This window comes from Streptomyces sp. NBC_00647 (genome assembly GCF_045207245.1).
GTDB lineage: Bacteria > Actinomycetota > Actinomycetes > Streptomycetales > Streptomycetaceae > Streptomyces.
Genome location: NZ_CP109040.1, coordinates 971,218 through 1,199,466, shown reverse-complemented (window position 1 = coordinate 1,199,466; position 228,249 = coordinate 971,218). Strand labels below are relative to the sequence as shown.

203 protein-coding genes, 1 tRNA gene, 8 pseudogenes and 1 riboswitch (2 of these 213 cut by a window edge) are annotated in these 228,249 nt (G+C 71.4%); of the genes and pseudogenes, 120 read left to right on the top strand and 92 right to left on the bottom strand.

Features of this window, described 5'->3' with window-relative positions; translation table 11 throughout:
• The 3 genes from OG788_RS05300 to OG788_RS05290 all read right to left on the bottom strand — a co-directional run.
• On the bottom strand, positions 1 to 503 hold the 5' portion of the coding sequence (locus OG788_RS05300) for an ATP-dependent Clp protease proteolytic subunit (protein ID WP_351546496.1). 100 nt of this gene lie to the left of the window's left edge; the window shows 503 of its 603 coding nt (coding positions 1–503); its start codon is at positions 501 to 503; its stop codon lies off the left edge, out of view.
• A gap of 1 nt (position 504) precedes the next feature.
• The gene (locus OG788_RS05295; protein WP_406369310.1) at positions 505 to 1,158 is read right to left on the bottom strand and encodes an ATP-dependent Clp protease proteolytic subunit; all 654 of its coding nucleotides are present in this window, start codon (positions 1,156 to 1,158) and stop codon (positions 505 to 507) included.
• A 149-nt stretch (positions 1,159 to 1,307) separates the two neighbouring features.
• Positions 1,308 to 2,504 (bottom strand): epoxide hydrolase family protein, encoded by a 1,197-nt coding sequence (locus OG788_RS05290; protein ID WP_406369309.1) that lies wholly within the window; start codon positions 2,502 to 2,504, stop codon positions 1,308 to 1,310.
• A 212-nt stretch (positions 2,505 to 2,716) separates the two neighbouring features.
• Between OG788_RS05290 and OG788_RS05285 the strand changes: the two genes are divergently transcribed.
• Positions 2,717 to 3,199 (top strand): VOC family protein, encoded by a 483-nt coding sequence (locus tag OG788_RS05285; protein WP_406369308.1) that lies wholly within the window; start codon positions 2,717 to 2,719, stop codon positions 3,197 to 3,199.
• A gap of 221 nt (positions 3,200 to 3,420) precedes the next feature.
• Positions 3,421 to 3,816 carry a nitroreductase/quinone reductase family protein gene (locus tag OG788_RS05280; RefSeq protein WP_351546484.1) on the top strand — a complete coding sequence of 132 codons (396 nt, stop codon included), beginning with the start codon at positions 3,421 to 3,423 and terminating at the stop codon, positions 3,814 to 3,816.
• A 5-nt stretch (positions 3,817 to 3,821) separates the two neighbouring features.
• Here OG788_RS05280 and OG788_RS05275 read toward each other — a convergent pair whose 3' ends face one another.
• Positions 3,822 to 5,006, bottom strand: coding sequence for a PP2C family protein-serine/threonine phosphatase (locus OG788_RS05275; protein ID WP_406369307.1), 1,185 nt, complete (start codon positions 5,004 to 5,006; stop codon positions 3,822 to 3,824).
• A 100-nt stretch (positions 5,007 to 5,106) separates the two neighbouring features.
• Positions 5,107 to 6,123 (bottom strand): zinc-binding alcohol dehydrogenase family protein, encoded by a 1,017-nt coding sequence (locus OG788_RS05270; RefSeq protein WP_406376673.1) that lies wholly within the window; start codon positions 6,121 to 6,123, stop codon positions 5,107 to 5,109.
• A 141-nt stretch (positions 6,124 to 6,264) separates the two neighbouring features.
• Here OG788_RS05270 and OG788_RS05265 point away from each other — a divergent pair, with 141 nt between their 5' ends.
• From OG788_RS05265 to OG788_RS05250, 4 genes are all read left to right on the top strand, one after another.
• The gene (locus OG788_RS05265) at positions 6,265 to 7,062 is read left to right on the top strand and encodes a VOC family protein (protein WP_351546478.1); all 798 of its coding nucleotides are present in this window, start codon (positions 6,265 to 6,267) and stop codon (positions 7,060 to 7,062) included.
• A 113-nt stretch (positions 7,063 to 7,175) separates the two neighbouring features.
• A complete protein-coding gene (locus OG788_RS05260; RefSeq protein ID WP_406369306.1) occupies positions 7,176 to 8,174 on the top strand; it encodes an ArsR/SmtB family transcription factor in 999 nt (332 codons plus the stop codon).
• Positions 8,175 to 8,213: 39 nt separating this feature from the next.
• Entirely contained in the window at positions 8,214 to 8,921 is a 708-nt protein-coding gene (locus OG788_RS05255; protein WP_406369305.1) for a ribonuclease H, read from the top strand.
• A 188-nt stretch (positions 8,922 to 9,109) separates the two neighbouring features.
• A complete protein-coding gene (locus OG788_RS05250) occupies positions 9,110 to 10,384 on the top strand; it encodes a PQQ-binding-like beta-propeller repeat protein (RefSeq protein ID WP_406369304.1) in 1,275 nt (424 codons plus the stop codon).
• 175 nt (positions 10,385 to 10,559) lie between these two features.
• Here the strand turns inward: OG788_RS05250 and OG788_RS05245 are convergent, their stop codons facing one another.
• Positions 10,560 to 11,384: a tyrosinase MelC2 gene (locus OG788_RS05245; RefSeq protein WP_351546462.1), complete on the bottom strand. Its 825-nt coding sequence runs from the start codon at positions 11,382 to 11,384 to the stop codon at positions 10,560 to 10,562.
• Between the two features lie 33 nt (positions 11,385 to 11,417).
• Positions 11,418 to 11,822, bottom strand: a complete 405-nt coding sequence (locus OG788_RS05240; RefSeq protein ID WP_406369303.1) for a tyrosinase cofactor — start codon at positions 11,820 to 11,822, stop codon at positions 11,418 to 11,420.
• 338 nt (positions 11,823 to 12,160) lie between these two features.
• Here OG788_RS05240 and OG788_RS05235 point away from each other — a divergent pair, with 338 nt between their 5' ends.
• The 3 genes from OG788_RS05235 (at position 12,161) to OG788_RS05225 (ending at position 15,579) form a co-directional block, all read left to right on the top strand.
• The gene (locus tag OG788_RS05235) at positions 12,161 to 13,363 is read left to right on the top strand and encodes an FAD-dependent monooxygenase (RefSeq protein ID WP_406376672.1); all 1,203 of its coding nucleotides are present in this window, start codon (positions 12,161 to 12,163) and stop codon (positions 13,361 to 13,363) included.
• Between the two features lie 111 nt (positions 13,364 to 13,474).
• Positions 13,475 to 14,929, top strand: a complete 1,455-nt coding sequence (locus OG788_RS05230; protein ID WP_406369302.1) for an MFS transporter — start codon at positions 13,475 to 13,477, stop codon at positions 14,927 to 14,929.
• Positions 14,926 to 15,579: a TetR family transcriptional regulator gene (locus tag OG788_RS05225; RefSeq protein WP_406369301.1), complete on the top strand. Its 654-nt coding sequence runs from the start codon at positions 14,926 to 14,928 to the stop codon at positions 15,577 to 15,579. Before OG788_RS05230 ends, OG788_RS05225 begins: the two co-directional genes overlap by 4 nt.
• Positions 15,580 to 15,612: 33 nt before the next feature.
• Here OG788_RS05225 and OG788_RS05220 read toward each other — a convergent pair whose 3' ends face one another.
• Both OG788_RS05220 and OG788_RS05215 read right to left on the bottom strand, forming a co-directional pair.
• Positions 15,613 to 16,239, bottom strand: coding sequence for an alpha-ketoglutarate-dependent dioxygenase AlkB (locus OG788_RS05220; RefSeq protein ID WP_406369300.1), 627 nt, complete (start codon positions 16,237 to 16,239; stop codon positions 15,613 to 15,615).
• Positions 16,240 to 16,297: 58 nt separating this feature from the next.
• The gene (locus tag OG788_RS05215) at positions 16,298 to 17,005 is read right to left on the bottom strand and encodes an SDR family NAD(P)-dependent oxidoreductase (RefSeq protein WP_406369299.1); all 708 of its coding nucleotides are present in this window, start codon (positions 17,003 to 17,005) and stop codon (positions 16,298 to 16,300) included.
• A gap of 102 nt (positions 17,006 to 17,107) precedes the next feature.
• Here OG788_RS05215 and OG788_RS05210 point away from each other — a divergent pair, with 102 nt between their 5' ends.
• Positions 17,108 to 17,947, top strand: a complete 840-nt coding sequence (locus tag OG788_RS05210; protein WP_406369298.1) for a helix-turn-helix transcriptional regulator — start codon at positions 17,108 to 17,110, stop codon at positions 17,945 to 17,947.
• Between the two features lie 6 nt (positions 17,948 to 17,953).
• On the opposite strand, the gene OG788_RS05205 is transcribed toward OG788_RS05210, so the two are convergent.
• Positions 17,954 to 18,850: an aminoglycoside phosphotransferase family protein gene (locus tag OG788_RS05205; protein ID WP_406369297.1), complete on the bottom strand. Its 897-nt coding sequence runs from the start codon at positions 18,848 to 18,850 to the stop codon at positions 17,954 to 17,956.
• A gap of 327 nt (positions 18,851 to 19,177) precedes the next feature.
• On the opposite strand from OG788_RS05205, the gene OG788_RS05200 reads away from it, so the two are divergent.
• The 3 genes from OG788_RS05200 (at position 19,178) to OG788_RS05190 (ending at position 23,402) form a co-directional block, all read left to right on the top strand.
• Positions 19,178 to 20,230 carry a tetratricopeptide repeat protein gene (locus OG788_RS05200; RefSeq protein WP_406369296.1) on the top strand — a complete coding sequence of 351 codons (1,053 nt, stop codon included), beginning with the start codon at positions 19,178 to 19,180 and terminating at the stop codon, positions 20,228 to 20,230.
• On the top strand, positions 20,230 to 21,294 hold the full coding sequence (locus OG788_RS05195) for a polyprenyl synthetase family protein (RefSeq protein ID WP_406369295.1): 1,065 nt from the start codon (positions 20,230 to 20,232) through the stop codon (positions 21,292 to 21,294). The genes OG788_RS05200 and OG788_RS05195 overlap by 1 nt, the downstream gene beginning before the upstream one ends.
• A 332-nt stretch (positions 21,295 to 21,626) precedes the next feature.
• Positions 21,627 to 23,402, top strand: a complete 1,776-nt coding sequence (locus OG788_RS05190; protein WP_406369294.1) for a M4 family metallopeptidase — start codon at positions 21,627 to 21,629, stop codon at positions 23,400 to 23,402.
• A gap of 56 nt (positions 23,403 to 23,458) precedes the next feature.
• Here the strand turns inward: OG788_RS05190 and OG788_RS05185 are convergent, their stop codons facing one another.
• Together OG788_RS05185 and OG788_RS05180 are read right to left on the bottom strand one after the other, a co-directional pair.
• Positions 23,459 to 24,136 carry an AIM24 family protein gene (locus tag OG788_RS05185; protein ID WP_351546420.1) on the bottom strand — a complete coding sequence of 226 codons (678 nt, stop codon included), beginning with the start codon at positions 24,134 to 24,136 and terminating at the stop codon, positions 23,459 to 23,461.
• Between the two features lie 125 nt (positions 24,137 to 24,261).
• Positions 24,262 to 24,825: an NAD(P)H-dependent oxidoreductase gene (locus OG788_RS05180; protein WP_406369293.1), complete on the bottom strand. Its 564-nt coding sequence runs from the start codon at positions 24,823 to 24,825 to the stop codon at positions 24,262 to 24,264.
• Between the two features lie 135 nt (positions 24,826 to 24,960).
• Between OG788_RS05180 and OG788_RS05175 the strand changes: the two genes are divergently transcribed.
• Together OG788_RS05175 and OG788_RS05170 are read left to right on the top strand one after the other, a co-directional pair.
• Positions 24,961 to 25,623 carry a helix-turn-helix domain-containing protein gene (locus OG788_RS05175; RefSeq protein ID WP_351546414.1) on the top strand — a complete coding sequence of 221 codons (663 nt, stop codon included), beginning with the start codon at positions 24,961 to 24,963 and terminating at the stop codon, positions 25,621 to 25,623.
• A 33-nt stretch (positions 25,624 to 25,656) separates the two neighbouring features.
• Positions 25,657 to 26,784, top strand: coding sequence for a sulfite oxidase (locus tag OG788_RS05170; protein ID WP_406369292.1), 1,128 nt, complete (start codon positions 25,657 to 25,659; stop codon positions 26,782 to 26,784).
• A 143-nt stretch (positions 26,785 to 26,927) separates the two neighbouring features.
• On the opposite strand, the gene OG788_RS05165 is transcribed toward OG788_RS05170, so the two are convergent.
• Positions 26,928 to 28,124, bottom strand: coding sequence for a glycoside hydrolase family 64 protein (locus tag OG788_RS05165; protein ID WP_406369291.1), 1,197 nt, complete (start codon positions 28,122 to 28,124; stop codon positions 26,928 to 26,930).
• Positions 28,125 to 28,702: 578 nt separating this feature from the next.
• Here OG788_RS05165 and OG788_RS05160 point away from each other — a divergent pair.
• The 4 genes from OG788_RS05160 to OG788_RS05145 all read left to right on the top strand — a co-directional run bounded on the left by OG788_RS05160 (position 28,703) and on the right by OG788_RS05145 (position 33,416).
• Positions 28,703 to 29,389: a FadR/GntR family transcriptional regulator gene (locus OG788_RS05160; protein ID WP_406369290.1), complete on the top strand. Its 687-nt coding sequence runs from the start codon at positions 28,703 to 28,705 to the stop codon at positions 29,387 to 29,389.
• Positions 29,386 to 30,768: a hypothetical protein gene (locus tag OG788_RS05155; RefSeq protein WP_406369289.1), complete on the top strand. Its 1,383-nt coding sequence runs from the start codon at positions 29,386 to 29,388 to the stop codon at positions 30,766 to 30,768. Before OG788_RS05160 ends, OG788_RS05155 begins: the two co-directional genes overlap by 4 nt.
• Positions 30,765 to 32,615: a GMC family oxidoreductase N-terminal domain-containing protein gene (locus OG788_RS05150; protein ID WP_406369288.1), complete on the top strand. Its 1,851-nt coding sequence runs from the start codon at positions 30,765 to 30,767 to the stop codon at positions 32,613 to 32,615. The genes OG788_RS05155 and OG788_RS05150 overlap by 4 nt, the downstream gene beginning before the upstream one ends.
• A 174-nt stretch (positions 32,616 to 32,789) precedes the next feature.
• Entirely contained in the window at positions 32,790 to 33,416 is a 627-nt protein-coding gene (locus tag OG788_RS05145; RefSeq protein WP_406369287.1) for a hypothetical protein, read from the top strand.
• Between the two features lie 112 nt (positions 33,417 to 33,528).
• Here the strand turns inward: OG788_RS05145 and OG788_RS05140 are convergent, their stop codons facing one another.
• Positions 33,529 to 35,337: a coagulation factor 5/8 type domain-containing protein gene (locus OG788_RS05140; protein ID WP_406369286.1), complete on the bottom strand. Its 1,809-nt coding sequence runs from the start codon at positions 35,335 to 35,337 to the stop codon at positions 33,529 to 33,531.
• Positions 35,338 to 35,770: 433 nt separating this feature from the next.
• On the opposite strand from OG788_RS05140, the gene OG788_RS05135 reads away from it, so the two are divergent.
• From OG788_RS05135 to OG788_RS05105, 7 genes are all read left to right on the top strand, one after another.
• Positions 35,771 to 36,865 (top strand): DUF1996 domain-containing protein, encoded by a 1,095-nt coding sequence (locus OG788_RS05135; RefSeq protein ID WP_406369285.1) that lies wholly within the window; start codon positions 35,771 to 35,773, stop codon positions 36,863 to 36,865.
• Positions 36,866 to 36,974: 109 nt separating this feature from the next.
• A complete protein-coding gene (locus tag OG788_RS05130) occupies positions 36,975 to 38,726 on the top strand; it encodes a discoidin domain-containing protein (RefSeq protein WP_406369284.1) in 1,752 nt (583 codons plus the stop codon).
• A gap of 46 nt (positions 38,727 to 38,772) precedes the next feature.
• Positions 38,773 to 41,568 (top strand): glycoside hydrolase family 3 C-terminal domain-containing protein, encoded by a 2,796-nt coding sequence (locus OG788_RS05125; protein ID WP_406369283.1) that lies wholly within the window; start codon positions 38,773 to 38,775, stop codon positions 41,566 to 41,568.
• A gap of 62 nt (positions 41,569 to 41,630) precedes the next feature.
• Positions 41,631 to 42,671: a LacI family DNA-binding transcriptional regulator gene (locus tag OG788_RS05120; protein ID WP_351553960.1), complete on the top strand. Its 1,041-nt coding sequence runs from the start codon at positions 41,631 to 41,633 to the stop codon at positions 42,669 to 42,671.
• Between the two features lie 114 nt (positions 42,672 to 42,785).
• A complete protein-coding gene (locus OG788_RS05115; protein WP_406369282.1) occupies positions 42,786 to 43,658 on the top strand; it encodes a universal stress protein in 873 nt (290 codons plus the stop codon).
• A gap of 212 nt (positions 43,659 to 43,870) precedes the next feature.
• Entirely contained in the window at positions 43,871 to 44,866 is a 996-nt protein-coding gene (locus tag OG788_RS05110; RefSeq protein WP_406369281.1) for a LacI family DNA-binding transcriptional regulator, read from the top strand.
• Positions 44,867 to 45,132: 266 nt separating this feature from the next.
• A complete protein-coding gene (locus OG788_RS05105) occupies positions 45,133 to 47,028 on the top strand; it encodes a discoidin domain-containing protein (protein WP_406369280.1) in 1,896 nt (631 codons plus the stop codon).
• 24 nt (positions 47,029 to 47,052) lie between these two features.
• On the opposite strand, the gene OG788_RS05100 is transcribed toward OG788_RS05105, so the two are convergent.
• Positions 47,053 to 47,406 carry a hypothetical protein gene (locus tag OG788_RS05100; protein WP_356470823.1) on the bottom strand — a complete coding sequence of 118 codons (354 nt, stop codon included), beginning with the start codon at positions 47,404 to 47,406 and terminating at the stop codon, positions 47,053 to 47,055.
• Positions 47,407 to 47,513: 107 nt separating this feature from the next.
• Between OG788_RS05100 and OG788_RS05095 the strand changes: the two genes are divergently transcribed.
• Entirely contained in the window at positions 47,514 to 48,179 is a 666-nt protein-coding gene (locus tag OG788_RS05095) for an NUDIX domain-containing protein (protein WP_406369279.1), read from the top strand.
• 73 nt (positions 48,180 to 48,252) lie between these two features.
• Positions 48,253 to 49,239, top strand: coding sequence for an aldo/keto reductase (locus OG788_RS05090; RefSeq protein ID WP_406369278.1), 987 nt, complete (start codon positions 48,253 to 48,255; stop codon positions 49,237 to 49,239).
• Positions 49,240 to 49,285: 46 nt separating this feature from the next.
• Here the strand turns inward: OG788_RS05090 and OG788_RS05085 are convergent, their stop codons facing one another.
• Complete coding sequence (locus OG788_RS05085; protein ID WP_406369277.1) at positions 49,286 to 51,835, bottom strand: SpoIIE family protein phosphatase; 2,550 nt, start codon at positions 51,833 to 51,835, stop codon at positions 49,286 to 49,288.
• Between the two features lie 200 nt (positions 51,836 to 52,035).
• On the bottom strand, positions 52,036 to 52,956 hold the full coding sequence (locus OG788_RS05080) for a LysR family transcriptional regulator ArgP (RefSeq protein ID WP_406369276.1): 921 nt from the start codon (positions 52,954 to 52,956) through the stop codon (positions 52,036 to 52,038).
• Positions 52,957 to 53,022: 66 nt separating this feature from the next.
• Between OG788_RS05080 and OG788_RS05075 the strand changes: the two genes are divergently transcribed.
• From OG788_RS05075 to OG788_RS05060, 4 genes are all read left to right on the top strand, one after another.
• The gene (locus tag OG788_RS05075; protein WP_406369275.1) at positions 53,023 to 53,634 is read left to right on the top strand and encodes a LysE/ArgO family amino acid transporter; all 612 of its coding nucleotides are present in this window, start codon (positions 53,023 to 53,025) and stop codon (positions 53,632 to 53,634) included.
• Positions 53,635 to 53,779: 145 nt separating this feature from the next.
• Complete coding sequence (locus tag OG788_RS05070; protein WP_406369274.1) at positions 53,780 to 55,114, top strand: MFS transporter; 1,335 nt, start codon at positions 53,780 to 53,782, stop codon at positions 55,112 to 55,114.
• Between the two features lie 49 nt (positions 55,115 to 55,163).
• Positions 55,164 to 55,982: a methyltransferase domain-containing protein gene (locus OG788_RS05065; RefSeq protein ID WP_351553996.1), complete on the top strand. Its 819-nt coding sequence runs from the start codon at positions 55,164 to 55,166 to the stop codon at positions 55,980 to 55,982.
• A gap of 77 nt (positions 55,983 to 56,059) precedes the next feature.
• Positions 56,060 to 56,428, top strand: coding sequence for a DUF6479 family protein (locus OG788_RS05060; RefSeq protein ID WP_351553999.1), 369 nt, complete (start codon positions 56,060 to 56,062; stop codon positions 56,426 to 56,428).
• A 194-nt stretch (positions 56,429 to 56,622) separates the two neighbouring features.
• On the opposite strand, the gene OG788_RS05055 is transcribed toward OG788_RS05060, so the two are convergent.
• Both OG788_RS05055 and OG788_RS05050 read right to left on the bottom strand, forming a co-directional pair.
• Positions 56,623 to 57,564 carry an ATP-dependent DNA ligase gene (locus OG788_RS05055; RefSeq protein WP_406376671.1) on the bottom strand — a complete coding sequence of 314 codons (942 nt, stop codon included), beginning with the start codon at positions 57,562 to 57,564 and terminating at the stop codon, positions 56,623 to 56,625.
• A 125-nt stretch (positions 57,565 to 57,689) separates the two neighbouring features.
• Positions 57,690 to 58,589: a Gfo/Idh/MocA family protein gene (locus OG788_RS05050; RefSeq protein ID WP_406369273.1), complete on the bottom strand. Its 900-nt coding sequence runs from the start codon at positions 58,587 to 58,589 to the stop codon at positions 57,690 to 57,692.
• A gap of 256 nt (positions 58,590 to 58,845) precedes the next feature.
• On the opposite strand from OG788_RS05050, the gene OG788_RS05045 reads away from it, so the two are divergent.
• Positions 58,846 to 59,634 carry a PIG-L deacetylase family protein gene (locus OG788_RS05045; protein ID WP_406369272.1) on the top strand — a complete coding sequence of 263 codons (789 nt, stop codon included), beginning with the start codon at positions 58,846 to 58,848 and terminating at the stop codon, positions 59,632 to 59,634.
• 281 nt (positions 59,635 to 59,915) lie between these two features.
• The gene (locus tag OG788_RS05040) at positions 59,916 to 61,343 is read left to right on the top strand and encodes a M1 family metallopeptidase (protein WP_406369271.1); all 1,428 of its coding nucleotides are present in this window, start codon (positions 59,916 to 59,918) and stop codon (positions 61,341 to 61,343) included.
• Between the two features lie 32 nt (positions 61,344 to 61,375).
• Here OG788_RS05040 and glgB read toward each other — a convergent pair whose 3' ends face one another.
• The 5 genes and pseudogenes from glgB to OG788_RS05015 all read right to left on the bottom strand — a co-directional run.
• Positions 61,376 to 63,607 carry a 1,4-alpha-glucan branching enzyme gene (gene glgB / locus OG788_RS05035; RefSeq protein WP_406369270.1) on the bottom strand — a complete coding sequence of 744 codons (2,232 nt, stop codon included), beginning with the start codon at positions 63,605 to 63,607 and terminating at the stop codon, positions 61,376 to 61,378.
• Between the two features lie 67 nt (positions 63,608 to 63,674).
• Positions 63,675 to 65,048 (bottom strand): maltokinase N-terminal cap-like domain-containing protein, encoded by a 1,374-nt coding sequence (locus OG788_RS05030; RefSeq protein ID WP_351554011.1) that lies wholly within the window; start codon positions 65,046 to 65,048, stop codon positions 63,675 to 63,677.
• A gap of 47 nt (positions 65,049 to 65,095) precedes the next feature.
• Positions 65,096 to 66,817: a maltose alpha-D-glucosyltransferase gene (treS, locus tag OG788_RS05025; protein ID WP_406369269.1), complete on the bottom strand. Its 1,722-nt coding sequence runs from the start codon at positions 66,815 to 66,817 to the stop codon at positions 65,096 to 65,098.
• Positions 66,814 to 68,799 (bottom strand): alpha-1,4-glucan--maltose-1-phosphate maltosyltransferase, encoded by a 1,986-nt coding sequence (locus OG788_RS05020; protein ID WP_406369268.1) that lies wholly within the window; start codon positions 68,797 to 68,799, stop codon positions 66,814 to 66,816. Before OG788_RS05020 ends, treS begins: the two co-directional genes overlap by 4 nt.
• Before the next feature lie 139 nt (positions 68,800 to 68,938).
• Positions 68,939 to 69,130, bottom strand: a pseudogene (locus OG788_RS05015) (DUF5133 domain-containing protein); the annotation flags it as partial.
• Between the two features lie 304 nt (positions 69,131 to 69,434).
• Here OG788_RS05015 and OG788_RS05010 point away from each other — a divergent pair.
• The 4 genes from OG788_RS05010 to OG788_RS04995 all read left to right on the top strand — a co-directional run bounded on the left by OG788_RS05010 (position 69,435) and on the right by OG788_RS04995 (position 76,337).
• Positions 69,435 to 69,950, top strand: coding sequence for a pep a2 (locus tag OG788_RS05010; RefSeq protein WP_351557667.1), 516 nt, complete (start codon positions 69,435 to 69,437; stop codon positions 69,948 to 69,950).
• A gap of 48 nt (positions 69,951 to 69,998) precedes the next feature.
• On the top strand, positions 69,999 to 72,119 hold the full coding sequence (gene glgX, locus OG788_RS05005; RefSeq protein WP_406376670.1) for a glycogen debranching protein GlgX: 2,121 nt from the start codon (positions 69,999 to 70,001) through the stop codon (positions 72,117 to 72,119).
• A gap of 60 nt (positions 72,120 to 72,179) precedes the next feature.
• Entirely contained in the window at positions 72,180 to 74,768 is a 2,589-nt protein-coding gene (locus tag OG788_RS05000) for an ATP-binding protein (RefSeq protein ID WP_406369267.1), read from the top strand.
• Between the two features lie 171 nt (positions 74,769 to 74,939).
• Complete coding sequence (locus OG788_RS04995) at positions 74,940 to 76,337, top strand: FAD-binding oxidoreductase (RefSeq protein WP_406369266.1); 1,398 nt, start codon at positions 74,940 to 74,942, stop codon at positions 76,335 to 76,337.
• Between the two features lie 18 nt (positions 76,338 to 76,355).
• Here OG788_RS04995 and OG788_RS04990 read toward each other — a convergent pair whose 3' ends face one another.
• The 4 genes from OG788_RS04990 to OG788_RS04975 form a co-directional block, all read right to left on the bottom strand.
• Positions 76,356 to 77,165, bottom strand: a complete 810-nt coding sequence (locus OG788_RS04990) for an SAM-dependent methyltransferase (RefSeq protein WP_406369265.1) — start codon at positions 77,163 to 77,165, stop codon at positions 76,356 to 76,358.
• Between the two features lie 37 nt (positions 77,166 to 77,202).
• Positions 77,203 to 77,700 (bottom strand): hypothetical protein, encoded by a 498-nt coding sequence (locus OG788_RS04985; protein WP_406369264.1) that lies wholly within the window; start codon positions 77,698 to 77,700, stop codon positions 77,203 to 77,205.
• A gap of 136 nt (positions 77,701 to 77,836) precedes the next feature.
• Positions 77,837 to 78,073 carry a DUF397 domain-containing protein gene (locus OG788_RS04980; RefSeq protein ID WP_351552476.1) on the bottom strand — a complete coding sequence of 79 codons (237 nt, stop codon included), beginning with the start codon at positions 78,071 to 78,073 and terminating at the stop codon, positions 77,837 to 77,839.
• Between the two features lie 3 nt (positions 78,074 to 78,076).
• Positions 78,077 to 78,943 carry a helix-turn-helix domain-containing protein gene (locus OG788_RS04975; RefSeq protein WP_406369263.1) on the bottom strand — a complete coding sequence of 289 codons (867 nt, stop codon included), beginning with the start codon at positions 78,941 to 78,943 and terminating at the stop codon, positions 78,077 to 78,079.
• Between the two features lie 255 nt (positions 78,944 to 79,198).
• On the opposite strand from OG788_RS04975, the gene OG788_RS04970 reads away from it, so the two are divergent.
• Positions 79,199 to 80,611 carry a hypothetical protein gene (locus OG788_RS04970; RefSeq protein ID WP_406369262.1) on the top strand — a complete coding sequence of 471 codons (1,413 nt, stop codon included), beginning with the start codon at positions 79,199 to 79,201 and terminating at the stop codon, positions 80,609 to 80,611.
• A gap of 73 nt (positions 80,612 to 80,684) precedes the next feature.
• Here the strand turns inward: OG788_RS04970 and OG788_RS04965 are convergent, their stop codons facing one another.
• Entirely contained in the window at positions 80,685 to 81,518 is an 834-nt protein-coding gene (locus tag OG788_RS04965) for an SDR family NAD(P)-dependent oxidoreductase (RefSeq protein ID WP_406369261.1), read from the bottom strand.
• A gap of 438 nt (positions 81,519 to 81,956) precedes the next feature.
• Here OG788_RS04965 and OG788_RS04960 point away from each other — a divergent pair, with 438 nt between their 5' ends.
• The 4 genes from OG788_RS04960 (at position 81,957) to OG788_RS04945 (ending at position 84,797) form a co-directional block, all read left to right on the top strand.
• On the top strand, positions 81,957 to 82,559 hold the full coding sequence (locus tag OG788_RS04960) for an ATP-binding protein (RefSeq protein ID WP_406369260.1): 603 nt from the start codon (positions 81,957 to 81,959) through the stop codon (positions 82,557 to 82,559).
• On the top strand, positions 82,556 to 83,128 hold the full coding sequence (locus OG788_RS04955) for a DUF6624 domain-containing protein (RefSeq protein WP_406369259.1): 573 nt from the start codon (positions 82,556 to 82,558) through the stop codon (positions 83,126 to 83,128). The genes OG788_RS04960 and OG788_RS04955 overlap by 4 nt, the downstream gene beginning before the upstream one ends.
• 189 nt (positions 83,129 to 83,317) lie before the next feature.
• Positions 83,318 to 83,833 carry a hypothetical protein gene (locus tag OG788_RS04950; RefSeq protein WP_406369258.1) on the top strand — a complete coding sequence of 172 codons (516 nt, stop codon included), beginning with the start codon at positions 83,318 to 83,320 and terminating at the stop codon, positions 83,831 to 83,833.
• Positions 83,834 to 83,960: 127 nt separating this feature from the next.
• Entirely contained in the window at positions 83,961 to 84,797 is an 837-nt protein-coding gene (locus OG788_RS04945; RefSeq protein WP_406369257.1) for a hypothetical protein, read from the top strand.
• 30 nt (positions 84,798 to 84,827) lie between these two features.
• On the opposite strand, the gene OG788_RS04940 is transcribed toward OG788_RS04945, so the two are convergent.
• Complete coding sequence (locus OG788_RS04940) at positions 84,828 to 85,370, bottom strand: hypothetical protein (protein WP_406369256.1); 543 nt, start codon at positions 85,368 to 85,370, stop codon at positions 84,828 to 84,830.
• A gap of 682 nt (positions 85,371 to 86,052) precedes the next feature.
• Here OG788_RS04940 and OG788_RS04935 point away from each other — a divergent pair.
• Entirely contained in the window at positions 86,053 to 86,703 is a 651-nt protein-coding gene (locus tag OG788_RS04935) for a DUF4360 domain-containing protein (RefSeq protein WP_351552450.1), read from the top strand.
• Positions 86,704 to 86,786: 83 nt separating this feature from the next.
• On the opposite strand, the gene OG788_RS04930 is transcribed toward OG788_RS04935, so the two are convergent.
• Positions 86,787 to 86,993 carry a hypothetical protein gene (locus OG788_RS04930; RefSeq protein WP_351552447.1) on the bottom strand — a complete coding sequence of 69 codons (207 nt, stop codon included), beginning with the start codon at positions 86,991 to 86,993 and terminating at the stop codon, positions 86,787 to 86,789.
• Between the two features lie 196 nt (positions 86,994 to 87,189).
• Between OG788_RS04930 and OG788_RS04925 the strand changes: the two genes are divergently transcribed.
• From OG788_RS04925 to OG788_RS04905, 5 genes are all read left to right on the top strand, one after another.
• Positions 87,190 to 87,426 carry a chaplin gene (locus OG788_RS04925; RefSeq protein ID WP_266755085.1) on the top strand — a complete coding sequence of 79 codons (237 nt, stop codon included), beginning with the start codon at positions 87,190 to 87,192 and terminating at the stop codon, positions 87,424 to 87,426.
• Positions 87,427 to 87,892: 466 nt separating this feature from the next.
• The gene (locus tag OG788_RS04920) at positions 87,893 to 88,771 is read left to right on the top strand and encodes a hypothetical protein (protein ID WP_406369255.1); all 879 of its coding nucleotides are present in this window, start codon (positions 87,893 to 87,895) and stop codon (positions 88,769 to 88,771) included.
• Positions 88,772 to 88,899: 128 nt separating this feature from the next.
• On the top strand, positions 88,900 to 89,151 hold the full coding sequence (locus OG788_RS04915; protein WP_351552438.1) for a hypothetical protein: 252 nt from the start codon (positions 88,900 to 88,902) through the stop codon (positions 89,149 to 89,151).
• An 11-nt stretch (positions 89,152 to 89,162) separates the two neighbouring features.
• Positions 89,163 to 90,353 (top strand): SPFH domain-containing protein, encoded by a 1,191-nt coding sequence (locus OG788_RS04910; protein WP_406369254.1) that lies wholly within the window; start codon positions 89,163 to 89,165, stop codon positions 90,351 to 90,353.
• 175 nt (positions 90,354 to 90,528) lie between these two features.
• Positions 90,529 to 91,995 (top strand): FAD-binding protein, encoded by a 1,467-nt coding sequence (locus tag OG788_RS04905; protein ID WP_406369253.1) that lies wholly within the window; start codon positions 90,529 to 90,531, stop codon positions 91,993 to 91,995.
• A gap of 31 nt (positions 91,996 to 92,026) precedes the next feature.
• Here the strand turns inward: OG788_RS04905 and OG788_RS04900 are convergent, their stop codons facing one another.
• The 3 genes from OG788_RS04900 to OG788_RS04890 form a co-directional block, all read right to left on the bottom strand.
• The gene (locus OG788_RS04900; RefSeq protein ID WP_406369252.1) at positions 92,027 to 92,974 is read right to left on the bottom strand and encodes a TauD/TfdA dioxygenase family protein; all 948 of its coding nucleotides are present in this window, start codon (positions 92,972 to 92,974) and stop codon (positions 92,027 to 92,029) included.
• Between the two features lie 293 nt (positions 92,975 to 93,267).
• Entirely contained in the window at positions 93,268 to 93,735 is a 468-nt protein-coding gene (locus OG788_RS04895) for a peroxiredoxin (RefSeq protein ID WP_406369251.1), read from the bottom strand.
• The gene (locus tag OG788_RS04890) at positions 93,732 to 94,103 is read right to left on the bottom strand and encodes a hypothetical protein (RefSeq protein WP_406369250.1); all 372 of its coding nucleotides are present in this window, start codon (positions 94,101 to 94,103) and stop codon (positions 93,732 to 93,734) included. The genes OG788_RS04895 and OG788_RS04890 overlap by 4 nt, the downstream gene beginning before the upstream one ends.
• A 153-nt stretch (positions 94,104 to 94,256) precedes the next feature.
• Here OG788_RS04890 and OG788_RS04885 point away from each other — a divergent pair.
• Both OG788_RS04885 and OG788_RS04880 read left to right on the top strand, forming a co-directional pair.
• Positions 94,257 to 94,442: pseudogene (locus OG788_RS04885) on the top strand (hypothetical protein); the annotation flags it as partial.
• Between the two features lie 86 nt (positions 94,443 to 94,528).
• Positions 94,529 to 94,984 (top strand): ATP-binding protein, encoded by a 456-nt coding sequence (locus OG788_RS04880; protein ID WP_406369249.1) that lies wholly within the window; start codon positions 94,529 to 94,531, stop codon positions 94,982 to 94,984.
• A 152-nt stretch (positions 94,985 to 95,136) separates the two neighbouring features.
• Here OG788_RS04880 and OG788_RS04875 read toward each other — a convergent pair whose 3' ends face one another.
• From OG788_RS04875 to OG788_RS04860, 4 genes are all read right to left on the bottom strand, one after another.
• Positions 95,137 to 95,490 (bottom strand): hypothetical protein, encoded by a 354-nt coding sequence (locus tag OG788_RS04875; protein ID WP_406376669.1) that lies wholly within the window; start codon positions 95,488 to 95,490, stop codon positions 95,137 to 95,139.
• A 168-nt stretch (positions 95,491 to 95,658) separates the two neighbouring features.
• A complete protein-coding gene (locus OG788_RS04870) occupies positions 95,659 to 95,964 on the bottom strand; it encodes a hypothetical protein (protein WP_406369248.1) in 306 nt (101 codons plus the stop codon).
• Positions 95,965 to 96,074: 110 nt separating this feature from the next.
• Entirely contained in the window at positions 96,075 to 96,509 is a 435-nt protein-coding gene (locus OG788_RS04865; RefSeq protein ID WP_406369247.1) for an ATP-binding protein, read from the bottom strand.
• 111 nt (positions 96,510 to 96,620) lie between these two features.
• Positions 96,621 to 96,881, bottom strand: a complete 261-nt coding sequence (locus tag OG788_RS04860) for a WhiB family transcriptional regulator (RefSeq protein ID WP_406369246.1) — start codon at positions 96,879 to 96,881, stop codon at positions 96,621 to 96,623.
• 265 nt (positions 96,882 to 97,146) lie between these two features.
• Between OG788_RS04860 and OG788_RS04855 the strand changes: the two genes are divergently transcribed.
• Complete coding sequence (locus tag OG788_RS04855) at positions 97,147 to 97,851, top strand: GAF and ANTAR domain-containing protein (protein WP_351552405.1); 705 nt, start codon at positions 97,147 to 97,149, stop codon at positions 97,849 to 97,851.
• 5 nt (positions 97,852 to 97,856) lie between these two features.
• Here the strand turns inward: OG788_RS04855 and OG788_RS04850 are convergent, their stop codons facing one another.
• On the bottom strand, positions 97,857 to 99,071 hold the full coding sequence (locus OG788_RS04850) for a phospholipase D-like domain-containing protein (protein ID WP_406369245.1): 1,215 nt from the start codon (positions 99,069 to 99,071) through the stop codon (positions 97,857 to 97,859).
• Between the two features lie 488 nt (positions 99,072 to 99,559).
• Here OG788_RS04850 and OG788_RS04845 point away from each other — a divergent pair, with 488 nt between their 5' ends.
• A complete protein-coding gene (locus tag OG788_RS04845; RefSeq protein ID WP_356756903.1) occupies positions 99,560 to 99,970 on the top strand; it encodes an ATP-binding protein in 411 nt (136 codons plus the stop codon).
• A 269-nt stretch (positions 99,971 to 100,239) separates the two neighbouring features.
• Positions 100,240 to 100,716, top strand: a complete 477-nt coding sequence (locus tag OG788_RS04840; RefSeq protein WP_406369244.1) for a MarR family winged helix-turn-helix transcriptional regulator — start codon at positions 100,240 to 100,242, stop codon at positions 100,714 to 100,716.
• A 57-nt stretch (positions 100,717 to 100,773) separates the two neighbouring features.
• On the opposite strand, the gene OG788_RS04835 is transcribed toward OG788_RS04840, so the two are convergent.
• From OG788_RS04835 to OG788_RS04810, 6 genes are all read right to left on the bottom strand, one after another.
• On the bottom strand, positions 100,774 to 102,534 hold the full coding sequence (locus OG788_RS04835) for a PP2C family protein-serine/threonine phosphatase (RefSeq protein ID WP_406369243.1): 1,761 nt from the start codon (positions 102,532 to 102,534) through the stop codon (positions 100,774 to 100,776).
• Complete coding sequence (locus OG788_RS04830; RefSeq protein ID WP_406369242.1) at positions 102,531 to 103,604, bottom strand: SpoIIE family protein phosphatase; 1,074 nt, start codon at positions 103,602 to 103,604, stop codon at positions 102,531 to 102,533. The genes OG788_RS04835 and OG788_RS04830 overlap by 4 nt, the downstream gene beginning before the upstream one ends.
• Positions 103,601 to 103,996, bottom strand: a complete 396-nt coding sequence (locus OG788_RS04825; RefSeq protein ID WP_351552497.1) for an anti-sigma regulatory factor — start codon at positions 103,994 to 103,996, stop codon at positions 103,601 to 103,603. Before OG788_RS04825 ends, OG788_RS04830 begins: the two co-directional genes overlap by 4 nt.
• 47 nt (positions 103,997 to 104,043) lie before the next feature.
• A complete protein-coding gene (locus OG788_RS04820; RefSeq protein ID WP_351552386.1) occupies positions 104,044 to 104,463 on the bottom strand; it encodes an STAS domain-containing protein in 420 nt (139 codons plus the stop codon).
• A complete protein-coding gene (locus tag OG788_RS04815; protein WP_406369241.1) occupies positions 104,460 to 105,359 on the bottom strand; it encodes an STAS domain-containing protein in 900 nt (299 codons plus the stop codon). The genes OG788_RS04820 and OG788_RS04815 overlap by 4 nt, the downstream gene beginning before the upstream one ends.
• Before the next feature lie 186 nt (positions 105,360 to 105,545).
• On the bottom strand, positions 105,546 to 106,718 hold the full coding sequence (locus OG788_RS04810) for a PP2C family protein-serine/threonine phosphatase (RefSeq protein ID WP_406369240.1): 1,173 nt from the start codon (positions 106,716 to 106,718) through the stop codon (positions 105,546 to 105,548).
• Positions 106,719 to 106,915: 197 nt separating this feature from the next.
• Between OG788_RS04810 and OG788_RS04805 the strand changes: the two genes are divergently transcribed.
• Complete coding sequence (locus tag OG788_RS04805; RefSeq protein ID WP_351552377.1) at positions 106,916 to 107,347, top strand: MarR family transcriptional regulator; 432 nt, start codon at positions 106,916 to 106,918, stop codon at positions 107,345 to 107,347.
• A 270-nt stretch (positions 107,348 to 107,617) separates the two neighbouring features.
• Here the strand turns inward: OG788_RS04805 and OG788_RS04800 are convergent, their stop codons facing one another.
• Complete coding sequence (locus OG788_RS04800; protein ID WP_406369239.1) at positions 107,618 to 107,974, bottom strand: STAS domain-containing protein; 357 nt, start codon at positions 107,972 to 107,974, stop codon at positions 107,618 to 107,620.
• 282 nt (positions 107,975 to 108,256) lie between these two features.
• Here OG788_RS04800 and OG788_RS04795 point away from each other — a divergent pair.
• The 3 pseudogenes from OG788_RS04795 to OG788_RS04785 all read left to right on the top strand — a co-directional run.
• Positions 108,257 to 108,484: pseudogene (locus tag OG788_RS04795) on the top strand (MarR family transcriptional regulator); the annotation flags it as partial.
• Between the two features lie 161 nt (positions 108,485 to 108,645).
• A pseudogene (locus OG788_RS04790) lies at positions 108,646 to 108,985 on the top strand (ATP-binding cassette domain-containing protein); the annotation flags it as partial.
• Position 108,986: 1 nt separating this feature from the next.
• Positions 108,987 to 109,171: pseudogene (locus tag OG788_RS04785) on the top strand (GntR family transcriptional regulator); the annotation flags it as partial.
• A gap of 146 nt (positions 109,172 to 109,317) precedes the next feature.
• On the opposite strand, the gene OG788_RS04780 reads toward OG788_RS04785, so the two are convergent.
• The 4 genes from OG788_RS04780 to OG788_RS04765 are packed head-to-tail and all read right to left on the bottom strand — an operon-like array spanning position 109,318 to position 112,615.
• Entirely contained in the window at positions 109,318 to 110,553 is a 1,236-nt protein-coding gene (locus OG788_RS04780) for an MFS transporter (protein ID WP_406369238.1), read from the bottom strand.
• Between the two features lie 6 nt (positions 110,554 to 110,559).
• The gene (locus OG788_RS04775; protein ID WP_406369237.1) at positions 110,560 to 111,021 is read right to left on the bottom strand and encodes an ArsI/CadI family heavy metal resistance metalloenzyme; all 462 of its coding nucleotides are present in this window, start codon (positions 111,019 to 111,021) and stop codon (positions 110,560 to 110,562) included.
• Positions 111,022 to 111,056: 35 nt separating this feature from the next.
• A complete protein-coding gene (locus OG788_RS04770) occupies positions 111,057 to 112,421 on the bottom strand; it encodes an NAD(P)-binding domain-containing protein (protein WP_406369236.1) in 1,365 nt (454 codons plus the stop codon).
• A gap of 32 nt (positions 112,422 to 112,453) precedes the next feature.
• A complete protein-coding gene (locus OG788_RS04765; RefSeq protein WP_406369235.1) occupies positions 112,454 to 112,615 on the bottom strand; it encodes a hypothetical protein in 162 nt (53 codons plus the stop codon).
• Between the two features lie 73 nt (positions 112,616 to 112,688).
• Here OG788_RS04765 and OG788_RS04760 point away from each other — a divergent pair, with 73 nt between their 5' ends.
• From OG788_RS04760 to OG788_RS04740, 5 genes and pseudogenes are all read left to right on the top strand, one after another.
• Positions 112,689 to 113,054 (top strand): ArsR/SmtB family transcription factor, encoded by a 366-nt coding sequence (locus OG788_RS04760; RefSeq protein WP_406369234.1) that lies wholly within the window; start codon positions 112,689 to 112,691, stop codon positions 113,052 to 113,054.
• Positions 113,055 to 113,079: 25 nt separating this feature from the next.
• A complete protein-coding gene (locus OG788_RS04755; protein ID WP_406369233.1) occupies positions 113,080 to 113,616 on the top strand; it encodes a DinB family protein in 537 nt (178 codons plus the stop codon).
• A gap of 129 nt (positions 113,617 to 113,745) precedes the next feature.
• Positions 113,746 to 113,856, top strand: a pseudogene (locus OG788_RS04750) (thioredoxin-disulfide reductase); the annotation flags it as partial.
• A 284-nt stretch (positions 113,857 to 114,140) separates the two neighbouring features.
• Positions 114,141 to 114,416: pseudogene (locus OG788_RS04745) on the top strand (ABC transporter permease); the annotation flags it as partial.
• Between the two features lie 130 nt (positions 114,417 to 114,546).
• Positions 114,547 to 116,178: an MFS transporter gene (locus OG788_RS04740; protein WP_406369232.1), complete on the top strand. Its 1,632-nt coding sequence runs from the start codon at positions 114,547 to 114,549 to the stop codon at positions 116,176 to 116,178.
• A gap of 179 nt (positions 116,179 to 116,357) precedes the next feature.
• On the opposite strand, the gene OG788_RS04735 is transcribed toward OG788_RS04740, so the two are convergent.
• Positions 116,358 to 119,090, bottom strand: coding sequence for a SpoIIE family protein phosphatase (locus OG788_RS04735; protein WP_406369231.1), 2,733 nt, complete (start codon positions 119,088 to 119,090; stop codon positions 116,358 to 116,360).
• A 186-nt stretch (positions 119,091 to 119,276) separates the two neighbouring features.
• On the opposite strand from OG788_RS04735, the gene OG788_RS04730 reads away from it, so the two are divergent.
• Positions 119,277 to 119,513: a DUF6296 family protein gene (locus tag OG788_RS04730; RefSeq protein WP_385698941.1), complete on the top strand. Its 237-nt coding sequence runs from the start codon at positions 119,277 to 119,279 to the stop codon at positions 119,511 to 119,513.
• Here the strand turns inward: OG788_RS04730 and OG788_RS04725 are convergent.
• The 3 genes from OG788_RS04725 to OG788_RS04715 all read right to left on the bottom strand — a co-directional run bounded on the left by OG788_RS04725 (position 119,471) and on the right by OG788_RS04715 (position 121,959).
• Entirely contained in the window at positions 119,471 to 120,028 is a 558-nt protein-coding gene (locus tag OG788_RS04725; protein WP_406369230.1) for a GNAT family N-acetyltransferase, read from the bottom strand. The genes OG788_RS04730 and OG788_RS04725 overlap by 43 nt on opposite strands.
• A gap of 78 nt (positions 120,029 to 120,106) precedes the next feature.
• Complete coding sequence (locus tag OG788_RS04720; protein ID WP_406369229.1) at positions 120,107 to 120,766, bottom strand: response regulator; 660 nt, start codon at positions 120,764 to 120,766, stop codon at positions 120,107 to 120,109.
• On the bottom strand, positions 120,763 to 121,959 hold the full coding sequence (locus tag OG788_RS04715) for a sensor histidine kinase (protein WP_406376668.1): 1,197 nt from the start codon (positions 121,957 to 121,959) through the stop codon (positions 120,763 to 120,765). Before OG788_RS04715 ends, OG788_RS04720 begins: the two co-directional genes overlap by 4 nt.
• 350 nt (positions 121,960 to 122,309) lie before the next feature.
• Between OG788_RS04715 and OG788_RS04710 the strand changes: the two genes are divergently transcribed.
• Both OG788_RS04710 and OG788_RS04705 read left to right on the top strand, forming a co-directional pair.
• Entirely contained in the window at positions 122,310 to 122,864 is a 555-nt protein-coding gene (locus OG788_RS04710) for a heme-binding protein (RefSeq protein ID WP_406369228.1), read from the top strand.
• Positions 122,865 to 123,148: 284 nt separating this feature from the next.
• A pseudogene (locus tag OG788_RS04705) lies at positions 123,149 to 123,756 on the top strand (ankyrin repeat domain-containing protein).
• A gap of 179 nt (positions 123,757 to 123,935) precedes the next feature.
• On the opposite strand, the gene OG788_RS04700 reads toward OG788_RS04705, so the two are convergent.
• Entirely contained in the window at positions 123,936 to 126,215 is a 2,280-nt protein-coding gene (locus OG788_RS04700; RefSeq protein WP_406369227.1) for an MMPL family transporter, read from the bottom strand.
• A 187-nt stretch (positions 126,216 to 126,402) separates the two neighbouring features.
• Here OG788_RS04700 and OG788_RS04695 point away from each other — a divergent pair, with 187 nt between their 5' ends.
• Together OG788_RS04695 and OG788_RS04690 are read left to right on the top strand one after the other, a co-directional pair.
• Positions 126,403 to 127,254, top strand: a complete 852-nt coding sequence (locus OG788_RS04695; RefSeq protein WP_406369226.1) for an SMP-30/gluconolactonase/LRE family protein — start codon at positions 126,403 to 126,405, stop codon at positions 127,252 to 127,254.
• Positions 127,255 to 127,675: 421 nt separating this feature from the next.
• Positions 127,676 to 130,069, top strand: a complete 2,394-nt coding sequence (locus tag OG788_RS04690) for a M4 family metallopeptidase (protein WP_406369225.1) — start codon at positions 127,676 to 127,678, stop codon at positions 130,067 to 130,069.
• A 77-nt stretch (positions 130,070 to 130,146) separates the two neighbouring features.
• On the opposite strand, the gene OG788_RS04685 is transcribed toward OG788_RS04690, so the two are convergent.
• Complete coding sequence (locus tag OG788_RS04685) at positions 130,147 to 130,767, bottom strand: L-threonylcarbamoyladenylate synthase (protein ID WP_406369224.1); 621 nt, start codon at positions 130,765 to 130,767, stop codon at positions 130,147 to 130,149.
• A 185-nt stretch (positions 130,768 to 130,952) separates the two neighbouring features.
• Here OG788_RS04685 and OG788_RS04680 point away from each other — a divergent pair, with 185 nt between their 5' ends.
• Both OG788_RS04680 and OG788_RS04675 read left to right on the top strand, forming a co-directional pair.
• Positions 130,953 to 132,026: a dihydrodipicolinate reductase gene (locus OG788_RS04680; protein WP_351555465.1), complete on the top strand. Its 1,074-nt coding sequence runs from the start codon at positions 130,953 to 130,955 to the stop codon at positions 132,024 to 132,026.
• Between the two features lie 9 nt (positions 132,027 to 132,035).
• Entirely contained in the window at positions 132,036 to 132,515 is a 480-nt protein-coding gene (locus OG788_RS04675) for a carboxymuconolactone decarboxylase family protein (RefSeq protein WP_351555495.1), read from the top strand.
• A 68-nt stretch (positions 132,516 to 132,583) separates the two neighbouring features.
• Here the strand turns inward: OG788_RS04675 and OG788_RS04670 are convergent, their stop codons facing one another.
• On the bottom strand, positions 132,584 to 134,227 hold the full coding sequence (locus OG788_RS04670) for a GMC oxidoreductase (RefSeq protein WP_406369223.1): 1,644 nt from the start codon (positions 134,225 to 134,227) through the stop codon (positions 132,584 to 132,586).
• Positions 134,228 to 134,477: 250 nt separating this feature from the next.
• Between OG788_RS04670 and kstD the strand changes: the two genes are divergently transcribed.
• Positions 134,478 to 136,271 carry a 3-oxosteroid 1-dehydrogenase gene (gene kstD, locus OG788_RS04665; protein ID WP_406369222.1) on the top strand — a complete coding sequence of 598 codons (1,794 nt, stop codon included), beginning with the start codon at positions 134,478 to 134,480 and terminating at the stop codon, positions 136,269 to 136,271.
• A gap of 84 nt (positions 136,272 to 136,355) precedes the next feature.
• Here kstD and OG788_RS04660 read toward each other — a convergent pair whose 3' ends face one another.
• Positions 136,356 to 137,477 carry a PP2C family protein-serine/threonine phosphatase gene (locus OG788_RS04660; RefSeq protein WP_406369221.1) on the bottom strand — a complete coding sequence of 374 codons (1,122 nt, stop codon included), beginning with the start codon at positions 137,475 to 137,477 and terminating at the stop codon, positions 136,356 to 136,358.
• 376 nt (positions 137,478 to 137,853) lie between these two features.
• Here OG788_RS04660 and OG788_RS04655 point away from each other — a divergent pair, with 376 nt between their 5' ends.
• Positions 137,854 to 139,527, top strand: coding sequence for a molybdopterin-dependent oxidoreductase (locus OG788_RS04655; protein ID WP_406369220.1), 1,674 nt, complete (start codon positions 137,854 to 137,856; stop codon positions 139,525 to 139,527).
• Between the two features lie 38 nt (positions 139,528 to 139,565).
• Here OG788_RS04655 and OG788_RS04650 read toward each other — a convergent pair whose 3' ends face one another.
• Positions 139,566 to 140,432, bottom strand: a complete 867-nt coding sequence (locus tag OG788_RS04650; RefSeq protein ID WP_406369219.1) for a GAF and ANTAR domain-containing protein — start codon at positions 140,430 to 140,432, stop codon at positions 139,566 to 139,568.
• Between the two features lie 289 nt (positions 140,433 to 140,721).
• Between OG788_RS04650 and OG788_RS04645 the strand changes: the two genes are divergently transcribed.
• Positions 140,722 to 141,579, top strand: coding sequence for a DMT family transporter (locus OG788_RS04645; RefSeq protein ID WP_406369218.1), 858 nt, complete (start codon positions 140,722 to 140,724; stop codon positions 141,577 to 141,579).
• 261 nt (positions 141,580 to 141,840) lie between these two features.
• Here OG788_RS04645 and OG788_RS04640 read toward each other — a convergent pair whose 3' ends face one another.
• From OG788_RS04640 to OG788_RS04630, 3 genes are all read right to left on the bottom strand, one after another.
• Positions 141,841 to 144,264: a SpoIIE family protein phosphatase gene (locus OG788_RS04640; RefSeq protein ID WP_406369217.1), complete on the bottom strand. Its 2,424-nt coding sequence runs from the start codon at positions 144,262 to 144,264 to the stop codon at positions 141,841 to 141,843.
• A gap of 102 nt (positions 144,265 to 144,366) precedes the next feature.
• Complete coding sequence (locus OG788_RS04635; RefSeq protein ID WP_406369216.1) at positions 144,367 to 148,644, bottom strand: HAMP domain-containing protein; 4,278 nt, start codon at positions 148,642 to 148,644, stop codon at positions 144,367 to 144,369.
• A gap of 357 nt (positions 148,645 to 149,001) precedes the next feature.
• Positions 149,002 to 149,883 (bottom strand): RNA polymerase sigma factor SigF, encoded by an 882-nt coding sequence (locus tag OG788_RS04630; protein ID WP_356756951.1) that lies wholly within the window; start codon positions 149,881 to 149,883, stop codon positions 149,002 to 149,004.
• 433 nt (positions 149,884 to 150,316) lie between these two features.
• Here OG788_RS04630 and OG788_RS04625 point away from each other — a divergent pair, with 433 nt between their 5' ends.
• Positions 150,317 to 151,252, top strand: coding sequence for an anti-sigma factor RsbA family regulatory protein (locus OG788_RS04625; protein ID WP_406369215.1), 936 nt, complete (start codon positions 150,317 to 150,319; stop codon positions 151,250 to 151,252).
• Between the two features lie 106 nt (positions 151,253 to 151,358).
• Here the strand turns inward: OG788_RS04625 and OG788_RS04620 are convergent, their stop codons facing one another.
• Both OG788_RS04620 and OG788_RS04615 read right to left on the bottom strand, forming a co-directional pair.
• On the bottom strand, positions 151,359 to 151,925 hold the full coding sequence (locus OG788_RS04620; protein WP_406369214.1) for a Dps family protein: 567 nt from the start codon (positions 151,923 to 151,925) through the stop codon (positions 151,359 to 151,361).
• Between the two features lie 66 nt (positions 151,926 to 151,991).
• Positions 151,992 to 152,162, bottom strand: coding sequence for a hydrophobic protein (locus OG788_RS04615; RefSeq protein WP_351557703.1), 171 nt, complete (start codon positions 152,160 to 152,162; stop codon positions 151,992 to 151,994).
• A 210-nt stretch (positions 152,163 to 152,372) separates the two neighbouring features.
• Between OG788_RS04615 and OG788_RS04610 the strand changes: the two genes are divergently transcribed.
• The gene (locus OG788_RS04610) at positions 152,373 to 152,732 is read left to right on the top strand and encodes a DUF5133 domain-containing protein (RefSeq protein WP_406369213.1); all 360 of its coding nucleotides are present in this window, start codon (positions 152,373 to 152,375) and stop codon (positions 152,730 to 152,732) included.
• Positions 152,733 to 152,789: 57 nt separating this feature from the next.
• Here OG788_RS04610 and OG788_RS04605 read toward each other — a convergent pair whose 3' ends face one another.
• The 3 genes from OG788_RS04605 to OG788_RS04595 form a co-directional block, all read right to left on the bottom strand.
• A complete protein-coding gene (locus tag OG788_RS04605) occupies positions 152,790 to 153,197 on the bottom strand; it encodes an STAS domain-containing protein (RefSeq protein ID WP_406369212.1) in 408 nt (135 codons plus the stop codon).
• Positions 153,198 to 153,291: 94 nt separating this feature from the next.
• The gene (locus tag OG788_RS04600; protein ID WP_351556918.1) at positions 153,292 to 153,420 is read right to left on the bottom strand and encodes a hypothetical protein; all 129 of its coding nucleotides are present in this window, start codon (positions 153,418 to 153,420) and stop codon (positions 153,292 to 153,294) included.
• 224 nt (positions 153,421 to 153,644) lie between these two features.
• Positions 153,645 to 153,791 carry a hypothetical protein gene (locus tag OG788_RS04595; RefSeq protein ID WP_351556915.1) on the bottom strand — a complete coding sequence of 49 codons (147 nt, stop codon included), beginning with the start codon at positions 153,789 to 153,791 and terminating at the stop codon, positions 153,645 to 153,647.
• 314 nt (positions 153,792 to 154,105) lie between these two features.
• On the opposite strand from OG788_RS04595, the gene OG788_RS04590 reads away from it, so the two are divergent.
• The gene (locus OG788_RS04590) at positions 154,106 to 154,465 is read left to right on the top strand and encodes a hypothetical protein (protein WP_406369211.1); all 360 of its coding nucleotides are present in this window, start codon (positions 154,106 to 154,108) and stop codon (positions 154,463 to 154,465) included.
• Between the two features lie 148 nt (positions 154,466 to 154,613).
• Here OG788_RS04590 and OG788_RS04585 read toward each other — a convergent pair whose 3' ends face one another.
• Positions 154,614 to 155,198 carry a DUF4383 domain-containing protein gene (locus tag OG788_RS04585; RefSeq protein WP_406369210.1) on the bottom strand — a complete coding sequence of 195 codons (585 nt, stop codon included), beginning with the start codon at positions 155,196 to 155,198 and terminating at the stop codon, positions 154,614 to 154,616.
• Positions 155,199 to 155,316: 118 nt separating this feature from the next.
• On the bottom strand, positions 155,317 to 155,778 hold the full coding sequence (locus OG788_RS04580; protein ID WP_406369209.1) for an SRPBCC family protein: 462 nt from the start codon (positions 155,776 to 155,778) through the stop codon (positions 155,317 to 155,319).
• A gap of 182 nt (positions 155,779 to 155,960) precedes the next feature.
• Between OG788_RS04580 and OG788_RS04575 the strand changes: the two genes are divergently transcribed.
• The 11 genes from OG788_RS04575 (at position 155,961) to OG788_RS04525 (ending at position 165,320) form a co-directional block, all read left to right on the top strand.
• Positions 155,961 to 156,137, top strand: coding sequence for a hypothetical protein (locus tag OG788_RS04575; protein WP_266754985.1), 177 nt, complete (start codon positions 155,961 to 155,963; stop codon positions 156,135 to 156,137).
• Positions 156,138 to 156,316: 179 nt separating this feature from the next.
• Positions 156,317 to 157,984 carry a PP2C family protein-serine/threonine phosphatase gene (locus OG788_RS04570; RefSeq protein WP_406376667.1) on the top strand — a complete coding sequence of 556 codons (1,668 nt, stop codon included), beginning with the start codon at positions 156,317 to 156,319 and terminating at the stop codon, positions 157,982 to 157,984.
• On the top strand, positions 157,981 to 159,090 hold the full coding sequence (locus tag OG788_RS04565; RefSeq protein WP_406369208.1) for a B12-binding domain-containing protein: 1,110 nt from the start codon (positions 157,981 to 157,983) through the stop codon (positions 159,088 to 159,090). Before OG788_RS04570 ends, OG788_RS04565 begins: the two co-directional genes overlap by 4 nt.
• On the top strand, positions 159,087 to 159,470 hold the full coding sequence (locus OG788_RS04560) for an STAS domain-containing protein (RefSeq protein WP_406369207.1): 384 nt from the start codon (positions 159,087 to 159,089) through the stop codon (positions 159,468 to 159,470). Before OG788_RS04565 ends, OG788_RS04560 begins: the two co-directional genes overlap by 4 nt.
• 211 nt (positions 159,471 to 159,681) lie before the next feature.
• Positions 159,682 to 160,047, top strand: a complete 366-nt coding sequence (locus tag OG788_RS04555; protein ID WP_351556898.1) for a PRC-barrel domain-containing protein — start codon at positions 159,682 to 159,684, stop codon at positions 160,045 to 160,047.
• Between the two features lie 156 nt (positions 160,048 to 160,203).
• Positions 160,204 to 160,575, top strand: a complete 372-nt coding sequence (locus OG788_RS04550; RefSeq protein WP_406369206.1) for an STAS domain-containing protein — start codon at positions 160,204 to 160,206, stop codon at positions 160,573 to 160,575.
• Between the two features lie 80 nt (positions 160,576 to 160,655).
• The gene (locus OG788_RS04545) at positions 160,656 to 161,108 is read left to right on the top strand and encodes an ATP-binding protein (RefSeq protein ID WP_406369205.1); all 453 of its coding nucleotides are present in this window, start codon (positions 160,656 to 160,658) and stop codon (positions 161,106 to 161,108) included.
• A gap of 397 nt (positions 161,109 to 161,505) precedes the next feature.
• Positions 161,506 to 162,165, top strand: coding sequence for a fasciclin domain-containing protein (locus OG788_RS04540; protein ID WP_406369204.1), 660 nt, complete (start codon positions 161,506 to 161,508; stop codon positions 162,163 to 162,165).
• 278 nt (positions 162,166 to 162,443) lie between these two features.
• Positions 162,444 to 163,367: a YihY/virulence factor BrkB family protein gene (locus tag OG788_RS04535; protein WP_406369203.1), complete on the top strand. Its 924-nt coding sequence runs from the start codon at positions 162,444 to 162,446 to the stop codon at positions 163,365 to 163,367.
• A 77-nt stretch (positions 163,368 to 163,444) separates the two neighbouring features.
• Positions 163,445 to 163,723, top strand: a complete 279-nt coding sequence (locus OG788_RS04530) for a GlsB/YeaQ/YmgE family stress response membrane protein (protein WP_351556878.1) — start codon at positions 163,445 to 163,447, stop codon at positions 163,721 to 163,723.
• Between the two features lie 388 nt (positions 163,724 to 164,111).
• Positions 164,112 to 165,320: a cysteine desulfurase-like protein gene (locus tag OG788_RS04525; RefSeq protein WP_406369202.1), complete on the top strand. Its 1,209-nt coding sequence runs from the start codon at positions 164,112 to 164,114 to the stop codon at positions 165,318 to 165,320.
• Positions 165,321 to 165,345: 25 nt separating this feature from the next.
• Here OG788_RS04525 and OG788_RS04520 read toward each other — a convergent pair whose 3' ends face one another.
• The 5 genes from OG788_RS04520 to OG788_RS04500 form a co-directional block, all read right to left on the bottom strand.
• Positions 165,346 to 166,446 (bottom strand): MerR family transcriptional regulator, encoded by a 1,101-nt coding sequence (locus tag OG788_RS04520; RefSeq protein ID WP_406376666.1) that lies wholly within the window; start codon positions 166,444 to 166,446, stop codon positions 165,346 to 165,348.
• 325 nt (positions 166,447 to 166,771) lie between these two features.
• On the bottom strand, positions 166,772 to 168,799 hold the full coding sequence (locus OG788_RS04515; protein ID WP_406369201.1) for an ATP-binding protein: 2,028 nt from the start codon (positions 168,797 to 168,799) through the stop codon (positions 166,772 to 166,774).
• Positions 168,800 to 168,913: 114 nt separating this feature from the next.
• Positions 168,914 to 169,801, bottom strand: a complete 888-nt coding sequence (locus tag OG788_RS04510) for an oxygenase MpaB family protein (protein WP_406369200.1) — start codon at positions 169,799 to 169,801, stop codon at positions 168,914 to 168,916.
• A gap of 348 nt (positions 169,802 to 170,149) precedes the next feature.
• Complete coding sequence (locus tag OG788_RS04505; protein WP_406369199.1) at positions 170,150 to 171,100, bottom strand: ornithine cyclodeaminase family protein; 951 nt, start codon at positions 171,098 to 171,100, stop codon at positions 170,150 to 170,152.
• A complete protein-coding gene (locus tag OG788_RS04500; protein WP_406369198.1) occupies positions 171,097 to 171,951 on the bottom strand; it encodes an IclR family transcriptional regulator in 855 nt (284 codons plus the stop codon). The genes OG788_RS04505 and OG788_RS04500 overlap by 4 nt, the downstream gene beginning before the upstream one ends.
• A gap of 121 nt (positions 171,952 to 172,072) precedes the next feature.
• On the opposite strand from OG788_RS04500, the gene OG788_RS04495 reads away from it, so the two are divergent.
• From OG788_RS04495 to OG788_RS04485, 3 genes are all read left to right on the top strand, one after another.
• Positions 172,073 to 173,464 (top strand): amidohydrolase family protein, encoded by a 1,392-nt coding sequence (locus tag OG788_RS04495; protein ID WP_406369197.1) that lies wholly within the window; start codon positions 172,073 to 172,075, stop codon positions 173,462 to 173,464.
• Positions 173,461 to 174,543: a dipeptidase gene (locus OG788_RS04490; RefSeq protein WP_406369196.1), complete on the top strand. Its 1,083-nt coding sequence runs from the start codon at positions 173,461 to 173,463 to the stop codon at positions 174,541 to 174,543. Before OG788_RS04495 ends, OG788_RS04490 begins: the two co-directional genes overlap by 4 nt.
• 502 nt (positions 174,544 to 175,045) lie before the next feature.
• On the top strand, positions 175,046 to 175,249 hold the full coding sequence (locus tag OG788_RS04485) for a hypothetical protein (protein WP_406369195.1): 204 nt from the start codon (positions 175,046 to 175,048) through the stop codon (positions 175,247 to 175,249).
• Between the two features lie 90 nt (positions 175,250 to 175,339).
• On the opposite strand, the gene OG788_RS04480 is transcribed toward OG788_RS04485, so the two are convergent.
• Positions 175,340 to 176,023, bottom strand: coding sequence for a hypothetical protein (locus tag OG788_RS04480; protein WP_406369194.1), 684 nt, complete (start codon positions 176,021 to 176,023; stop codon positions 175,340 to 175,342).
• A 289-nt stretch (positions 176,024 to 176,312) separates the two neighbouring features.
• On the opposite strand from OG788_RS04480, the gene OG788_RS04475 reads away from it, so the two are divergent.
• Together OG788_RS04475 and OG788_RS04470 are read left to right on the top strand one after the other, a co-directional pair.
• Entirely contained in the window at positions 176,313 to 177,662 is a 1,350-nt protein-coding gene (locus OG788_RS04475; protein ID WP_406369193.1) for a transaminase, read from the top strand.
• A gap of 45 nt (positions 177,663 to 177,707) precedes the next feature.
• Positions 177,708 to 178,148 (top strand): Lrp/AsnC family transcriptional regulator, encoded by a 441-nt coding sequence (locus tag OG788_RS04470; RefSeq protein WP_356757764.1) that lies wholly within the window; start codon positions 177,708 to 177,710, stop codon positions 178,146 to 178,148.
• A gap of 19 nt (positions 178,149 to 178,167) precedes the next feature.
• On the opposite strand, the gene OG788_RS04465 is transcribed toward OG788_RS04470, so the two are convergent.
• Together OG788_RS04465 and OG788_RS04460 are read right to left on the bottom strand one after the other, a co-directional pair.
• Positions 178,168 to 180,363, bottom strand: coding sequence for an FUSC family protein (locus OG788_RS04465; RefSeq protein ID WP_351544138.1), 2,196 nt, complete (start codon positions 180,361 to 180,363; stop codon positions 178,168 to 178,170).
• Between the two features lie 331 nt (positions 180,364 to 180,694).
• Positions 180,695 to 181,033: a UBP-type zinc finger domain-containing protein gene (locus tag OG788_RS04460; RefSeq protein WP_406369192.1), complete on the bottom strand. Its 339-nt coding sequence runs from the start codon at positions 181,031 to 181,033 to the stop codon at positions 180,695 to 180,697.
• A 684-nt stretch (positions 181,034 to 181,717) separates the two neighbouring features.
• On the opposite strand from OG788_RS04460, the gene OG788_RS04455 reads away from it, so the two are divergent.
• On the top strand, positions 181,718 to 182,401 hold the full coding sequence (locus OG788_RS04455) for a GNAT family N-acetyltransferase (protein WP_406369191.1): 684 nt from the start codon (positions 181,718 to 181,720) through the stop codon (positions 182,399 to 182,401).
• A 167-nt stretch (positions 182,402 to 182,568) separates the two neighbouring features.
• On the opposite strand, the gene OG788_RS04450 is transcribed toward OG788_RS04455, so the two are convergent.
• Positions 182,569 to 184,023 (bottom strand): MFS transporter, encoded by a 1,455-nt coding sequence (locus tag OG788_RS04450; RefSeq protein WP_406369190.1) that lies wholly within the window; start codon positions 184,021 to 184,023, stop codon positions 182,569 to 182,571.
• 167 nt (positions 184,024 to 184,190) lie between these two features.
• On the opposite strand from OG788_RS04450, the gene OG788_RS04445 reads away from it, so the two are divergent.
• The 6 genes from OG788_RS04445 (at position 184,191) to OG788_RS04420 (ending at position 188,640) form a co-directional block, all read left to right on the top strand.
• Positions 184,191 to 184,646: a MarR family transcriptional regulator gene (locus OG788_RS04445; RefSeq protein ID WP_351544123.1), complete on the top strand. Its 456-nt coding sequence runs from the start codon at positions 184,191 to 184,193 to the stop codon at positions 184,644 to 184,646.
• 86 nt (positions 184,647 to 184,732) lie between these two features.
• On the top strand, positions 184,733 to 185,311 hold the full coding sequence (locus OG788_RS04440) for an exonuclease domain-containing protein (RefSeq protein WP_406369189.1): 579 nt from the start codon (positions 184,733 to 184,735) through the stop codon (positions 185,309 to 185,311).
• A gap of 194 nt (positions 185,312 to 185,505) precedes the next feature.
• Positions 185,506 to 186,204, top strand: coding sequence for a beta-glucanase (locus OG788_RS04435; protein ID WP_406369188.1), 699 nt, complete (start codon positions 185,506 to 185,508; stop codon positions 186,202 to 186,204).
• Between the two features lie 314 nt (positions 186,205 to 186,518).
• On the top strand, positions 186,519 to 186,692 hold the full coding sequence (locus OG788_RS04430; RefSeq protein ID WP_351544114.1) for a hypothetical protein: 174 nt from the start codon (positions 186,519 to 186,521) through the stop codon (positions 186,690 to 186,692).
• Positions 186,693 to 186,809: 117 nt separating this feature from the next.
• Entirely contained in the window at positions 186,810 to 187,772 is a 963-nt protein-coding gene (locus tag OG788_RS04425; protein WP_406369187.1) for a hypothetical protein, read from the top strand.
• A 121-nt stretch (positions 187,773 to 187,893) separates the two neighbouring features.
• Positions 187,894 to 188,640, top strand: a complete 747-nt coding sequence (locus tag OG788_RS04420) for an alpha/beta hydrolase (protein WP_406369186.1) — start codon at positions 187,894 to 187,896, stop codon at positions 188,638 to 188,640.
• Between the two features lie 74 nt (positions 188,641 to 188,714).
• Here the strand turns inward: OG788_RS04420 and OG788_RS04415 are convergent, their stop codons facing one another.
• Positions 188,715 to 188,945, bottom strand: a complete 231-nt coding sequence (locus OG788_RS04415) for a hypothetical protein (RefSeq protein WP_351544106.1) — start codon at positions 188,943 to 188,945, stop codon at positions 188,715 to 188,717.
• Positions 188,946 to 189,401: 456 nt separating this feature from the next.
• Positions 189,402 to 189,574, top strand: a riboswitch (cyclic di-AMP (ydaO/yuaA leader).
• An 8-nt stretch (positions 189,575 to 189,582) separates the two neighbouring features.
• On the opposite strand from OG788_RS04415, the gene OG788_RS04410 reads away from it, so the two are divergent.
• Positions 189,583 to 191,388, top strand: a complete 1,806-nt coding sequence (locus OG788_RS04410; RefSeq protein ID WP_406369185.1) for an NlpC/P60 family protein — start codon at positions 189,583 to 189,585, stop codon at positions 191,386 to 191,388.
• Positions 191,389 to 191,432: 44 nt separating this feature from the next.
• Here the strand turns inward: OG788_RS04410 and OG788_RS04405 are convergent, their stop codons facing one another.
• Complete coding sequence (locus OG788_RS04405; RefSeq protein ID WP_406369184.1) at positions 191,433 to 191,750, bottom strand: hypothetical protein; 318 nt, start codon at positions 191,748 to 191,750, stop codon at positions 191,433 to 191,435.
• 148 nt (positions 191,751 to 191,898) lie between these two features.
• On the opposite strand from OG788_RS04405, the gene OG788_RS04400 reads away from it, so the two are divergent.
• From OG788_RS04400 to OG788_RS04385, 4 genes are all read left to right on the top strand, one after another.
• Positions 191,899 to 192,444, top strand: a complete 546-nt coding sequence (locus tag OG788_RS04400) for a PadR family transcriptional regulator (RefSeq protein ID WP_406369183.1) — start codon at positions 191,899 to 191,901, stop codon at positions 192,442 to 192,444.
• A gap of 84 nt (positions 192,445 to 192,528) precedes the next feature.
• Entirely contained in the window at positions 192,529 to 193,704 is a 1,176-nt protein-coding gene (locus tag OG788_RS04395) for a DUF2306 domain-containing protein (RefSeq protein ID WP_406369182.1), read from the top strand.
• A gap of 189 nt (positions 193,705 to 193,893) precedes the next feature.
• Complete coding sequence (locus OG788_RS04390; RefSeq protein WP_406369181.1) at positions 193,894 to 194,838, top strand: hypothetical protein; 945 nt, start codon at positions 193,894 to 193,896, stop codon at positions 194,836 to 194,838.
• A 483-nt stretch (positions 194,839 to 195,321) separates the two neighbouring features.
• Entirely contained in the window at positions 195,322 to 196,014 is a 693-nt protein-coding gene (locus OG788_RS04385; protein WP_406376665.1) for a hypothetical protein, read from the top strand.
• 71 nt (positions 196,015 to 196,085) lie between these two features.
• On the opposite strand, the gene OG788_RS04380 is transcribed toward OG788_RS04385, so the two are convergent.
• Positions 196,086 to 197,315: a PP2C family protein-serine/threonine phosphatase gene (locus OG788_RS04380; RefSeq protein WP_406369180.1), complete on the bottom strand. Its 1,230-nt coding sequence runs from the start codon at positions 197,313 to 197,315 to the stop codon at positions 196,086 to 196,088.
• Between the two features lie 366 nt (positions 197,316 to 197,681).
• Here OG788_RS04380 and OG788_RS04375 point away from each other — a divergent pair, with 366 nt between their 5' ends.
• From OG788_RS04375 to OG788_RS04330, 10 genes are all read left to right on the top strand, one after another.
• Positions 197,682 to 199,751, top strand: a complete 2,070-nt coding sequence (locus OG788_RS04375; protein ID WP_406369179.1) for a DUF1996 domain-containing protein — start codon at positions 197,682 to 197,684, stop codon at positions 199,749 to 199,751.
• 201 nt (positions 199,752 to 199,952) lie between these two features.
• Positions 199,953 to 200,384, top strand: coding sequence for a hypothetical protein (locus OG788_RS04370; RefSeq protein ID WP_351544077.1), 432 nt, complete (start codon positions 199,953 to 199,955; stop codon positions 200,382 to 200,384).
• Between the two features lie 246 nt (positions 200,385 to 200,630).
• Positions 200,631 to 200,704, top strand: a tRNA-Met gene (locus OG788_RS04365).
• A gap of 148 nt (positions 200,705 to 200,852) precedes the next feature.
• On the top strand, positions 200,853 to 201,446 hold the full coding sequence (locus OG788_RS04360; RefSeq protein WP_406369178.1) for a uridine kinase: 594 nt from the start codon (positions 200,853 to 200,855) through the stop codon (positions 201,444 to 201,446).
• Between the two features lie 877 nt (positions 201,447 to 202,323).
• Positions 202,324 to 203,691, top strand: coding sequence for an MFS transporter (locus OG788_RS04355; protein WP_406369177.1), 1,368 nt, complete (start codon positions 202,324 to 202,326; stop codon positions 203,689 to 203,691).
• Complete coding sequence (locus OG788_RS04350; RefSeq protein ID WP_406369176.1) at positions 203,688 to 205,529, top strand: alpha/beta hydrolase family protein; 1,842 nt, start codon at positions 203,688 to 203,690, stop codon at positions 205,527 to 205,529. Before OG788_RS04355 ends, OG788_RS04350 begins: the two co-directional genes overlap by 4 nt.
• A gap of 55 nt (positions 205,530 to 205,584) precedes the next feature.
• Positions 205,585 to 205,710 (top strand): hypothetical protein, encoded by a 126-nt coding sequence (locus tag OG788_RS04345; protein ID WP_257785090.1) that lies wholly within the window; start codon positions 205,585 to 205,587, stop codon positions 205,708 to 205,710.
• 82 nt (positions 205,711 to 205,792) lie between these two features.
• Entirely contained in the window at positions 205,793 to 207,760 is a 1,968-nt protein-coding gene (locus OG788_RS04340; RefSeq protein ID WP_406369175.1) for a RiPP maturation radical SAM C-methyltransferase, read from the top strand.
• A 64-nt stretch (positions 207,761 to 207,824) separates the two neighbouring features.
• Positions 207,825 to 208,487, top strand: a complete 663-nt coding sequence (locus OG788_RS04335) for a DUF5825 family protein (RefSeq protein WP_351544062.1) — start codon at positions 207,825 to 207,827, stop codon at positions 208,485 to 208,487.
• 148 nt (positions 208,488 to 208,635) lie between these two features.
• Positions 208,636 to 209,088 (top strand): flavodoxin family protein, encoded by a 453-nt coding sequence (locus OG788_RS04330; RefSeq protein WP_406369174.1) that lies wholly within the window; start codon positions 208,636 to 208,638, stop codon positions 209,086 to 209,088.
• A 34-nt stretch (positions 209,089 to 209,122) separates the two neighbouring features.
• Here the strand turns inward: OG788_RS04330 and OG788_RS04325 are convergent, their stop codons facing one another.
• Complete coding sequence (locus tag OG788_RS04325; protein WP_406369173.1) at positions 209,123 to 210,766, bottom strand: FAD-dependent monooxygenase; 1,644 nt, start codon at positions 210,764 to 210,766, stop codon at positions 209,123 to 209,125.
• A gap of 217 nt (positions 210,767 to 210,983) precedes the next feature.
• Between OG788_RS04325 and OG788_RS04320 the strand changes: the two genes are divergently transcribed.
• Positions 210,984 to 211,580, top strand: coding sequence for a hypothetical protein (locus OG788_RS04320; protein WP_406369172.1), 597 nt, complete (start codon positions 210,984 to 210,986; stop codon positions 211,578 to 211,580).
• Positions 211,581 to 211,629: 49 nt separating this feature from the next.
• Here the strand turns inward: OG788_RS04320 and OG788_RS04315 are convergent, their stop codons facing one another.
• Both OG788_RS04315 and OG788_RS04310 read right to left on the bottom strand, forming a co-directional pair.
• On the bottom strand, positions 211,630 to 212,808 hold the full coding sequence (locus OG788_RS04315; RefSeq protein WP_406369171.1) for a PP2C family protein-serine/threonine phosphatase: 1,179 nt from the start codon (positions 212,806 to 212,808) through the stop codon (positions 211,630 to 211,632).
• 186 nt (positions 212,809 to 212,994) lie between these two features.
• Complete coding sequence (locus OG788_RS04310) at positions 212,995 to 213,450, bottom strand: hypothetical protein (RefSeq protein ID WP_406369170.1); 456 nt, start codon at positions 213,448 to 213,450, stop codon at positions 212,995 to 212,997.
• 239 nt (positions 213,451 to 213,689) lie between these two features.
• Between OG788_RS04310 and OG788_RS04305 the strand changes: the two genes are divergently transcribed.
• Positions 213,690 to 214,328 carry a TetR family transcriptional regulator gene (locus tag OG788_RS04305; protein ID WP_406376664.1) on the top strand — a complete coding sequence of 213 codons (639 nt, stop codon included), beginning with the start codon at positions 213,690 to 213,692 and terminating at the stop codon, positions 214,326 to 214,328.
• Positions 214,329 to 214,417: 89 nt separating this feature from the next.
• Here OG788_RS04305 and OG788_RS04300 read toward each other — a convergent pair whose 3' ends face one another.
• Together OG788_RS04300 and OG788_RS04295 are read right to left on the bottom strand one after the other, a co-directional pair.
• Positions 214,418 to 215,980, bottom strand: coding sequence for an MFS transporter (locus OG788_RS04300; RefSeq protein ID WP_406369169.1), 1,563 nt, complete (start codon positions 215,978 to 215,980; stop codon positions 214,418 to 214,420).
• Positions 215,981 to 216,414: 434 nt separating this feature from the next.
• A complete protein-coding gene (locus tag OG788_RS04295) occupies positions 216,415 to 217,032 on the bottom strand; it encodes a GNAT family N-acetyltransferase (protein ID WP_406369168.1) in 618 nt (205 codons plus the stop codon).
• Positions 217,033 to 217,134: 102 nt separating this feature from the next.
• Here OG788_RS04295 and OG788_RS04290 point away from each other — a divergent pair, with 102 nt between their 5' ends.
• The gene (locus OG788_RS04290) at positions 217,135 to 217,887 is read left to right on the top strand and encodes a siderophore-interacting protein (RefSeq protein ID WP_406369167.1); all 753 of its coding nucleotides are present in this window, start codon (positions 217,135 to 217,137) and stop codon (positions 217,885 to 217,887) included.
• Between the two features lie 74 nt (positions 217,888 to 217,961).
• Here OG788_RS04290 and OG788_RS04285 read toward each other — a convergent pair whose 3' ends face one another.
• Positions 217,962 to 218,684 (bottom strand): FAD binding domain-containing protein, encoded by a 723-nt coding sequence (locus OG788_RS04285; RefSeq protein ID WP_406369166.1) that lies wholly within the window; start codon positions 218,682 to 218,684, stop codon positions 217,962 to 217,964.
• A gap of 124 nt (positions 218,685 to 218,808) precedes the next feature.
• On the opposite strand from OG788_RS04285, the gene OG788_RS04280 reads away from it, so the two are divergent.
• Positions 218,809 to 218,988 (top strand): hypothetical protein, encoded by a 180-nt coding sequence (locus OG788_RS04280; RefSeq protein WP_406369165.1) that lies wholly within the window; start codon positions 218,809 to 218,811, stop codon positions 218,986 to 218,988.
• On the opposite strand, the gene OG788_RS04275 is transcribed toward OG788_RS04280, so the two are convergent.
• The 4 genes from OG788_RS04275 to katG form a co-directional block, all read right to left on the bottom strand.
• Positions 218,970 to 219,803 carry an ABC transporter ATP-binding protein gene (locus OG788_RS04275; RefSeq protein ID WP_406369164.1) on the bottom strand — a complete coding sequence of 278 codons (834 nt, stop codon included), beginning with the start codon at positions 219,801 to 219,803 and terminating at the stop codon, positions 218,970 to 218,972. The two genes, OG788_RS04280 and OG788_RS04275, sit on opposite strands and share 19 nt — an antisense overlap.
• Before the next feature lie 199 nt (positions 219,804 to 220,002).
• Positions 220,003 to 220,737, bottom strand: a complete 735-nt coding sequence (locus OG788_RS04270) for a hypothetical protein (protein ID WP_406369163.1) — start codon at positions 220,735 to 220,737, stop codon at positions 220,003 to 220,005.
• Positions 220,738 to 220,755: 18 nt separating this feature from the next.
• Positions 220,756 to 222,156 carry a dihydrolipoyl dehydrogenase gene (lpdA, locus tag OG788_RS04265; protein WP_406369162.1) on the bottom strand — a complete coding sequence of 467 codons (1,401 nt, stop codon included), beginning with the start codon at positions 222,154 to 222,156 and terminating at the stop codon, positions 220,756 to 220,758.
• Between the two features lie 165 nt (positions 222,157 to 222,321).
• Complete coding sequence (gene katG / locus OG788_RS04260) at positions 222,322 to 224,544, bottom strand: catalase/peroxidase HPI (protein WP_406369161.1); 2,223 nt, start codon at positions 224,542 to 224,544, stop codon at positions 222,322 to 222,324.
• Positions 224,545 to 225,138: 594 nt separating this feature from the next.
• Between katG and OG788_RS04255 the strand changes: the two genes are divergently transcribed.
• Positions 225,139 to 225,549, top strand: coding sequence for a Fur family transcriptional regulator (locus tag OG788_RS04255; RefSeq protein ID WP_266754880.1), 411 nt, complete (start codon positions 225,139 to 225,141; stop codon positions 225,547 to 225,549).
• A 117-nt stretch (positions 225,550 to 225,666) separates the two neighbouring features.
• Positions 225,667 to 226,209: a GNAT family N-acetyltransferase gene (locus tag OG788_RS04250; protein ID WP_406369160.1), complete on the top strand. Its 543-nt coding sequence runs from the start codon at positions 225,667 to 225,669 to the stop codon at positions 226,207 to 226,209.
• Positions 226,210 to 226,455: 246 nt separating this feature from the next.
• Here the strand turns inward: OG788_RS04250 and ligA are convergent, their stop codons facing one another.
• Positions 226,456 to 228,249, bottom strand: the 3' portion of a protein-coding gene (ligA, locus tag OG788_RS04245) for an NAD-dependent DNA ligase LigA (protein ID WP_406369159.1). It continues 291 nt past the right edge of the window; only the last 1,794 of its 2,085 coding nucleotides appear in the window; its start codon lies beyond the right edge, outside the window — the gene reads right to left on this strand; the stop codon is at positions 226,456 to 226,458.

Genomic DNA, 228,249 nt, shown 5'->3' with positions numbered 1-228,249 from the left:
AGGGTGGCGATGTCGTGGTGGGTGTGCCGGGCGAGAACCTCCTCGACCTGCGAGCGGATACGGAGCATCTCCTTGGCCTGCAGGCTCAGGTCCGACACCGTGCCCTGGCGCCCGCCGCTCGCCGGCTGGCCGAGCAGGACGCGGGCGTGCTCCAGGACGAACCGCCGTCCGGGATCGCCCCCGGCCAGCAGCACCGCGGCCGTGGAGGCGGCCTGCCCGACACAGAACGTCGAGATCGGTGCCTGCACGAAGGTCATCGTGTCGTAGATGGCCATCAGTGAAGTGAAGGAGCCGCCCGGGGAGTTGATGTAGATCGCGATCTCGCTCTCCGGACTCGACGACTCCAGATGGAGGAGTTGCGCGATGACGACGTTGGCGACGCCGTCGTCGATCTCCGTGCCGAGAAAGATGATCCGCTCGGAGAGCAGCCGGCTGAAGACGTCGTACGACCGTTCGCCCTGCGGGGTCCGCTCGACGACGTTCGGAATCGTGTACGTACCCATGTCAGAGTCCCATCCGTCGCCGTGACGCGGCCGGGCGGACGTCGTCGAGCGACTCCACGACCCGGTCGACCATGCCGTACTCCTTGGCCTGTTCGGCCGTGAACCAGCGGTCGCGGTCGCCGTCCGTGGAGATCGTCTCCTCGCTCTGGCCGGTGTGTTCCGCGGTGATCCGTTCGATGGCCCGCTTCGTGAACTCGAGGTTCTGCGCCTGGATCTCGATGTCGGCGGTGGTGCCGCCGATGCCCGCGGAGGGCTGGTGCATCATGATCCGCGCGTTGGGCAGCGCGAAGCGCTTGCCGCGCGTCCCCACGCTGAGCAGGAACTGCCCCATGCTCGCCGCGAAACCCATCACGAGCGTGGAGACGTCGTTGGGGATCAGCCGCATGGTGTCGTAGATGGCGAGGCCCGCCGTCACCGATCCGCCCGGACTGTTGATGTACAGGCTGATGTCGGTGCGCGCGTCCTCGGCGGACAGCAGGAGAAGCTGGGCGCAGACCCGGTTCGCGGAGACCTCGTCGACCTGGGTGCCGAGGAAGACGATCCGCTGGGCGAGCAACTGCGCGGCCAGATGGTCGTCGAAGCGGGTCGCGGGGGTGTCGCCCTCCTCGGCCCGCGGCGCGTGGGCCGGATACCGGCCGGTGATGAGGGGAGTCATGGATCCTCCTAGTCGTGACGCGGCAGGCGTCGCCGCTGACTCCACTCTCGGTCCGTCGGCGGTGCGGGTCCGGCTTTCTCGGCCGGCAGCAGATTCGCTGTGGGCAGAGCCCGAAAGCCCGGTGGCGCAGAGCGGTTCCGGCGCTTTCCTCAGGAGGTCTCGCGGAGTTCGCGGAAGAACGCCCGGACGTCCGCGACCAGCAGGTCCGGTTCCTCCATCGCGGCGAAGTGGCCGCCCCGGTCGAATTCGGTCCAGCGGACGATTCTGTCGGTGCGTTCCGCGACATGGCGCAGCGCGACGAAGTTCTCCTCGGGAAAGACGGCGAGCGCGGTCGGAGCGACCGACGGCTCGGGCGGTGTGCCCCAATAGGCGGCGTGGGCGCGCTCGTAGTAGATCCGCGCGGAGGAACCTGCCGTGCCGGTCAGCCAGTAGAGCATCACGTTGGTGAGCAGAAGATCCCGGTCGACGGCGTCCTCGGGACGGTCTTTCGAGTCCGTCCACTGCCGGAACTTCTCCGCGATCCAGGCGAGTTGGCCGACCGGCGAGTCGGTGAGGGCGTAGGCGAGCGTCTGCGGCCGGGTCGCCTGGATCGCCGCGTACCCCGCTTCGTCACGGTTCCACTCCTGGCCCCGCCGCCAGGAGGCGAGGGTGCGCTCGCGCTCGACCGGGGGCAGCGCGGCCAGTTCCTCGGAGGCCGGCTCGGTGACGGCGGACGAGCCCGGCAGCAGATTGAGGTGGACGCCGATCACCCGGTCGGGGTGGGCCCGCCCCAGTTCGCGCGAGACGGCACCGCCCCAGTCCCCGCCCTGCGCGCCGTAGTGCCGGTAGCCGAGACGGTGCATGAGCTCGGCGAACGCGGCGGCCACCCGGGTGAACTCCCAGCCGGTGTCCCGCGTCGGCCCCGAGAGCCCGAATCCGGGAATGCTCGGCACGACGAGATGGAAGGCGTCGGCCGGATCGCCGCCGTGCGCGCGCGGATCGGTCAACGGCCCCACGACTTCGGTGAATTCGACGATCGAACCGGGCCAGCCGTGGGTGATGATCAGCGGGGTCGCGTCGGGTTCCGGAGAGCGGATGTGCGCGAAGTGCAGACGCGCCCCGTCGATCTCGGTGGTGAACTGCGGCCAGGTGTTGAGGCGGGCCTGCGCCGCGGGCCAGTCGTACGTGTGCCGCCAGTACCGCACGAGGTCCCGGAGGTAGTCCCTCGGGACCCCGTAGGCCCACCCCACGCCGGGCAGTTCGTCGGGCCAGCGGGTGCGGTCGAGGCGTTGGTGCAGGTCGTCCAGGTCGCTCTGCGGGAAGTCGACGCGGAACGGATGGACGCCGGAGGTGTCGGTGAAGTTCATGTCCGCGGATGCTAACTCCGCGCGAGGCGCGCCCGGCATCGAATTTTCCCGGCGCCGGAAGCCCCGTCGGCTCGGGATCACCGGCCGGTAGCAGCCGGTGGAGGGGACAGCTCCGGGCGGGCGCGGCCGCCTTCGTGCGCGCGCGGCAGATGAGTTTTCGGACGAGGATCAGTCGACAGTAGTGACGACGTTTCCCGTCCGAGGAGGTACGCATGCCCGCCGACGGTTTCACCACCTGTCTGTGGTTCGACGGCCAGGCCGAGGAGGCCGCCCACTACTACGTAGCGATCTTCAAGAATTCCAGGCTCGGCAGGATCGGCCGCTACACCGAGGCCGGGCCCGGACCCGCCGATTCGGTGCTGGCGGCCGAGTTCGTGGCCAACGGCCAGAAGTTCGTCGCGCTCAACGGAGGGCCGCAGTTCACGTTCGACGAGGCGATCTCCTTCCAGATCCACTGCGCCGACCAGGAGGAGGTTGACCACTACTGGAACAGGTTCATCGAGGACGGCGGTGAGGCGGGCCCCTGCGGCTGGGTCAAGGACAAGTACGGACTGTCCTGGCAGGTGGTGCCCGCACGGCTCATCGAGCTGATCAGCGACCCGGACCAGGAGAAGGCGGGCCGCACGACCCGGGCGATGCTCCAGATGTCCAAGCTGGACATCGCGGCCCTGGAGAAGGTGTACGCGGGGGAGTAGGCGTCCGGCGTCGCGGACCGGGCGGGCAGCACGCGGGTGCCCTGCGCGGCGTGTGCTCCGCCCGCCCAGGCCCCGCCCGGTACGTCGGCGGCATGGGCCAACCCGAGCACAGTGCCGGACACGCTCGCGGGGCCCGGCCTTCCCCGAACGGTGGGGCGGTGCGGTGGCGTTGTCCCCGGGCACCGCAGAATGGCGGTCCACGGCCCAGGGGAGGACCACGCGTGTCGCGCCACCACGAGCTGAAGTACCGGACGGTCACGGCGTTCCAGCGACGGATCGGCAATCCCGTCCTCAAGCGGCTGCCGGTGCAGACGCTCATCGAGACGACCGGACGCACCTCGGGCCTGCCGCGCCGGACGCCGATCGGGGGCCGGCTGGTCGGGCGGGAGTTCTGGTTCGTCTCCGAGTACGGAGACCGGTCGCAGTACGTGCGCAACATCCTGGCCGATCCGCGCGTCCGCGTCCGCGTCAGAGGGCGCTGGCATGCCGGCACCGCCCATGTGCTCCACGGGGACGACGCCCGCGCCCGGCTGAAGACCCTGCCCCGGCTCAACAGCGCCGCCGTCCGGTTGGTCGGCGCCGGGCTCACCACGGTGCGCGTCGACCTCACCGGCTGACCGCGTCAGGCCGTGTGGTTCCGGGGACGGATCCGGGCCGCCAGCACCGCCACGTCGTCCTCCGCGTGCCGGGCGTCGAGCTTGACGAGCACCTCGTCGAGCAGCTCGTCGACCCCCGCACCCGGAGGCACCCGCACGGCCGCCAGCCGCGCCAGCGACTCGTCGATGTCCTCGCCGCGGCGCTCGACGAGTCCGTCGGTGAACATCACCAGGGTGTCGTCGGGGGAGAGGTCACGGGTCACCTGCTCGTAGCCGCCCACCCCCGTGCCCAGTGGCGGTCCGACCGGCAGCGGCAGCAGTTCGCCGGAACCGTCCCCGGCGAACAGGACAGGGGGCAGATGTCCGGCTCCCGCGATCGCCGCGGTGCCGCGCGCCGGATCGACCCGGACGAGCAGACAGGTGGCCGGACGCCGGGTGCCGTCCTCGGCGACCGCCGCGTCCAGACGGCGCAGCACCCGGTGGGGCGGCAGGTCCGTGGAGGCGACATAGCGCAGCATCGAGCGGTACGCGTTCATGTCCACCGCCGCGTCCAGACCGTGGCCCATCACATCGCCCACGACGAGCAGGGTCCGCCCGAAGTGCAGCCGTACGGTCTCGAACCAGTCCCCGCCCACCAGGGTGCCTCCCCCGGACGGCAGATAGCGCGTGGCGAGGTCGAGGTTCGGATGCGGCCGGCCCGGTTCGGCGAGCAGCGCCCGCTGGAGGTCCAGGACCGTGCTGCGGACGGCGTTGTGGCGGCGGGAGTGACCGAGGTGGACGGCCGCGAGGCGCGCCGCGTAGTGCGCGCCCGACATGGCCGCGTCGGTGAACGCCGCTCCCCGCCGGACGGCGAGCAGCACCCCGTAGAGGCGTCCGTGCGCGAGCAGCGGCACGGTCATGACCTGCCGCGGGATCCGCCCCGACAGGTCGATCGAGGAGGCGATCGGATGCCCCTCGTCGAGTGCCCGGACGGACAGGGGGCGCGGACCGCCCGACGGGGTGAGGAGCCGGGTGTCGCCGGCCGCCGCGACGCGGGAGAGGTCCGGGGCCGGGGAGTGGTGGTCGGCCACGACATCCGTGGGCAGCAGGTCCACCGCGGCGGCCTCGCAGAAGTGCCGGTGGACGAACGTCGCGAGCTCCTCGCAGGTGGTCCGTTCGTCGAGCGTGGTGCCGATCGACTCGACGGCGTCCTCCATGGCGCCGAAAGGCACCCCCGCACCCGCAGTGCCGCCACCGCCCGGGCCCGCCATCGCACCTCCACCGAAGCACCGCCTGGGTCCATCCACGCACGCGGTCGGCGTGCCCGCATGCTCAGCTCTGCGGCGGCCGGTCGTTCACCAGCACCGCCGCCCCGTCGAAGCGGCCCGCCTTGAGATCGCGCAGGGCCTCGCGCGCCCGCTCCAGGGGATAGACGTGTGTCGTGGCGCGGATGCCGTGGCGGGCCGCGAGGGCCAGGAACTCCCGTCCGTCCTCGCGTGTGTTGGAGGTGACGCTGCGCAGCTCCTTCTCGTAGAACAGGTCGCTCTCGTAGCGCAGTGGAGGGACGTCGCTCAGATGGATCCCCGCGACCGACAGCACACCGCCCCGGTCCAGCGCGCGCAGCGCGACCGGGACCAGATCACCGACCGGCGCGAACAGGATCGCGCTGTCCAGCGGCTCGGGCGGCTCGTCGTACGCCCCGCGGGCGGAAGCGGCCCCCAGCGCGAGAGCCAGCCGTCGCGCGGCCGGGTCCCGCGTCAGGACGTGCACGGTGGCGCCCTGGGCGAGCGCGAGCTGCGCGCAGAGATGGGCGCTGCCGCCGAAGCCGTACAGGCCGAGCCGGCCGCCCGGCGGCAGCGCGGCCCTGCGCAGGGCCCGGTAGCCGATGATGCCCGCGCACAGCAGCGGCGCCAGGGCGACGTCGTCCACGCCCTCGGGCAGCCGGTAGGCGAACGCGGCCGGCACCGTCGTGTACTCCGCGTAGCCGCCGTCGGCGTCCCAGCCGGTGTACTCGGACGCGGGGCAGAGGTTCTCGGCCCCGCGCTCGCAGTACCCGCAGGTGCCGTCCGTACGGCGCAGCCAGGCGACGCCCACCCGGTCGCCGGGGGCGAAGCCGCTCACCGCGCCTCCGGTGCCCGCCACGACGCCGACGACCTCGTGGCCCGGCGTCACCCCGGGGCGGCGCACGGGCAGGTCGCCCTCACTGACATGCAGATCGGTGCGGCACACCCCGCAGGCGCGGACATGCACCAGCAGCTCGTCCGGCCCCGGCGCCGGCACCGGCTTCTCGACGAGGCGAAGGAGCTCTCCCTCGATCGGCCCCGGCTCCGCCACTTCCCACGCCCGCATCATCGCGTACCCCGTCCTCTGGACGACCAGGTCGGCCCGCCCTCCAGTGTCGTCCAGCGCCCGTTCCTCGGCGCGCGGCCCGCGCGAAGGCTGGCTAGCGTGAACAGCGCAACCGTTCACCGAACCGGAGAAGGTCGAGTCATGGCCGTACAGCCTGAAGGAACGCCCTGCTGGGCGGACGCGATGTTCAGCGATGTCGAAGGGGCCAAGAGTTTCTACGGAGACGTCCTCGGCTGGACGTTCGGCGAGGCGTCATCGGAGTACGGCAACTACACGCAGGCCTATTCCGACGGCAAGGCGGTGGCCGCCGTCGTGCCGCCGATGCCCGGGCAGGAGGGCCAGTCCGCCTGGTGTCTGTACTTCGCCTCACCCGACGCCGCCGCGACCGCCGAGAAGATCAAGGCCAACGGCGGTGAGGTGCTGATGGAGCCGATGCAGGTCGGCGATTTCGGCACCATGACGCTGGCCCGGGACCCCAGCGGGGCCGTCTTCGGCGTCTGGCAGGCGGGTGTGCACGAGGGCTTCGAATCGATCGGTGAGCCCGGCGCGTACGCCTGGGCCGAGGTCTTCACCCGTGAGCCCGAGAAGTCCGACCCGTTCTTCCCGGCGGTCTTCCCCTTCAGCGCCCAGCAGGTGCAGGACGACAACGTCGACTTCCGCATCTTCAGCATCGGCGACAAGCCGGTCCTCGGCCGGATGAAGATGACGGAGGAATTCCCGCCCGAGGTGCCGTCGTACGTCAACGTCTACTTCACCGTCGGGAACTGCGACGAGGCGGTGGCGAAGGCGACCGAGCGCGGTGCGATCCTGCGCTTCGGGCCGATGGACAGTCCGTTCGGCCGGTTCGCGGCGCTGAGCGACCCGCAGGGCGCGTCGTTCTCCGTCATCGACATGTCGACGACCCAGGGCGAAATGCCGAAGATGAACGACGTGTCCTGACGCTGTCCCGCGCGCGCGGGCAACCACACGCTTGCGGTATTCGTCCCTTCTTGTGGCCGTGGCACCCTCGGGTGGCCGGATCCCCCACCAGGACGGCGAGCGAAAGAGACCGCATGCTTCGCATTCACTTCACCTCGCACGATCTGCAGAACGTCCGCGTGGCCCGGCAGCCGGATCCGCTGTGGGAACTGATCTGCAGCGTCTGCCGGTTGGAGACCGGACAGGGGCCGCTGGAGTTCGGGCACTGGCGGCGCGCCGCCCGCGACCGTCTCGCCAAGGACGCGCTCGCGGGCCGCGCGCTGCGCCCGCTGCGGGCCCTGATCCCGGCGGCCGGGTACATCCCGGACTTCCTCACCCCGCCGGTCACCGGCGGCGGGCTGGCGGCCGGGCTCGACGCGTTACGGCGCACGCCGCGGGCGAGACTGACCGGTGAGCTGACCCGGCTGGCCGAGTCCCGTCCGCTGCCCACCTGGGCGACCTCGCTGGGCCGCCCCGGCAACGACACGCTCGGGTCCCTGGCGGGCGCCCTCGCCGCCTACTTCCGTACCCTGCTGGAGCCGTACTGGCCGCACATCCGCACAGCGGTCGGCAACGATGTCGACCTGCGCACCCGGACCGTCCTGGACGGCGGCACGCAGGCGCTGCTCGAGGGGCTGCGGCCGCTGGCACGGTGGCGGGCCCCGGTGCTCGAAGTGGACTATCCCACCGAGCGCGATCTGTATCTGGAGGGGCGCGGGCTGCTGCTCGTCCCCTCGTTCTTCTGCTGGCGCCGCCCGACCGCGCTGGCCGACCCCGGGCTCGATCCCGTCCTGGTCTACCCGGTGGCCAAGGCCCCGCTGACCGTGGCGCGGAACGCCGACGACGGGATCGAACGCCTGCTGGGCCGCACCCGGACCGCCGTACTGGCCGAGGTGGCGTCCGGCAGCTCCCGGACCACCTCCGAGGTCGCCCGGGCGGTGGGGATCGCGATGCCCAGCGTCAGCTACCAGATCAGCGTCCTGCGCGACGGGGGACTGGTGGCCAGCCGTCGTGACGGGAAGTACGTGCTGCACGCGGCCACCCCGCTCGGCCTGCGTCTGCTGGACACCGCCGGCTTCTCCGGAGTGCGGTGAGCCCGCGCCCCGTGGGCGGCGCCCCCGGCCGGGCGTGGCATGATCGGGGGCATGCCTGAACGCGTTGTGGCCGCCTGTGACGGGGCTTCGAAGGGAAACCCGGGACCCGCCGGATGGGCCTGGGTGGTCGCCGACGGGGACGAGACCCCGACCCGCTGGGAGGCGGGACCGCTGGGCACCGCGACCAACAACGTCGCCGAACTGACCGCGCTGGAGCGCCTGTTGACGGCGATGGCGCCGGACGTGCCGCTGGAGATCCGGATGGACTCCCAGTACGCGATGAAGGCCGTCACGACCTGGCTGCCGGGCTGGAAGCGCAAGGGCTGGAAGACTGCCGCCGGCAAGCCAGTCGCCAACCAGGAACTGGTCGCCCGGATCGACGAACTCCTCGACGGGCGCACGGTGGAGTTCCGCTACGTCCCCGCCCACCAGGTCGACGGCGACCGGCTGAACGACTTCGCCGACCGTGCCGCGAGCCAGGCCGCGATCGTGCAGCAGCCCGCGGGCAGCGACCTCGGGTCCGCGGAACCGCCCGCGTCGCCCGACACCCCCGCCCCCTCCGGAGCCTCCCGCCGCCGCCCCGCGGCCAAGACGCCCCGGCAGGGCACGTCGAGCCGCACCATCAAGGCCAAGTTCCCCGGCCGGTGCCTGTGCGGCCGTTCCTACGCGGCGGGCGAGCCCATCGCCAAGAACGCCCAGGGCTGGGGCCACCCGGAGTGCCGGACCGATGAGTCGGGCGACGCCTGACGCCCTGGCGTTCCCCGCGCCGCGGAGCCTTCGTCCGGCACCAGCTTCCCGTCCCTAATCCCTTGTGCGATCCGCCCGTTCAGTCCTCCGGGTGGATCGCGCCGTCGCATCCGGACGGTAGTGCGAACACGGTGCGTGTCGGGAAAGATGAGGGACCTTCGGCGGATGCCGGGGATCGGGGCAGGGGGGTGACAGCTGTTACGGACAAGGAACCGGAGGCGCGGCCCACGGTGGCCGCGCTCCTGGAGCGGCTCGCGGTCGCCACGAGGAGCGGCCCGGGAGTCGACTCGGCGCCCACCGGCACCGGTTGGCTCCCCGAGCCGGTGACCGCCATGCTCCGCGCGGTGACCGAGCGGACGCGGCCGCCGGCCTCCGAGGCGGCGGACGAGATCGTGGAGCCCGTGGGCAGCCCCTCCCGGCGGCGCGTACTCGGGTTAGGCGCCGCCGTCACCGGCCTCGTCCTGGCCGGCTGGAACATCCACGAGCTGGGATCCTCCGGCCGAAGTCCCCGGCCCGCCTCGGGCGAGCGCCTGTGGCGATTCCCTGTCGGAGGGCTCGTGTACGGGTCGCCCGCGGTCGCCGACGGCATGGTGTACATCAGCGGTTCGCGCAGCCTGTGCGCGGTGGACGTCTCGTCGGGCCGGGCCCGCTGGAAACGCCCCCTCTCCGGCGTCGGCCTCGGGTCGCCCGTCGTCGGCGACGGCGTGGTCTACCTCAACAGCGTCGACGACCACCTCTACGCCCTGGACGCGGCCACCGGTGAACAACGCTGGCGGGTCCTCGCCGCGGGCCCCGGTTCACCGGCCGTGGCCGACGGCGTCGTCTACGTCGGCGGGGCGGACGGCGGCCTGCACGCGGTGGACGCCTCGACGGGCGAGCGGCGTTGGGTGCACCACGCCGACAGCTTCGTGTCCGGGCGGCCGGTGGTGGCCGGCGGAGCGGTGTACGCCGCGAGCCGCGGGAGTCTGTACGCGGTGGACGCGGCCACCGGCGATCAGCGCTGGAGCCTCGCCACCGAAGGCACCGTGTTCGGCCCTCCCGCCGTGGCCGACGGCGTGGTCTACGCGGGCAGTGACAAGGGCACGCTCCACGCGGTGCGCGCGGCGGACGGCGAGCAGCGTTGGACGTCGCCCGACGTCGGCGCCGCGTTCTCGGCGCCGACCGTCGCCGACGGGGTCGTCTACGCCGGGACGGCCGACGGCAAACTGCGCGCGGTGGACACGGCCGGTCACGGGCGATGGAAGTTCTCGACCCGCAAGCGCGGCCTGGCGGCGCCCGTGGTGGCCGGTGAGGTCGTCTACATCGGCGCCACCGATCACCATCTGTACGCGGTGGACGCCGACACCGGTGCATCACGCTGGAGGTTCGACACCGGTGCGCCCGTCTACTCGGTGCCGGCCGTGGTGGACGGGGTGGCCTTCGTGAGCAGCGAGAACGGCTACCTCCACGCGGTGGCGACCTAGCAACGGCAACCGCAACGCGGTGGATACCCGGAGAGCGGCCGAGGCCCTGGGACGGAGAGGGGCGCGACCGGCGCCGGTCCGGTCCGCACCCGGCGGCCCGTGCCCCGGCGGCCCGTGACCGGTCGGCCCCCGGGCAGGGACCGCCGGGTACGGGCGGACGGGGATCAGGCGGGGATCAGGCGGCGTCGAACGTGTAGAACCCGGTGTGGTCGAGCAGGTCGGCCGGCCGCGTGTCGTTCCACGGCTTCATCGTCTCGCCCAGGTCGATGACGTTCGGGGTGCCGGTGAGCGGCAGATAGCCGGAGCGGGGGTGACGGCGCTGCCAGTCCGCCCACAGCTTGTCGATGAAGGCGTGGTGCAGCCAGAAGACCGGGTCGTTGGGGGAGACGCCGGTGGCCATCTGGCCGCCCACCCAAACGTGGACCCGGTTGTGCAGATTGACTCCCCGCCAGCCTTCGAGGTGATTGCGGAAGCCGTCCGAGGCGCTGTTCCAGGGCGCCATGTCGTACGTCTCCATGGCGAGCACGGAGTCCACCTCGGCGCGGGTCGGCAGTTCCCGGACCCCGGTGCCCAGCGATCTGCGCAGATAGGTACGGCTGTCGACGCGCACGTTGACCGGCCAGTTGCCCGCCGAGGCGGCGAACGGGCCGTCCATCACCCGGCCGTCCAGGCTGCGGCCGGTGCCGCCGAGGAAGTCGGGCGCCCAGAGGGACGAGCGCGCCGTACGGTCGCTGCTCCAGTCCCAGTAGGGCAGCGCCACCGACGGGTCCACTGACTGGAGGGCCCGCTCGAACTCGAGAAGGAATCTGCGGTGCCAGGGCAGGAACGACGGTGAACGGTGGCCCGTCCGCTCGCCGTTGTCGGTGTCGCCGAGGATGAAGGCGTTGTGCGTCGTGACGAAGGTGTCGTACTTTCCACTGCGCTTGAGCTGGAGCAGTGCGTCGACGAAGCGCCGCTTCTCGTCGGCGGTCAGGTTCGCCTGGTTCTTGCGTACGGTCATGTGCGGGACTCCACGATCTTCTTGCTGGGTGGTTCAGTTGGTGGTGATGGGCACGAGCGGCGCGCCCTGGAGCTCCACGACGGCGGCCCGTGCGGCGGCTCGCGGGGTGGGCACGGGGTCGTAGTGGCTGACGACGCTGATCCAGCTGCCGTCCGCGTTCGTCATCACGTGCAGCTCCTTGCCGTCGATGAACACGGCGTATCCGCCGCCGTGATGGTGACCGCCGCCGGTGACCGGGCGGCCTTCTATGCGGCGCCCCTGGTAGACCTCGTCGAATGCTTCCGGGCCGCCGTGGTGGTGGTCGGCCATGGACGAGCGCGGGGTGGTCGGCCGTTCCGGCGACGCGGACGCGGCGGACGCGGCGAGGGTCTGGGCCCCGGCGGCCGCGACGAGCGCGGCAGCGGCCCCGAGGGCATGGCGACGAGTGAGTTCCGGCATGCGGAGACCTCCTGTGATCAGCTGTGTTGATGACCCGATATGCCTATCGGGTCGTCAAAGAGCGGGAGAAATCGCCGAATGTCGGTTGGCTGTGATCCGGACAATCGCGTACATGTCGTGCAAGGTTGAACGAAGATGATCTTGTTGTCCCGGGTGTTCGTGACGCGGCGGCGGCCGGAAATCCTCCTGCCGGGAGGCCCGATGTCGATGATCTTGCGGCCGCGACCTGTGGCCAGTGGCCCGGCTCACGCCCGCGATCTGGCGTGAACTCCGGGGATGGCACGCCCTGCTACCCTTCGTGATCAACTGACCGCTTTGTGCAACATAGGGGAGTGCGCGTGAAGATCGCGTGCGTCGGTGGCGGACCCGCAAGCCTGTACTTCTCGATCCTGATGAAGCTCCAGGACCCGTCCCATGACATCACCGTCCATGAGCGGAACCCGGCCGGATCGACCTACGGCTGGGGCGTGACCTACTGGGCGGGCCTGCTCGACAAGCTGCGCGAGGGCGACCCCGTGTCCGCGCTCGCCGTCAGCGAGAACTCGGTCTCCTGGAGCGACGGGGTCGCCCATGTCGGGGGCCGCACGACCGTGCACCCCGGTGACGAGGGATTCGGTATCGGCCGCCGTCGGATGCTCGAGCTGCTCGCCGAGCGGGCTCGCTCGCTGGGGGTCCGTGTCGAGTACGAGCGGGAGATCGAGGCCGACCGGCTGCCCGACGCCGATCTCGTCGTCGCCGGGGACGGAGTCAACAGCGCCCTGCGCGAGCGCCACGCCGGCCACTTCGGCAGCGAGTTCGACCTCGGGCGCAACTACTACATCTGGCTCGGCACCACCAAGGTCTTCGACTCCTTCACGTTCTCCTTCGTGGAGACGGACCACGGCTGGATCTGGTGCTACGCCTACCGCTTCGGTGACGACCGGAGCACCCTCGTCGTCGAGTGCTCCCCGCGGACCTGGTCCGGCCTCGGACTCGACGCGGCGAGCGAGTCCGACGGTCTCGCGCTGCTGGAGAAGCTCTTCGCCGACCTGCTGGACGGGCACGAGCTGATCGGCCGGGCGCAGGCCGACGACACCGCGCGGTGGCTCACCTTCCGCACCCTGACCAACCGGACCTGGCATCGCGGCAACCTCGTCCTGCTCGGCGACGCCGCCCACACCACCCACTACTCGATCGGCGCGGGCACCACCCTCGCCCTGGAGGACGCCATCTCCCTCGCCCGAGCGCTGCGGGAGCACGACGACCTCGAAACCGCGCTCGCGCAGTACGAGCGGGAGCGCAAGGCGGAGCTCCTGTCGGTGCAGAGCGCGGCCCGCCACAGTGCGCAGTGGTACGAGAACCTGCCGCGCTACATCCGCCTTCCGCCGGCGCAGATGTTCGCGTTGCTCGGGCAGCGGCACTCGCCGCTCCTGCCGTACGTCCCGCCGCAGCTGTACTACCGGATCGACCGCGCCGCCGGACAGCTGGAGGCGCTGCGCCGCCTCAAGCGCTGGCTCGGGCCGAAGGTGGCCCGCGGCGTGCAGGCCCGCGCGCGCCGGTAGACACCCTCGGGCCACCTCGCGAGAAGCCGGCGGCGTTTGAGGTGAATGACAATTCACCGCTATGGTGAATTGTCATTCACCTCGTTCTGTACGTCTACTTCTGGAGTGCCGATGGCGGCTCTGCGCGAGCGGCTCGCGATCCCCGTCCTGGCGTTCGGCGGGATCCTCATGGCCGTCATGCAGACGGTGGTCGTCCCGCTGCTGCCCGACCTGCCCCGGCTGACGGGCGCCTCGCCGGGCGCGGTCTCCTGGATGGTGACGGCGACCCTTCTCGCCGGAGCCGTGCTGACTCCCGTCCTGGGCCGCGCCGGAGACATGTACGGCAAGCGGCGTGTGCTGCTCATGGCGCTCGGGATGATGACGCTCGGCTCGCTGATGTGCGCGCTCACCTCGGACATCCGCGTCCTGATCGTGGCGCGGGCGCTGCAGGGCGCGGCGGCCGCCGTGGTCCCGCTGTCGATCAGCATCCTGCGCGACGAACTGCCGCCGGAGCGTACGGGCTCCGCCGTCGCGCTGATGAGCTCCACCGTGGGCATCGGCGCCGCCCTCGGGCTCCCTCTCGCCGCGCTTCTGGTGCAGTACGCCGACTGGCACGTGATGTTCTGGGCGACGACCGGGCTCGGTGCCGTCGGGCTGACGCTGGCCTGGTGGGCGGTCCGCGAGTCGCCCGTCCGGGAGCCGGGCCGTTTCGACACGGTGGGCGCGCTGGGCCTGGCCGCCGGACTGGTGTGTCTGCTGCTCGCCGTGTCGCAGGGCGGTACCTGGGGCTGGACCAGCCCCACGATCCTCGGCCTGTTCGCCGCGTGCGCCGCCGTCCTCGCGCTGTGGTGGCGCCAGCAGCTGCGTACCGAACGCCCCCTCGTCGACCTGAGGCTGGCAGCCCGTCCGCGCGTCGCCCTGCCGCACATCGCCGCGCTCCTGACCGGCTTCGCCTTCTACGGCAACTCACTGGTGACCGCGCAGCTCGTGCAGGCGCCCACGGCCACCGGCTACGGTCTCGGCCTGTCCATCGTGGCGACCGGCCTGTGCCTGCTGCCCGGCGGGGTGACCATGCTGCTGCTCTCGCCCGTCTCGGCGCGCATCTCGGCATCCCGCGGTCCCCGGGTGACGCTGGCCCTCGGCACGGCGATCATCGCCTCCGGCTACGTCCTGCGGATCGTGGACAGCCGCGACCTCTGGATGATCATCCTGGGAGCCACGGTCTGCGCGACCGGCACCACCCTCGCCTACTCCGCCCTGCCCACCCTGATCCTGCGCGCGGTGCCGGCCGGGCAGACGGCGTCCGCCAACGGCGTCAACGTCCTGATGCGCACCATCGGGCAGGCCGTGTGCAGCGCCGCGGTGGCCGCCGTGCTGGTGCACCACACGAACCTCGTCGCGGGAGCCCCGGTGCCCACGCTGCGCGGCTATCTGCTGGCCTTCGCCATGGCGGGTACGGTCGCACTGGTGGCCTGTACGGCCGCCCTGTCGATACCCACCGACCCCGCCGACCCCGCCTCCCGCGAGACCCGGCGCACCGGCCGTCGTACCGGCGCACCCCGCGACGAGGCCCTCGAAGGAGCATGAGCACCGTGACCACCCCGCACTCCGGTCGCGCGGCGTCCCCGACCGTTCCGGAGCCCGGCGAGCCGCCGGCTTCCGCGGCACCGGACGGGGGAACAGCCCCCGCGCCCCGGCGCGACGCCGAGGCGAGCAGGGCGGCGATCCTGCGCGCGGCCCGCCATCTGCTGGCCCGGCACGCCCACGCGGACATCACCCTCAAGGCGGTGGCCGACCGGGCGGGAGTGAGTGCGCCGCTGATCCTCAAGTACTTCGGCAACAAGGACGCGCTGTTCGCCCGTGTCATGTCCTTCGAGTCCGACGCCGACGCGCTGCTGGACGCCCCGCTGGAGGCGCTCGGCCGGCACATGGTCCGGCACCTCCTCGAAGGCCAGACCCAGCGCGGCGCCGACCCCGTCCTGCGGATCGTCTTCGCCCCGCTCCAGGGGGAACAGGGCGACATACTGCGCGCCAACTTCCGCGCCCAGGTCAGCGAACGTCTCGCCGGGCGCCTGAGCGGGCCGGACGCGGGCCTGCGCGCGGAACTCGCCGTGAGCACCCTGCTCGGCCTCGGCGTGATGTACGGCATCGCCCGGGGCTCGCACCTGCGCGCCACCACGATCGACACCATCGTCGACCGCTACGCGCCGGCGGTGCAGGCGCAGCTCGCGCCCTGAGCGAGCCGGCCCCCGCGGGAACGGCCAGGAGGGTCAGTTCACCCCGTCGGGGCGGAACTGGACGCTGATCCGCGGTCCCGACGCCCGCGACGTCTTGGGGATCGCGTGCTCCCAGGTGCGCTGGCAGGAGCCGCCCATGACGATCAGGTCGCCGTGGCCCAGCGGGCGCCGCACGCTGTCCCCGCCGCGGCGGGGCCGCAGCACGAGATCCCGCGGGGCGCCCACGGACACGATGGCGACCATCGTGTCCTCCCGGGCGCCCCGGCCGATTCTGTCCCCGTGCCAGGCCACGCTGTCGCGGCCGTCCCGGTAGTAGCAGAGCCCGGCCGTCGTGAACGGTTCGCCCAGCTCGTCGGCGTAGTGCGCGGACAGCGCGTCCCGGGCCTCGGCCAGGACGGGATGCGGCAGCGGATCGTCGGAGCGGTAGTAGGCGAGCAGCCGGGGTACGTCCACCACCTGCTCGTACATCTGGCGCCGCTCGGCCCGCCACGGCACCTCGGCGGCGAGGCGGGCGAAGAGCTCGTCGGCCCCGCTCAGCCAGCCGGGCAGCAGGTCGATCCAGGCGCCGTCGCCCAGCGCGGTGCGGCGCATCCCGTTCAGCGGACCGGCACGGAGTTCGTCGGTCTGGTCGAAGAGTGAGCCCTGGAGGTGCATGGCCATGCGGCCAGCGTACCCCGGTAATCGAATATGTGTTCCATAGCGTGGGCGGGTGTCGTGGTCACCACGGGACCGGGCCCGCCGCGTCGAAGAAGCCGCCGGTCGGCCCGTCCCGGCCGATCCGTGCCATCCGCACGATGATCCCGGCCCCCTCCGCCACGGTCTGCGTCCCCGTGTTGCCGTTCAGATCCGTGGCGGTGTAGCCGGGCTCCACCGCGTTGATCCGGATGTCCGGGAACGCCTTCGCGTACTGCACGGTGATCATGTTGACGGCCGTCTTGGACGCCGGATAGGCGACGCCCGGGTAGGCGTGGGACGGGCTCGACGGGTCGCTGACCCGGGTCAGCGAGGCCAGGCCGCTGCTGAGGTTCACCACGACCGGGGCGGCGGACCGCCGGAGCAGGGGCAGGAAGGCGTGGGTGACGCGGACGACGCCGAAGGTGTTCGTCTCGAACAGCTCGCGCATCATCCCGGCGGTGACGTCCGCGGCACCGAACACGCTGTTCCCTTCGCCGCGCCCTTCGATACCCGCGTTGTTGATCAGGACGTCCAGGCCGCCCTCGGCCTCGATGGTCTTCGCCGCGGCGGCGACGGACGCGTCGTCGGTGACGTCGATGACGACCGCGCGCGCCCCGAGTTCCCGGGCGGCACGCCGGCCGCGCTCCTGGTCCCGGCTGCCCACGTAGACGGTGTGACCTGCCGCGACGAGCCGACGGGCGGTCTCGAAGCCGAGGCCCTTGTTCGCTCCGGTGATGAGTGTTGTGGTCATGCGTCCAGAGTCCGGCGGCGTGGTGCGGACAGCCAGGAGTCCGGTCTTCCTGGGACTGCCGGTACCAGGCAGGTCCGCGCGCGGAGGTGCACAGTTGGTGGCATGGCGAACACGGAGTTCGGGCGGACGGTGCGGCGCTGGCGCGACCGGGTCTCACCGGAGGCGGCCGGGCTGCCCGGTGGCGGGAACCGGCGCGCGGCCGGACTGCGGCGCGAGGAGCTGGCCCTGCTCGCCGGCATATCGGTGGACTACGTGACCCGCCTCGAACAGGGCCGGGCGGCCCACCCCTCGGAGCAGGTCGTCGAGGCCCTGGGCCGGGCGCTGCGGCTGTCCGGGGCCGAGCGCGCGCACCTCTTCCAGGTGGCCGGGCTGGTGCCGCCGGGCCGGGGCATGGTGCCCGCCCACATCACCCCGGGCGTTCACCGGCTGCTCGACCGGCTGAACGGGACGCCTGTGGCGGTGTACGACGCGGCGTGGACCCTGCTGCTGGCCAACCCGCTGTACGCGGCTCTGCTGGGTGATCCCTCGGGGTGGCGCGGCTATGAACGCAACGGCGTCTGGCGCAACTTCGTGGGACCCGGCAGCCGGGTGCGTCACACACCGCGGGAGCGGCGCGCCTTCGAGGCGACGCTCGCCGCCGACCTGCGCGCGACCGCGAGCCGGTATCCGACGGACCGGCGCCTGATGCAGCTGATCGACGACCTGTGCGCGAACAGTGTGCGGTTCGCGGAGCTGTGGGACTCGGGAACCGTCGGCCGCCACGAGGCGTCCCGCAAGATCATCGATCATCCCCAGGTCGGCGCCGTGACACTGGACTGCGACGTGCTCAGCGTCGCCGGCGGCGACCTGCGGATCATGGTCTACACGGCCGAGCCCGGCACGGAGGACGCCGAACGCCTCGCCCTCCTCGGCGTCCTCGGCACGCAGGCTCTGGTGGAGTGACGTCGGCTACGGACGCCGGTGGTCGGCCAGGACCTCGCGGATCACATGGGCGGCGTTGCCCGCCATCACCGGGTTCGTGGTGCGGTAGTACGGGAGTTGGATGAGGGCCATGGACAGGGCCCAGCCGCGGCCGCGTGCCCAGCCGGCGTCGTCGGCGCCCACGGCCTCCCGGAAGCCGGACCTCGCTCCGGCCGGCAGGAGGTTCCAGGCCGGGATGAAGTCGCAGGCCGGATCGCCGGTGCCGAGGGTCCCGAAGTCGAGGACGGCCGTGAGGCGGCCCCGGCGGGTCAGCAGGTTCATCGGCATCAGGTCCGAGTGGAGCCACAGGGGCGGGCCCGTCCACAACGGCGCCGCGAGCGATTCCTCCCAGACAGCTGTCGCGGCCCGTGTGTCGATCGCGCCGCGGAGTTCACCGATCGCCGATCGCGTCTCGGCGTCCACGGTGGCCAGCGGTACACCGCGGTAGGCGGTCGGCCCGCCGGGCAGGTCGATCCCGTGCAGGGCGGAGACGAAGGCGCCCACATCGGCGGCCAGCGCGTGCGCGTCGGGGAGGGCCTCGGGTGCCGGCAGGTCGCCGTCGAGCCAGCGCAGGACCGCCCAGTGCCACGGATAGCCCTCCGCCGGGGTGCCGAGACCGAGGATCTCGGGGACCGGGAACGGGAGCATCGGGGCGAGCCGCGGCAGCCACGTGTGCTCCCTGGTCACGTCGTCGGCCCCGGCCGGGATACGCGGGAGGCGGACGGCCATGTCGTCGCCGAGACGGTAGAGGGCGTTGACGGTCCCGGCCGACTCCACCCGTTTCAGGGGTAGTTCGGCCCACCGCGGGAACTGCTCGGCCAGCAGGCGTCGTACGAGCGAACCGTCGATCCGCGCCTCGTCGGCGTGCATCGGGCTTGCGGGCATGGGGTGCCTGCTTTCCGTGGGGAGAAGGTCGACTTCCGCCATCCTGCGTCCGGTTCAGGCCGCCCCGCAACGCGTTTCGGGCCGCCAGGCAACCTCGCGGAGGCGATCGTCGTCTTGATCGGCAACGGGCGGGTGGCGCGTCGACCTCCAAGCAGCAGGAATTCGCCGGCGGAAATCCGGTGCACTATACCTCTTGCGTATACATGCCGTGTATACGTCGAGCGTATAGCAGGGTCGTCCCACGTCAACGCCTCGAAGGAGCCAGACACAGCATCACCGCCGGGCGGGATCACATGCGCGCGGCCGGTGGCATACGGAAAGGCATTCATGTACGGCAAGGCCTTCGCCCCGGAGTACCAGGGCGCATTGACCACCCTGTCCGTGAACTCCTCGCTGACCGACGTCCTCGCGGCGGGCACCGAGCAACTGCGCGCCGCCGAGCGCACGGGCGCTCGGGCCGAAGCCGCCCGGTCGGGCCTCGCGGTCGCCGAGGCGCACCGCCGGCTCGGGCAGGTGGCGGACGCCGAGCGGGCGTGGAAGGCGAGTTACCGCACCGCCCGTGAGGCCGGTGACCCGGCCGCGATGGCGTGGGCGCTGTGGAGCGGTGGCACGCTGGCCCGCCAGCGCGGAGCCTTCCCGCTGGCATGGCGGCTGCTGCGGCTGGCCGCCGAACTCGGCGGACAGGCGGGGGATGTCGTGGTGCGCGGATACTCCCTGGCGGGCATGGCGGAGACCGGCCGTATCCAGGGCGACTACGCGGCCGTGACCGCTCTCCACGAGCAGTTGCTGGCCGAGGCCCGCAAGCGTGGCGAGGCCCGGCACACGGTGTGGGCCCTGGAGGGCATCGCCCAGATCCACCGCAACACCGGTGCGTACGAGAGCGCGTACGCCATGTTCGAGGAGGCGGCCGAGATCGCCGCCGGAGCCGAGGACCGGCGCGGCCACGCCTGGGCGCTGCGCGGTCTCGCGGACATCGTCTCCGTGCGCGACGGGGACGCGGACCGCGCGCTGGAGCTGCTGAGCGAGGCGGAGGTGACCTGCCGTGCGATGAAGCTGTCCGGCGCGCTCGCCTACAACCACAAGATGCGCGGCAACGTCCTCTACCGCGACGGGCGTTACGAGCAGGCCCGCGATGTCTACGCGCAGGCGCTGGCCGAGTTCGAGGCGATGAGCGAGCCCCGAGGCCGGGCCCTGTCCCGGCTCGGGCTGGTCAAGTCCCTCGCCCGTCTCGGCCGGGACCACGCCGAAACCGCCGCCGAGCTGGACGAGTTGACCGTGGAACTGGAGGGGATCGGGCTGCGGCACGCCCGGCAGATGGTCGAACGGGCGCGGACAGAGCTCGGGTTGACGCCGGGAACCGACGAGGCGGAGGCCGCGTGATGACCTCGACCGCCCTGCAGCGCTCGACGGCCTCGACCCTCCCGGCACCGCCCACCGCCGCGCGGATTCTGCGCCGATGCCGCGCACTCACCGCGCCCGCCCTGGCCGAGGCGGTCGACGGGCTGCACCCCTGGATCGCCGAGATGGCCGGATACGCGCTCGGCCGATGCGAGGTCGGCGGCGCTCCCGCCGACCACAGCCAGGGCAAGGGCGTGCGGCAGGCGCTGGCCGTCCTCGGGGCGGAGGCCGTCTCGGGTCCCTCGGAGGCGGGTGTGCCGGGGGCCGTCGCGGTGGAGCTCGTCCACACCTTCTCGCTGCTCCACGACGACATCATGGACGGGGACGCGCTGCGTCGCGGCCGCCCCGCCCTGTGGAAGGCGTACGGCACCGGTCCCGCCGTCCTCGCGGGCGACGCCCTGTTCGCGCTGGCCGTGGAGACCCTGGCTCTGACTCCCCATGCCGGTCTCGCCGTACGGCAGTTGACCACGGCCCTCGGTGACCTGGTCCGTGGCCAGGCCGACGATCTGCTGTTCGCCGACCGCCCCTGGACCGGGCCCGAGGCGGTGGGCGTGGGGGAGTACGAGACGATGGCCGAGCGCAAGACCGGTGCGCTGCTCGGGTGCGCGCTGGCACTCGGTGCCCGGCTGGCCGGAGCGCCGGCCGGGACCGTGACCGTGCTGGACCGCGCCGGACGCCATCTCGGCGTCGCCTTCCAGATCGCCGACGACGTGCTGGGCATCTGGGGTGATCCGTCGGTCACCGGCAAGCCGGTCCACGGGGACCTGCGGCAGGGGAAGAAGACCCTGCCGGTCCTCGCGGCCCTCGGCGCCCCCGGCGGCTCCGAACTCGCCGCGCTCCTGGGATCCTCCGCGCCGCTCGACCTCTCGGGCGTACGCCGCGCGGCGGTCCTCGTCGAGCGTGCCGGCGGTCGCACGGCGGCCGTGCGCGAGGCACGCCGCCATCTGGCCACCGCGGACACGCTCCTCGCGGGTCTGTCCCTCGCCCCGGCGCCCGCGGCGGACCTGCGCACGGTGCTGTCCGCCCTCGCCGACCGCACGATCTGACACATCCCGCCCCGCACCTCCGGACCCGACCGCTCCGGGCCGGGGCGGTGCGACATGGGTCACATACGCGCGGCAATCGGCCTCGCCAGGCAACCACCTCATTCCCCCTCACATCTGTCCGGTCGGCGCGCTGTTGGTCACTCATTGATCACCGAAAAGCAAACATTCGTAAAGAGAAGCCCCCAAAAGCAAGAAAAGGGATCTTTCTTCTTTACATGCACATGATGAATCGGTGAGGGTGGCGGCTCGGGGCCCGAAAGCCCCCACGGCGCCCAACAGCGCTGTGCCGTAAGGCGGTCGGCGATCCCGGCCGCCCTGTGCAAAGGAACTCAGTGCGTAGACCCCACATACGCCGCGTGGCGATCGCCGTCGCGGTGGCGACGGCCGCCACGCTCCCGGGCCCCGCCTTCGCGGCCGCCCCCGACGGGCCCGCCCGCACGGCGACTTCGGCCGCTTCGCCGGTGGCCGCCGCCAGGGCGGCGGCGTTCGCGCACGCCTCGGCCACCGGTGTCACCCAGGGCGACACCCTCCAGGCCAAGGACGTGATGACGGACCCGGACGGAAAGCAGCACGTCCGCTTCGTCCGCACCCACCAGGGCCTTCCGGTCCTCGGCGGCGACCTGGTCGTCCACCTCGGCGAGCGCGCGCAGTACCTCGGCGTGACCCGGGCCGCCGACCACGTGGTCGAACCGTCCACCGTCGAGGCGAAGTTGACGCCCCAGGAGGCGGAGCGGAAGGCCGCGGCCGCCGCGAAGGGCGACGCGGGCAGTGCCCGACTCGTCGTGGACGCCCGCGACGGCGCCGTCGCACTCGCCTACCAGGTGCTCGTCAAGGACAGCGACACCACGGAGGCCGGCGGCTCCCGCACGGTCGTCGTGGACGCGCGCAACGGCCGGATCCGCAGCAACACCCCGGACAGCGACGAGTTCATATCGCCGTCCCTGGCGGACACGCTGCGCGAGCGGGGCGAGCACGTGACCCCGCAGACCGGCACGGCGACCGGGTTCTCCGGCCTGACGGGCGCCTCCGCCGCCGGCCACTACCCGGCCACGGCCACAGGGAGCGGAGCCTCCCTCTTCGCCGGCAAGGTGGCGCTCACCACCACCAGGACCGCGCGGACCAGCTACGTCCTCAAGGACCCGAAGCGGTGGAACACCGAGACCCGGGACGCCAAGGGGCAGGAACTGGAGTCCTTCGCGCGGGGCAAGAAGTTCACCGACGGCGACAACAAGTGGGGCACCGGCACCACGTCCAGCCGGGCCACCGCGGCGGTCGACGCCCAGTACGGCATCACCAAGACCCTGGACTTCTACAAGAAGACCTTCGGCCGCAAGGGCATCAAGAACAACAGCGCCGGTGCCCGGGGAATGGTCCACTTCGGGAACAAGGTCGGCAACGCCTTCTGGGACTCGACGTGCGGCTGCATGCTGTACGGCGACGGCGACGGCCAGTGGTTCAAGAAGCCGTTGGTCGTCCTGGACGTCACCGGCCACGAGCTGACGCACGGCGTCGTCGACGCCACCGCGGCCCTCGAGCCCACCCGCGTGGACGAGGACGGCAACCAGTACGGCGAGCCGGGTGCCCTCAACGAGTCGCTCGCCGACATCTTCGGCTCGAACGTCGAGTTCTCGGCCAACAACCCGAAGAACCCGCCGAACTACCTGGTGGGCGAGAAGCTGGGCCTCGACCAGAAGTTCCTGCGCCGCCTCGACCACCCGTCCCTCGACCTGCTCGAGGAGGCGATCGACTACTGGTCGCCCGCCGCCTACGACACCGAGGTGCACGCAGGTTCCGGTGTGTCCTCGCACGCGTACTACCTGCTCGCCGAGGGCAGTGGCCGCAAGAGGGTCGGCAGCGTGACGTACGACTCGCCGACGTACGACGGTTCCCGGGTGACCGGGATCGGCCGGACCAAGGCCACCGCCATCTTCTACCGGGCGCTCACCCGCTACATGGTCTCCACGACCGACTTCCATGACGCGCGCAAGGCCACGCTGAAGGCCGCCGCCGACATGTACGGCGCGAGCAGCGCCGAGTACAAGGCGGTGGGCAAGGCCTGGGCCGCCGTCAACGTCACCGTCGCCAACACCCCCGCCGCGGGACGCTGACGGACGACACGAGGGTGTCCCGCCGAACGGCGGGGCACCCTCGGTCGTTTCCCGTCTCAGTGCTGCTGCGGCTTCTGCGGTGTCGCCTCACTGGGACGTACGACGACGTGGCCCTCGCCCTCCAGCTTCAGCTGAACGGCTTCGCCGGAGCCCCCGCGGATCATCGAGCCGAACGACTGCGAGCGGTGCAGCGAGGTGCGCAGGTGCGCCGTCCAGCCGACGACCGCGTCCGTGTCGACGAACACCGGATGCTGCTGCGAGACCGGAATGACCAGCGGGTTGCCCTCGCATATCAGTCCCAGGCTGCCGTGACCGGTGAAGACGCTGTTGAACAGGCCGCCGCCGCTGATGCCCGCACCCTTCACGGTCTTTATCTCGTACGACAACGTGGCGTCGAAGCACAGGATGTTGCGGCCGTTGACCGTGAACACGTCGCCGGGCTCGATGCCCACGATGAAGCAGTTCTGCGCCTCGTGCGCGAACCAGGCCTCGCCCTGCCCGCGGACGGTCATCAGCGGAAGTCCCTCGCCGGTCACCGCCCGCTTGAGCATGCCGCCCACGCCCTGGCCCTTGCGTTCGAACTGGAGATTGCCCCGGTAGGCGACCATCGCGCCCTGGCGCGCGAACATCTCGCCCTGGACGGCGTACTTGATGGATTTGGCGTTCTGGACGGTCATGCCCGGCGCGACCGCGGGCTGCACCATGTGGTCACTGGAAAAGAGATCACTCTTCATGCGGGCATCGTGTCGCGGAGGACGGGGCTCCGCCAGAGGCGTGGCGATCTTGGGACACGTGGTGACGGAGCAACGACATGCCGAAGGCCGGCCCGGGTCAACCGGACCGGCCCACAAGGGAGTTGTCAGGCGGCTGCGGACGCGCCGACGTGGCTGTGCAGCCGGTTCACGACCTCGGCGATCTGGGCGGCGACCTCGGCGTCGTCGACCGGGTGGGTCTCCGCGAAGCGGACCACGGAGCCGGGGACGGAGAGCTTGACGTCCTCGAGGACGGTGCCGCCGGCGATGCCCACGGCCTTGCGGGCCTCGTCCTGCGCCCAGACGCCGCCGAACTGGCCGTACGCGGTGCCGACCACGACGACCGGCTTGCCGGTGAAGGAGCCGGCGCCGAACGGACGGGACAGCCAGTCGATGGCGTTCTTCAGGACGGCCGGGATGGTGCCGTTGTACTCGGGCGAGAAGAGCAGGAAGGCGTCGGCCGTGCCGGCCGCCGCGCGGACCCGGGCAGCGGCGGCGGGGACGCTGCCCTCGACGTCGATGTCCTCGTTGTAGAAGGGGATCTCGGCCAGGCCCTCGAAGAGCTCGACCTCGGCACCCTCCGGGGCGAGCTTGACGGCCGCCTCGGCGAGCTGACGGTTGTGGGAACCGGCGCGCAGGCTGCCGACGAGCGCGAGGATGCGTACGGACATGGATATCTCCCGAAACTGGAAAACGCTGAACCGATGAAACACTGCCGCAACAAAACGGACCAAGGTCCGCTTAAAAGGTGTACCACCGAAGCGGACCGCAGTCCAGTTGTCCCCGGTTGACGTTACGCTGGGTTCATGTCCACCCCACTCCCGCCGTTTCCCAAGCGACAGGAATCGTCCGCCGAGCCCGTCCTCATGGAGCTCACCGCCCGTGACGACGCCCCGCTGCGCGCCGACGCCGCCCGCAACCGGGCGCGCCTGCTGGAGGCCGCCGCCCGGCTGGTCGAGGAGCAGGGAGTGGCCAGGCTCACGATGGAGGGCGTCGCCACCGCGGCGGCGGTGGGCAAGGGGACGGTCTTCCGGCGCTTCGGCGACCGCACGGGCCTGCTGATGGCCCTGCTCGACCACACCGAGCAGCTCTTCCAGACCGCTTTCATCGGCGGTCCGGCCCCGCTGGGCCCCGGCGCGGCACCGGTGGAGCGCCTGCACGCCTTCGGATGCCACGCCCTGCGCCAGACCTCCGAACAGCTCGACCTCTACCTCGCCGCCGAGCCCGAGGCCACCCGGCGCTTCACCTCCGCGCCGTACCGGGTCCGCTTCATGCACGTGTGCGTGCTGCTGCGCCAGACGGGCTCGGGCACGGCCACGGACATCGAGCTCGTCGCCCAGACCCTGATGGGATACCTGGAGCCGGCCCTGATCAGTCATCTGACCCGCCAGCGCGGCATGTCGCTGGAGAGGCTGGAGTCCGGCTGGCGCGACCTGGTGGACCGGAGCGTCGGCTCGCGCCTCGCCTAGCGCCGCCTCCCCGGGCGGGCGGACAATGCGGCCATGGGGCATCGCCTTGAGGACATGAGCGCACCCGCCCGGCTCGCCGGCCCGGACGAGGGCATCAGCGCCCAGGAGCTGGCTCTCGCCGCCCGGAACCACGGACTGCCGCTGGAAGCCCTGCGCTACGAGGTCACACCGCCGGGGCTGCACTATGTGCTCACGCACTACGACATCCCGTATACGGAAGAGGCCTCCTGGCAGCTCGTTCTCGGCGGGCGGGTACGGCGCCCGCTGCTGCTCGGGATCGACGACGTGAAGGCGTATCCCGCGGTCCGACAGCGGGTGACCATGGAGTGCGCGGGCAACGGGCGCGCCCTGCTGACACCCCGGCCGGTGAGCCAGCCGTGGCTGGTGGAGGCGGTCGGGACGGCCGAGTGGACGGGCGTGCCGCTGCGGGTGCTGCTCGCCGAGGCCGGGGTGGGACAGGACGCGGTGGACGTGGTGTTCACCGGAGCGGATCACGGGGTCGAGCGCGGGATCGAGCAGGACTACCAGCGAGCCCTTCCGCTGGAGGTGGCGCGGGGCGACGAGCCCGAGGTCCTGGTGGCCTACGCGATGAACGGTGCTCCGCTGCCGCCCCAGCACGGGCATCCGCTACGGCTCGTGGTGCCCGGCTGGTACGGCATGGCGCAGGTGAAGTGGCTGCGCGAGATCACGGTGACCGAGACGCCGTTCCGGGGATTCCAGCAGGCGGTGGCGTACCGGCTCCGGCAGGAGGCCGGCGACGAGGGCGAACCGGTCACCCGGATCGCCCCGCGCGCCCTGATGGTCCCGCCGGGCTTCCCCGACTTCATGTCGCGTTCGCGGGCGGTCCGGCCGGGCGCCGTCACCCTGGAGGGGCGGGCCTGGTCCGGGCGCGCGCCGGTGACCGGGGTCGAGGTCAGCACGGACGACGGGCGCTCCTGGTCTCCGGCGGAACTGGACCGCGACGACGGCCACCGCTGGGCCTGGCGTCCCTGGCGCTTCAGCTGGACGGCGACCTCGGGTCACCATGTGCTCAGCGCGCGCGCCACCGACGCCGAGGGGCACACGCAGCCCCTCGACCAGCCGTGGAACAGAGGCGGCTTCGTGAACAACCTCGTGCAGCGGGTCCCCGTGCTGTGCCTGGATCCCGACGACGGTGTGTGACGCCGGCGACCCGCGGATGACGCCCGCGAGCACCCGCTCGCGATGCCGACGAGGGCGTGTGGCGTGACGTGAGGGGAACGGGGGCGGCGGTTCCCGCCCGGGACGCCGCGCCCCCGCTCCCGTTCCCCCTCACGGAACGTCCGTCAGCTGAACGGATCCAGCGTGACGAACGCCGCCTGTGGATTGCCGTCGTGGACCAGGGACTCGTAGTTGCCGACGTCGTCGAACGCGAACGCGTAGGCCTTGCCGTCCGCCATCTGCGCGTGGATCTTGCGGGCGTACTGGTTGGTCACCGAGTCCACGTAGAAGTTCGCGGAGCTGGTGTCGGGCTGGTTGGGGTTGGTCAGAAGCGTGGAGCGGTTGAAGCCCGCGCACAGGGTGCGTGAAATCGGGCCGCGCACCAGGTCGTTGGGCGCGTCGAGCCGCTTGTAGCAGCCGAAGATGCTGTCCGAGTCGGGCTTCTGGAAGCTGGTGACGACCGCTCCGGAGCTGTTGGTGAAGTTCATGACGTTGCCCGAGACCCGGCCGAAGTACTTGGTGTTCGGCTGGTCGCCGAACGGTGTCACCGTCAGCGTCGACGAACTGTACTTCTGCCAGACGCGGTTGACGTAGTCGTCCATGACGGTGGCCGGCAGCGCGCCCGCCTCGATGCCGTGCCCAGGAGCGAGCGCCCGCAGAACGGTGCCGTCGGACCGGGTCTGGATCAGGTTGGCCCAGCCGCCCGGCTGACCGCGCAGCGCGTTGAAGAAGCCGTTGTAGCCACCGGGCTTGAGGTGGCCGGTGTTCTTCGTGGTCCCGTCGGGGAGCTTGACTCCCACGGCGTACGGGGCCGAGAACATGTCGACCTGGGTGCTGTTGATCCACAGGCCGGAGTCATTGAGCGTGTACTCGGACCAGTTGAAGAGGATGTTGCGGTTCGGGTCGCTCGGATTCTGCACGGCCGGCTGCACGAGACCGCCGGTCGTCAGCCGGAAGTCGAGCTTCTGCCCGAACGAGAAGTAGACCCTGCCGGAGAACTTGGGGAGCCGGATCGTCTTCGACTGGCCGTTGGCAGGTCCCGCGATCGACGCGTCGGGCGCGGGAGTCGGCGGGTTGCCGCCGGCGGGCCACGCGTGGAAGGTGCCGTTCGCGTCGGCCCAGCCCTGCTGTCCCGTCGAGAGCTGTGTGCCGAGGTCGTAGATGTATACCGGCTCACTGCGGCCTGAGTTGTTGGTGAAGGTGAGCGGGATGGTCGTCGGTACCGCCGCCTCGGCGCGGGAAGGCGCGCCGAAGGTGAGCAATGCGGCCGTGAGCGTGGCCGAGGCCAGCGCCCAAGCGGGCCATCTGGTTGTTACGCGCACTCTCTGCCTCCTTGATGTGGGGGTTCAGCGAGGTGGAGTCCCGCGGACGCGGCTCGTCCGCTTCCTTTTGAGAGCGCTCTCAGAATTGCGCCAGGTTACGTACATGTCAACGATTCACACAAAGTTGGTCCGGTCCAACTTGCTTGTGCACGGGGCGGGTTCGGGTTGAGCTCGTGATCATCACGTACGCGACCGTCCTGGTTCCCGGCGAGCGGCTGGGGTACTGACCGGCGCGGCCATGACCCTGTCCTGGGGAGTCATGCCCTTGGCCTGCCTCGGGGCCGGCTACCTGCTCACCAGGCTCGGGCCGGTCGGCTCCGTGTGGGTGCTCGCCGCGGTGGCACTCACCACGGCGGTCGCCGCCACCGCCAGCCCGTCCGCGCGCAACGCCCCTCCGTTGCCCGCGTCAGGCGACCGGGCCTGCCCCCACTGGCAGCCGCTCCTCGGCCTGGCACGCCTCGGGGGCGGTTCGACCGCATGCGTCGACAACAGCCCTTTTCCGTGGCGGGGGTTGACCGTGCGACCCCGTCGCTGGTTCAGTGGCTCATCCACTCAGCCACTTGCCCGGAGGGGGAAACGTGGAGGCTCTGCCCCGCGAGACCATCGTGGACGTCCTGGAGGACAGGCTGCGGACGGACATACTCGACGGCCGCCATCCGGCGGGGAGTTACCTTCCCCCGGAGCGACGGCTCGCCGACGGGTACGGCGTCACACGCACCACGCTCAAGCACGCCTTCGGGCGGCTCGTCCAGGCCGGACTGCTGGAGACCCGGCACGGGGTGGGGACCCGTGTGCGGGACTACGCCCGGCTCGGCGGGGCGGATCTCCTGCCCATGCTCGTGCGGCACGACGCCACCTGGGTCCGCGAGGTCTTCGAAGTGCGGCGCGGAGTGGGCGCGTTGATCGCCGAGCGGGCCGCCGCCCGCGGCACCCGCGCACAGCGGGCCGAGCTGAGCGCACTGCTCGCGGCCGTGCGGCGGGCCGAGGGCGTCGACGCGGTGCAGCTCGCCGACGTGGAGGTGCACCGCGCACTGGCCCGGGCCACCGGCAACCGCGTCTACGTCCTGCTCACGAACACGCTCTTCAACGCCTACCTGCCGGTCCGCTCCCTGTTGAAGGGACCCTTCACCGACCCGGAGACCGCCTACGAACGCCTCCTGCCCGTGGTCGACGCGGTCAGCGCCGGGGACGCGCGGCAGGCGCACGCGGCGGCCGACACCTATCTGCGGGTCACCGAGGCCATCATGCTGGAGGGCCTCGCATGAGGGGCACCGTGTTCACGGAGACGATGCTCGGCACGGTCCGCCTCGACGGCGAGCCGGGGGTGCGGCGCATCCGGCTCGACCTGCGCGCCACCGCCGACCGGGTACTGCTCCCGCATCGGACGACCCAGGCACGCCTCACCGGCCGGGCCCGGATCGCCGGACGTGCCGACGACCCCAGCGCCGAGGGCGAGTTGGAAGTGTCGCCGATCGCCCGGCGGCGCATCCGCTATCGCCTCACGTTCACCGCCGACGGGCGCCGCCTCACCCTGGACGGCTGGAAGTCGGTGACCCCGCGCCGCCCGGTCGCGTCGATGACGGTGCTGCCGTTCACCCTGTACGAGGACGACGCACGGGTGGGCGAGGGTGTCCTGCGCTTCCCGGTGGCCACCGGCCTCCTGCCCTTCCTGCTCGGCTTCCGCTTCCCGCGCCGCGAGGACCCCGCGGAACACATGGTCCCGCGATGGAACGGCGCCCCGGGCCGAACCGAGGTCTGGTACACCACCCTCACCGACCCGGCGAGCGGCACCGGAGTCTGGCTGCACCACGAACTCGTGGCGCCCACCGACGGATCCGAGCCGTTCGCCCATGGATGGGCCGCGGTGTTCCCCCGCGAGGGCGAGGTGCGGCACACCCGCTTCGGACCCGTCCCCTGGACCCGGCCGACCGACGGATTCTCCACCGAGGGCGTGACCTGCACCGCCGGACAACTGACGGGCAGTGCGGGAGACTTCCGCTGGAAGCTCACCGAACGCCCGCAGGGCCCGCCGCTGTTCACCTTCCCCCGATGGTCGTGGCGCCGCCCCCTGCTGCCCGCCGCCCAGATGCTCCCGGCCGCCCGAGCCACGTACGACGGTGAATTCTCGTACGGGGAGACGACCTTGAACCTTCGCGGCGCGGCCGGCGCCTCCGCCCGGATCTACGGGCACGGCAACGCGCACCGGTGGACCTGGCTGCACGCGGACCTGGGCGACGGCGACGTCCTGGAGATCGTCGCGGCCGTGTCCACCCGGCCGGCCCTGCGGCGGCTGCCCCCGCTCGTCTTCCTGCGCCTGCGTCGCGACGGCCGCACGTGGCCGCGGCGAGCGGAGCGCTCGGCGATCGGCCGGCTGGGACTCGGACGCTTCCGGGCCGCCATCGGCCTGCCCACGTGGACGGTCACCGGCCGCACGGCGCTGCGCCGCATCCGCGTCGAGGTCGACCAGCCCGAGGACCGGACCCTCACCCTCGAGTACCGCGACCCGGACGGCGCCCGCGCGGTGTGCCGCAACAGCGAGTCCGCCGACGCCCGTGTCGTCCTGGAACGCTGGTGGGGACACTGGCGCCCGGAGGCCACCTGGGTGCTGGACGGCACCGCGCACGCCGAGGCGGGCGAACGATGACCGCCGAGGGGTTCGTCGCAGCGCTGCTCGCCGACCAGGGCGACACCGAGTGGTCCGCCCGTGTGCCGCACCGCCTCGACTCGGTGCTCGCCGCACTGCCCCGGGCCGCCCGCGCCGGAGTGCACACCGCCGTCGCCGCGCTGGAGACGTACACCGTCCTGCGCACCGGCAGACGCCTGGCGGCCCTCGGCCCCGACGAACGCGAGGACGTGATCGGCTCCCTGGCCGCGCGACCCCGGCTCGGCCCGTTGCTGGACCTTCTCAAGGTCCCCGTGCTCCTGGCCGCGGGAACCGAACGCATGCCGGCCCCGGCCCCGCCCGCTCCCGCGACGGCGCCGGCGGATCCGCCCCTCGACTGCACTGCGGCCGAGGAGTGGCCCGCCCGCAGCACCGCCGACGTGGTCGTCGTCGGATCGGGAGCGGGCGGCGCGATGGCAGCACGGACCTTCGCACTGGCCGGACTGAGCGTGGTCGTCCTGGAGGAGGGCCGGCACCACTCGACGGCATCCTTCGGACGCCGGGCACCCCTCGACCGGTTCGCCGAGCTCTATCGCGACGGCGGCGCCACGGTGGCCGTCGGAAATCCACCGGTCCTGCTGCCGGTCGGCCGTGCCGTCGGAGGCACCACCGTGGTCAACTCCGGTACCTGTTACCGGACTCCGGACCATGTCCGGCGGCGCTGGAGCAGCGACTTCGGGTTCGGGCTCGCCGAGGGACTCGGGCCCCTGCTCGACGAGGTCGAGCGGACCCTCCAGGTGGCGACCCAGCCCCTCGACGTCCTCGGCAACAACGGGCTGCTCACTCTCATCGGCGCCGAACGGCTCGGCTGGCGGGCCGCCCCGCTGCGCCGCAACGCGCCCGGCTGCAAGGGGTCGTGCCAGTGCGTGGTGGGCTGTCCCACCGGCGCCAAACAGAGCGTGCAGCTGTCCGTCCTGCCCGACGCCTGTGCCGCGGGCGCCCGGATCGTCACCGGTGCCCGGGTCCGCCGCATCCTGCTGGACCAGGACGTGCCGGGCCCGCCCCGCGCCGCCGGGGTCCTGGCGCGCCGCCCCGACGGCAGCGAGCTGGAGATCCTCAGCCCCCTCGTCGTGACAGCGGCCGGATCCCTCCAGACACCACCCCTGCTGCGCCGCTCGGGCCTCGGCGGACATCCCCGCCTCGGCCGCAATCTCAGCGTGCACGCGGCCACCAGCGTCGCCGGCCGCTTCGCCGAGCCGGTGACGGCCTCGCGCGGCGTGCTGCAGAGCGTCGGCGTCGAGGAACTGCACGCGCGCGGGGTCCTCGTCGAGGCGACCGCGAGCCCGCCCGGCATGGGCAGCTTCGTCCTCCCGGGACTCGGCCGGGAACTGCGGCGCGAACTGGAGGGCGCCGACCACCTGGCGACCCTCGGTGCCATGATCGCCGACCGTCCCTCCGGACAGGTCCGGGGCCGGGACGGGACCCTCGTCCGCTACGACCTCGACCCCCGCGACGGCGACCGCCTGATGACCGCCGTGCGCGCCATGGGCCGCCTGCTCTTCGCGGCCGGGGCGGAGGAGGTCCTCACCGGAGTCCCGACCGCGCCCCGCGCCAGGTCGCTCGACGCGCTCGACGAACTGCTCGCCTCGGTGCGCGCCCGCGATCTGCACCTGTCGGCCTTCCACCCCACCGGCACGGTGGCCGCGGGCGCCGATCCGCAGCGGGCGCCCGCCGATCCCGAGGGCAGGCTCCGAGGGGTCCACGGAGTCCTCGTGGCGGACGGCTCCGTCCTGCCGAGCTGCCCGGAGGTCAACCCGCAGCTGAGCATCATGGCGGCGGCCCTGGCGATCTCGGAGGCGTGGCTCGACGGAGCACGGCACGGGCGCTGAGCCGCCGCGCACCAACCCCGACGGAGCACGGCACCGGCGCTGAGCCACCGCGCACCACCCCAATGGACCTCCGTGGTTCGCCGTCGCCGGGAGTGGCCCGGAACATGAGGGAGTCCGTACGGCAGGAAGTGGACGAGCACCCGTGCCCCGTACGGGAGAAAGAGGCGAGCCCCCATGAGCAGACGCGTCTCCCAGGGCCGAAACGGACCACGGCGCATTGCCGCCCTGCTGTCCGCGATCGCGTGCGGCTCCGTTCTCGTCTCGTGCAGCTCGGACAGCGGTGACAGCGGTTCGGGATCCGTCAGCCCGCGGCCCACCCCGCCGAACGCGTCGAACTTCACGGGTACGCCGCCGTCCGCCATCGCCTCGGCCGCCTCCTCGATCATCGAGTCGGCGACCGGGCGGGCGTCATCGGCGGCGGCCTCCGTCTCCGCCAGAGCCTCGGAGTTCGCCGCGTCGGTCTCCGCCGACACCGCCCGCGCCGCCGCCACCGCGGAGAAGCAGCTGAAGGACGTCAAGGGAAGCGGCAACGCGACGTCGGACGTCAGCATGACCGGCCTGCCCACGGCGGAGACCGGCGGGCTGCGCGCCGTGGTCGTCACCATCACCAACAACACCGACAAAACGGCTTCGTACGCCGTGCAGGTCGACTTCAAGAACCCCGACGGCAAGGTCGTGGAGACGGCCTTCGTCGGCAAGGAGAACCTCGAACCGGGCAAGAAGGCGCAGCCGGTCGTGATCAGCAGGCAGCCCGCGGAGCCTCAGCTCACCCCCGTACTGGCCAAGGCCCAGCGCTACTGAACGCGAGAAAACGCGGGCGACGGCCGGTGCCGTCGCCCCCTGGGGAGTCCGGCCTCGTGTCGAGAGCGGGCTCCCCGGGGACGGGTCCCTCGAAGAGGGCTCCCGGGAACGGTCAGGGATACGAGACCACCGTGGACGGCACGGTGGAGGTGCCCGAGGTGGGGGCGCCCGTGTCGTTGATGACGCGCTCGTACTGTCCGTTGCCGCCCAGCGATACGACCAGCAGATCGTGGAACTTCACGCCCGGCCTGTTCGGCGCCGCGAAGCCGTGGTGCTGGACGATCGTCGGGGCGACGTTGTAGTAGCAGTAGCTGCCCAGGCCCCAACCCTCGTGGGTGGTCACGGAGTCGGCGACCTTGTAGGCCGCGTACCCCTTGATGCTCCCGTTCTGGATGGCGGCCTGGTTCGGCGCGTCGTACGCCTTCTCGTTCTGGAAGAAGATGGTGCGGCCCCGCTGGCCGTACCACTGCACGTCGTACTTGTTGAAGTGCTCGACGAAGAGCCCCGTGGCCAGGACGTCGTCGCCGTTGACGCGGATGCCGTAGTCCGCCCGGTTGGTCTCCCAGCCGACGCCGGTGCCGTGGTCGGCCCGCCACACCCAGGTGTGGTCGATGATCGTGTGACGGCTGTTGATGACCATGCTGGTCGTCGCCTTGCCCGCGCCGGCCCCGCCGATGCGCACGAACACGTCCTGCACGGTGGTCGGGTTGGCCGAGTGGTCCGCGGACGCGCCCGCCGGGCCGACCTCCAGGAGCGTGCTGGAGTTGACGGGCCCGGCGTCGATCAGGAAGCCGGCGAGCCGGACTCCGTCGACGTCGGCCGTTCGCAGCGCGGTGACGCCGTTGTCCGGGATCAGCGTGGCGTAGCCGAGCCCGAGGACGACGGTGCCCGCGCGGTTCACCTGGATCGGCTGGTCGAGGTGGTAGATCCCCGGTGTCAGCAGCAGGTGGAGCCCCTGCGTGAGCGCGGCGTTCAGGGTGGCGGCGGTGACTCCGGGCTTGGCCACGTAGAACTGGCTGAGCGGCAGCGACGAGCCGCGCGGGGTTCCGCTGCCCCAGCTCGTGCCGCGCGCGTTCGTGCGCTTCTCCGGCAGGAACACCCGGTACTCGCTGCCGTTGAGATACAGGAACGGCTTCTCGCGGGACACCGGTGTGGTGTCGAGCGTGGTGTACGGCGGGTTCGGGAAGGACTGCGCGGGTGCGCCCTGGACACCTGAGAACACCATGTTCCAGACGGCGTTGACCCAGCCGCCCACCGAGCTGTCGCGGGTGTACCACTGCTGCTGCGAGTACGGTCCGACCGACCCGTCGATCCGGCTGTCGGCGATGTAGCCGCCGCTTGCCCAGCCGTAGCCGTCGGGGGCGAGGTTGAGGCCGCCCTTGATGTGCATACGACGGAACGGGGCGGCCTGGGCGACCGCCCACCGGTTGGTGCCGTTGACCGGGCTGAGGGCGAGGTTCTCCGCCGAACGCCAGAAGTTCTGGGTGGCGTTGCCGTTGAACCAGCCGGCGTCGACGGTCACGTCACCGTTGATCGTCGTGTCGTCCGGTGACAGGCCGAGGCCCGCGATCGAGGTGTAGAAGCCGAGCTGGGCGTTGAGTCCGTTGTACGTGCCCGGCTTGAACAGCAGCGCGTAGCGGCCCGTGCCGAACTGAGCCGACTCCTGCTGCCGGAAGATCTGGTCCAGCCTGGCCTGGATGCCCGGCGTCGAGGGGTCGAAGACGATGACGTTCGGGCCGAGATCGCCGCCGCCGGGGAGGGCCGACGGCTGCTGGGCGGGTACGGCGGGGGAGGCGGACGCCGGTGCGGACAGTGCGAGGAGACCGGGCGCGGCCGCGCCTGCGGCCATCGCTCCGAGGACGGTGCGCCGTGCGACGGGGGAACGGCCGGAGTCCGGGGCGTCTGTGGGGGTTGCAGGCATGGGGGGCGACTCTCCTGGTTCAGGAAGTGAACGATGGGAGGTATGGGGGAGCGCTCTCTTGCCGATGCATGCTTCATCCAGGTGAACGACGCGTCAAGAGTTGTGACCGGAGTCCCGGATGTTGTTGCGCAGTGAACGGGCAACTCGACGTGGAATTGCGGCAGTTCATGGCGCCATAGACCCACATGGGGATGGGTGGGGGTCGCGATCCAGTGTTCAAGAGGTGCGCACATCGCAGGCAAGTGATTCTCCGTCAACTCCCTTGACACTCTCGCTCAACCGCCACAACACTCCTCGACGGGAGAGCGCTCTCCCAGTTTCCTCGGCACATGTGATGGACCGTCACGCGGGCGGCCCCGGAAGGCACTCTGCTCACGCCGTTCCCGGGCCCGCCCGACCCCCACCGTCCCCATCGACGTGGCAGGAGGTCTCCATGGCACGGAGATCGAAGATCGTCTCAGGAATCCTGATGTCCAGCGCGCTGGTCCTCACCACGCTCGGCCTGACCGGCGTGGCGATGAGCGCCGACCCGGCGCCCGGTGCGACAGCCTCCGCGGCCGGGTCGACGACCGTCCACACCGGTCATGTGATGGCCGCCTCGACGCTCGCCTCGCCGGAGGACCCGGACGGCGACGGGTACATCCCGGCGAACCCACCGGTGACCGGGGTCGTCCCCTCCAAGGCGGAGCCGGCCCATCGGTACTTCCACGAGTTCCAGGCGAACTGTTCGGTGTCCCACACCCGGCCGGACGACCCGATCGTCTACCCCGGTCAGCCGGGCAAGTCGCACGACCACACCTTCCTGGGCAACACCACCACGAACGCGGCCAGCACCACCGCCTCGCTCGACTCCGGCGGGACCACCTGCAAGGCCCCCGGTGACAGGTCGGCCTACTGGATGCCGACCCTGCTCAACGGCAACACGCCCGTGCTGCCGGTGGGCCCCCAGGTCATCTACTACAAGGCAGGCGTCACCGACTACACCAGCGTGCGCCCCTTCCCGAAGGGGCTGCGCTTCGTCGTTGGCAGTCCCCTGCAGTCGGCGGCCGACTTCCGCAACCACCGCGGCTTCGTGGAGGGCTGGGAATGCGGCGACAGCTTCTTCAACGTCGACTTCCCGCAGCAGTGCCCGAACAGGGCCGACGTCCAGCTCAACATCCGCTTCCAGGCGCCCAGCTGCTGGGACGGGAAGTACCTGGACACCCCCAACCACCAGAGTCACATGGCCTATCCGGTGGTCAACCCCGGCACCAACAACAACATCTGCCCGGACGACCACCCGGTCGCGCTGCCGATGATCGAGTTCAAGATGGCCTTCCCGGTCAACGGCGACATGTCCCAGGTCAGGCTGGCGAGCGGCGCCGGCCACTCCTTCCACTACGACTTCTTCAACGCGTGGGACGCGCCGACGCTCAAGGCGCTCGTCGACCACTGCGTCGTCGGCGGGCTCCAGTGCGACGCCCGCGGCTACGACCAGACACACCCCGAGGCGGGCGCGGCGCTCGACGCGAACTACCGGCTTCCCTGAGCCGCCACCTCCCGCCGGCCGGTACATGGCCCCGGCCGGCGGGACCCCCGGACCACCCGGACCGCACCCTCTGATCATCCCCCCTCACCCGCACACCGGACGGACACTCATGACCGGATCCCGTACCACCCGGCGCCGTATCGCGGCGCCCGTCACCGCGGGCCTGCTCGCCGCGGGAGCCCTCGTCGCCCTGCCCTCCCAGCCCGCGCGGGCCGCCGGCGGCGTCGTCAAGGTCACCGGCTCGCAGGGCAACTGGCAACTGACCGTCGACGGAAGCCCGTACCAGATCAAGGGCCTCACCTGGGGCCCGGCCGTCGCCGACGCCGGGCGCTACATGCCCGACCTCAAGTCGATGGGCGTCAACACCATCCGCACCTGGGGCACCGACGCCTCCAGCAAACCCCTCTTCGACGCGGCGGCGGCCCAGGGCATCAAGGTGATCGCCGGCTTCTGGCTCCAGCCCGGCGGCGGCCCCGGCAGCGGCGGCTGCGTGAACTACCTGACGGACACCGCCTACAAGAACCAGATGCTCGCCGAGTTCCCCAAGTGGGCCGACACCTACAAGGACAACCCCGGTGTCCTGATGTGGAACGTGGGCAACGAATCCGTGCTCGGACTCCAGAACTGTTACAGCGGTGCCGAGTTGGAGCGCCAGCGTGACGCCTACACCACCCTCGTCAACGACATCACCAAGAAGATCCACGCCGTCGACCCCAACCACCCCGTCACCTCCACCGACGCGTGGACCGGCGCCTGGCCCTACTACAAGAAGAACGCGCCCGACCTGGACCTGTACGCCGTGAACGCCTACAACGCAGTCTGTGACGTGAAGTCGGCCTGGGAGCAAGGCGGTTACACCAAGCCCTACATCGTCACGGAGACCGGACCGGCGGGCGAGTGGGAGGTCCCGGACGACGCCAACGGCGTCCCCGCGGAACCCACCGACCGCGCGAAGGCCGACGGATACACCCGGGCGTGGAACTGCGTCACCGGGCACAGGGGCGTGGCACTCGGCGCCACGATGTTCCACTACGGGACCGAGTACGACTTCGGCGGCATCTGGTTCAACCTGCTGCCCGCGGGCGACAAGCGGCTCTCGTACTACGCCGTGAAGAAGGCGTACGGCGCCGACACCACTCGTGACAACACCCCGCCGGTCATCTCCGACCTCACCGTGGAGGGAGACGCGGGCAAGGTGCCCGCCGGGCGCGATCTCACGCTCTCGGTGAAGGCCACGGACCCGAACGGCGATCCGATCACGTACGAGGTGCTGGACAACAGCATGTACATCGACCAGGGCAAGCAGCTGAACCCGCTGCCCTTCACCGACCTCGGCGGGGGCCGGCTGAGGGTGACGGCACCGGACCGGCCCGGTGTCTGGAAGATCTACGTGAAGGCCAAGGACGGCAAGGGCAACGTCGGTGTCGAGACCCGCTCCGTGCGGGTGGTGCCGCCCACGCCGGCCGGCACGAACGTCGCCCTCGGCAGACCGGCCACCGCTTCCTCGTCCCAGGCGGGCGGCGGCGACTGCCCCTGCACCGCGGCGGGCGCCGTCGACGGCAACCTCACCACCCGCTGGGCCAGCGACTGGAGCGACCCCCAGTGGCTCCGGGTCGACCTCGGCACCCGCACCGCGTTCCGGCATGTGCAACTGGTCTGGGAGACCTCGTACGCCAGGGCCTACACCGTCCAGACCTCGGACGACGGCCAGAACTGGACCACCGTCCGCACGGTCACCGACGGCAACGGCGGCGTCGACGACCTCGATGTCACCGGGACCGGCCGCTACATACGGGTGAACGGCACCGCGCGAGGAACCGGATGGGGTTACTCGCTCTACGAGTTCGGCGTCTACAACTGAGTCGAACACCGACAGGGAGAGCGCTCTCCCGGGAAGGAGGCCGCACTTGACGGAGACGACGGACGACGAGGCGGAACGCGAACGGCTCCTCGGCAAACTGACCCTCCCCGAGAAGGTCCGGCTGCTGACGGGTGCGACCACGTGGCGCACCCGGGCCGAACCGGCCCTGGGACTGCGGGAGATGGTCCTGTCGGACGGTCCCGCCGGAGTGCGCGGGCAGTCCTGGGACGAGCGTGATCGCTCGCTGCTGCTCCCCTCGGCCTCCGCGCTGGGCGCACTGTGGGACGAGGAACTGGTGGAGCGTCTCGGCGGGCTGCTGGCCGCCGAGGCGCGCCGCAAGGGCGTCGACGTGGTTCTCGCGCCCACCCTCAACCTCCATCGCACGCCGCTGGGAGGGCGGCACTTCGAGTGCTTCTCCGAGGACCCCGAGCTGACCGGCCGCACCGGCGCCGCGCTCGTCCGGGGCATCCAGGCGCACGGTGTGGCCGCCACCGCCAAGCACTACGTGGCCAACGACTCCGAGACCGACCGTCTGACCGTCGACGTGCGGGTGTCGGAACGGGTGCTGCGGGAGGTGTACCTGGCACCCTTCGAGGCGGCCGTCCAGGCCGGCGTCCGGGTCGTCATGGCCGGATACAACGGCGTCAACGGCACCACGATGACCGCCAGTCCGCTGCTCACCGACCCCCTCAAACGGGACTGGGGCTTCGACGGCGTGGTGGTCTCCGACTGGGGCGCGGTGCGCGCCGGCGACCCGGCCGCGCGCGCCGGCCTCGACCTCGCGATGCCGGGACCGGAGAGTGCCTGGGGCGAGGCGCTGGTGCGGGCCGTGGAGGCGGGACGTGTTCCGCGGTCGGCCGTCGACGACAAGGTGCGGCGGCTGCTCGCGCTCGCGGACGCGTGCGGCGCCCTCGGGGGACCACCGTCCGGGCCGGAGGCGCCGTCGCCGTCCGGGCCGGGACTGCCGTCGGCGTCGGAGCGATCGTCGCCGCGCGAGCCGGTGGGGTCCGCGCCGGGGGCTTCGTCCTCGCCTGAGCGGGAGCCGGAGCCTTTACCGTCCTGGCCGCGCGAGGCGGTGCCTGGGTCCGGGCCGGTGACGCTGTTGTCACGCGAGCCGGAGTCGCCGTCCGGGCCGGAGGCGCCGTCGCCGTCCGGGCCGGGACTGCCGTCGGCGTCGGAGCGATCGTCGCCGCGCGAGCCGGTGCCAGGGTCCGCGCCGCAGACGCCGTCACCTCCTGAGCCGGAGCAGGCGTCCGCGCCGGAGCCCCCGAAGGCTGCCGTTCCCGCCGCAGGGCGATCCAGCGCGCTCGCCCTGCTGCGCAGCACCGTCGCGGCGAGTGCCGTCCTGCTGCACAACCGCGGCGTTCTCCCGCTCGATCCCGACCGGTTGCGCACCCTCGCCGTGATCGGCGCGCACGCGGCCCTGCCGCGCACCCAGGGCGGCGGCAGCGCGGGCGTCTTCCCCGGGCGGGTCGTCACACCGCTGGACGGCATCAGGGCCGCGCTCGGCGACGGCGTGCGCCTCGTGCACGCATCCGGCCCCTCGAACGACGCCCCTCCATCTCCCTTGGCACCGGACCTGTGCACCGATCCGGTGACGGGCGACCCCGGCGTCAGGCTGCGCCTCCTCGACGCGGCCGGTCGCGAACTGCATTCCGAACACCGCATCGGAGGACGCCAGTTGGAGCCTCCATCCGTACCCGGTGCGCACACCGTCGAGATCGACGCCCTCCTGCTTCCGGGAATCTCCGGCTCGTGGACCCTCGGAATCGGCGGGTTCGGCCGCATGAGCATCGCCGTCGACGAACACAGCGTCCTGGCGGGGGAGTTCGGCAAGGAGGCCGACGATCCCGCGGTCGTCCACGTGAACCCGCCCGTCCACTGCGTTCCGGTGCCTCTCACGGCCGGACGCGCGGTGCGTGTCGTGGCGCGCCGCGAACTCGCCCCGGGGACCGGCCGGGCCACGGTGGTGACCGCGGCCCCGCCGCGCCCCGACGCCGCGGTGGCCCTGGCCGACGCGGCGCGGGCGGCCCGCGAGGCCGACGCGGCGATCGTGGTCGTCGGCACCACCGAGCACGGCGAGTCGGAAGGCTACGACCGAACGGATCTCGGCCTCGGCGGCCATCAGGACGCGCTGGTCCGGGCGGTGGCCGAAGCCAACGCGCGCACGGTCGTCGTCGTCAACAGCGGCGGACCGGTGGAACTGCCCTGGCGGGAGACGGCCGGTGCCGTGCTGCTGACCTGGTTCCCCGGCCAGGAGGGCGGCGCGGGCCTCGCCGACGTGCTGTTCGGCCGCGCCGAACCCGGCGGCCGGCTGCCCACGACCTGGGCGGCGGCCCTCGCCGACGCCCCGGTCACCCGCACCGGCCCCACGGCCGGACACCTCGACTACGGCGAGGGCCTGCACATCGGCTACCGCGCCTGGGCACGCCACCACCGCGAACCGGCCTACTGGTTCGGCCATGGTCTCGGCTACACGACATGGGCGTACGAGGGGATGAGCGTCCCCGACGACATCGTGGCCGGAGAGCCGTTCACCGTGCGGGTCGAGGTGCGCAACACGGGCCCGCGCCCCGGACGCGAGGTCGTCCAGGTCTATCTCGCCGGGCCCCCCGGCGAGCTGGAGCGACCGGAACGCTGGCTCGCGGGGTACACGGCGGTGAGTGCCGTAGCGGGCGAGCGGACCACGGCGGTGGTGCGGATACCGGCCCGCGCGCTGCGCCATTGGGCTCAGGACGAGCACGCGTGGCGCACACAGCCCGGCCCCTACCGGGTCCTCGCGGGCCGTTCCGCGGGCGCTCTCCCGCTGACGGCCACCGCGCTGGTCCGAGCCCCTGACTGAGCGTCGGGTGGCCGGGGAGAGCGCTCTATCCCGAGGCGGCGCCGTGCGGTTAGGGTGCGGCCATGAGCAGACAGGCTCCCAGGCTGGAGGATGTCGCGCGGGAGGCCGGAGTCTCCCGCGCGACCGTGTCCCGGGTCATCAACGGTGTCCGCAACGTCGACCCCGGGATTCAGGAAGTGGTGCGCCAGGCCATCGAGCGGACCGGATACGCGCCCAACCGGGCCGCCAGATCGCTGGTGACCCGCCGCAGCCAGACGGTGGCGCTGATCGTCTCCGGCGCGGGCGACACTCCGGGGGAGGAACAGAACGCCTTCGCCGCGCGCGTGTTCGCGGACCCGTTCTTCGGACGGGTCGTCAGCGGCGTGGTGGGGTACCTGCGCCCCCGCTCGATGCATCCGCTTCTGATGTTCGCCGAATCCGCGGAGACCAGGAGCCAGGTCCTCGCCGACCTCCGGCAGGGCAGCGCGGACGGCGCGCTCGTCGTCTCCACCCACGCCGACGACCCGCTGCCCGCGCTGCTCGCCGACGCGGGACTGCCCGCCGTCCTCTTCGCCCGGCCCTCCCGTCCCGTGCGGCTCAGCTATGTCGATCTCGCCCACCGTGACGGGGCGCGGCTGGCGGCCGAGCACCTGCTGAACCGGGGCTGCCGGAAGATCGTCACCGTCACCGGGCCCCTGGGCGTGGCCGCGAGCCAGGACCGGCTCGCCGGGTTCCGCGACACGATGGCCCGCAGGGGACATCCGTACGTGCCGGTCGCCGAGGGCGGCTTCACGCTGGACAGCGGCATGGCGGCCATGTCCGGACTGCTGTCCGAACACCCCGACGTGGACGGGGTGTTCGCCGCCAACGACCTGATGGCCCAAGGCGTGTGCCAGGTGCTGAGGGAGCGGGGCAGAAGCGTGCCGGACGACGTGGCGGTCGTCGGCTTCGACGACTCCAGCGTGGCCGTGACCTGCCGCCCACCGCTGACCACGGTGCGGCAGCCGGTCGAGGAGATGGCCGCGGCCATGGCCGGTCTCCTCGACGAGCACATCCAGGGTGTGCGCACCGAACCCACGTCGCTGATCTTCGACCCGGAACTCGTGGTCCGCGCGTCGGCGTAGGCGCTGTGCCGCGAGGCCGGTCGGCGAGTTCTCCGGCGCCGGTGACGGACACTGGACCGGTCAGGATGGACGAGCCACGGCCGGGCAGGCGGGCCGGCGACGGAAGGCAGGCGCATGACCCACCCGATCACCGTGGGCGTGGACGGATCACCCGAGAGCAGGGCGGCGTTGGCCTGGGCGGGCCGCGAAGCCGTCCGTCGAGGCGTCTCCCTGCGGGTGGTGTACGCCTGGCACTGGCCCCCGCACGACATGGTCGGCGGTGGCGACCGGGAGGAGCAGGCACTCGGGGCACGCGAGATGGCCGAGGACGCCGCCCGCTCGGTCGCGGACCGGCACGGCGGTCTGCCGGTGACGGCCGACGTGCTCGACGGCGACGCGGTGGAGTCCCTGCTGGCCGTCGCGGCCGAGACCGGGACCCTGGTCCTCGGATCGCGCGGATACGGCGCGTTCGTCGGCTTCCTGCTCGGCTCGGTCGGGCAGCGGGTGATCTCGGAGGCGCCCTGCCCGGTCGTGCTGGTGCGTGCGGAGGACCGGCCCGAGGCGGAGGCGGGAGGCCGGGAGATCGTCGTGGGCCAGCAGGGCGGTCCGGAGGACGGTGAGGCCGGTCTCAGGTTCGCGTTCGAGACCGCGGCTGCCCGTGGCGCGACGGTGCGGGCCGTACGGGCCTGGAGCCTGCCGCCGGTGTTCGCCTACAGCCCCGGCTCGCTGAAGCTGCTGGACGAGGCCGGCGGCCTGGAGCCGTATGAGAAGAAGGCGCTGGCCGAGGCGCTCCAGCCGTGGCGGGAACGCTTTCCCGGGGTGCCCGTCGTCGAGCACGTCGAGATGGGCAGCGCGGGTCAGGTGCTGCTGTCGCTCTCCGGCCAGGCCCAGCTGATGGTCGTCGGGCGCCGGGCCGAGCGCTCCGCGGTCGGTGTGCGGATCGGTTCGGTGGCCCACGCGGTGATCCACCACGCGCCCTGCCCGGTGGCGGTGGTTCCGCACTCCTGAGGACCCGTCGGAACGCGGCCGGTGCGGCACCGGCCGCGTTCAAGTCCCGAAGACATGCCCGGTGTCGAGGCCGGTCCGGAGCAATCTTGACGTGAAGTATTGACGATGTCATGACACTCGGGTTGACTCCCCGCCCAGCGCCGGAACCGGTTCCGGTACCGGTTCCGGACACGCCGCGCGGAGCCGCGATCCCCTTGCGCCGGGAGGTAGTTGTGGCCGTGACCATTGCCGATGTGGCCCAGGCTGCCGGCGTCAGCAAGACGACCGTGTCGCGGGTGCTGAACACTCGCGGGGAGGTCGACGCGTCGACGGCCGCACGGGTTCGGCAGGTCATCGACCGTATGGGCTATGTACCCAGTTCGGGCGCCGTCGGCCTGGCCCGCGGCAGCAGCCGTACGGTGGGCATGCTGGTGCCCTCGCTGACCTGGCCGTGGATGGGCGAGGTGCTGCAGGGTGTGGTCGACACGGTGGAGGCCGCCGACTTCGGTCTGCTGCTGTTCACCTGCAACCGCGGTGCCGAGTCCGTCGCACGCTTCACCGGCCAGGTGTCGGCGCGTGCCTTCGACGGACTGCTCGTGGTGGAGCCGGAGAACACGCTGGACATGGTGACCGCGCTGCACCGCGAGGGCCTGCCCGCCGTTCTCGTCGACGACCGGGGACACCATCCGGAGTTCCCGTCCGTCACCGCCGCCAACACCGAGGGAGGAGCGGCGGCGGCCCGCCATCTGATCGCCGCGGGCCGGCGCCGGCCGCTGGTGATCACCGGACCCTCGCGGTTCGGCTGTGTACGCGACCGGCTCACCGGGTTCCGCGCCGCCTGCGCCGAACACGGTGTACCGCTCGACCTGGTCGTCGAGGGCGACTTCACCGAGGACGACGGGCGCGAGATCGTCCGCCGACTGCTCGCCCAGGGACGGGAGTTCGACGCCGTCTTCGCGCACAACGACCTCGCGGCGGTGGGTGTGCTCGCCGCCTTGCGCGACGCCGGGATCCGGGTCCCGGACGACATCGCGGTGATCGGCTTCGACGACATTCCGGTGGCCCGGCACACCGAGCCCTCCCTGACCACGATCCGCCAGCCCATGCGGGACATGGGGGAAACGGCCGCCCGCATGCTCCTGACCCGTCTCGCGGGCCAGGAGTACCCGACCGCCCCCGTGGTGCTTCCCACACGCCTGATCGCACGCCGCTCGACCCCGGCGCTCTAGCCGCACTCGCCCATCGCACATCGCCCATAGCCCGTCACGCGAGATGGGCACCCGGCACCCCGAGCACCTCGTACGTCCAGCGCGTCGCACGGCGAGCACGTCACATCGCCGGCGCCTCGCAACGCGAGCCCGTCGCACCGCCGGCACCTCGTTCCGAGAACCGTGCATGTCGAGCACCTCGCGCACCGGTGGGACCCGGCGCGCACCCCGCTCGCTCACGCACATCAGCACGGACCGGCACCCCCAACTCCCCTCAGGAGAGCCGCATGCCATCCCGCACCCGCCGCACGCTGATGACCGCCCTCGCCACCCTCTCCGCCGTGTCGCTGTTCTCGGCGGGCCCGGCGCTGGCCGGCCCCGCACCCGACTCCTCGGCCGCCGTGGCCGCCGACGCCGGCTGGGACACCGACCGTGCCGCGGCCGCCTACGCCGCGAACCCCGCCGCCGTGACCGCCTCGGGCAGCGAGAACGGCGGCACCACCCCGGGACTCGCCTTCGACGGCGACGCCACGACCCGCTGGTCGAGCCAGTTCGCGGACGACGCCTGGATCCGCGTCGACCTGGGCGCCGTCCTGCGCGTCGACCGTGTCTCCCTCGACTGGGAGGCCGCCTACGGCAAGCGCTATGTCCTGGAGGTCTCCAGGAACGGGACCGACTGGACGCCGTTCTTCACCGAGACCGCCGGCACCGGAGGCTCGGTCACCGCCCACACCTATCCGCAGGAGGTCACCGGCCGCTACGTCCGGCTGCGCGGGGTCGAACGGGCCACGCCGTACGGCTACTCGCTGTACTCCTTCAAGGTCTACGGCGGCGCACCCGCTCCCGTGTCGACCACCCGTTCCAACCTCGCCCTCAACCACCCCGCCTACTCCAACCTGTATCAGCACGCGGGCAATTCACCCGCGTTCGCCACCGACGGCGGATGGCCCGCCGATCTGAGGGGCGACGCGACCCGCTGGTCCAGTGACTGGAACGCCGACCGCTGGATCTCCGTCGACCTGGGCGCTACCTCGGCCATCGACACCGTCGACCTGTACTGGGAGGCCGCCTACGCCGTCGACTACGAGCTCCAGGTCTCCGACGACAACAGAACCTGGCGCACCGTCTACCGTCCGTCCGCGGCCGAGGTCGCCGCACGCCGAGCCGACGTCAAGGCCCCGGGAGACGCGGAGGGCCGCCACGACACGGTCACGCTGCCCCAGCCCACGACGGGCCGCTATGTGCGGATGCTCGGCAAGGAACGCCGCTCCTTCTACAACCCGGCGCCCGCGACGGCCCAATTCGGCTATTCCCTGTACGAGTTCCAGGTCTGGGGCACGGGAGGCAGCGCCGCCGCCGCGTACCCCGCACTGCCCGGGGAGCAGACAGGGACCTATCAGACCGCGTTCTTCGACGACTTCACGGGCGCGAGTCTCGACCGCTCCAAGTGGCGTGTCGTCAGGACGGGTTCGGAGATGGGGCCGGTCAACGGAGAATCCCAGGCGTACGTCGACTCCACCGACAACATCAGCACCCAGAACGGAAACCTCGTCCTGAAGGCCAAGTACTGCAAGGGCTGCACCCATCCGGGCGGCGGTACCTACGACTTCACCTCGGGACGCGTCGACACCAACACCAGGTTCGACTTCACCTACGGCCGGGTCAGCGCCCGGATGAAGCTGCCGGTCGGGGACGGCTTCTGGCCCGCCCTCTGGCTGCTCGGCAGCAACGTGGACGATCCCTCGGTCTCCTGGCCGGCGTCCGGCGAGACGGACATCATGGAGAACATCGGCTACGCGGACTGGACCAGCACGGCCCTGCACGGCCCGGGCTACTCGGCCGACGGCAACATCGGTGCCCGCCAGACCTATCCCGCCGGGGGCCGCGCCGACCAGTGGCACACGTACGCCGTGGAATGGACCCCGACGACCATGCGCTTCTCCGTCGACGACACCCTGGTCCAGGAGACGACCCGCAACAAGATGGAGTCCACCCGGGGCCAGTGGGTCTTCGACCACAACCAGTACGTCATCCTCAACCTCGCCCTCGGGGGTGCCTATCCGGCGGGCTGGAACAAGGTCACGACGCCGTACTGGGGGCTGCCCCAGTCCAGCGTCGACCGGGTGGCGGCCGGGGGAGTCCAGGCCGAGATCGACTGGGTGCGCGTCGAGCAGAAGAGGTGAGGCGGCCCCGGGCCGTGCCGGACGCTAGGTGTTGTCGGCCCGGGACATCCGCAGGGCGAGATCCTGGAGAAGATCGGCCGTCTTGACGTCGCTGCGACCCGAGTCGTGGAGATCGGCGAGTTCGGAGAAGAGGAACGCGAAGGCGCCCACCAGCGAGATCGTGGCGGGCAGATAGGCGTCCGCGACCGCCTGCCCGGCCTCCGCCGGGCCGGCGTCGCCGGGCACCTCGACGCGCGGGAACACCTCGGTGACGAGCGCGCCCAGGTTGTTCTCGGCCGACTCGACCCCGTCCTCCTCGTCCTGGGCGATCCTGCGCACCATGGCGTTGGTCTCGGTGAGCACGCCGATGGCGCGCAGGATGATCTCCGTCTGTTCCATGCTGTGAGCCTAAACGGGCGAAGGCCCGCTGTGACCGGGATCTTGGTCTCGGGATGGTAGACAGGGCACATGAACGACATCTCCCGCTCCCGCCGGGCCGGCGTGCGATGACCGCAGGCATCGACACCCCCGACCGCCGGGGCCGTACCGGACTCGACCGCGTGGGCCGTGACCTGACCGGCAACCCCCGGGTCAAGATCCGCGACGTACAGCTCCTCTCGTGTCACTGGTACGTGGAACGCACCACCACCTTCGACCTCCAGCTCGCCGACGGAACCTGGAACACCCAGGAGCGCGAGACCCACGACCGCGGCAACGGAGCGACCCTCCTGCTGTACGACGCCGACCGCGAAACCGTGCTGCTGACCAGGCAGTTCCGCTATCCCGCGTATGTCAACGGACATCCGGACGGCATGCTGACCGAGACACCGGGCGGCCTCCTCGACGAGGAGGACGAGCACCCCGAGGTCGCCGTGCGACGGGAGGTCATCGAGGAGACCGGGCACACCGTCGGCGCGGTCGAGCACGTCTTCGACGTCTATATGAGTCCGGGCTCGGTCACCGAGCGGGTGAGCTTCTACGCCGCCTCCTACGGCTCGTCGACCCGCACCCACGAGGGAGGCGGTCTGGACGAGGAGGGCGAGGACATCGAGATCGTCGAACTGCCCTTCCGGGACGCCCTGTCGATGATCCGCACCGGGGAGATCGCCGACGCCAAGACCATCATGCTGTTGCAGTGGGCCGCCTTGGAGGGCCCCTTCAAGAAGACTTGACCTGAAGAGCACTTCAAGTTCCAGACTCCTGTTCAGGCCCGGGGACTTCGGGCCCGAACGGGAGGGAACACCCATGCGGTACCGCACGATCGGCACGGACCCGAGGACCCGTCGTGAGGTGAGCGTGCTCGCGCTCGGCGCGATGCTGTTCGGTTCACTGACCGACGAGAAGACCTCCTTCGCCGTCCTCGACCGCTATGTCGAGGCCGGAGGCACCTTCATCGACACGTCCGACAACTACGCCTTCTGGACCGACGGCGGCCAGGGCGGCCAGAGCGAGGAACTGCTCGGACGCTGGCGGCGCAGCCGGGGCATCGGCGACGAGATCGTCCTCGCGACCAAACTGGGAGCACGCCCGCTGGCCCCCGGGACCGGCTACGAGGACAACCCCGAAGGCCTGTCCGCCAAGGTGATCCGTGAAGCGGCCGAGCGGAGCCGGGAACGCCTCGGCGTGGAGAGGATCGATCTGTTGTACGCGCACATCGAGGACCGCACCGTCGCGCCGGGCGAGACCGTGGAGGCGTTCGCCGAACTCGTCGAGGAAGGCAGTGTCGGACTGCTCGGCGTGAGCAACCACGCCGTCTGGCGCGTGGAGCGGGCCCGTGCTCTCGCCGCCGCGGCCGGTCTGCCCGGCTACGAGGTCCTCCAGTACCACCACAGTCTTCTGCGCCCCCGCTCCGACATACCGAGCGGGCTCTTCCCCGAGGGTGGTCTCGGAGCGGCGACCGGGGAACTCGTCAGCTATCTGGGCGCCGAGCCCGGTCTGACCCTGGTCGCCTACTCGCCGCTGCTGGGCGGCGGGTACGGACGGCCGGACAAGCCGCTGCCGTCCGACTACGACCACCCGGGGAACGCCCGCCGGCTCGCCGTGCTCCGGGAGGTGGCGAAGGAGGCGGGGGCGACCATGAACCAGGTCGTGCTGGCCTGGCAGATCGGCGGCGAGCTGCCCGTCATTCCGCTGGCCGGTGCCTCCTCGGTGGCCCAGCTCGAGGAGAACCTGGCCGCGGTGGACCTGGAACTGACCCCGGACCAGCGCGCCCGCTTGGACGCGGCCCACTGACACCCCTGTGAGGCGGGACGGCCGCGAGCGGTCCGAGCAGTACCCCCTAGTGGTTCTCACCGTCGATGGGTGTCCAGCGGGTGGTGAGCAGCAGGGCGATGTCGTCGGGGCGTTCGTTGGCCTGCCGGGCCTCCGCGGTGAGCAGATCGGCGGCGCGGGACAAGGACGGGCCGCCCGGCCGCAGGCGCTGCGGGGGGCCCGCCCGGGCCAGGGTCGCGCGGAGGGCCTCGACCCCCTCGTCGATGTCCGTGCCGGGCCGCTCGACCAGACCGTCCGTGTACAGGGCCAGCACGGCGTCGGGCTCCAGCATCAGATCCGTCACGGGATAGTCGGCATGCGGATCCACGCCGAGCACCACGCCGCCGGGCAGGTCCAGCACCTCGGTGCGGCCGTCGGGATGGCGCAGCAGCGGCTGCGGATGCCCGGCCCGCGCGGCCCGGGCGACACCCGTGAGCGGGTTGACCCGGACATAGCAGCAACTCGCGAACTGGCCCGGGTCGAGGTCGATGAGCAGCCGGTTGGTGCCGCTCATCACCTCGTCCGGAGGATGGTCTCCGAGCGCGAACGCCCGGACGGCGCTGCGCAGTTGACCCATGGTGGCCGCGGCCTGGACACCGTGGCCCTGTACGTCGCCGATGACGAGGGCGAGTCCGTCGCCGGCCTCGACGACGTCGTACCAGTCGCCGCCCACGTCCATGCCGACGGTGCCGGGCAGATACCGGCCGGCGGTCTGTACCAGGGGATGCGCCGACAGCCGGTGCGGCAGCAGAGCCTCCTGGAGCCCGCGGGCGAGGGCCGCCTCGCTGTCGTAGCGCCGCGCCCGCTCCAGGGACTGCGCGATCAGACCGGCGAGCGCGGTGAGGACCGTGCGCTCCTCGGTGCTGAAGGTGCGGGGCCGGTCGAAGCCGAGGATGCAGGAGCCGACCGGGCGCCCGGAGGCGATCAGCGGCAGGAAGGCCCGGGCGCCGACCGTGGCGTCCAGGGCGATGCCCGGATAGGCGGCGGCCAGCTGTGCCATCGACTCGAAGAAGAGCGGCCGGCCGCTGGTGAGCGCCTCGACCCCGGGCAGTTTGGCGTCCAGGCCCACGCCGTCGAAGGGGGCGAGGAATCCCTGAGGGAAGCCGGTCTCCCAGGCCAGGTAGAGCCGCCGGTCCTGGAGCAGATAGATGGCGAGGCGGCGGCTGCCGAACGCGGGCAGCAGCTCGCGCATCACGACCTCGGACACCTGCCGTGCGGTGACGGCCTCGGTCAGCGCGATCGCGAGGACGATCGGCCGGTACAGCGGCGCCGTGGTCGGGACCCCGGTGTCGGGCTCTTCGAGGTCGGCCCCGAGGGCTCGCGCCGCCTCCGCCTCGAAGGGGGTGTTCCCGGTGGCCTCCGCGGCTCGCCCCAGCGGCATGATCTTGCAGGTCACACCGCCCGGGCCGGGATAGACGGAGAAGCTCAGCCAGGTTCCCGCCGGGCGTCCCGGAACGGTCTCGGTGCCGTTGCCCAGCGGGCTCCGGGCGCGGAAGTGCACCGGGTCGGGCGTCAGCAGCGCGCCCCGCAGGTGATCCTCGTACGCGGGGCCGTCCATCCACGGCACCACGTCCCACAGGAGCCGCCCCATCAGTTCGCCGCGCGGGCGGCCGAGCAGTTCGGCGGCGCGTGGATTGGCGTAGGTGATGAGCCCGAGCCGGTCGAGGGCGAAGACGCCCTCCGGGAGCTGGTCGGCCGCCCCGTCCGCCGCGGGCCCCGGCCCCGGGTCGACGAGTGCGCCGCTGACCCGGTACGGCGGGACGTCCCCGCCACCCGAGGTCCACAGCTCGAGGAGCCGCAGGCCGCCGCCGCTCGTGCGGACCGGCAGCGGATGGGGCGGCGGCCGGCCGGCCGCGGTCTCGCGCAGGGCGGCCAGCAGGAGCCGGGGTTCGTCGTGGGCCACCGCGTCGGCGAGTGCCTCGGGCGTTCCCGCGAAGTCGTCCCGGGGGATCCCGAGCAGTGCCCACAAGGCGTCGTCCGCGATCATGGTGTTGTCGGCCGGATCCCAGGTGAAGCCGCCGACGCACCGGGTGGACGGGCCGTCGGCCGGTGGCCGTGTGCCCAGCGGTTCCCCGTCCCACAGGACCGTGGACCCGAGCTTGTCCAGCGTCGCCAGTCGCGCTCCGAGCTCCGCCGCCACCGCTGTCATCCGGTCGCGGTCCGGCAGGACCTCGGTTTCGTCCGAGGCCGGTGGGCGCAGCACGGTGAGTACGCCGTACGGGGTCGAGTCGCCCACGACCGGCACGTAGAGCGAACCGAACTGGAACGGCAGCCCCGCCGCGAGCTGCGGATAGCGGCGCATCGTCTCCGCCGGATCGGCGAGCAGCACCTCCACACCGAGCCGGTGGGCGTCCGCGACCGGAAACGGCCGGTCCATGTGCATGCGCCACCAGGGGCGGAAGAGGGGCCCCGGCAGTCCCGCGAGCACGGCGAGACGCAGCAGCCCGGGCGTGGTGGAGCGCAGGTAGACGCCTCCCGCGAAGCCGCGGGCGGCCCGGATCGCGTCCGTCACCGCGTCACTGAGCAGGGCGGCCAGGCTGTCCAGCGCCTGGCCGTCACGCTCGGCGCTCCGTGTCATCGATCTGCCCTCGTCCGCCCGCCACCAGGGGGGTAACACAGCAAGAATGCGCCTCTCAGGTCCCTGACCGCACCTCGACGTCGTCCGCGGCACAGGACGTGAGGCCATTCTTCCCGGCCGCGCCCGGATGTGCCCAGCGCGAACATACCGGGTCGGGGGAGGTTCGGGAGCTGTCCGTGAGCTGTCCGTGAGCGAGTGATTCAGGAAGCCGTTCCGCCGGCGAGCGTCTCCGCGGCGACGGCCGCCACGGCCTCGGCCATCGCGCCGAGCGCGGGGGAGTCGAGCTTCCACTGCTGCCAGAAGAGCGGAACGTCGACGCCCCGGCCCGGCAGGAGATGGACCAGCCTCCCGGAGCGCAGCAGCGGTCCGGCCTGGACCTCGGGCACCATGCCCCAGCCCATTCCGGCCACGACGGCATCGACGAACCCCTCGGACGTGGGGACGAAGTGGCGCAGCGCGCTCGCTCCGGGACCGCCGGCGAGCGCGCGGACGAAATCGTCCTGGAAGTCGTCGTTCCGGTCGAAGGCCACCACCGGGGCGGAGCCGATCACGTCGCGCAGAGGCGTGCCGGTCGTGGTGCCGAGCCACCGTTCGGCGCAGCCGGGGCTCGCGACCGGCAGGTAGCGCATCCGCCCGAGGGCACGGACGGAACAGCCGGCCACGGGGTCGGGCGACGACGTCACCGCCGCCATCACCGCTCCCTCGCGCAGCAGGGCGGCCGTGTGGTCCTCGTCCTCGCGGCGCAGTTCGAAGCAGAGCCGAAGCTCCTCGGGCACGCGGGTGAGCGCGGGCAGGAACCAGGTCGCCAGCGAGTCGGCGTTCACCGCGATCGACAGCCTCGTGGGCTCCCCGGATCCGGACATGCCGAGCTCGGCGTGCGCGTCGCGCTCCAGCCGGGCGAGCCGACGCGCGAAACGCACCACGATCTCGCCGGACTCGGTCGGCCGCACCGGCTTCGTCCGCATCAGCAGGACCCGGCCGGTGCGCTGTTCGAGTGACTTCACCCGCTGGCTCACCGCCGACGGCGTCACATGGAGCGCCGCGGCCGCCGCGTCGAAGGTGCCCTCGTCGACCACGGCCAGCAGGGTGCGCACCAGATCGAGCGGGAGTTCCGTCATCACGAACGCTAACGATACGTAAGAATCTTTAGCTGTACTCCCGACGATCCGCTTTCTAGCGTCGACGGCATGACAGACGCCCTCACCACCGCGGTCGCCGGATTCGGCACCGGCCTCTCCCTCATCGTCGCCATCGGCGCCCAGAACGCCTTCGTCCTGCGCCAGGGCATCCGCAGGGACGCGGTCCTCGCCGTGGTGGGCATCTGCGCCCTGTCCGACGCGGTGCTCATCGCGCTGGGCGTCGGCGGGGTCGGCGCGGTGGTGGTTGCCTGGCCCGCCGCGCTCACCGCGGTCGGGCTGATCGGCGGCTGCTTCCTCGTCGGGTACGGGGTCCTCGCCGCCCGGCGGGTGCTGAGGCCCTCGGCCTTGCACGCGGCGACCGTGTCGACGGGCTCCTGGCGCCGTGCCGTCCTCACCTGCCTGGCCCTGACGTGGCTCAACCCGCACGTCTACCTGGACACCGTGTTCCTGCTCGGCTCGCTCGCGGCCGACCGCGGATCGCTGCGCTGGACGTTCGGGCTGGGCGCGGCGCTCGCCAGCCTGTGCTGGTTCGCGGCCCTCGGGTTCGGTGCCCGTCTGCTCGGCCGTTTCCTGGCCCGCCCCGCGTCCTGGCGTGTGCTGGACGGCCTGGTCGCGACGACGATGATCGCGATGGGCGCCGCGCTGATCGCGGGCGCCTGAGCAGGCGTACACCGTCGTACGGCTGATCCGCGAGCACGGGACGCCGGCCCCGCGACCACGCGCCGCCCGATGCCCCGCGGGTCAATCCGGTCCCCGGGGGACACACGCCGCTCACGCTCGGTCATAGTGATCCCTGAATCGAAAGATGTATCGAGCAACCAGGACGAGCGTGGACACGAGCGACAGCAGTACGGACAGCGGCGCCGCGGAGCGGGACGGGAGCGCCGGACCCGACAGCACCGGCCGCTCCGGATGGCGTCGCTGGGCCATGGACACCCGGCCGCTGCGCCGCCCCGCCTACCGGCGGCTGTGGTCGTCGACCGCCGTCACGGCCGTGGGCAGCCAGCTCACCGCGGTCGCCGTGCCCAAGCAGATCTACGACATCACCGGCTCCTCGGCCTGGGTCGGCTACGCGAGTCTCGCCGGGCTGCTGCCCCTGGTGGTCTTCGCCCTGTGGGGCGGCGCGATCGCCGACAGCGTGGACCGCCGCAAGCTGCTGCTCGTCACCAATATCGGCATAGCCGTCACCTCGCTGCTCTTCTGGGTCCAGGCCGTCACCGAACGGGATTCGGTGCCCGTCCTGATGGTCCTGCTCGCCCTGCAGCAGGCGTTCTTCGGACTCAACTCCCCGGCCCGCAGCGCGTCCATCGCCCGGCTCGTCCCGGCGGACGAGCTGCCCGCGGCCAACGCGCTCGGCGCCACCGTCATGCAGACCGGCTCGGTGGCCGGGCCGATGCTCGCCGGCGCGCTCATCCCGCTCATCGGGCTGCCCGAGCTGTATCTGATCGACGCCCTGGCGCTGACCGTCACCGTGTGGGCTGTCCTGCGGCTCCCCGCGCTGCCACCCCTCAAGGGCTCGGCCTCCCGGCGGGCGGGCCTGCGTGAAGTGGTGGCCGGTTTCCGCTACATCGCCCTGCACAAGGTCCTGTTGCTGTCCTTCCTCGCCGACATCATCGCCATGGTCTTCGGTATGCCGCGCGCCCTGTTCCCGCAGCTCGCGGCCGAGACGTACTCCTCGGTCCGCGAGGGACCGGCGCTCGGACTGCTGTTCGCGGCGATCCCCGTCGGCGCGGTCGTCGGCGGACTCATGTCGGGCACGTTCTCCCGCGTCCGCCGGCACGGACTGATGGTCATCGTCGCCGTCGCGGCCTGGGGCGCGGCCATCACCGGCTTCGGACTCAGCCGCAGCCTGTGGGTGGCCGTGGCGTTCCTGGCCCTGGCGGGAGTCGCCGACATGGTCTCCATGGTCTTCCGCGGCGCCATCCTGCTGTCCGCCGCCACCGACGAGATGCGCGGGCGTCTCCAGGGCGTGTTCACGGTGGTCGTCGTGGGCGGCCCGCGCGTCGCCGACGTCCTGCACGGCACGGCCGGATCGGCCTTCGGCGCACCCGCCGCGGTAGCCGGCGGCGGCCTGCTGGTGATCGTGGCGGTGCTGGGGCTCGCCCTGGCCACACCGGCCCTGAGGCGTTACACAATCTGAATAGTGATCTGAATACGGAATGGACCTTGGTGGTTCTAGAGTGACCGCCATGGGGGACACGCGACCTACCTCGGAATTCCACGCGCAGAACATCAGCGCGGACAGTACGGCCCGGCTGGTGGGCGCCCTGGATGCGCAGGACGTCAACGACGGCGTACAGCGGCTGCGTTCCTGGGCGCACGCCGCCCTGGGTGTGCGGCCCGGAGAGCGGGCGCTCGACATCGGCGCGGGCACCGGCTCGCAGACCCGGCGCCTCTCGGCCGCCGTGGGTGCCCGGGGCAGGGTGCTCGGCATCGAACCGAACCCCGGCCTGCGGACGGTGGCCGAGCAGCGCGCGATCGAGGAGCGCAGTGCGGCCCGCTTCGCGGACGGCGACGCCCTCGCCCTGCCGCTGCCCGACGCCACGGTCGACGTGGTCTGGTGCGAGCGCGTCCTCCAGCACCTGGTCGAACCGGAGAAGGCCGTCTTCGAGATAGCGCGCGTGCTGCGCCCCGGCGGGCGGGTCGCCCTGCTGGACACCGACTGGGCGACCACGATCCTGCACCCCGGCGACCCCGAGACGGTCGCCGCGCTCACCTCCGGCGCGCTCTCCGCGGCCGCCGACCCGTACTCCGGACGCAAACTGGTGGGGCGGCTGACGGGCGCCGGGCTGGTCATCGACGACCGTGGATCGCAGGCCCTCCTCCAGGAGCACACCTCGGTCGCCTGGCCGCTCATCCGCATGCTGGGCGATTCGGCGCTGAAGCGTGGACTCATCGGCGAGGCCCAGCGCGACCGCCTCTACGAGGACCTCACGGAGGCGGCGCGGCAGGGCGGTCTGCACATGTCCGTGACGATGTTCGGGGCCGTGGCGCACCGTCCGGAATGATCCGGAATACAATGGGATGGCCGTCGCTGACGGGCTAGTACGCAAATTTCCCCTGGTATTGGGGGTACGCGAACACCATGAACATCGCGAGCCATGACCTGATCGCAGCAAGTTCGACGTTGAACGCGGGCGCCGCCTTCATCGGCGGCCTCGTCATCGCCGGCGCGCTCGTCTGGGCCGTCCGGATGGGCATCAGGGTGCGGCGCCTGGAGTCGCCCCCGCCCACTCCCGAGGAGCAGCCCAGACTGCCCGAGGGCGGGGCGGTGCACGAGGAACGGGAGATGCGGGAACCCGACGAGGTCCCGCACGCCGCGAACGAGAGCGAGCGGCTGATGCCCTACAACATGCATTCGGCGGGAACCAAACACGCCGACGACCAGCATCGCAAGCGCTGGCAACCGGGATCCAGCGGGTCTTTCGGCAGCGGCGGCCCCGGCAGGACCTGACCGGGACGCGAAGGAGCCGGCCGCTCGCGCGCGGCCGGCTCCTTCGTGTCGCGACCGGGAAGCCGGACTTGGGGCCCCGACCGGGAAGCCGGACCTCGCAAGGGGCGGGCTCCTTCGCGTCGCGCCTGTGTGCGGCGGGGAGGCCCGAGCCTCGCAGTTGCTCCGGCAGCCGGACCCTTCATCCGTCCCACGGGTCACGGCAGATCGGCCGCCGAGTCCTCGGGCGCGAGGTCGGGACGCAGCCGCAGCCATGACGGCTGGCGCAGCAGTCCCGCCCGGGTACGGGTGCTGTAGCGGACCTCGCCCACCAGCCGGGGCAGCACCCAGCGTGCCTCGGCCGCTCGCGGGAGGCTGTCGAAGGGGCAGCGGCCGGTCTCGGCGGCCCGCAGGAGCCGGGCCAGTTCGACGCGCTCGGCCTCGCTCCAGCCCGTGCCCACGCTCCCGACATATCGCAGCCTCCCCGCGTCCCGCTGACCCACGAGCACGGCGCCGGGCAGTCCCGACAGGCGCCCCCTCCCGGGGACCCAGCCGCCGACGAGGACGTCCGCGGTCCTCATGTTGCGGATCTTCACCCAGGACCGTGAGCGCACGCCGGGCTCGTAGACCGAGTCCAGCCGCTTGCAGACCAGCCCTTCCAGACCGTTCTCCCGCGTCGCCCGCAGGGCCTGCTCGCCGTGCCCCACGAGAGCCGCGGGCGTCGACCAGAACGGCCCGTCGAGGGCGAGGCTCTCCAACGTCTGCCGCCGTCGTGCGTACCTCTGGCCCGTGAGATCGTCCCGCAGACGCATCACGTCGAACAGGACGAGATGAGCGGGCGCCTGATCCGCGCGCCGCGCGGCCTTGCCCGGCGACCGGGCGAGGCCCATCCGGGACTGCAACAGCTGGAAGTCGCCCCGGCCCTGGTCGTCCAGGACCAGCACCTCGCCGTCCAGGATCGCGGCGGTCGAACCGAGAACGCCGCCCAGGGCGCGGAGTTCCGGATAGGCGGCGGTGATGTCCTCCCCGGAACGGGCCCGCAGCAGAACGCTGCCGTCCCCGGGCAGATAGACCACGGCACGCTGGCCGTCCTGCTTCGTCTCGTACGCCCAGCGCGGGTCCTGTCCGGCGGGCGGCAGGGTTCCTGGGGTCGCGAGCATGGGGGCGATCAGCGGCAGGTCCACAGCTGTTCTGTCGACACACCGCCGATCACGCACGCTCCGCCGCCGCCCGTTTCGCCCGAACGGCCGCGCGGGGACGGCGCCGTCGGCCCTCTTCCGGCCTCCTAGCTGCACAGCGCCTGGGCGATCAGGGTCTGAAGGCGCAGTCCGCGGTGGGCGTCGAGTTCGCCGGAGCGCCCCGACCGAACGGCCGTGGCGAACTCGCGGCGCAGCACGGGCCAGGACTCCTCGTGGTCGAGCGCTCCGCCGTCGAAGACCAGCTCGGGATGCCGGCCGAACAGCTCGATGCGGGTGATGCCGCGCTCGACGTCGACCGACCCGGACACGGAGGCCTGGCTCACGGCGCCGCTGTCGTGCTCGCAGGTGAGTTCGACCCAGCGCCGCGGGTCGCCGGCCCCGCGCACCCGGACGATCGGCCCCAGCGCCGCGTCCAGGAGATCGAGAACGTGGGGCCCGAGGTCCAGCAGAGCCCCGTGCTCGAGACGCCAGGGGGTCGCGAAGTCGCCGCCCAGGAAGGCGCCGCTGAGACAGCAGGACCGCGCGCCCGAGACGTCCAGCGCCCGGGCCTCGGCGAGGAACTTCCGGGTGGCCGGGTGATAGCGGTTCGTCAGCACGAGCTGGGAGACGACTCCCGAGGCGTCGATGGCGTCCACGAGCCGCCGCGCCGAGGGCAGATCGAGCGCGAGCGGCTTCTCCAGGAGCAGCGCCTTGCCCGCCTCGGCTGCCCGCGGGGCGAGTTCGGCCTGCACCGAGGGCGGAACCGAGAACGCGACCGCCTCGCAGTCGTCGAGCAGTTCCTCGAACGTCGCGGCGGCGACGGCGCCGTGCGGAGCCGCCGTCTCACGGGCGGCCTCGGGCCTGCGTGCCCACACCGACGTCAGCCGGGTCTCGGGGCCGGCGGCGAGCACCGGGGCGTGCACGGCCCGCGCCCAGGGCCCCGCGCCGACGAGCCCCACCCTCACGGGTGCGTCGGTCCAGGTGGGCGAGGTTGTGGTCACGGGCATCTCCTCAGCGGTGTACGGGGCCTGACGCACCGTCGCCCGGCGGCGCCGACGACGAGGCGGACGGCGGCAGCCCGGCGTCGGATCATCGGACGTGTGGACAGACTTCACCACGCCGGCGCGGTGTTCGACCAGGAGGACGGATCTCGCGGGCGTGCCTCCCGGCCCGTCGGGCTCGCAGGGGCGCGAGAACCCGGCGTACGAACGCGGAGAGCGCGCCTCTGTCCCCCGCGACAGGCCACGCGCCATCATGCGGGACATGGATCCCACACAGGACAAAGCAGGCTCCGCGGGCGGTTCGGGCCTGCCCGCGCTGCCGGAGGACTGGCAGCGATGTCTCGCCGTGGCCGCGCACCCGGACGACATCGAGTACGGCACCGCGTGTGCCGTGGCGCGGTGGACGGCACAGGGCAAGGAGGTCAGCTATCTCCTGGCGACCCGGGGAGAGGCCGGCATCGACGGCCTGCACCCGGACCGGGCCGCACCGCTGCGCGAGGCCGAGGAGCGGGCCGGTGCCCTGCGCGTCGGTGTCGAGACGGTCGAGTTCCTCGATCATCGCGACGGCGTCGTCGAGTACGGGCTCGGGCTCCGCCGGGAGATCGTGCGCGCGATGCGCCGCCACCGGCCGGAGATCGTGGTGTCCGGCGCGTTCACGGTGCGGATGATCGGCGGCATCACCAATCAGGCGGACCACCGGGCCGTGGGCCTGGCCGCCCTCGACGCGGCACGCGATGCGGGAAATCGCTGGATCTTCCCCGAACTCGCCGACGAAGGTCTGGAACCCTGGAACGGCATCCGGATGGTGTGCTTCGCCGGACCGGAACAGCCCACCCACGGCGTCGACGTCACCGGCGAACCCCTCGAACGCGGCATCGCCTCGCTGGAGGCGCACGCCGAGTACACCAAGGCCCTGGGTGCGGGCGCCTTCGAACCGCGCCCGTTCCTCACCTGGGCGGCCGGCATGGGCGGATCCGCGCTCGGCGTCGAATCCGCCGTCCTCTTCGACGTCCACCAACTCGTCCCCGACGGCCCGCCGCCCTGGGTCTGAGCCCCGACAGAGCCGCCTCTCCCCGGGCCGGGCCGGGATCAGCATCCGGGACCGGCCCGGGTACAGCGACCGGGGACGGTCCCGGGCGCAGCCACCCCCGGGCCGGCCGCCGCGCGCGACCCGCCCGGGTGCGTCGGCACGCCGCCCCGACGGCTTTCCGCCGCCGAGCATCAGGAAGGCCGACACGGCCGGGGCGCAACTTTGACCAGATCGTGGCGATCGGCGGAGGAGCGGCTCATAGGCTGTGCGCGAGTGATCACCGTCGAACCGGAGGAGCGAACGTGACACCACGCCCGCAAGAGGCCGCACGACGCACAACCGTCCTTCGCCGCGAAGCCGTTGTCGCGGCCGTCCCCGTCGCCCTCGCCGCGCTGCTGACCGCCGCAGGACCGGCCACGGCGGCCGGAACCGTGGGCTCCGCCGGCGCGGGAGACCCGTACTTCCCCCTCTCGGGCAACGGCGGCTACGACGTCCACCACTACGACCTGACGCTGGGTTACGACCCGAAGAGCGGACACCTCGACGGCAAGGCGGTCATCACCGCCCGGGCCACCCAGCGGCTGACCCGCTTCGACCTCGACCTCAACGGGCTGAAGGTCACCGGCATCACCGTCGACCACGCCAAGGCGGCCTTCACGCGCGACGGCCAGGAGCTCGTCGTCACCCCGCACAAGGCTCTGCGCAAGGGCCAGGAGTTCCGCGTCACCGTCACCTATTCCGGTAAGCCCAAGCCGGTGACCGACCCCGACGGTTCCCTCGACGGGTGGATCCCCACGGACGACGGCGCGTTCGTGGCCGGTGAACCCCAGGGCGCGATGACGTGGTTCCCCGCCAACAGCCACCCCACGGACAAGGCGTCGTACGACTTCACGCTGACCGTACCCAAGGGCCGGACCGCCGTCGCGAACGGTGTCCTGCTCGGCCGGAGGACCGCCCACGGACAGACCACTTTCCGCTGGCGGCAGTCCGAGCCGATGGCGGCCTACCTCGCCACGGCGACCGTCGGCACCTTCAAGGTCGAGCAGTACACCACCCGCGACGGCCTCAAGGTCTACAACGCGGTGGACCCCCGCGAGGCGACCGCCGCCGCGCCGGTCCTGAAGAAGCTGCCGTCCGTCCTGGCCTGGGAGAGCAAGCTCTTCGGCCCCTACCCGTTCCGGGCCGCCGGAGCCATCGTCGACCGCGCGCCGCAGGTCGGCTACGCCCTGGAGACCCAGACACGGCCCGTGTACGACTCCGCGCCGGACCTGGACACCCTCGTCCACGAGAGCGCCCACCAGTGGTTCGGTGACTCCGTCACCCTGACCAAGTGGAAGGACATCTGGCTGAACGAGGGCTTCGCCACGTACGCCGAGTGGCTCTACAACGAGCAGCACGGCGGCAAGAGCGCGCAGCAGACCTTCGACTCGCTCTACGCCACCCCCGCGGGCAAGGACCTGTGGGCGTTCCCGCCCGCCGATCCCGGCAGCGGCGAGCACATCTTCGAGACGCCGGTCTACGCCCGCGGGGCCATGACCCTGCACAAACTGCGCACGGCCGTCGGCGATCCCGCGTTCTTCCGCATCCTGCGCTCCTGGGCCGCCGGCCACCGCGGCGGGCACGGCACGACGGCCCAGTTCATCAAGCTCTCCGAGCGGGAGTCCGGCAAGGACCTCTCGGGTCTCTTCCACACGTGGCTCTTCACGGCGGGCAAGCCCGCCTCTCCCTGAGGCGGGCCTGCCCGGTGCGGCTGCGGTACGGCTCAGGCCGGCCGCAGCCACACCGTCGCGAGCGGCGGCAGCGTCAGCTCGATGCTCGTGGGACGGCCGTGCATGCCGATCGCCTCGGCCTTCACCGGCTCGGAGTTGGCGATGTCGCTTCCGCCGTAGCGAAGGGCGTCGGTGTTGAGGACTTCGTGCCAGGCGGGGATGTCCTCGGGGACGCCGAGGCGGTAGTTGTGGCGGACGGCGGGGGAGAAGTGGGAGACGGCGAGCAGGGGGGTGCCGTCGGCGGCGTGGCGCAGGAAGGCGAAGACGTTGTCGTCGGCGGCGTCCCCGGCGACCCAGGTGAAGCCGGACGGATCGGTGTCGCGTTCCCACAGCGCGGGTTCGCCACGGTAGAGGGTGTTGAGGTCGCGGACGAGATCCTGGACCCCGCGGTGGTCGGCCTCGGCGCCGTAGGCGGGGTCCAGCAGCCACCAGTCGGGGCCGTGGGCTTCCTTCCACTCGCCTCCCTGGGCGAACTCCTGGCCCATGAAGAGGAGTTGCTTGCCGGGGTGGGCCCACATGAAGGCGAGGTAGGCGCGGAGGTTGGCGCGCTGCTGCCACCAGTCACCCGGCATCTTGGAGACGAGTGACTGCTTGCCGTGCACGACCTCGTCGTGGGAGATCGGCAGGACGTAGTTCTCGCTGTAGGCGTACATCATCGAGAACGTCATCTCGTTGTGGTGGTACTTGCGGTGGATCGGCTCGTGCTGGATGTACTCGAGCGAGTCGTGCATCCAGCCCATGTTCCACTTGAGGCCGAAGCCGAGACCCCCGTCGGAGGTCGGACGGGTGACGCCGTCCCAGGCGGTGGACTCCTCGGCGATGGTGACCACGCCGGGATTGCGGCGGTACACCGTCGCGTTCATCTCCTGGAGGAACGCCACGGCGTCGGGATTGTCCCGCCCGCCGTGTTCGTTGGGGGCCCACTGGCCCTCTTCGCGGGAGTAGTCGAGGTAGAGCATGGAGGCCACGGCGTCGACGCGCAGGCCGTCGATGTGGAACTCCTCGCACCAGTAGGTGGCGTTGGCGACGAGGAAGTTGCGGACCTCGCGCCGGCCGTAGTCGAACTCGAGGGTGCCCCAGTCGGGGTGGTCGGCGCGCCTCGGGTCGGCGTGTTCGTAGAGCGGACGGCCGTCGAACTCCGCGAGGGCCCAGTCGTCGCGCGGGAAGTGGGCGGGTACCCAGTCCATGAGGACGCCGACACCGGCGCGGTGGAGGGCGTCGACGAGGAACTTGAAGTCGTCGGGGGTGCCCAGACGTGCGGTGGGTGCGTAGAACCCGGTGATCTGGTAGCCCCAGGAGCCACCGAAGGGGTGCTCGGCGACGGGCATGAGCTGGACGTGGGTGAAGCCGAGGTCGGTGGCGTAGGCGGGGAGCTGGTCGGCCAGTTGACGGTAGGTCAGACCCGGGCGCCAGGACGGCAGATGCACCTCGTACACGGAGAACGCCGCCTCGTGCAGCGGCCGGCGCTTCGCCCGCTCCTTCATCCACTTCGAGTCCTGCCAGGTGTACGACGACCGTGTCACGACCGACGAGGTCGCCGGAGGCACCTCGGTGCGGCGGGCCATCGGGTCGGCGCGCAGGGTGCGGGATCCGTCGGGGCGCGTGATGTCGAACTTGTAGAGCGCCCCCTCACCCATGCCGGGCAGGAACACCTCCCACACACCGGACGACCCGAGTGAACGCATCGGGAACCCGGCGGCGCCGTCCCAGTGGCAGAAGTCCCCGCAGACCCGGACCCCTTGCGCGTTCGGGGCCCACACGGTGAAGCGGGTGCCCTCGACACCCTCGTGGGTCATCGGCTCGGCGCCGAGCGCCCGCCACAGCTCCTCGTGCCGGCCCTCGCCGATCAGATGCAGGTCCAGATCGGCGAGCGCGGGCAGGAACCGGTAGGGGTCCTCGGAAGCGAACTCGGTGCCGTCGTACGTCACCAGCAGGGTGTACGCGGGAATCGCGTCGAGCGGCAGCACGGCCCCGAAGAGCCCGTCGCCCAGGTCGTCCAGCGCCGTGCGCTGTCCGTCCACCAGCACCGCCACGCCCTGGGCGTACGGCCGGAGCGCCCGGAACACCACGCCGCCCGGCACCGGATGCGCACCCAGCAGCGCGTGCGGATCGTGATGGGCGCCGGCCAGAAGGCGCCCCCGATCCATGGGGTCCAGCGCGGCGTGCTGCGCCGACGGGGAGACGGGCTTGGCCCGTCGTACGCGGGTGGATGCGGTGCGGGTCACGGCTTGGGCCTCTCGCAGTGGGGGTGTTGAGGGTGGTCAGGGGGAGTGATGAGCAGTGGGTCGGTGGTCAGGGGCAGGCGGCGAGCCGGCCGACCGCCGCCATGGGTACCGGAAGCCAGTCGGGACGGTGCCGTGCCTCGTAGAGCACTTCGTACACGGCACGGTCCGTCTCGTACGCGCGCAGCAGTTCGGGTTCCTCGCGCGGGTCCCACGCCGCCGCGGCCGCGTAGCCGGCGCAGAAGGCCTCGCGGCAGCGCTGCGCCCACTCGGGACGCCACGGCTGACGGGAGCGGGCCGCGTAGTCGAAGGAACGCAGCATGCCCGCGACATCGCGCACGGGGGACTGCACACGCCGGCGTTCGCTGATCGGACGGGCCGGCTCGCCCTCGAAGTCGATCACCGACCACCGCTGCCCGGCCCGCAGGACCTGGCCGAGATGGAGATCGCCGTGGATGCGCTGGGCCGGGCGGACCGTCGCGTCCAGCGCGGCGAGCGCGTCGAAGGCCGACCGCAACCCGGCCGCGTGAGGGCGGAGTTCGGGAACGGAACGGACCGCGGCGTCGAGGCGCTCGTGCATCGCGTCCGCGAGCCGCTTGTTCCGGTACGGGCTCGGCGCGTCCACGGGGAGCGCCGTGGCCAGGGCGAGATGCACCTCGGCGGTGGCACGGCCCAGTTCGTACGCCTCCCCGGTGAAGTCCTTCTCGGAACCGAGGGATTCGAGTGCCAGGGTCCATCCGTCGGCGGCGTCCCGAAGGTAGGGCTGGAGGACGCCGAGGGTCGCTTCCTGCGGCTCCGAGGTCCGGAACCACGCGGCGGGCGCGGGGACCCGGGTGCAGCCCTGCCGGGCCAGCGCTCGCGGCACTTCCAGGTCGGGGTTGATGCCGGGCTGGACGCGCCGGAAGACCTTCAGTATGAACGCGTCGCCGTACACCAGCGATGAGTTGGACTGCTCGGCGTCGAGGAGACGCGGCGTCAGACCGCCCGGTACCGTCACCCGCGGATCGCGGTCGAAACGCAGGGGTCCCGCCGTGCCGGACCGGCGCAGACGCTCCAGGAGCAGCCCCGTCGCCTTCGGGTCGTGAAAGGCGTCGTACACGGTCAGGTCGGCCAGCGGGCCGGCGCTCGCCCGGCCGATGAAGGCGTGGGCGAGACGCGGCGGCAGGACTTCCCTGACGCCGAGGAGCAGTTGGTAGCAGTCCTCGGGCGGGGGAGCGCCGGATCCGCCGTGGGCCGGCGGGCCGAGGTGTTCGGTGCGGACCAGCAGATGCAGACACCCCGGGTACAGCTCGGTCGACGAGACGAGCGTCAGATCCGTCACGGGCCGGCCCTTGCCGGCGAACCAGCGCTGCCGCGGCAACCAGTCGCGCAGCAGCTCGGCCAGCGAGGTCAGCAGCGGAGCGGGACCGAGTCCGCTCGGACGGTGCAGAGCGGTCTTCGCCATGGCGACACGTCCTTTCAGAGGCGGGCGGGCTGTCGAGGGGCACGTGTTCACGGACGCCTCGTGGTGCCGGGCCCGACCGAGGGGCGGAGCCGGAACCAGTAGAAGCCGTGTCCGGCGAGGGTCAGCAGATACGGCAGTTCGCCGATGGCCGGGAAGCGCACGCCGCCGATCAGCTCGACCGGATGTCTGCCGTCGTAGGCACGCAGGTCGAGTTCGGTAGGCTGCGCGAAACGGGAGAAATTGTGCACGCACAGCACGAGGTCGTCCTGGTATTCGCGCAGGAAGGCGATGACGGCGGGGTTGGAGGAGGGGAGTTCGGTGTAGGAGCCGAGTCCGAAGGCTTTGTTCTGTTTGCGGATCTCGATCATGCGGCGGGTCCAGTGCAGCAGCGAGGAGGGCGACGACATGGACGCCTCGACGTTGGTGACCTGGTAGCCGTAGACGGGGTCCATGATCGTGGGCAGGAAGAGGCGGCCGGGGTCGCTGGAGGAGAATCCGGCGTTGCGGTCGGGGGTCCACTGCATGGGGGTGCGGACGGCGTCGCGGTCGCCGAGCCAGATGTTGTCGCCCATGCCGATCTCGTCGCCGTAGTAGAGGATCGGTGAGCCGGGCAGGGACAGCAGCAGGGCGGTGAAGAGTTCGATCTGGTTGCGGTCGTTGTCCAGCAGTGGGGCGAGGCGGCGGCGGATGCCGATGTTGGCGCGCATGCGCGGGTCTTTGGCGTATTCCGCGTACATGTAGTCGCGTTCTTCGTCGGTGACCATTTCGAGGGTGAGCTCGTCGTGGTTGCGCAGGAAGATGCCCCATTGGCAGTTCGACGGGATCGCGGGGGTCTTGGCGAGGATTTCGGAGACGGGGTAGCGGGACTCGCGGCGGACGGCCATGAAGATGCGGGGCATGACGGGGAAGTGGAACGCCATGTGGCATTCGTCGCCGCCGGAGGGGAAGTCGCCGAAGTAGTCGACGACGTCCTCGGGCCATTGGTTCGCCTCGGCCAGCAGCACCGTGTCCGGATAGTGCGTGTCGATGTCGGCCCGCACCCGCTTCAGGAACTCATGGGTGGCGGGGAGGTTCTCGCAGTTCGTCCCCTCCACTTGGTAGAGGTAGGGGACCGCGTCGAGCCGGAACCCGTCGATGCCGAGATCGAGCCAGAACCGCAGGGCAGCCAGGATGTCCTCCTGGACGGCGGGGTTCTCGTAGTTGAGGTCGGGCTGGTGGGAGAAGAAGCGGTGCCAGTAGTACTGCTTGCGGACCGGGTCGAAGGTCCAGTTGGAGGCCTCGGTGTCGACGAAGATGATCCGGGCGTCCTGGTACTGCTTGTCGTCGTCGGCCCATACGTAGTAGTCGCCGTAGGGTCCGTCGGGGTGGGTGCGGGACTCCTGGAACCACGGGTGCTGGTCGCTGGTGTGGTTCATGACGAAGTCGATGATGACGCGCATGCCGCGCTGGTGGGCGGCGTCGACGAACTCGACGAAGTCGGCGAGGTCGCCGAACTCGGGGAGGACGGCGGTGTAGTCGGAGACGTCGTAGCCGCCGTCGCGGAGCGGTGACTTGAAGAACGGGGGCAGCCACAGGCAGTCGACGCCGAGCCATTGGAGGTAGTCGAGCTTGGCGGTCAGGCCCTTGAGGTCGCCGATGCCGTCGCCGTTGCTGTCCTGGAAGGAGCGGACCAGGACCTCGTAGAAGACGGCGCGTTTGAACCACTCGGGATCGCGGTCCTTGGCCGGGGTGTCCTCGAACGTATCCGGGACGGGCTCATTGACCATCATGCGGGGGACCCTCCGATCCGCGGTGCCGGGCCGACAGTGAGCACATGTGCACCGCCCGGACCCAGGCGCACAAAGTTGGACCTGCCCCAGTTGTAGGTCTCGCCGGTGAGTTCGTCGCGCACCGGCACGCGCGCGTCCTCGCTCAGAGCGAGTCGCGGCATGTCCAAGGACACTGTGGCTTGTTGGGTGTGGCGGGGGTCCAGGTTCGCCACGACCACCACCGTGTCGTCACCCGAACGCTTGCTGTACGCGATCACGGCGTCGTTGTCGGTCCGGTGGAAGCACAGGTTCCGCAGTTCGTGCAGGGCTCCGTGATCCCGCCTGATCCGGTTCAGCCGGGTGATCAGCGGGACGATCGTGCGGCCTTCGCGCTCGGCGGCCTCCCAGTCGCGCGGGCGCAGCTGGTACTTCTCGGAGTGCAGGTAGTCCTCGCTGCCCGCCTCGGCCGGGGTGTTCTCGCACAGCTCGAATCCGGCGTAGATCCCCCAGGCCGGCGAGAGGGTGGCGGCGAGCACCGCGCGCAGTTCGAAGGCGGGCCGGCCGCCCTGCTGGAGGTGGCCGGGAAGGATGTCGGGGGTGTTGACGAAGAAGTTGGGCCGCATGCAGGCGGCCGCCTCGCCGGACAGTTCGGTGAGGTACTCCGTCAGTTCCTGCTTGGTGTTGCGCCAGGTGAAGTACGTGTACGACTGCTGGAAGCCCACCTCGGCGAGCCGTCGCATGATCGCCGGGCGGGTGAACGCCTCGGCGAGGAAGATCACGTCGGGGTCGGTCCCGTTGATCTCCGCGATGACCTGTTCCCAGAAGACGACCGGTTTGGTGTGCGGGTTGTCGACGCGGAAGATCCGGACACCGTGGTCCATCCAGAAGCGCAGCACCCGTACGGTCTCGCGGACCAGGCCCGGCATGTCCTTGTCGAAGGCGATGGGGTAGATGTCCTGGTACTTCTTCGGCGGGTTCTCGGCGTAGGCGATCGTGCCGTCGGGGCGGTGGTGGAACCACTCGGGGTGCTTCTCCACCCAGGGGTGGTCGGGGGAGCACTGGAGGGCGAAGTCGAGGGCGATCTCCAGCTTCAGGGAGGCGGCCCGGCGGACGAAGGCGTCGAAGTCCTCGAGGGTGCCCAGGTCGGGGTGGATCGCGTCGTGGCCGCCCTCGGGGGAGCCGATGGCCCAGGGCACGCCGACGTCCTCGGGCGTGGCGGACAGGGTGTTGTCCGGTCCCTTGCGGTAGGTGGTGCCGATGGGGTGGATCGGCGGGAGGTAGACGACGTCGAAGCCCATCTCCGCGATCGCGGGAAGGCGTTCGGCGGCGGTACGGAAGGTGCCGTGCGCGGGCGGATCCAGCTGCCCGCTCTCCGAACGCGGGAAGAACTCGTACCAGGCGCCGTACAGCGCCCGCTCCCGCTCCACCAGCAGCGGCAACGGGAGGGAGCGGGTGAGCCGTTCGCGCAGGGGATGCTCCGCGAGAACGGCGTCCACCTCCGGGGCCAGGGCCGCCGCGAGCCGGTCTGCCGGAGACCGGGAGTCGTCGCGCAGGGCGTCGGCGGTGCCCAGCACCGTGTCCCGGTCGGCGGCCTCGGGTACGGAGGAGGCGGCCCGTTCGTACAGCAGGGCGCCCTCCTCCAGGACGAGGCCGACGTCGATCCCGGCCGGGATCTTGACCTCGGCGGCGCGCCGCCACCCGGTCACCGGGTCGCTCCACGCCTCCACCAGATAGGTCCACCGGCCCGCCTCCGACGGAGTGACACGGGCACCCCAGCGGTCGGTTCCCGGGGCGAGTTCACGCATCGGCGTCCACGGGCCGGGGCGGCCGTCCGGATCACGCAGGACGACATTGGCGCCGACCACGTCGTGGCCCTCGCCGAAGACGGTGGCGGTGACCTGGAAGGTCTCGCCGACGACCGCTTTCGCGGGCCGTCTGCCGCATTCCACGACCGGCCGCACATCCATGACGGGGATACGGCCGGTGTCCGTGCTCGCGTCCATGCGTTTCGCCTCCGCGGTTCTGGGCCCGACTCGTCGTTGCCGCCAAAGGCCCTTTCGTTGCGGTCCTCGGGACCGTCGTTCAGATCCGTTCGGATCCCTGCCGGAGCGTCCTGTCCGTTCAGATCCGTGCCGGAACGTCCTGCAGATAGACCTCGGCGGCGTTCGCCGCCTCCCGCGCGCACCGCTTCCCCATCAGGACGCACAGGGTGTATCCGGTGTTCTCGAAGTTCCCCCGCACCACGTGGTCGGTGGGAGTCGCGAGAAGCAGGCGTTCCCACGCCCGGTAGCGCTCCAGATGCCTGGCGACCTCGGCTTTGGCAGGCAGCAGCATCACGCTGGTCACCTTCCCGATCTCTCGACCGCGGACGGCTCGCCTGGCCGGCGAGTGAGGGCCGTACGCGAAGGGGAGCCGACCCGTCACGGACCGACACCCTCACTCATGGTGCCTGTACCGCGACCGAGCGTCTTGTTGGTTCTTCAACAACATTGAGGGAGCCCTCGTGTTGCACGAATGGAGTAGCCCTCTCACTCTGGAGGTGACTCAGGAGCGATCAGTGCTCACGCTTCGTACTCGGGGCTCGGTCCCGCAGGGGGCGAGGAGGAGCGAGGGCACCGCCGGTGAGGAGCGAACGACGATGAAAGCCGCAGTTCCCTGCTACTACCACCTCGACGTGGAGCTCAGCCCGGAAAAGGTCGGACAGGTCAAGCGCATCGTGGCCGCCCACCTCCGGTACTGGAACCTGGAGAATCTCGTCGAGTCCGTCTGCCACTGTGCGGAAGCGCTGCTCCGCACCATCGAGCAGCACTCCGCGGACAAGAACACGACCATCGAGATGTGGTGGAACGGTCAGCACCTCATCGCCGCCGTCTCGGACAACAGCCTGGACATCCGCCCGCACAAGGAGCCGCAGGGATGTCTCGCCCAGATCGCCGCCCTGAGCGACGGCTGGGGCTGCTGTGCCACGGACGTCGGCGGCAAGATCATCTGGTTCTCCTGGAGGGCCCGCGCCGCCGAACACGCCCCGCTGGACCCGCCCGTGCCCGCGCCCAGCCTGCGCGAGGCGCGCCGGACGCCCCGGTACACGGTGCTGCCGGAACCCGTGCTCGCCGGGTCCCGCGACGAGAGCGAGGCGGTGCCCGCCCGCGGGTGATCCCGTCAGGACACGCGCCCGTGATCCTCGTACGGTGATCACGTGCACATCTGGAACGGGCGCCCCTTCCCGCTGGGGGCGACATACGACGGCGAAGGAACCAACTTCGCCCTGTTCACCGAAGTCGCCGAGCGCGTCGATCTCGTTCTGATCGACGCGCTCGGCGACGTCCGGACGGTCCCGCTCACCGAGGTCGACGGCTTCGTGTGGCACTGCTATCTCCCGGGCGTCGGCCCCGGGCAGCGCTACGGCTACCGGGTACACGGTCCCTGGGACCCGGCGGCCGGTCACCGGTGCAATCCGGCGAAACTGCTGCTCGACCCCTACGCCACGGCCGTCGACGGGCAGGCCGACAACGACCCCTCCCTCTTCGAGCGCGACCCGGGCGGACCTTCCTCGGCCGACAGCGCGGGGCACACCCTGCTCGGCGTGGTCACCGATCCCGCCTTCGACTGGGGTGACGACCGGCCGCCGCTGCGCCCCTACGCCGAGACGGTGATCTACGAGGCCCATGTGCGCGGTCTGACCCGTACGCACCCGGAGGTGCCCGCCGAACTCCGCGGCACCTACGCGGGCCTCGCCCACCCCGCGGTCCTCGGGCATCTGACGTCGCTCGGGGTGACGGCGGTCGAGCTGATGCCCGTGCACCAGTTCGTCCAGGACGGCTTCCTGCGTGACCGGGGCCTGTCGAACCACTGGGGCTACAACACGATCGGCTTCTTCGCGCCGCACAACGCGTACGCGGCCCACGGGACGCGGGGTGAGCAGGTCGCCGAGTTCAAGTCGATGGTCAAGGCGCTGCACGCGGCCGGCCTCGAAGTGATCCTCGACGTCGTCTACAACCACACCGCCGAAGGCAACGAGAACGGCCCCACGCTCTCCTTCCGCGGTATCGACAACGCCTCCTACTACCGCCTGGTGGAAGGCGATCCGGCGCACTACTACGACACCACCGGCACTGGGAACAGCCTGCTGATGCGGCACCCCAACGTGCTCCAGCTGATCATGGACTCGCTGCGGTACTGGGTCACCGAGATGCACGTCGACGGGTTCCGCTTCGACCTCGCGGCCACCCTGGCCCGCCAGTTCCACGAGGTGGACCGGCTCTCGGCCTTCTTCGACCTCATCCAGCAGGACCCGGTGGTCGGCCGCGTCAAACTCATCGCCGAGCCCTGGGACGTGGGCGACGGCGGCTACCAGGTCGGCAACTTCCCGCCCCTGTGGTCGGAGTGGAACGGCAAGTACCGTGATTCCGTACGGGACTTCTGGCGCTCCGGTGATCACACCCTCGCCGAGTTCGCCTCCCGGCTGACCGGCTCCTCCGACCTCTACCAGCACGACCGCAGACGACCGCGCGCCAGCATCAACTTCGTCACCGCGCACGACGGATTCACCCTGCGCGACCTCGTCTCCTACAACGACAAGCACAACGAGGCCAACGGAGAGGACAACCGGGACGGCGAGAGCGTCAACCGGTCCTGGAACTGCGGGGCGGAAGGCGCCACCGACGACGAGGGAGTACTGGAACTGCGCGCTCGCCAGCAGCGCAACTTCCTCGCCACCCTGCTGCTTTCCCAGGGCATCCCGATGCTCTCCCACGGCGACGAACTGGGCCGCACCCAGCGGGGCAACAACAACGCCTACTGCCAGGACAACGACGTCTCCTGGATCGACTGGCGACCGAGCGACGAGCAGCGCGAACTCCTGGAGTTCACCCGGGGTGTCGTCGCGCTGCGCGCCGCCCATCCCGTACTGCGCCGCCGGCGTTTCTTCCTCGGCGACACCACCACGCACGAACACCAGCCCCTGCCCGACCTGGTGTGGCTGCGCCCGGACGCCGTGGAGATGACGGACGACGACTGGAGGCGCCCCTGCGCCCACGCGGTCGCGGTCTTCCTCAACGGCGACGCGATCGCCGAGCCCGACCCCTACGGCGCCCCCGTGCTCGACGACTCCTTCCTCCTGCTGCTCAACAGCTACTGGGAGCCGGTCGTCTTCCGCCTCCCCGGCACGACGTACGGCGAGCGGTGGACGGCGCGGATCGACACGGCCGATCCCCAGGGCGTCCCGGACGAGTCGGAACGCAAGGCCGACACGGACATCCGGGTCGAGCCCCGCAGCCTCGTCCTGCTGTCCAGGCCGCACCGAAACGGCCCTGCCGGTAAGTGAGTTCACCGGCGCCGCACCCTCCAGGGCGCCGCGTGCCAGAATTGTGCCGTGGATCGGGGGATGCTCGAAAGAGATCTTGAGCTTGCCCGACTGGCTGCCGCGGCGCGGGAGGCGGCCGACGGCGCCGGGTCCGTGGTGCTCGTCTTCGGTGAGGCCGGCATCGGCAAGTCCAGCCTGGTCAAGGCCCTGCCCAAGGTGCTGCCCGGTGAGGCGCGCGTTCTTCTCGGGGAGTGCGACGACCTCGCGACGCGACGCCCGCTCGGACCGTTCCGCGACCTCGTCGGCGGTGTCGGCGCGGAACTGGCCAGGGCGCTCACCGAGGGTGGTGACCGTCATCGGGTGTACGACGCACTGCGCGCCGAGCTGAGAACGGCGCCGCATCCTGTCGTACTCGTCGTCGAGGACGTGCACTGGGCCGACGAGGCGTCGTTGGACGCCCTGCGCTTCCTCGTCCGCCGGGTGGAGCGGCTCCCGGCGGTGCTCGTCCTGACGTACCGCGACGACGAGCTGGACCGCGAACACCCGCTGCGCCATCTGCTCGGCCAGGTGTCCCGGGCCGAGCGCGTGCACCGGCTGCCGCTCGAGCGGCTCTCCGCGGCGGCGGTCCACCGGCTGAGCGCGGCCAGCGAACTGGATCCCGCCGAGGTGTACGACGTCACCTCGGGCAACCCGTTCTTCGTCGCCGAGGTGGTGGCCGCCGGGGGCACCGGGGGAGTGCCACCGACGGTCGTCGACGCCGTGCTGGCCCGGCTCCGGGGACTGGACGACGGCACGCGGGACGCGCTGGAGCAGCTGGCGGTGGTGCCGTCCGCCGTCGAACGCCCCTTGGCCGACGTGCTGTTGCCGGACGGGATGGCCGCTCTGGCAGCCGCCGAACAACGCGGCCTTCTCGTTGTCACCCCTCAACGGACTTATTTCCGACACGAGTTGATACGCCGTGCGGTAGTCGACTCGCTGCCCGCCTCTCGACGGATCGAACTCAACCGGGAGGTGCTCGCCGTGCTCGTCGCCACGCCGGGCTCCGATGCCTCCCGGATCGTCCACCACGCGGCGGAGGCGGGCGACGCCGAGGCCGTCGCACGCTACGGTCCGGGTGCCGCCGATGACGCCTCCCGAGCGGGCGCCCACCGCGAGGCGGCCGCCCATCTGCGGCTCGTGCTGGAACGGAGCGAGCTCTTCGGACCGGCCGAACGGGCCGCTCTCCTGGAGCGGTACGCCATCGAGAGCTACACCGTCGCGGACTCCGCGGCCGCCCTGCGCGCCGAACGGGAGGCGGTCGCCCTGCGCAGGTCGCTCGGGGACGCCCGGGCGCTCGGCGCCGACCTGCGCTGGCTCTCGCGCATCCACTGGTGGGCCGGGGACGCCGGGGAGGCGCGTGCCGCCGCGCGGGAGGCCATCAGCGTCCTGGAGGACGCGGGCGACGACCGGCTCCTGGCACTCGCCCTCAGCAACACCTCCCAGCTGCACATGCTGTCCGACCGGCACACGCAGGCCGTCGCCTTCGGCGAGCGCGCCATCGAACTCGCCCGCCGGGCCGAGGACGTGGAGATCCTCGCCCACGCCCTCAACAACGTCGGCACCGCCCGCTGGCGGGCCGGAGACCCGCTGGGCCGGGCCCAGTTGGAGGAAAGCCTCAAGGTGGCCCTCGGGGCCGGCGAGGTCGAGCACGCCTGCCGGGCGTACGCCAACATCATCTGGTCCCTGCTGGAGAACCTCGAGTACGCCGAGGCGGACCGCTTCCTCGCCCCGGCCATGGAACTGGCCGACCGCGCCGAACACCTAGGCTTCCTCAGCTACCTGAACGTCGAGCTGGCGCTGCGCCGCTTCGCCGCCGGTTCATGGGAGGAGGCCGAGAAGTACGCCGAGCTGGGCGCTCACGACTTCGTGCCCGCCCGCTGCCCCGCGCTGACCGTGCTGGCCCGGGTGCGGGTGCGCCGCGGCACCGGTGGCGCGGACGAACTGCTCGCGCAGGCCGGGGAGATCGCCGAGCGTAGCCGGGAGCTCCAGCGCACCGCTCCGGTGGCGGCGGCCCGGGCCGAGTCGGCCTGGCTGCGCGGTGAACCCGGCGCCGTCGTCGAGGCGGCCGGGCCGGTGTTCGAGGAGGCCTGCCGGCTGTCCGCGGTCACCTATCGCGCAGAACTGGGCTATTGGCTCACCAAGGCAGGGCAGTCCGTTCCCGCGGACTCGTCCGGCCATCCGTACGCGCTCCAGGCCGCGGGCGGCCTGCGGGCGGCGGCACTTGCCTGGAAGGCCGCCGGGTGCCCGTACGAGCATGCCGCCGCGCTCGCCGAGAGCCCCGACCCGGACGACAAGCTCGCGGCCCTCGCCGTGCTGGACGCCCTCGGTGCGGGGCCGCTCGCCCGGCTGGTCCGCGCGGAGCTGCGGGCGCTGGGGCTGCGCCGGATACCGCGCGGCCCGCTCGCGGTGACCCGGGAGAACCCCGCCGGTCTCACCGAACGGCAGGTCCAGGTCATCCGGCTGCTGGCACAGGGGCTGACCAATGGCGAGATCGCCGAACGGCTGGTCGTCTCGGTGCGCACGGTCGACCACCATGTCTCGGCCGTCCTCGACAAGCTCGGCGTGCCCACCCGCCGGCAGGCCGCCGTCCGTGCCGGGGAGCTGGGTCTGCTGCCCGGCCGTGAGGCGTAGGCGGACACGTGGGCGGAAACCTAGGCAGTCCGGGTCGCCGAGCTGGGTGACGGACACGGATGTAGGCTGGTGCTGAATCGGGCTAGAACGGGCACATCGGACCCATCGGAGGGGACCGGCCAAGGGCCCGCACACCGGAACCTGGAGCGGTCGCCAGATACGGGGATGCACATGTCCATCTCACCGGTACAAGCGGCACGTCAGGAACTGTCCGGGTTCAAGGGGCAGCTGATCGGCCCGGAGGACTCCGGGTACGACGAGGCCCGTACCGTCTACAACGCCATGATCGATCGGCGGCCCGCCCTGGTGGCGCTCTGCGCCGATCCGGAGGACGTCGCCCTGGTCGTCGGCTTCGCCCGCGACCACGGTCTCCCGCTCGCTGTGCGCGGCGGCGGCCACCACGGGGCCGGCCTGAGCGTCTGCGACGACGGTGTGGTCCTCGACCTCTCCCTTCTCAAGGACATCGAGGTCGATCCGGCCGCCCGCACGGTCCGCGTCGGCGGCGGCTGTCTCCTGGGCGAGGTCGACCGCGCCACCCACGAGCACGGCCTGGCCACACCGAGCGGCATCATCTCCACCACGGGGGTCGGCGGCATCACCCTCGGCGGCGGCCTCGGTCATCTCACCCGCAAGTGCGGGCTGGCCATCGACAACCTGCTGGAGGCCGAACTGGTCCTGGCGAACGGTGAACGCGTACGGGCCAACGCCGACGAGAACACCGATCTCTACTGGGCGATCCGCGGCGGTGGCGGCAACTTCGGTGTCGTCACCTCGTTCGTGTTCCGGCTGCACGAGGTGAGCACGGTCGTCGCGGGGCCCACCTTCTGGCCCGTCGAACTCGGCGCCGAAGTGCTGGCCGCCTACCGCGACTTCATCCTGCACGCGCCTCGCGAGCTGGGCGGCTTCTTCCTCTTCGGCTCGGTCCCGCCGGGACCGCCGTTCCCGGAAGAGATCCACTTGCAGAAGGTCTGCGGTGTGGTGTGGTGCCGTATCGGCGACGACACGGACGCGGCGGCCAGGGACATGGCACCGCTGCTCGACGCCCTGCCCGCGCCGCTGCTGCACGGCCCCGCGCCGATGCCGCATCCCGCGATCCAGTCCGCGTTCGACGGCGTCTACCCGCCCGGCGACCAGTGGTACTGGCGAGCGGACTTCGTGGACGAGATCCCCGGTGAGGCCGTCGACCTGCACGCCAAGTTCGGTGCCGAGCTGCCGACCTGGAAGTCGACGATGCACATGTATCCCATCGACGGCGCCGTCCACGACCACGCTCCGACGGACACCGCCTGGAGCTATCGCGACTCCAACTGGGCCTCGGTCTTCGCCGGTGTGGACTCCGACCCGGCCAACGCCGACGTCATCAAGCGGTGGAGCGTCGACTACTCCGACGCGCTCCACCCGTACTCCGCGGGCGGCGCGTACGTCAACATGATGATGGACCAGGGCCAGGAGAGCGTCCGGGCCAGCTATCGCGACAACTACGCCCGCCTGGCACGGGTGAAGGCCGACCGTGACCCGGCCAACCTGTTCCGCCTCAACCAGAACATCGAGCCGGCGTCATCCGGCTGAGGGACGGGGCGGGTCCGTTCACGGCTTGCGGGCCACGCCTCCGTGGACGTCCGTGGGCTCGGGCGAGGTACCGGGCTCCGGACGCCACAGCGGGCAGGACACGATGCCGGGCTCGACCAATTCGAGGCCCTCGTAGTACGCGCCGATCTGGTCGGGGCTGCGCAGCACGTAGGGGATCGCGCCCGTGTCGTCGTAGCCCTGCTGGGCCTCCTTGAGCGCCGCGTCGGTGTCCGTGCTGTCGTAGTGCACGAAGTAGCTGCCCGGGGGCAGGGCCCCCTGGAGTCGCCGGACGATCGACTTGGCCTCCTCGTAGTCCTGGATGTGGCCGAGGATGCCCATGAGCATCAGGGCGACGGGCCGCGAGAAGTCGAGAATCCGGGACGCCGTCTCGATGATCTTCTCGGGCTCGTGCAGATCCGCGTCGATGTAGTCCGTGACGCCCTCGGGAGTGCTCGTCAGCAGCGCCTGGGCGTGGCGCAGCACCAGCGGGTCGTTGTCCACGTAGACGATGCGGGACTCGGGTGCCACGCGCTGGGCGACCTGGTGGGTGTTGTCGTACGTGGGCAGACCGGTGCCGATGTCGAGGAACTGGCGGATGCCGAGCTCGCCGGCCACGAAGGTGACGGTACGGATCAGGTAGTCGCGCGAGGCCCGGGCCATGGTCTCGATGTTCGGGGCGACTTCGCGGTAGGCGTCACCGGCCACCCGGTCCACCTCGTAGTTGTCCTTCCCGCCCATCCAGTAGTTCCAGATGCGGGCGGAGTGCGGGACCGTGGTGTCGATCTTGGACAACGCGTCCTGGTCGGGGGCGGGTCGGCCGTCTGCCATGAGAGTTCTCCCTGCCGTGCGTCACGCGGTCGGATCTCTAACCTATCGTCAACATACGTACACATAAGCCGAGTTGCTGGATCGTCGAGATCGGAGCCGGGAGGGGGCGGTCCGGTTCCGCGGTGTCGAGGGTGATGACGGGGATGTGCTGGGCCAGGGTGCGCAGCACGCGTTCGTAGGCGGCGACCGCCTCGGTGTCGTCCGTCGCGCCCGTCACATGGACCAGCGCGCCCTCGCGTTCGGCCACCGCCTCCGCGAAGTCGAGCGCCTGGATCCAGGTCACCCGCGACCGTCCGCGGCGCAGCGGTCCGTAGACCAGCTCGTGGACGAGCCCGCCGTCGACGGCCAACCGGCCCGGCGCGGAAAGGAGTTCGCGGTACGGCTGGGTGGGATCCACGTGATGGAGGGGCTCGCAGGAGCGGCGGATCATGAACTGATGACGGGTCAGCTCGGCGAGCAGGGCGCTTCTGTCGAGACCGTCGGGGCCCTCCACGACGAGGGTCCGGCACCGCGTGAGGGCCGTGTGGAGGATCATGCCCGTACCTCCTCCCTCCGGGACGACCGGCCTGCCCAGTGTGGGGGGACAACCCGCACGGCGGGAGTGTGCGTGCGGGTTGTCCGGCTGTTGGGGCGTAGTGGCGCCCGCGCGGGAGTCGCGGCGCCTCCTGCGTTCAGGCGATCAGGAAGTCCGCCTGCCCGGATTTGGCGCCCTCGATGAACGCGATCATCTCCTCGCGGGAGTAGACCAGCGCGGGCCCCTCGGGGTCTCGTGACTGGCGGAGGGCGACGCTCCCGTCGGGAAGCCGTTTGGCCTCGACGCAACTTCCGCCGTTGGTGCCGCTCCAGGGCTTGTGCCAGCCCTCGGTTCCCAGATCGACCGCGGACGTGCCGCTGTGCACGGATCCCATGGATCACAACTCCTTACGCAGTTCACCCAGGATGGCCCTGGTCCGAGCGACCGGCTCCGCCTGCACGGACATCCGGTCCAGTACTTCGAGATAGCTGACGACGTCGTCGGGCCGGTCGACGTAGACCGCGCCGACCAGGCTCTCCGTGTAGACGATGTCGGGGAGTTCGGAGAAGCCGAAGCGGAAGTGGTGGAACGGGCCGAACGCGCCCGGATGGGCGCCCACGCCGAAGCGCATGATCTGGATCCGGACCTTCGGCATGTCCAGGACCTCGTTCAGCCGGTCGAACTGGGCCCGCATCACCGCGGGCCCGCCCACCGGCCGGCGCAGCACCGTCTCGTCCAGGATCGCCCAGACGGCCGGTGCCTCCGATTTGGCGAGCAGGTCCTGACGCTTCACCCGCAGAGCGACGCGGCGCGCGACGTCGTCCTCCGACTCGTTGGGAAAGCCGACGCGCATCAGCGCGGTGGCGTAGTCGTGGGTCTGCAACAGGCCCGGAACGTAGTGGGGTTCGTAGAGGCGGATGACGCTGGCTTCGCTCTCCAGGCTCACGTAGGCGCTGAACCACTCCGGCAGGACATCGCGGTACTTGTACCACCAGCCCGGCTGATTGGCCTCCCTGGCCAAGGCGAGGAAGTCGTCGACCTCCGTCGCCGGGACGCCATAGGCGCGGAGCAACTCCCTGACGTACGGGATGCGGAGTCCGACCTCGGCCTTCTCGATCCTGCGGACCGTCAGAGGCGTGACCTCGATGGCGCGTGCCGCCTCCTCGAAGGACACTCCCGCCCGTTCCCGCAGGTGCCTCAGCCGTTTCCCGAGAACCATCCGCAGGACGGTCGGCGCGCTGCCGCCAGAGCGGTTCTCGCTCACGTCCTACCTCCCGGTAACGGCCGTCACAGCGTGCAGTGTGCCACGCGGTGGATGACAGTGACAGAGCGTCGCGGTTCGTTCTGAAATTATCAGAACGCAGGTTGCACGGGGAGTCCGCGAGCGACCATAGTGATCGAGTGACCTGTCGCACATTCGGCGACGATCACGCCTAACTGTGCTCGTTCGTACCGGAGTTGATGTCTCGGCAGGTATGGGTCAGGGCGCAGCCGCACGATGATGTGAGGCGATTCGGGGATGGCCACCGTGACCGACGGGCAAGCGAGGAACACCGGCAAAACCCCCGGCGAGGGCAATCGGGTCCTGGCCGCCGCACTCAAGGAAGCCGGTTGCTCCTACGCCTCCCTCGCGCTGCGGGTCAATGAGCTGGGGCGCCGCCAGGGCGCGGATTCCCACTATGACAAGGCGTCGGTCACCCGCTGGCTCCAGGGCCAGCAACCGCGGGGCAGTACACCGGAGTTGATCGCCACCGTGTTGTCCGAGCGGCTCGGCCGCGCGGTGTCTCCCGCGGACCTCGGTTTCCACTCCGAACACCAGCGCCCGGTCACGAGCAGGGCGCTCGTCTACGGCGAGGATGTCGCGGAGACCCTTCACACCCTGGCGGAACTGGGCTCCACCGACATCTCCCGCCGCAGCCTCCTCGGCGCGGTCCCCTTCGTCGCGGCGGCCCTGACGAACCCGCAACGCGAGTGGCTGCTCTGGCTGTTGGAGCATCAGGACGCGGTGTCCTCCAGCCTGGCCGTGAGCGGCGGCCCGGTCGAGCAGGTGCACGCGATGATCGCCGTGTTCGACCAGATGGACAACCACTACGGAGGCGGCGGAGTCCGCACCAGCATCGTGCACTACCTGTCCACCGAGGTCGTCCCCATGCTCCAGCAGCGCGGCACACCGGCCCGGCAGCGCCGCCAGCTGTTCGCGGCCGCCGCGCGGCTCGCCGCGATGGCAGGCTGGAGCTCGTACGACGCGGGGGAGTACGGCCTCGCCCAGCGCTACATGACACAGGGGCTGCGGCTCTGCGCCGAGGGCCGTGACCGGGTGCTGGGCGGCCAGATCCTCGCGGGGCTCTCCCACCTCGCCACCAACCTCGGGCGCCCCGACGAGGGCGTGGCACTGGCACGCGCCGGAATCGTCACCGCGCAGGGGGCCGGCAGCCCCCTCGGGCTGATGCGGCTGTACGCCATGTCGGCGCGCGGACACGCCGCGCAGGGCCGCCCCGACGACGCCTCCGAGGCGCTGCGGCTGGCGGAGCGGCAGCTGGAGGCGAGCAAGGGGGCCGCGCAGGAGTCGGTGTGGGTCCGCTATCTCGACAGCCACTACCTCCAGGCCGAGTCCGCCCTGTGCTTCCGCGACCTGGGGCTCGCCCGTCAGGCCGAGCGCACGGCGAGCGAGTCGCTCGGCTCGGGCGCCGACCGGCGCAGGCGCCAGGCCATCAGCCGCTCCGTACTGGCGACCGCGCACCTCCAGCAGGACCGCCTGGACGAGGCGGTGGGCACCGCGACGCTTGCTCTCGAAACCCTCGGTGCCGTCCACAGCGAACGCTCCGTCCAGGCCCTGCGCGATTTCCGCAGGCGTCTCGAACCCCGTCGCGGCGAGCCGGTCGTGCAGGAATTCGAGCGCAGGTCCCGCGGTGTCCTCGGGACGGCGGCATGAGCGGCGGGGGAGTCGCCGACGGGGCGGGCGCCGTGTCATGACCGGGAGCGGCGCCGCCGATCCGCCGCGGGGCTCAGTACCCGTCGGGGGAAGGGGCGTTCTGGGCCCGGTCGACCGGGAGGTGCGCGCCGGAGATCCCGCTCGACCAGTCCGACAGCAGGAACGCCACGACCCGGGCGACCTCCTGCGGCGCGACCGGCGCACCGCCCGGCAGCTCCGCGGCCACGAAGCGGGCGAAGGCCTCGGGTTCCTCCCGGCGCATCCGGTCCCAGCGCCTGCCGGGGATCAGCATGGAACCGGGGGAGACCGCGTTCACGCGGATCCCGTCCGGCCCGAGCTCGCGGGCCAGCGACGCGGCCAGTTGGATCTGCGCGGACTTCGCGACCGAGTACTGCGCGGGCGGGCCCGGCTTCCAGCCGGAGATCGAGGAGATCACCACGACGGAGCCGCCGCCCGCAGCCCGCAGATGCGGGACCGCGGCCCGCACCAGCCGCGCCGCGTGAGCGACGTTCACCGCCCAGGTGGCCGCCCAGTCCTCGGTGGTGGCCTGCTCGAAGGCGCCTCCGCGCGAACCGCCCGTGCAGGCGACCACGCCGTCCAGGCCGCCGAAACGATTCGTCGTGTCCGTGACGAATTCCTCCAGCCGTCCGGGCCCGGTGACATCGAGGGGCCGGGTGAACAGACCGGGGCTCGTCGCGGCGGCCAGCGTTTCCAGATCGCGCGCGGTCCGGGCGCAGGTGGCCACCCGTACGCCCTCGGCGCACAGCAGCCGCACGATCTGCTCGCCGAGTCCGCGTGTACCGCCGGTGACCAGCACGCGTTTTCCGCGCAGCCCGGGCCAGCCGGTGTCACCGTCAAGGGGTGCCGTCGCCGGGCCCCCGCTCCCGTTCCTCACAAGATCGAACATACATCCCACACCACTACGTGCCTGCAACCGGACAACCCGAATACCCCCTGGTCGCCGAGGCAGTCCGACCTGTTGGCTGCACGGGCAGCCACCGAGACAGCCTCCCCACGCGCTGCACCCGAAGGAGGACCGATGACGGCATCCAGGGCACAGCGCCGCGGGCCGTGGCCCTCACCGGACCCCGGGATTTCGGTGTCGCGGCACGAGACGGGGGCGGCGGAGCAGGGGGTGCGCACGGCGGGCGGCCACGCGGGTCCCGCCCGGCCCGCCGATGCGACCGGAACCACGGCACCGACATCGTCCGCGCCACCCGCTTCTCCAGCGACTTCTCCGCCGTCCTCGGCCCCCGGCCGTCATGGGGGTTCCGCGCAGTCCGAGACCCCGGGCCGTGCCGCGGTTCCCGGGTCGCCCGGAGTCTCCGCCTTTCCGGCAGGTTCCGTGCCGCCCCAGGAACCCGACCGTCCCGCGGGCTCCGCGTCGACCGAGGCCTCGGTCCTTCCCGCCGGCCGCGCTCCGTCCCCGGCCGCCGGCCGCGCCGCGGGTTCCGTACCGCACGCGGCCCCCGCCCTGCCCGTGGATCCCACGCCCTCCGCCACCACCGTGCCTCTGGCCGCCCCCGCGATCCGGGTACCCGGGTCCCACTTGGCGCGCACCACCGTCCCGGCCCACCCCTCGCGGGCGTCCGGAGTACGGGACCTGGTCGCCGGGCACCTCAGACGCCTGCGGCTGCCCGCCGAGTGCGTCGACGACGCGGTTCTCGCGACCGACGAGCTCTTCGTCAACGCCCTCGAGCACGGCAGCCCGGACCGCGGCGACACCGTCACCGTCACCGTCGAGTGCGGCCCGCGCGAGCTGCGGGTGTCCGTCGCCGACCGTTCGTCCGCCCTGCCCGGAGCGCGTACGGCCGCCGGGGCCGAGGAATCGGGACGAGGACTGGCGATCGTCGCCGCGCTGACCGACGACTGGGGCGTCGCTCCGGCCGACCCGGGCACCAGGGGCAAGAAGGTGTGGTTCTCGATGGTGCTCCAGGGGGAGCCATGAAGGTCTCCCCGGGACACCTGGCCAGGGAGGCCGAGGCGCACCCCGGGGGCCGCGGTGCCGCGCCGATGGTCCCGGGACTCGCGACGGCCCTCGCGGCGGAGCTGGTCCGCCGGGCCGACCAGGAGCGGAGCCTGATGCGACAGGCGCGCGATCATCCCGCCGGACCATGGCGAGACACTCTCGCCGCGTGCCGCGCGGGCAACGCCGAAGCGCTCGGGACGATCGTCCGACGGCACGGCTGGCCGACCGTCGACCGGGTCGGCGCACCCGCCTCGACGGCGGCCCTGATGATCCTGCTGCACGCGCCCGACCTCTCCCTGCAGCTGAGCTGCCGTGACCTGATCGCCCAGGCCGCGGCCGACGGGCGCTGCCCCGCCGTGCACCACGCCTACATCGCCGACCACTGCGCCGTGGAACTGGGCCGGCCGCAGTTCTACGGCACGCGCGTCGATCCCGTCACCCTGCGCCCGTACCCCGTCCGCCTGTCGGGGACCGTCGACGAGCGCCGTCGTGATGTCGGCCTGGGTCCCCTGGACGAACAGCTGCGGCTCCTGCGCGACGACGCCTGACACGTATGGGGAACGTGATGTACAGCACGCGCGGAAATGCCCCTTACGGGCCCGCGGGAAGGTTCTGGCTGGGCACGGCTTGATCGCCGATCAAGAAAGGGGAAATCCCTGGCCACGGCACGTTCGGCGCATTTGACACTTCGTTGAGAGCACAGATAGGAACAACTCTCTGAAGTGGAGAGGTGAACTGTGCGCGAGCCGAACGTGGTCGGGGACTGGCAGGAGTACGACGAGCAGGCCGGCCTGCGTGTCCGCGTCCATGGTGTGGAAAAGGCGGAGCCCCCGCGGGGACGCGACGACGCCGCCGACGAACTCACCTACTTCAGATTTCGGGTGACCGTCGAGAACCGCGCCACCGAGCATTTCGGCATCCACCTCGAAGACGGCCAGATCGATATCCGCGTCGGCGCCGACGGCGAGAGCGCCTTCCTCGACTGGCGGAACTCGCAGTTCATCGAGGGCTTCGACATCTACCCCCTGCGCCGGGCCACGGCGGTCCTCTTCGCCGCGGGCCCCGACGCCGTCCTGCACCGGATGGACATCCAGATCCAGCTGAAGGTCGACGACGAGTGGACCGAGCGCTACCTCTGGGCGGGCGGCGTCGAGAACGACGCGGCCGTCGATGCGGGCACGCGTCCCGACCCGGCCAGGGACAGCCTCGCCTGCCAGGTGAGCAACTTCCTCAGGCGCGAGGCGGAGTCCTGAACCCGCCGGCCTGAGCAGCGCCGGGCAGGACGTCGGGCGGTACCTTCCCGTCCCGCCTCCTGAACCGCCCGAAGGGTGGCGGGGTGGGCGAACGGTGCTTTTCGCCTCCGCGGGCTAAGGTCGGCAGGTGAGTCGAACCGAAGCGCGCTCCGAGGGAGCGGGTCCGTTCACGACCCGCCTGACCTGGCGCCTCGTGGACGGGCGCACCGCGGTCTGGGAATCGCGCCTGGCCCGCAAGCGTGGCCTTCTCACGGTGCGCGCCCCGGGTGAACCGGAGGCCCGCTCCCGACGGGCCGACACCGTGTCGATCGGCCGGCTGCGCAGACTGAACGCCATCGCCGCGGCCGCGTTCACGGTCGGCGGGTTTCTCTTCGCCCTCGGGGCCGGGGTCGTCCAGTTCGGCTCGAGCGGTTTGACGGGAGCCTGGATCTACTTCGCGGGCGGCCTGTTCTTCAACACCGGGGGCTACGCCTCCCTGCTTCAGGCGGTCAACGCTCCGCGCCAGGACAGCGAGTCCGGCTCACTGGCCGGCCGGCGCTGGCGGTGGTGGAGCTACGAGCCCGGCCGGATCGACTGGCTCAGCACCTTCGTGCTGTTCGTGGGAACGCTCGTGTTCGGCGTCAATCTGCTGGACTCGCTGCTCAAGGGGCTCTCGGCCCAGCAGGTGAACCGCCTGGTCTGGGCGCCCGACCTGGTCGGATGCGTCCTGTTCCTGGTCTCCGGCCACCTCGCGATCGTCGAGGTCTGCCACGGCCGGCCGCGGGTCCTCGCCCACGACCTCGGCTGGTGGATCGTCGCGGTCAACCAGTTCGGATCCGTGCTCTTCCTCGTCTCGGCGCTGGCCGCCTTCACGCGCCCCGAGACCGGCAGCCTCGTGAACGTCGACATCGCCAACTGGGGCACCCTCGTGGGGGCGCTGTGCTTCTCGGCCGGAGGCGTGATCCAGTTCTTCGAACGTCCCTGAGGGGTGTCTTGCGACGCGGTGCCGGGCGTTCTAGCGTTCGCCGGCCGGGTTGCCCTCGACCCACTGGATGAGCAGCTGCCGTACGTAGGGATTGCCCTCCTGGGCGGCGTGCGCCAGTCGCTCGGCGCTCGCCCGTGCCGCCCGCCAGCCCGCCGGTGTGTCCTCGGCTTGGGCGCGGTCCGCGGCGGACAGGGCGTCGGCCGCGAGGAGGCGCAGTTCCTCGGAGAGATCGTCGTGCGCGGCGGAGCGGTACGCCTCCAGGCGCAGGGCCGACAGGTCCGCGGCCGAGGGGGTGGGCTCCGTCGGCGGCTGCGCGTAGCCGCTCACCGCGATGACCACGCAGAAGGTGGCGACGTCCCGGCGGCTCTCCGACTGGCCCTTGGCGATGGCGGGGGCGAGCCATCTGGGTGCCCGCCAGTGCGAGATCGCCGTGGCGAGGGTCAGGGCGACGGCCAGCAGCGCGAAGGGAATCCAGCCACCGAGGAACCAGCCGATCGGCCCGAGCACCAGGAAACAGACGGCACTGCTCATCCATATGCGACGGCGGCCGATTCTCAGGTGTCGTGGATCCATGCGCCTCAGTGTCGCAGGGGCGTCCGGGACACGAGGAGGCGGCGGGCGATTCGCGCGGGCCCGTCGCCTTTCGGCCCGCCGCCCGGTACCGGAATGTCCGCCTCGAACGTACGGAAAGCGGCATGTCCCGCGAAACCGTGTGCCACCGGCTCAACCCCGTCCCGGCGTGCGTCTTTTGGCCATGCCCCGGGGGCCGTGGGCCGGGAGGTGCGTGTGTGTGCCATGGGGTGGCCGGACAGGGGGCGCGTCCCACGGTCCGTCACAAGGAGGGGGCCGGAGGCGCCCCAGAGGCCCGCCCGGGGCGGCAGGGACGGCACGCGCGGTGACGGTCGATGGCGGACCCGAGCCCTCGCGGTGACGGCCGCGGGCGCGGAGAACGGTGGTGGAAGGGTCTCGTGGGCGTGGTGGCAGGTGTAACGGCGTACGTCGAATGGCCGGAGATGACCCTGTCGGCCGCGACCGCCCGTACGTACGCTTTCGTCACTCCCGGCCTTCACGGCTCCTTCACAACCGGGAGCGGGCCGCGCATGGGCATTTGTCATGCGCATGTCTTAAATGAGCCGAGCTTGATCCAACGCACTGGTCTGCGACGGTTCCCCGTCCGTCCGGGAACCGCACCCCCCATTTCACGGCGGCGCCTTCGGGCTGCCGCCGGAACACCAACGCAACGGATTGGAGCACCATGGCTGGTGGGCTGCTTCTGGGTGGCGCGATCGCCGCCCTGTTCGCCACAGCGCTTCCCCTGTCGGACCCGTCCTCCGGGTTCGTCGACCCGCCCCCGGACAAGATCGTCATCAAGGTCGCCACGGTGAACGGCTCCGGCTGTCCGCAGGGAACCGCCGCGGTCGCCGTCTCCCCGGACAACACCGCCTTCACGGTGACGTACAGCCAGTACCTCGCCCAGGTCGGAGGCAACTCCGACCCCACCGCGTTCCGCAAGAACTGCCAGCTCAACCTGATCGTCCACGTCCCGCAGGGCTTCACGTACGCCATCGCCAGCGCGGACTACCGCGGCTTCGCCTCGCTCCAGCAGGGGGCCAGCAGCACGGAGAAGGCCTCGTACTACTTCCAGGGCTCCTCGAACACGGCCGCCATCACCCACCCCTTCCGTGGCCCCTTCGACGACAACTGGCAGGCCACGGACACCACGGACTGGGCCCAACTGGTCTGGGCCCCCTGCGGTGTCCAGCGCAACTTCAACATCAACACCGAACTCCGCGTCAGCGCGGGAACGTCGGCGCCCGGCAGCACGAGCTTCATGACCATGGACTCGACGGACGGTGACATCAGCACCGTCTACCACCTGGCCTGGAAGGAGTGCCCCGCCTCCTGACCGCCGCTCCACGTGCGGATCCTCGGCCGGCTCCGCCGCATCGGAGCCGGCCGAGCCGGCCGTGTCGTCCCGCGGGCAGGCTCCTAGGGCAGCAGCTTGTCGACCGCCGCGGAGCCTTCCTCCTGGAGCTTGCGCTCGGCCCAGGCGAGGTTCTGCGGAGTGACGTCGCGGCCCGCGGCGAGCACCAGGTCCTCGGCCGACACCGGGCCTTCGGTCCCGGTGTGCAGCAGCGAGTCGGGGGTCGCCCTGTCGTCGGAGGGCGTGGACGCGTCGGGCTGGCTGGTTGGCATGGTTTCTCCCTGTTCCACCGGATCTGTTCTCACGCTACGGGCATTCCGCAGACCCCGCGCGACGCACCCGGGCTGGCCTCGGCCCACGGCCCGCCGCGGCGCGCGAACCCCCGTTCGGCTCTCCTGGGATGTCGGCAACCTCTCGCTGAGGTGATGGTGGAGGGGCTCGCACCCCTGCGAATGAACGGAGCCTGGAATGCGTATTCGTCTGATGGCCGCCGCCGGACTTGCCAGCGTGGCCCTGCTGGCCACCGCCGGGACCGCCGCCGCCGACGACCCCAACCCGGTGGGCGTCGCGGTGGGCAGCCCCGGAGTCCTGTCCGGCAATGTCATCCAGATCCCCGTCGACCTCGACCTGAACGTGTGCGGCAACACGGTCAACGTGGTGGGTCTGCTGAACCCGGCGATCGGAAACGTCTGCGTGAACGACTGACGCTCGTGGTCCGCCGGGCGGAGTCTCTCCGCCCGGCGGACCCGCGTCCGGGCCCGACGGCTCACCCATCCTCCCGGGTGGGCCGCCGGGCCCGGGTGCGTCCGGGGGCGGGTGGTCCGGTCGGAGGGAGGTACGGCGCGTGAGGTGTCCGCGCCGCGCGGGGGCGGGAGGAGACGCGGGACCGGGGCGGCCACGCCTGGGGCGACGCCGGAAGCTCGGCGCCGAGTGCGGTTGCCGGCGGCGGGGCGACGGGCCGACGGGGTGGCGGGTTGACGGGGTGGCGAGGGGGCGGGTGGCCGGCGGACCGGTGGTGAGCGGGTGGGCGGATCCTCCGTACCGCGGGGCCGGTTGACGTCTGCCGGACGAGGGGTCGATGCCCGAGGGCCCTTCATTGGTCTGTACATGACCATCAGGGCGGGTCAGACTGTGCGCCGACCAGACACCCCCCCATCGAGGAGCAGACCTCATGCGCATGCGCGCTCGGCAACGTTGTCACACGGTCCTGGCCGGTCTCGTCACCTTCACCACCGCCGCCGTCCTGTCCGTGGCCACCGGCACGCCGGCCTCGGCCGCCGACACCTGGAACGAGGTGGGCACGGACCGCGCCGACCCGCTGACCGAGAGCCAGGGCCTGACCTCCGTCGAGGTCCCGGCCGGCAGCCCCAACCACTACACGGGCATCGGCACGATCCCCACCGGCGTGAGCAGCAGAGGCTGGAACCACATCGGCGACCCGGACGCCTCCTACAACGGCTACTACATCGAGCCGTACCAGAGCGACTCCGGCGGCTCGAAGATGTTCCGGGTCCAGGCACCGGGCGGCGCCTGGTCGGAGTACGTCCACGCGCTGAGTGCGGGAGAGGCACTGAACAACTCCTTCGTCACCATCACGCCGAACGGTTCGTGGATGGTGTCCGGCGAGTACGGCACGATGAACCGGCTCCTGGTGTTCCCGACCCCCGGCGTGAACCCGGCCACCTCGCCCGCCGCCAACCTCCCGCAGGCGTCCACCGTCAACCTCGACCACGCCGTACGCGACGTACAGGGCTGCGACTTCGTCACGGCGACCCGGCTGCTGTGCTCCTCCGACGACCCCGCGGGCACGCTCTTCGGCATGACCAAGCCGCTGCTCCAGATCGACCTGTCCGGCGAACCGAACAGTTCGGACGTCTCGGGCCATGTCACCGCGCTGCGTCAACTGCCGCTGCGCAGCTCCTGCTCGGGCACGTTCGAGGCGGAGGGAATCGACTACGACCGGCGCACCGGCACCCTGCGCGTGATCGTCGTGTCACCGGGATTCTGCGTGCTGACCGACAGCAAGACCTATCGCTTCACCAGGAGTTGAGAACACACTTCCTGTGGGACCCGGGCGCGTGCCCCGCCGGTGGCTCCTGAGCGACGGGTGGCGTACGCGCTCGCGGACGACAGGTCTATGGTCAGAGGCAGATTCAGAGTGATGGGGGGTGGCCGGCTGTGGTGGAGGACGAAGCCGTGATCGGCTGCACGGGGGAACTGCTCATCGGCACCCGGGGATCCGTCGGTCCCGGCGAGATCCTGGTGCGCGTGAGAGGCGGATCCGAGACCTTCCTCGCCTGGTCTCGGGAGCCCCTGCCGACGGGGGCGACCGTGTTGGTGATCGAGTCCCGGGGATGTCGTGAGGTCGACGTCATCGAGTGGGCCGATCCGTTGGACGCGCTGGACGGCGACGCCGTCGGCGCAGGCTGAGGAGGAGAAGTATGTTCGGTTATCGCGTTCCCGCTCCCGATGAGGCGATGCTGATCTCGGGTGGCAGGCGGGGACTGGGGGGCGCGCCGTTCCGGGTGGTGACGGGGCACGGCAAGTTCGTGCTGCCGATCTTCCGCAAGACCCGCTTCCTGACGCTGTCCATGTGCGAGTCCGAGGTCACCGAGACCTGTGTCACCAGGCAGGGCATCGCGCTGCACGTCCGCGCCGTGATCGCGTTCAAGGTCGGCAACGACACCGAGAGCATCATCAACGCGGGGCAGCGGTTCCTGTCAGACCAGGACCAGATGTCGATCCTGACGGGCCGGATCTTCGCGGGCCATCTGCGCTCCATCATCGGCTCGATGACGGTCGAGGAGATCGTCACCGAGCGGCAGAAGCTCGCCGCCGAGGTCCTCGACACCTCGAAGACGGAGATGGCGAAGATCGGCCTGATCGTCGACTCGCTGCAGATCCAGTCGATCGACGACGGGGACACCGGCTACATCGACGCGATGTCCGCGCCGCACAAGGCGGCCATCCAGCGTCAGGCCCAGATCGCCCAGGCGCAGGCCACGCAGGCCTCCGTCGAGGCGGAGCAGGTCGCGGCGCGCAACCAGGCCGAGTACGCCCGGCAGACCGCGATCGTGAAGGCGGAGTACTCGGCCGAGGTGGACCGGGCGCAGGCGCAGGCCGCCCAGGCCGGCCCGCTCGCCCAGGCCCACGCCCAGCAGGAGGTCCTCGCCGCGCAGACCGAACTCGCGGAGCGGGCGGCCCAGTTGCGCCAGCAGCAGCTGGTCGCCGAGATCGTCCGGCCGGCCGAGGCGGAGGCCGAGCGGATCAAGGTGCTCGCCATCGCGGACGCCGAGCGCATGAAGATCCAGGCCGAGGCGGCGGCGTCGCACGACCGGGTCGCGCTCGACCGGATGCTGATCGACCAGCTCCCCCTCATCGTCAAGGAGGCGGCGGGCGGCCTCGCGGGTGCGAACGTCAACGTGCTCAACGGCGCCGACGGCCTCGGCGAGATAGCGGCCGGCCTGGTCGCCCAGGGCCTGACCATCCTCGACTCGGTCCGCCAGAACCTGGGCGGCCAGAACTCCGAGGGCCGCGCGGAGAAGCCGAACGGCCCGCTCGAACTCCAGGGGTACACCCGTACGCCGGTCGACGGGGACGAGCCGGAGAAGGGCTCGCCGTCGGCGAACTGAGCCGAGATCCACGGTCCGTCGCGTCCGCCGTCCCTTCGGGGCGGCGGACGCCGTCGTTCGCGCACGGCACCGGCGCAACAGCACCCCCGATCGGAGCAATCGACTCGCATGTCGCTCAAGTCCCTTACACTCTGCGAAAGTTGATCGTTTGACGTGGTCGCCCCAGGAGGAGCGCATGCCCCGGACACCCTCGCGACGTACCGCACTGCAGGGCCTCGCCGTCGCCGGCGCCGCCGTCGTCGGGTTCGATCCCTTCACCCGGAGCTGGGCGGCCACCGCCACCGACCGGCCGCTCGCGGGACTCCCGCCGCTGGACGGGAGCGTGTACACCGACGACGCCTCGCGCACGGCGGCCGCCGACGACTTCGGCCACATCGTCCACCGGCGTCCGGTCGCGGTACTGCGCCCGGGCTCGGTCCGCGACATCGTCGCCATGGTCCGCTTCTGCAACAAGCACGGCATCTCCGTCGCCCCACGCGGCCAGGGCCACGCCACGCAGGGACAGGCACAGGTCGACGGCGGCCTGGTCATCGAGACCACGCCGCTCGCCTCCATCGGCCCGGTCGGGCCGCGAAGCACCACGGTCACCGTCGGCGCGGGCGCCAGGTGGAGCGAGGTCGCCCGGGCCACCCTGGCCCACGGACTCACCCCGCCCACCTTCACCGACTATCTCGAACTCTCCGTCGGCGGCACCCTGTCGGTCGGCGGCATCGGCGGCCAGACCCACCAACAGGGCGCCCAGGTCGACAACGTGAGCGAACTCCAGGTCGTCACCGGCGCGGGTGACCTCGTCCGCTGCTCCCCGACCCGCCACCGCGACCTGTTCCTCGCCGTGCTCGCCGGACTCGGCCAGTGCGCGATCATCGTCGGCGCCACCCTGCGCCTGGTCCCCGCGCCCGAGACCGTACGCCACTACCTCCTTCCGTACGACGACCTGCGCACCTTCCTCGAGGACCAGCGTCTGCTCGTGGAGGAGGGCCGTTTCGACTATGTCGAGGGCCAGGTGAACCCCGACGCCGAGGGGGCCTTCCGCGGCTATGTCCTCGAAGCCGTCGCCTACGGGCCGCCCGCCGGTCCCGCCCCCGACGACGCGGCGCTGCTCCGCGGACTGCGGCACGATCCCGCGGGCGTGCAGACGAGCGACCTCGGCTACTACGACTTCCTCGACCGGCTCGCGGCCGGGGTCGCCGCGTTGAAGGAAGCGGGCCTGTGGGCCTTCGCCCACCCCTGGCTCAACCTGCTGCTGCCGGGCCGTTCGGCGGCGGCGCTGGCCGAGTCCCTGCTGGACGACCTCACCCCGGCGGACCTCGGACCCGGCGTCGTCCTCCTGTACCCGGTGCTGCGCGAGAACCTGCACACCCCGCTGCTGCGCACCCCCGACGATCCGGTGTCGTACCTGCTGGCCGTCCTGCGCACGACCCCGCCCGACGACACCGCGACCGTCGACCGTCTCCTCGCCGCCAACCGCGCCGCCTACGACACCGTCCACGCGGCCGGCGGCACCCACTATCCGGTCGGCTCGGTCCCCTTCGGAGCGGCCGACTGGCGCGAACACTTCGGCCCCGCCTGGCGGCGGCTCGCCACGGCCCGGCACACCTACGACCCGAGAGGAATCCTGGTCCCGGGGCAGGGCATTTTCTGACGAAGCCCCGCTCCCGCCCCACGGCCCGGGCTCACCAGAGCCCGGGCTCGCTGCCCACGATCGGTACCGACGGCTTCCCGTCCACGCCCTCGGGGACATCACCGGCCAGCATGACGCGGTGCATGACCCGGGGGTGGTCGACATGGGCGGTGTCGCTCGGTGCCAGATGGATGGTGGCCCGGTTGTCCCAGAAGGCCACGCTGCCCGGCTCCCACCGGAAGCGGACCGTGTACTCGGGCCGCGTCGCCTGCTCGAGCAGCATGTCCAGGAGCGCCCGGCTCTCCGGCCGGGACACACCGAGAATCTGCTCGACGTAGTAGCCGTTGACGAACAGCACCCGCTCGCCCGTCTCCGGGTGCACCCGCACCAACGGGTGGTCGGTGGCGATCTGACGGTCCAGCAGATGCCGGGCGTACGCGTCGTCGCCCGGCCGTGACTGGTAGCCGACCCCCAGTCGGTGCTCGGCGCGCAGACCGTCGACGAAGGCGCGCACCGGAGCCGAGAGGCCCGCGTAGGCGACGGCCAGGTTCGACCACGTCGTGTCACCGCCGTACGGAGGAACGGTCTCGGCGCGCAGGACGGTCGCGGCCGGCGGATCGACCCGGGCGCCGTGGTCGCAGTGCCATCCGCGCAGCAGCGAATGGCGCCGCCGGCGCAGCCACTCCTCATGCTCCATTCCGAAGCGACCGCCCAGCTCGAGACGGTCGGCCGTCGTCTCGACCTCGGGAGCTTCCTTGGGTGACGCACTGCCGCGGGACCGGAGGCGGATCGGCTCGCCGAACCGGCGCGCGAAGGCCACGTGCGAGGTGTGATCGAGCCGCTGGCCGCGGAAGAACACCACCTTCCAGCGCAGCATCGCCGCCCGGATCGCGGCGACGGTCTCGTCGGTCAGCTCCTCCGCCAGGTCGACTCCCGTGATCTCGGCGCCGATGTGTCCGGCCGCCGGTTTCACTTCGAGACATGCGACCTGGTCCGTCATGGGGGCTCCGTTGATCGTGTCGGCTCGTCGGGTCCAGCATGACCGCTGGGCAGGGCGCCCGACAGGGCGCCTCGCGGGGAGGACGGATCGTGCGCGACGGGCTCCGCGCACGGGAAGCGCGGCGCGCACACAGGGTGTGTGCCGTGTCGCGCACTTGCCGTGTCGCACTCCCTGTTCGAGGTCACGCTCGGTGCCCAGAATGTTGCGCAGTGAACGGGGCCCGCCCTCCATCCGCATAGGGGCGGGGCCCGTTCGCCCGCGAACGGCCGCGCGGCGCGGTGCCGTGGAGGTCCTCAGTCCCGGTGCTCGCGCAGGGCGGCGAGCGCGCGGTCGGCGTGCGCGCTCATGCGCAGTTCGCTGCGGACCACCTCCAGGACGGTACGGTCCTGCGCTATGACGAAGGTGACCCGCTTCGTGGGGGCCAGCGAGAAGCCGCGCTTCACCCCGAACCGCTCCCGTACGGTGCCGTCGACATCGGACAGCAGGGGGAAACCGAGCGTGTGGCGGTCGGCGAACTCCTGCTGCCGGTCGACCGAGTCACCACTGATCCCGACCGGCCGCGCACCGGCGGCGGTGAACTCGGTGGCCAGATCGCGGAAGTGGCACGCCTCGGCGGTGCAGCCGCTGGTGAGGGCCGCGGGATAGAAGAACAGCACCACGGGCCCCTCGGCCAGCAGCTCGGACAGGCTCCGGCTCGCCCCGGTCTCGTCCGGCAGCGTGAAGTCCTCGACCTGGTCGCCGACGTTCAGCGGAGACGTCATGACCGTCCCTCCCCGGACCGCGCGACCCCACGGGCCCACAGGACGAGCGGCACCTGGAGCGGGAGCCGCGCCAGCGCCGCCGCCTTGAGCGGCGCGGGACGGTGACGCCAGTCCACGGCCATCTGGACATTGGCGGGGAAGACACCGACGAAGAAGGCGGCGGTGGCCAGCGCGGCGACCCGGCGCGTGCTAGGGAGCGCCACTCCGGCCGCCAGGGCGAGTTCGGCGACACCGCTCGCGTACGTCCAGGTCCGCGGCGCTCCCGGGAGAGCGCGCGGTGAGCGGGCGTCGTCCCGCGCGCGACAAGAGGCGACTCGACGGCTTCGGGCCCGGGGTCCCGACTTCAAGGACCTTGGACTGCCCGACACGGCCGTTGTCACGAGCCCCGAGCCGCCCGCGGGGCCGGCCCGAAGAAGAGGCGCGATTTCGGTCCGTCGGGTGAAGTCCGGTGAATGCGCGAGCATCCGGGTTTGGGAATTCGATTCACGGTCAGCCGTAGAAGTGAATCGCGTGGTCGAGCAGTGAGGACGCGAACCGCGACGGCCGGCAACGAGAAGGCCAGGGCCACGACGGAAGAGGCGAAGGGCCAGGCCGGGGAGACCGTCGCATGTGCGGTCTGCGAAGAGCGGGTGACCGCCGAGGGCAGGGCCGCGCCGTCCAAGGGCGACGCGCGGCAGGCCGAGGAAAAGACCAAAGACGTATTTCGGCAGTGGCTGCAACATTTCCACAGGGTCCGCCGCGGTATTTCGCGACGGGCCCTGTGGAATTCCGGGCAGGAGCGGAGGAACGAAGAATGTGCGGGCAGGATCAGAGGTCCGCCACCGGCACGGTGGCCGTTTCACGGCAGGTGGTCTCGACGGGGCCCGGCAGTCCCGCCGACATCCGGCAGGCGGTCAGGTACGCCCTCGCGGGGCGGTCCGGGGGCCACACGCGGGACGCGGACGCAGCCGTCGGCGACGCGCTGCTCGTCGCGTCCGAACTGGTCACCAACGCGATGCTCCACGGCGGCGGCGTCACCGCGTTCGAGGTGACGCCGACCGAGCGGGAGGTGCACCTGTCCGTGAGTGACCGAAGCGATCGACTGCCCGTGCCCGTGCGACGCGTCGACGACGCGGGCCGTCTGCGGGTCGGCGGTCACGGGTGGATGATCGTCTGCACCCTGGCCAGCGATGTCGTCATCTCGAACCTGCGGGCCGGAGGCAAGCGCATCACGGCCGTGGTGCCGCTCCCGACGAGCACGAGGGGCTGAGCGCGCGGCGCCCGCCTCGCTTCCTTCCCTTCCACGAGAGCGGGCGACGACGGCACACCGTCGCCGCCGGGGACGCGCACGCCGGTCCCACCGGCTGTCCGTCGGTGCCGGCGGCCCGATTCCGTCACGACCTCGCTCGTCCGCGCAAGGACTCAGGCCGTCAGGGCGGGCCGGGACAGGCCCGTACCCGGTGCGGCGCTCGGACCGGCCGCGGTGGTCCGCGCCGCGGCCTGGACGGGATAGGTGGTCTTCGCGGGGTCGACCAGAGGGTCACCGAGCACGATCCGGCCCGCCGCGTGCAGCGCGTCGCACTCGCCGGTGGGCAGAGCCGCATAGCAGCCGCCGCGACCTGTGGCGGAATCCAGCGGGAGCCAATAGCCGTACCGGCGACGGCCGTTCGCGTGCACGGTGAGACGGACGGAGAACCGCCGCTGCGTGATCAGACGCAGGACTTCGGCGCCTTCGGAGCTGAGCGGCGTGCGGGTGCGGGGCAGCGGCCGCAGCATGGTCACCGGCCTCCGATCGGGGCCCGCGGCGCGGCGCGCCGGTGCGAGGTCGGCGTCATGTGCATGTGGCCTTTCGACGGACGGGTGGGATCACGCATCGCCAGGGGGTGACGTTCCGGCTGATCAGCATTGTTCCGCAGGGCACTGACAACGCGGGCGGAGCGATGTTCAGCCGCGATGCGCCGATGCCTGTGCGCGGTGCGTCCGGGCGGCGAGCTGCCCCTGGACGAAGGGGTCCGTGGCGGGGTCGTACGAGCCGGCGTGGTCGGCGAGCGTGTCGGTGATCCGTTCCCACTCGTCCGCCTCCGCGCGCGCGTCGCGTGCCTGCCTCTCACCGGGAGAACCGTCCCCGGCGGCCTTCCGCGCTTCCTCGAGGGCCGCCTTCGCCTCGTGATGGTTCATTCCGGTGGCGGCGCGGCGCACCCGGTCCCACACGGCGTGCTCCCGCTCGGACGGTTCCTGCTCGGGACTCAATGCTTCACCTCGATCGTGCGACGGGACCGCTTCCTTCACCGGACCCGAGTGCCCACCTGGGCCGGAACGACACCTGCGCGTCGGCGTTCGCGGACACGGATGCCGTTCCCTCACCAGGGAAGGAAGGCGTGGATGTCCTTGCCGTCGGGCCGCACGATCACGCTCACCTGGTCGCAGAGCGCCTGGATGAGATGCCAGCCGATGCCACCCCCGCCCTGTTCGGGGCGGAAGCGGCGGGGCGCGGGCCGGGTGGTGCTGCTGTCGCGCAGCGTCACGTGCACTCCGTCGAAGGTCGGACGCAGCTGCAGCTCGAAGGGGCCGGGAGCGTACTGGATCGTGTTCGCGGCCAGTTCGGTGACCACGAGCAGGATGTCGTCCCAGTGCTCGGGCGCCGAGGGCGGTGCCGTTCGCGCGAGGGCACGCAGATAGCCGTCCGCGGCCAGCCGAGCGTCGGTCACGTTGCGCAGCTCGCCCCCGAACGCGCTGGTGAGCGTCCCGAATTCCTCGTACGACGGCTTGTGCTTCCGGCTCGGATCGATTTTCATCGCGCCCTTCGTTCGGATCTCGTCGGCGGAATGTCTCTCACTGCGTCGCGACCCGGTCACCTGGTATCCCGCGCCCGCCCAGGAGACGGCCCGGCGCTCCCGCCGGCCCGTCTATACCGGGGTGTCCTGGGAACGCCGACGGGAACGGCGTCGCGCCAGGGCGCGTCGTTCCGCTTCGCTCGTACCGCCCCAGACGCCGACGCTCTGGCCGGTGTCCAGTGCCCAGTTCAGGCACGCGTCGCGGACCGGGCAGCCCGCGCAGACGGCCTTCGCCTCCTGGATCTGCAGCACGGCGGGGCCGGTGCTGCCGATGGGGAAGAACAGATCGGGGTCGACGGTGCGGCAAGCCGCGGAATCACGCCAGTTGTCCATGCGAGCCTCCTGTGATCGAAGTGCACACGTTCTTCGGGGTTCGGTCCCCCCTCGGGTCACCCTTGATCTCCCGGATGAAACGGGTTGGGCATGCAAAGATCCCGTGGACATGGGATCGGCCGCACGGGGCGGCCGCGCCAGGTGGCGCGAAAGCGCGGCCGGTCGCCGGAACGACGTCACCCGATCGGCGCGGCGGGTCGCACCGGGTGGCAAGATGGAACTCCAGGTGAAGCCGGTTGGGTTTCGACGAATGAGCGGGTGGCCCATGGCGCACGAGTCCGGCGATGTCTGGGAGAAGTTCGCCGTCGCCTTGGCGGACATGGCACGGGATCTGCTGGCGCAGGACTCGGTGCAGGCCACCTTGGACCGGATCGTGGATCACGCGACGGTGCTGATCAACGGGTGCGACGAGGGTGGCATTCTCACGGTTCGCCGGGGGGAGGTCAGTGCGCTGGCCGCGACCAGCGATGTCGTGCGGATGGCGGACAGGATCCAGCAGGACCTGCGGGAGGGGCCGTGCTTCGACGCGGTGACCGACCGGCAGCAGGTCTATGCGATCGAGGACATGCGTCAGCCGCACGAACGGTGGTCCCGGTTCGCCCCCGAGCTGAGGAAGCTGGGCATGGGCAGCATGATGGGCTTCCTGCTGTTCACCGACGACGACGAGCTCGGTGCCCTCAATCTGTACTCGCACAGCCCGAACACGTTCGACGAGTCGGCTCGGCGCGCCGGCTGGATCCTGGCCTCGCACGCGGCCGTCGCCCTCTCCGCGGCCCGTACGCACCAGCAGCTCGGCCAGGCACTGGAGACCCGCCACGAGATCGGTGAGGCGATGGGCATCCTCATGGAGCGACACGGCCTCAGCGAGGAGAACGCCTTCAACGTGCTCAAGAAGGCCTCCCAGGATCACAACATCAAGCTGCGGGAGGTCGCCCGCAAGGTCTGCGAGACCGGCGAGCGACCCGCCTGACCCTGCTAGAGGAAGCGGCGCAGCGGGGCGACGGCCAGCTCCTTCGCCCGCTGGATCGGGGACCTGCGCCGCCAGCGGCCGGGTTCGATGCCCACGGCGTGCTCCCGGTCCTCGTCGAAGTCCTGGTCGAGAGCCGCGGTGAACGCCTCGTCGAGCACGGCGAGCATGACCTCCTCGTCGTGCTCCATGGACCGCCGGTTGAAGTTCGTCGAACCGATGAGCGAGGCCACCCCGTCCACCGTCATGATCTTGGTGTGGAGCATGGTCGGCTGGTACTGGCGGATCTCGACACCGGCGTCCAGGAGCGCGCCGTAGTGGTGCTGACCGGCGAGCTGGCAGGCCCGCTGATCGGTGTGCGGACCCGGCAGCAGGATCTCCACGCGGACACCGCGGCGCGCCGTCGCGCACAGCAGGTCCACGAAGTAGGCGTCCGGGGCGAAGTAGGCGGTGGCGAGACGGAACCGCTCCTCGGCGGAGCCGAGCATCACGCGGATGAGGGTCTGCATGTCCTGCCAGCCGAAACTCGCCGAACCCCGCACCACCTGGACGGTCGCCGTGCCCGGCTGGTCGTGCCCGGTGAAGCGGTCCCGGTCGTCGAAGAGCTCGTCGTGGCACTCCGCCCAGTTCTGCGCGAACGCGGCGGCGATGCCGTCCACGGCGGGCCCCCGCACCTTGACGTGGGTGTCCCGCCACTCGGAGGGACCGCGGGCGTCCCCGCACCACTCCTCGGCGATGCCCACACCGCCGGTGAACGCGGTGTGCTCGTCGACGACGAGTGCCTTGCGGTGACAGCGGTGGTTCTGCTTCAGGGGCGAGAGCCAGAGCGGCTTGCGGAACCACGCGACCTGTACGCCCGCGGAGGTCATGGACCGCAGCAGGTCCCCCTCGATCCGCTTCGCGCCGAAGCCGTCCAGCAGCAGCCGTACCCGGACACCCGCCCGGGCCCGGTCGGCCAGGGCGGCCGCGAAGTCGCGGGCTATCTGCCCGCGCCAGTACACGAAGGTCATCATGTCGATGGTGTGCTCGGCGGACCGCACCGCCTCGAGCATCGCGGCGAAGATCCGGTCGCCGTTGCGCAGGGGAACGAGCTCGTTCCCCTCGGTCGCGGCGATGCCGAGGAGCCGCTCCAGGCGTCTGCGGAGACGCTGCTTGCGCCGTCCCGCCTCTTCCGGATCCACCGGTCCGTTCGCCTCGACTCGTGCCGTGATGGTCTGGGACATTCGCCGTCTCCTGTTGTCCGTGCCGCGTTCCCGCCCTGTCACTCCGGGTGTGTGAGGAGGAGTGGTGGCCCTTGCCGGGACCTGCCCGACGGGGCCACCACCCCTCCCGCTCGACCGTGTCGGCCTCGGGGTCGCCCGGCCCCTTCGGCCGCGACGGGAGCGATGTCGCCGAAACACCCGTGGGCGTTCGCGACGCGAGCTCTCGTGCCCCCGATCGGCCGCGGCAGTCCCGTGCGGCCTCGGCGAGTTCCGCCCGTGCCCGGTCGGCCCCACGCGGTCGGTCCCGCCCTTCGGCTCCCGCGCGTTCGGCCCGTGCCACGTGCTCGGCGAGTGCTCCTGTGACCACGGTGTGAAGGTGGGGGAACCCGTGACATGGGCTCCGTCGGTTCGGGAAGAAGGGGGGACAGCCTGCCCGACACGCCGGACGGACACGGAGTGGCGCCGCTGCGCGGCGTTCGGGCGGGAAGCACGGCAAGGGAGGTGAAGGGATGACCACCGTCGAACCGCCCTGCGACTTCGGCTCCGTTCCCGGTGCGAGGCTGGAGAGAAATCCGCAGGCCGCTGTGCACGCCCGGCGCATGGCCCGGACGTTTCTCGGAGGCCTGCCCCGCCAGGTACCGCGTGAGGCGGCCGAGGCCGTCGCCCTCGTGGTCTCGGAGCTGGTGACGAACGTGGTGCGCCACGCGCGCGGACGGCTGTGCAGCGTGGATCTGTGGGACGTGGGCCACGGGGTCGGCATCTCCGTCTCCGACGACGACCCCGAGCCGCCGCGTCCGCGGCGTCTCGACCTGACAGGACAGGGCGGCTTCGGCTGGCCGCTGGTACGCCGGCTGTCCTCCGAACTGACCGTGCTGTCACGCCCGGACGGCAAGACCGTCCGTGCTGTCGTGCGCTTCTGAGCATCCCGCTGGTGATCTGAGAATCCCGCCCCCGACGATCCCGCCCCCGACGATCCCGCCCCCGACGGTCCCCGCCCCCGACGATTCCCGCCCCTGACGATTCCCGCCTCTGACGATTCCGAGGAACGAGCATCATCCGCGATCCAGCTGAGACCGCCGGCCGCGACGGAGTTCGCCGTCCGCGCGACGAGGTCCTCCGTGCGCACCGCGGGCGCGCGGTGAACAGGCCCCGGGGGAGCGCGTGATGACCCGTGGCGGATGACGGCGACGTGAACCGCGCAGTGGTGCCCGGCGACCGCCCCGAGGCGGTCGCCGCACGGATGGCGGACGCCGTCGAGGAGCTGGTGGAGCTGTGGGTCTCGGCCGGCCAGTCGGTCGACCCACGCCTGTCCGCCCACCAGTTGAAGGCGCTGAAGGCCGTCAAGCACCGCTCCGGACTCACCCTCACCGGCCTGGCCGACAGCGTCGGCATCACCCTGCCGGCCGCGAGTCGCCTCTGCGACCGACTGGAGGCCGCGGGCCTGCTGCAACGGATCCCGCACCCCGACAACCGGCGTGCCCTGCACCTGCTGCTCACACCGCGGGGCCGAAGGGCGCTCGCGGAGATCGGCGAACGGCGCGCCCTGAACCTGGCGGCCGCACTGGCGGCGATGACCCCCCTCCAGCGGACCTGTCTGGAGGACGGGCTGCGCGCGTTCCACGGGGCACGCCGTACGACGGTCGCCGAGCGCCGACCGGACGGGTAGAGGGGACGGGCGGACCGGGACGCACGAGCGCGTGGCGACGCGCGGCCCGGCGGGGTGTCAGGGGGAGGTCTGCTCGGGGATACGGGGCTTTCCCGCGTCGCCGATGTGGCAGAGCAGCAGACAGACGTCGTCGTCCCGCTGCGAATCGCGGAGCATCGGATCCAGGATCCGGTCGGCGGCGCCTTCCAGATCATGGTCCAGATCGGCCGCGTTCTCCGCGGACAGCGCCTCGGCCAGCCGTCGGATGCCCGGGTCGATGCCCTGGGCCCGCCGTTCCACCAGGCCGTCCGTGTACAGCGCGAGCGTGGATCCCGGCGGAAGCTGCGCGGTGTGGTCGCCGATCTCCTGGTGCAACGGGATGCCCAGCATGGCACCGGGTTTGGCGTCCAGGACGCGCACATCGCCGTCGGGAGTCCGCAGCACCGGTGGCGGGTGTCCGGCGGCGGCCCAGGTGACGGTGGTCTCGTCGGGGTGGAAGCGGGCGATGACCGCGGTGGCGTACAGGTCGGGCTGGAGATGGTGGAGGAACACGTGCAGGCGTGTGAGGAGCCGGCCCGGTGTGCCGCCGTCGACGGCGTACGCCCGCAGGGCGGTGCGCAGTTGGCTCATCATCACGGCCGCGTGCAGTCCGTGGCCGGTGACGTCACCCATGACGGCGACCAGACCTCCGTCGGGCTGGCGGAACGCGTCGTACCAGTCCCCGCCGATGTTCAGACCGTGGGTGGCGGGGAGGTAGCGGGCGGCCAGGCTGAGCCCGGGGGTCGCGGGGAGGTCCGTGAGGAGGGCGCGCTGCAGGGTCTCGGCGATGTCGCGGTTGTGCTCGAAGCGCTGGGCGTGGTCGATCGCGATGCCGGCCCTGCGGGCGAGTTCGACGAGCATCACGGCGTCGTCCGCGTCCCACCGGTCCCGCGGCGGCGTCAGCGTCACCACCCCCAGGGGCGTGTGCCGGGTCGGCAACGGGATGCACAGCAGGGGCTGGTCCGGGTGGAGCGCGGAGGGCGGCTGGTCGTCGACGCCGGGCAGACCGCCCGTGTGGTCGGCCGCGTACTGCGGGCGGCCGGTGCGGGCGGCGACGACGGCGGCCGCCGGGCGGGGGGTGCGCTCGCGGGATCTGTCGTCGTCGGCGAAGAGCCAGATGTCGACGCTCCGGGCGTAGTCCGGCACCAGGAGTCCCGGCAGACGGCTCAGGATCTCCTCGTGGTTGAGCGAGGCGGTGAGGGCCGCGCTGGCATCGGCGAGGAAGGTCAGTCTGCGCCGGGCGCTCTCCGCCTCGGTACGCGCTGTGCGTTCGGCGTCGAACAGCTCGCGCTGGACCCGGCCGGCCGCGTCGAGTTCGGCGTGCAGCGCCAGCACACCCTGGTTGGTCTGGTGCAGTTCCTCCCGGTGGAAGGCGACCAGCTGCTCCTGTTCGGTGAGTCTGTCGAGGACACGGGAGGTGTCCTCGTCGGCGCTGAGCAGCGCGTCGGCGAAGGCCGCGCGGTCGCGCGGCACCCGGGCCACGCGACCACCCTCGTCGTGCTCCGGTTCCGGGACGCCGACGCTCACCCGCCAACTCGGCCGGGTCCCCTCCCCGTTCGCCTCCGCGTCGAGGGTGACCGTGAGCCGGCCCGGGCACTGCGCCTTCGGGGGCGCGGCCGTCCGCAGGGTCAGCAGCCAGCTGCCTCCCTTGACGAGGCACTGCCGCAGCTGCGCGCTCAGCGCGGTGACCAGGCGGGTGCGTTCGACCGTGGAGACGCCGTGCGCCGCGGCGATCCGGGCGGCGGCGATCCGGGCACGGGCGGCGTCGTCGACCGTGCTGATCTGCCAGGTATGGGTCATGATCGGTGATCCTGCGGGGTGGGGGTCAGCACGGCCACGGTGGTGTCGTCCCGCACCGGGCGGGCGGCACTGCTGGAATCCCGCACGATCACGGAGGCGGTGACCGCGGGGTCCCAGGAGGTCAGGGGTTCGACGGGCGGGGGAGCCCAGCGGCTGGGCAGGCCGTCGCTGTGGAGCACGAGCAGGCTGTCCGCGGTCCAGGGCAGCCGGCACTGCGGCAGCCGCGCCGGACGGTGGGCGCCGACTATCCCGGGGTGGGACAGCAGCGGACGCCAGGTGTCGCCGGAACGCAGCCGGGCTCCGATGTTGCCGATTCCGGCGAAGTCGAGGTGCCGGGTCGCGAGGTCGAGCCGGGCCACCGCGACAGCGGCTCCCCGGGTGTCGCGCAGCGCCGTGTGCAGCACTCCGAGCAGTTCGGCCGGCGGCAGATGCGCGCAGCGGTGCAGTTGGTCCACGGCCGCTCCGGACGCCTTCGCGGCGGCCGGGCCGTGGCCGAGGCCGTCGGCCAGCAGCAGCGTGATCCGGTCGCCGGAACGGACACAGGCCCAGGCGTCGCCCGAGTACGCGGCGGCCGCGAGGGGGATGTTGATGCCTCCCGCCCGCACCGGTGCGCTGGTGTCGGGGAGTCGGTGTCCGGGCCGGTCCCTGCGGGCCGCGTGGACCCGGGCCAGGGCGACGGTGCCCCGGCCCGGCACGGTGTGCACCTCGAAGTGGTCGGCGACACGGCGGCAGGTGCCGAGCCCCGCGCCGAGCGAGGCCGTCGTCGAGAACCCGTCGCGCAGCGCGGTCGTGAGGTCGGCGATGCCGGGGCCGTGGTCGATCGCGGCTATCTGGAGAGCCGGGCCGCGTCCGGTGCCGGGCTCCGCGAGGTCGGCGTCCACGGTGTCGATCAGTACCTGTCCGCCGCCCCCGTGCTTGAGCAGATTGGTGGCCAGCTCCGTTGCGACGAGCGCGGCGACGGCCCGGCGGTCGCGGCCGAGCCCGGTGTGGTCGGCGGCCTCCTCGGCCGCCACCCGGACGTCCCGGACGCGGGTGGAGTCGTGGACGGGTACGTCCCAGACGCGCGTCATCGGCTCTCCTCGCGGGGGCGCTGGAGCGCGGCGGTCCAGCAGATCACGGTCACCGCGGTGCCCTCGCCGGGGCGGCTGTCGATGGAGAACTCGTGCACCAGGCGCCGGGCTCCGCCCAGCCCGAGGCCCAGACCGCCGCCGGAGGTGTAGCCGTCGCCGAGCGCCCGCTCGATGTCGGGGATGCCGGGGCCCTGGTCGGAGAAGGTCAGGCGCAGGCCCCGTGCGGCCCCCGTCTCCAGGACGGTGGATTCGAGCCGGCCTCCTCCGCCGTGCACCAGGGTGTTGCGCGCGAGTTCACTGGCCGCGGTGACCAGCTTGGTCTGATCCACGAGTCCGAAACCGAGCTGGGCGGCAGCCTGGCGCACGTGCTGGCGCACCCACGCGAGATCCATGTCGCTGCGGATCGGCAGGCAGGCGGTGACACGGCCGGAAGTGTCCGTCACGGGCTCTCCTGCCGTGCTGGGCTGTGGTGAAGGGGCGTCGCCGCGGGGGAGAGCAGACGCATGGCCTCCTCGGCATTGAGCGCGGTGCGCAACCCGGGCAGGGTGAGGCCCAGTTCGACCAGGGTGATGGCGACGGCGGGGCGCATGCCCGCGACCACCGTCTGCGCGGCGAGCAGCTTCGCGTGCGCCGCGACCTCGGCGAACACGCGTCCCAGGAAGGAGTCGACGATCTCCACCCCGGAGATGTCGATGACCACACCGGTGACGGAACTCGCCGCGATGGCCTCGCCGATGTTGCGCTGCAACTGTTCGGCGGCTTCGTCGTACAGGTCGCCCTGCAGCGTGACCAGGAGGATGGTGCCGAGCTTGAGCACGGGCACCTGGGTGCCCGAGGAGTCGGCGACGGGGGCGCTCACCGCGCGCTCGGGCCGGTGCGGTCCTGGTCGACGACGGTGATGCCCTGCCGGTGCAGGGCGTACGCGAGGGCGTCGGCGAGGCTGGCCCGCGTGACCACTGTGCCGAGGTCGATGCCGAGATGGACGATGGTCTGCGCGATGGCGGGCCGGATGCCCGAGACAATGCACTCCGCTCCCATCAGGCGCGCGGCGGCCACGGTCTTCATCAGGTGCTGGGCCACCAGGGAGTCGACGGTGGGCACCCCGGTGATGTCCAGGATGGCGAACCGGGCCTGCTGGGCGACGACGGCGTCGAGCAGGCTCTCCATCACCACCTGGCTGCGAGCGCTGTCGAGGGTGCCGATCAGGGGGACGGCGACCACACCGGTCCACAGCTTGATCACGGGCGTGGCCACTTCCAGCAGCTGGAGGCGCTGGCGGTCGATGAGTTCCTGTCCGGCGCTGAGCGCCGTCTCCAGCACGACGAGCCGCAGCGTTCCCAGCAGCGCGGTGAGCGTGACCGCGCACGCCTCGGCGTTCTCGCGCGAGCCGTCGGCGAGATCGGCGCTCAGCAGCTCGGAGGCCGCCGGGCGCAGGGCCGCCACCTCGTCGGCGATCTGGGACGAGGTGGCACCGGTGCGCGCGCGGGAGGCCGCCATGCGCCCCAGCTGATCGCGCACCGTGGCGAATCCGGCGGCACCGAGGTCCTCGACCCGGCCCGTGGCCGCGACCGCGGCGAGCGCCTCCACGACGGCCCGGCCCGCCTCCACGGCCTCGTCCCGGGAGACGGTGAAGACGGTGCGGAACAGCGCCTCGTCGGCCCAGCGCTGGGCGATCTGCTCGCGGCGCCGACGCAGGAAGTCACCGACCTCCTGGGCCGATGACTCCTGCTGTACCGCTGCCTGGTGGTCCGCCACGTGTTCTTCTCCTTGGTCGTGCGCCGTGCCGACATCAGGGATCCGCCGTCCGGCGCGATCTCTTGTCGTACGACAACTGTAGTCATGGCCCGGACGCGTACGACACCCGCTCTCGTCGCGGGGGTCGCGGCCCGGTACCGGCCCGGCCGGCCGGGGTGTGCCCGCCTCCCGAGGCCGGCGGTCGCGCTACTCCGCTGTCGGCGGCCCGTGCCAGTCGAGACAGACGACGAGGGCGTCGTCCTCCGGCTTGAGCCTGCCCCGGTGACCGGTGAGCTCTCTCAGGACGGCGCGGGGCACCTCCGTCGCGGGCAGCAATTGGGTGGAGGTGATCGCCATGGCCAGGGCCTTCTCCCCGTACGTCTCCCCGCCGGGCCCGGCGACGGCGTAGACGCCGTCACTGACGAACAGCAGCCGGTCGCCGGGCTCCACCTGGAACTCCTGCACGACGTAGTCGGTCTCCTCGAACATGCCGAGGGGCAACTGGGCCTCGAAGTCGACGCGTTCGACGGTCCGGCCGCGCAGCCGCAGCATCTGGGGCGACCCCGCGTCGATCACTCGCATCCGCCCGGTGGACAGTTCGATGTCCACCATGAGCACGGACAGATGGGAGCGGCCGCGGTAGTGGGCGTAGATCGCCTGGTCGGCGAGCGCCGCCTGGTCCTGGAGGGAGATGCCGGCCCGGCGGGCGTTGCGCAGGGCGTTGATGCCGAGGTTGGTCAGCAGCGACGCCTCGATGCCCTCGCTCATGCCGTTGGTGACATAGAGCAGCAGCCGGTCGGCGCTGGCCGACCAGTCGAAGTTGTCGCCGAAGATCGCGTAGGCGGGCTCCAGCTGGGCGCCGAGCTCGTACTCGCGCCGGGAGCAGGAGCGGCCGGGCAGCAGCTGCCACTGCATCTCCGCGGCGAGGGTCAGCCGGTCCTTGCGGCGCGCCTGGAGATACAGGTCGGTGTCGCGCTCGGCCACGAGAACCTCGTGGCCGAGGATCTCGGCGATGTCGGCGAGCTCGGTGAGCGTCTCCTCGTCGCGCGCCCCGGAGGGCAGGGTGACGGACAGGACGCCGAGCCGGTCGCCCCGCACCGTCACCGGGAGGTGTGCTCGTACGCTCTCGCCCGTGGCTTCCTCGACGAAGGGCTCCTGCGCCCCGAAGGCCCGGCCCTCGGGGCTGCTGTGCACCGGGATGGGGTCCAGGGTGTGCGGCAGCACCGAGACGGGCTGGAGCACGGTGAGCCCGTAGTCGGCCATGAAGAGTTCGACGGACTCGGCCGCGTAGCGATCGCACAGCACGGCACGGACCGCGTCCAGCAACTGGTGGGGTGCCGCGGTACGCAAAGCCCGCTCCGCGGCCACGAATCTGTTCACGATGTCGGATACGCCATTCTTCGACTAGTACGATGCCGGGTCCACGCTCCGGGGAGCCGGTCCATCACGCGTGGGTGCCGGTATCTATTGTTTTGTCCCTGTCGTTGCCCCGACAGGCTGACAGTGCCCGAGAAGACTGGGAGAGTGAGACGGTGACTTCCTCCGGCCCGCGTCCGCACCCCGGTGAGGTGGCTCGCGTGACCGCCGAGGCGGCCGAGCTGCTCGAAATCCTCTGGGGGCGCGCCTCGACGGCTCCTGTCTCAGCCTCCCAGCTGCGGGTGCTGTTCATCCTGGAACACGACGAGGGCATCAACCTGAGGACGCTGGCCGACGCGCTCGGCTCCACGCCGCCCTCGACCAGCAGGCTCTGCGACCGGCTGCAGGCCGTCGGATACATCGAGCGGACGCCGAGTGCCACCAGCCGCCGGGAGCTGCGGCTGTTCCTGAGCCCCCGGGGCCGGACCTTCCTCACGGAGCTGCGCGCACGGCGCGAGCGCGCCGTGGAAGCGGTCCTCGCGCAGATGCCGGCCGACCGGCGGACGGCACTGGTGGAAGGGCTGGCGGCCTTCTGCGCGGCCGCGGCGGCGCAGCTCCACGAGGGCGACACGGTGGACGCCCGCTCGGCCTGACCGGCGCGGCCGCCCGCGTCCGGGGCCGGAGCCGGTCGGCCCGTGCCCGCGTCGCGCGGTCGCCGGGCGCGGCACGCCCGTCTCACCTGCTGCGCCATCTCAGGTCCTTTCCCTGTCCGAGGGCGATCACTTTGTTGCTTCCATTTATAGTTGTCAAATGACAACTGTCGCTCGTGCGGTCTTGCCGTCACGTCCTTCTGTGCAGGTCCGACGGCTCCGGCGTGCCGGCAGGGCTACCGGGTTCGGGAGGTTTCGGACGGTCCCGTCGGTCTAGTGCCGGGCGGTTCCCTCGCCGATGTGGGCGAGTGCGGCCTCGACGCCGTCCAGCGACGTGATCGTGAGGCTGACGCCCGTGAGATCCAGGACGCGCCGCACGACCGGCGCCGGGGACACGAGACACACGCTGCCTCCCGCGCGTCCGGTCTCGTCGTGCGCCTTGAGGAGGGCGTTGATGCCGGAGGAGTCCATGAAGGGGACGGCGGACAGGTCGAGCAGCAGGTGCCGATGGCCGCCGCGTATCTGGTCGGCCAGCCGGTTGCGCAGTTCGGGGGCCGTCTCGACGTCCAGTTCCCCCGCGACGGTGACCAGGGCGATGCCCTTGTCGTACAGGGTCACGTCGATGGACACAGGAGCTGGTTCGGCCGGCACGGTTACCTCCAAGGGGCACTGACCCGTCGGGTTCCATCCGGCGCTGGGGAACGCCGGCGAGCAGGTCAACGGTTACCCGCCGAATCGACGTGCACACCTTGCGCTTCGGCGACGTACACACCCTGGGCTTCGCCTGCGGGGGCGGGTCCGGATGCACCGCCTCCGTGCGCCTCTCCCCGCGGCCCGGCTCGCGGCAGCCCGTTGTCCGGCGGACGGAACGGGCTCCCCCGGGGGGCATGCGCGCTCCGGCGCACTGCTTGCGACCTCTATCTGATCCGGGAGACGGATCCGGCCGACCGACGCGCCGCACGTCTGCTGTCCACACCCGCGGCCGACACCCGGCTGCGCGACTGGCGGCGACGGCGCGCGGTGCTCGTGGGCGACCACGTCGCACGTCTCGACGAGGCCGACCGTGCCGCACTGGAGGCCGCCCTGTTGGCCCTGCGCAGGCTGGCGGCGAACCTGCACGAGGAGGCCGAGGAGACATGACACGGCACGAGAGCGATCGGACGGACCCGGTACGACGGGGGAGCCCGGCCGCCGGGGGAGGGACGCCGGGGGACCGCGACGGGGCGACGGCCGCCGGCCCGACCGGGCGGTCCGCCCCGGCGGCTTCGGCGGCTTCGGCGGCGAGTGCCGTCCCGGACGCCCTGTCCTGTGCCTGACTCGTCTACGCCTTCGGCGAGACCACCGCCGTCGACGGGCTCGACCTGGCCGTCGCGGACGGCGAGGCGTTCGGACTGCTCGGGCCCAATGGCGCGGGCAAGACGACGGCGATCCGCTGCGTCACCACCCTGCTGCCGGTCCCGGCCGGGAAGGTCCGCGTCTTCCGTCACGACGCCACCCGTGAACGCATGGCCGTACGGCGCCTGTTGGGCCATGTGCCGCAGCAACTGTCCGCCGACTCCGGCCTCACGGGCCGGGAGAACGTGGCCCTGTTCGGCCCGCGTCTTCGACGTGTCCCGTCGCGAGCGTGCGGCCCGGGTCGGCGGTCCGCGCGCGCATGCCGCTCCCGGACGAGCGAACGCCCTGCAACTCTCGGACGCGACCCCGATCCTGCACCTGGCGCGCGTCACGCACCGGACCTACGACCGCCCATTGATCCTCGAAGAGCTGCGCCTCGGTGCGGACCGCGCCGAAGTCGCCTACCGGATCACCGCCGGCAAGGAGCCCGCCGGCGTGCCCGCGGCTGAGGGTCGATGGCTAGCGGTCGAATTCCTCTTGACTTCCTCCGGTTCCCCGAGTCGCGCGCGATCAGCCGGCGCACGCCGAAGGGTGACCAGCCCGCGTGCGCGAGTCACGACCAAGACCGTACCGAGCCGTCAACGATCGAGACGAGGGTGTGCCTCAGGGATCGTTCCCCAGCCCGAGGCAAGTGCCAGCACAACGGCTGCAACAGAGAGCGCGGCAACGGCGAGGAACAGCCCGTCGTAGCCGCCCAGAGAGCCGGCCAGCGCTGCGCCGGCCCAGGGAGCGAGGGCCGCCGCTACTGTGACCGGGGCGCTGAGAAGCCCGGAGAGTCGCCCGTAATGCGATGTTCCCCAGCGGTCGCTGATGGCGGTGGCCTGGAGCAGCGTGAGATTGCCGCGTACGACTCCGGCGAGAACAGCCAGCAGGATCAGCAGAGGGATGGGGCCGTGCACGAGGGCCAGAGCCGCCGTGGTGGCTCCGCCCGCTGCGATCAGGGTCGCCGTGCGGGCGGTGACGCTTGTTGTGCGGCTGAGGGTGGCATAGAGGGTACGGCCCAAGGTCTGACCGGCTCCGCCGAGTCCCAGTGCCCAGGTGGCCGTTGCCGGACCTGCGCCACGCTCGATCATCAGGGGAACCATGCCGAAGACAACCGCGTACATGGCGAAGCCGGAACAGGTGAAGGCCAGTGCGAGCAGCAGGAAGGGGCGGCTGCCAGCGATCGGCGTACGGCTGGGGGCCGTCGTCGTCGGGGGCGCGGGCGGCCAAGGGGCTCTCAGAGCCAGGGCGTGAGCCGGAATGGTGACAGCTGCGAGGACAAGCGCGAGCACCGCGTAGGTGGTGCGCCAGCCGAGATGGTCGGCAAGTAGGGCTGTGATCGGGGCGAATACGGTGCTGGCCAGGCCGCCGGCGAGGGTGACGATGGTCAGGGCGCGGATGCGGTCGGGGCCCCACCAGCGTGTGAGAGCGGCGAAGGCGGGCTGGTAGAACGTCGCCGCCATGGCTGCACCGGCCATGAGCCAGGCCGCCGCGAAGACGTAGAAGTTGGGGGCCACGGCGATGATCAGCAGGGACGCTGCTGCGAGCAGCGAGCCGGTGGTCATGACGGTGCGAGGTCCTCGCCGGTCGAGGATGCGACCGACCGGTATACCCGCAACGGCCGAAGTAAGCAGGGCTGCGGAGAACGCCGCGGTCGTGGCACCCCTCGACCAGCCGGTGTCCGCTGTCAAGTGCGGGAGGAGAACGGGGAACGCGTAGTAGACGATGCCCCAGCTGGTGATCTGCGTGACGCACAGGGCAGGCAAAGCGGCGCGAGGCCGCGACCGGTCCCCGGTTCCGGTCGCGGCCTCGCTGGTCTGAAGGTTGGTCATCAACGGTCAGCAGCAGCTTGCCGCTGAGGTCGTCGGCCCGTCCGGGGCGTCCTCGCTCGGTCCGGTGCAGCAGGTGCTGCCCTGCTGCTTGGCCAGGGTGCCCGCGTCGGCCTTCACGACGTAGACCTCCCAGGGTTCCTGTCCCGGGCCGTGGACCCAGACCTTGTCCTGGAGGGCGTAGCAGCAGGTGGTGTCGTTCTCCTCGAGGGTGGCCATCCCGGCCTCGGTCAGCCGGGTGGTGGCCGCGTGCACTGCCTCGGTCGTGTCGACCTCGACGCCGAGGTGGTCCATGCGGGTGTCCTCTCCGGCGGCTCCTTCGACGAGGACGAGTTTGAGCGGGGGCTCGGCGATGGCGAAGTTGGCGTAGCCGTCGCGGAGTTTGGCGGGCTCGGTGCCGAACAGGTTGGTGTAGAAGGCGATGGACGCGGCGAGGTCGGGGACGCGGAGGGCGAGCTGGACACGGGACATGGCGAGCCTCCTGCTGGTGATGGGTGGGGTGGTGGTCAGCAGCCGCCGGAAGGGGCCGGAGCGCCGATGCCGATCTGGAGAGTGGTCGGGGCCGCGCAGCAGCCTCCGCCGTCGCCGTCCTGGGCGGCGGTGGGGTCGTCGAACAGGCCGGCGCCGCCGCAGACCCCGGTTTCCGGCAGGGTCAGCTCGACCCGCTCGGCGGCCTCTTGGTCGCCCGCGATCGCGGCGGCGATCGAGCGGACCTGCTCGTAGCCGGTCATCGCCAGGAAGGTGGGGGCGCGGCCGTAGGACTTCATGCCGACCAGGTAGACGTTCCTCTCCGGGTGGGACAGCTCGTTGACGCCGTGCGGGTAGACGGTTCCGCAGGAGTGCTGGTTGGGGTCGATGAGCGGGGCCAGCTCGACGGGGGCCTGGAGGCGTTCGTCGAGGCCGAGTCGGAGCTCGGACAGGAAGGACAGGTCGGGGCGGAAGCCGGTGAGGACGATGACCTCGTCGACCGGGTCGAGACGGCGGCCGTCCTCGCCGACGAGGACCAGGCGGCCGTCGGTGTCGCGCTCGATGGCGTCGGTGCGGAAGCCGGTGACCGCGTCGGCGTGGCCCTCGTCGACGGCGGCCTTGGCCGCGAGGCCAAGAGCACCGCGGGCGGGGAGCTGGTCGGCTTCGCCGCCGCCGAAGGTGGAGCCGGAGATGCCCCGGCGCAGGATCCAGACGCCCTTGGTGCCGGTGCCGTCGTCGGACTTGGCGAGGTCGGCGAGGTAGGCGAGGGCCGTGAAGGCGGAGGCGCCGGAGCCGATGACCGCGGTGCGCCTGCCCGCGTAACGGGCCCGCACGACCGGGTCCTTGAGGTTGGGCACGCGGTAGGTGATCCGGTCGGACGCGGCCTTCTCGCCGAGGGCCGGAAGGCCGCTGCCGCCGGCCGGACTCGGAGTGGTCCAGGTGCCGGAGGCGTCGATCACCGCGCGGGCGAACAGCCGCTCTTCACGGCCGTCCGCGTGGGCGACGTGGACGACGAACGGCTGGTCCTCTCGGTCGGCGTCCACGATCCGGTCTCGGCCCGCACGGGAGACGCCGGTGACGGTGGCGCCGAAGCGCACCCGCTCGCCAAGGACGCCGGCGAGCGGCTGGAGGTACTGCTCGGCCCAGTCCCCGCCCGAGGGGTAGGTGGCGGCGTCCGGCTTCACCCATCCCGTCGGGGCGAGCAGCTTCTCGGCGGCCGGGTCGGTGACCTCGCCCCAAGTGGAGAACAGCCGGACGTGCGCCCATTCGCGCACTGCCGTTCCAGCGGCTGATCCGGCTTCCAGGACCAGGGGCTCGATGCCGCGGTCGACAAGGTGGGCGGCCGCGGCCAGGCCGGCGGGGCCGGCTCCGATGACGACGACGGGGAGCTGCTGCTCGCTCATGGTGGTCGATCTCCTGAGTGGTGGGGACGAATTCAGCGGGCGAAGGAGAGCAAGGACTGCGTGCGCCGCTTGGAGGCCTGGCAGGACGCGTCGCAGACCTGTGCGCAGCCGTCGCAGAAGCTGATGCCGGCGAGGTGTCGATCCGTGCGACGGGCCCGTGCGGCGGCGAAGGCGGTGCGGATCCGAGTGGTCATGACGACTCCTTGTTTCGATGTCTGTCGATGTCTGGAGCTTGTCACCTGCATCGACAACTGTCAACATAGACGCATGTCGAAATCAGAGGTTGTCGAGCTGCCTGTCCTGGACACCGGGGCGGCGGTGCCGTGCTGCCCTCCGATCACCGCCGGGGAACTGTCGCGGGCCGACGCGGAGAAGATGGCCGCGATGTTCAAAGCGCTGTCCGACCCCGTGCGGCTACGCCTGTTCTCCAAGGTCGCCTCGTACGCGGGCGGTGAGGCGTGCGTGTGCGACATCTCCGACGTCGGCGTCTCCCAGCCGACCGTCTCCCACCACCTGAAAAAGCTCAAAGACTCCGGCCTGCTCACCTCCGAGCGGCGCGGAACCTGGGTCTACTACCGGGTCGAGCCGTCCGTGGTCGCCGCGATGGGGCAGATGCTCGGCACCATGTCCTGAACACGCTCGAGCGGAGGTGGGTTCGGTGAGCGAGTCCGCACTGGACCGCAAGACGGTCCACGAAGAGATGGAGCGCGCCCGTACGCTGTTCCATCAGCTCCTCGACCATGCCACCGAGAGCGACCTGCGCCGGCCCACCGACGGCACCCGCTGGACGAACGAGCAGTTGCTGTTCCACATGCTCTTCGGCTACATCCTGATCCGGCCTCTCCTGGTCCTGCTACGGACCTTCGGGCGGCTGCCGCGCGGAGCCGGCCGAATCTTCGCCCGACTGCTGAACTCTGGTACCAGGCCCTTCGACGTCGTCAACTACCTGGGCCCCCTGGGCGGCGCGAAGGTCCTCGGGCGCCGCCGGATGGGAAAGGCATTCGATCATGTCATTGCCGACCTGCACCGTCGCCTCGACGCCGAACGGGAATCCGACCTCGCGCTGAGCATGCACTACCCCACCCGGTGGGACCCCTACTTCCGCGACGTCATGACCATCACGGACCTCTACCGCTACCCGACCCAGCACTTCGACTTCCACCGCCGGCAGCTCACACTGACCTGCCGCCGCTGACGGGCGAACGCGGGAACCAGCGTCGGCGCGTCCCCTTCAGCGGCGGGACGGTCAGTGCGGCCCCCGTCGAGGGCACGTGAAGCCTGGCGGCCTGCAGCCTCTGCGTGAAATGGACGCAGTGAACGCGCACCAGGCGTCGTCCACCGGCGCTCCGCCCTGCGTGCCTCCCAGGTGATGCAGAACCGCGCGTTCTCCTACGACAAGATCTCCTTCGCCTTCGACAGCGAGATCGCGGAGATCACGCCGAGCGGTACCTCGCCGCCCTGAGCGACACCTCAGCGGAGGGCGAGCCAGTCGCGGCGACCCTTTGATCTCCTCCGAGTGCAGGGGTGATCCGCGCGGCCATGCGGAGTTCCGACAACGGATGGCCGCGCGGGAGCGACCTCTGATTGTTGGCCAACTTCGAGGGAGTCGCGGTCTGCCCACGCGCTGGCGCCGGGTGGCAGTTCCAGATCGCGTTGAAGGTCCCCCCTGGACACAGGCTGGTGTTTGCTTGAGACGCGCGGCTGTTCTGGCAGTCGGGCGTCAGCCGACAGCGATTACCTTGTGGACCGGCATTGACCCAGGCCATCACCATGCCGCTGTTCTTCGGTTCCAACGCCCTCTATCCGGTGGCCGTCATGCCCGGCCGGCTCCAGGCCGTCAGCAGGGTCAACCCGCTGAGCTACCAAGTCGACGCCCTGCGCGGCCTGCTGCTCGGCACGCCCGCGCACCTGGCTCTCGACTACGGCGTCCTGATCGTGGCCGCGGCCTTCGGCATCCTGTCGGCCTCGTCACTGCTGGGCCGACTGGCCAGGTGAGACGGTGTTTCCGGGCCCGAGTCGTTGATCGATTGGTGAGGCCGGGCGGTCAGGCTTAACGTCGATGGAGTGAACATCCATGTTCACCGCCGACCCGAGATGCAGGGCCATCCCTATGACGGCCGATCACATGTCATCCGCCGAGTCTGCCGAATCCCCGCAGCGGGGACGAGGCAGTGGTATCGCGCTCCTCGTCATCGCCTCGTGTCAGCTGATGGTGGTCCTCGACATCACCATCGTGAACATCGCGCTGCCGCACATCCAGACCTCGCTCGGCTTCTCGACCGAGAACCTCTCCTGGGTGATCAACGCCTATACGCTGACCTTCGGTGGTCTGCTGCTGCTCGGCGGACGTTCCGGAGACATCCTCGGCAGACGCCGGGTCTTCATGTTCGGTGTGGTGCTCTTCGCCCTCGCGTCGCTGCTCGGCGGACTCTCCCAGGAATCCTGGCAGTTGCTCGCTGCTCGCTCGCTGCAGGGCGTCGGCGGGGCCATCGCGTCGCCCACCGCGCTGGCGCTGATCACCACCACCTTCCGTGAAGGGCCGGAGCGCAACAGGGCGTTCGGCGTGTTCGCGGCCGTCTCCGCGGGCGGCAGCGCCATCGGGCTCCTGGCCGGCGGCATCCTCGTCGAGTGGCTCGACTGGCGCTGGGTGTTCTTCGTGAACATCCCCATCGGCCTGCTGATCGTGCTCGCCACCCCCCGCTACATCAAGGAGTCCAAGCGCCACCCGGGCCACTTCGACTTCCTGGGCGCCCTCACCTCCACGCTGGGCATGGTGCTGCTCGTCTACGGCTTCATCCGGGCCTCGGAGAAGGGCTGGAGCAACCCCGTCACCCTCGCGGCCTTCGGGGCGGCACTGGTGTTCCTGATCGCCTTCATCGCCGTCGAACGCCGGTCGAGACAGCCCATCACACCGCTGTGGATGTTCCGCGACCGCAATCGCTCGGGCGTCTACGCCATGATGCTCAGCCTTTCCGCCGCGATCTTCGGGATGTTCTTCTTCCTGACCCTGTTCGTGCAGAACATCCTGGGCTTCAGCCCGCTCAAGGCCGGTATCGCCTTCCTGCCGATCAGCGCGATCATCGCGGTCGGCGCGGGAGTCGCCTCCAACCTGCTGCCCAGGTGGGGGCCGAAACCCTTCATGGCCGTGGGCGCGGTCCTGTGCGCCCTGGGCCTCGGCTGGCTGACGCTGACCGACGTCGACAGCACGTACCTCGGCAGCATCCTCGGACCCACCCTCGTCTTCGGCTTCGGCATGGGCCTGCAGTTCGTGTCGCTGACGCTGATGGCCGTGTCGGGGGTCCAGCCCAAGGAGACGGGCGCCGCCTCCGGAATCCTCAACGCCACCCAGCAGGTCGGCGGTTCCCTCGGCCTCTCCGTGCTGGTCACCGTCTTCGGCACAGCGAGCCGCAACGAGGCCACGGACCAGGTCGCGAAGTTCCTGTCGACGGCGACGCCGGCGCAGCAGCTGCAGTTCCGCAGGACGGGACAGCTGCCGGCGCCCTGGAGCCAACAGGTGCTGACCTCCGGCATCTCGGGAGCGTTCGTCGCCGCCGCGATCTTCGCCGTCTTCGCCGCGCTGGTCGCCCTGATCGTCATCCAGGTGCGCCCCTCCGACCTGGAGCGGCTCCAGGGAGGCGCCGCTTCCCTCACACCGGCGGACGGATCCGGCGACGCGGCCGACGAGTCCGCGCGTGCGGCACCGGTGGGGGAGTCGGACTCCCGAGAGGGTCCGCCACCCCCCCGGTTGAGCGGTTGAGCCCGCCCGTCCAGGCCAACCTCCGCCTGGTCGAAAGCCCCGCCCCTTGGGACCGGGACCGCGACCGGCCCTGGGCCGCCCGAGTCGCTTCCGGGCCGCTGCCGGCCGATGAACCTGCCGTGTGTGCCGTGTGTGCCGTGTGTCCCGTGTGCCCTGTGCCGCCGCGCTGCGCGCCTGGCTCAGGGCAGCGGCTGTTCCGCCCAGATGACCTTGCCCTCGGGCGTGTAGCGGGTGCCCCAGCGCTCGGCGAGCTGTGAGACCAGGAACAGGCCGCGCCCGCCCTCGTCCGTCGTCGCCGCGTACCGCAGATGCGGTGAGGTGCTGCTGGCGTCGAAGACCTCGCAGATCAGCGCGCGGTCCAGCAGCACGCGGACCCCGATGGGCCCATTGCCGTAGCGGATCGCGTTGGTCACCAGCTCACTGAGGATCAGCTCCGTGGTGAACGTCATCTCGTCCAGCCCCCACTGCGCCAGCCTCCGGCTGACGGAGGCGCGCACCTCGCCGACGGCGGCCGGTTCGGACGGCACCTCCCACGTGGCGATCCGGTCGGCACCAAGAGCGTGGGTACGGGCCACGATCAGGGCGATGTCGTCGTTCGGCCGGGCCGGCAGGAGGGCGTCGAGGACGGCCCGGCAGGTGTCCTCCGGCGACCGGTCCGCTCCGGCCAGCGCGGTGCGCAGGAGTTCGAGCCCTACGTCGATGTCCCGCTCCCGGTCCTCGACCAGCCCGTCCGTGTACAGCACGAGCCGACTGCCCTCCGCAAGATCCAGTTCGGCCGTCTCGAACGGCAGACCGCCCAGGCCGAGCGGTGGCCCGGCCGGCACGTCGGGGAACTCGACGCTGCCGTCCGGATGGATCACGGCCGGTGGCGGGTGCCCGGCCCGGGCGACGGTGCAGCGCCGGGTCGTCGGGTCGTAGACGGCGTACAGGCAGGTGGCGCCCGTGACGGCGGCTCTGCTGTCCTCCGGCAGCTCGTCCTGGTCGATACGGCCGACCAGCTCGTCCAGGAGCCCGAGCAGTTCGTCGGGCGGCAGATCGAGCGCGGAGAAGTTGTGGACCGCGGTACGCAGCCGCCCCATCGTCGCGGCGGCCAGCAGTCCGTGACCGACGACGTCGCCCACGACGACCGCGACCCGGGCGCCGGGCAGCGGCAGCACGTCGAACCAGTCGCCGCCGACCCCCGCCTGTGCCGGCAGGTAGCGGTAGGCGAGGTCGAGGGCACTCTGCTCGGGCAGGTTGCGCGGCAGCAGGCTGCGCTGCAGTGTCACGGCCATCGTGTGCTCGCGTGTATAGCGCCGGGCGTTGTCGATGGAGACCGCCGCGCGGGCGACGAGTTCCTCGGCGAGAGCCAGATCGTCCACGTCGAAGGGATCGGGCTTCTCGGAGCGCCAGAAGTTGACCACGCCCATGATCAGGGGCCCGACGCGCAGGGGGACCGTGATCAGGGAGTGGATTCCGTAGTCGACGACCTGCGTGGTGCGCTCGAGGTCCTGGGCCAGCCAGCCCGGGGCGCCGCCGAGATCGGGTTCGACGACCGCTTCGCCCGTGCGGAGGCTGTGGGCCTGGGGCGTGGAGGGGATGAACCCGATGTGCTCGCCGACCGGATAGAGCGGTGCGTCCTTGCGGATACCGACGGAGGCGGTGCGGCGCAGGCCGGAGCCCGCGTCCGGCTCCTGTCCGTTCAGTACGGCGTCGGCCAGGTCCACGGTGACGAAGTCGGCGAACCGGGGGACGGCCACCTCCGCCAGTTCCTCGGCCGTCCGCGTGACGTCCAGGCTCGTACCGATGCCCACTCCGGCGTCGTAGAGGAGTTTGAGCCGCTCGCGGGCGATCTCGGCGCGGCCGGAGAGCGCCCGCAGTTCGGTGGAGTCACGGAGTGTGGCGACGCTGCCGGCCGGGCCGCCCTGGAGGTCCGTGGGCCGCTGGTTGATGGCCAGGAGCCGGTCCCCGACCAGATGCACCTCGTCCGTGGCGACGCGCCCGGAGCCGAGCAGTTCGGAGGTGTCCGGATCGAGGCCCAGTTCCCGGACGTGCCGTCCCTCGGCGTCCGCGGACAGGTCGAGCAGGCGGTTCGCCTCGTCGTTGGCGAGGAGCAGTTCCCCCTCCGCGCCGACGATGATCACTCCCTCCCGGACGGAGTGCAGCACGGCGTCGTGGTGTTCGTACATCCGGGTCATCTCGTGCGGGCCGAGGCCGTGGGTCTGGCGCAGCAGACGTCTGCTCACCAGCGCGGTGCTCGCGGTCGCCAGCGCGAGCGCGACAGCGGCGGCGCTCAGCAGGAGCGGCAGCTGGCGGTCGGCGGCGCCGCCCACGTTCTCCGTGGTGATCCCGGCCGAGACCATGCCGACGACGGTGCCGTCGGGTGCCTTGATCGGAACCGTTGCCTGGACGAGCTGCCCGATGGTCCCGTTGATCTGCTCCGTGATGGCGTGCCCGGCCAGGACCGGCGCGGTCGTCCCGACGAACTTCTTCCCGATCCGGTCCGGCTTGGGGTGGGTGTAGCGGATCGCGTCGGTGTTCAGCACGACGATGAAGTCCACGTTCGACGCCTTGCGGGCGGCTTCGGCGCTGGGCTGCAGCAGGGCCGTGGGGTGGGGGGCGTTCAGGGCCGCGCGGGTACCGGGCGCGTTGGCGAAGGTCTCCGCGACGGCGAGCGAGCGGTTGCGGGCCTCCTGGGTGCTGTCGTGCCGTACCTGGAGCACCAGTGCGACCACCGCTGCGACGACCAGGAGCAGCACGATCACCACTTGCAGGACGAACACCTGACCGGCGACACTGCGCCCGCTGAGCGCGGAACGGAGCCCGTTGGACGGGCCTTGCCTGTGCTTGCCTTCGTGTGACCCACGCTGATGGCGCGCTGTACTGGGGCGGCGGGTCGACTGAGCCCGGGTTCGACCCAATAGTCCGACCATGTGCTATGTCTACACTGCCGGGCGTCCGGTGGCGAGGGGCGTCACGCATAGTGAGCGGTTGCCGTCGCTGTCGCGGACCGGGGCGGGAGCCGGCGGGGCGTGGCCGACGGTGCTGTCGCGGGCGTCCGGCCGCATCATGGAGACGTATCTTTCACCCGCATTTGTCGCTTCGGCGCGGAGGCCCTGATGACGACCGTGGACCGCTACCGGCTGACCTTCACCCATCCCGGACCGGATTCGAGCATGGTGACGGACGAGGTGGTCGTCGAACGGACGAGTACCAAAGGGCCGGGCGGCAACCCGGTGTACAGCGATCCCACCGGCATTCTCCGCGCCGAGATCAGCCCGGCGGGGGAGGTGCGCATGCTGGCCAGCGGTGCCTACCAGTCGCCGATCAATCCCGCGGTCGAACCGATTCCCTGACCGGGCCCCGCCCCGGCGGGACCGTCGCCGACGGCCGAGAGGTCGCGTGCGAACCGAAGGCCCGGACGCCCGTTCAGGTCGATGTCGCCGGTGACGAGGAAGCCCGTGTGCGCCAGGACGGCCCGGGAAGCGGAGTTGTCGGTGGTGGTCACGGCCCGCAGGGTGCGCAGGCCGTACGTGGTCGCGGCCAGGGCACAGACTTTCCGCACGGCGGCTGTGGCGAGCCCTCGCCCAGCGGCCCGCTCGGCGACGCGGTAGCCGAGTTCCGCCGAGCCTTCCGCCACGTCGACCAGGTTGACGCGACCCAGTACCGCGTCGGCGTCGTCCACCACGACATGGAAGCGGAGCAGGCCCGCCGCCTGGTCGGCCAGCAGCTCGCGAAGACGGACGTCGAACTCGGCGAAGTAGGCATCGCCGCGGTCGGAGATCGACGCGGCGAAGTAGGCGCGGTTCTCCCGCTCGAACGCGAGCAGTGCGGGTGCGTGGCCGAGCCGGAGGGCTTCGAGTCGGGGCATCCGGCCATGCTAGGACGCCGGTTCCGGCGGCGTGTCCCCTTTTTTACGCGGTCGCGGAAGCAGGCGTCTCTCACGCGGTCAGGGAAGCAGGCGTTGTTCCTTCGCCACGGACACCGCGCCCGCTCGCGTGTCGACACCGAGCTTGGCGTAGATCCGGCCGAGGTGGGTCTTCACGGTCGCCTCGCTGATGAAGAGGGCCTTGGCGATCTCCCGGTTCCCGAGGCCCTGGGCCAGTTGGGTCAGGATGTCGCGTTCGCGGCCGGTCAGGGTGGGCCGCGGGCTGCGCAGGTTGGCCATCACGCGGCCGGCGACCGGGGCCGAGAGTGCCGTACGGCCGTGGGCGGCGGCCTGGATCGCGGCGAACAGTTCCTCCGGCCGCTCGGCCTTCAGCAGGTAGCCCGTCGCTCCGGCCTCGATGGCGCGGGTGATGTCGGCGTCGGTGTCGTACGTCGTGAGGACCAGCACGTGCGGGCCTTCGCCGGGAGCGGCGGTCAGCCGGCGCGTGGTCTCGACGCCGTCGATGCCGTCGCCGAGCTGGAGGTCCATCAGCACCACGTCGGGGGTGAGTTTCGTGCTCAGGGCGAGCACCTCCTCCCCCGTGCCGGCCTCACCGACGACCTCGATGTCCGGGGCGCTGTCGAGCAGGGCGCGCAGCCCCGCCCGTACGACGGCGTGGTCGTCGCACAGCAGGATGCGGACGGGGCGGACGGGGCGGGCGGCGTCGGTCGCACCGGTCATCGGGGCGGCTCCAGGGGGATCGCGGTGGACAGGACCGCGCCTTCTCCCGGCGCGGATTCGATGGTCAGAGTGCCGCCGAGCCGGCTCGCCCGCGCACGCATCGCGGGCACGCCGTGCCCGCGGGCTGCGGGCGCGGACACGGGCAGTTCCCCGGGGGCGAAGCCTCGGCCGTCGTCGGCGACGTCGAGGACGACCTGGTCGTCGAGAAGAGTGAGCGTGAGGGTGGCCGTCCGCGCACCGGAGTGCTCGCGCACGTTGGCCAGGGCTCCCTGGGCGATCCGCAGCAGGGTGGAACGTACCCGCTCCGGGAGCTGCGGTGTTCGGCCGCCGTCGTCGTCGACGTGGACGCGCACCGCGAGCCGCTCACCGGACTCACGCGCGGCCAGGGCGCGCAGCGCCTGGTCGAGACCGCCGCCGCGGGCCAGGTCGGCCGGGGCCAGGTCGTGCACGAACCGGCGCGCCTCGTCGAGGTTGTGCTCGGTGACGGCTTCGGCGGTCCGCACATGGACGCGTGCCTTGCCGGGGTCGGACTCCCAGACCCGGTCGGCGGCCTGGAGCAGCATCTGCTGGCTCGACAGCCCCTGGGCGAGCGTGTCGTGGATCTCCATGGACAGGCGCTGCCGTTCGGACAGGGTACCCGCGCGGCGCTCGGAGGCGGCCAGTTCGCGACGGGTGCGGATCAGGTCGTCGATGAGGGCGCGCTGACGCACGGACTGCCGTTCCATCTGGAGGAAGACGGCGGCGGCGATCGCGGCGACGGCAGGCGGGGCGAGCAGCAGGTTCGGGTCGAATCCGCCGGCGAGGCGGAGCTGCGCGGCGACGACGAACACCGTCAGCACCACCACGAGAACGAGAGCAGCGCGGGCGGGCAGCATGCGCAAGCCCGTGTAGAAGAGCGGTACCGCGCACCAGGCGAAACTGGGGGCGAGCAGCACGAGGACCACCCACACCGCGACGACGACGGCCAGCCACCCGAGTCCCGGCACGGTCGGCCGTCCGGTGGTACCGCCGGGCCGACCCTCCCGGCCGAAGGGTTCCCGGTGCACGCGCACGGCGCCCGCTGAGGGGACTGCGTAGAGAAGTGCCAGGACGACGGACAGGCCGATGACCCACGGCGTGCGGGCCTCGCCGGGATGGCGCAGCAGAAAGCGGGCGAGGGCGCCGCCGAGCAGGAGGAAGAACGCCACGTGCATGACGAGGCCGAGCCGGCGGGCGTCCGCGTCGTACCGCGGGTCCCTGTGGGCGTCCTCGCCCTCGCTCCCGCCCGCGCCGGTGCCCGCGGTCCGGTCCGCGCCCGGTTCCTCGCCGGGGGCCAGGGCCGTGCTCGTGTCCATGCCGTCCACCTCCTCCACCCCTCCGGCCTGCTCGAACACTCCCATGGTGACCCGTCCTGGGGGCCCCGGGGTCATCCGATCGGTTGACCCTTCCGTGGTCCGGTCGGCAGTTCGGGGGCAGCCGGAACGCCGACGGTGACGGGCCTTCCGCGGCACCAGGCTGGGGAGCGGAAGAAGCGAACCGCCCTCCCAGACCTGGAGTCGACCGCATGAAGAAGCTCTCCCGCCGTGCCCGTGTCGCCACCGGTGGTGCCGTGATCGCCGCCGTCGCCGCCGGTACGTTCGGCACGGTGTCCGCGAACGCCTCCTCGGCCTCCTCGGCCGGTGCGGCTCCCGTGGCGAACGTGAAGAGTGGTGACACCGTCACGTCCAGCCGTCTCTCGGTCGACGCCGCCGCCGAGGCCGCTCAGGCCGCGCTCGACGCCGCGGAGAAGGAGAACCAGAAGGTCACCGTCGCCGTGGTCGACCGCGACGGCAACACCGTCGTCACTCTGCGCGGCGACGGCGCGGGCCCGCAGTCGTACGAGTCCGCGCAGCGCAAGGCGTACACGGCCGTCTCCTGGAACGCGCCCACGTCGGAGCTCGCCCAGCGTCTGGCACAGGCGCCGAACCTGAAGGACATCCCCGGCACCCTGTTCCTCGCGGGCGGCACGCCGGTCGCCGTGAAGGGCGCGCCCGTGGCCGGGATCGGTGTCGCCGGAGCTCCGTCCGGCGACCTGGACGAGAAGTTCGCCGCGGCGGGCGTCGCGGCGCTGGGGCACTGACCCTGCAATAGCGGGCGCGGCCCAGGCGCGCGGTTCCGCCGACGATGGGGGCCGCGCGCCCGGGGCCCGCGGGGCGAGCCCGCACTCGGCCCGGCGTCGCCGCACCCGCGCCCCGGACTCGCCCGGGTCCTGGAGTGAGCCCGCACTCGGCCCGGCGTCGCCGCACCCGCGCCCCCGGACGGATGATGATCCCTGTGGCGCGGGAAGCCTCACCGTGCCGCACGCAGCAGTCCGCGAGCCCTCACGTGGCCCGTCCCCAGGTGTACGACAAGGAGCACGCCACCATGAACCCGCACGACTCTGCCCTGCTCGACGCGGCCCGTGCGGGCGACGCCGACGCCGTGCGTGCCGCGCTCGCCGCCGGCGCGGACCGCGAGGTGCGCGACGGTCACCGCCGAACTCCGCTGCTCCTCGCCTCGCTCGGCGACCACGTCGGGGCCGCCGAGGTGCTCGTCGCGGCGGGCGCGGACCCGAACGCCCAGGACGACCGCGAGGACAGCGCCTGGCTGGTCACGGGCGTCACGGGCAGCGTCGCCATGATGCGCGCGCTGCTCCCGGCACGGCCCGACCTGAAGGTGCGCAACCGCTTCGGAGGCATCGCCCTCATCCCCGCGTCCGAACGCGGCCCTGTCGCCTACGTCCGGGCCCTGCTGAACGAGACGGACATCGACGCCGACCACGTCAACCGTCTCGGCTGGACGGCTCTGCTGGAAGCCGTGATCCTCGGCGACGGGGGCCGGGCGCATCAGGAGATCGTGGAACTGCTCCTCGCGGCGGGCGCCTCGCCGGAGCTGCCGGACGGCGACGGCGTGACGGCCCTGGAGCACGCCGGGCGCGCGGGTTCACCGAGATCGTGGGCCTGCTGAGCGCAGGGGGCGACGGGCGTCCCTGACGCGGAAGCGGGAGGACGCCGGGCGGGCGGCCGTCGTATGCCCCTCGAACCCTCGAACCACCCGCTCGCATGGGGCAGTTCGGCCATCACCTCGATCTCGGCCGTGTCCGGACAGGTCACGGTCACAGTCATGGGGGAGTGCGTGGCCGAGCGCGTTCGGCGCGCCCGGCCGGCCGGTGTCAGCCTGTGGTCGGAGGTACGGGATCGGGAACGGCGGCGGCCTGATCGCCCTCGGGGTCGATGTGCGGCAGGATCCGGTCCAGCCAGCGCGGCGTCCACCAGGCACGGGGCCCGAGCAGGGTCATCACCGCCGGAACGAGCAGGAGCCGCACCACGGTCGCGTCGATCAGGACGCTCACCGCGAGCCCGAGCCCGAGCATCTTGACCACGATGTTGTCGCTCACGATGAACGCGGCGAAGACGCTCACCATGATCAGAGCCGCACAGGTGATCACCCGGGCGGTGATCTCCAGGGCGTGCGCGACACTCGCCTTCGCGTCCCCGCTCACGAGCCAGAACTCATGGACCCGGGACAGCAGGAAGATCTCGTAGTCCATGCTGAGCCCGAAGATGATCGCGAACATCATCATCGGCACGTAGCTCTCGATGGGCACCTTGCCCGACACCCCGAGTGCCGGCCCGCCCCAGCCCCACTGGAAGACGGCGACGACCACACCGTACGAGGCCGCGATGGACAGCACGTTGAGGACCGCCGCCTTCACCGCGACGAGCAGTCCGCGGAAGACGATGAGGATGATGATGAAGGCGAGCGCGACCACCACGAGGATGATGAGGGGCAGCCGGCTCGCGACGATGTTGCGGAAGTCGACCTGGGCGGCCGTCGTTCCGGTGACATAGCCCTTGGCGCTGGTGCCGGACACGGCCTCCGGCAGCGTGTCGTCGACCAGACGGTTCGTCAGGTCCGTGGTGTCCTGGTTCTGCGGGGACACCTTGGAGTAGACGGTGCCGACCAGCACGTCGCCGTCCTGGGTGGTCGTCAGCGGCGTGACCACGGCCGCCCCCTTCACGCCGTTGAGCGTCTTCTGCGCCTGTGAAGACAGCGAGGAACGCTGGCTGGAGGGCACATCGGTCTGGTCGATGACCACGGTCAGCGGACCGTTGGAGCCGGGCCCGAAGGAGTCCGACATGATGTCGAACGCCCGCCGGTCCGTGAACGACTTGGGATCCGCGCCGTCGCCGATGTGCCCGAGCTGGATCGAGAACACGGGGATGGCCAGCACCAGCACCGTGAACAGGCCGCCGGCCAGGAACCACCAGGGTCGCCGTTGCACGCGCAGTGCGTAGCGGTGCCAGGTGCCGTGCGCGGGCGTCCCGGGGTCGGCGTCCGTCTCCGCGACCGGCTTGCGCACGTGGTAGCGGTCGATGCGCTTGCCGATGAGTCCGAGCAGAGCGGGTACGAGGGTCAGCGCGCCGATGACCGCGGAGACAACCGTCACGGCCGCTGCGAGGCCGAGTTTGCTGATGAAGGAGACACCGGAGACGGACAGCCCGGCCAGGGCGATGATCACCGTGCAGCCGGAGACGAGGACGGCCCGCCCGCTGGTGGTCGTGGCCCGGCCCGCAGCCCGCACCGGATCGGCGCCGTTGATGAGGTTCTGCCGGTGACGGGTGATCAGGAACAGGGCGTAGTCGATGCCGACACCCAGTCCGATCATGGTGGCGAGCGTGGGTGACACCGTCGCGAAGGTGAACGCGGCGGCGAGGAGTCCCAGGCAGGCCAGGCCGCCCACCACGCTGAGCAGGGCGGTCACCAGCGGCAGACCCGCCGCGATGACGCTGCCGAATCCGACGAGCAGGACGACGATCGCCACCGCGAAGCCGATGGCCTCGCTGACCCGGTCGTCCGCTTCGGGCCTGGCCAGTTCGCCCAGCGTGCCGCCGTACTCGACGTCGACGCCGGCCGACCGCAGCGGCTGTACGGCGCTGTCCACGCCGTCGAGATAGCTGTCGCCGAGGAGCGAGGGCTGCTCGTCGAAGCGGACGGTGATGTAACCGGTCTTCCCGTCGCTCGACAGCGGTCCGACGTTCTGTTGCTGGGACTGCCCCGAGGGCGGCTGGGAGCCCGGCGGCGGCAGCGGATTCTGCGCCGACAGGACGTGCGGCAGTTTCTGCAGATCGCCGACGGTCTGGCTCATCTGGGAACTCAGCGACGTCAGGGGCTTCTGCGTGTCGCGCAGCACCACCTGGGCGCTGTAGCCGCCGGCCGCCGGATCGTGCTTCTTGAGGACGTCGAGTCCCTCGGTGGACTGCACTCCGGGGAGCGAGAAATTGTCCGAGTACTCTCCGCCGAACGAGCGGTTCAGTACCTGCAGAGCGGCGAGCGCGACGAGCCAGGCCACGATGACGATCACGAAATGGCGGGCGCACCATTCGCCCAGCCTCTGCAGTCGCCCGGGCTTGTTCCGCCCCTTGGCTGAAGTGGCTTGCGTCGCCGACATGCGCTGCTCCTGCTGGAAGACGACACCCCCGACTCCGTCAGTAAACGATGGGACGATCACCGCGGCCTGCCGAGATCCGCCCCGGCCTGTTCGCCTTCCGGTGGTCCGGGATGTGTCGATCCGGCCGGTGCCCGTTCGTTCAGTCAGTGGGACACCGGAGTCGTGCCGGTGCGGAACAAGGGCTGTGATGAGGATGCACGAGGTACGGACGCTGCTCGGAGGGCACGGGCTGGTCGAGTCGCCGCGCTGGCACGGGGACCGGCTGTACTTCTCCGACTGGACCGCTGGCGAGGTCGTCGCCCTCGATCCGGTGGCCGGTCACAGCGAGGTGGTCGCCCGGGTGGCCTCGCTGCCGCTGTGCACCGACCGGCACCCCGACGGCCGCATGCTGATCGTCTCCTCCCCGGACGGCCTGCTGCTCCGCCGGGAATCCGACGGCACCCTGAACGCGTACGCCGACCTGGGCCGGCCGGGCTGGAACGACATCGTGGTCGACGGCCGCGGAAACGCCTACGTCAACCGGGTCGACTTCGACCCGGTGGCGGGCGAGACGTCCAGGCCGGGCACCGTCTCGCTGGTCACCCCGGACGGCTCGGTGCGCCAGGTGGCCGACGACATCGCGTTTCCGAACGGGATGGCCGTGACGCCCGACGACTCCACGCTGATCGTCGCCGACTCCTACCGGCACAGCCTGGTCGCCTTCGACATCGGCCCGGACGGCTCCCTGTCGGCCCGCCGGGTCTGGGCCGACCTGGGAGAGGGAACCCCGGACGGCATCTGCCTCGACGCGCGGAACGCCGTCTGGTACGCCGACGTCCCCGGCCGGTGCTGTGTGCGCGTCGCCGAGGGCGGCGCCGTGCTGGACCGGGTCGATCTCGACCGCGGTGGCTTCGCCTGCGTACTCGGCGGCCACGACAGGAGGACGCTGTTCGTCGTGGCCGCGGACTGGCGCGGTATGACGGAGCCCCGGATGGTGACGCCCGGTTCCGGGCAGGTGCTCGCCGTCCGGGTCGAGGTGCCGGGAGCGGGCCGGCCCTGACGGCGGCGTACGCGCCGACCGCGGGAGTCCTGCCCTTCCGGAGGGCTCCTGCCTTCTGGAGGGCGGCGCCGGACACCGGCCCGGTCTGACGCGGCTGGGCCGGACACCTGCCCGGTCCGACGCGGCTGCCCGGCTTCCTCCATCCCCCGGGTCGTGGGGAATGTCGGCGATGTCACCCGGGGGGTGCGGCGCGAGGCAGGGTGTTTCGGCCGCCGGCTTAGGGATAACCCTCGATTGCCAGCAAGCGCGTGTCATGCCTAGGTCAAGAGTGCGATCCTTCCCCCACCTGTAGAGCAGGTCGCTCACGGCCTGCCCACGGTCGCGTTCCCGCACGCCCCTGCTCAGCTCGTCCCGGACAGCACATCCCGTCTGCCCGGTCTGTCGCCGGCCGCCGACCGCGGCCGAAGCAGTAGGAGTACGAGTGAGACGTATCCCCCGTCAGGCGACCGCGGCCGGAGCCCTGGTGGCCACCGCCGCTTTGCTGGCCGTCGGTATACAGACGGTCCCGGCAGCCGCCAAGCCCGCCCCCCACACAACCCCCCTGCGTACAGGGGGACTCGAAGCCGAGCTCACCCCGGCCCAGCACGTGGCGCTGCTGAAGAAGGCATCCAAGCAGACCACGGCGACCGCCGGCACCCTCGGCCTCGGCTCGAAGGAGAAGCTGGTCGTCAAGGACGTCGTCAAGGACAACGACGGCACCCTGCACACCCGTTACGAGCGCACCTACGCCGGCCTGCCGGTACTCGGCGGCGACGTCGTCGTCCACACCCCGCCGGCCTCGCAGGCCACCGGCACGGTGAGCACGACCTTCAACAACAAGCACACCATCAAGGTCGCGACCACCACCGCGTCGGTCACCAAGGCCGCCGCCGGGGCCAAGGCACTCAAGACGGCCAAGGCGCTCAAGGCGGAGAAGCCCGCCACCGACAGTGCCCGCAAGGTCATCTGGGCCGGCACCGGTACACCCCGGCTCGCCTGGGAGACCGTGATCAGCGGCTTCCAGGACGACGGCACGCCGAGCAGGCTGCACGTCGTCACCGATGCCACCACCGGCAAGGAACTCACGCGGTACGAGGGCATCCAGACCGGCACCGGCAACACCCAGTACAGCGGCACGGTGACGCTCAGCACCACGCTGTCCGGTTCGACGTACCAGCTGACCGACTCCACCCGCGGCAGCCACAAGACGTACTCGCTGAACAACGGCACCTCCGGCACCGGCACCCTGATGACCGACGCCGACGACGTCTGGGGCACCGGCGCGGGCTCCAACACCCAGACGGCCGGCGCGGACGCCGCCTACGGCGCCCAGACCACCTGGGACTTCTACAAGAACACCTTCGGCCGCAGCGGCATCAAGAACAACGGCGTCGCGGCCTACTCCCGCGTCCACTACAGCACGGCGTACGTCAACGCCTTCTGGGACGACAGCTGCTTCTGCATGACGTACGGCGACGGCACCAGCAGCACCCACGCCCTGACCTCGCTGGACGTCGCGGGCCACGAGATGAGCCACGGCGTCACCTCCAACACCGCGGGCCTGAACTACACCGGTGAGTCCGGCGGTCTGAACGAGGCGACCTCCGACATCTTCGGCACCGGCGTCGAGTTCTACGCCAACAACTCCTCCGACGTGGGCGACTACCTCATCGGCGAGAAGATCGACATCAACGGCGACGGCACCCCGCTGCGCTACATGGACAAGCCGAGCAAGGACGGCGGCTCCGCGGACAGTTGGTACTCCGGCGTCGGCAACCTGGACGTCCACTACTCCTCGGGCCCCGCGAACCACATGTTCTACCTGCTCTCCGAGGGCAGCGGTACCAAGGTCATCAACGGCGTCACGTACAACAGCTCGACCTCCGACGGCGTGGCCGTCGCGGGCATCGGCCGGGCCGCGGCCCTGCAGATCTGGTACAAGGCGCTCACGACGTACATGACGTCGACCACCAACTACGCGGGTGCCCGCACCGCCGCGCTGAACGCCGCCACGGCGCTGTACGGCGCAAGCTCCGCCCAGTACGCGGGGGTGGCGAACGCCTTCGCCGGCATCAACGTCGGCAGCCACGTCACCCCGCCGACCAGCGGCGTGACCGTCACCAACCCGGGCAGTCAGTCCTCCACCGTCGGTACCGCGGTGAGCCTGCAGATCTCGGCCGGCAGCACCAACACCGGCTCCCTGACCTACGCCGCGTCGGGTCTGCCGGCCGGTCTGTCGATCAGCGGCTCGACGGGCGCCATCTCCGGCACGCCGACCACCGCGGGGACGTACAGCACGACCGTCACCGTGACGGACAGCACCGGCGCGACGGGAACCGCGTCCTTCACCTGGACGGTCAGTTCCTCGGGCGGCGGTGGCACCTGCACCTCGGCGCAGCTGCTCGGCAACGCCGGCTTCGAGTCGGGCAACACCACCTGGACCGCCTCCAGCGGAGTCATCACCAACTCCAGCAGCCAGGCGGCCCACGGCGGCTCCTACAAGGCGTGGCTGGACGGCTACGGCTCCACCCACACCGACACGCTGGCCCAGTCGGTGGCCGTCCCGAGCGGCTGCAAGGCCACGCTGACGTTCTACCTGCACATCGACACGGCCGAGACGACCACCAGCTCCGCGTACGACAAGCTGACGGTCACGGCCGGATCGACCACGCTGGCGACCTACTCGAACCTCAACAAGGCCACCGGCTACACGCAGAAGACGTTCGACCTGTCCTCGTTCGCCGGCACGACCGTCGCGATCAAGTTCAGCGGCGTCGAGGACTCCTCGCTCCAGACCAGCTTCGTCGTGGACGACACCGCCCTGACGACCAGCTGACCGGCAGTACCTGACATTCCAGGCCGCGGCCCGGGTCCTCCGCAGGGAGGACCCGGGCCGCGGTGCCGTGCCCGGTCCTACTCGAACCGGGAGGGGTCCCCGGCTCCGAGGCGCACGATCTCGGGCTCGGCGCCCGAGAAGTCGATGACGGTCGTCGGTTCGGTGCCGCAGTCGCCGGAGTCGATGACAGCGTCCACCACATGATCGAGGCGGTCCTTGATCTCCCAGCCCTGGGTCAGCGGCTTGTCCTCCTCCGGCAGGAGCAGGGTGCTCGACAGCAGCGGCTCGCCGAGTTCGGCGAGGATCGCCTGCGCGACGGCATGGTCGGGAATCCGCACCCCCACGGTCTTCTTCTTCGGGTGCAGCAGCCTGCGCGGAGCCTCCTTCGTCGCCGGGAGGATGAAGGTGTAACTCCCCGGAGTCGCCGCCTTGACCGTGCGGAAGACGGCGTTGTCGATCCGTACGAAATGCCCCAGCTGCGCGAAGTCCTCGCACATCAGCGTGAAGTGGTGCCGCTCGTCGAGCTGGCGGATCGAACGGATGCGGTCGATCCCGTCCTTGTTGCCGAGCGCGCAGCCGAGCGCGAAGCAGGAGTCCGTCGGGTAGACGATCAGCCCGCCGCTCCGGACGATCTCCACCACCTGGCTGATGATGCGGCGCTGCGGGTTGTCCGGGTGCACATCGAAGTACTTGGCCATGTTCCGAGCTTAGGCGGTGACCCCGGCGGCACGCCCCGAACCGCATGCGGTCACCCCGGACGAGCGGCACCCGGCCCCGGCGCCCCCGTCATGTTCCCGGGAACCCTTCGACCGGTTCCGGGCCCGGAATCTTTCCCCGGTCACGGCACTAGGAACCTCGAGGTCGTCTCGCTACCCTCCGCCGCATGATTTCCACGGTGGTCTGGGGTACCGGCAACGTCGGCCGCGCGGCCATCCGCGCCGTCGAGGCCCACCCGAAGCTGAAACTCGCGGCCGTGCTCGTCCACAACCCCGACAAGGCCGGCCGGGACGCCGGCGAACTCGCCGGGCTCGACCACGGCCTCGGGGTCGCGGCGAGCGACGACATCGACGCCGTCCTGGCCGGTGGCCCCGGAGCCGTGGTCTACGCGGCCACCGGCGACATCCGCCCCGACGAGGCCCTCGCCGACATCGGCAGGGCGATCCGGGCCGGTGCGGTGGTCGTCACGCCCGCGCTCTATCCGCTCTACGACCAGCGCAACGCCCCGCCGGAGTTCCGGGAGCCCGTGCTCGCCGCCATCGCGGACGGAGGCGGCTCCCTGTTCGTCTCCGGAGTGGATCCCGGCTGGGGAAACGACGTGCTGCCCCTGCTGATCAGCGGCCTCGGCACCACGGTCGACGCCATCCGCTGCCAGGAGATCTTCGACTACTCCACGTACGAACAGGAGGAATCCGTCCGGTACCTGGTCGGCATGGGGCAGCCGATGGACTACGAGCCGCTGATGCTCGCCCCGTCGATCCCGACCATGGTGTGGGGCGGCCAGATACGGCTCATGGCACGGGCGCTCGGCGTCGAACTCGACGACATCCGCGAGACGTTGGAGCGCCGCCCGCTCACGGACACGGTGAACACCCGCACCATGGGCGAGTTCGCGGCCGGTACCCAGGGCGCCGTGCGCTTCGAGGTGCAGGGGATCGTCGGGGGAGAGCCCCGGATCGTCATCGAGCACGTCACCCGCATCCACGCCTCCTGCGCGCCGGACTGGCCGACGCCGCCCGACGGGGACGGTGCCCACCGCGTGATCATCGAGGGCCGCCCGCGCATCGAGGTCACCGTCGAGGCCACCGACGAGGGCGAGAACCGCTCCGCCGGCGGGAACGCCACCGCGGTGGGCCGCCTGGTCGGCGCCATCGACTGGCTGGTCGACGCGGAACCAGGGCTCTATGACGCACTCGACGTCCCGCTGCGCCCCGCAGTCGGCCGACTCGGAAGGAAGTGACCCATGACCCTGCACATCGACATTCCCGAGGGACAGGAACCGATCGGATACGTGTGGGGCGAGATGGTGCCCGGCATCGGCATGGCCGCCGCGAACTTCTCCCTGTCGGTGTACGAGCACACGACGCTGGGCCTGCGCGAGTTCGAGGCGGCCCGTCTGCGCATCGCGCAGATCAACGGGTGCCTGTTCTGTCTCGACTGGCGCACGGAGCGGGAGGGCCACAAGGTCGAGGAGGAGTTCGCGGACGCGGTGACCCAGTGGCGTACCACCGACGCCTTCGACGACCGCACACGGCTGGCCGCCGAGTACGCCGAGCGGTACGCCCTGGATCACCACGGTCTGGACGAGGACTTCTGGGCGCGGATGACCGCGCTGTACACCCAGCGGGAGATCGTGGAGCTGAGCATGAGCATCGGTTCCTGGCTGGCGTTCGGCCGGCTCAACCACGTGCTGGGCCTCGACGCCGTGTGCGTGCTGCCGACCCACTGAGGCGACCCGGAACGCGCGGGATGCGGGCCACTGAGCGGACCGGGCCGCTCGGGCGGCCCGGACGCGCCCTAGAGATCGACGGCGATGATCTTCTCGATGTTCCGTTCGGCGAGCGCCGTGATCGTGACGAACGGATTGACGCTGGTGTTGCCGGGAATCAGCGCGCCGTCGATGACGTACAGGCCCGAATAGCCCTGCAGACGGCCGTAGTTGTCGGTGGCCTTGTTGAGCACGGCGCCACCGAGCGGGTGGTAGGTCAGGTGGTCGCCCCAGATCTTGTATACGCCGAAGAGATCGGTCCGGTAGATCGTCCCCTCCTTCGCGTTGATCTTGTCGAAGATCGACTTGGCCATGTCGATGGCGGGTTGCTTCCAGGCGGTCTGCCAGTTGAGGTCGACGGTGCCGGTCGCGGCGTTCCACGAGAACCGGGCGCGGTTCGGGTTCTTGGTGATGGACAGGTAGAACGACGCGAAGGTCTCGATGCCGGTGGGCAGAGGTGCGACCTCGGCGAACGCGCCGCCCGCGGTCCAGTTGTCGATGCCGCCGCAGGGAATGCTGGCCTGCAGTGCGCCGGTCGGATCCCACAGGTGGTTGGCGCGGCCGCACATGACGTTGCCGTTGTCGCCCCAGCCCTGGCCGATCTCGCCGTTCAGGCCGGGCAGCGCGCCGGTGGCCTTCAGCTTGACCAGGAGTTTGCTGGTGCCGACACTTCCGGCCGCGAAGAAGACGCGGTCCGCGGTCACCGTCTTGGAGGCCGTGGCGTCGCCGTTGGTGTTGAGCTGGTCGATCAGTACCGTGTAGCCGCCACCGGCCGCGGGTGAGACCGAAGTGACCTTGTGCAGCGGTGAGATGGTGACCCGGCCGGTGGCCGTGGCCTGGGCGAGGTAGGTCTTCTGGAGTGACTTCTTGCCGTAGTTGTTGCCGTAGAGGATCTCTCCGGCGAGCGCCGACTTGGTGGCGGTGCCGGCGGCCTCCTGCTTCATGTAGTCCCAGTCGTACACGTCGGGCACGAAGACGAACGGGAAGCCGGAGCGCTGGGCCTGCTTACGGCCGACCCGTGCGTACTGGTAGCAGTCGGTGGTGTCGAACCACGCCGGGTCCACGAGGCCGACACCGAGCCCGGCGTTGGCGCGCGGATAGTAGGTCGCGTACATCTCGTCGGCGTTCACCGACGGGAGGATGGCGCCGAAGTTCTCCCGCTTCGGGGTGACAGCCATGCCCCCGTTGACCAGCGATCCGCCGCCGACGCCGCGGCCCTGGTACACGATGATCTGGCCCATCTCCTCGGCGTCGAGGATCCCGGTGTAGCGGGGTACGTCCTTGTCGATGGGGAAGCCGAGGAAGTTGCTGAGAGGCTGCTTGGTCCTGGTGCGCAGCCAGTACGAACGGTAGTCCGGGCTGGTCGTGTTGGCGAAGATCTTGCCGTCCGAGCCCGGGGTGTCCCAGGCCATGCCCATCTCGACCATCTGCACGTCGACGCCCGCCTGGGCGAGCCGCAGGGCGGCGACGGAGCCCCCGTATCCGGTGCCGATCACCAGGACGGGGACATGCGCTCCGGAAGGGATCGACGAGGCCGCCGTGGCGACCTGCGCCGGGGCCGCGACGGCACGGCCGGCAAGACTCACGGCTCCAAGAATAGAACTCGTTCCAGCAATGAATCGTCGGCGCGAGACACCTCTGGAATCCTTGTTCTGCTGGTTGATGTCACTCATGTGACACTCCTCACTCTCGATGAGTGGGAACAGGTTCTACTGTTGCCAGCTTGTTAAGTCACTACATACCGGTTGGTAACTTGTGTCCGATCTTGGGGTGATCGGCGAGGTCTGATCCGCTTGCTCTTGACTTCACAAGACCCTCGCGCGACATTTCCTGACGCTGCATCAGAACCGGTACGGCGGGGGCCTGTCGGCTCCCGGAGCACGGAACGCCTCACATTCCTTCGCCCTGCTGGAGCGCCCTGTGATGTCCCCGAGCGCCGACCCCGCCAGACGCACCGACTCCATCCCGACGCCCGGCCCGTCGCGGCGCCGGGTGCTCGGCGCGGCCACGGGCGCCTCCCTCGCGCTCGCCGCCGGGACCGCGGGAGCCGCCACGGCGGCCGACCTGCCGCTGCTGGGCACGTACGACGTCGTCGTGGTCGGTTCCGGAGCCGCGGGGATGACCGCCGCGCTCACCGCCGCCAAGAAGGGACTGAGCTGCGTCGTCCTGGAGAAGGCGCCGACCTTCGGAGGCTCGGCGGCTCGCTCCGGCGCGGGCATCTGGATCCCCAACAACCCGGTCATCCTCGCCGCCGGAGTCCCCGACACCCCGGCCAAGGCCGCCGGCTACCTCGCGGCCGTGGTCGGCCCGGACGTCTCCGCCGCCCGTCAACAGGCCTTCCTCGGCAACGGACCGGCCATGATCTCCTTCGTCATGGCCAACAGCCCGCTGCGCTTCCGCTGGATGGAGGGGTACAGCGACTACTACCCGGAGCTTCCCGGCGGGCTCCCGGGCGGCCGCTCCATGGAGCCCGACCAGCTCGACGGAAACATCCTCGGAGCCGAACTCGCCCACCTGAACCCGGCGTACATGGCGGTCCCGGCCGGCATGGTCGTCTTCAGCGCCGACTACAAGTGGCTCACCCTCGCCGCCGTGAGTGCGAAGGGCGCGGCCGTCGCCACCGAGTGCCTGGCCCGGGGCACCAAGGCGGCGCTGCTCGGCCAGAAGCCGCTGACGATGGGCCAGTCGCTCGCCGCCGGACTGCGCGCGGGCCTGCTCGCCGCCCGGGTCCCGGTGTGGCTGAACACCCCGCTGTCCGACCTGTTCGTGGAAAGCGGTGCCGTCACCGGCGCGGTCGTCACCCAGAACGGCGCGTCCGGACTGGTCAGGGCGCGGCGCGGGGTCATCGTCGGCTCCGGCGGCTTCGAGCACAACGCGTCCATGCGCGCCCAGTACCAGCGCCAGCCCATCGGGACCGCCTGGACGGTGGGCGCCAAGGAGAACACCGGCGACGGCATCCTGGCGGGCCGTCGCGCAGGGGCCGCGCTCGACCTGATGGACGACGCATGGTGGGGTCCGGCCATCCCGCTGCCCGACCAGCCCTACTTCTGCCTGGCCGAACGCACGCTGCCCGGCGGCCTGTTGGTCAACGCCGCCGGAGCGCGTTTCGTCAACGAGGCCGCGCCCTACAGCGACGTCGTGCACACCATGTACGACCGCAACCCGAGCGCACCGGACATCCCGGCGTGGCTGATCGTCGACCAGAACTACCGCAACCGCTACCTGTTCAAGGATGTCGCGCCGACGTTCGCGTTCCCCGACGCCTGGTACACCTCCGGCGCCGCGTACAAGGCATGGTCCCTGGACGACCTCGCCGGCCGGATCGGTGTCCCCGCGGCCGCCCTGCGCACCACCGTCAGCCGCTTCAACGGCCTGGCCCTGAACGGCACGGACCCGGACTTCCACCGCGGCGACAGCGTCTACGACCACTACTACACGGACCCGGCGATCCTTCCCAATTCCTGCCTGGCCCCTCTGTGGCTCCCACCGTTCCACGCCTTCAGGATCGTTCCGGGTGACCTGGGCACCAAGGGCGGTCTGGTCACGGACGCCCGGGCCCGCGTCCTGCGCCCCGACGGCACGGTGATCCCCGGCCTGTACGCGGCGGGCAACGTCAGCGCGGCCGTCATGGGCCACAGCTACGCGGGAGCGGGCTCGACGATCGGTCCCGCCATGACGTTCGGCTACATCGCGGCGCTGGACATCGCGGCGGCCTGACGCGGTGCGGGCGGCCCGGCCCCGGTCCTGCTCCCGCGTCGGCCCGTCCCGTACCGCCCGTACGCCCCGCACCGCCCTGGGCCGTCAGCCGCCGTCGCGGTCGTCGTCGCCCCGGATCCGCGGTGCGAGGAGCAGGATCGAGACGTCGTCCCGGATCGAGGGGCAGTACTCGACGAGGTCCTGCCACACGCGGTCGACCAGAGCGTCCGAAGGCTCCTCGGCGAACGCGGCCAGCCGGTCCGGCAGAGGGTAGAAGACGCCGGCCGGATTCCGGCTCTCGCTCACGCCGTCCGACGCCAGGAACAGCCGGTCGCCGGGCTCCAGGTCGACGGTGCGCAGGTGCGGCGGGGACAGCTCGAAGAAACCCAGCCCCAGCGGGGCCCCCGAGTCGGTGTCGAGTTCGAGGGCCTTCGTGCCGCGCAACAGCAGCGGGTTCGGGTGCCCGCAGGACACCAGCCGCACGGTGTCGGCCCGGGGTGAGAACTCCAGGAGCAGAGCCGTGGCGAACAACTCGGCGTGATCCACCGCTGCGGAGTCCACGACGAGACGTCGGTCGAGCCGGGCCGCGGCAGCCTCCAGACCGCGTTGGTCCAGCACCGTCTCCCGGAACGCCCCGAGAAGCGAGGCGACCGTCCCCACCGCCGACAGCCCGTGACCCTGGACGTCGCCCATCACGGCCCGGACCCCGAAGGGGCCGTCGCGTACGTCGAAGAAGTCCCCGCCGACCAGCGTCTCCCGCTGCGCCGGCCGGTACAGCCCCACGCAGCGCACCGGCCCGACGCTCTCGGGGAGCGGTGGCAGAACGGCGAGCTGGGCGGCTTCCGCCACGGACCGCACGGTGACCAGATGCGCGTCCCTTCGGCTGCGGACCAGGGACACGAACACGCTGAGCACGGCGACGAAGACGATGGTGAGCAGGTCGGCCTGTCCCGGATGGTTGAGCTGCAGGGCGGGGATGGTCAGCAGTACCACGACGATCGCGCCGAAGGCGGCCGTCGCCAGGGGCCCGTACGAGAGCACGGCCAGGGAGGGGATGGCGCCCAGCATGAAGCCGATGTCCAGCGCCTCACTGCTCACCAGCTCGGCCACGCAGACCCCCACCAGCAGGACCGGCGGAAGCAGGCGAACCCAGCGCGGAGGGGGCGAGCCGCGCAGCCATCCCCGGTGCTGGTCGTCCCGCTGACCGGGCGCGGCCTTCGTGGCCATGGCACTCCTCCTTCTGCCACAACCGTCCTCCATTCCGCGTTGCCGCGCATTCCGATCGGCCCGGCGACGTGGGGCGCGGGCAGGACGCGGGCCGGTCCCGCCCGGGGCGGCGGGGAGGGCGGACGGACCGACGTGGGGCGGCCGTGGCCGTGCCGGCAACACGGAGCCCCGCCACCCACGGGGATGAGGGTGACGGGGCTCCACCGGGCGTCTGCCCCGTCGGCGGGGTTTCATCCCACCACCGCTCGACCCGTCCGCCGGCGGACCGATGGATGCGCGCGGGGTCCGACGCTTCCAACCCGTACGGGGGAAGGGACTTCGTCGGACGGGGTGAGCGACCAATCCGCCGGACGCCCGGGATCGGATTCCGACCGTGATGACAGGGAACACTTGGCAGGCAGGACCGAATGATCGAGACGCACCGGCCAGTTGGGTGCGGTACTCGCTCGGCGCCCTGAGCGGCATGCTCGCCGGGTTCGCCGCCCTCGCCGTCGCCGAGTCGGTGAGCGCGCTCGTACGACCCGAGGCGGGCCCGATCGTCGCCGTCGGGGGCGCCGCGATCGACCGCACACCGCCTGCGGTGAAGGACTGGGCGATTCGCCATTTCGGCACCGATGACAAACTCGTTCTCCAGCTCGGCATTCTGGTAGTCCTCGCGCTGTTCGCCTGCGCGCTCGGCGTGCTCGCGGTGCGCCGTCGCCGCGCGGGCGCTCTGGGAGTGCTCCTGTTCGGTGTGATCGGCGGTACCGCCGCGCTCACCCGTCCCGACTCCACGGGCTGGACCGACGCCCTGCCGTCGGTGACCGGAGCCCTGTGCGGCGCACTGCTCCTGTACGCGCTGGTCGGCCGGCTCTCCACCACCCGGCCCGCACTGTCCGCGCCGGACTCCCGGCCGGACCGGGACGACCCCGTGACCGCCGACGGGGCCACCGCCCCCGCCACCGTGCCGGGGGCGTCCGGCTGGGACCGGCGCGGCTTCATCGTGACCGCCACCACGGCCGCCGCGGCATCGGCCGGTGCCGGGGCACTGGGCCGGCCGCTGAACGGCGCCCGCGGTCAGGACGCGGTCGCCTCCCGCGCGAACCTCGTACTGCCCGCCGTCGCGTCCCCGGCCGCGCCGATTCCCAAGGGGGCACAGCTCCGGGTGCCCGGTGTCAGTCCGTTCGTGACGGCGAACGCCGACTTCTACCGGGTGGACACCGCCCTGGTGGTCCCCAAGGTGGACGCCACCGCCTGGCGGCTGAGAATCCACGGCCGGGGCGTCACCCGCCCGATGACTCTGACCTTCGACGATCTCCTGCGGCGCGAGCTGATCGAGCGGGACATCACGCTCACCTGCGTGTCCAACGAGGTCGGCGGCCCCTACGTGGGCAACGCCCGCTGGATCGGAGCGCGCCTGGCCGACCTCCTCGCCGAGTGCGGGGTGCGGCTGCCGTCCGAGGGCGGCCCGGCCGATCAGCTCGTGGCGCGCTCCGTCGACGGCATGGCCATCGGCAGTCCCGTCGAGGACGTGATGGACGGCCGTGACGCTCTGCTGGCCGTCGGGATGAACGGCCGGCCGCTCCCGTTCGAGCACGGCTTCCCGGTGCGGATGCTCGTCCCGGGCCTGTACGGCTACGTGTCCGCGTGCAAGTGGATCAAGGACATCGAGCTGACCACGTTCGACGCGTACGACCCGTACTGGGTGAAGCGGAAGTGGGCGAGCAGGGCCCCGATCAAGACCCAGTCCCGCATCGACACGCCCAAGCCTTTCGCACGGCCCAGGGCGGGCACCGTCATGGTCGCCGGGGTCGCGTGGGCCCAGCACCGCGGAATCGACAGGGTCGAGGTGCGGATCGACGACGGGCGCTGGCAGGAGGCCGAACTGGCGGCCGAGGACACCGTCGACACCTGGCGCCAGTGGTCCTTCCCCTGGCAGGCCACCCGCGGCGGCCACACCCTCACGGTCCGGGCGACCGATCGCACCGGTCACGTCCAGACCGACGGGCGCACCCGGACCATCCCGGACGGCGCCGACGGCCGGCACTCCGTGGTCGTCACCGTCGACTGAACACCCGGTGCTAGGCGGACGCGGCGGATCTCAGGTGCTCAGCGCTCCGAGGTCGCCGCAGCGTGCAGATGATCCAGTGCGTCGAGCACGACGGTGCGGCGGTGCCAGGAGAGCCAGCGGCCCACCATCAGGCCGGTGGCCTCCAAGGCATCGAGCTGGACGCGGGTGAACCCGGGCAACGGCCGCTCGTGGTGCGAGGAGGCCATGCCGATCGGCACGCCCGCCCGGTTGACCAGGGGCACGCTGTGGCAGGCCCGGCTGCCCGCCCGCAGGATGACGCGACGGGAGTCCTCGTCGAAGACGTCGGCGGTCGCCACGTCCCGGACGGTGACCTGTCTGCGGTCTTCGGCGGCCTGGGCGCACGAGGTGGTGGGCGAGTCGACGAACGCGAAGAAGCTCGTGAACTCACGTTCCAGACCCGAGTGCCGGACCATCCGCAGACGTCCCCCCTCGGAGAGCTGGACATTGCCCATGCCGGCCCCCGTGATGTCCAGGACCCGGTGCAGAGCGGCGCTCAGCACCTCGCCCTGGTGGGTGCGATCGGCTCCGGCGGTCCGCAGGCCGGGCAGCGGGGGAGGGGGCGTCCGGGGGCGGTCCGCTCCGCGCGCCGGTCCGTCGGGGCTGTGCGGGGTCCGTACGACCGCGTCCGCCAGCGTGTGCAGTTTGATGTTGAACCGCTGCGACGCCTCGCGGAGCAGGGCGAAGGACGCCTCGGGCGCGGGCAGCCGGTAGCGCTCCATCAGCACACCCTGCGCCAGCGAGATCGCCGGGTGCGCGTGCAGGCGTTCCTGCAGATCGGCGTTGTGCTCCCGCAGACGGACGATCTCCCCGCGCAGGTCGGCGGAGTCCGCCTCCGGCTCGGGGACGCGCCCGCCGGCGGGCGGGAGCGGTGCCTCCTGGCTCATGCTGTACGGCATCCTCACTGACGGCGTCTGATTCCACCGGCGGCCCGGACGCCCACGGGAAGGCAGGACGGGCCGCCGCCGCACCGCCGGGACGCGCGACCGCGCGGCCCCGCGGAAAGAACGCGGTGCGTGCCTGCTTCCCAAGCACTCGCGCCGACCCTATCCCGGGGCGGCGTCCGCTCCGCAAGAGGTCCGGCGGAGTTCCTGACACCGGCCCGCCCGGGCCCCGCTTCGTCCGGTCGGCGAGCCCGGAGAGGCCCGGCCCGCCGGCCCGGGGCATGGTGGAGGAGTGATGGGGCTGGCCGTGCTGTTCGCGCTTCTCGGGGCCGCCAGTAACGCGATGGGCACGGCATTCCAGCGCAAGGCGGCCTCTCGCGTCGCCGAAGGCGGCGGACTGCGGCTCATCCTGCGACTGGCCCGGCAGCCTGCGTGGCTGATCGGCATCGCGGGGGTGATCGGGGCCGCGGTCTTCCAGGCCCTGGCCCTGGTGAACGGACCGCTGTCCCTGGTGCAGCCCCTGTTCATCCTGGAACTGCCCTTCGCCCTGATGATCGCCATCCCCCTGCTGCACCGCCGTCTGCCGCGCGCGGGGTGGTGGGCCGTCGCCGGTGTGGTGGCCGGCCTCGGTCTCGTCCTCGGCTCGGCAGCTCCCTCGGGCGCTCGGTCCGACGCCTCCATGGCGCGCTGGACCCCGGTGCTGATCCTGTGTCTGGGAGCCGTGGCCGTCGCGGTCGTCGTCGCCCGCCCGGGCCGCCCGCCGCTGTTCCGCGCCGCCGTGCTCGGATCGGCGTCGGCCATCAGCAACGCGCTGACGGCCGCGCTCCTCAAGTCGGCCATGGGCACGCTCACCGACGACGGCTTCGTCGCCTTCCTCGGCGTCTGGCAGACCTACGGATTCGCCGTGACCGGGGTCGGCGCCGTCCTGCTGCTGGAGAACGCCCTCCAGGCGGGCCCCTTGGCCGCCTCGCAGCCGGCGCTGACCATCGGCGACGCGACGATCAGCCTGCTGCTGGGCGTGATCCTCTTCGACGAGACGATCCGCACCGGCTGGTGGCTGCTGCCCGAGCTGCTCGGGGCCGGGCTGGTCCTGTGGGGCGTACTGCGGCTGACCCGGGTGGTGCCGCACATCGCGGACATCGCCCACTGACCCATGGCCGAAGGCCAGGACGCTCGGCCATACGAGGGGAATCCTGGCCGGAAACCCGTGTGCATGCATCGCCGGGACCGGGGCAACAGCATCCTGAGACGACTCGAGTGAGCCAACCCCCCCTGGCGAACCCGAGCCGTACGGCCCCGCAGGCAGTCACCCCCCCCCGGCTGCCCGCGGGGCCGCATTCGTGCGTGCGGACCGGGAACCGTTGCGGACCCGCTTCCGGCCACCGTCCCGCTCGACGTTCCCCGGCCGGTCCTACGCGACCTGTATACCGACGATGCAGGTGTCGTCGTCGGTGTCGGACCTGCTGTACGTCAGGAGCCGGTCGAGCTGGTGGTCCAGGGTCCTGGATGTCGTACGGGCCGCGTTGAGGAGCTGGCGCAGCGACACCTCCACCGAGCGGTCGCGCCGTTCGATCAGACCGTCCGTGTACATCAACAAGGTGTCGTGGACCGCCAGTTGCACCTCGTCCTCCTCGAACGTCGCCTCGGGGACGGCGCCGAGCAGGATGCCCTTGAGGAGCGGAAGCGGGTTGGCCTCCGCGTCACGGACCAGAACGGGCGGCAGATGCCCGGCCCTGGCCCAGCGCAGAACACGGCGGCGCGGATCGTAGATGCCGCAGACCGCGGTGGCGGTGACCCCGCCCGTCAGATGGTGCGCCACGATGTTGAGCCACGACAGCAGCTGTCCGGGCCCGGCACCGGTCACGGCGAGTCCGCGCAGCGCGTTGCGCAGCACGACCATGCTGGTCGCCGCCTCGATCCCGTGACCGGCCACGTCCCCGACGCACAGCAGGACAAGGCCGGAGGGCAGGACGACGGCGTCGTACCAGTCGCCCCCGACCAGCTGCTCCGTCTCCGCCGGCCGGTACCGCACCGCCACTTCGAGCCCCGGAGCCCGCAACGGAGCCTGGGTCGGCGGCATGATCGCGTGCTGCAGCTGGAGGGTCAGCCGGTTGCGCTCGTGCGCCTGCTGCTCGGTGTGCGCCAGCTGGTCCCGGGTGACCGCCAGCGCGACCTCGGTCCAGTGCTGCGCCGAGATGTCCTGGTAGGCCCCGCGGACCACGAAGAGCTGGTCGTCGGCGTCGAGCACCGGCTCGGCCACCATGCGGATGTGCCGGGTGACGCCGTCGGGACGCTGCAGACGGAACGCGGCCGTGGCCGGCCGGCGATGGTGCAGGACGGTGCGCAGGAACCGGCCGATGGCGACGGCGTCGTCCGGATGGGCGTGCGCAGGCAACTCCTCCAGCGGCACGGGAGCTCCCGAGGGGGAGCGGCCGTACAGGTCGAAGAGCGTGTCGTTCCAGATGATCTCGCCGGTGAGCAGGTTCTCCTCGAAGCCACCGATCCTGCCCAGCCGTTGGGCGTGCTGGAGGAGACTCGCCAGCCGAGCGGTCTCGTCCTCTATGCGCCAGATGAGCAGCACCGTTCCGCCGTGCCGGCTGACGTTGATGTCGGCCACGGCCGACAGCGGCACCTGGTCGACCAGCGCCGTGAGATCCATGCGCCGCGCCCGGAACGGCTCCCCGGTGGCGTAGACCCGCTCGATGCACTGGAAGAGGTCGCTGTCCCCGGCGACCATCGGATAGGCCTCCAGCAGCAGCGCCCCGTGGACGGTGCCGCGGGGCCGCCCGGCCGGATCGAGGAAACGGCCGTTCACATGGCGGATGCGGAAGTCCGCGAGCCGTCCCTGGTCGTCGAGGTGGGGCACCAGGACCAGGGCGGGATCGTGCAACCCGTCCACCAGGTCGATCAGTTCGGAGACGTCGTTCGTCCCCCGCACGTCGTGACCCTCGCCCGGCAGCGCGTGGGTCTCCAGCGTGTGCGAGCACAGCTCCGCCAACGCCTCGACCTGACGGACGACCTGCGGCGGCTGAGGTTCCAGGGCGGACGGCCAGGCGATCTCCAGGACGCCGTGGATACGGCCCCCGGAGCCGGCCGGTACCGCGACCCTCCCCCCGTCGGGGTGGGCCGCGTGCCCGATGGAGGGAAGTCCGGTGCCCGACAGCGAAGCCGCCCACTGGGCGGTGCGTTCGGACAGCGCGCGGCGCGCCATCGTCGCCACACCCGGTGGTACGTAGCGCCAGCGCCTGGCCTCGGCCGTCGAGAATCCGGCGCTGCCCGCCAGCGAGAGCGAACCGTCGGCGTCCGCCGCCCAGATGGCAACGGCGACTGCCCCGAGCGGGGTCAGCGCGTGCTGGAGCAGGGAGTCGGCCACCGCCTGGGTGTCGTCCGCCGCCAGGGCACCGCTCTCGGCCGCGCGCAGCCGAACCGCCGGGGCGTCGTCCTTCGGCGCGGGTTCCGTCGCGACGGCGAGGAAGGCGCTGGTCACCTCCGAAAGCCGGTCGTGCGCCGCCTGGTTGATGATCTCGACCGCGAGCTGGAGCTGCGACACCTTGGCCTGCTCGGCCAACTCGGTGAGCTGGCGGGCGGCTTGAGTCGGCCCGCAGCCCAGCCGCTCGACCAGGATGCCCTTGGCCAGCTCGATCAGGGCCCGTCCGTCGGCCTCCGCCTGGGCGGCCCGCACCTCGCGGCGCAGCCGCTCGACCGTGGCCGCCAGCCGGCCCACCGGAGAGGTCCGGGCCACGTCCGACAGCTCGCCGGACGGGTCGGCCTCCGTTTCGTCGGCGGCGTCCGCTGAACCGGCGACGTTCGCGTCGGTCGCTTCAGGAATGTTCATGGTGCGGCCGTTCTTCGACGCGGACCCTCTGCGGGGTGGGGGAGGAGCGGCAGTGGCGGACGCCCCGCCGGCCGGAGGTGGCGGTGGGTGCCGAGCGCCATGTCATTCCCCCAGCCAGCGTCGGACGCAGGCGATGAGGTCGTTGGTGTCGACCGGCTTCGTGACGTGGTCGCTGGCACCCGACAGCAGGCTCTTCTCCCGGTCGCCGGGCATGGCCTTCGCCGTCACCGCGATGATCGGCAGCTCGGCGTACCGGGGCATCTTGCGGATCTCGGCGGTCGCCGTGTACCCGTCCATCTCGGGCATCATCACGTCCATCAGGATCAGCGCGACCTCGGGCCGGCTCAACAGCGTCTCGATGCCCTTCCTGCCGTTCTCCGCGTGCAGCACCTGGAACCCGTGCAGCTCCAGGATCCCGCTGAGCGCGAAGAGGTTGCGGGCGTCGTCGTCGACGACGAGCACCGTACGGCCCCGGAACGCGTCGTCGATCGGCTGCGCGGGCCGGCTCCTCGCCTCCTCGGCGCGGACCAGCGGGACCACGTCGCCGGGCTGGTCCGCGGACAGGTGCAGCGCGATGCGTTCGCGCAGCTCGTCCAGACTGGACAGGAACTCCAGGGACCGGGCGCCCGAGCGGGACTGCAGCGCCTGCTCCTGTGCGAGGTCGACGCGGCTGCCGTTGTGGACGAGGACGGGAACCGTCGCCAGAGCGGAGTCGCCCTCCACCGCTTCCAGGAACCGGGCCGTCTCCCCTTCCGGCATGCCGAGTTCGAGGACGACGCAGTGCCACGGCTCGGCGGCCAGCGCGCTCGCCGCCTCCTCCGCCCCCACGACCGTGACGACGTCGACGCTCTCGCGCGCGTCACCCTCGTCCCGGCTGCGGGCGACATCGCCGACCGCGCTCTCGGCCACCAGCGTCAGCAGGCCCCGCGGCCGTTCCTCGACCACCAGCAGCCGGCGCCGCCGCCGACTCGGCGGACTGATCGAACCGGCGACCGTGTGCCGCCGTTCGTCGAGCGCCGAGGCACCCTCGGCCGGCGCCGACTCGGGCTTGCGGCCGCCGGCCAGCAGCTCCTCGAAGTCGGGGCGCGCGACCGGCAGGAAGAGAGTGAACGTACTGCCCTGTCCGGGTGTGCTGTCGACGGTGACCGCTCCACCGAGCAGGTGGGCGATCTCCCGGGTGATGGACAGCCCCAGGCCGGTCCCGCCGTACTTGCGGCTCGTGGTGCCGTCGGCCTGCTGGAAGGCGCCGAAGATCGTCTCGAGCTGCTGCTCGGGGATGCCGATCCCGGTGTCCTTGACCCGGAAGGCGGCGACCGTGCCGCCGCGCCGTACGCCCGTGGGGATCTCCTGGTCTGCCGCCGGTTCGATCCGCAGCTCGACGCGTCCCCGCTCGGTGAACTTGACAGCGTTCGACAGCAGGTTGCGCAGCACCTGCCGCAGCCGGGAGTCGTCGGTGAGGAGGTCGACCGGAGATCCGGGAGCGGTGCTGACCGTGAACTCCAGGCTCTTCTGCGAGGTCATCGGACGGAAGGTGGCTTCGACGTACTCGAGCAGCTGACGCAGCGGGACCCGCTCGGGGGTGACGTCCATCTTGCCGGCCTCGACCTTCGACAGGTCGAGGATGTCGTTGATCAGCTGGAGCAGGTCGGAGCCCGCGGAGTGGATGATCCCGGCGTACTCGACCTGCTTCGGCGTGAGATTGCGCGAGGGGTTCTGCGCCAGCAGCTGGGCGAGGATGAGCAGGCTGTTGAGCGGCGTCCGCAGTTCGTGGCTCATGTTGGCGAGGAACTCGGACTTGTACTTGGACGCCAGGGACAACTGCTGGGCCCGCGCCTCGAGTTCCTGCCGGGCCTGCTCGATCTGGAGGTTCTTCGCCTCGATGTCGCGGTTCTGGGTCGCGAGCAGCGATGCCTTGTCCTCCAGCTCGGCGTTGGAGCGCTGGAGTTCGTCCTGTTGGACCTGCAACTCCTCGGAACGTGCCTGGAGTTCGGCGGTCAGACGCTGCGACTCGCCGAGCAGCTCGTCGGTGCGGGCGTTGGCCACGATGGTGCTGACGTTGACGCCGATGGTCTCCATCAGCTGTTCCAGGAAGGTGCGGTGGCCCTGCTTGAAGTGGGTGACCGAGGCGAGCTCGATGACGCCGAGCACCTGCTCCTCGACGACGATGGGGAGTACCACCAGAGCCGTCGGCGCCGTCTGTCCCAGGCCCGAGGAGATGGTGACGTAGCCCGGCGGCAGTTCGTCCACGGTGATGGCACGGCGGCTGCGTGCCGCCTGCCCGACGAGCGAGCGGCCCAGCGGGATACGGGTGGGGCGCCCGTCCTCGTCGGGGTAGCCGTACGACCCGACCAGCCTCAGTTCCGTCCCCTTCGCGGTCTCCTCGGCGAGATAGAAGGCGCCGTACTGCGCGGCGACCAGCGGGGTGAGCTCGTCCATGATGAGGTCGGCCACCACGTCCAGGTCGCGGTAGCCCTGCATCAGGCCGGAGATACGGGCCAGGTTCGTCTTGAGCCAGTCCTGCTCCTGGTTGGCGCGCGTGGTCTCACGCAGCGACTCGACCATGGAGTTGATGTTGTCCTTCAGGTCGGCGACCTCGCCCGAGGCCTCCACCGTGATGGACCGGGTCAGGTCGCCCTCGGCCACGGCGCTGGTGACCTCGGCGATGGCGCGGACCTGGCGCGTGAGGTTGCCGGCGAGTTCGTTCACGTTCTCGGTCAGCCGCTTCCAGGTGCCCGAGACGCCCTCCACCTCGGCCTGGCCGCCGAGCCTGCCCTCGCTGCCGACCTCCCGTGCCACACGGGTGACCTCCGCCGCGAAGGCGGAGAGCTGGTCGACCATCGTGTTGATGGTCGTCTTGAGTTCCAGGATCTCGCCGCGGGCGTCGACGTCGATCTTCTTGGACAGGTCGCCCTTGGCCACCGCCGTCGTCACCAGCGCGATGTTGCGCACCTGTCCGGTGAGGTTGTTGGCCATCGAGTTGACGTTGTCGGTGAGGTCCTTCCAGGTGCCCGCGACATTGGGCACGTGGGCCTGGCCGCCGAGGCGTCCCTCGGTCCCGACCTCGCGGGCGACGCGGGTCACCTCGTCGGCGAACGCGGACAGCGTGTCGACCATCGTGTTGATGACGTCGGCCAGGGCGGCGACCTCGCCCTTCGCCTCCACGGTGATCTTCTGCGACAGGTCGCCGCGGGCCACGGCCGTGGCAACCTGCGCGATGGAGCGGACCTGACCGGTCAGGTTCGACGCCATCACGTTGACGTTGTCGGTGAGGTCCTTCCATGTGCCGGAGACGCCCCGCACCGTGGCCTGTCCGCCCAGGTTGCCCGCCGTGCCGACCTCGCGGGCGACGCGGGTGACCTCGTCGGCGAAGGCGGAGAGCTGGTCGACCATCGTGTTGATGGTCTCCTTGAGTTCGAGGATCTCGCCCCGGGCGTCGACGGTGATCTTCTGGGAGAGGTCGCCCTGGGCCACCGCCGTGGCCACCTGGGCGACGTTGCGGACCTGGGCGGTGAGGTTGCCCGCCATGAAGTTCACGGAGTCGGTGAGGTCGCGCCAGGTGCCCTTGACGCCCTTGACATCGGCCTGCCCGCCGAGGCGTCCGTCGGTGCCGACCTCGCGGGCGACGCGGGTGACCTCGTCGGCGAAGGCGGAGAGCTGGTCGACCATCGTGTTGATGGTGTTCTTGAGTTCGAGGATCTCGCCCCGGGCGTCGACGGTGATCTTCTGGGAGAGGTCGCCCTGGGCCACCGCCGTCGTCACCTGGGCGACGTTGCGGACCTGGGCGGTGAGGTTGCCCGCCATGAGGTTGACGGAGTCGGTGAGGTCGCGCCAGACACCGCCGACACCGGGGACCTGCGCCTGTCCGCCCAGGTTGCCCGCCGTGCCGACCTCGCGGGCGACGCGGGTGACCTCGTCGGCGAAGGCGGAGAGCTGGTCGACCATCGTATTGACGGTCTCCTTCAGCTGGAGGATCTCCCCGCGGGCGGGCACGTCGATCTTCTGGGAGAGATCGCCCTTGGCGACCGCCGTGGCCACCTGCGCGATGTCACGGACCTGAGTGGTGAGGTTGCCCGCCATGGCGTTGACGGAGTCGGTGAGGTCGGCCCAGGTACCGGAGACACCCGGCACCTCGGCCTGGCCGCCGAGCGTCCCCTCCGTGCCGACCTCGCGCGCCACCCGCGTCACTTCGGAGGTGAACACCGACAACTGGTCGACCATGCCGTTGAACACGGTCGCGATGTCGCCCAGCAGGCCTCCGGCCTCGTCGGGGAGCCGGGTGCCGAAGTCGCCGTCGCGCACGGCGGTGAGGCCGGCCAGCAACTGGCGCAACTCCTGCTCGCCCGGCGTTCTCACGGACGTCTCACTCGCTGCCCTGGCCATGCCCACCCTCGTTCCGCTCCCCAGGAGTTCCGTGCGACGGAACTCGGAACCACGCCGGGCCCGCGGACGGCCCCCGCGCCTGTCCGTGGCATTCCCGCAGATCACGGGTCATCCCGAATAGAAAATACGCCGCAGGCTAACCCAGAAGGCAGGCGCTGAACAAAGCGTGAAGGAAAACTCTTCAACGGCCCAAAAATATTGCCGGTGGCAGGAATAAGCGCGAGTGAAGGGGATACACAGAACCCTCTTGGTTTGGGGTCGCCCGGACCGCGCACGACAAGTCCCGCCGACCCGTTCCGGACCGGAGTCCGGGGGCGGGGCGACGGGACCGTCGTACCGGCTGTGCCGTGCGGCGTGTCAGGCGACCGCGGGGTCGAGCAGGCCCGTCCGCAGACGCTTGATGATGCGGGTGATGAGCCGGGAGACATGCATCTGCGAGATGCCGAGCTCCTCGCCGATCTGCGCCTGGGTGCGCTCCTCGACGAAACGCATGTGGATGATCCGGCGCTGACGGTCATCGAGTTCGGCGATCAGCGGGGCCAGGGAGTTGAAGTCCTCGACCAGCTCGAGCGAGGGGTCGTCCTCCCCGATGAAGTCCGCGAGGACGGCCTCGCCGTCCGCGCCGCCGTCGGCCGTGAGAGCCGCGTCGAGGGACGAGGAGTTGTAGCCGTTCGACGCCTTGCGGGCCTCGATGACCTCTTCCTCGGACAACGACATCAGCTCGGACAGTTCCCGCGTGGTGGGCGTACGGCCGAGGCGGGTGCGCAGTTCCTCCGTCGCCTTGGCGAGTTCCACGCGGGCCTCCTGGAGGCGGCGCGGCACGTGGACGGCCCAGCTCGTGTCGCGGAAGAAGCGCTTGATCTCACCGACGATGTAGGGGACGGCGAAGGAGGTGAACTCGACCTCGCGGGTCAGCTCGAACCGATCGATGGCCTTGATCAGGCCGATGGTGCCGACCTGGACGATGTCCTCCATCTCACCCTGGCTGCGGCTGCGGAAGCGGGCCGCCGCGTACCGGACGAGGGAGAGATTCATCTCGATGAGGGTGTTGCGCGCGTACTGGTACTCGTGCGTGCCCTCTTCGAGGACGGCGAGCCGGTCGAAGAACTGGCGGGAGAGCTCACGCGCGTCCTTAGGGCTGATCTTCAGCGGCTCGTCGATCTGCGGAAGGACGCCCCCCTCTGTCGTCGCCGCCTGGTACGCCGTGTCCGTTGCCTTCGCTGCCGTCACGGCCGCCATGCCGTCCACCCCAAATCGTCCGAAGGAATCAATGACAGGGCACCGTCTGCCCTGCATCACACCACTCATGCCACCCGGTCGCAGAAATTCTGCGGAACACGTACGTCCCGCCTCCCGCCCGGCGCCGGGTCAGGGTGTACTTCCGTCCGGGGACCTCGTTCGGATGCGGGACGGTGGCGTCAGATTTCGAGCCGATGCCCGGAAGATTCTGCCGGGGATCCCGGGGCAGGTGAGGAGTGTGTGCGGCCGACGCGGTGGCGCCCTCGTGGCCGGGGCCCGGCTCCGGTGCCGGGGCGGCCGCGTAAAATGGGTTTCGGGGTGAGTCCGTGGGCATCGAGCAGCGAGTGGACGGAGCGCAGACGCTCTGCCCCTCGGTGTGCCTCGACGCGGGACCGCTCGCCGGACGCCGGCACCGGGGCGCGGTGGTCGCGGCATGACGACGGCGGCACTCCCCGGCGAACCCTTCGTCCACCCCGCGCTCATCTATCGCGGCGACCGTGAGTACGTGGAAGCGACGACACGTTTCGTGTCGGACGGCGTAGCCGCCGGGGAGCCGGTGGCGGTGGCCGTGCCCGGCCCACGGCTGGATCTCATCCGGGGCGAACTGGGTCCGCTCGGCACCGGCGTCCGCTGGATCGACATGACGCGGGCCGGCCGGAACCCGGGCCGGATCATCCCCTCCGTTCTGCGGGCCTTCGCCGACGCCCATCGCGGCGGCCATGTGCGGATCATCGGCGAGCCCATCTGGGACGGCCGTACAGCGGTGGAATACCCGGCCTGTGTCCAGCACGAGGCCCTGATCAACACGGCGTTCGGCGGACGTGACGTGACCATCCTCTGTCCGTACGACGCGCGAGCCCTCCCGCACGACGTGATCGCCGACGCCCACGTCACGCACCCCGTCGTGATCAGCGGCGGCCTGCAGAGCGCCAGCCCGGTCTACGACCCGGACGGAGTGCTGGCGCGCTGCAACGAAGCGCTGCGCCACCCCCCGGGAGCCGCGACCGTCCGCTTCGACGCGGAACTCCTGCCCGCCGCCCGCAACTTCGCGACGAGCGAGGCCCGGGAACGCGGAATGACACCGGCTCGCCTACAGGATCTGAACCTCGTGGTCGCGGAGCTGACGACCAACAGCGTGGTGCACGGGGGCGGTTCGGGGACCTTGAGGATCTGGGCCGAGAGCGAGCAGATCGTGTGCGAGGTGCGGGACGAGGGACGGCTGAGCGATCCGCTGGTCGGCCGGCATCCCGTGCGCCCCGACCAGATCGGCGGACGAGGGCTGTTCCTCGTGCATTACGTCTCGGACCTCGTCCGAGTGCACACCGAGCACTTCGGCACGACCGTACGCAGCTACATCGCCCGCACGTGACCTGTGTTCGCGTGACGGCGCCCGCGCGTAACGGCACACGTCGAGGGGCTCGAACCTGTTCCCCAGGTTCGAGCCCCTCGACGTGTGCCGCCGCTTTCTCCCGCCGCTACCGGGCGGTGCCCTGCTCGGCCGATCGCGCCGCCTCGCGCTCCGTGTGGGCCCGGGCCTGCGACAGGGAGCCGCCCGAACTCTCCAGGTGCGCGCGGACGAACCACTGGAACTGTTCGAGCGAGCGCAGCTGTTCGATGAGCAGGTCCTCGGTCACCGGATCGATCTTGCCGACCTCGGTCATGGCCGCGCGGTGGTCCTCGACGATTCCTGTGTAGACGAGGTCGAGCGCGCCGAGGTGGGCGATGGCGTCGGCGCGGCCGACGCTGTAGTCGTCCCAGCTCCGCTCGGCGACGAGCGCGCCAGGCGTACCGTGCGGAACCCCGCCGAGGGCGGAGATCCGTTCGGCGGTGTCATCGGCCATGTCACGCACGCGGTCCACCTGGGGATCGAGCATTTCGTGAACGGCGATGAAATGCGGACCCACCACATTCCAGTGGATGTGCTTCAGCGTGAGCGAAAGGTCGTTGAGGGCATGGAGCCGCGTGCTCAGCACCTCGATGATCCGGCCGCCGTCGTGGGTGCTGACGCCGGGAACCGTGTAGTGCGGTGTCGTGGAATTCACCTTGTGCCTTTCCTTCGCGCGCAGATCTCTTGCGGGTGTTCTCCGTTGCGGATGTCCGTGGTGCGCCTACCAGCGGTACCAGCGGCCGCGACGGCCGCCGGAAGCCCCCGGACGCGCCACGAAGCCGACCAGCCAGACGACAAGCACGATGATCGCTATCCACCACAGCGCCTTGACGGCGAAACCGGCGCCGAAAAGGAGCAGGGCGAGCAGAAGAACGAGAAGCAGGGGAACCATCGGTATCAACCTCCAGTGCCTTCAAGTGCCCTGGTTCCTTTGCGTCACACCTTTTGTCGGGGCGCCGGGCCGTGCCCTGCGAGGGCGTGGTGCGGCGGAAATCCGCCAGAGAGATGACGTTGGGCCAAATAGGTTGTCTGGGGCGGCTGTTGCGAATGAATCGCCGCGAACCGGGCACACGGACGGAAACTCGAGAGAGGAGCCCTCGCCGTGCTCGTGCCCGACCCGAAGGTTGTCCGGAGGCTGCTGACGCGTTACGCGGCCCTGAAGATCGCGTACGCCGAGAAGGAGACGCTGGAGACGGCCCGCCGGCTGGAGGACGTCACGTACACGCTCTGTGTGATGACGGGAACGACCAGCGTGCACGACGCGGTGGTCGCGGCCGACGCCATGCTCGTGGCCGGAGGGAACCGGCGGGACACGCAGCAGGGCGGACTGCTGGGAAACGGCACGTCGTCGGCGGCCTCGCCGAGCGGGATCTCCCCGCCCACCTCACCGCTGACGCAGCCGCCCACCGAGGTACGGACCCTGAACGGCCAGAGCCTCGGCATGCCCGGGCCGCTCTTCTGATCGCCGGGCGTACGCGGGAAGTGGGGGTCACCACCCGGCCGGGTGGTGACCCCCACTTCATGAACAGCGGTCAGGAATTCCCGACTGCTCCTCTTCCTTCCGCCACGAGTCCACCAGCGCCAGCGCCTCGTCGACGCTCTCCGACACGGGCACGGTGAGACTGACCCCCGTGAGGTCCAGAATCCGTCGCACCGCCGGTGTGGGAGCGATGATGTGGACGCTGCCCGCCGTCTTGCGGGTCTCCTGGTAACTCCGCAGGACGACGTTCATGCCGGAGGAGTCCATGAACGGAACGGCCGAGAAGTCGAGCAGGAACCGGCGGCGTCCGTGATGGAACTGGTTCGCCAGATGATGCCGCAACTCTGTCGCCGTATCGACGTCGAGCGAGCCTTCGACGGTCAGCAGGGCGACGTCCTCCCGGGGCAGGGTGACGTCGATGGACAACGGGCTCAGGTCTCCGGGCACGGATACCTCCCACATCGGCAACGGGTAGGACGGCTGGCTACCCCGATTGTTCGGTTCGACGCGTAGGACGGCGGTGAGGGCCGGACCGGCCGTGTTACTCGCCGCGATGCCGCCAGTACCAGACCAGGCCCACGACGAAGGCGCACAGGAAGAAGAGGGGCAGAATCAGTCCTGGGATGCGGGCCGCCGTCATGACGGGTATCCGGCAGGAGAACAGGCCCATGGGGACCGGGTGTTGGCCATTTCTTTCCGCTTTCGACGAGCTGCCGGCCACCGGGGCGTGCGACGGCGGGACGCCCGACGGCGGCCGCGCCCAGGTGGCGAGGGCTCAATGATGGCGGGAAGATCGGGCGACGGACCCGGCCTGGAGTGGCTGGATCTGTGTGCGAGGAAATCCGGCGGGGACAGCGGAGACACCAGGGCACGGATCGATCCGGCCGACGGCGGTCAACGGCGTCCGCGCAGCTTGCCGAACAGCCGTTGCGCCTGGGCCCGGCGACGCGGATCCGCCGCCGCGCGCCGTATCTCCTCGGCGGTGCGCTGTCCCTGGGGGCTCTTGGCGAACTGCTTGAGGCGCTCCACCATTCCTGGCATGACGATCCTTCCGGTGCGGGGTGACGGGCTTCCTGCCTGGCCCGTCTACCCCGGGATCGCCAGGTCAGGCCCGTCGCGGCGATGCCGTCGACGGCGCCTCCGGCGCGGTGGGGGAGCGCCTGAGCTCCGGGTGACCGGTCGTGCGCCAATCCTTCGAACGGCTGAACTACCTTGTCGGCTCCCGCTCGTTCTCCTGCTGTGAGCATCGTCGAGGCGGAGATGAGGAATCGATGAGCCGACACCGCAAGGGCCGTAGGCACCGCAAGGTGAACATGACGCCGCGTCCGGTCGGACCGAGGAGATCGCCGCGCGCAGTGCAGGAGCGGACGGCCACGCGTGAGACACGGGTGGCACCGGTCACGTCCCCGATCCCCGAGCAGAACAAGAGCGGGGAAGGGGTCGGCGTCGTCTCCAGGAAGGTGAGCGAAAGCGGCCTGAGCCGCCACGCCGTGCGCACCTGGCAGCGGTTGGCGGAAGCGGGCTCCGGCGGAGTCGAGGTCGCCGAGCTCACCACGGCCGTGGGCTTCCAGCGCTCCACCGTGCTCGGGCACCTGAAGGGTCTGGCCGAACTCGGCCTGGCCGAGGGCGACGAGAGCGGGTGGCGGGCGACCGGTCCGGTGGACGGCGCGGTGGCGCCCGACGGCGTGCGGGCTTCTGCCGGGAGCATGTCCTAGGACGCGGCCCGAGAGGGGCGCTTGCCCGGGAGTCCGCCCGGGCAAGCGCCCCTCGTCGTCCGCGTGGTCGCCCCTCGGCTCTCCGGTCGGCCCGGCCTGCCCTTCGAGGCGGTGTCGAGTCGTCGGTGTTCCGGTGGGGGCGGACCGCTCAGGTGTCGCGCTGCGGGCCGGGAGCCCCGGTCGGCCCCCGGAGGGCCGTCGGTGTCGTACCGGCCGGCAGCGCTCCGCCCGGAGTCCGCCGCCTGCGCCGGGCCAGGGATTCCTGGGCGGCTTCTCGGGGGTGACGACGCTGCCAGTACGGGTTGTCGTGCGGCAGCTTGCTCGACACGCGCCCGTACATGCCGAACGTCAGGATCACCAGCCCCATGACGAAGCTGAAGATGACGTTGGTCATGCCGAAGTCGAGGATGTTGGCGGGCCGGTCGAGGATGAAGATGTGGACGAATCCGCTGAGCAGGAACAGGGTTCCCACGACCATGTTCAGGGTGGAGGCGACGTTCCCGCCGATGAAGCCGCCGGCGATCAGGGCCAGGCCGACCAGTACGGAGATCAGGCTGAGGGCGCCGTTGGTCGACATGCCCGCGATGCTTTCCCCGTCCGTGTCGAACGGACTGAGCTCGTCGGCGAAGCCGAGGATGCCGAAGACCAGCAGGACCACCCCGCAGAAGGCGGCACCCCATCGGTACACGGCGCCCAGCTGGTGATCGACGGGCAGTTCGTCCTGGAGCTTCATCGCTCGTCCCTTCGTGCAACGGGAGGGCACGTGGAAGAGTGCCCATTCTCTCGCATTTCGCCTCTTTATTCCGCAAAAGGCCGCCACGCGGTTGCACCGTCCTCCCGGAACGGCGGGATCAGCCCGGCAGGCCCGCACCGGAGCCGAAATGGCTGTTCAACGCCGCCGGCATCCGGCGGGCCACCCCGTCTCCCAGGCGCTCGAATTCCCGCCGCAGGAACGGAGACGCCAGTCGGGCCATGCCGCGGAATTCGATGCGGGCCCGGTAGACGAGGAGGGTCGCGCCGTTCTCGTCGCGGAAGGCCAGGTCGTCGGTGGAGGTGGCGGTCCGGTTCCGTCCGACGAAGGTCAGCCGCTGGTCCTCGAGCCGGACCAGTCTGTAGCGGAGTTCGGTGCGCCGTCCGCGGAACGTCGAGACGTTGTGCCATTCGGCACCCTTCGCGACGGGGGCGCCGGCTCTGGTCGGACGGCAGCTCACCGTGCCCGGGTCCCATTCCTCCGCGTGTGAGAAGTCCGCGAGATAGGCCACCACCTCAGGCAGGGGGTGGTGCAGGGTGAGCGTGCGTTCGACTTCGACCATGGAACTTCCCTTTCGCGGAGTTCGAGGCGGACGTCTCCCGGAGTGCGGGGGATCCACTTGTCTTTCCGGTGAGAACGCGGGGCGGATGCAGCCGATGCGTCACGCGACGTAGTGTCGGCCGGCTTTCTCGGGGCATTCGGACCCCATCACTTCGACAATCGACCATCCACGAGGGAGATCTCATGCTCGGCATCGCCGCCGCCGTACTGCTGTTCATCGCATTCCTGATCAACGCCGCCGACATTTCGACCAACGACGTGTTCACGTCGACGAATGTGATGCTGATAGGGCTCGCCCTGCTCGCTCTTCACCTGTCCGGCGTCGGTGGTGGCTGGGCGACGCGCAGCCGTCGACGCTGACCGCCGGGGCGGGGTCCCGTCGGCGGACGTCCGCGACGGAACCCCGGCCGGGATGCCCCCTGTTCGTGTGACTTCGCGTGGGCGACTTGCCGTGACACGGTCCGCCGCGAGATGGTTGTCGGACGGAAACAATCTGTCGTCCGGAAAGGTGGTGGGCCCGCAGACGCGGGCCCTTGCTCGTGGACACTTCCCAGCAGCCTCCTGCCAGCCCGCGCGGCGCCGGTCCGGGCGCCACGTGGGGTTCCGCCCCCTACCCCGTGGTGGTCGCGGACCCATCCGGCGGCGTGGTCGAGCTGAACGCCGCCGCGACCGTCCTCTTCCCGGGCGCGATCACCGGCGCGTGGCTGCAGGACGTGGTGCCCGCGTGGATCGCCGACGCGCACACGCGGCTACGGGTCCACGTGCCCGGACCTCGGAGCTCCGGGCCCGGACCGCCCGCGCACGGCCGGGTCGGCGACCGGACGTTCGAGGCGCACCCCACCCGCACGGACGACGGCGACGTCATCTGGTGGCTGGTGGACGACACCGACCGGCGGCTGGCGGAGGACGCGCTCAGGACCGAACGCGAACGCACCGCCTTCCTGGCCGGCGCGTCGAGCGCCCTGCTGTCGTCACTGAATGTCGAACGGTGCATGGAGGTCACGGCACGGCTGGCCGCCGAGCACCTCGCCGACGCCGCCGTGATCGTCGCTCCGCCGCGCGGCCGCAAGGTTCCGCTCACGTTCTGCGGGCCCGACGGTGCCGTGGTGCACCGAACGGTGCAGGACGACGTGGAGCAGCTGCCCGGGCTCGGTGACGCCCTGCGCGGTTTCCCGCCCGTACCGTCCCGCTGGATCGACCCTTCGACCGTCCCCCAGTGGGTCCTTCCGGACGGGTTCACGGAACCGGTCGGCTCGGCGGTCGTGACGCCGCTGCCCGGCCACGGCGTGCCCGCGGGCGCCTTGATCCTGCTCCGGTCGAGCCGGCGTGCCGCCTTCACGGAGAGCGAGGAGATCTTCGCCCGTCTGTTCGCCTCGCGCGCGGGTGCGGCCATGTCGGCCGCCCGGATGTACGCCGAACAGGCGGCCATCACGAGGACGTTGATGCGCGAGCTGCTGCCGCCCCGACTGCACACCGTGCACGGCGTCGAGTTCGCCGGGAAGTACCGCCCCGCGGGCCCGACCGAACGGGTCGGCGGTGACTTCTACGACGTCCACCCCGGTACCGACGAAGGACAGGAATCCCTCGTCGTCCTCGGGGACGTCTGCGGCAAGGGACTCGAGGCCGCCGTGCTGACGGGCAAGATCCGCAACACCGTGCAGGCGCTCCTGCCGCTCGCCCAGGACCATCAGCGGCTTCTGGGGTTGCTCAACGGGGCGTTGATGAACTCCCATCACACTCGGTTCGCCACCCTCGCCATGGCCTCCGTCGTACGCCGCGCGGGCATCGTCCATCTGCGCGTCACCAGCGCGGGACATCCCCCTCCGCTGATCGTGCGGGCCGACGGCGCGGTCGAGCAGGCCAGGACACGCGGGACACTCGTCGGCGCCTTCTGGGACATCAGCTCCGTCACGGCCCATGTCGAACTGGCGCCGGGCGAGACCTGCCTCTTCTTCACGGACGGCATCACCGAGGCCAGGGGAGGACCCCTGGGAGGCGAACTCTTCGGCGTCCAGAGGCTGGAGACGGCGCTCGCCCAGTGCGCCGGCATGCCGGCCGAGGCCGTGGTGGAGCACGTCCAGATGCTCGCCGCGCAATGGGTCGGACGCGGCGGCCACGACGACATGGCGACCCTCGCGGTCACCGCCCCCCACCACGCGCATCTGAGCGCGGTGAACGGCCACACTCGGGGCAGGTACACAGGATGAGCAGTCCTTCCCTCCAGCACCCCGGCGGTGTGGTGCCCGATCACGCCCGTGAGCAGCTGTGGTCGGCCGTCCACGAGGGCGACGAGCGTCGCGCCGCGACCGTCGTCCTCGACGCGATGGAGCGGGCGGGCGACGCCGAGACCGTCCTCCTCGACCTGATCGCCCCGGTGCAGGCCAGGGTCGGCACGGAGTGGGCGGCGAACCGGCTCACCGTCGCACAGGAACACACCGCCACCGCCATCCACGAGCGGGTCATCGCCGTCCTCGCCCACCACCCCGACCACCGGAGCGAGAGCCCGCGCGGTCCTCGCCTCACCGTGGCCTGCGTGGACGGCGAGTGGCACGCGCTGCCGGCCAGGCTCCTCGCGGAGGTGCTGCGGCTGCGCGGATGGCGGGTGGACTTCCTCGGCGCGCACGTGCCGACCCCGCACCTCATCGCGCATCTGCACCGGACCGGACCGCGGGCGGTGGCGCTCTCCTCCTCGATCCCCACCCATCTGCCCACGGCGCACACGGCCATCACGGCCTCTCAGGCCGCGGGCGTGCCCGTCATCGCGGGCGGTGCCGCTTTCGGCCCCGACGGCCGCTACGCCCGTGCCCTGGGGGCCGACGGATGGGCCCCCGACGCCAGGAGAGCGGCGACCGTACTCGAACGGGGCCTCGACCGCCCCGACCCCATGGCCGCCCATCAGACCGTGGACGACCTGCCGCACCTGGCCGACCAGGAGTACACGATCGTCGCCCGCACGGCCCACCGGCTCGTCAAGGAGACGCTGACGGAACTGGAGGACCGGTTCCCTCCGATGCGCGGCTACACCGAGCGGCAGCGCCGGCACACCGCCGAGGACCTCGCGCACATCGTCGAGTACCTGGCCACGGCCCTGTACGTCGCCGACGACGAGCTGTTCACGAGGTTCGTCCTCTGGACCGCCGACATCCTCACCGCGCGTCGCGTCCCCGCGCACGGCCTCGACCCCGCTCTCGAGCTGCTGGCCCTGCAGCTCAAGGATTTCCCGCGCGCCTGCCGCACGCTGGCCCACGCGCGGGAGGCGCTCGGAAACCGAACGCCGGCACCCACGATCCCCGGCCCCGGAAAGCCCGCATGACCACTTCGCATCCCCCCACGTTCACGCTGACCGTCCAGGCCGAGCCGACCGCACTGGTGATCCACGTCGGCGGAGATCTCGACTACGAGACGTGCGACGAGCTGATGAGGACCGCCGATCAGCACCTCGCCGACCGGCGCAGCGACCAAGGGCGACTCCTCGAGCTGCGCGTGGACTTCACCGGCCTCGACAGCATCGACTCCATGGGCCTGTCCACCCTGCTGATGATCCGGCGCCGTACCGACGCGGCCGGTGTACGGCTGCACCTCGACGGGCGTCCCCCCGGCCTGGAGCGCCTGCTGGAGATCACCGGAACACTGGACTACCTCACGGCGCCCTGCGACGTGAGCAAGGGGGAGCTGCGTCCCGGAACCGGCTGAGGGGGCGTACGCCGGGGGTGGCCAGGCGTGTGTGCGGCGTCAATGCCCCTGATTCGCACGGGAATTCCACCGAATGCAGACCGGATTGCAGGGTAACTGCAGCTCAGAGGCGGCACGGCGGCGGATTCCCGCCCTCGGGCCCTCTCCCCGCCGCGTCCCCGTCACGGGCGAGCTGTCGGCGGGAAGCACCGGCGAGCTGACGGAGGAAGACATGACGGTCGACAGAATCTGGTCGTACGCACCGGAGTTCAACCATCCCGAGGCGCATGAACTGGCCGGCTACAGCGTCGAGGCGACCGACGGGACCATAGGTCACGTCGACCGGCAGGCGGACGACTCCGGGATGCGGCACCTGGTCGTGGACACCGGCGTCTGGGTGTTCGGGAAGAGCGTGCTGGTGCCCGTGGGTGTCGTCGCCGGCATCGACACCGAGTCGCAGAAGATCACCGTCGCGTGCACCCGCGAGGAGATCAAATCGGCACCGAGGTTCAAGACCGACCGCGAGACCCTCGACCCCGCGTACCTGTCCAGTGTCGGCAGCTATTACCGAAGCCTGCCGCCGAGGCAGCCCGCATGAGCCGTCGTGAGGTGTCGTACGACGACGTGAAGGCGACAGCCGGTGGTCGCGCATCCGGAACCGGGTCCCGTGCCGACATGCGTGGGGGACACGTGGTGTCCGTCCGGCCCGGCCGGCCGGGCATCCTCGCACGAGCAGACGAGAAAGAGTGTTCATATGCCCGACGGGTTGGAGGCCACCGTGACACACGGGGCGGCCCAAGACGCCTTCGTCGTGCGCGTCGGCGGCGACATCGACCACGAGAGCGCGTTCCGACTGGAAGAGGCCCTGGACCAGGCGCAACGGTCGGGCTCCGCGCGGACGGTGGTCGATCTGTCGGAGACCGCCTTCGCGGACTCGTCGATCCTGCACATCCTCCTCGAAGCGCAGCGCGCGCACCGGGCCTGCGGCACGCTCATGGTGGTGTGCGGGCCCTTCAGTGACATCGTTCGGAGGCTCTTCGACGTGACAGGGACCGAGGGCTTCTTCGTTCTCGCCGACAGTGTTCAGGCGGCGCTGGAACTCCCGGACCCGGCGACCGGGCGATGAACCCGGCCAACCGCCCTCCCGCACCCGACCGGAGTCCGGGAGCGGGCGGTCCGGGGGAATCCGACCACAGGGACACCGGGATGATGAACCAGAACGACGCACCCCAGCTCGCCTCGCTCACCGCGCCGTCCGCCCGTCCGCCCACGAGCCTCGCGATCACCAGCGCCGCCACCGCACGCCGGCACGTCCAGGAGATGCTGCGCGAACACGGAAGCACCCGGTCGGGCGACGCGGACCAGGAAGCGGTCATCGATCTGCTGCTGGTGGTCTCGGAACTCGTGACCAACGCGATCCGGCACGGCGACGGACTCGCAGGATTCGAGGCGGCGTTCACCGACGGCGGCGTACGTCTCGCCGTGCGCGACAACAGTGATGTCGTCCCCGCCCACGCCTACGGCACCGGCGAGATCCCGAAGACCCACCAGGCGAACGGCTACGGGTGGCCCCTGATCATCCGTCTCTCCCGCACCGTCGCCATCGAACCGTGCCCCGAGGGCGGCAAGACGATCCACGTGTTCGTCCCCCTGACCTGACCTTCCCCGGCGGGTGATGACGAGGGCATCTCCGAGCCGCGGCCTGCGAGCCGCGGCTTCGGTGCGTCCGGGCCGTCTGTGTGCCTGTGCCTGCGCCTCGGAATGGTGGCCGCGAGCGCGGGTGGCGCTTCTCCGAAGCTGCGTGCGTTCCGGATTGGTCCCGGCGCGTATTTCCCTCGAATCGGTGATTGCCGATCCGCCGACCAATCCATGACGGCTCCGGTGTCGGATTCCCCGTGTGAGCCGAGATCCGAAGAGTTCGACGCGAGCCCCAGGGCCCGCGGCCGGCGCCTCGCAGAGGTCCGCCTTTTCGTTCTCGTAGGAATTTGCGCTCGAAAACCACGGCATTCCCAGGTATGCGCCGCGAATGCCGCTTTCGTTCCGACAGGAGAACCTCATGAACATGCGTATCCGTCGTGTCGCGATGGCCGTTGCCACCGCCGCTGTGCTGCCGATCGCGCTGACGGCCTGTTCCGGCGACGGCAACGACAGCGGCGCGTCGAATTCCGCGAAGGCCTCGGCCTCGGCCACCGTATCGGACGGGGAGTCGGCCGGTTCGGCGAGGATGGCCGGGAGTTCCGACGAGCCGTTCGGTCCGGGGTGCGCCTCGGTGCCCAAGGACGGGGCGGGGTCGTTCGACGGGATGGCGAAGGACCCGGTGGCCACGGCGGCGTCGAACAACCCGGCGTTGTCGACCCTGGTGTCGGCGGTGAAGAAGGCGGGTCTGGTGGACACGCTGAACAATGCCGAGAACATCACGGTGTTCGCGCCGACGAATGACGCGTTCGCGAAGATTCCGAAGGCGACGCTGGACAAGGTGCTCGCGGACAAGGCGCAGTTGACGAAGATCCTGACGTATCACGTCGTGGGTCAGAAGCTGGCGCCGAAGGACCTGGAGAACGGTTCGTTCGAGACGCTGGAGAAGAGCAAGCTCACGACGAGCGGATCGGGGGAGTCGTACACGGTGAACGATTCCGCCAAGGTGGTGTGCGGCAATGTGAAGACCGCCAACGCGAACGTCTACATCATCGACACCGTCCTGATGCCCACGAGCTGACACGGCGACGCGCTCCGGCCCCGCGGTCGACCACCGCGGGACTGCCAGGAGTTTCCTGTGGCGGGCAGGGAAATAGGGAGTGGCCGGGACAGGCATCTGTTCCGGCCACTCCGTTCGGTCCCGACAGACAGGGGGCCGAGGACGCCGGGAGACCGGCGGTGAGAGGTGAGGGATGAGCAGAACGATCGTCACAGTGTTCGCGCGGGCACGGGACGCGGCCGCCCCGTGCCGGGTCCTCACCCGGGTACGGATCGGCAACCGCCCCCACCGGACCGCGCATGTCCGCTGAATCCGGGCCGAACAGCGCCATCGACGCGGTCCGCCCGGTGCGGACCCGCCGGTTCGGGCCGCGGCCGCCCGACCTCTGGTGGCCGGCCCTGCGCCGCACGCCGGTCTCGATGTGGAACGACGACATCTCCGACTGGGCGGCCGCGCTGACGTACTACGCGATCCTGGCGGTCCTGCCGGCCCTGCTCGTCATGGTCATCGCCTTCGGCCTGATCAGCCCGGACACGGCGGAGCAGTTCATCGCGCACGTCACGGCGTACGCACCGGCACAGTCGGGGGCCGAACTGCACCAGGCGCTGGGGGAGATGGTGCGACAGCGATCCGCCGCCTGGACGCTTCTGGTCACCGGCTCGGCGAGCGCGCTCTGGTCGGCCTCCAGTTACCTCGCGGTGTTCCGCCGGGCCCTGCACCGCATGCACGACGTGGCGGATCGCCGCTCGGCCTGGCGGACCGCGCCCCGTCTGGTGCTGACCGCCCTGGCGTTGCTCGGGCTCCTCGTCGTGAGCGCGCTCGTCCTGCTGCTGACCGGACCCGTGGCCGAGGCCGTCGGCCGCGTACTCGGGGTGGACGCCCCTGTGGCCGTGGCGTGGGGCGTGCTCCGCTGGCCCGTGCTCATGTGTCTGGTGGCCCTGCTGGTCCTCGTCGTGTTCCACACGGGTCCGCCGCCCGCCCGCCGTCGCCGTCACAGCCTGCCTGGTGGCGTCCTGGCGGCGTTCCTCTGGCTCGTCGTCTCCGCCGGATTCGCCCTGTACGCCTCCGTCCTCGGCGCCTACAGCAGGCTCTACGGCTCTCTCGCCGGCCTCGTCGTCTTCCTCGTCTGGCTGTGGCTGTCCAACCTCGCGCTGCTGGCCGGCGCGCAGTTCACGGCCGAACTGAGCGGGGCCGCGACCGCGAGGAAACCCGCAACAGTTTGAGATTCGAAGGTTTGTTCCGGCCCGGACGGCGCACACGGACTGAGGAAATCAAATCCTGTACGGACGGTGGAGGAACTGTGGGAATCATCGCTTGGATTCTGATCGGGTTGCTTGCCGGTGCCATCGCCAAGCTGCTCCTGCCGGGCAAGGACCCGGGCGGGATCATCATCACGATGCTGATCGGTATCGCCGGGGGGCTGCTGGGCGGCTGGCTGGGCAAGGTCATCTTCGGGGTCGACTCGGTCGACGGGTTCTTCGAGGTGTCGACCTGGATCGCCGCCATCGTCGGCTCGCTGATTCTGCTGATTCTGTACCGGGCGCTGACGGGCAACCGCCGGTCGCACCGCCACGCGTGAAGGAGCTCCCGGGCTCGTTGGACGCGCATGACGCACGGCCTGGGGCCGGCACCCGGATGCTCGGGTGCCGGCCCCAGGCCGTGCGTCATGGAATCGCGAGCCCTCCGGGTGAACTCGGCGAGCATTTCGGAGTGCGCCCCCTCGTGAGGGGTACCGGTGCGCCAAGCCGCGGGTTGGGAACAGCAGTCTCGCGGGCCAGCACTCCTACGGCGTCCCGGGACGCCCGGGGGTGCGCCCAGGACTACCTGCCCGCCTGTTCTTCGCCGGGCCCGTCCTGCGATGATCACCGGAGAACGTGTGCGCCCGCCCGATCGTGGGCTCTCGTCCCGCGCTCGACCCCTTCAGGGCCGGGCGGGGCGGGGCACGACGCCGCCCGTGAGGAGTCCGAGTGACCTACGACGTCGACGCGTTGCGCGCCGAGATCCCCGCCCTGCTGTCCGGCGTCGCGCACTTCGACGGCCCGGGCGGAACGCAGACCCCGGCACGGGTCGCCGGGGCGATCGCGGACGCGCTCACCGGTCCGCTGTCGATCCGGGGGCGCTGGACACCGGGAGAGGTGAACGCGGAGGGAATCGTCCAGGGGTTCCGGCAGGCGGTGGCCGACCTGGTGGGCGGCGATCCCTCCGGAGTCGTCTTCGGCCGCAGCGCCACCCAGCTCACGTACGACTTCGCCCGTGCGCTGGCGAAGGACTGGAGGCCTGGGGACGAGGTCGTGGTCAGCCGTCTCGACCACGACGCGAACATCCGTCCCTGGCTCCAGGCGGCGGAACGGGCCGGGGCCCGAGTGCGCTGGGCGGACTTCGATCCGCTGACGGGTGAACTCCCGCCCACGGCGGTCGGCGAGCTGCTGACCGAGCGCACCCGGCTGGTCGCCGTCACCGCCGCCTCGAACCTGATCGGGACCGTGCCCGAGATCGCCGAGATCTCACGCCTGGTCCACCGGTACCCGCGGGCGCTGCTGTACGTGGACGGCGTCCACTACGCGGCGCACGCGTTCGTGGATCTCGCGCGGCTCGGTACCGACTTCTTCGTGTGCTCGCCCTACAAGTTCCTCGGCCCGCACCACGGTGTCCTGACGGCCTCCCCGGAACTGCTGGAGCGGCTGCGACCGGACAAACTGCTGCCGTCCACCGACGCGGTTCCCGAGCGCTTCGAACTCGGGACGCTGCCCTACGAACTGCTCGCCGGCACCACCGCCGCGATCGACCTCCTCGCCGGGCTCGCCCCGGCCCCGACGGGCGGGCGCAGAGACGGTCTGCGGTCCGCCTTCGCGGCGATCGAGCGGCACGAGGGAGCGCTGCGCGAGCGGCTGGAGGCGGGCCTGGCCGAGCTGCCCGGCGTCACGGTCCGCTCCCGCGCGGCCGAGCGCACGCCCACCCTGCTGCTGACGTTCGATCACCGGGACGCGGCCGACGCCTATCCGTTCCTCGCGGACCGCGGTGTGCACGCGCCCGCCGGATCGTTCTACGCGGTGGAGGCGTCCCGGCACCTCGGCCTCGGTGACACCGGTGGTCTCCGCGTCGGTCTCTCGCCGTACAACGACAAGGACGATGTCGAACGGCTGCTGGAGGGCCTGGCCGCATTCCTGCGGTCGTAGGCGTCCGGGCCGGGGAGACGGTGGATCAGGCCTCGGCACCGCCGGACCGCGCCAGGCGCCCGGCGCCGTCACGGCTCTCCGGCGTGGCGATCAGACGGAGCGCCTCGGCAAGGTGTCGCGGGCGGAGCAGCCCCGGACCCGACTGCCTGCCCCAGCCAGGTCCGCTGAGCAGGACCTGGCTCCGCGTCCGCGCTCCCCGTACGCCCCAGCGCGTCGCGGCGATGTGACAGGCGAGCGGCAGGTTCGCCGTGTTCCGCGTCTGCGACCACAGGACCACCGACGAAGGGCCGACGCGCTGCACCGCCGTCATGAGCGCTTCGGGCGGGACGGCGCCACCGAGCGTCAGGACGGGAACCCGCCGTTCCGCCAGTGCCGCGTTGAGCGCCTCCAGGGGCAGGGTGTGCATCTCGCCCGGAAGGCAGGCGAGCAGCACGGGCGGCGTCACGGTGTCCCGTCCCTGCCCCGCCGCGGACACGTAGACATGCCGCAAAGTGGCGGAGACGTGCCAGGACAGGAGGTGCTCGACCTCGACGTAACGGTCGCCCGAGGACTCCCACTTGCGGCCCACCGCCCGCAGGGTGGGCACCATCACTTCCTCCCAGGCCCTGGTGAGACCGTGGGTCCGGACCGCGGCCGTCAGCTGTTCCTGGACGGCGAGGGCATCCAGCCGGACGGCGGCACGCGCGAGACCCCGGCACTCCTGGCGCACGTCACCCAACGGCAGCCCCGTACCCGACCGTGAGCCCGGTGTGCCCGGCCGAGCCCCTGGTGTGTCCGGCCGCCGGGCCGTCACCGACGACCGCTCCGGAATCCGGACGCCCGCGGGTGCCCGGGCGACCAGAAGGGGAACAGCCGCGACAGAGCCGCGGGCCGCCTCCTTGGCGACGCGGGCGGCCTCGGCCGGGGGCAGGCCGGCTGCGGTCAGCCGGCACATCTCCTGGACCATGGCCACGTCGTCGGGGGCCCACCGGCGATGGCGGCCGTCCGCCCGCACCGCGGGCCCCAGCCCGTACCGCCGGTCCCAGGAGCGCAACGTCGTGGGCGACACCCCGAGCTTCCGCGCCAGGAAACCGGTGCTCACGCCCACGCCGGCGGTCTCCGCCTCCTCGTGGGCCCCCAGTTCCACGCGGCGGCCCCGGCGGGAACCGTGGACGAGACGCCGGCGTAAGGGGCGCCCCGCCTGCGCGCGGAGGACCCGGGGGTGCAGCGGCAGCAGATCATGTCCGGGCCTCGCCTCGAATCCGGAGCCGTCCGGGACCGGCCGGTCCGCCGGGCTCACCCCTACTTCGGTGCGGGGACGCGCGGCGGATGCAGCGAACCGATTCGCCGTGGCGACGGCGTCGCCACGCCTCCCGCGGAGGAGACTCCGCCGGCCCGGTGTTCACCCCGCCGAGCCGTGTCGGCCGACCAGCAGGCTGCCGTGCCGTGCCGTCGGGCGGGTCCGTCGCGTCTCAAGAGCCTCGGCCGGAGCCGTCGAGCAGGCGACGCAGCACGGTCTCGGGGTCGCTCAGCGACGAACGCAACAGGGCCGATTCGTACCCCTCGTCGCCGAGGAGGGAGCGGGCGGTTTCCTCGTAGCGTTCGCGTACCGGGCCCAGCTCGGGTGTGCCGCGCTGCGGATGACCCACCGCGCTCCAGTACGTCTCCCCGGCGCCGTACGCGGCGACCGCTCGTTCACCGGCGCCCTGCGCGGCGAGCGCGGAGGCCAGCAGATCCAGGCCCAGCGCGATCCCGAAGCTGTCACCGATGCGCCGCTTGCCGTCCAGCATCGACACGGCGTGCGCGGTGGCGTCCTCGGCGCGGTCCTCGAAGAGAGAGATGAGCGCCAACTGATAGTCGGTGTACGAGCGCGTCCACCACTCGCCGCGCGCGACGCAGCCCCGCCGTAGTTCCTCCGCCTCCCGCCGTGCCTCGTCCAGCAGTCCCTCAGCGGTCAGCGCGAACACCTTGACCAGGTGGCACAGGAGGTGGCCCGCCGAGGCGAAGGCTGTCCCGCCCGCCCCGCGCAGAGTGCCCTCGACCTGGTGTCTGGCCGCCATCGGCCGGCCTTGCAGCAGGTGGGTCAGGCCCAGGAGATATGTGGCGTGCAGGGTCCCGTCGACATCCTCCTGGAGGTCCGCGCGACGTCGGCAGAACTCGGCGAGTTGCCGTGCGGCCTCGTGCTCGCCGCGCAGGACCCGGGTGACACCCAGCGCCCACAGGGCTCGCGTCCTGACCGGGCCGGACGCGGCGGAGACCGCAAGGGCGTCCTCCAGATACGCCGCGGCCTCCCGCAGGTGTCCGCAGCAGGTCCACGGGAAGGCGAGCAGGCCGATCAGTTCGAGCGCCGTGTCCGGGCGGTCGTCGAGGGCGTGGTCGAGAGCCGCGCACAGATCGGCGTGCGCCGAGCCGAGCCGGCCGTACCACTCCGCCTGCCGTTCTCCCAGCCAGCCGTCCTGGGCCTCGCGGGCCAACTCCAGGAAATGCCGGGCGTGCCGGTCCGACAAGGTAGTGCTCTCGCCGACCTGGCCGAGCCACATGGCGCCGTACTCCCGGACGGTGTCGAGCATGCGGTACTCGTCGCCCGCGCGCGACAGCACCGATTTCCTCGTCAGGCCCGCCAGCGCCCGGTCGACGTCGTCGGCGGGCAGCGGACCTCCGGCGCACACCGTACGCACCGTCCGTGCGTCCACCGCGTCCCGGAACACCGACATCCGTGCCCACAGCAGGCGTTCCGCGGGTGCGCACAGTTCGTGGCTCCAGCCGATCGTCGTCCGCACCGCCCGGTGGCGGGGCGGCCCGGCGGGCACGCCGTCCGCCGTGATGTCCAGCCGCAGGCCGAGCTCGAGGTCGACCTCCTCGACCGTACGGCGCGCCAGCTGTCCCGCGATCAGCTCCACCGCCAGGGGCATGCCTTCGAGCCGTTGGCACAGGCGGGCGGCGGCCACCAGGTCCGCCGGGGCGGACAACGGACTGCCCGCGGCGGCGGCGCGCAGACGGAACATCTCGAGCGCGTCCGTTGCGGGCGGCAACGGCCCCACGGCGACGACGTGTTCACCGGGCACACCGAGCGGCTCCCGGCTGGTCGCGAGGACGGTCAGGCGCGGACAGGCCAGGACGAGACGGGCGACCAGGCGGCGGCAGGGGCCCACCAGGTGCTCGCAGGAATCCAGCACGAGCAGGACGTCCCGGTCGGCCAGCCAGTCGACCAGGGAGTCCAATGCCCCGTCGGTGGTGTGATCCGAGAAGTCCACGGCGTCGGCCACGGACGCGACGAGCAGCCGGTCGTCCCGCAGGGGCCAGAGGTCGGCCCACGCCACCCCGCGCGCGCCCGAGGACAGAACCCCGTCGGCCGCCTGGAGCGCCAGGCGGCTCTTGCCCACGCCGCCGGCGCCGGTCAGGGTGACGACGTGCTGCTGGCGCAACGCGCCGTCCAGGTGGGCGAGTTCCTCCCGGCGTCCGACGAAGTCGGGAGGAACGACCGGCAGATTTCTCAACACGCGCACAGTCTTTCGGTCTTGGGCCCTCCGGCGCACCGACTCCGCCGACTCGGTCCCGGGTCTCCCTCCGCGTGGGCAGGGGCGCCCGGGTGGGGGCGCCGGGGCGGCCGCCGATCACGCGACCGGGGCGGCGGTCCGCGGACGTGACGGTTCCATCGCCCAGCGCACGGCCGAGGTGAAGGCGCAGCCGAGCGGACGTACGCACACGCTGTCCACCAACTGCATCCGGGGCAACCGCAGTTCGGCAGCCGCCCAAGTGGGCAGCAGCGACACGGCGTTCGCCGCCAGCACCCCGTAGGGGAGGCGGGCGACGAGCGGCAACGGCGGGTTCAGCAGGAGGAACCGTGCGGCATCGCGTGCCTCCGGAGTCGCCCGCACCTCGCCGCGGTACTGGGCCAGCCGCTCGGTGAGTTCGGCGCGGTTCGTCGGCGGGTCCAGGACGCCCAGCGCGGTGGCGACGCGGGCCGTGTCCGCCACGTACGCGTCGTAGCCGGCGGCGGACAGCGGACGCGCGCCGTACCGCTGATGAGCGCGCAGGAAGCTGTCGATCTCCGCGACGTGGACCCAGCCGAGGAGGTGCGGATCGGCGGCGTGGTACGCCGTTCCCTCCGAGGTCGTTCCACGCACCCGCCCATGGACCGCCCGGACCCGGTCGCAGGCCTCCTGGGCGCTCTCGGCCGTCCCGTACGTCGTCACCGCCAGGAACGTGCTCGTGCGCTGGAGTCTTCCCCAGGGGTCCCCGCGGAAGCCGGAATGAGCGGACACGGCGGCCATGGCGAGCGGGTGGAGCGACTGGAGCAGCAGCGCGGAGAGCCCGCCGATGAACATCGACGCGTCCCCGTGGACCCTGCGGATCGGGCGGTCAGGGCCGAACCACCGGGGGCCGGGCGTGTCATGGATCCGTGCGCGGTTCTCAGGTCCGTCCGGGCCCGCGACCCGGGAGAACAGAGCGCTGCCGAGCCGTTCCCGCACTCCGGCACCGTCCGGTCGGGTCAGTCTCATGGGGGCCATGGCCTCCCTCCGCTTCATGCTCCGGGTGGGCCCGCGGACCTGCCGGGAACCGGCGAGACGGTTCGCCGGTCGCCCGCGCCGTTCCGGCGCGCGGACCCCCGGTGATTCGCCGCCGCGGGGCCTGGCGGATGCAGAGCGCGACAGGCTGTTCCGAGGCTGTGCGCGCCCAAGCGGAAGCACTGTTCAGGATGGCCGAACGCAGGGAGGAAAGTCCACACCGCACACGGCTGCCACCGTGCGACGCCGGACCCGGTCCGTCGTCGGTTCACCGCGAGCGGTCGTTCCGCCGTCGGGTGCCGGTCACGGATACGGCGAACGCGTACGTCCCTCGCGTACGGCTCACATGGCGATACGGGTGCCCCAGGCCTGCGCCCGCGCGACCGCGTGGGCGACGTGGGCGGCGGCGACATCCAGCGCGGCGTGCCCCGTCGACTTGAACACGGTGAGTTCGCCGTCGTCGCGGCGGCCTGGGTGTTCGCCGGCCAGGACCGAACCGAGGAGCGCCACGGTCCGCTCGGGCGGGAGGTCCTGCAACTCGTGGGCACCGGACGGGGGCCGGGTCGTGGCGGCGCCGGGCCATTCGGCGAACAGGCGGGCGTCCCGGACGGTGTCGGCGTCCAGCTCGGGACCGTGGGAGCCGCCCACCGAGCTGACGTGCGTGCCGGGGGAGAGCCAGGTGCGACGGATCACCGGCCGCACGGCGCCGGTGCAGCAGAACACCGTGTCGGCGCCGCTGACCGCTTCCTCGATGCCGCCCGCGACCCGGCCGGCGGGGTGGAGAGCGGCGGCGCTCTCCGCACGCTCCGGATCGCGGCCCGCCACGGAGACGCGGGCCTTGGGATCCAGAGCCGCGAGCAGCGCGATCTGGGCGCGCGCCTGGGCACCGGTTCCGATGACGGCCACCCGGGTGCCGTCCGGGCGCGCCAGGGCCCGAGCGCTCAGTGTGGCGGTCGCCGCCGTGCGGATCTCGGTGAGGGGCTCGGCGTCCATCAGAGCCAGCGGGCGTCCGTCCGCCGCGTCGAAGAGCGCGACGAAGCCCCGGTGACTGCTGCGGCCGGGCCGTGCCGGGTCGGCGAACACGGAGACGAGCTTGGCGGCGAGCCCGAGACCGGGCACATGCCCGGGCATGGCACCGAGCAGGCCGCCCGGGGCGTGGGCCGCGATCCTCGGCGGCACGGAGACCTCGTCACGGCCGATGGCGACGAGAGCCGTCGCCACGGCGTCCAGAACGCGGTGCGGATCGAGCGCGGCGCGCGTCTGCGCCCCGTCGAGGAAGAGGATCTCGCTCATGCCGGACCTTCGGTGTACGTGGACGTGGACGTCGGTGTGGGCGGGGGAGTCGGCTGATCCGCGGGCCGGGACGAGTCCGGTTCGGGGGTCTGGGGAACCTCGGGGGCTCCGGGGCCGGAGAGGGTCCGCGCCAGCTCGTCCGTCGCCTCACGCAGTCGTTCCTGGAGGAGGGGGAGTCGGGCCTCGTCGAGCTCCGCGCCCAGGCCGACCAGGGTGAGCGCGCAGACCGGCGCGCCCGGACGCGTGGCCACGGCACGGGCGAGCGAGGCGACCGGCTGCTCGTTGCGCCCGTACTCGACGGCGAATCCGGTCCGCTCGGTGCGCTCGATGTCGGCCAGCAGTCCGTCGGGTCCGGTCAGCGGGTGTCCGCTCAGCTCCGCGGCGCGCAGGTAGGGGACCCGGTCGGCCGGGGCGAGGGCGGCGACGAGGGCGAGCGGACCGGCGAACCGGTGGACGGGCAGGGCCTCACCGGTCAGACGGCTGATCATCGCCAGGCGGTCGGGGCGTACGACATCGATCACACGGGAGCGGTCGACCTCCGGGACCTGGAGGTTGACCATCATGCCGGTGCGCTCGGACAGCGCCTCGAGCACCGGTCGGGCGAGCGCTCCGAGTGAGTTCCTGGCAGCCGAGGACGACAGTTGCAGGACCGCGGTTCCGGGCAGATAGCGATCACCGGCGCGCAGCACCCAGCCGCGCCGGACCAGGTCGACGAGGACGCGATAGGCGGTCGCACGGTGCAGGCCGACCTCCTCGGCCAGGTCGGTGAGGCGCGGCGGCTGGGGCGCACGGGCGACGGCCTCGACCAGGTCCAGAGCCTTGTCCACCGCGGTACGGGGTGCTGCGGGCACGTCCGACCCCTCCTTGTGGCGTCATGAGATGCGAGCGTACGGTAACGCATGTTGCGAGAGACGATACGTGTGTTACCCAGAGCGTAACAACGACTCCAGGCAGAGCTACGACGAGGTGAAGATGACGGACGAGGCTTCGGGCGCACCGGCCCCGCACGCACCCGCGGTGAAGGGAGCCGTCGCGGTGTACCGCGGCGCGACGCTGTTCGACGGAACCGGGAGGCCGGCCCGGAGCTCGACGTCGATCGTGGTCGACGGCCCGGTGATCCGTGCCGTCGGGGACGACGCCGCGATCGCCGAGGACCTGCCGGCCGACGCCGAGGTCTTCGACCTCGACGGCCGCTTCGTCGTGCCCGGTCTGATCGACGCCCACCAGCACATCGCGACGCCGCCCGACCGGCCCGTCGCCGAGGCGGTGCTGCGCCGGCTCGTCTACAGCGGAGTCACCGCCATCCGTGACATGGCCGACGACCTGCGTCAGGTGGGCGACCTCGCGCGGGCCACGCTCGTCGGCGAGATCCCCGGCCCCGACATCCGGTACGCGGCGCTTATGGCGGGACCCGGCTTCTTCGACGACCCGCGCACCCACCAGGTGTCCCAGGGCGAGACCCCGGGCGCCGTGCCGTGGATGCAGGCGATCACGAAGGACACCGACCTGCGGCTCGCCGTCGCCGTGGCCCGCGGAACCCATGCCGCCGCGATCAAGGTGTACGCGGACCTCGACCACACCACCGTCGCCGCGATCACCGCTGAGGCGCACCGCCAGGGCATCCCCGTCTGGGCCCATGCCACCGTCTTCCCGGCCACGCCCGGTCAGATCGTGGCGGCCGGCGCGGACAGCGTCTCGCACGTCACCCTGCTCGCCTTCGAGGGCACCGACGCACAGCTGATCAGCTACAAGAACAAACCACCGGTCGACCACGACCGGTTCGCCGCCGGTGACGACCCCCGGATCGAGGAACTCTTCGCCCTGATGCGGCAGCGGGGCACCGTCCTCGACGCGACCGCGAGCATGTGGTCGAGCGAGGCCCTGGCGGGCGAAGGGCCCGAGGACGCGGCGCGGGCGGCGGCCAACACCGCACTCGCCACGACCCTCACCGCCCAGGCGCACCGTGCCGGTGTGGACATCGCGACCGGCACGGACTACGAGACCGACGCCAAGGACCCGTTCCCCGCCCTGTTCGACGAGCTGTCCTTCCTCGTGCGCCGCTGCGGGATGTCACCCGAGCAGGTGCTGCGCTCGGCCACGCTGATCGGTGCCAGGAGCGCCGGTGCCGAGGACGTGATGGGAAGCGTCGAAGCGGGGAAGCTCGCCAACTTCGTCGTCCTGGAGGACGATCCGCTGCGGGACATCGAGCATCTGCGCAGTGTCGCGCTGACCGTCAAGCGCGGCCGTCGCTTCGAGCGCCGTGACTTCGAGCGCACCGCCCCCGGCGCCGGGCAGCCCGGCAGCGTCCCGACCTCCGAGGCCGACGGGCCCGGAACGACCCACCCCGTCGAGGAGACCCGATGACCGCCCTCCCTATGATCATCAACGCGCTCGGGCAGCTCGACAATCCGAACGCCCCGCAGTCGGCCGAGGCCGCCGCGCAGCTCAACCCCTCCAGCGAGCAGATGACCATCGACGCCCGCACCCTGGCCGACGCCCATGCCTCGGGCCTCACCGCCGTCAACATCACGCTCGGCTACACGATGGGCGATCTGCCTCCGTACGAACACACGCTGCACGAGATCGACGTCTGGGACGGGATCATCCGCGACAACGCGGCCGACCTCCTCAAGGTCCGTACGGTCGCCGACATCCACCGGGCCCGGGCGGAGGGCCGGATCGGCGTCATCTACGGATTCCAGAACGCGGTCGCGGTCGGTGAGGACACCGGGCGCATCGGCACCTTCGCCGACCGGGGCGTGCGGGTCGTCCAGCTCACGTACAACCAGGCCAACCACATCGGCGACGGCTCGATGGCGCCCGCCAACCGGGGGCTGACCGACTTCGGCCGGAGCGTCGTCGAGGCCCTCGACGAGCACCGCCTCATGGTCGATCTGTCGCACAGCGGGGAACGCACCTGCCTCGACGCCGCGAAGACCGCGCGGCGCCCCGTGTCGATCAACCACACCGGATGCCGGGCCGTCGCCGACCTTCCCCGCAACAAGACGGACGAGGAACTGCGCCTGGTGGCCTCGCGCGGCGGCTTCGTGGGCATCTACTTCATGCCCTTCCTGAACGTGTCGGGTCACGCGACGGCCGCGGACGTCGTGGAGCACATCGTCCACGCGGTCGACGTGTGCGGTGAGGACCACGTCGGTATCGGCACCGACGGAACCGTCACCTCCATCGACGACCTCGATGCCTACCGCGAACACCTCGCCGAGCACGTGGCCCTGCGGCGCGAGGCCGGCGTCGGCGCGGCGGGGGAGCGCGACGACACGCTTCCCTTCGTGCTCGACCTGCGCGGAGTGGACCAGTTCCGCGAGTTGATTCGCCTCCTGGAACAGCGCGGCTACTCCTCCGGGCGCATCGAGAAGATCCTCGGCACGAACTTCCTGGACTATGCCGACCGGGTGTGGGCCCCGGAGGTCGCCGCCCAGTAGGTGACGTGCGGGTCAGCGGCGCCGATTCCCCGGCCGGGTCGGACGGTTGCCGCATCCGGGCGGCGAAGTGATCGCGTCCTGGGCGGATCTGGACCGAGAAGATTTCACATTCGATCCGGCTCGGTCGATGCGCGGTCCTTCTCCGCGCGGGGCTGCGGTGGGTGCTTCCCGTGGGGAGACTTCACCCACCGCAGTCCGGCGTGAAGCCTCCTCCGACATGGATGGCCGTACGTTCCGGCTGCCGTGATCAGGGGGGAACGTGGAACGACCGACGAACGGAGTCGCGGAGGCGCGGCCCGGTCAACTGACGTGTCTCGAACCGGGATGCGCGTACTTCCACCGGCATCAGCCGGGGGCGCACTGCCCCGGGTGCGGAAGCCACACGAAACACCGCCCGACGCCCGACCTCTACGCGCAACTGGGATATCCGCGTCCGGCCGCGCCCCCGCGTCCGGCGTCTCCGCCGTCGGCCCCACCCGGGTCTCCGCCGTCCGCACCACCGGTGGGGGCCCGCGAGGTTCTGTCGCGCGCCCTGTTCGGCGGATTCTGGGCCGTGGTCGCCGTCGTCGTCGGGAGCGTCTCCCTGGCCGGCCTGTTCGAGGGCCGTATCGGTGGCTTCCTGCTCGGAACCGCGGTGGCCGCGGCAGCGGGTTTCTACGCCCTCTACGTGTTTCGCGGCGGGCGATTCCGCTTTCTCATCATCTGACACCGCCCCTGCCCGGAGCCTCGCTTCGGCTTCGAGGCCCGCTTAGTCCGGACCGAGGGATGGTTCGGGGCCGAGGGGCGGTGAGGTCCCCTATCCGAAAGCCGGCAGCCCCGTGACCCGTATCCGCGCGAGCATGGCGTCGGCCGAGACCGGCCCTGTGGTCGTCTCGCCGCTCGGGTCCGGGGCCGGTGACTGCGTCGACTCCCCGGGCGTGCCGCTCGGGGTGGGGGTCGGCGAGCCGGACGCCTCACCGGCGGGCGCGGCGGGAGTGGCACGCGGAGGTGCCGTGCCGGCCCGGCCGCTCGGCGAGGGGGCGGGGGCCGTACTCGCACCGGGGCCGGGCGGCCGCTCCTCGGACCCGACGACGCCGACCCGTCGGTCGGTGCCCGGGGCGTCCGTCGGCAGGGCCGTTCGCGCGGCGGGCAGCCCGCGCGGATTCGTGCGCGGGACCCCACCGTCCGCGGGCGACGGGGACGGCGTGCCGGTGGGCCGCTGACCGACGCGCGACGCGCCACCGGCGACCGAGGAGTCCTTGTGCGCCTTGCGTACCCCGTTCGGCAGGGACAGCCAGGGCGCGGCCGCGTCGCCGCCGCTGACCAGGCTTGCGAGGGCCGTGGCGAAGCAGACGCAGGAGACCGCGACGATCCAGCCCATGCTCCGGATCCAGGAGCGCCGCCGCCCGCTCTCGTCGACGAACACGGCTCCCTCGCCGGACGCGACGACTTCTGTCCGGCTCCGTCCCTCGCACGTCGACGGTCCCGTGATCCCTGCCATGCCCCGCTCCTTGACTTCCTTGTCGCCGGTCGCGCCTCGGCGACTGCGCGCTTGATCCGGATGGCGACTCCGCGCTGATCCAGAGATACGAAGGAGATCGCTCGTTGACTCATTCCGACCGGTTGTGATGCATCTGGACCGGGTTCGGTCCTTGAAGAAGGTCGGCGAAACGAGCGTCGAGGCGACGGAATCGATTGTGTCGACACGCGAATCGATCGTCACGTCTTGCTGAAACTGCGTATACGTTCGTACCATTGCCGAATCCGTTCACCGACAGAGGAGTCCCTCGATGGACCGCACTCGCCTGCAGCAGCTCCTGGCGCGTGAGAGCGCCGAGGCCGAGCGCCGCAACCCGCGGTCCCGGGCCGCGTACGAGCGGGCCGATCATCTGTTCGGCAGGGTTCCGATGACCTGGATGAACAAGACCGCGGGAGCCTTCCCGCGCTATCTGGGCACGGCACGTGGCGCCCGCGTCACCGACATCGACGGCCACGAGTACATCGACTTCTGTCTCGGTGACACGGGGGCGATGGCCGGTCACTCCCCGGAAGTGGTCGCCGAGGCGGTGCGGACCCGGTTCGCCGAGAGCGGCGGCGCGACCGCGATGCTCCCCACCGAGGACGCGGAGTGGGTGGGTGCCGAACTGACCCGCCGCTTCGGCCTCGCGCGCTGGAGCTTCTCGCTCACCGCGACCGACGCCAACCGCTGGTCCATCCGGCTGGCGCGGGCGGTCACCGGCCGCCCGAAGATCCTGGTGAACAGCTACAGCTACCACGGCAGCGTGGACGAGTCGCTGATCGTGGTCGGCCCGGACGGGCACGGCACGGCCCGCCCCGGAAACGTCGGCGCCCCCTGCGACGTCACCCTCACCAGCCGTGTGGCCGAGTTCAACGACCTGGACCAGCTGGAGCGCGAACTCGCCCACGGCGACGTCGCCGCCGTTCTCATGGAGCCCGCACTCACCAACATCGGCATCGTGCTCCCCGAGCCGGGCTACCTGGAGGGCGTCCGCGCCCTCACACGCCGGTACGGGACCCTCCTCATCAACGACGAGACACACACCTTCTCCGCGGGCCCCGGCGGCTGCACCGCCGCCTGGGGCCTGGAACCGGATCTGCTCACCATCGGCAAGGCCGTCGGCGGAGGCATCCCGGCCGGCGCGTACGGACTCTCGGCCGAACTCGCCGACCAGTTGCTCGGCCGCGCCGACCTGGACCTGGTCGACATGGGCGGCGTCGGCGGCACCCTCGCCGGGAACGCCCTCTCCGTGGCCGCGATGCGCGCGACCCTCGAGCACGTCCTCACCGACACGGCGTTCGACACGATGGCGAAACTCTCCGAACGCTTCGAGGCCGGGGTGAGGGCGGGCATCGAGGAATGGGCCCTGCCGTGGTCGGTGAGCCGGCTCGGCGCCCGCACCGAGTACCGGTTCGCCGACCCCGCGCCGCGCACCGGAACGGAATCGGCCGCGGCGGCCGACACCGACCTGGAGGACTTCCTCCACCTGTATCTCGCCAACCGGGGCATCCTGCTGACCCCGTTCCACAACATGGCGCTCATGTGCCCGGCGACCACCGAGGAGGACGTGGACCGGCACACCGCCGTCTTCGCCGCCGCCCTGGCCGAACTGGTCGGCTGAACGGCGCCGTTAACCTGGTGACCGGGTCAGCCGGAGAGGAACAGCGTGGACGAGATCGACCGGGCCATCCTGCGCGAACTGCAGATCGACGGCCGTATCGCCTATGCCGAACTCGGGCCGAAGGTGGGGCTCTCCGCGTCGGCGGCCCGTCAGCGCCTGCAACGCCTGCTCGACTCGCAGGCGGTCCAGGTGGTCGGGGTCACCGACCCGATGGGCATGGGCGGTCAGTCGATGGCCCTCCTCGGCATCGCCGTGGACGGCGATCCGCGAGAGGTCGCCGACGCGCTCGCCGAACGCGCCGAGGTCGTCTACTCGGTCCTGACCTCGGGCGGCTTCGACCTGTTCGCCGAGGTCGTCTGCCCGGGGCCGCGGGATCTGCTGGACTTCGTCAACGACGTCGTACGGCCGATCGAAGGCGTCCGTCAGGTGCAGTCCTTCCCGTACTTCGGGATCCACACCCACCGGTTCCTGTGGAACGTGGGCTGAGCACACCGCCCGCCACCCTCTAGGACGCCACCTCTCGCGCAGACTCTCCGGCGGGCGTGGCGACCCGCACCCCCAGCGGGCGGGCCAGGCCGATCACCCCTTCGTCCAGGCGCTGGAGGTGCCGCAGGACCCGGCCCGTGACGCGGTCGTGGCGCGGCGCGTCCGGCGTCCGCGGCTCCAGCATGGAGGCGAGGCTCGCTCCGGTCTCCGCGACGCCGTCGCCGGCGTCGTCCGCCACCCGTGCGACCAGGACATCGATGTTGCGACTGATCCGGCTGCCCGCCAGCTTGAGCCGTGGGTCCGCGGCGACCGTCCTGCTGTAGGGAACGAGTTCGGCCGTCGCCGCCAACGTCCGTGCGTGATAGGCGCACGTCTCCAGCAGCGCGACGACATAGCGGGCGGTGTGACGGCGCGCCCGCAACGGATTGATCCGGTGCGTCAGCGGCTTGGTGGAGGACCGCAGATCATCCAGGGCCGTGTCCAGATCGCGGGCCTTGTCCAGCAGATCGAGTGAGATCCCGCCGCTCAACTGCTCCACCGCCGCGTCGCTGACGTCGCCGAGCCGGATCAGCACCGTGGCGAGAAGCTCGTCCGTACGGCGGTCGGTGGGGACCGGGAGGACCAGGGCGGCCGCGACCATCCCGCAGACGGCCCCGAGCGCGGTCTCCTCGATCCGCAGGACGAGCACCGCCGGGCTGTAGGTGTTGAGCAGGGTGTACAGCAGTCCCAGCATCGCCGTCACGAAGAAGGACGAGAGGACGTACGACAGGGGGGCGGTGAAGTACATGGCGAAGATGAGCAGCAGCACCAGCGCGAACGCCGTCCAGGTGTGGTTGCCGACCACACCCGCCAGCGCGACACCCGCGATGACGCCGAGGACCGTGCCCAGCAGCCGGCGATAGCCCTTGACCATGATCTCCCCCGTGGAGGAGGTGTTCAGGAAGACCACCCAGCAGGTCAGCACCGCCCAGTACCACCGCTGCGGGGAGAGCAGTTCTCCGCCCACGATGGCCAGGGCCGAGCCCACCGAGACCTGCACCGCCGCCCGGGTCGTGGGCCGGTCCAGCCCCTTGGGGTCCGGCTCTTCGAGCTCCGTCTCCTCGGCGGCGATGGCCACGTCCTCGGCGTCCATTTCCTCGCGGGAACGAGTCGTCTCGGGGGTGTCGTCGGACTCGTCCTGCGGGCCGTCGATCGCCAGGCGCAGGCCGAGGACGGCGCGGGCCGCCTCTCCGATGCCGCGGAAGACGTCCTGCACGGCCGACGATCCACGCGGCAGGTTCTCCTCGTCCCGGTAGCCGAGCAGCCGGTTGCGCACCTGTGCCAGTCCGGTGCCGTGTTCACCGGAGAGGGGGCGGACCACGAGGAGCCGCAGCGCGTCGAGATCACGGCGCAGGATCGCGGTCGTGTCGTCCTGCGCCCGGAGCCGGTCGCCGGGTGCGGGCAGAGGCGCGTTCGGCAGGTGCAGGGTCAGCGTGGCGGCGCGCTCGGCGCTGCGCGCGGTGAGGATGAGGAGACCGAGCCGTTCGGCGGAGATCTCTGCGTCGGCCACCCGTCGCTGGAGCAGCGAGGCGGTCGTGCTGTCGCTGGTGCCCTCCTCCAGCCGGCCCTGGATCATCATCGCGCTCTCGTGCAGTCGCCGAGTGTGCAGCCGTACGTCGTCCAGCGCCTTCTCGACGTGGTCGCTGTCGGCGTCCAGCAACTCGGTCTGGGCACAGACCAACTGGGCGAAGCGGGCCCGGAACGCCTCGCGCAGCCGTGTGAGGACGCGTTCGGGTGTCTCGACGACGATGACGAACCGCACCACCGCGCTGCAGGCGAAGCCGATGGCCAGGATCGCGCACAGCCCGGGAAGCGTGGAGGGGGTGGCGCCGACGAAGAGGGACACGAAGTAGACCTGGAACCCGATCAGCCCGAGCGCCGTCCCGCGATCGCCGTACCGGCGGCAGTACACCGCGACGAAGATGAGCGCGATGAAGACCACGTCGCCGGCGACGACATGGCCGCTCAGCAGCGCGCCCAGCGACATCGCCGCGACCGCCACGGGCAGGCCGAGCGCCAGCGTGAGCGCCTGCTCGCGGCGCTGCTTCTCCTTGAGGGCGAAGGTCGCGACCATGGCGGCCATGGCGCCGGTCACCATGTGACCGACATCGGCTCCGAGCAGACCGAGGACGGCGAGCGCGAGAGCGATGGCACCGACGGTCCGCAGTCCTGCCATGAGTCGTAGCAGACCCGGGTCGGATGCCGCGAACCGGTCCCAGATCCCCGCCCGACTCGGCCGTGTCACTGTCCTCACGCTGCCGCTTTTCCCTGCTCCCACGTCATGATCCGGACTTCCAGCATGGCACGCGCGGGCGCCCGGTTCCTTGCAGCCTCACCGGCCGCGGTCGGCGCGATCGGCCTACGGGCGCTGTCGTGTTCCCGGTGGGAGCGGACGCGACCGGGCGGCTTCCGGCAACTCGTGCGGGGATCTCGGCGCGTGTCCGGGAGGCGCGGCTCGGCGTGGATCCACGTGGTTCCGGCTGCCTCCGCGCGCAACCATGCGGAGCTCAGCGCGGATCCGGGCGGAGGAAGGCCTCGTCGCTGTAGCACCACGCCCAGGTCTCGCCCGCCTCCAGGGACCGGGCCAGTGGATGCCCGGACTGTTCGTAGTGCGCGGTCGCGTGCCGGCCCCGGGAACTGTCGCAGCAGCCCACATGCCCGCAGGTCAGACAGGCGCGAAGGTGCACCCAGGAAATGCCCTGGGCGAGGCACTCCGCGCAGCCGCCCGCGTCGGCGGAGCCCGCTTCGGGCACGGCGTGCTCCAGATGCGAGCAGCTCCGCCCCTCCGGACGGCCGCCGTCCTCGGCGACGATCCACCCGGGTTCCGCTGCCTCGTGAGGTGCCATACGACGAGTCTCCCCGTCCGGAGACGGCCGCGCAGACCTTGTACGCCCGGAGACGGCCGTCGGTGACCGGTCGCGTCCGGTCGGAAGAGCACGGTGCACCATCGGTCGACCCACGCGGGGTGCGCCGGTGCGGACGGGGCAGCTTTCGGCGCTTCGCCGGGCCGGGCGGGCGGTGACTCGGCGTCTTCGGGACGGTCCCTGCGGTCCCCGGCCCGTGGGGCCGGTGCCGCCGCCTGCCGCGGACCGACGGCGTGCGGCCCGTTGATCGGACCAGCTGGTGACACGGCCGGTCAGCGACCGGACGCGGGACAAGGACACGGAGGTGCCGGCGCGCCGGGCGTGGACACGGTGACGTGATCGCGCCCGGCGAGGCGCGGTGGCTGGGACGACGGCCACCGCCATCGGAACGGTGAAGTGCCCGGACCGGGGCGTGGAGACGTGGTCGCGCCCGGCGAGCAGACGTGGTCGCGGGGCGAGGGGGCGAGGAGACATGGTCGCGCTCGGCGGGTCGCCGGTGGCGAAGGTCGTCGTTTCCGGTTGGGACCGCGGGCGCCCTGTTGCCCGGCCCGGGGCGGAGATCGGCATCAGGCGTCCCTGGTTGGAAGGTCGCCCTCCCCGGCCTCTTGTGGGGGAACCCTCCCCGGCCTCTTGTGGGAGCGCTCCCAAGGCGCCAGGATGCCGCTCATGAACCCATTGCCGATCATTCGCGCCTACCGGCCCACCGACCGTGCGGCCGTCGCCGACGTCTGTGTGAGCACCGCGGACGAGGGAGGCGATTCGCGTGCCCGGTTTCCCGACGAGGAGTTGATGCCGGCGATCTTCGCCGAGCCCTACTGCCATCTCGATCCCGAACTGGCCTTCGTCCTGGACGACGGGAGCGGCCGGGCGGTCGGCTATGTCGTCGGCACCGGGGACACCGCGGAGTTCGTCGCCCGGTTCCGCGACACCTGGATCCCGCGCGTCGCGCACCGCTACCCCGCCCTCACGGCACCCCCCGGCACGCCGAGCGAGGAGATGGTCGGGCTGCTGCACACCCCCGAGCGCATGATCCTGCCCGAACTCGCCGACTACCCGGCGCACTTGCACATCGACCTGCTGCCGGACTTCCAACGGCGCGGTCACGGAAAGGCGTTGATGAACACCTTCCTGACGGCGCTGCACGACCGCGGGGTGCGCGCCGTCCATCTGGGCATGGTCACCGCCAATACCTCCGCGCGGGCGTTCTACGACCGTCTCGGCTTCCACGAGATCCCCGTCGAGGACCCTGGGCCGCTCACCTACCTGGGCCGTTCCACGGTGGTCGAGGAGGCGGCGCACGCCGAACGGCCGCTCGTCGTACGGGTGTCGGGGAGTTCCGGGCAACCGTAGCCGCCCCGGTGCGAGGGGGCGTACCGCTCCCGCTCGGTGCGCCGGTCGGGGCGTACGGCGGGCGGAGAGACGCGGACGTGCGACGGATGCGCCATGCATACACCAGGGACGCACCGGTTCCGGGCGGCCGGTGGACCGCCGGAACCGGTGCGGGTACGACGCGGACCTCAGCGCGCGGCCGCGGCCGTTTCGGGCGTGGCCCCGGAGTCGGTCGTGTCGCCGCCGGCGGCGGAGTGGGCTGCCGGGATCACGGCCGCGATGGCGGCGGCCACCAGGGCGACGACGCCACCGACGACGAGGCCGGTGCGGAAGCCGCTCTCGGAGGTGAAGCTGTAGCCTGCCGCGCTGGTCGTCATCTGGGCGAGGATGACGCCGACGACGGCCGAGCCGACCGAGGTGCCCAGCGAGCGCATCAGCGTGTTGAAGCCGTTGGCCGCGGCGGTCTCGGAGAGCGGGACCGAGCTCATGATCAGGGCCGGCATCGAGCCGTAGGCGAGGCCGATACCGCTGCTGGTGACCATGAGGGTCAGCATGAGACCCCAGGCCGAGCCCATGAGAACCAGCGACAGCCCGTACCCGAGGGCGACGACCAGGACACCGCTGACCAGCGTGAACTTCGGGCCGCGGGCGTCCGTCAGCTTCCCGCCGAGCGGGGAGATGATCATCATCATGATGCCGCCGGGTGCCATCCACAGGCCCGCCGCGAGCATCGACTGGCCCAGGCCGTAGCCGGTGGCCTCGGGGAACTGGAGCAGCTGCGGGATGATGAGCATGCTCGCGTACATGCTGAAGCCGACGAAGATCGAGGCGACGTTGGTGAGCAGGACCCGGGGCCGGGCGGTGGTGCGCAGGTCGACCAGCGGGTCCGTGGTGCGCAGCTCCCAGAAGCCCCAGGCGACCAGGACCACGACGGCGGCGGCGAACAGCCCGAGCGTCGTCGCGGAACCCCAGCCCCAGTCGGCGCCCTTGGAGACGCCGAGGAGCAGGCAGACCAGGCCGGCGCCGAGTCCGAGCGCACCGAGCGCGTCGAAGCGCTGACCCTTGGCGCTGGCCGGCACGTCCGGGACGAGGAACCAGATCAGCGTTCCGATCGCCACGGCGAGCACGGCGGAGCCCCAGAACAGGACGCGCCAGTTCGTGTACTGGGCGACCGCGGCGGCGATGGGCAGGCCGAGGCCGCCGCCGATGCCCATGGAGGCGCTGACCAGCGCGATGGACGAGCTCAGCTTCTCCGCCGGCACCACGTCGCGCAGCAGGGCGATGCCGAGCGGCACGATGCCCATGCCCATTCCCTGGAGTCCTCGTCCGACGATCATCGGGACGACGGACGAGGAGAGCGCGCACACGACCGAGCCCACCATGAGCGGGACGGAGCAGGCGAGCAGCATCCGGCGCTTGCCCACCAGGTCGCCCAGGCGGCCGGAGACCGGGACGCAGACGGCCGCGACCAGCAGGGTGACCGTGATCACCCAGGCGGAGTTCGCGGGTGTGGTGTGCAGGATCTGCGGCAGCTCGGCGATGAGCGGAGTGACCAGCGTCTGCATGATCGCCGCCACGGTGCCGGCGAAGGCGAGCGTGGCGACCACGCCGCCCGCTCGGACGGAGGGCTGGGGGGCGTCCATGAGGGACTCCTCGGGTTCTGTCTGCGGGGCAAGGGATGTGCATCGTACACGTCGTATGTATCACGCATGTGATGTGGCTCATGCATGCAGGTGTGGGAGCATGAAGGAGGTCCGCACCGATATCTGCGGGGTGCGCGGCTCAGGCGACGACGGGAGGCGGCAGGCGGATGGTCAGGCCCACACACGAGGTCGAGTACGAGCAGATGCTGCTCAGCCGCCATGGACTGCTGAACCAGCGGGGCGGTCGCACCAAGGACGGCGTCCTGGAGCGCAGCGCCTACATCCTGCTCAGCCGCATCCGGGTCCAGGGGCCGATGTCGATCGGCGAACTGAGTGACGCCTTCGGGCTCGACGCCTCCACCCTCAACCGGCAGACGGCGGCGGCGATGCGCGCCGGGCTCGTCGAGCGCATCCCGGACCCCGAGGGCGGCATGGCCCGCAAGTTCCGCATCACGGACGAGGGCGCGCGCCTCCTCGACCAGGAGCGCCAAGGGCTGATCAGCTCCCTGGACCAGGTCATGGCCGACTGGTCGGAGCCGGACATCGCCGCCTTCGCCTCCTACCTGCGGCGCTTCAACACGGACATCGAGCGCATCGGCGGTCGTCCCTGGCCGCGCCCTTGACCTCCCGGTCCGACTGCCTCAGGCGCGAGACGTGGTGTCGGAAAACCCGATGACGTGGTGACGCGCCGCCTCCTACCCTCACCCGCATGGACACTGCAGGGGGACTGCTGAACGTCGTCGATGTCGAGGCGACCTGCTGGGAAGGTCCGCCGCCGCCCGGGGCCGTGAGCGAGATCATCGAGATCGGTCTGACGGTCGTCGACCTGGACAAGGGCGTACGGGTGGAGAAGCACCGCCTGCTGGTGCGGCCCGCGCGGTCGACGGTCAGCGACTTCTGCACGGAGTTGACCGGGCTGACCCAGGACGAGGTCGCGGGAGGGCTCGACTTCGCGGCGGCCTGCCGTGAGTTGGCCGCCCGTCACCGTACGGGGGAGCGGCCGTGGGCGAGTTGGGGCGACTACGACCGGCACCAGTTCACCCGTCAGTGCGCCGCCACGACGACCCCGTACCCCTTCGGCCACCGGCACACCAACGCCAAAGCGGCCTTCACCACCGCGTACGGCCTGCGGAAACGGCCCGGTATGGCGCAGGCCCTGCGCATCGCGGAACTGCCCCTGGAAGGCAGGCATCACCGGGGTGAGGACGACGCGTGGAACATAGCGGCGCTGATCCTCGGTCTGGCCGGACGAGGTGCCTGGCCGCAGGACGGCGTCGCGCGCGGTTAGCTGCGGGGACCGCGCGCGAAGTGTTGCGCGCGAGCGGCTCCGCCGCGGCGCGTGACGGTCGCCCCGCACACCGGCGTGCGGCCGGTTCACCCCGAAGGGTTGTTTCGCGGCCGGTCGTCGCGAACGTGGTGTGGGCGACGGTGTGTCGGGGAGAACCTGGGCCGTACGTGAACGCCGACACCAAGGAGTGCCGCGTGTCCGATGTCGTCTTCACAGCGGATTTCACCTCGACCCGGCAATGGATCGCGGGACACTCCTGGGCCTATCCCGACGGCGGTCCGGTCAATCCGGACGACGACAAGCTCGACCATCTGGTGGCCGACCCGGCCTACTGCCGGACCGGCCGTTTCAGAGCCACCCGGCGACCGGACGGCAGATGGGACGCGGGCCTGCTGACCACCGAGGGGAGCGCGGACGCGTTCATGGTCCGCACGGGAGACGTGCTGGAGACGCGGGTCAGGCTGCCCACCGGGATCGGCGCGTGGCCGGCTGTCTGGACGTGGCGGGACGGCGGTGAGGAGATCGACGTCTTCGAGTACCACCCCGACAACCCCGACCTGCTGGAACTCTCCAACCATGTACGGGGCACCCACCGCTATTACCGGGACGAGTCCATCCGGCCGGGAGCCTGGGTCGACCTGGTGGTCGAGTTCGGCGCCCACCGTGTCGTGTGGTGGGTGAACGGAGCCCGCGCCTTCGCCGACCGGCGCGGCGTGGGCAGGACCTGGCAGGCCTACCTCATCGTCAACCTGTCCGTGTGCGGCGGGCGTTACCACCCGCCGCCGCCCCCTGAACTCTCCGAGATGGAGTTCGAGGTGGCCCATCTGCACGTCCGAAGGCCCCAGTTCGACGAGCCGTTCCCCGCGATGGAGGACGTAGGCCTCCTCGACTGACGCTTGCAGGCAGCAGGCAGCAGGCAGCAGGCGGCAGGCGGCAGGCGGCAGGCGGCAGGCGGCAGGCGGCAGGCGGCAGGCGGCAGGCGGCAGGCGGCAGGCGCCGGAGGGCGGGTCCGGCCGACCGGGGGCCCGCTTCCCGCATCCGGTCGCTCGTCGGCGCTGTGACGTGTACGAGCGCTCGGGAACAAGTCGCCTGGGTCACAAGGGAATCGAACCGCGGCAACTGCATCCGTCGCGGCCCTCGGCGCGGAAGTACGGCATCAGAAGCGGCGCTGCGCTCGTGCGCGTCGCGCCGACGGGTGCCGAGGGCCATGACGAATCCGCAACCGGGGCGAGACGCCCCCGAGGCCGCGTACGTCACTCACGTCGGCAACTGCCGTACGTGCCAACGGGAGTCGGGCCGGTGCCCCCGGGCCGAACGCCTGTGGCGTCTCTACCAGGAGTGGCGCAACGCCTACCGCGCTCGGCCCGAGGGCACCGAGTGAATGCCGCACTCGTCGGCACGCGCTCCGCAGCGCGGCATCGGACCTGTGACCCGGCTGTGACCCGGAACTGAGGCCTCCGCCACAGTCGGGCGCGCCGGGCCCTGATCAGCTGGCCGGATGCGCTCAGCCGCCCCTCACTTACTGGTCCTCGCCTCGTGCCTCGCCCTCACCGCCTGCGGACCGCGGACCGACCCGCCCGCGTCCGACGCGCGGCCCACCTCGTCCGACGGCCCGAGGTTCCTCCCCCTGGCCGCGTACGACATGCCCGAAGGTGACGTCCGTACGGTCGGCAGGGCCCGGTGGACACTCGCCAAGGAGTGCATGGCGCGGCTCGGGTTCGACAGCCTGGCGAACCTCGCCACCGACCCCGTACCCGCCTGGCCGGAACGCCCCGCGACCGCGGGCGTGGCCACGGCCGACATCTACATGTCGGACGACGCCCGCTACGGGATACAGGACCCCGGGCAGGCCGCGCGGTACGGCTATGAGGGGTCGCGGGCCGACTACGAGCGCCGCTACCCGAAGAGGAAATGGACTCTCGCGGAGTACCTCGCGCTCACCGGCGAGTTCGTCGGGGACGAACCGAAGACGGTCCACGGCCACCGGATCCCGGAACGCGGTTCTCTCGGCGAGGCCGACCGCGCGATCTACGGGACGAGTCCCGAGGAGCGCAGGGATCCGGTCCTTGAGCTGGAGAGCAAGAGCCTCCGGCTGGGCATGCGGGACCCCGCCTGGAAGCGGGCGGACAAGGCGTGGTCGGCGTGCATGCGGAAGGCGGGTTTCCACTACGCCACCCCAGGGGACGCGTGGACGGGCCGCGACCGTGACCGCGAGGAACTGGAGCGGCGACCGACCGGCGAGCGGACCGACCCCGACGAGCCGTCCGCGCTCGACAGGAAGACCGCGACCGCCGACGTCCGCTGCAAGCAGCGGACCGGATACATCAAGGCCGTGCACGCCGTCGACGTACGCATCCAGAAGCGGCTCGTCACCGAGAACCGGACCGAGCTGGAGGAGCAGTCCCACTGGAACCGGGGCGCTGTCCACAAGGCTCGCGAGGTCCTCGAGGAGTGGTCGTGACCTCTCCGGGCCCGCCACCAAACCGTTGTGCCGTCGGCTACGGATATCCAGTGGCCGGTGGGACGATTCTTCCTCGGTCGGTGCGAGGCGTGGAGAGACGCCGTGATGGTGGAGAGGTGTCATGCGAGGCTCTGCGAGGACGTCCGCCGATGATGTGTCCCGGCCCGAGGTGACCGGGGCGCCGGTGGCGCTGGAGACGCGTCGCACCGCCGGTCCGGGTTCGGGTCCGACGCGTGCCGCCGTGCTGATCCTTCACGGTGGCAGGGAGGACAGCAGGGCCCCGTCCCGTCCGTGGCATGTCGCCCGTGTGCGCATGCGGCCCTTCGTGCGCGCCGTGACGCGAGCGCTGCCGGACGAGGACGTGTTCGTCGGGCAGGTGCGCTACCGCCACCGGGGGTGGAACGGTGCGGACGCCGACCCGGTCGCCGATGTCCGGCAGGCGCTCGCCGAACTCGCCGATCTGGTGGGGGAGGTGCCGGTGGTGCTCGTGGGCCACTCGATGGGCGGTCGCGCCGCCCTGCGCGCCGCGGCCGCGCCACAGGTCCGGGCCGTGGTGGCCCTCGCACCCTGGTGCCCGGAGGGTGAGCCGGTGGCCCACCTCCGGGACAAGCGTGTGATCGTTCTGCACGGAGACCGGGACCGGGTCACCGATCCCGCGGCGTCGTTCGCCCTCGTCCGCCGTGCCGACGAGGCGGGCTGCGCCGCGAGCGCCGTTCGGGTCGAGGGCGGTGACCACGCGATGCTCCGACGCGCGCGCACCTGGCACCGGGCGACGGGCTCCACGGTCGCCGGGCTGCTGTCCCGGGCCGACGGTGGGCTCGGACCCCTTCTCGCCGAGTGGCCCGGCGGTGAACCCGGGGTTCTCTAGGATCCTGTCCGGCCGATCACGGGGGAGGAGACCGACCGCGCCCGTGTCTCCGCCGCGATCGACCGGACAGGGCCCTAGAGGCCGGTCGAGTCCAGCCGGTCGTCGGGGTCCGGGCCGGTGGAGAAGCCGCGGCGCGGGCCGGCCGCAAGTCGTGCGGCGGAGGCGGGAAGCGGCGTACCTGTCGACGGATCCCAGCTGAGGATCCATTCGAAGTCGCGTTGCAGCCGACGGGCTTCGCTCCGGACGAGCGTCGGTATGTCGCCGCGTTCGGAGATCAGTTGGGCATAGATCGGCGCATCGTGCACGTGGGATCCTCGACTCGCTCGCGTGGTCTTCCGTGCCTCGAAGGTAGGGCCGGGACGCGGTCGCAGCGGTGATCCGGCCAGCTCGGCCACAACCGGTCACGGTGTGACCATCGGACGCCGCCGATGTCGAACGAGGCGTCAGGGAACGCCAGTTCCGTACGCACTTCCGAAAGCCCCGGGACCACGGGCCCGGGTCCGCGGGACGCACGAGCGGCGGGGTGGAAGGGGCTGGACCAGGGCGGCTGGACAGGACCGGAGTTCCGAGCGCCCTCAACGGGGTTGCTCCGCCGCCGTTCTGAGCACGCCGTGTGCCCTCACCGTCGCCCTTCGAGGTCGTGCGATGAAGGTCACGAAAACGTATCGGACATCTGGGACGTGGATCTTCACATGGGGTGCACAACATGGCTAAGTTGGCGACCAGGTCGCCCGACTCCCTCCGGCGAAGCTCGCCGGGCGGCGCGGCCTCCGCCGAGTCCTGGCTGTCCCCGTGGCAGCTGGAGCCGGGGACCCACCGAACTTGGGGTGAATCGGCCCAACCGCCTTACGGGGCAAGGGTCGTAGGGCATACCTTCCGGAACCGTCCGCCCGAACCCGACAGCTAACCCGGTAGGCGGATGACGGAAGGAGTGCCACTCCCATGGCGCCGGAACGCACCCCGCCCACCTCGGGCACCAACCTGCCGAGCGTGCGGGACGCCGCCGTCGCGGCGATGGCCGTGTCGCGCGAGTCGACGCTCGCCCCGACCACGAACGCCCAGCCGCCCGCCGGGCGTGCGGAGCCCACCCGGGAAGAAGTCCGCCAGCGGCTTTCGTCGCTGTACGACCAGGCGGAGAACGCCACCGGCAACTTCAACGCGACCCGGGCCCTGGCGAACCTCTCCCGCAAGCCCGACCGGCGAGCCGCCGGCCAGGGGCGCGCGGACGTCGATCCCGCCCAGGCCGATCTGATGCGGCAGTGGTTCGACGGGGCGCGCTCCCGGCTCGGACCCTCGGTCCCGGCCGTACTTCCGGCCGACAGGCAGCCCGACCGCGGTCAGGCAGCCGCCCGCCCGGCGCAGGGTGCGAGACGTCCGGTGGATGGTCCGACGACGTATCAGGTGGAGCAAGCCGGCCGCCCTGTGGCCGAGTTGACGGCGGCTCCGGCACGGGAGCTGACCGCGGGTCCGACTCCGGAACTGACCGCGCGCCCCGTCCTGGAACTGACAGCGGGTCCGGCGGCCGAGCTGACGGCCGGGAGCGCCCCGGCGGCAGCGGGACCCGGGGCGGCGGTCCGTGCGGCGCTGCCGGCGGCAGCCGCTCCGGACGCCGCGTCGCAGCTGTCCCCGCTCCAGGTCAAGAAGGACCGTGCCCGGCGCCAGCTGGCCGCCGCGCAGGCTCTGCTGTCGAGGCACGCCGCGCGGCAGAGCATGCCGGTCGTGCAGGCCCCGGCGATGGAGTACCGGCCGGTGGCGGAGGAGCCCCGGCTCACCTCGTTCGAGTCGGCACCGTTGCCCACCCCGTTCCCATCGGCACCGCTGCCCACCTCGTTCGAGTCGGCCCCCCTGTCCGCTTCGTTCGCGTCGGCACCGCTGCCGACGTCGTTCGAGTCGGCGCCCCTGCCCGCCTCGTTCGAGGCGGCGCCAGTGCCCACCCAGTTCCAGTCGGCGTCGTTGCCGATCGCGTTCGAGTCGGCGCCCGTGCCCACGTCCTTCGCGTCGGCACCGCTGCCGACGTCGTTCGAGTCGGCCCCCCTGCCCGCCTCGTTCGAGGCGGCGCCAGTGCCCACCCAGTTCCAGTCGGCGTCGTTGCCGATCGCGTTCGAGCCGGCGCCCGTGCCCACGTCCTTCGCGCCGGCGCCCCTGCCCACGTACTTCGAGCCGGCCCCCATGCCGGCTTCGTTCGCGTCGACGTCCCCGCCCGTCGACGCGGGGTGGCGGCAGGCGTGGCCGGCCGGAAGCGACCAGTCGTGGCCCGCGGCCCCTGCGCCCGTCACTCCGACTCCGGGGTTCGACATCGACAGCCTCACGCGTGCCGGCGCCGGAGCAGGAGCCGGCACCGGTGCCGCTCCCGCCGTCGCACCGGTCGTCGCACCGGTCGTCGGCTACGACACCAGGGCCGCGGAGGCGGTCGCCTTCGCCCGTGCGCAGGTCGGCAGGCCGTGCGTGTGGGGCGCGTCCGGACCCGGCTCGTACGACCCCTCCGGTCTCACCCAGGCGGCCTGGAAGAGTGCCGGGGTGCTGCTTCCCCGCTCGACGCAGGACCAGGCCAGGGTCGGGCCCGCGATCGCCCTCACCGGTATCCAGCCCGGTGACCTGGTCTTCTTCCACGCCAACGTGAGCCATGTCGGCCTCTGTATCGGTGGCGGCATGATGATCCATGCCCCGAGTCCCGGTGCGCGGATCGCCGAGGAGTCGATCCACTACGCCGGGCAGGGGGCGATCCACAGCGTCGTCCGTCCGGCCTGAGACAGGCCCGGACCTCCGGAGGAACGTCGTGGTGGCGGGCGCTGTCAGAATTCCCGGTCGATCCCCGTGACGGCGGCCGGCCCCAGCGGGGCGTCGTCCTCCGACAGGCCGCTGTCGCGGAGTGCGCCGGAGACGAGCCGGACGGCCTCGGCCTCGGCGCTTCTCTGGTTCGCCGCCTCGACCTCGAGCCGGACGGAGAACGTGCGGTTCTCGTCGACGGTCAGCAGGCTCAGCTCTTCGGTCTCGCCCAGGTCCGTGTTCTGGGGGTCCTGAGGGCGAAGCCTGCGTTCCACGTCGGCACGGGACGCGTCCGAGAGGCCGTGGACGAATGTCCCGGGAACGGTGATGACGTAGGTGGTCACAGGAACTCCTTGCGTGGGTGCCCCGCGGGCCTGAAGTGCGGTCGGCTGTGTGATCGCCCGTCTACCCCGCATTGTGCCGGGCACCCGGAGCTTCTTCGCGTCGGGCGGCGCCTGCCGCGTGGTGATCGGGTGGCGATACGGTCGCCCCATGGCTGATGCTCGGTTGACCACCGCCTCTTTTCTCGTGCTCGGCATCATCGACAAGTTGGGCGAGGCCAGCGCGTACGACGTCAAGGTGGAGGCGGCCCGTACGGTCGCGCCCTTCTGGTCGGTGCCGCACGCACAGGTGTACGCGCAGTGCGACCGCCTCCTCGAGGGCGGGCTGTTGTCGCAGGTGCGACAGGAGAGCGGCCGCAACCGCAGGGTGCTGACGCTGACGGACCAGGGCAGGGCGGCCCTCCAGGGGTGGCTCGACGACCCCGCCTTCGTCCCGGTGGAGGCGCGGGAACGCGGCATTCTCAAGTTGTGGTTCGGTGGCCGGCCCGAACTGCTCGGTCCCGTACAGCTCGACGAGCACGGTCGGACCCTGGACGACTACGAGGAACTCGCATCGAGCGTCGGCGAGTTGCTGACGCGCGGGCAGCGGGACGCGCTGGAGTTCGGCATCCGGTACGAGCGCATGATGGTTGATTTCTGGCAATGGGTGCAGCGCCGGGACGAGGAGCGTGGGGACGAGGACACGACAGACCGTTGACCCGGCGGGCGGCCGCCCCTACCGTCTCGATAGTCCAAACGAGACTATCGATGGTCGGGCCGCGACCACGAGCAGGGAGTCGTCGTGCGTCGTTCAACGGGGAACACCTGGCGCCGTGTCGCCGTCATGGCCCTGTCGGCCGTGTGCGTGGGCTACGCGCCGATCGCGATGACCGAACTGTGGCCGTACACGCGTCCCGGCGCGCCCGCGTTCGGTGAGTGGCTCCTGGCCCATGTCGTCTCGCCGCGCTACGTCGCGGACGCGCTGGCCACCCGGATCGAGCCGTACCGCCACAGCCTCGTCCCGATGATCGTGCACTCCGTGCTGGGCGGCCTGCTGATGCTGCTCGGCCCCGCGCAGGTGCTCACCGCCGTACGGCGCCGCCCCCGGCTGCACCGCGTGCTCGGCGTGGTCTTCGCGGTCACCGTGTACGCCTCGATGGCGGGTGCCGCGCTGTACCTGGCGCGCACCGCACCCGAGGACGCGTTCAGCGGCGCCGCCTTCTGGATCGTGCTCGCCACGATCCTGGTGGGCACCGTGATGAGTGTGACGTTCGGTGTGCTCGCCGCCGTCGGCGGATTCCCCGACCTGCACCAGCGCTGGATGCTGCTGTGCTACGGCTTCCTGCTGACCGCACCCCTGCTGCGGTTCGAGTGGGGTGGCCTGCCCCTGATCCTGCCCGGTCTGTCGATGGCGGAGATCAACCGTGTGGCGACCATGCACCTGGGCTCGGTCGTGGCGTTCGGCGCCCTGATCGCCTCGCGTGCCCTGGACCGGCGGACCACGGTCGCCGGGGTGTCACGGTCGTGGGCCCCGCTGCCCGTTCTGGTCCTCGCGCATCTGGCCGGTGCGGCCGCGATGACGTGGATCGTGCGCTCCTCACTGGACTTCGGCACGCAGGGGCGGCGACTGCTGCTCGCCTATGTCCTGCCGTACGCCGTCACGTACGCGGTGATGGCCCTCCGTGCCCGGCGTGCCGGCCGGGAGGGCCGTCTCTGGGCGCGGGAGGAGTGGCGTCTGCACTGGGTGGCCCTGTGCCTGGCGCCGGTGCTGTCGGCCGGGGCCGCTCCGCTCTTCGAACGATCGCTGGGGCTCGACCGGCTCACGGCGCTGGCCGCCGGGGCGGCGATCGGCTGCGGTGCGCTGGCGTTCGCGGCGACCCTGACGGTGAGCTTGCGCGTCATGTACGCGCGGGAAGTCCTCAAGAGGGCCGCGCCCGCCCGCGGTACGGCTTCCCGCCTCCCGACGCCGGTCTCCTAGCGGCTCGTGCACGTCATCCGCCTGATCCTCACGTGATCCCCGTCCGGAAACGGAATCCCCATGCCGAACGCATCCGACCTGCCCCGGCACGACGACACCGCAGAAGGCCCGCAGCCGTCGCGAGAGGCGAAAGAGCCACGTGAGGCGCAAGAGGTGCAAGAGGTGCAACAGGCGAAAGAGGCACAAGAAGTGCGAGAAGCGCGAGAGACGCAGCAGGTGAAAGAGGCGGAGGAGGCGCAGGACGTGCCGGTGAGCGCGTCGGGGCGGGCCGCGGAGCCCCTCGTGTCGGGCGGGCGACCCTTGACTCCCGGTGTGGCGATGCTGGCCACCGCCGTCGCTGTCGTCAGCGTCCCCGTCGGCGGACTGCTGGCGGCCGTGGCCCTCACCGGGCACGTCTTCGGCGCGTGGAGCTCGCCCGAGTCGCTGACGCCGGGACTGATCGGGGCGGCCATGCTCGGCACCGCGCCGGGACTGTTCGCGGTGGCCACCCGTGCCCGCGCCTGGCACGAGGCCCGCACGCTCGTCCTCCCGCTGGCCGTCGTCCTGGTCGGCCTGTTCACGGTGAGCCTGCTCAACGCGGGGCACCTGTACATCGCGCGGGGCGGCTCCATCGTCCCGGTGCTGTTCAGCCTCGGCTGGCTGTTCGTCCTCGGAGTGCTGTGCGTGTGCGCCCTGATCGCGCTGGCGTGGCAGCACTTCACCCCTGACCAGCCGATCGGTCCGCGTGTCGCGCCCCTGCCCGGCTGGTCGAAACCGGCGCTGGCCGTGCTCGGTTCGGCGTGGCTCGGCATCGGTACGGGGCTGCTGGCCCGGCCCGGCTTCTGGGCCGACTTCGTGCCGTGGAGCGTCAACCGTCCGGACGCCCAGGCGCTCGGGGCGTGGGCGCTCGCCCTGGGGGTCGGCGTCCTCGGCGCCCTTGCCGAGGACGACCTCGGCCGTACCGGCTCGGCCCTGGTCGCCCTGCCGGGCACCGCGGTCACCCTGACCGTCGTGCTGGTGTTCCGCGCCTCGGCCGTCGACTGGTCCTCCGGCCCGGCTCTCTGTCTCGTCGCCATGATCGCGGGGCTGCTGCTGGCGGGCACGAGTGGGCGCGTACTGCTGACGAAATCCCTGGCGCCGCAGCCCCGGCACTGAGGGCAGCCGGCACGCCCGGCACGGCCAGCCCGCCCGGGACTCGGGACTCGGGACTGCCGGGACTGCCGGGACTGCCGGGCCAGGACTGCCAGGACGGCCGACATAGGCGGCAGGGCGGACGGGCAGGACCAGCCAGCACAGGCCGGACAGAGCGGCACAGGCGGCACAGGCTGGACAGGGTGGGACGGGCAGGACAGACAGGGCGGGCCGGGTGGGCCGGGTGGGCGAGTCGGACCGGGCAACCGGGCGCATGTGCTCCGGCGTACGACATCGGGCACACCGCCCCTGGGCTCGCAGCACCGCCACCTCGATCCGGGAGGAGAGTGGGCGGCCCCCTCGGGGGGCGGACGGGCCTTCGCTGCCGAGTCCCGGAAACGTTGCCCGCGCCATTGGTTCCGGAGAGGGGCAGGGCCGAGGTCCGCGCGGGAGCGGCAGGATACGAGGCGTTGGCCGACGAGGAACGACGCTGGGGGTGTGAGAGCTATGCGCCGGTGGTGTTCTCCCACGCCCGCGCCGGAGCCGCATCTGGCGGCGCATCTGCGGAGCACGGTGTGGGGCCCTGCCGAGTTCGTCGGTCTGCCACCTCGGTGGCTGGTGGGGGAGGGCGTCCTCGCCGGGATGCTCGGGGCCGGGTCGATCGTCGGCGTCGGAGTCGTCGGCGACTGGACGGGGGTGCCCGCACTCGCCAGTGGTGAGGCCGGACTGCTGTGCGCCGGAGTCCTCGTCCTTCACCTGGTTCTCGTGCGGGCGGGGCGAGCCCTGGTCGGCATCGTCGCGGTGCTGGGCGTGTGCCTCGCCTTCCAGGCTCCGCAGACCGTCGCGGGGGTGGTGCCGGTGCGCGGGGTGCGGGTGGAGCCCATGGTGGTCATGTCCGTCGAGGGCGGCGGGCATACGGGCGCGGGCCGCACCGGCTACCTGTGCTCGGTGGTCGCGCGGGACGGCGTACCGCTCAAGGTCCCTGTCCGGTGGGGCTGCGGGCGGACCACACGGCCGGGGGACGTGCTCGCCGTGGTCTACGACCCCGAGGGGAGGGTGCCGCCGCGCGCCGTGGCGGCAGGACCGGCGACCACCGGGCCGCTGCGCGACCTGGCCGCCCTGGCCGCGGCGCTCGTCGCCGGATGCGTGCTCGCCGTCGTCCGCTCCCACCGTCTCACCCGTGCGACCTCCGCCGCCTGATGCCGTCCGCCGAGTGACCCCTTCCGGCTGCCTCAGATCGCTGGGGTGCCGCCGTCCGGCACCGGTTCCGCTCACAGCGGCAGGATCACCAGGGCCGTGTCGTCCGTGGCGCCGCCGGGCGGGAGCAGGTCCGAAAGGAGGGCGTCGGCGAGGGCATCGGGCTCGGCGTCCCGGTGGTCGGTCAGGGCGGCGGCCAGGCGTCCGAGGCCGACGTCGATGTCCTCACCACGGCGTTCGATCAGACCGTCGGTGTACAGGGCCAGGAGGTCGCCCCCGGCGAAGTCGATGGAGGCTTCGGGGCGGGGCACGTGATCCGGCCGGGCTCCGAGAGGCGGGTCGGTCGCCCGGTCCAGGAACTCCACCCTCCCGTCGCCGTGCAGGAGGGCGGGCGGGGGATGGCCGGCACTGCTGTAGGTGATGACGTGGGTCTCCCAGTCGATGCAGGCCGTCACCGCCGTGGTGGACTCGGCGCCCTCGACGGAACGCGCGTACAGCCCGAGCACCTCCAGGGCTCGCGCGGGGCCGCTGGAGGCCCGGGACGCGGCGCTGAGGGCGCTGCGCAACTGGCCCATGACGCAGGCGGCGGACAGGCCGTGGCCCACGACATCACCCACCGCGACCGCCATGCGGTCGCCGGTCAGGGCCACCAGGTCGTACCAGTCGCCGCACACGTTCAGCGCACTCGTGGCCGGCCGGTAGCGCACGGCGGCATGGTGGGGCCCCACCTGGTGGGGTGACGGCAGCAGGGCGTCCTGGAGGGCGACGGCGACCTCCCGTTCGCGGGCATGGGCCCGCCGCAGACGATCGTTGACCTCCTGCAACTCCCGGGCGCGCGTGTACAACTCGGCCTCCATGACGGGGGTCCGGTCGCCCTGCGCCGGCCCGCCGCGGGCGCGGATGAGTTCGGTGACCTCCTCCACCCGGTGGACCAGCAGCACCACGGTGCCGTCCTCGCCGATCACGGGAGCGTTGACCGGACTCCAGTACCTCTCCTGCCAGACCCCAGGCCGGTCCAAGGACTCGACGTCATAGCGCTGCAGGGCCATGGCGTCGCGCTCCCCGGTCTCCACCACCCGGCGCAGGGACGCCTCCAGGTTCCGCATGCCGTTGGCAGTCGGATCGTCCGGCCGGTCGGGAAACACGTCGAACAGGTACCGGCCGACCAGCTGCTCGCGGGAGCGGCCGGAGTTGCTCAGATAGTCCTCGTTCGCGTCCACGAAGACCATGTGCGGGGTGAGCAGCGCGACCATGCCCGGCAGGGCGTGGAACACGCCGCCGTAGTCGATCTCTGCTCCCGCCACTTGTTCACCCGCCTCACGCCGTGGCCTGGTCGTGCCCACGGTGGAAGCGGCGGAGCACCCGACCCTGCCCCACCCGCCCAGGTCATGGCCACGGGCTACGCCCGGGGCCCACGTGTGGTGCAGTCTTCCCATCAGGCCACCGGACCGCGTCCGCTGCAACCGCGGAGGAGCTGCGCGCCGCCCTCGCCGCGGGCCGGTCCGCCCGGGACGGGCCGGTCTGTCGGCGTTGCCGAGGTGTCCACGGACCATTGCTCCATACGGTGTTGCTGTGAATTGGAGAGGCGGTTGAACACGCCGGGATCCGCGTGCGTATAGGGCTGGGGGATTTTCCATGCCGAGCCGACCACGACGCGTAGGAGCACTTCCTTGGGACGCAACACGCGCAGACGCCCCACGGGCGCACGACGCGCGACCTCAGCAGCTGTCGCACTGATATTGGGCGGAGGCGGACTGGTAGCAGTCAACGTCTACGCATCGGCGACCGAGAGCGGGGCGGGTGACCCGCAGGGCGCGAACGTCCTGTCCGCCGGCGCCGCCACCATCGACTGCCCCGACATCGGGGACGAGTTGACGACGGTGCCGGAGGCCGCGAAGGGGGATGTCGACAAGGAACTCGCGCTCCTGGACCAGCAGATCGCCGAGGCCTATCAGCAACTCCAGGCAAAAGCCGACCAGATGCAGCAGAACGGCGACAGCGACGCCGACGCCATCATGAATCCGCTCAAGGAGAAGCGCACCGAGTCGATCGGCCGCATCGTGGCCGCCATCGACGGCGCGGGCGAGCGGCCGGACGGGCTCGACGACCTCGCGGCCTGCGAACTGCGCTCCTCCGGCAACCAGTCCGGTGGCGGAGAGAACGGCGGTCAGGGCGAGGACGGACAGGGCGGCGCCGGGCAGGCCCAGGGCGGTGCCGCCGGACAGGGCGACCAGCAGGGCGGTGGCGCCCCGGCCGGCAACGGCCCCGTGGCCGCCGACTTCGCGGACATCAAGTCGGTCCAGCCCAACGTGCAGAAGCCGCAACCCCAGGACAACGCCTCCCGGGGCGAGTTCGCCACCAGTTGCGGCGTGAACGCCAACGGCCTGTTCAACTCCGACAACGTGATCGTGGCTCCCGGTGTCACCAACGGTGCCCACCACTTCCACGACTATGTCGGCAACCAGTCCAACAACGCCTTCGCCAGTGACGGCGACCTGGCCAAGGCCGACACCTCCTGCCAGGACGAAGGCGACAAGTCCTCGTACTACTGGCCCGTGGTGCGGCTCCAGAACGGAACCCGCGAGAAGGACGCCGACGCCGCCGGAGGCGGGACCGAGGGCAACGCCGGTGAGATCGTCACGCCCAAGCAGGTCACGCTGGACTTCGTCGGCAGCCCGCGCAGCAAGGTCACGGCCATGCCGCGGCTGCTGCGCATCATCACGGGCGACGCCAAGGCGTTCGTCAACGGCAACACCAACGCCAACGCCTCCTGGAGCTGCACCGGTTTCGAGGACCGGCAGTTGAAGGACAAGTACCCGGTCTGTCCGCAGGGCAGCGACGTGGTCCGCACCTTCAAGTTCCAGAGCTGCTGGGACGGCGCGAACATCGACAGCGCCAACCACCGTGCCCACGTCGCCTTCGCGGATGCCGAGGGCAACTGCCCCGGCGGCTTCAAGGCCATTCCGCAGCTGGTCCAGCGCATCGTCTACGACATCGACGCGCCGAGTCTGCAGGACGGTGGCCGTACGTCACCGTTGTTCGCGGTGGACTCCTTCCCCGAGCAGCTGCACAAGCCGGTGACGGACCACGGTGACTTCATCAACGTCTTCGACGAGGGCCTGATGAACGACATGGTCGACTGCATCAACGCCGGCCGGAAGTGCGGCGCGGGCGCGGGGGCGGAAGAACCGCAGGACCCGTCGCAGAGCGCCGAGCCCCCGAACCCCTCGGAGGAGGCACCGAACCCTTCGGAGGAAGCCCCGAACCCGTCCGAGGAGGCGCCGAACCCGTCCGAGGAAGCACCCGATCCTTCGGAGGAAGCCCCGAACCCCTCCGAGGAGCCCACGGAGCAGCCGGCGCCCACCGCGGACGACCCCTCCGACGGCAACGAGGGGTCAGCCCCCGGTGACGACGGCGGCGGGCAGACCGAGGAGCCCTCGGACGACGCGCCGAGCACCGAGCCGGCAGGCGACAAGGAGTCTCCCGTCGACGTGGAGCCCAAGGCCGATGTGACGGCGTCGCACGACACCGCCGACCACGGCCAGAGCGCCGAAGTGGGCACGCCCGCTCAGACGGCACCCGCGGCCGGATCGGACCCGTCGGCGGCCTCGCAGACCGAGCCGCAGGCGGTCGGGGGGCTCGCCGAAACCGGGGCGAACCTGTGGCCGGCCGCGATCGGCGGGATCTGCGTGGTCGCCGGCATCGTGCTGCTCCGCCGTATCCGGCGCAGCGCGATGTGACACGGACCCGTCAGGACGGACACGTCCTGACGGGCGAGTTCCGACGGATGAGTTCTGAGGGGGCTCGTGGCCTGTGTGGACAGGGCACGGGCCCCCTCGGCCGCGTTCCGGGCGGCAATCTCGACCGGCGGTGTGCGCCGATTCACAGCATGCTGGTGGAAGACGCGATCATGTCGTCCACATTGGGGAAGGCGAAGCTCCATGGACGCATCAGAGCAGGCACCGGATGACCGGCCCCTCGACCTGTACCTCGAAATGCTCCGCCTGCGTATGGCTCCGGCGGACTACGCGCTCTTGCTGCGGATGGTCGAGCCCGTACTCCAGGCGATCAGGGAGGAGAGGGCGGGAGCGATCGAACTGAATCTGGACGGCGCGGAACCCGACAGCGTCTCGCAGGAGGTCCGTGACGAGGCGTCCCTCGTGGTCGCCGTGGCCGTCACAGGACGCCTGGACAACCGGATCGTCGAGCTGGAGACCGAGGAGATCGGGGTCGTCCGGGTCGTCACGGATTCGGGTACCGCGGATGATCCCGAGCGGTGCAAGGAGATCGCCGACTTCATCGGAGAGCGGCACCGCCAGGACGAGGAACTGCGCGGCATCGCCGAGGTGAGCGGTCTGCCCACCGATGTGTGACCCCCTTCGGAGCGCTCCGGCCCGTACCGCGACGCCGTAGGCCGGCCGGTCGGAGCGCTCTCACGCGACCGCACGTGCGGGTCCCACCGGCTGGACGGGCCTCGGGTGTCCCGCGCGGGACGGATCGCGCACGCGGAGAGCCCCGGTCCGACGGTTTCCCCGGACCGTGTGCGCCCCCTCGCGGCCCGGTCGCCGGCGATCATGGTCCTGGGGCCGGAAAATATGGCGTAGGGTTGAGTTCAACGACGCGGGGTGGAGCAGCTCGGTAGCTCGCTGGGCTCATAACCCAGAGGTCGCAGGTTCAAATCCTGTCCCCGCTACTCGAAGACCGAGGGGCCGACATCTTGATGTCGGCCCCTCGGTCGTGTTGTACGCCCCTGAACCCCCGGTCGGCGCGAGCCAGGGTGAAAACGTACGGGTGTGCCCATCCGGCACGTGCTGGGCGGGTGGTGCCGCCACAATGAGCCCATGTCGAAGATCCAGATCGGTGCCGAGCGCGTCGCGGCAGCCGCCCGCTCCCGAAGTCGCCGAGGATTCGCGCTGATCGCCATCGACGGTATGGGCGGCTCGGGGAAGTCGACCCTGGCCTCGGCCGTGGCCGGGCTCGGGGGCGCCGTCGTCGTGCACGGAGACGACTTCTACCGTCCGATGGACGCGGACGAACGCGCCGGACTGACCCCCGCCCAGGGCTACGACCGCTACTTCGACTGGCAACGGCTGCGCGACGAGGTGCTCACCCCGCTCACCGCCGGACGCGACGCGGGCTACCGGCGCTACGACTGGTCGACCGGGGCTCTGGCGACGGACGGGAGCCTTGCGGTCGCCCGGGACGGCATCGTCGTCGTCGAGGGCGTCTACACCGCTCGGCCCGAACTCGCCGACCACTACGACCTGGTGGTGTACGTCGACACCCCGCCCGACGAATCCCTGCGCCGGCTCCGTGTCCGCGGTGACGACCACGGCCCCATCGACTGGGAGGCCCGCTGGCGCCTGGCCGAGGAGCACTACCTGGCCACGACCCGCCCCCGGGAACGGGCCGACCTGGTGATCCCCGGACACTGAGACCGGCCGAGCGCCGGGCGATGTCCTCACCGGGGCGGGCGGCGCGCGAGACAGCGGCACAAAAAAGCACCGCCTCCGGGATGACCGGAGGCGGTGCTTGTGGAGCGCCGGGCAGGCCTTGCACCTGCATTTCCCCGCAGGAAGCGGGGCGTCTTTCCTTGGACCACCAACGCCGGGCTCGTCACCGATGGTTCGGTGCGGGCTCAAGATCCAGCATATCAGCTGACCGGCGGTCCGACGCCAACCCCCGGCGGGCCGGAACGCGTACGCCGAAACGGAGTGTTTGATTGCTGTTTGGGGAGACGTGACGCGCATTGTCGGCCAATAACCGCGAGGGACACCGGCCTTCGCCGCGTGGCGCCTTCGGGCTTCTCGTGGCCGGAAGACGCCGGTGGTGGCGCCGCGCGCGCACGGCCCGGCGCGTGCGCCGGTTACCCCGTGCAATCGACATCGGGGGACCGTCGCGCCGGACGGTGTGGGCCGGTGATGCGGGAGTGCGCGCAGGTGACCGGCGTCGACAGGGGTGCACCGCGGGCCACCCGCCCGCGTCGGTGACTGCGCGGCCGTGAACGCGCACGGGGCCGGACGACCTGCCGGGGGACACGTTGGGTGTCGGCCGGGCCGGGCTCCGCGCGGGTGGGTGCGGGCCGACGTCCTCCGGCCAAAACTGGCGGCGCCGACCCGCTGTCCCGTTCCGTAGGGCCCTTGTCGCTGTCGGTGGCCGGTGATTAGGCTCCGGCTCACTTTCGCACTTCGTACACATTTTCTGCACGTGCGGGCCGGCCGGACGGGCCGGTCCGTCGGTTCCTGGCGCGTAGCGCGACCTCCTCGACCGGGAGCGTCGCCGGCCGGCACGGGAAGCACGGGGGAGGTGGAGATGGTCGACGAGTGCGCGGCATCGCGGCCGACCGCGGATTCCCGCGGCGAGCGCGGGAGCACCGCCTCCGCGGCCCGGCGACCCGCCGACCGAGGCCGGCGCGACGTGCGTCTGCTGTGGCTGACCAACGCGGTCGACGGGCTCGGTACCCAGACCTCCGGTGTCGTGTTCCCCCTGCTGCTCCTGCACTTGGGACACAGCCCCGCCGTGGCAGGCGTGTTCGCCAGCGCGGCCGCGCTCACGGGAGTGACCCTCGGCCCCCTCGTCGCCGTCCCCGCCGACCGGGGTCATCGGCGGCGCATCATGATCGCCTCGGCGGTGCTGGCCGCCGCGGCCATGGCGGGGCTCGCGATCGCCGCGGCCCAGGGCCGTACCTCGTTACGGATTCTCGTGGCGCTCGCGCTGGCCGAGCGACTGTGCGCGGTGACCTACGAGGCCGCCGCACGCGGTGCCCTGGTCCATCTCGTCGCCCTCCCGGACGAGTTGCCGCGGGTCGCGGCCGGGATCCAGACCGGCGACCAGGTCGCCCTGGTCGCCGGACCCGCCCTCGGCGGCGTGCTCTTCCAACTCGCCAGGCCCCTGCCCTTCCTGGCCGACACCCTCTCGTACGCCGTGACAGCGCTCGGCGTCCGCGCGATCCGTACTCCCGTCGACGAACCACGCGGGAAGCGCGGCCCGCGCCCCGGCGTCCTCGGGACGCTGCGCGCGGTGCCGGGTGACGTCGGAGCCGGACTCGCCCTGGTCGCTCGCTCCGCCGTGCTGAGACTCGTCGTGACCTGGACGTCGGTGGCGAGCGGCGTGGTGACGCTGCTGTCCTTCACCGTGCTGTTCGTGCTCGGCGCGCACGGCGGCACGGCGGCGACCGGCCTGGTCCTGGCGGCCTCGGGAGCGGCGGGACTTCTCGGCTCACTGCTGTCGGTGCGGGTGGTGAGACGGTTCGGAGCGCGCCGGGCCCTCGTGACGGCGACCTGGCTGCTCATCGTCCCGACGGCCGCGCTCACCGCGGCCGACGGCCCGTGGGTCTTCGGAGCGGCCTTCGCCGGGCTGTGCGTGCTGGTGCCGGTGATCACCGTCGTCCTGTCCAGCGCGGCCATCGCCGCCACTCCGCGGGAGACGCAGTCGCGGGCCGGAGCCGTCATCGGGTCGGCGGCCGCGCTCGCCGCCGCCGGCGCACCGGCCGGCGCCGCGTTCCTGGTGACCGAAGTCGGGCCCCGGGCACCCGCGTTGCTGTGCACCGCCGCCGTGGTCGTGCTCGCCGGATACACCCATGCCGCCGCTCGCGGGACGCTCACCCCGGCCACCGCCGACGGAGCCCGACGACCCGAACGCGCGACCGGGCCCTCGACCCGACAGGAGCCGCAGCCATGAGCGATCCCTACCAGGTGTTCCGCGGCTCACTGCCGGACGTCTGCCCGAGTGACCCGACCCGCATGGTGTTCGCCGGGGACGCCGAGGGGCGCTGCGAGGTGTTCACCTGGGACGCGGGCACCCGCAGGGCCCGCCAGGTCACCGACCGCGTCGGCGGGACGGCGCACTGCGCGATCGACGGCGACGCCTACGTGTGGTGGTTCGAGGACGACGCCGAGGGGAACGGCCGCTGGTGGTTCCGCGCGTTCGACGGCGGACCGCGATGGCCCGGCCTTCCCGGAGCACCCGCGGGGCAACCACGCGGTCTCGCCATCGCACCGGACGGAACGGTCGCCGCGGCCGTCGCCGACTCCGACGCCACGACCCTTCTGGTCGGACGCCGCGGGCGCGCGGCACACACCCTGCTGCGCACACCCACCCCGTTCCGGCTCGGCGGCATCAGCGCGGACGGCGGCCTGCTGGTCGTCGCGACGGCGCCCGGGAACGCCGCGGCCGTCACCGTCCTGACGACCCGGGGCGAGACGGTGGCGGTACTCCCCGGGACGGGAGAGGCGCGCGGGTCCACGGACCTGCCGGCCCGTCCGACGGACCGGGACGCGGCGGGGCGCCTGTGGTGCCTGGGGTTCTCCCCGCGGCAGGGAGACCGGGATCTGCTGCTCGTACGGGAGAGCGGGCACCGCTACGTCCTGGAGACCTGGACGCCCACGGCCGGGACGGTCACACATCCGTGGTGCTCCTTCGACACGGAGATCACCGCCCGCTGGTATCCCGAGGGCCGTGCGGTACTGGTCCGTCAGGAGCGGCACGGACGCTCCCTGCTGCACCGCGTCGAGCCGCGCACCCGCCGCCGTACCCTCGTCCCCACGCCCGCGGGCAGCCTGCTCGACGCGGCACCGCGCCCCGGCGGAGCCCTGCACTACATGTGGACCGACACCGCGCACCCGCCCGTGCCGCGCGCCACCGACGCGACCCCGCTGCCACCGGCCGGCCTCACGACCGTCGTGCCCGGCCACCACACCGACCTGTGGACGCCGGTCCCCGACGGCCGCGTCCACACCCTGCTCAGCCTGCCGGAGCGGCACGCGTCCGTACCGCCACCGGCCGTCTTCCTCGTCCACGGTGGACCGGCCGACCACGACCGGGACGCCTACGACGCCACCGTGCACTCCCTCGTCGCCTCCGGATACGCCGTCGTGCGCGTCAACTACCGCGGCTCCACCGGATACGGACCGAACTGGCGACGGGCGTTCACGGACGGTGTCGGGCACACCCAGGTCCGGGATCTCGCCGCCGTCCGCGCCGAGCTCGTACGACGACAGCTGATCGGCGGCGACGCCACCGCGCTGTGGGGCGTCTCGTGGGGCGCCTATCTGGTCCTGCTCGCCCTCGGCACCCGCCCCGGCCTCTGGCGGGCCGGCATCGCCGTCAAGCCCGTCGCGGACTGGGTCGCCGCCCATCGCTCGACCACGCCGGCGCTCCGGGCCCTGGACGTACGGCTGTTCGGCGGCACCCCCGACGAGATGCCCGAACGCTACGCGCGGAGCTCGCCCCTCACCTACGCGGCCGAGGTCGCCGCGCCGCTGCTCGTGGTGGGCGCGACGAAGGACACCAAGTGTCCGCCCGGTCAGATCCACAGCTACCTCGGGGCCCTGGAACGGGCGGGGGTGCCGCACGAGGCGATGTGGCTGGACACCGGACACGACGGCTACGACGGCGCCGCCCATGTCTCCGTACTGCGCCGGTCCCTGCGCTTCCTGCACACCCACCTGCCCGCCACGCACCGGCCGGCCGGCCCACAGCGTCCCCCGGCACGACTCGGGGGATCCCGGTCCCACTGATGCACCAGTGGGACCGGGTCGTGCACAGCACCACCTCACCGAAGGAGGAACCACCGTGCAGAAGGACATCATCCACAACGACCCGCTCGCGGGCGACGAGGAAAACCGCAAGCCGGGCATCGGCATCACGATCACCATCCCGTTCCGCAACGCCGACGAGGGCGGCGACGACGAAGAGTGACCCACCGCCCGGCCGGCCCGTGGTCCGCCACGGGCCGTCCGGGCTCCCCTCCCGTGTCCCGCGCCCTCACAAGGAGTCGTCCGTGCGCGTCCTACTGGTCAACATGCCCTGGTCGCCCATCGACCTTCCCTCCCTGGCCCTCGGCATCCTCAAACGCAGTGTCGACGAGCGGGTACCCGGCGCCACCTGCGAAGTGCTGCACGCCAACCTGGAGTTCACGGACTGGATCACCAGCCGCACCGAATTCTCCGCGGAGGACTACGAGTACTACGCGCTGTCGTCCTACTTCCTCGGCTGCGGCGACTGGGTCTTCTCCTCGGCGCTGTACGACGACCCCGGATGGAAGGACGCGGAGTTCACCCGCGTCATGGAGGGCAAGCTGCGCAGGTCCCGGATGCGCATGACCCGTCAACTGCACGAACAGGTACCGGAGTTCGTCGCCGAGATCGCCCGCCGTATCGTCGAGTACGAGCCCGACGTGGTCGGCTTCACCTCCACGTTCCAGCAGAACACCGCGGCGCTGGCCGCTGCCCGCCAGGTCAAGAAGCTCGCCCCGCACATCGTCACGGTCATGGGCGGGGCCAACTGCGACGCGGAACAGGGTGCTTCGGTCCACCGCAACTTCCCGTTCGTCGACTACGTCGTGCGGGGCGAGGGCGAAGCGGCCTTCCCTCAGCTGCTGACGGCACTTCAGGACGAGAAGCCCGACCCGGCCACCGTCGCGGGTTTGTGCCACCGGGGCGCCGACGGCATCTCCGTCGCCAACCCGATGCCGAGCGGCCCGCTGCCGCCCGCCGCGATCCTTCCCCCCGACTACAGCGGCTACTTCGAACGTCTCGGGGCGTCCGTGGCACGCAACTGGGTCGAGCCCAAACTCGTCGTCGAGGGAGCCCGCGGCTGCTGGTGGGGCGAGAAGCACCACTGCACCTTCTGCGGACTCAACGGCTCCTTCATGCAGTTCCGCAGCAAGAGCCCGGACGTGTTCTACGAGGAGATCATGGACCTCGCGCGCCGGCACCGCGTCCTGGACATGTACGTCGTCGACAACATCCTCGACATGGGCTATCTCAAGACCGTGCTGCCCCGCATCATCGACAGCGGCCACGACCTGCGCATGCACATCGAGATCAAGGCCAACATGCGCCGCTCGCAGCTCCAGGTCCTCGCCGACGCCGGCCTCATCTATGTCCAGCCGGGCATCGAGAGTCTCAACAGCCGTGTGCTCGACCTGATGGACAAGGGCGTCAGCGGCTGCCAGAACGTCCGGATGCTCCGCGACGCCGCCGAGACGGGACTGTCCGTCTCATGGAACTACCTGCACGGGTTTCCCGGGGAGACCGCGGAGGACTACGAGCCCGTCATACGTCAGCTCCCGGCCCTGGAACACCTCAACCCGCCCGTCGACCTGTCGGCCCGCATCGCCATCGAGCGCTTCAGCCCCTACTTCAAGCAGCCCGAGCTGGGCTTCACCGGCCTGCGCCCCGAGGAGCACTACCGCTTCACCTACGACCTGCCCGAGGCCGAACTGTACGACCTGGCCTACGTATTCGAAGCGCCAGAACGCGGTATCACCGAGGAGACGGTCGACCGGCTCAACGCCGGGATCGCGGCATGGAAGAAGCGCCATGTCGACGCGCGCCTGACCCACACCGATCTCGGCGACCGGATCGTGCTGGTCAGCCGGCGCGAGGCCTTCGACTGGCGGACCCTGTGCCTCACCGACCCGTCGGAGATCGCCGCGTTCCGTCTGCTGGACCAGCCGCACACCTCCACGGCCCTCCTGCGCAAGCTGAACGACGGCCCGACGGGTTACCGGGAGACCACCCAGGAGGACCTCCAGCGCCTGCTGGACTCCTGGGTCGAGCGGGGCCTGGTGTTCACGGACGCCGGTCAGTACGTCCACCTCGCGCCGGCCGCGGTCAACCAGGACCTGCTCCGGCTGGACTACATGGCGCACACGCACCGGCGCCCGCGCTCCGAGCAGCCCGGCACCACCACCCCGGCACGGCAGGACCGCTCGACGCCGACGCCGTCCCCCGCCCTCTCCTGACCGTCGGCGACGCCGCACCGGCGCCGCGGACCGGTACACGACGACCCGACGGAGACCGCACACGATGACAACGCAGACCGCACCGAACCCGGCCGTGAGGGCATGGCGTGACCTCGACGCCGAGGCCCGCCTCCTGCCCGGCATGTCGCTCGGGCGCATCCCGGTCCCGGCGGGGGCCGCCGTCGCCGACCGCCTCTGGGAGATGGGCGTACGGCTCGTCGAACTGGAGGAGCCGGTCGATCTGGCCGCCGAGGGCGCCGCCGAGCACCGGCGGGCCGTCGACCTGCTCTGTCTGGTCCGCGACCTGACCGCCCGGGCCGTCCAGGTCGACTGGGACCTGAGGCTTCCCGCGGAAGGCAGCGCCGAACAGTGGAAGCTGCTCTCCCATCTGCACCCGCCCCGCGGCATCACCGGTCTCACCGAGGGCGACGAGGCGCTCCACGCCTGGCGGACCCGTCACTACCTCTGCAAGCTGGTGTGGCGTCAGGGACCGGGTTTCGTGCAGATCCGCGACCGCCGCTGGGGCGACCTGCGCCGCTTCACCGCCGACGAGCCGCACTACATGGAGGCCATCGCCCTCCTCGACCGCGGCACCTCCCGAACCGCCGTGCCCGCCGACGTACTCGAGGACTTCACCGCCGAACACCTGGTCCTGCACGTGGGGGAACTGGCGTGGTGGCTGCCGTACCGCGTGTCCCGGTGGCTGCAGGAGGCCATGGCGGTCTGAGGGGGGTGGGGCGCCCATCACGACGGAGGGCGGAAGCACAGGTCCGCACGCGCGGACCGGGGCGTCGAGGGGGCCTCGCCCAGGTGGACCGTGGGCTCGGCCGGGTGGTGCTTGCGGTGGTGGCGGGCGGGGCGGCAGGGTGCGGGGTGTGCCTACTCTGCTGATCGTGCATCACACGCCCTCGCCCAACTGCCAGGCCCTGTTCGAAGCCGTGGTCTCCGGCGCCACCGCGCCCGAGATCGAGGGCGTCCGGGTGGTGCGGCGGGCGGCGCTCGGCGCGACCGTTTCGGATGTGCTCGACGCCGACGGCTATCTGCTCGGCACCCCGGCGAACCTCGGCTACATGTCGGGCGCGCTGAAGCACTTCTTCGACCAGGTCTACTACCCGTGCCTGGACACGACGACCGCGCGCCCCTTCGGCTACTACGTGCACGGCGGAAACGACGTGACCGGGGCGGTGCGCGGCATCGAGTCGATCACGACGGGTCTGGGCTGGCGGCGTGCGGCCGAGGGCGTGGCCGTGACCGGCGAGCCGAGCAAGGCCGACATCGAGGCGTGCTGGGAGCTCGGCGCGACCCTCGCCGCCCAATTGACGGACTGATCCTGGTGTGTCGCCGCCGCCGCGTGCGGCGCCGCTACGTCCCGGAGCCCGGGGCGAACGTCCGGGCGAGGTGGGCCGTCAGCTGCGCCGCCGTCGGTGGGGAGAGGCGGGCGCCGATGTACCCGTCCGGGCGGACCAGGAGGGCGGCCGGCTGGTCGCCCAGTGCGTAGAGACGGGCGAAGTCGCCCGCTGTGTCGACGTACGCCGGCGGGCCCGAGGAGTCCGGAGCGGAACCGGCGGGCAGGATCACACAGGTGTCGACGCGTCCCTCGGAGAAGTCGCTCGCCGCGTCGGCGAGTTGCCATCCGCGGTCTCCGTCGCCGTACAGCAGCAGCACATGCCCGCGGTCCCGCAGGAGGTCGTACAGACGCAGGGGATAGGCGGCGATGTGCGCCGAGAGTCCGGCGCAGTCGGGCGCCCGGTCGCCCGGCTGGGGTCCGGGTCCCTCGGCGGCCGGGTCCACGAGCGGGCTGCCGCGGTAGCCGACGAGGAGTTGGGCTTCACGCAGCATCATGGTCCGCGGGTCGACCGGATCGGCCTGAATGCCCTGGGTGGCGTGCCGGACCGTGCGTTCGACCACTTCGACGCCGACCGGCCGCCGCTCGGCGTCGTAACTCGCCGCGAGATCGGGGTGTGTGCCGCCCTCGATGGCGAGGGCGAGCTTCCAGGCCAGGTTCCAGGCGTCCTGGATACCGGTGTTCATGCCCTGGGCGCCGGTCGGCGGGTGGATGTGCGCCGCGTCACCGGCGACGAAGACCCGGCCGTCGCCGTACCGGTCGACGATCCGGTGGCTGATGCGGAACACCGAGGACCAGCGCAGGGCCGAGGCGGTCGTGGGCTGCGGGGACAGCCGGTCCAGCACGGCCTGGATGTCGGAGAGCCCGGGTGTGTGGCCGCCCTCCAGGCCGTGGGCGACACCGTCGGACGACTCGGCCGGTCCGTCCGGCCGCCCCGCCGCGGAGAGTTCGGGCGGGACCATCATCGACATCCGGTACCGCTTCCGGCCGGGCAGCGGGATGCACACCAGCACGTCGTCCACCTCGCCATCGGCGTTCCGGTGCTGGGCGCGGACTCCGTACCCGGGCGGCAGGTCCCAGTCCACCTCCACGTCGCCGAGCATGTACTCCTCGGGGAACGCGCTGCCCTCGAAGGCGAGACCCAACTGCTTGCGCACCAGGCTGTGCGCGCCGTCGCAGCCCACCAGGTACCGCGCCCTGACCTCCTCCTCGGCCCCGGAGGCAGAGCGCAGCGCGACCGTCACGCCGGCGGCGTCCTGACTGAACGAGATGAGTTCGGTGTCCCGTTCGATCCCGGTCCCGAACCGCGCGAGGAACGCGTCGAGGATGCGTTCCGTCTCGTACTGCGGCAACGCGGCGAATCCGTACGGCACTTCGGGCGGAAGGACGAGGTCGATCCGGGGCTGTTCGACGCCGTTGACGTACGCCAGCTGGCCGTACATCGGTACGGCCGCTTCCAGAACCGTGCGAGCCAGCCCCATGCGGTCCCAGAGTTCCAGCGTGCGGGGCTGGATGCCCACCGCCTTCGCGTACGGCAGCCGGGCCGGAAGCCGGTCGACGACACGGCAGCGCACCCCGCGTCTGCGCAGCTCCGCGGCCGCGGTGAGTCCCACCGGGCCGCCGCCCGCGACCACCACATCGGTTCCGAAGGTGTGCGCCACGGGAGCCTCCCTGCGTACGCCCCCTGCGTCGAGTGGATCTCCTTCCATCGTGGCCCCGGGGCGACCGGCCTGGCTACTCGATCACGGGCGCGAGGATCCCCCGCGCCGGTGCGCGCGGCGGGACAGCGGATGCGAACAGGGCAGGTGGAAGCCACGATGGTGCGTGACGGGAGGGGCACCGAGCCTCACCCTGTACCGCCCCCACGGGAGGTGCGCGGTGGCAGGCACCGAACCGGGCAGACGAACGGGCAACATCTTCTACGCCTTCGCGCCGTGGATCATCTTCGACATCGTGGCGAGCCCCAGTACCTGGAAGTACGCGGCGCTGGCGGCCCTGGTGGCGTCGGTCGTGCTGAACATCGGTGACATACGCCGCGGCCGGCTGAAGATCCTGGAAGTGACGGGCATCGTCTTCTTCGCCGTCCTCAGCGTGCTCGCTCTCGCCGTGGACCGGCACGACCTCATCTGGCTGGAGACCTACGCCCAGCCCCTGGCGAACGGTGTGATCGCCGTCGTGGCCCTGGTCTCCCTCGCCTTCGATCCGTTCACGGCGCAGTACGCCCGTGAGACGACACCGCGCGAGTACTGGGACTCGCCCGTGTTCCGGCACATCAACGTCGTCCTCACCGCCGTCTGGAGCGCCGTCTTCGTGGTCATCGCCGTGCTCGGCGTCGTCGCCGTCCACACCGAGGGCTCCTCGGACTGGCTGAACTGGGTCATTCCGGTGGCTCTGCTCGTCATCGCCGTCCGCTTCACCGAGCGCTACCCGGACGAGTACTCCGCACGACACGCCACTGAGCGGGCGGCTGTCTGACCGTCACGAAAGCCCGGGCACACGCGCCGTCGCCCGGCGCGCGGTCGGTTCAGCGCTGTGCGGGCGGCGGCGCTCCGTCGGTGTGGATCCGGTGGTGGCCGTCCAGGGGACGGTGGGGCAGGTGGAGGTGGTGGGAGGCCACGCGTTCGATGACCAGGAAGGCGGCGTCGTCGCCGGGTTGGTCGCCGATGTGACGGACCAGGTCGTCGTGGATCCGGCGCAGCAGGGCGTCGGGGCCGGAGGCGGGAAAGGAGGCGACCCGCTCGGCCAGGGGGTAGAAGGCCCCGGCCGGGGAGCGGGCCTCGATCACGCCGTCGGTGTACAGCAACAGGAAGTCGCCGGCCTCGAAGACGAACGGGTCGGTGCGGTGGCTCACGGCGGGCAGCTCGCACATGCCCAGCGGGGGCACGGGGTGCCGGGCGTGCAGGACGGTGACCTCGTGATCGCGCAGGAGCAGGGGCGGGGGATGGCCGCAGTTGATCATCTCGACCTGCGCACCGTCGTCGGGGATGTCGAGAACGAGCGCCGTGATGAAGTGCTCGCCCGGGTCGTGCCGGGTGTCCGCCACCTCCTCCATGTCCCGGCACACGCTCACCTCCAGGGCCGCCGTCAGTTCCGGCAGGGTGGTGTAGCGGTGGGCGCCCTCGCGGAAGGCGCCGAGCGCCACCGAGGCCTCACCGATGGCGGCCAGCCCCTTGCCCCGGACGTCGCCGATGATGACGCGGGTGGACGGGCCGGCGGCACGGGTGACCGCGAACAGGTCGCCGCCGATCTTGGTGTCGTCCTCGGCGGCGAGGTACAGCCAGGCCACCCGCAGCGGACCGATCCGGCGTGGCGGGGGCCGCAGCAGTACCCGTTGTGCGGTCTCGGCGACCGAGCGCGCCCGCACCAGCTCCCGCGCACGCCGCTCCCGTACATGGCACACGAACACGACGAGCGCGGAGAGCACCACCAGGGCGATGAGCTGCGCGATGTGGTTGGTGGTGCCGAGTCCGCCGTGCAGCACGGCGATGACCACCTGGGCGGCCACGGCCAGCGCCCCGACCAGGGCTGTCAGGGCGGGGCCCGCGAGTGAGGCGGTGAGGGTCGGCGCGATGACCAGCAACGGGCCCAGGTGGACGTCGGTGGGGGAGCGGATGTCCACCACGGCGATCACGACGATCAACGCAAGTGGGATCGCCACCAGTCGGCGGCCCGACGGTTGCTCCACGAGACGGTCCACTGACATGCGCCGGTTACCCACATGCCCCATTTTGTACCTATTCCCGCGACTGCGGGCTTCGACGCAGCCTCTACGGTCGGCGAGTCCGTGCCGCGGCCCTCGGCCGCCCTCGACCCCCGGCCCGAGGAGGCGATCCCGCCGCCTCGGGCCGGCTGCGTCAGTGCGCGATGCCGGTTCCTCGACGGGTGGACGTCAGTTCCACAGCGGGTAGGTGACCGTGTGGGCGTATCCGGCCGGCCTGGCGTCGGTGTAGACCAGCGTCATCTGTGAGTAGTGCTGCACGTTCGGCTTCTTCTTCCACGGCTCCGGGTGGTCCAGCGTGACGATGACCGGGTACGAGTGGAACTTGCCCGCCGCGCAGTACGGCTTGCAGTCGTTCACCATGTTGACGCCCTCGGCCACCGCCGACTTCTGGTTCCAGTGCGACCAGTGGAGCGAGACGAGCCGGCTGTTGCCGTCGCCGCAGGCCAGGATGAAGTTCGCGGGCCGCACGTCCGGGTGCCAGAAGCAGTCGACGAGCACGGGCGGCGCCTGCCGCGGCTTCGCGGTCTCTGCGGCGGGCGGGGCGGCGGAGGCGGTTCCCATGACGGCGGCGAGCGACGCGGCCGCGCAGAGGGTGATCGCTGTTCTCACTGAAATTCTGCGCATATCTGCTCCGTGCGGGACGCTCTGCGATTCGGTCACCAGCGTGTGTCGCTGCCCTGGCGCTTCTGACGCTACGGGCCCGACGTGAGATGCACCACTCATATGGATTAACGACATCATTTCGTGAGAAGTGCACCAGAACCGAGCCGCACTGATCCACCGGGTCACCGGGCCACCGGTCCGGACCGCGCCGCCGAGCCGTCGGCAGCCCACGTGCACCACCGCACTAGAATTCGTCCGTGATGAATAAATCCGGGCCACAGCGCGGGCGCAGGCCGGGAAGCCCGGACACTCGCGCCGCGATCCTGGATGTCGCGCGGCGCCGCTTCCTCGAGGACGGCTATCACGCGGTGACCCTGCGGTCCGTCGCTGGAGAGGCCGAGGTCGATCTCGCCCTGATCAGTTACTACTTCGGCTCCAAGAAGGGGCTGTTCGGAGCCGCTCTGGCGCTGGGCGCGAATCCGGCCGAAGTCCTCGCGCGGGTCGTCGAGGAGGGCGACCTCAGCACCTTTCCCGAGCGGGTCGTCCGTCAGGTCCTCGCCGTCTGGGACGATCCCGTGACGGGTCCGCCCCTGCTGGCGATGCTGAAGAGCGCGATCGACGACGACGCTTTCGGCGAGCTGGTCAAGGAGGCGGTCGAGCGCGAGATCGTGGACCGGATCGCGGGCCTCGTGCCGGGCCGGAACGCCCGGCAACGGGCGGCCGCGTTCGCCACCGTGATCGCCGGATTGATCGCCACCCGCTATCTGCTGCGCCTTGAGCCCATCACATCTATGACACCCGACGAGGTGGCCCGCTTCGTGAGCCCGCAGGTGCGACAGGCACTACGCGGCCCGGCGCGCGACGCCCGGCCGGCGCGGCGACCGGCGTCGCGTTCCTGACCTGCCGACCGGGTTCCGTCGCCGGTGTCGCGGTCCCCGACACGCCGAAACCGGCGCCTCGCACGGTGCGAGACGCCGGTCCGGAGCCCTCAGAGGTACGACGGCTGCTTCTCCGTAGCGACGGGACGCGGCCCCTCGTGGTCGTCGGCGGCCTGCTCCGGCCGCGGAGCCGAACGCAGCAGCAGGGCGACGGCGAGCGCGGCGAGCAGGGCGGCCGCACCGGCGCCCAGGAGCGCGAGGTGCATGCCGTCGATGAAGGCGGTCGTCGCCCGGCCGGAGACCGGGCCGCCGATCGCGTGGGCGGCGGCCAGGGAGGAGCGCGCCGCGTCGGCAACGTGGTCCGGCAGCCCGGGCAGGCTCAGGTGATCGCGGTAGGCGGCGCTGAGCAGGCTGCCGAGGACGGCGATACCCAGGGCGCCGCCCAGCTCACGCGCCAGGTCGTTCATGGCCGAGCCGACGTTCTGCAGGGAGCGCGGCAGAGCGTCCGTGATGGATGTCGTGGCCGGAGTCATGGCCAGACCCATTCCCGCGCCCAGCGGCACGAGACCGGTGGCGATGAGCCAGTACGGGCTGGACGCGTCGAGCCGTGAGAGCACTCCCATGCCCGCCGCGACGCCGACCAGTCCGGCCACCCAGGGTCCCCGGAAGCCGAACCGGGCCACCAGGACAGGGGCTGCGCGGGAGACCGGCACCATGGTCACGGCCATCGGCAGCATCGCGGTGGCGGCCATCAACGCGCTGTCGCCACGCACCAGTTGGAGGTACTGCATCATCACGAAGATGAACCCGAAGAACACGAAGAACTGAAGCATGATCGACAGGGAGCCCGCGGCGAAGTGGGGGTTGCGGAACAGCCGGGGGTCCAGCAGCGGGTTCTCGCGGCGCAGCTCGAAGAGCACGAATCCGGTCAGCACCGCCAGGCCCAGCCCGATCCCCGCGAGCGTGACCGGGTCGGCCCATCCGCGGGTCGGCGCCTCGATGACCGAGTAGACGAGGGCCACCAGACCTGCGACGGCAAGGAGAGCGCCCCCGACGTCGAGCCGGGGCTGCTTCGGTTCCGCGGACTCGGGCACGAAGAACAGCGTCCCGACCAGGGCGATCAGGGCCAGGGCGACGTTCAGCAGGAACACCGATCGCCATGACCAGCCCTCCAGCAGCGCTCCGGTCGCGAACAGGCCCACCAGGGCGCTGGCTCCGGCGACGGCGGCCCAGACGCTGACCGCCCGCGCCCGCTGAGCCCGTGGGAACGTACTGGTGATCGTCGACAGGGTGGCCGGCATGACCAACGCCGCGCCCACTCCGAGGACGCCTCGCAGGGCGATGAGTGTGGAGGGTTCGGTCGTCAGCGCGGCGGCGGCCGACCCGGCTCCGAAGAGTGTCAGTCCCGCGAGGAGTGCCCGCCTGCGACCGAAGCGGTCGCCCAGGGCGCCGGCGGGCAGCAGCAGCGACGCGAAGACGAGGCTGTAGGAGTCGATGATCCAGGACAACTGCGTCTGCGTGGCGTGCGTCTCGCGAGCGAGATCGGGCAACGCCACGTTGAGCGAGGCCATGGCGGCGACCACGGTGCCGAGGGCGAGGCAGGTGACCACCAGGATCAGGTTCTGTCGTGCGGCCGGCGCGGAGCCGGCGGCAGGGGCGCGCGTGGAGGGCATGGTGCTCTGTCCTTCGTCCGAGCGGTCCGGGGGGATCCCGGTGCCTGGTCCCAGAGTCGGCAGTCCGGTGCGCGATTTCCACGTTGATGAATTAGGGAAGCGGTCCGGCGACCGGTGACGAGAGGCCGCGTCCGGTCGCCGCCGCTCGGCGTCGAACTGGGGAAAAGTGCTGGTCAAGGGGCCGTGGCCCGCGCCACGGCGGCCCGCCGTGGACGGGCACGCCCGCCTCTCCGTCCCCGGATCCGCGCCCGAGGCCGGCCGCTGTTGAATTTCACGTCCAGGTCGTACCAGGTCGTACAAGGGCGTACGGCGGACCGGGCGAGGCTCTCCGTCGGCGCCCGGCCGGGTGGTATCCGAAGCCCCTGGCCGCGTGGGCGCGAGGGGGCCGTCATTTCTGTCGTGGCCCTTGGGTGTCGCGCGCCACGAGCGGACCGTCAGGAACCTTCGGGGAAGGCGACCTTGCGCGTCAGGAAGGCCAACCGGGCCCGCTTCTCGGGCAGTTGCACCTCGGGCAGGTCGATCCTGGGCAGTACGACCTCCGGGCCGGCGACGAAGCCCTGTCTGAGCAGCCGGCTGATCGCCTTCTCGTTGCGGACGTCGGGGTCCGTCACGACTCTGCTCCGGCCGAGTGTGCCCAGCACGTACGAGGCGATGACCGCTGCCAGGGCGGCTGTCCAGCCGGCCTGTCGCCCCTCGGGGCCGGCGGGTGCGAGCAGCAGGTGGACTCCGATGTCCCCGGGGCGGACCTCGTAGCACGCGCTGATGCGGTCGGCCTGCGGCTCGTAGGTCTGCAACAGCGCGATCGGAACATCGTCCTTCCGTACCAGGAAGGCGTGGTGGGTGCCGAGCGTGTTCATGTGCGCGTAGATCTCGGCGATCCCCTCCTGGGTCAGGCCGTTCATGCCCCAGAAGCCGGCGCGCTCCTGGCTCGCCCAGGCGTGCACGGTCTCCGCGTCGACCGCCGCGTCGAGCGGCAGGATGCGGTAGCTGCCGACGCCCTTGATGTGCTCTTCATGGACGAACGGGCGGGCAGGGGCGCACATTTCAGACATGGATCTCCTCCGGGTGGCGGGTGGCCTTATGACCGGGACGATCATATTAGGTTAGGCTTACCTAAGAATTCCAGGAGATCGTTTCGGAGGGGAGAAGGTTCGATGGGGCAGAGACGTGGATGGGAGGGTGCGGTCCTCAAACTGATGCGCGCGAGGGACTTCGTCCTCACCGTGACGGACGTGGAGGATGTCACCCCGCTGTACCGGCGGCTCAGGGTCGACGACGGAGGCCTGCTCGCCGCGACCGGCGTCCATCCGACGATGTGGGTACGGCTCTGGTTCGCCAACGCCGGCCGGCCTCATCAGCGGGCGTACACGCTGGTCGCCCCGGACCCGGAGGCGGGCACCTTCGCGCTGGAGTTCGCGCTGCACGAAGGATGCGCGAGCGACTGGGCGCGGGCGGCGAAGCCCGGCGACACGATCGAGGCGACCGTGCAGGGCACCGACTTCGAGGAACCCGTGCCCGCGCCGTCCCACGTGTACGCGATCGTCGACCCGGCGTCGCTGCCGGCGCTCAACTCCCTGCTCGGCGCGCTGGGTTCCGTGCCCGCGATCATCTGGTTCGAGGGAGACCCGGAGGAGCTGCCGTGCGACGCCGATCCGGCCGTGCACGAACTGCGGCCCGTCCCACGCCGAGACGCGGGCGGGCATCTCGTCGAACGCGTGCGGGCGGAGCTGCCCGAGCTTCTGCGCGACGACCCCGACCCCTATGTGTGGATCACCGTCGACACCACGACCACACGGACCTTGGCGTCCTTCGTCCGCAAAGAGCTGAACGTGCCCCGGCACCGTGTGCACGCCCTCGGGTACTGGCGAGCGGTCCGGACTCCCGCGCCGGTCGGCGGTCCGAGGTAGGGCGCCTGGAGACGCCGCGCTCGGCGAGTCGGTCCGGCGGTCACACCCGCCGACCCGACTCGCCGACGGAGCTCCTAGCGGTCGGCGGAGCGCGCCAGGAGATCCGTGACGTGCCGGCGGACCGCATCCCACGTCGCGGCCGGAAGCCGGCCGAAGGAACCGTCTCGCAGCGCCCGGAGGTCCTGTTCGGCGTCGGTGTGGCACACGGTGCTGTCGCTGAACACCTCTTCGTCCTCGCGGACGGCGACGCGCAGGAGGCGCTGTCCGTCGTCCGCGGAGTGCACGGCGGCGGCGATCACGAGCGGCGGCGGCCCACCGGCCTCGCCGGCTGCCTTGTGGTAGCTGCTGGAGATCGGTTCGCGCCAGCGCAGGCTCAGCAGCAGGTGGCGCTTGGCCAGCACCTCGGCCAGGTCGGTCTCGTTCACGCCCTCCGGTTCCAGGATCACCGCGCGGGCGTCCAGGGCGAGCGCCGGGGGCAGCAGGCAACGCAGCGTGCTGCCGACGATGTTGCCCCCGACCGTGGCCGTCCGGCGCACGGCTCCCGTCCCCACGGTGGCGGCCGCCCGGCGCATCACCTCAGGCACGCGGTCGTCTATGCGGTTCAGCACCACGGCGGCGCCGAGGGTCTCGCGCCCGATCGTGTTGGCTTCCGGCAGGTCGCGCAGCGACATGGCGTGGTCGGGGAAACCGTCGCGTTGCCAGGCGGCCCACACCAGCGTGGCGCCACCGATCGGCACGGCCCCCTCGGTCATGCACTCCTGTGCTTCGGACACGGACGTGGGAAGACGCAACAGCACGGCAGCCGACCTGCTTTCCTGGTACTTGGCGGCGGGGGTACGCGGTGTCTTGGCCAAATGGCCGTCGACAGGCGCATTTTCGCCGTACAGGCGCAGGCGCGTACAGGGCGCATTCCTTCGATCGGTGCGCCCCGCACGTGGATCCGTCCTCGATGGGGCCTTCCGCCGGGGCCTCGCACCAGTCGTCCTGCTCGTCGCGCGGCAGCCGCGCGGTCTTCCCGGCGCCGCCGCCCGCCTGGTCGCGCCGCTGCTCGCCGCGTCACGACATCTCGTCCACGGCGCCCGTCAACTGGCCTTGTGGTGACTGGAGTAGGCCGCCCAGCGTCCATGGTGCCGGACCACGGTGATGCGGCGCCCGAAGCAGCTGGTCATCCAGGAATCGGTCAGGGTGGCGTCGACGGCACCGCGGGCGAGGATGCGCCCCTCGCGCAGGAGCAGGGTGTGGCTGACGGCCGGGGACAGCTCCTCCAGGTGGTGGGTGACCGTCACGGTGGCCAGCTCGGGGCGGCGCTCGGCCAGCTGTTGCATGGCTTCGACGAGATCCTCGCGGGAGGGCAGGTCGAGGGCGTTGAACGGCTCGTCGAGCAGCAGCAGGGCCGGCTCGGCCATGAGCGCCCTGGCGATCAGGATGCGGGCCCGCTGCCCGCCCGAGCAGACGCCGTACGGCCGGTCGGCCAGCTCCTTGATGTCCAGCTCGGCCAGCAGCTCGTGGCCCCGCCGGCGCACCTCGGTGTCGTACTTCCGCCACACCGGCTGCACGGTGCCGGTGTGACCCGTCAGGACGACGGTGTGGGCGTCGATGTCCTGCGGAACGCGCTGGGCCGTGCTCACATGGCCGATCCGGGCGCGCAGTTCGCGCACGTCGACCCGGCCGAGCCGGAAACCGAGCACCTCGACGCTCCCGGTCGTGGGATGCATCAGCGCGCCGAGCAGCCGCAACAGGGTTGTCTTTCCGGCGCCGTTGGCTCCCAGCAGGGCCCAGTGCTCACCGGCACGCACCGTCCAGTCGATCTCCGAGAGGATCACCTGACCGCTCGTGTGACGGTGGACGCTCACATCACGGAGCGCGACCACCGCGTCCCTGGCACCGTCGGTTCCCTCGTTCGGAACTTCGGCCATGTCCGGGCTACCCCTCGATCGGTTTGCGTACCGGCACATTAGATGCGGTGGGCATCTTGTTGTCCGGGTGTCCGCGTCGTGGACGGCGAGGTACGGGCTCGAGTTCCCAGGGGGCGCAGAGAGCGGGTCGCCGCGACCTCGGCCGCGGTGCGCGACGGTCAGGCCGCGGTGGGGGCGGTCGGGCGGCGGTGCGCGACGGTCAGTGCAGGATGTTGACGGCGCGGGCCACCACCAGCACCACGGTCACCAGCGACACCGTGGACTGGAGCATCATCAGCATCTTGGCCCAGCGCGACAGCGGCATCACGTCCGTCGGGCTGAACGCGGTGGAATTGGTGAACGAGAGATACAGGTAGTCCAGGAAAGCCGGTTCCCAGTCCGGCGGCGCGGTCTCCGGGCTCTGCATCTGCACGAAGAGGAAGTCGGCGTACTGGTGTCGGCCCATCATCCGGTCGGCCGGTCCGCCTCGGTCCCACTCCCAGTACCACAGGGCGAACACGATGACGTTCGTCAGCCAGATGCCGCCGCCGGTCAGCAGCAACGGCCCGGCGTCCAGGCCTTCGGTGCCGTTCACGAGGCCTGCCACCAGCCGGGCCGCCGCCCAGCCGTTGGCCAGGCTGATCAGGCCGATCAGGGCCAGACCCAGCCAACGCAAACGCCTGTTCCGGGGCTCGACCCGCCGGGGGTTCGCGGCGATCAGGCCTCCGAGCAGAACCAACTCCAGGACCGGCAGCACCCAGGACGGCCGGAAGGCCAGCCGGTGCGGCAGCATCAGCTGGAGCGTGACCGCCACCAGGATCGCGGCGGTCACCGCCCAGCGCGGCTCGCCGTGCGTCACCCGCCGCCAGGCGGGCGCCACTTCGCGCCCGCCGGACTCCAGGAGCCGCTCGATCCTGACGAGCCGGCTCCGGGTTTCGTGCGCACCGTCGTTCATGGAGGAGATTGTCGCGCGTCACATGTTGATCATGTGGCCGGCCAGCCCGTGGATGGCCTCCTTGACCGCCTCGCCGAGCGTCGGGTGTCCGTGCACATTGCGTGCCACCTCGTGGACCGTCAGATCCCACTGCTGGGCGAGCGTCAACTCCGGGAGCAGCTCGGTCACTTCGGGGCCGATCAAGTGGGCGCCGAGGAGTTCGCCGTACCGCGCGTCGCTGAGGATCTTGACGAAACCGGCGGTCTCGCCCAGGCCGTGGGCCTTGCCGTTCGCCGTGAACGGGAACTTCGCCACCTGGACGTCGAAGCCCTTCTCGCGGGCCTGCGCCTCGGTCCAGCCGAAGCTGGCGATCTGCGGCTGGCAGTAGGTCGCCCGGGGGATCATGACGTAGTCGAGTTCCATCGTCTCCGCGTCGGCGATCGTCTCGGCCGCCACGATGCCCATCGACTCGGCCGCGTGGGCGAGCATCAGCTTCGCCGTCACGTCACCGATGGCGTAGATGTGCGGCACGCTCGTACGGCAGCGGGCGTCGATGTCGATCGCCCCGCGGTCGGTGAGCTTCACGCCGGTGTTCTCCAGGCCGTAGCCCTGCACGCGCGGCTGGAACCCGATCGCCTGCAACACCTTGCCGGCCTCCAGCGTCTGGCGCTGGCCGCCCGTGGTCACCATGACCTTGACCGCGTCCCCGGAGTCGTCGATCGCCTCGACGCGGGTGGACGTCAGCACATTGATGCCGAGGCGTTTGTAGCGGCGGGCCAGCTCCGCGGAGACCTCTTCGTCCTCCAACGGCACGATCCGGTCCAGGAATTCGACGAGGGTGACGTCGACTCCGTAGTTGTGGAGCACGTAGGCGAACTCGACACCGATGGCACCGGCGCCCGCGATGACGATGCTGTCCGGAAGGGTGTCCGACAGGATCTGTTCCTCGTACGTCACCACGCGCTCGCTCAGTGAGGTCCCGGGGAGCAGCTTGGTGGTGGCGCCGGCGGCGATGATGCAGTGGTCGAACGTCACCGTTTCCGCGCCGCCGTCGGACAGGGCGACCTGGAGGGTGTGGTCGTCGCTGAAGGTGCCGCGGCCTGTGTACTGGGTGATCTTGTTCTTCTTCATCAGGTAGTGGACGCCCTTGACCCGTCCGTCCGCCACCTTGCGACTGCGGGTGAAGGCCGCGTCGTAGTCGAAGGTCACCTCACCGTCCACGCGGATGCCGAAGGTCTTGGCCTCCTGGGTGAAGATGTGCGCGAGCTCCGCGTTGCGCAGCAGCGCCTTCGACGGGATGCACCCGACGTTCAGGCACACACCGCCCCAGTACTTCTCCTCGACGATCGCCGTGCTGAATCCGAGTTGGGCGGCTCTGATCGCCGCGACATATCCACCCGGGCCGGCGCCCAGGACCACCACGTCAAAGTGTGCGCTCATGGCGGCCAGCCTAGAACGCCGCGGCGCCGGGCGGCCGGACCGCCCTTCCCGCCGGTACGGCGGACCCCGGCCCGGAGAGGCCGAGCGCACCGGACCGTTCGCGCGAAGGCGCCCGGGCCGGCCCCCCTGGGGACCGGCCCGGACGCCCGCAGCCGGATGTCGGACTCAGACGAGGTCGAACCGGTCGAGGTTCATGACCTTGTCCCAGGCGGCGACGAAGTCCTGCACGAACTTCGCCTGCGCGTCATCGCTCGCGTAGACCTCCGCGAGCGCGCGCAGCTCGGAGTTCGAGCCGAAGACGAGGTCGGCACGCGTGCCGGTCCACTTGACCTCGCCGGTGGCGTCGTCGCGGCCCTCGAAGGTGGTCGCGTCCTCGGACGTCGCCTTCCACGTCGTGCCCAGGTCGAGCAGGTTGACGAAGAAGTCGTTCGTCAGCCTGCCGGGGGTCCCGGTGAGGACACCGTGCGAGGAACCCTGGTGGTTCGCGCCCAGGGCACGCAGACCGCCGACGAGGACCGTCAGCTCCGGCGCGCTCAGGGTCAGCAGGTTCGCCCGGTCGAGCAGCAGGTACTCGGCCGGCAGCCGGTTGCCCTTGCCCAGGTAGTTGCGGAAGCCGTCCGCCCTCGGCTCCAGCGCGGCGAAGGACTCCGCGTCGGTCTGTTCGTCCGTCGCGTCGACGCGGCCCGGGGTGAAGGGCACCTGGACGTCGTGACCGGCGTCCTTGGCGGCCTTCTCGACGGCGGCGACGCCGCCGAGGACGATCAGGTCGGCCAGCGAGACGTTCTTGGCTCCGGCGTTGAACTCGCGCTGGATGCCCTCCAGCGTGCGCAGCACCGCCGCGAGCTGGTCGGGGTCGTTGGCCTCCCAGCCGCGCTGCGGCTCCAGACGGATGCGGGCGCCGTTGGCGCCGCCGCGCTTGTCGCTGCCGCGGAACGTCGAGGCCGACGCCCACGCGGTGAAGGCCAGCTGCGAGACGGTCAGGTCCGAGTCCAGGATCTTCGCCTTGAGGGCGGTGATGTCCTCGGCCCCGATGACCTCGCCCTCCGCCTGCGGCAGCGGGTCCTGCCAGACCAGGGTCTCCTCCGGGACCTCCGGGCCGAGGTAGAGGGACTTCGGGCCCATGTCGCGGTGGGTCAGCTTGTACCAGGCGCGGGCGAAGGCGTCCGCGAACTCTGCGGGGTTTTCGTGGAAGCGGCGGGAGATCGGCTCGTAGATCGGGTCGAAGCGCAGCGACAGGTCCGTCGTGAGCATCGAGGGAGCGATCTTCTTCGAGGCGTCGTGGGCGTGCGGGACGGTGCCCTCGCCCGCGCCGTCCTTCGGCTTCCACTGGTTGGCGCCCGCGGGGCTCTGGGTCAGCTCCCACTCGTAACCGAAGAGGTTGTCGAAGAAGCCGTTGCTCCACTGGGTGGGCGTGGTGGTCCAGGTGACCTCCAGGCCGGACGTGATGGCGTCCGCGCCCTTGCCCGTGCCGTACGTGCTCTTCCAGCCCAGGCCCTGCGCCTCGATCGGGGCGGCCTCGGGGTCGTCGCCGACGCTCTCCGCCGGGCCCGCGCCGTGGGTCTTGCCGAAGGTGTGACCGCCCGCGATCAGGGCGACCGTCTCCTCGTCGTTCATCGCCATCCGGCGGAAGGTCTCACGGATGTCGCGGGCCGCGGCGATCGGGTCCGGGTTGCCGTTCGGGCCCTCCGGGTTGACGTAGATGAGACCCATCTGCACGGCGCCGAGCGGGTTCTCCAGCTCACGGTCGCCGGTGTAGCGCTGGTCGTCGAGCCAGGTGGTCTCGGGACCCCAGTAGACGTCCTCCTCGGACTCCCAGACGTCCGCACGGCCACCGGCGAAGCCGAAGGTGTCGAAGCCCATCTGCTCCAGGGCGACGTTGCCGGTGAGGATCATGAGGTCGGCCCAGGAAAGGCTCTGGCCGTACTTCTTCTTGACGGGCCACAGCAGACGGCGGGCCTTGTCGAGGTTGCCGTTGTCCGGCCAGCTGTTGAGGGGGGCGAAGCGCTGCTGCCCGGCACCGGCGCCGCCGCGGCCGTCGCTGATGCGGTAGGTGCCCGCACTGTGCCACGCCATGCGGATCATGAAGGGGCCGTAGTTGCCGAAGTCGGCCGGCCACCAGTCCTGCGAGGTCGTGAGCACCTCGGCGATGTCCTGCTTCACGGCCGGGAGGTCGAGGGACTTGAAGGCCTCGGCGTAGTCGAAGTCCTCACCGAGCGGGTTGGCCACGGCGGGATTCTTGGCAAGGATCTTCAGGTTGAGCCGCTCCGGCCACCACTGGCGGTTTCCGCCGCCCTGGGTCGGGTGCGGGGCGCGCCCGTGCGCTACCGGGCAGCCACCTCCGGCCTCCGTTTTCGAGTCTGTGACGATCGCATCATGGTTCTCAGACATGGGAATCCTTCCGGACGGGGCGGATCTCGGTGCTCAGAGACTGCGGGTGGTGGAACTGCCGGGGCGGGGGCCCCGGTGGCCGGCCCCCGGACCGTCGACGGAGTCGACGGGGAGGCCGTGGTGATCGGACGGGAACAGGCAGGGGGCGTCTCCGGCCGCACACCCGGGGGCGAGGACGCGGTACACCGCTCGCACCGGACCGGCTGGACCGGTCCGATGCGGGGTACGAGTCTCGCCACGGTGAGCGGACGGAGGGCCGTATGCGACGTGAAGGGAGATGCGGCGCCGGGCCGGCGTACCCCGGATGCGCTCGCCTCGTCGCCGAGGTGGCCCCGGGTCCCGGGAGGGCCCCGAGCAGCGTGTCACGGGCGGCCGTCACGCGCAGGCCGACGCCGCGCAGTTCCGCGGCGGTGGTCCCGACATGTCTTCGTCTCCTGCCCGTACTGGAGTCTTCCTGTCCCTTGGCTAGTGCCAAAACCGATCCTACGATGGACAGAGTCCAAGTCAAGAAGGACGCCAAACCCATATCCGATCGGACCCGGATGCGCACCGATAAACTGCGGGCTCCCACCGAACCTGAAAAGGTGAACCCATATGAGTGACCTGCTGGAGCGACTGCGAGGACGTGGCTGGCGGATGACCTCCCAGCGGCGTGTCGTTGCGGAGGTCCTCGACGGCGATCATGTGCATCTCACAGCCGACGAGGTGCACGCCCGTGCGGCCGAGCGGCTGCCCGAGATCTCCCGGGCGACCGTCTACAACGCGCTGGGGGAGCTGGTCTCCCTCGGTGAGGTCATCGAGGTCTCCACCGACGGCCGCGCCAAGCGCTACGACCCCAATGCCCACCACCCTCATCAGCATCTGGTGTGCTCCCGCTGCGGCACCGTCCGTGACGTCCACCCCACCGGCAACCCGCTGGCCGACCTTCCGGCGACGGAGCGATTCGGTTTCACGGTGGCCGCCGTCGAGGTCACCTACCGGGGCCTGTGCCCTTCGTGCGCCTAGGACGGTCCGGTCCCGCCCGGCGGCCCACAGGCCCGCGGGCCCGCAGGACTCGTCCGTGATCAGCCGGGTGGCGCGCGGCCCTGTGGAGGCTCGCGCGGTGGTGCCTAAGCTTCCGCAGTGAACGACACGACAGAGGGCATACGCATCAGGCCCGGAGGCCCGGCCGACGCAGCGACGATTCTCGGCATGCTCGACGCCGCCGTGGTCTGGATGAACGGCCGCGGCAACACCGAGCAGTGGGGCACGACCCCGTATTCGCTGACGGCGGGCGGGGTGGAGCGGGTCCATCGGTACACGACCGAGAACGCCCCCTACCTCGCGGAGTCGGACGGAACGCCCGTCGGAGCCCTGGTGCTGGACTCGGGGCCGAGCCCGCACATGCCGGTCAAGCCCGCCGGAGAACCCGAGCGGTACGTCCGGCTGCTGGTGTCGGACCGACGGCACGCCGGTCGGGGCATCGGGGCGGCGCTGCTGGAGCATGCCGCCGAGGAGACCCGGCGCGCGGGCGTCGCCCTGCTGCGGGTCGACTGCTGGGCGGGCGGCGGGGGCGAACTGGTCGCGTACTACGAGCGCAACGGGTTCACTCCCACCGACCGATTCCTCTCCGGGACCTGGCCGGGACAGGTACTGGCCCGAAGGGTCGGCCCACCGCCCGGATAGGGCCCTCGGCGACACGGACACCCGGTGGGCACCCGGTGGGCGGGGGAACGGATTCCCGCGCCCAGGACTGGCGCCGCGCCGGCCTCGGCCCGCCTGGTGACGCGGCACGCCGTGCCCGGTCGGGAGAGTGCGACCGGGGCCGTCGGCGTGGTGCGGGGAGGGCCAGCGCCTCTCGGCGGAGGCGCGGGCCTCAGCCGGACGCCCCACCGTCGGGTCTTCGTACGAGACGGAGTCCGGGGCCGTGCCTCAGGTGAGGTAGTCGGCGACCAGCGTGGCGAACTCCTCCGGTGCGGCGAGTCTGATCCCGAGGGTCTCCGCCTTGGCGCGCTTGGATCCCGCGCCCTCTCCGGCGACGACCAGGGTGGTCTTCTTCGACACGCTGGAGGAGGAACGCCCCCCGGCGCGTTCGATGAGTTCGTTCATCTGGTTGCGGCTGAGCTGTTCCAGTGCCCCGGTCATCGCGCCGGTGACGACCACCGTCATCCCGGACAGCGGTCCGCCGGCCGTCTCGTCGCCCTCCGCCTCGGGGTCGGCCTCACCGGCCGGGGCGGGCGGAGTGGCGCCGGGCTCCGTCATGTTGACCCCGGCGGAGGCGAGTTTGTCGATGAGCGGGGCGAGTTCGGCCAGCTCGGCGACGATCGAGGGGGCCTTCTCCGTGCCGATGCCATCGACCTGCTGCATCGTTTCGGCATCCGCCGCGCGCACATGCTCCATGGTGGCGAAGTACCGGGCGATGCGCCGGGACATGGAACGGCCGGTGCCGCGGACACCGAGCGCGCACAGCACGCGCGACAGCGGCTGGCCCTTGGCCGCCCCGATCGCCGCGAGGAGGTTGTCGGTGCTGGTGGCACCCATGCGCTCCAGGCCGAGGAGCTGCTCGCGGGTCAGGGTGAAGAGGTCGGCGAGATCGGCGACCAGACCGGCCTCGACGAGCTGCACGACCCGCGTATGACCGAGGCCCTCGATGTCGAGCTGGTCGCGGCCCGCGGCGTACGAGAGCGCGGCGACCAGGTGGCAGTTGCGGCCCTGCTCGCAGCGCCAGCGCTGCTCGCTGGTGTCGATGGCGGATCCGCAGTTCGGGCACGCCTCGGGGAAGACGATGGCCCGCTCCTCGCCGGTGCGCAGATGGGCGACGGGTGCCTCGATACGGGGGATGACGTCGCCGGCGCGGTGGACCATCACATGGTCGCCCAGCCGCAGATCGCGACGCGTGATGTCCGCCGGGTTGTGCAGTGTGGCGTACGTGATGGTCGAGCCGTCGATCTCGACGGGCTCCAGCACGGCGCGCGGGGCGATGATGCCCGTACGGCCCACGTTCCACTCGACCTCCAGCAGCCGGGTGATCTTTTCGACGGCCGGGAGCTTGTAGGCGATCGCCCAGCGCGGCGCGCGTGAACCGGACCCGGCGGCCCGCTGGTCGGCCGCCAGGTCGGCCTTGATGACGATTCCGTCGATCCCGAACGGCAGCTCGGCGCGCAGCGCCGCGATCTCCTGGACACGCTCCAGGACCTGCTCGGCGCTCGCCGCGGTGATGCCGGGAACGGCGGTGGTGGCGGTGGTGTTCACGCCCAGCTCGGCGGCCCGCGCCATGAGATCGCTGTGCGCGAGCTCGCCCAACAGGGCGGCCGACTCGGCATCGGTACCGGGCACCGCCAGGAGGCCGTAGCCGAAGAAGGTCATCGGAACGGTGTAGGCACGGTCCTTCGCGCGCAGGGTGCCCGCCGCGGCGTTGCGCGGGTTCGCGAAGGGCTGCCCGCCGTGAGCGGTGCGCACCTCGTTGGCGTGCTCGAACTGGGCCGTCGTCATGAGGACTTCGCCGCGCGCCTCCAGGGTGACCGGCTCGGCGAGCTCGTCGGGAAGGCCCTCGATGGTTCCGATCGCGTGCGAGACGTCCTCACCGGCCGTCCCGTCCCCACGGGTGACCAGCTGCGTGAGCCGCCCCTGGCTGTACCGAGCGGCGATGGCCAGGCCGTCGAGCTTCGGCTCGACGCTGAACCGCTCCACCTCGTGGCCGATCCGCCGGGCCACCGACGCGGTCCA

Coding starts and splice junctions, on each gene's coding strand:
- OG788_RS04995 (WP_406369266.1), top strand. CDS start 74,940: ATGTCCATCTCACCGGTACAAGCGGCACGTCAGGAACTGTCCGGGTTC.
- OG788_RS04730 (WP_385698941.1), top strand. CDS start 119,277: ATGACGACCGTGGACCGCTACCGGCTGACCTTCACCCATCCCGGACCG.
- OG788_RS04385 (WP_406376665.1), top strand. CDS start 195,322: ATGCGCCGGTGGTGTTCTCCCACGCCCGCGCCGGAGCCGCATCTGGCG.
- OG788_RS04685 (WP_406369224.1), bottom strand. CDS start 130,767: ATGGCCAAGTACTTCGATGTGCACCCGGACAACCCGCAGCGCCGCATC.
- OG788_RS04575 (WP_266754985.1), top strand. CDS start 155,961: ATGCTCGGCATCGCCGCCGCCGTACTGCTGTTCATCGCATTCCTGATC.
- OG788_RS04740 (WP_406369232.1), top strand. CDS start 114,547: ATGTCATCCGCCGAGTCTGCCGAATCCCCGCAGCGGGGACGAGGCAGT.
- OG788_RS04355 (WP_406369177.1), top strand. CDS start 202,324: ATGGTCGACGAGTGCGCGGCATCGCGGCCGACCGCGGATTCCCGCGGC.
- OG788_RS05105 (WP_406369280.1), top strand. CDS start 45,133: ATGCCATCCCGCACCCGCCGCACGCTGATGACCGCCCTCGCCACCCTC.
- OG788_RS04860 (WP_406369246.1), bottom strand. CDS start 96,881: ATGGACAACTGGCGTGATTCCGCGGCTTGCCGCACCGTCGACCCCGAT.
- OG788_RS04275 (WP_406369164.1), bottom strand. CDS start 219,803: ATGGCCGAAGTTCCGAACGAGGGAACCGACGGTGCCAGGGACGCGGTG.
- OG788_RS05200 (WP_406369296.1), top strand. CDS start 19,178: ATGTACGGCAAGGCCTTCGCCCCGGAGTACCAGGGCGCATTGACCACC.
- OG788_RS04600 (WP_351556918.1), bottom strand. CDS start 153,420: ATGGGCCTGTTCTCCTGCCGGATACCCGTCATGACGGCGGCCCGCATC.
- OG788_RS04935 (WP_351552450.1), top strand. CDS start 86,053: ATGGCTGGTGGGCTGCTTCTGGGTGGCGCGATCGCCGCCCTGTTCGCC.
- OG788_RS05205 (WP_406369297.1), bottom strand. CDS start 18,850: ATGCCCGCAAGCCCGATGCACGCCGACGAGGCGCGGATCGACGGTTCG.
- OG788_RS04580 (WP_406369209.1), bottom strand. CDS start 155,778: ATGGTCGAAGTCGAACGCACGCTCACCCTGCACCACCCCCTGCCTGAG.
- OG788_RS05055 (WP_406376671.1), bottom strand. CDS start 57,564: ATGCTCGCGACCCCAGGAACCCTGCCGCCCGCCGGACAGGACCCGCGC.
- OG788_RS05240 (WP_406369303.1), bottom strand. CDS start 11,822: ATGCCGGAACTCACTCGTCGCCATGCCCTCGGGGCCGCTGCCGCGCTC.
- OG788_RS04900 (WP_406369252.1), bottom strand. CDS start 92,974: ATGACGGACCAGGTCGCATGTCTCGAAGTGAAACCGGCGGCCGGACAC.
- OG788_RS04335 (WP_351544062.1), top strand. CDS start 207,825: ATGACAACGCAGACCGCACCGAACCCGGCCGTGAGGGCATGGCGTGAC.
- OG788_RS04920 (WP_406369255.1), top strand. CDS start 87,893: ATGCGCATGCGCGCTCGGCAACGTTGTCACACGGTCCTGGCCGGTCTC.
- OG788_RS04495 (WP_406369197.1), top strand. CDS start 172,073: ATGACGGACGAGGCTTCGGGCGCACCGGCCCCGCACGCACCCGCGGTG.
- OG788_RS04475 (WP_406369193.1), top strand. CDS start 176,313: ATGGACCGCACTCGCCTGCAGCAGCTCCTGGCGCGTGAGAGCGCCGAG.
- OG788_RS04990 (WP_406369265.1), bottom strand. CDS start 77,165: ATGGCAGACGGCCGACCCGCCCCCGACCAGGACGCGTTGTCCAAGATC.
- OG788_RS05210 (WP_406369298.1), top strand. CDS start 17,108: ATGGCGAACACGGAGTTCGGGCGGACGGTGCGGCGCTGGCGCGACCGG.
- OG788_RS05120 (WP_351553960.1), top strand. CDS start 41,631: ATGAGCAGACAGGCTCCCAGGCTGGAGGATGTCGCGCGGGAGGCCGGA.
- OG788_RS05065 (WP_351553996.1), top strand. CDS start 55,164: ATGGGGGACACGCGACCTACCTCGGAATTCCACGCGCAGAACATCAGC.
- OG788_RS05185 (WP_351546420.1), bottom strand. CDS start 24,136: ATGAAGAGTGATCTCTTTTCCAGTGACCACATGGTGCAGCCCGCGGTC.
- OG788_RS05195 (WP_406369295.1), top strand. CDS start 20,230: ATGACCTCGACCGCCCTGCAGCGCTCGACGGCCTCGACCCTCCCGGCA.
- OG788_RS05100 (WP_356470823.1), bottom strand. CDS start 47,406: ATGGAACAGACGGAGATCATCCTGCGCGCCATCGGCGTGCTCACCGAG.
- OG788_RS04585 (WP_406369210.1), bottom strand. CDS start 155,198: ATGAAGCTCCAGGACGAACTGCCCGTCGATCACCAGCTGGGCGCCGTG.
- OG788_RS05145 (WP_406369287.1), top strand. CDS start 32,790: ATGAGCAGACGCGTCTCCCAGGGCCGAAACGGACCACGGCGCATTGCC.
- OG788_RS04450 (WP_406369190.1), bottom strand. CDS start 184,023: ATGGACGCCCCCCAGCCCTCCGTCCGAGCGGGCGGCGTGGTCGCCACG.
- OG788_RS04835 (WP_406369243.1), bottom strand. CDS start 102,534: ATGACCCATACCTGGCAGATCAGCACGGTCGACGACGCCGCCCGTGCC.
- OG788_RS04830 (WP_406369242.1), bottom strand. CDS start 103,604: ATGACGCGCGTCTGGGACGTACCCGTCCACGACTCCACCCGCGTCCGG.
- OG788_RS04930 (WP_351552447.1), bottom strand. CDS start 86,993: ATGCCAACCAGCCAGCCCGACGCGTCCACGCCCTCCGACGACAGGGCG.
- OG788_RS04825 (WP_351552497.1), bottom strand. CDS start 103,996: ATGGATCTCGCGTGGGTGCGCCAGCACGTGCGCCAGGCTGCCGCCCAG.
- OG788_RS05220 (WP_406369300.1), bottom strand. CDS start 16,239: ATGGCCATGCACCTCCAGGGCTCACTCTTCGACCAGACCGACGAACTC.
- OG788_RS04895 (WP_406369251.1), bottom strand. CDS start 93,735: ATGACGTCTCCGCTGAACGTCGGCGACCAGGTCGAGGACTTCACGCTG.
- OG788_RS04255 (WP_266754880.1), top strand. CDS start 225,139: ATGAGTGACCTGCTGGAGCGACTGCGAGGACGTGGCTGGCGGATGACC.
- OG788_RS04350 (WP_406369176.1), top strand. CDS start 203,688: ATGAGCGATCCCTACCAGGTGTTCCGCGGCTCACTGCCGGACGTCTGC.
- OG788_RS04420 (WP_406369186.1), top strand. CDS start 187,894: ATGCGAGGCTCTGCGAGGACGTCCGCCGATGATGTGTCCCGGCCCGAG.
- OG788_RS04445 (WP_351544123.1), top strand. CDS start 184,191: ATGGTCAGGCCCACACACGAGGTCGAGTACGAGCAGATGCTGCTCAGC.
- OG788_RS04455 (WP_406369191.1), top strand. CDS start 181,718: ATGAACCCATTGCCGATCATTCGCGCCTACCGGCCCACCGACCGTGCG.
- OG788_RS05270 (WP_406376673.1), bottom strand. CDS start 6,123: ATGCGGGCGTGGGAAGTGGCGGAGCCGGGGCCGATCGAGGGAGAGCTC.
- lpdA (WP_406369162.1), bottom strand. CDS start 222,156: ATGAGCGCACACTTTGACGTGGTGGTCCTGGGCGCCGGCCCGGGTGGA.
- OG788_RS04555 (WP_351556898.1), top strand. CDS start 159,682: ATGACGGTCGACAGAATCTGGTCGTACGCACCGGAGTTCAACCATCCC.
- OG788_RS04980 (WP_351552476.1), bottom strand. CDS start 78,073: ATGGGATCCGTGCACAGCGGCACGTCCGCGGTCGATCTGGGAACCGAG.
- OG788_RS05075 (WP_406369275.1), top strand. CDS start 53,023: ATGACAGACGCCCTCACCACCGCGGTCGCCGGATTCGGCACCGGCCTC.
- OG788_RS05215 (WP_406369299.1), bottom strand. CDS start 17,005: ATGACCACAACACTCATCACCGGAGCGAACAAGGGCCTCGGCTTCGAG.
- OG788_RS04305 (WP_406376664.1), top strand. CDS start 213,690: ATGAATAAATCCGGGCCACAGCGCGGGCGCAGGCCGGGAAGCCCGGAC.
- OG788_RS04465 (WP_351544138.1), bottom strand. CDS start 180,363: ATGGCAGGACTGCGGACCGTCGGTGCCATCGCTCTCGCGCTCGCCGTC.
- OG788_RS04550 (WP_406369206.1), top strand. CDS start 160,204: ATGCCCGACGGGTTGGAGGCCACCGTGACACACGGGGCGGCCCAAGAC.
- OG788_RS05130 (WP_406369284.1), top strand. CDS start 36,975: ATGACCGGATCCCGTACCACCCGGCGCCGTATCGCGGCGCCCGTCACC.
- OG788_RS04985 (WP_406369264.1), bottom strand. CDS start 77,700: ATGATCCTCCACACGGCCCTCACGCGGTGCCGGACCCTCGTCGTGGAG.
- OG788_RS04270 (WP_406369163.1), bottom strand. CDS start 220,737: ATGAACGACGGTGCGCACGAAACCCGGAGCCGGCTCGTCAGGATCGAG.
- OG788_RS04940 (WP_406369256.1), bottom strand. CDS start 85,370: ATGGATCCACGACACCTGAGAATCGGCCGCCGTCGCATATGGATGAGC.
- OG788_RS04670 (WP_406369223.1), bottom strand. CDS start 134,227: ATGAGTGACATCAACCAGCAGAACAAGGATTCCAGAGGTGTCTCGCGC.
- OG788_RS04925 (WP_266755085.1), top strand. CDS start 87,190: ATGCGTATTCGTCTGATGGCCGCCGCCGGACTTGCCAGCGTGGCCCTG.
- OG788_RS04865 (WP_406369247.1), bottom strand. CDS start 96,509: ATGAAAATCGATCCGAGCCGGAAGCACAAGCCGTCGTACGAGGAATTC.
- OG788_RS05260 (WP_406369306.1), top strand. CDS start 7,176: ATGCTTCGCATTCACTTCACCTCGCACGATCTGCAGAACGTCCGCGTG.
- OG788_RS04430 (WP_351544114.1), top strand. CDS start 186,519: ATGACGAATCCGCAACCGGGGCGAGACGCCCCCGAGGCCGCGTACGTC.
- OG788_RS04880 (WP_406369249.1), top strand. CDS start 94,529: ATGTGCGGGCAGGATCAGAGGTCCGCCACCGGCACGGTGGCCGTTTCA.
- OG788_RS04650 (WP_406369219.1), bottom strand. CDS start 140,432: ATGAGCCAGGAGGCACCGCTCCCGCCCGCCGGCGGGCGCGTCCCCGAG.
- kstD (WP_406369222.1), top strand. CDS start 134,478: ATGTCCCCGAGCGCCGACCCCGCCAGACGCACCGACTCCATCCCGACG.
- OG788_RS04400 (WP_406369183.1), top strand. CDS start 191,899: ATGGCTGATGCTCGGTTGACCACCGCCTCTTTTCTCGTGCTCGGCATC.
- OG788_RS04300 (WP_406369169.1), bottom strand. CDS start 215,980: ATGCCCTCCACGCGCGCCCCTGCCGCCGGCTCCGCGCCGGCCGCACGA.
- OG788_RS05225 (WP_406369301.1), top strand. CDS start 14,926: ATGAGCACCGTGACCACCCCGCACTCCGGTCGCGCGGCGTCCCCGACC.
- OG788_RS04360 (WP_406369178.1), top strand. CDS start 200,853: ATGTCGAAGATCCAGATCGGTGCCGAGCGCGTCGCGGCAGCCGCCCGC.
- OG788_RS05230 (WP_406369302.1), top strand. CDS start 13,475: ATGGCGGCTCTGCGCGAGCGGCTCGCGATCCCCGTCCTGGCGTTCGGC.
- OG788_RS05170 (WP_406369292.1), top strand. CDS start 25,657: ATGGGGCATCGCCTTGAGGACATGAGCGCACCCGCCCGGCTCGCCGGC.
- OG788_RS04510 (WP_406369200.1), bottom strand. CDS start 169,801: ATGAGACTGACCCGACCGGACGGTGCCGGAGTGCGGGAACGGCTCGGC.
- OG788_RS04565 (WP_406369208.1), top strand. CDS start 157,981: ATGAGCAGTCCTTCCCTCCAGCACCCCGGCGGTGTGGTGCCCGATCAC.
- OG788_RS04695 (WP_406369226.1), top strand. CDS start 126,403: ATGAGGATGCACGAGGTACGGACGCTGCTCGGAGGGCACGGGCTGGTC.
- OG788_RS04655 (WP_406369220.1), top strand. CDS start 137,854: ATGACAGGGAACACTTGGCAGGCAGGACCGAATGATCGAGACGCACCG.
- OG788_RS05085 (WP_406369277.1), bottom strand. CDS start 51,835: ATGACACGGAGCGCCGAGCGTGACGGCCAGGCGCTGGACAGCCTGGCC.
- treS (WP_406369269.1), bottom strand. CDS start 66,817: ATGATGGTCAATGAGCCCGTCCCGGATACGTTCGAGGACACCCCGGCC.
- OG788_RS04710 (WP_406369228.1), top strand. CDS start 122,310: ATGAAGAAGCTCTCCCGCCGTGCCCGTGTCGCCACCGGTGGTGCCGTG.
- OG788_RS04875 (WP_406376669.1), bottom strand. CDS start 95,490: ATGCTGCGGCCGCTGCCCCGCACCCGCACGCCGCTCAGCTCCGAAGGC.
- OG788_RS04630 (WP_356756951.1), bottom strand. CDS start 149,883: ATGGCGGCCGTGACGGCAGCGAAGGCAACGGACACGGCGTACCAGGCG.
- OG788_RS05255 (WP_406369305.1), top strand. CDS start 8,214: ATGATCGGGGGCATGCCTGAACGCGTTGTGGCCGCCTGTGACGGGGCT.
- OG788_RS04425 (WP_406369187.1), top strand. CDS start 186,810: ATGCGCTCAGCCGCCCCTCACTTACTGGTCCTCGCCTCGTGCCTCGCC.
- OG788_RS05295 (WP_406369310.1), bottom strand. CDS start 1,158: ATGACTCCCCTCATCACCGGCCGGTATCCGGCCCACGCGCCGCGGGCC.
- OG788_RS04315 (WP_406369171.1), bottom strand. CDS start 212,808: ATGTCAGTGGACCGTCTCGTGGAGCAACCGTCGGGCCGCCGACTGGTG.
- OG788_RS04715 (WP_406376668.1), bottom strand. CDS start 121,959: ATGCACGTGGCGTTCTTCCTCCTGCTCGGCGGCGCCCTCGCCCGCTTT.
- OG788_RS04460 (WP_406369192.1), bottom strand. CDS start 181,033: ATGGCACCTCACGAGGCAGCGGAACCCGGGTGGATCGTCGCCGAGGAC.
- OG788_RS05095 (WP_406369279.1), top strand. CDS start 47,514: ATGACCGCAGGCATCGACACCCCCGACCGCCGGGGCCGTACCGGACTC.
- OG788_RS04545 (WP_406369205.1), top strand. CDS start 160,656: ATGATGAACCAGAACGACGCACCCCAGCTCGCCTCGCTCACCGCGCCG.
- OG788_RS05265 (WP_351546478.1), top strand. CDS start 6,265: ATGGCCGTACAGCCTGAAGGAACGCCCTGCTGGGCGGACGCGATGTTC.
- OG788_RS04640 (WP_406369217.1), bottom strand. CDS start 144,264: ATGAACATTCCTGAAGCGACCGACGCGAACGTCGCCGGTTCAGCGGAC.
- OG788_RS04625 (WP_406369215.1), top strand. CDS start 150,317: ATGACGACGGCGGCACTCCCCGGCGAACCCTTCGTCCACCCCGCGCTC.
- OG788_RS04295 (WP_406369168.1), bottom strand. CDS start 217,032: ATGTCTGAAATGTGCGCCCCTGCCCGCCCGTTCGTCCATGAAGAGCAC.
- OG788_RS05000 (WP_406369267.1), top strand. CDS start 72,180: ATGCTCGAAAGAGATCTTGAGCTTGCCCGACTGGCTGCCGCGGCGCGG.
- OG788_RS05020 (WP_406369268.1), bottom strand. CDS start 68,799: ATGGACGCGAGCACGGACACCGGCCGTATCCCCGTCATGGATGTGCGG.
- OG788_RS04480 (WP_406369194.1), bottom strand. CDS start 176,023: ATGGCAGGGATCACGGGACCGTCGACGTGCGAGGGACGGAGCCGGACA.
- OG788_RS04615 (WP_351557703.1), bottom strand. CDS start 152,162: ATGGTTCCCCTGCTTCTCGTTCTTCTGCTCGCCCTGCTCCTTTTCGGC.
- OG788_RS04560 (WP_406369207.1), top strand. CDS start 159,087: ATGACCACTTCGCATCCCCCCACGTTCACGCTGACCGTCCAGGCCGAG.
- OG788_RS05245 (WP_351546462.1), bottom strand. CDS start 11,384: ATGACCGTACGCAAGAACCAGGCGAACCTGACCGCCGACGAGAAGCGG.
- OG788_RS05140 (WP_406369286.1), bottom strand. CDS start 35,337: ATGCCTGCAACCCCCACAGACGCCCCGGACTCCGGCCGTTCCCCCGTC.
- OG788_RS04955 (WP_406369259.1), top strand. CDS start 82,556: ATGAAGGTCTCCCCGGGACACCTGGCCAGGGAGGCCGAGGCGCACCCC.
- OG788_RS04310 (WP_406369170.1), bottom strand. CDS start 213,450: ATGCGCAGAATTTCAGTGAGAACAGCGATCACCCTCTGCGCGGCCGCG.
- OG788_RS05180 (WP_406369293.1), bottom strand. CDS start 24,825: ATGTCCGTACGCATCCTCGCGCTCGTCGGCAGCCTGCGCGCCGGTTCC.
- OG788_RS04850 (WP_406369245.1), bottom strand. CDS start 99,071: ATGTCCCAGACCATCACGGCACGAGTCGAGGCGAACGGACCGGTGGAT.
- OG788_RS04725 (WP_406369230.1), bottom strand. CDS start 120,028: ATGCCCCGACTCGAAGCCCTCCGGCTCGGCCACGCACCCGCACTGCTC.
- OG788_RS04635 (WP_406369216.1), bottom strand. CDS start 148,644: ATGGCCAGGGCAGCGAGTGAGACGTCCGTGAGAACGCCGGGCGAGCAG.
- OG788_RS04765 (WP_406369235.1), bottom strand. CDS start 112,615: ATGACCACTCGGATCCGCACCGCCTTCGCCGCCGCACGGGCCCGTCGC.
- OG788_RS04720 (WP_406369229.1), bottom strand. CDS start 120,766: ATGACCGGTGCGACCGACGCCGCCCGCCCCGTCCGCCCCGTCCGCATC.
- OG788_RS04370 (WP_351544077.1), top strand. CDS start 199,953: ATGGACGCATCAGAGCAGGCACCGGATGACCGGCCCCTCGACCTGTAC.
- OG788_RS05050 (WP_406369273.1), bottom strand. CDS start 58,589: ATGCCCGTGACCACAACCTCGCCCACCTGGACCGACGCACCCGTGAGG.
- OG788_RS04970 (WP_406369262.1), top strand. CDS start 79,199: ATGGCCACCGTGACCGACGGGCAAGCGAGGAACACCGGCAAAACCCCC.
- OG788_RS04910 (WP_406369254.1), top strand. CDS start 89,163: ATGTTCGGTTATCGCGTTCCCGCTCCCGATGAGGCGATGCTGATCTCG.
- OG788_RS05060 (WP_351553999.1), top strand. CDS start 56,060: ATGAACATCGCGAGCCATGACCTGATCGCAGCAAGTTCGACGTTGAAC.
- OG788_RS04490 (WP_406369196.1), top strand. CDS start 173,461: ATGACCGCCCTCCCTATGATCATCAACGCGCTCGGGCAGCTCGACAAT.
- OG788_RS04905 (WP_406369253.1), top strand. CDS start 90,529: ATGCCCCGGACACCCTCGCGACGTACCGCACTGCAGGGCCTCGCCGTC.
- OG788_RS05030 (WP_351554011.1), bottom strand. CDS start 65,048: ATGGCGAAGACCGCTCTGCACCGTCCGAGCGGACTCGGTCCCGCTCCG.
- OG788_RS04735 (WP_406369231.1), bottom strand. CDS start 119,090: ATGGTCGGACTATTGGGTCGAACCCGGGCTCAGTCGACCCGCCGCCCC.
- OG788_RS04440 (WP_406369189.1), top strand. CDS start 184,733: ATGGACACTGCAGGGGGACTGCTGAACGTCGTCGATGTCGAGGCGACC.
- OG788_RS04410 (WP_406369185.1), top strand. CDS start 189,583: ATGGCGCCGGAACGCACCCCGCCCACCTCGGGCACCAACCTGCCGAGC.
- OG788_RS04660 (WP_406369221.1), bottom strand. CDS start 137,477: ATGGCCACGAAGGCCGCGCCCGGTCAGCGGGACGACCAGCACCGGGGA.
- OG788_RS04290 (WP_406369167.1), top strand. CDS start 217,135: ATGGGGCAGAGACGTGGATGGGAGGGTGCGGTCCTCAAACTGATGCGC.
- OG788_RS04770 (WP_406369236.1), bottom strand. CDS start 112,421: ATGAGCGAGCAGCAGCTCCCCGTCGTCGTCATCGGAGCCGGCCCCGCC.
- OG788_RS05290 (WP_406369309.1), bottom strand. CDS start 2,504: ATGAACTTCACCGACACCTCCGGCGTCCATCCGTTCCGCGTCGACTTC.
- OG788_RS05070 (WP_406369274.1), top strand. CDS start 53,780: ATGTATCGAGCAACCAGGACGAGCGTGGACACGAGCGACAGCAGTACG.
- OG788_RS05045 (WP_406369272.1), top strand. CDS start 58,846: ATGGATCCCACACAGGACAAAGCAGGCTCCGCGGGCGGTTCGGGCCTG.
- OG788_RS05135 (WP_406369285.1), top strand. CDS start 35,771: ATGGCACGGAGATCGAAGATCGTCTCAGGAATCCTGATGTCCAGCGCG.
- katG (WP_406369161.1), bottom strand. CDS start 224,544: ATGTCTGAGAACCATGATGCGATCGTCACAGACTCGAAAACGGAGGCC.
- OG788_RS05090 (WP_406369278.1), top strand. CDS start 48,253: ATGCGGTACCGCACGATCGGCACGGACCCGAGGACCCGTCGTGAGGTG.
- OG788_RS05150 (WP_406369288.1), top strand. CDS start 30,765: ATGACCGCCGAGGGGTTCGTCGCAGCGCTGCTCGCCGACCAGGGCGAC.
- OG788_RS04505 (WP_406369199.1), bottom strand. CDS start 171,100: ATGAGCGAGATCCTCTTCCTCGACGGGGCGCAGACGCGCGCCGCGCTC.
- OG788_RS05175 (WP_351546414.1), top strand. CDS start 24,961: ATGTCCACCCCACTCCCGCCGTTTCCCAAGCGACAGGAATCGTCCGCC.
- OG788_RS04965 (WP_406369261.1), bottom strand. CDS start 81,518: ATGTTCGATCTTGTGAGGAACGGGAGCGGGGGCCCGGCGACGGCACCC.
- OG788_RS04700 (WP_406369227.1), bottom strand. CDS start 126,215: ATGTCGGCGACGCAAGCCACTTCAGCCAAGGGGCGGAACAAGCCCGGG.
- OG788_RS04595 (WP_351556915.1), bottom strand. CDS start 153,791: ATGCCAGGAATGGTGGAGCGCCTCAAGCAGTTCGCCAAGAGCCCCCAG.
- OG788_RS04535 (WP_406369203.1), top strand. CDS start 162,444: ATGTCCGCTGAATCCGGGCCGAACAGCGCCATCGACGCGGTCCGCCCG.
- OG788_RS04855 (WP_351552405.1), top strand. CDS start 97,147: ATGGCGCACGAGTCCGGCGATGTCTGGGAGAAGTTCGCCGTCGCCTTG.
- OG788_RS04540 (WP_406369204.1), top strand. CDS start 161,506: ATGAACATGCGTATCCGTCGTGTCGCGATGGCCGTTGCCACCGCCGCT.
- OG788_RS04845 (WP_356756903.1), top strand. CDS start 99,560: ATGACCACCGTCGAACCGCCCTGCGACTTCGGCTCCGTTCCCGGTGCG.
- OG788_RS05285 (WP_406369308.1), top strand. CDS start 2,717: ATGCCCGCCGACGGTTTCACCACCTGTCTGTGGTTCGACGGCCAGGCC.
- OG788_RS04775 (WP_406369237.1), bottom strand. CDS start 111,021: ATGTCCCGTGTCCAGCTCGCCCTCCGCGTCCCCGACCTCGCCGCGTCC.
- OG788_RS04680 (WP_351555465.1), top strand. CDS start 130,953: ATGATTTCCACGGTGGTCTGGGGTACCGGCAACGTCGGCCGCGCGGCC.
- OG788_RS05115 (WP_406369282.1), top strand. CDS start 42,786: ATGACCCACCCGATCACCGTGGGCGTGGACGGATCACCCGAGAGCAGG.
- OG788_RS04760 (WP_406369234.1), top strand. CDS start 112,689: ATGTCGAAATCAGAGGTTGTCGAGCTGCCTGTCCTGGACACCGGGGCG.
- OG788_RS04780 (WP_406369238.1), bottom strand. CDS start 110,553: ATGACCAACCTTCAGACCAGCGAGGCCGCGACCGGAACCGGGGACCGG.
- OG788_RS05155 (WP_406369289.1), top strand. CDS start 29,386: ATGAGGGGCACCGTGTTCACGGAGACGATGCTCGGCACGGTCCGCCTC.
- OG788_RS05010 (WP_351557667.1), top strand. CDS start 69,435: ATGAAAGCCGCAGTTCCCTGCTACTACCACCTCGACGTGGAGCTCAGC.